The organism is Legionella sp. PATHC032 (genome assembly GCF_026191185.1).
GTDB lineage: Bacteria > Pseudomonadota > Gammaproteobacteria > Legionellales > Legionellaceae > Legionella.
Map to the genome: position 1 here is coordinate 1,941,447 of NZ_JAPHOV010000001.1, position 230,686 is coordinate 2,172,132.

A 230,686-nucleotide genomic window follows, 5' to 3' on the forward strand; every position below is an offset into this window, starting at 1 on the left:
GGATCTGTTCCCTACTATAGCCAGCGATATACTGCAAGCCGAAGGAAAATGGGTAATCAAAGACAGCTGGCGACTCTTCATTAACTCAACTATAGGAGTTGGTGGTCTGTTTGATGTAGCGGAAAAATTTGGTTTGCCGCCACATTATAATGATCTGGGTCTAACACTCGCCAAATGGGGAGATAAAAAATCTCCTTATCTTGTAATACCTTTTTTAGGCCCCAGTACTCTTCGCGACGGAGCAGGATGGCTGTTTCAGTTTGCACTCTGGAGCCCGTATGTTTATATTGATGATGCCGGTTTGGCTTATGGTTTAATTGGATTACGCTATATTGATTTACGAACACAATTATTTGACACTGAGCCTTTACTGAATGAGGCGTTAGACAAATACACATTCATCAGAGACGCTTACCTGCAACATAGGAATTACCTTATCGCAGGCACTGAGCAAGACACAGGCTTATCCTTCCTTGAAGATACAAAAGCCAATAAAACTGCAATGCAAGAATCAAGCGCATCAAATAACCAATTAGGCTCTGACTATGTTGATGAATAAAATGTTTAATTGAGATTAACCAGGTCGTGATAAGGGTTGATGCTGAACCAGATGCAAAGCACAACCCTCTTTAATCTCTGAACTTCGAAATCGAAATAATGACTGTTTTTTTATCTTGGTAAAGAAGCATGCAACTTTTCAAGACAACCCATGTATTCACCTGCGATATCCAAACCTGTTTCAGCGCTAATTTCCTGAATGCAAGTTGGACTGGTCACATTAATCTCTGTTAGATAATCACCTATCACGTCGATACCCACAAAATATAGCCCTCTTTCTCTCAGAACTGGGGCTATTTGTTCACATATCCATTTGTCTCTTTCAGTAATAGCAACCACTTCTCCTTTAGCTCCTGCAGCCAAATTTCCCCGCAGATCCCCTTTCGCAGGAATGCGGGCTAGGGCAAAGGGAACAGGTTCGCCATTGATTAACAAAATACGTTTGTCTCCACTTACCGTAATATCCGGGATATAACGTTGAGCCATAATACTTTTTGTCTGTCCTTTGGTTAATACCTCCAAAATGACTGACAAATTTTTACCTTCCTTATCAACATAAAAAACGGAATTACCTCCCATCCCTTCAAGGGGTTTAAAAATAACTTGTTGATGAATTTGCCAGAACTCTTTTAGTTGCTGATTATCTCTGGATACTAAAGTAGGAGGACAGCAATGGGGAAAATTTAATGTAAAAAATTTCTCATTCGCATCACGTAAACTTTGCGGTTTATTTGCAACTAATACCCCTTCTTGTTCAGCCAAATCCAAAGCGTAAGTTGCATAAATATACTCCATATCAAACGGTGGATCCTTACGCATCAAAATAACATCAAAATCTCTTAATGGTTTATTACCCAAATCTCTGGTTTTAAACCAGTTTAAACTCTGTATATCTTCAATGTGAATTTCATGGGCTCGTGCATAAGCTCTCCCATCACTGCAATATAATTCATTTTGAGTGAAATAGACACAAGACCACCCCAATCCCTGAGCGCTTTTAATCATGGCCACTGTAGAGTCTTTATAGGGTTTTATTTTATCCAATGGATCCATAAGCACTGCAAGCTTCATCATTCGCCTCCAATTGCGGCGATTTCTCGCGCGGCAGCCAATGCAGCCAAGCGAGCTATAACCCCATAAACATAAAAACGATTTGGGCAGTCAACTACCTCTAAATCATCACATGGCATATTACAAGCCTGCGCGAAAGCCAGGGGCTCAAAATGCATTCCTGGAGCATTGAGGTTCTCATCAATTCCTCTGCCTTTATGAACACGATAAAATCCACCAACAACAAATTGACCAATCATATAAACTACAGGTTCGGCAACAGAACCATCAGGCATGGTTTCAAAAGTATAAACTCCCTCCTGAATAATGACTCTGTCTACCTTCCTGCTCCCTTTGCTGGTAGACATTCTGGTACGTTGCTTTCTATTTAACTGTCGAATTTCATCTCCATTATGAACCATCATAACGCTCATGCCATAGGTGCCATTATCTGCCTTTACTACTGCAAACGGTTTATTTTCTATTCCGTAAGTAGTGTATTTATCATTTATTAACGATAAAATCTTATCCACTTCTTGCGCTAAAGTTTCAATCCCTTCCTGGGCCATAAAATCGACTCCCTCTATAGCGCTAAAATAGGGATTAATTAACCACGGATCAATGCCCACTAAATCAGAAAATTCAATAGCTACTTCTTCAAAAAATTGAAAGTGACTCGATTTTAATCGAGAAGCCCATCCTAACTTGGCTGTTGGCCTAATTCGCTGTTGCACACTCTGCAATATTTCCGGAACACCTGAAGACAAATCATTATTTAATAATAAAAGACAAGGACTGAAATTATCCAGTCCTACCTTGTCACCTTGTCTTTCTAATGGTTCAATTAATAAAGTTTCACCTTGTTCAAGTATTATTTCTGTAGGTTCTTTAATGTCTGGATCTAAACTGCCTATTCGAACTATAAAACCGGCTTTTACAAAAATTGTTTTTAATACATTCAAGCTCTGTAAATAATACTTATTTCGAGTATGGCTTTCTGGAAGGAGCAAAATTTTAGTGCAATCAGGAATGTACTCTATCAAGGCAGATTGAGCGGCCTGTATACACAAAGGAAGAAACTCCGGATTCAAATTGTTAAAACCGGCTGGAAATAAATTGGTATCGACAGGAGCCAATTTAAACCCGGCATGCCGCAAATCAACAGATGAAGTTAAAGGCGCAGGTGTTTCCTGCCATTTTTTTCTGAACCAGGATTCTATTTCAGCAAGCTTATTTAAAATTATTTTTTCCACATGATGCAAAGGACCAGTATGAGCAGTAGTCAAATGTGGAACGGGGATTTCATGCTTATCCATTCATACTCCCTAAACTTTAAAATGAATCGATGTTACCTAGGTTATTCATAAAATGAAAGTATTTATAATTCTTAAAAACCATTACCAATGTTTTTGTGATGACAATACCTACGGAAAAGAGAACCATTCATAATAATAGCCTTATTTCACAATTGCGTCCCATAAATAGAACCATTACTTATTCCACCATCGATTCTTTATGCTTTAGACCAGGATTATTTAGTATAAAATGAACTGAAATCATAAAATAGCAATTCAGAGTTTGCAGGGCCTAAAAAATTGTTTCATTTGGCAAAATTTAAAGTCCTCACAAGTATATCGTTATTTCCCACTTAAATATGGCATAATTACTCAAAATTATACTATTTAACATATCTTTTATGCTCCATTTAAAAACCATAAAATCAGCCCTTCTTTTAATTTTTTTAGGATTCATCTGGGGATCAGGGTATACTCTCGCCAAATTTGCAATGACTAATGGAGTTAACCCACTAGGCTATGCTTTTTGGCAATCATTAGGGCCGGCTCTATTATTAACTTTGGTTAGCCTCTTTACAAAACAAACTCTCTTGCTACACCCCGTTTACTGGCCTTATTTTTTTATATGTGGATTGATAGGTATCGCAATTCCTAATACCAACATGTATTTTATTGCCAGCCATATTCCTGCTGGCGTATTGGCAGTATTAGTTAATACCGTTCCTTTACTGGTTTACCCTTTAGCTCTTTTAGCAAACCAGGAAAAACCCGATGGGTGGCGATTTTTTGCCTTGTTACTTGGTATGTCTGGCATACTTGCAATTATAGGAATAAACTCCGCAGGACTTTACTCAAGCTGGACAATATTGGCTATGCTTAGCCCTCTTGGCTTTGCTTTTTGTTCAATTTATATAGGAGCCAAACAACCAAAAGAAATTAATGCTCTGCAAGCAGCTAATGGAATGTTACTGGCAGCCTCTCTTCTGCTTGCTCCTGTTGTCCTCAAGCAACATGCCTTTTATTCTCTCTCAGCCCCGTTTACCCTCGTGAAACAAATCGTTATCCTTGAGATAATTTTATCCAGTTTAGGATATTTGCTTTTCTTTATTCTCATTCGTATGGCAGGACCTGTTTTTTATAGTTTAACTGGTGGAGTCGTTGCAATAACAGGTTTGTTTTGGGGGTACTTGGCTTTCGATGAGAAGCCTTCATCTATACAGAGCATGGCAATAGCTTTAGTGGTTTCCGCCATTTTTCTGTTATCATGGAGACAGTCGAGACAAACTCAAGGAGTCTGATTCATGCTCAATGAATTAGCAAAACAATTTAGCACACAAATCCAAACCTTTTTCTATTTAATTATGTTAATTAATGGTCTTTTACATTTTATCTTTGCCGGAGCAGTGGCTCGAGACGCTGGTAGTCTATCCAGGCTAGGCCAAAAACCGGTTTTAGTATCCGCCCCTACCTGGGCATTTGCGACTCTAATTGGAGGAGTCATAACAGCAACCATATACTGGCTTCTTCATCATTCCACCTTAACCAGACCCACTGTGAGAGAAATTCGTTATGACAAAGCATAAAATCAAAACAATAGACGTTCATGGATTAAAACGCCAAATGGACAATCAAACCAATTTGAGTTTGATTGATGTACGTGAGCTGGATGAATGGGAAGTTATGCATATCCCAGGAGCGCTTCATATTCCTAAAGATCGGCTCTCCATTGAAATACAAACCCAAATACCCAATAAAGAGCAAACCATCTATTTACATTGCCGAAGCGGCGTCAGATCACTGTATGCAGCCCAATGCTTAATGGATTTGGGATATCACGAAGTCTATTCTGTGGATGGTGGAATTATGGCTTGGGCAATGAGTGGTTACCCGGTAAAACAGGAATCCTACACCCCTTCCTGAGTGAAGAGGTGAGAATAGAAGATAATAAGTTTCTTAAATGCGATTAGTCAGAGTTTCCTGAGTATCAGTGGCTTTTTCTTTTCCTGATGGAACACTAAAAAGACCTCCCTGAGAGCTCTTTGGTTTTTGCTGCAGTAAATGCAAATCACGAGCAGCAATAATAATCTCACGTCTTAATTTATGCACTCTATCAGATAATTCAAGAATATCATCAACAACGGAATAATGCTTGATTGCGAAAGATTGTTTATCCAAATACCCTTTTCTTGGATCAGAATTTTTATAAACATGGGAACGAAGGAATTTTTCCAAAGCACTGTACATATCAGCCAAATCTTCCCGATTAGGATTATTATCCTTATTCAAATCAAGCGATATGGTAAGAGATTTATAAAAATCACTGTTGTCGGGAGAGGTGTATTTATAAGTTGCAGCAATCTGATCACGAATGTAATAGGCCAATGCATTTAATACGCGCGCCTTATCTTCTGGTTCTTTGGATGAACTATCCAGCAGTTCGATAGTTTTTAGCAAAACAAGGACTTGTGGTTGTCTTTCTCTTGAAACTTCTTTTACTGAATCCTCTAATTTGTCCTCAATAATTTTGGCCTTCTCATTATGGGACTTGATTAAAGTAATGATACTTTCCCTGATACTTCCTTTTAATTTTTCATATGCGACCAATTCAAATGACATCTTATTTTCTCCTTATACTCCATGAACAGGACTAGTGAAATGCTTTCACCGTAGGCCAGTTTAAACCAATTCTCTCTTTACGTCATGCTTTTTCTTTTTACTATCTAATTAATTTTCAATCTATTGATTTTAATGAAAAATTTGCAATTCTCTTATTGATTCATCAAATGAATGCTCTCCTGGATAGTATTTTTAAGGATTGTGATCGTTGATTGAGCAACACGCATAGGCTAATTAAATCAGGACATTTTTTCCTCAATTAGTTAGAAGCCAATATAAATTACAACAACAGGACTTACGATAAACCCCAAGGTCGAGGCAAAAAATGTTTTTAATGAGAGAGTTTAGATAGACTAAATAACCGAATTAAAAACATTTTTTAACAAAGAGATTGGGGTTTCTCGTAAGTCCTGAACAAATTTAAATAAGCCATTTATTGTTTTTATAAAACATTTGATTTAATTTACGCATCAATTCGCAATAATATGCAATGGTCATCAAAATGAAAAAAATAAGCTGCAGTATTCTTCTTTTACTCAATTCCTTAATTGGCTATGCCGACTCTGGCCAACCTAAATTAATTTTACAAATAGTTGTTGACCAGTTACGAGGAGATTTAATTTATCGTCATCACAAACAGTTTGGACCTTCTGGTTTCAATTATTTACTTGCTCATGGACTGGATTACCATAATGCACATCATCCCCATGCCAACACAACGACCTGTGCAGGTCATAGCACTATTGCAACAGGAAGCTACCCCTCTTTACACGGCATAGTTGATAATGATTGGTATGATAGAAAAACAAAAAAACTAAAGTATTGTATGGAGGATTTACAGGCCAAAATTTTACCTACTTCACACACCCATACCGAAATTTCAGGACGCTCACCCCGTAACATAAAGCCGTCCACACTAAGCGACGAAATCATTTTAGCAAAAAAAGGCAAAGCATTTGGTGTGTCATTAAAAGACAGAGCAGCCATCACTCTAGCTGGTCATGCAGGCAAAGCGTTCTGGTTTGATAAAACGAATGGAGGATTTGTTACAAGCAATTACTATTATTCCAGTTATCCATTATGGGTAGAAAACTGGAATAAAAACTATCAGCCCAAAGCTTATGACTGGAAGCTTTCTCATCCTAAATCCTTCTATCAGAATGCAAATAATCTTCCATTTCGTCATAACTATGGTAGCTTTGGCCAAACATTTCCTCATCATGTAACCAATCCTCCATCTGAGGAATATTTCAAATCGCTTTCCAGGACCCCCAAGGCAGATGAATTAACTGCTGATTTTGCCAAACAACTGCTGGTAAATGAAAAACTGGGAAAAACAGCAGGTCAAACAGATTATCTTGCAATCAGTTTTTCTGCTGTAGATGCCATTGGCCATCAATTTGGACCTAACAGCCTGGAAGCAGAAGACAATTTGATCGCCCTTGATGACACCCTAAGCCAACTCTTTAAAACCATTGATACAGAAGTTGGTCTTAACAATACGTTAATTATACTCACCGCCGATCATGGTGTCAGCGACGGCCCTGCATTCCTTAAAACACATAAAATACCTGAGATAAAACCTATCAATATAGAAGCGACAGGAGAGCACATCAAGAATTTATTACTCAAACACTTTGCTCTCCCCGCACAAACATTAATGTCAATCAATCCTCCTTTCATCTACCTTGATCACCAAATTATCAAAGAGAAAAATCTGGATATTGCGGAAGTCAGTCTCTACATAGCAGAAGAAATCAGTCATCTTCCAGGGATATTCAAAGCCTACCCATTACCTATACGCGATATTGAAAAAGATTGGTTAAGCGAAAAGGTTGACCGCATGTCTTATACTTACCGTGCAGGTGATGTTTATATTGTACAACCTCCATATCAAAGCCACGGTGCAAAAAGTGAAGATCGAGTCGCTCATGGCAGCCCGTGGCAATATGATACTTACGTACCACTATTATTTGCACACCCTGACCTAAAACCCAAACGTATATTTCGACAAGTATTCACAACGGATATTGCCTCAACATTATCTTCCCTATTATTGATTAAACCGCCTGCTGCGGCTGTGGGCCAGCCGTTAATTGAAGTGTTAAACGCTTTTCATAAGACTGGAGAGAATGATTGAATTCCAACTGAAAAAACTTTACTATTCGTACAAAATTTTTAATGAAAACATTATGACAAAGCAAGCGATTATAATTGGGATTTCCGGCCCATCAGCATCTGGAAAAAGTTTATTAGCAAATACTATAGTGAGTGAATTGGGCTCCGAGCAGGTTGTCGTTATCTCTGAAGATGCTTACTATAAAGACAATGGACACCTACCTTTTGCAGAGAGAGAAAAAATAAATTACGATCACCCTGACTCATTTGATCACGCTCTTCTATATGAGCATCTTCGTCAGCTGAGAGTTGGAAATACAGTACAAATTCCAATTTATTCTCATTCCAAACATCTGCGTTTACCTGAAACCAGAGCAGTGGGCGAACATGCCATTATTGTACTCGAAGGAATACTACTTTTCAGTGATAAAGCTCTCCGTGAAATTATGGATATACGTATATTCATGTCTACTCCTCTTGATGTCTGTTTAACACGACGTTTAAAACGAGATGTAGTAGAAAGGCATCGATCGTTTGAATCGGTTATTCATCAATATGAGACTACAGTACGTCCTATGTACATGCAATTTATTGAACCATCAAGCCGCTACGCTGATATAATAGTGCCTAGAGGTGGTGAAAACAGAATCGCTATAGAGATGATTCAAGCTAAAATGCGGGAATTATTAGCGTCTCATACAAGAGGCAGTTGATAATTTATTGGGCTGATTTAAAGCAACCTAATAGATATTGTGGTTTTAGTCCAGGATCGAAGTAACACTCGCTTCGCCCTGCTAAATCAAAAATAATGGGAGGAGATACTATTGTGGGATTTTTAACTGGAAAAAAAGCACTCATTGTTGGCTTGGCAAGTAACCGTTCAATTGCATATGGCATTGCTAAAGCATTCCACAGTCAAGGAGCTGAGCTGGCTTTTACTTACCAAAACGAAAAATTACAGTCACGTGTTGAAACGATGGCATCGGAATTTAATTCAACTCTAGCTTTTCCTTGTGATGTAGCAAGTGATGAAGAAATAAAAACCGTATTTGATAGTTTACGTAATCACTGGAATAAATTAGATATCCTGGTTCATTCTGTAGCTTATGCTCCGGCAGATCAAATCAGTGGTGATTTTGTGGAGTGCGCAAATAGAGAGGGATTTAGAATTGCTCATGATATTAGTGCCTATAGCCTCATAGGTTTGTCTCAAGCAGCACTACCTATGATGCTTGACACTCAGGGTTCAATTTTAACCTTAAGTTATTATGGGGCAGAAAAAGCCGTACCAAACTATAATGTCATGGGGGTTGCGAAGGCAAGTTTAGAAGCTTCTGTTCGCTATCTGGCAGCCAGTTTAGGATCTAGAGGGTTAAGAATTAATGCTATATCAGCTGGACCAATTAAAACCCTAGCTGCTGCTGGAATTAAAGATTTTCGTAAAATTCATGCTGCCTACGCAAACATTACACCATTACAAAGAAATGTTACTGCCGATGAAGTAGGAAATACTGCTGCCTTTTTATGTTCTGATCTGGCATCCGGGATTACTGGTGAAGTGGTGCATGTTGATGCAGGTTATCATGCAGTCTCTGCGATGAGTGAACTGGGATAGATAAACATTCCCTACTTTTAGATTATATGAGTTTTTCAACAAATTTGATGGATTTGGTGCTGAGAAAATAACTAAGCTCAACACCAACTATTTATTACCATGAAAATTACCATCCTGAATATAAAAAGAAAAACATATTTGATATATTGTTTTTGTATTGAGTAGAACGTTTTTTTAATTCAGGTTCTCCCAATTCATTGAGCTAATTCAAATTGAGTAGCTAATCTTCATATTAAAAACAGGGTATAGTTCTCGAAAAATCCAATCATTTTTATAAACCTGACACAATAAATCAATACCGATATGTTCATTTTACGATCACAACCAAGATTTTTGTCAATGCATTAAAATAGTAGCTATCTAACACTACCAGCAAATGAATATTAAATAGATTAGTATAAATATATCATTCAAAAAGCTGTTGTTTAAATTTTTATCTATAATTAAATTTACATGTATCTGAGTCAGGAGATATAAGGAATGGGGATTGAGCACTTAGATGAAATGCAGACCTTTGAAAAATTGGTTGAGGCCATTAAAGAAGAAAACATTGCGCAACTCAGAATGCTTTTAAGACATGCACGACAATCAAAATATAATATTTTTGAGCAAGTAGACATGGATGGGAATACCATTATGCATCATGCAATAATGCAAGCCAACAGGGAGATAATGGGTTCTATAATGTCATATGAAACTGGGCGTGAGGCCAGTTTTGGAGTCCAAAACAATCAAGGAAAAACACCCTATCAATGTATGCTTGATTTACCTGAAACAAAACAGGTATTTAAGGATTTAGTCAAATCGAAATTAGGACCGAGTTGGACGCAATCTTACATTTTAAATCAATTTCAGCAATATTTGCATTATCAACTCAATAAAGATCTATCTAAGGGCTGCAATCTCCATTTGATGTCCGAGTTACCTGAATATCCTGCACAATACAAAAACAGTTATATATATATCAAAAAAAGCGATACTCAGGAGCTGTATTATGTTAAGCCTGATGGGAAGTATGAACAAGTAAAAATTAATGATTTCGATGTTTTTGAAAAAAAAATAAACGCCATTAAAAATCAGGATGAGGCTAAATTATTAGATCTCAGTAATGAGCAAATTAAAGACCTTGTCACATCAAATGGAGGTCATGCCCCTGATCCTGTTGCACCAGTTATTGAAGACTTAAAAAGCGGACATTGTAATGGTTTGGCATCCATTTGGTTACAATGCAGGCTCGATGGCAAAGAAGAACTATATTATGAAATATTTAAAGATATTATTGCTTGGGATAAAACAGAAGCTTCACTGAATGAAGAGTTAGTTAAAAAATTTGAATATGCTATTCAGCTGACTCGGTCCTATCACATGGATTATGATAGTATGAAATCTTTTCTGGGTACAGAAAAATCAGAGGTTTTGGTTCGTCAATTTATGTGGGAAAAAGTATGGGGAGAAACGAATTATCAACAGGAGAGTCGCTCCAATTCTCATATGTCTTTAGAAGGGCTAAGCTATTTTTTGCAACAATTGGCAAAACCGGAAAATGAAGGAAAAGGATTTGGCCTTAATACCATAGGCGAAGTACCAGGCCATGCTATATCGGCAATATATCAAGATGGAAAACTCTATATTTATGACTCAAATCGCCCTTCCGCGAATAAGGATGAAACTAAACCTGATATAATCAAAGAATTTGATTTGAGTCAGAGAGAAGGCATTGAGGCGGCCGCCAGAGAAATTCGTTGTTGTTTGTTTGATAACTTCAGTGGATCCAATGAACCAAAAGAGCGGTTTTCTATTAACTTTTCTGCTTATGATCACAAAGGAAAACCTCCTGGAACATATATAACGCTAGAACAAGCAGAAGCCAGACGTTTTTATCAAGAGGTCAAAGAAAACAAACCTGTCAACCCCATGCATTTTGCAAAAAAATTACTAGATATCCATACTCACTTATCACCAGAAGAACTCCATTTTATGTATAAAAATATTGAGTTTGATACAAATAAAATCAACGAAATTGTTTATGATGAGTGGAGTAGTTCTTCACCTCTTTTAGAAGTGATCATGAGTGGCCACTATCCCCAAGCTGTTCAAGCCTTAGTACAATCCGGTGCTAACCCAAACCTCGAAGTTGATGGGATATCTCCTATCTCTGAGGCTAAAAGACAAGGCAAGAATGACATTGTTGACTTGCTTGAAGCAAAACCCGACAAACCAGCCCTGCCCAATAAAGCAAAGGTCAGAATCAATATCATAAAAATTCCTGCAAATGAAAGAGAAGCAAATATTTTAGCTGTCTATAGAGTATTAAGTGACGATAATTTAATGAAAAACAAAGACGGATCAGTACCAAACATTATCAAAGAAATGCGGGAAATTGTAGGAAAACTGGATCCTGAAAATGAAGAAGAGATAGCCGGCGCCATTCTCGAAATTAAAACCAAAATAGCTCATGGTAGTGAAGATAATATTAGCGACAATGCGCGTAATGTCCTCAATGGGTTTGCTAAAAGCAGCTGCTGTGATTTTCAAAAAATTCGTGCCGCTTTATCTGAGAACCTTGCAATGGACGAAATCATGAATAATGTTAAGGAGCCTTCTGCCTTAATGAGAACTTAAGCCTTGATGATTTTTATCAAGATTGTTTATTTTGGCAATGTAATATTAGGAATGTTTTTCTGCTAATAACGCCTGATCAAGCTAGTGAATATAAATTTGTACATCCAATAAGAGATCGTATTGTATTGTTCTAACAATGAAAGTCCAATCAGACATAAGCGATCAGATAAAGACTTGCCTCTATACATGACATACGTCGATAAAGTATTTCATGGCATTTCAATCATGTCTAAAACAATAAATATAACTGTAAATAGAGCAAGCACTGTAATCTAAAAGCTTCCTTATTTTCTTAAAAAGTAACCGCTCGCTACTCTCTATTTCCTTACTATTTTCGCACGATGAAGCAAATTATTAACATACAAGTCATAATCCATCATTCCATAACTGGCTTCAATTTGCTGGATTAAACTGTCTCTTTGTTCTTGATCCAAAGAACTTAATTTTCCATCATTAATTCGTTTTAATTTGACAACGACATAGTCACCATTGTCTAAAATCACTCCATCACGGCTTTCTGGGCGTAATAAATTAAATGCCAAATCATTGATTAAGGAATTAGCTTTGTCGCTGTCTCTGGAAGCCTTTTCAACAGAATGCCACTCGAATTGATTACTGGTGATTAATTCCTGCTGTTGCTTATCTTCAACCGGATGAAGCAAACTGCTACCAATTTCTTTTGCTTTGGCATCCCCATATTGTTTTGCTAGTATTTTTCTAATCCGATCTTGGACTTCGCCCAAGGTTTGTTCTCTAGAAGGTATATGTTTCTTCACTCGTAAAACGACTACAGAATCATTATCAAGCTGTATAGGCTCGCTGTTATTTCCTAGTTCCAGAACATCAGTGCTAAACGCAGCATGGATAACCTGTTTATTTTTGGTAATCGATTGCTTGCCGCCATCGCGAGAAAAAGGCTCGGTATGTTGAATTTTCAGCTTTAAAGTATCCAAAACGGGATCAAGTGAATCAGGTGTTTGATAACTTAAATCTGTTAATTGCTCCAAAGCTTGAGCATACTTGGCTTGAGCCATATCATTTAATAATTGATCCTTAATAATAGGTTCAACCTCTTGCAAAGATTTAGTTGTAACTGGCTTATAAGCAACCAGCTTAAAAATTTCATAACCATATTTTGTTTGCACTGGTGTAGAAATTTGTCCTGGTTTAGTTAAATTGGAGAGTACTCTGTCGTATTCATTTTGCCCTCCTGTAATCCAGGGAAGAATGCCCTTATTGGCTATAGATAACTTGTCATCAGATTTAGAAACAACATATTTATCAAATTGCTCTGGATGTTTTTTTAAATCACTATACACCTCATCAGCCTTTTGCTTAATTGAGTCTTGCTCTTCCTTGGTAGCATTTTCCGGAACTGCAAATAAAATATGAGCAACCTGCCATTGAGCAGGAGTTAAGTAATTACTTTTGTTTTCTTCGTAATAATTTTTAATTTCTTCAGGTGAAATCTTAATTTGTGATTTGATATCATGCATAGACAAAAGCACATAATCCAGTATAACTTGCTCAGAAGTCATGAATTTTTTATGGTGCTGATCATAATATCTTTTAATATCATCATCTGAAATCTTTGCCTGTTGTTCAAAACGGTCGGATGGTACTGTCAAATAATCATAGTCTCTGGTCTGCATGTATAATCTAACAAATCGTTTTATTTCATCCGATAAAGCAAATGATGTTCCCATAAATGCAAAACGTTGCTGATTAAGCAACATACCCTGTCTTACTTCATTTTGAAAAGTTTCAGGAGTAAATAAAGCTCCACTCAAAGCTTGTTGATAGCGTTGTGCCGAAAAATGTCCATCCTCCTGGAATTGAGGAATTTGCACTATTGCTGCATTAGCTTGTTCTGGACTAACCTCAAACCCATATTTCCGTGCTGCCTGAATGCTCACCTCATTCGTTATCATTTGATTCAGTACTTGATTTTGCAGATTTTTTTCATCTGCAGCAGTCATTTGGGGTAAATCTTGCTGAGCTCGAGTGCGTCTGTAGTTCGTTTCAAACGCTTGCATGGTAATTGGTTTATCATTAACTATTACCTTTGCATCGGATATTTGTCGAGATTGAAAATAATAATCAACACCAAAAAGTGTAAAGGTAATAGCAATTAATATAATAACTAACCACGCTACTACACCCTGAATGTGTTCATTTAACTTCTGCAACATGTCCCGAGATCCATTTTGATATTAACAATGCTTGATGAAAAACGATTCTACCATAAGCTGATAAAAAAAACGCGCCTTTCAGCGCGTTTATCTGGCGGAGTGGACGGGGCTCGAACCCGCGACCCCCGGCGTGACAGGCCGGTATTCTGACCAACTGAACTACCACTCCATTTCTTGGTGGGTGCTGTAGGGATCGAACCTACGACCCTCGCCTTGTAAGGGCGATGCTCTCCCAGCTGAGCTAAGCACCCTGAAAACTTAAGCTTGTTGTACCGCTTCTTTCAGGTTTTTACCTGCTTTAAACTTGGCAACCCTTGACGCTTTAATTTGGATTGTTTTTCCAGTCTGTGGGTTTCTGCCAGTACGTGCTGAACGATTACCTGTTGAAAAAGAACCAAAACCAGGTATTACAACTTGATCGCCTTTCTTTAAGACATCAGTTACTGTAGCCATAAAAGTTTCAAGAACTCTGCTTGCGTCAGCTTTGGTCAAACCTGAACCGCTTGCTATAGCATCAACTAATTCACTCTTATTCATCTTTTCCCCTTTACAGTTAATCATCCATATTCCGGAGCTGATTTAAACAGATTCAACTGCTCCAGTCAAGTTCGTACATCCTTGCAGAGCCCGCCACCAGCGGGCCACGTAGAGAAATATACTCTGTATTAATGAGCGTGTAAATCATTATTTTTAATTTTTTTTGATCTTTTATTCAATATAGTACCAGGTTGTATATTTGTTGGCTCCTCTACCCATGGATTGCGTTGCAAAGCCAGCTCCAAAACCTGTTCAATGGTGTTAACAGGATGAATTGTCAGCTTGCGTAACACATTATCAGGGATTTCCTCAAGGTCCTTTACATTCTCCTCAGGGATAAGGACATGTTTGATTCCACCACGATGTGCAGCCAGCAATTTCTCTTTTAATCCTCCAATCGGCAAAACTTGCCCACGCAGAGTAATTTCACCTGTCATAGCTACATCTGCCTTAACCGGTATTTGAGTTACTATGGAAACCAGAACTGTGCACATTCCTATACCAGCACTTGGACCATCTTTGGGTGTTGCCCCTTCCGGGACATGAACATGAAAATCATGTTTCTCATAAAAATCATCTGGCAAACCAAAAGCTTTAGCACGGCTTCTGACTACTGTCATAGCAGCATGTATGGACTCTTGCATTACCTCACCTAGTTGACCAGTATGAGTCACTTTACCCTTACCTGGCATTATGGATGCCTCTATAGTCAGAAGTTCTCCTCCAACACTTGTCCAGGCTAAACCAGTGACTTGACCAATCTGATCGTATTGTTCAGCCAATCCATAACGATACTTTTTAACGCCTAAATACTTAGTAATATTACTAACGGATATATTGATTGTTTTTCCTTTTTTGCCCTTTTTGCTTGAGAGTATTTCCTTAACAACTTTTCTGCATATACTCGCTATATCCCTTTCGAGATTACGTACACCGGCTTCTCGTGTATAATAACGAATGATATCTCTGATAGCTCCCTCGCTAATATGGATTTCTTCACTGGTTAAACCATTTAACAGCATTTGCTTGGGAACCAAATATTTTTCAGCAATACTGACTTTTTCGTCTTCAGTGTATCCGGGTAAACGAATCACTTCCATTCTGTCTAATAACGGGGCTGGAATTTCAAGCGAATTTGCTGTCGCAATAAACATAACATCACTTAGGTCATAATCAACTTCCAGGTAATGATCACTAAATGTATGGTTCTGTTCAGGATCTAATACTTCCAGTAATGCTGATGCTGGATCACCGCGAAAATCCATTGCCATCTTATCTACTTCATCCAGCATAATAAGCGGATTTTTAACTCCTGCCTTGCATAATTTTTGGATAATTTTACCTGGCATGGAGCCTATATAAGTTCTTCGATGACCACGAATCTCTGCTTCATCTCTTACCCCACCTAAAGCAATGCGTATGAAAGTTCTTCCGGTAGCATTTGCAATAGATTGTCCAAGAGAAGTTTTACCTACCCCAGGAGGACCTACTAAACACAAGATCGGTCCTTTCAATCTTTTTACACGTTGTTGTACTGCCAGATATTCGATGATACGTTCTTTAACCTGTTCCAGACCATGATGTTCCTTATCGAGTAATTTTTCTGCTTTCAATAAATCAAACTGAATTTTGGTTCGCTTCTTCCATGGAACCATTAGCATCCAATCAAGATAGTTACGAATAACAGTTGCTTCAGCAGACATTGGGGACATCATTTTTAACTTATGTAACTCTGCTAGGGCTTTCTCTTTGGCTTCTTTCGGCATTCCGGCCTTTTTGATTGAATTTTCTAATTGTTCAATCTCATTACCTTCCTCACCCATCTCCCCTAATTCTTTCTGAATAGCCTTGATTTGTTCGTTTAGATAGTATTCTCTCTGGCTTTTTTCCATTTGTCGTTTGACTCGACCTCTTACACGTTTTTCCACATGTAACAAATCAATTTCATTTTCAATCGCTGCCATTAATTTCTCAAGCCGAGTTCCTACATCCATAGTTTCAAGCAACTCTTGCTTATCATCTACTTTAAGTGTTAAATGCGCGGCAATAGTATCAGCCAAGCGACCTGGCTCTTCTATGCCTGCTAATGGTGATAAGACCTCCGGGGGAATTTTCTTATTAAGCTTTATATATTGTTCAAATTGCGACATCAAAGATCTCATTAGAATTGCAATTTCTTGTTCTTGTATTGTTGAGCCCACTTCCTCAATGTATTCAAGTGTGGCTTCAAGGTAACCTTTATCCTGAATATACTCCTTGACTCGTGCACGCTGTTCACCTTCAACAAGAACTTTCACAGTTCCGTCAGGTAACTTTAACAATTGCAAAACACTGGATACAGTTCCCACTTGATAGATATCTTCTGGGCCAGGATCATCATGAGCCGACTTACGCTGGGCGACTAAAAAAATTTGTTTATTATCAAGCATCGCTGCTTCAAGAGCTTTAATTGACTTTCCACGCCCCACAAAGAGAGGTATAACCATATGCGGGTAGACGACTACGTCCCTCAATGGTAATACAGGCAAAGCAGAAGATTTCACAGTCTCATTTGATATTATTTCATTTTCATTAGACATAATGACCCTTATTCAAAGGAAAATTTCTTGGTTATAGTTTCTTATACTATTCTTACGAGTATACAGATATTGGTGCTGGTGAACAATTCGTAATGTGAGAGTTAGTCGATTGCTATTAAGATGACTAAAGTTAGTTATTTTAAGCTACAAAAACAGCTTTAAATCTATTTGTGAATGAAACGTAAAATGATTTCTGCAATATTTAAATTATTACAGAAATCAACATATTACCTAATCTTTACTACCAGACACACTTTTTTTCTCATCCTGTTCATAAATGAGAATCGGTTTAGATAGTCCATTCACTACACTCTCATCAATAACGACCTTATTCACTCCTTCCAAGGAAGGTAAGTCATACATGGTGTCTAAAAGAATATTTTCAAGTATTGATCGCAAACCTCTTGCGCCCATTTTTCTTTCGAGCGCTTTTTTGGCGATAGCAATCAAAGCTTCCTCTCTAAACTCAAGTTCCGAACCTTCCATTTTGAAAAGTGATTGAAATTGCTTTGTTAAAGCATTCTTCGGCCTTGTTAATATATCTATCAATGCCGTTTCATCAAGTTCCTGTAAAGTGGTGACAACAGGCAATCGACCTACAAACTCAGGAATTAATCCATATTTAATTAAATCATCTGACTCCAATTGACCTAAAACTTTTGAAACTTCATCACTACTGTTTTTCTTGCTTTTTAATTGAGCAGAAAAACCTATACTTGATTTATCGCTGCGTTCACGAATTACTTTGTCCAAACCCGCAAAAGCGCCGCCACAGATAAATAAAATATTCGATGTATCTACCTGCAAAAATTCTTGCTGTGGATGCTTTCGCCCACCTTGCGGTGGAACAGATGCAATAGTACCTTCGATTAATTTCAGTAAAGCTTGTTGAACGCCTTCTCCTGAAACATCTCTGGTAATAGATGGGTTATCTGATTTGCGTGAAATCTTATCGATTTCATCGATATAGACAATACCTTGCTGTGCCTTATCTACATCATAGTCACACTTCTGTAATAACTTCTGAATGATATTTTCAACGTCTTCACCAACATATCCAGCTTCAGTAAGGGTAGTGGCATCAGCCATGGCAAAAGGAACATTAAGTATTCGCGCTAAAGTTTGAGCTAAAAGAGTCTTACCACTGCCAGTAGGTCCTATAAGTAGAATATTACTTTTACCAAGTTCAACGCCATCCTCACTTTTGTGCTGTAATCTCTTATAGTGATTATATACTGCAACCGATAAAACCTTTTTGGCATGCTGTTGACCTATTACATATTCATCTAGAAAATTAGATATTTCTTTTGGCGTCGGTAGACGTGTCTCTGCTTCTTCGTGAGTTTCATGTGTTTCTTCTCGAATAATATCATTACAAAGCTCTACACATTCATCACATACAAATACAGAAGGTCCAGCAATTAATTTTTTTACCTCATGTTGACTCTTACCACAAAAAGAGCAATATAAGACCTTATCTCCATTTCCGTTACCGGATTTACTCATAACCAAACCCCTTCTTACAGCTATTACTATTTAATAGTAATTACATGTAAAATTTTAGACAATCAGATAATATTGCGCCACCACATTACTATCAAACCAACTTACATTATACTCAGATAAACCAGGAGTATCTAGCCAAGCTATAAGTCTGTAGAATGTCCCGCAACTTGTCTGTCATAGAGAACTTTATCAATTAAACCGTACTCCATAGCCTGAGTGGCGCTCATAAAGTTATCTCTTTCTGTATCACGCATGATTTGATCAGGTGTTTTTTTAGTGTGTTTAGCCATAATATTATTCAAACGCTCTCTCACTGCCAATGTTTCTCGAGCATGAATTTCTATATCTGTTGCTTGACCTCTATAACCACCTAGAGGCTGATGTATCATAACTCTTGAGTTAGGCAAGCAGAATCGTTTGCCTTCAGCACCAGCACAGAGGAGCAAGGCAGCAGCGCTTGCTGCCTGACCTATGCATAAAGTACTTACGTCTGGCTTAATAAATTGCATGGTGTCGTAAATAGCAAGGCCTGCAGTAACGACTCCACCAGGGGAATTAATATATAAAGATATATCTTTCTCTGGATTTTCAGATTCCAGAAACAACAACTGAGCCACAACCAGGTTAGCCATATGATCTTCTACTTCACCCAAGAGAAAAATAATTCTTTCTTTTAATAATCTTGAATAAATATCATAGGAACGCTCACCTCTTGAGGTTTGCTCAATTACCATTGGTATTAATCCGCTTGCATTACGGATAATATTATCTGAATAGCCTGGCATGCTTACTCTCCTTTTTTCTCAGTGCCCTTTTTGGGATTCATCACTGAATCATAATCCATATTTTTATATTTAAGTTTCGCATCTTCTGCTATTTTATCAGCAACCATATCTTCCATAACTAATGCCTCAACTTCAGCCATATGTTCTTTGCTGCTTTGATACCACGCGCGAAGCTCATCGGGACTTTCATAAGCACTGGCAAATTTATCAATCATAGCATTTACTTTGTCATTGTCTGCAACAATTTCATGTTTTTTGACATACTCAGCAAAAAGTAAACCTAAATGCACACGTCGCTTGGCTTGTTCTTCAAATAGCTCCCTTGGAAAATCAGGAATTTTTTCATCATCTTTATGTTCGTGACCAAACAAACGGTGATACATGTCATGTTTTAAATGCTCAATTTCTTTATCTATCAAAGCAATTGGCAGCTCAACATTATTCACAGACATTAATGAATCAAACAGTTTCTCCCGGTTCATCATGTTGACGCGACGCTCCAATTCACGCGCCATGTTTTCTCTGATATCCTTTTTAAGAGACTCAATACCACCTTCTTTTATATTGAATTTCTCCGCAAATGCATCATCCAAAGCGGGCAGCTTGCCTTCCATAACCTTCTTGATAGTGATCTTGAATGTTGCTTCCTTCCCAGCCAAATCTTTATGGCCATAATCTTCAGGAAAATTAACTTTTATATCGAAAGGTTTATCAATTTCCCCACCAATAATCCCATCTTCAAATCCGGGAATCATCGAACCGGAGCCAATTACAAGCTCATATCCCTCAGCACTACCGCCTTGGAATGGCTTATCATCCAAAAATCCTTGAAAATCAATAACAACCTTATCATCTTTTTTGACTGCATGGGCTACTTCATGCCATTCTTTATTTTGCTCTCGTAATTTTTCAATCATGTTGTCAACATCTTTATCAGTGACTTCAGATCGAATTAATTCAACTGGAGCCTGATTTAGTTCGACAATTTCAAAAACGGGCATAACCTCAAATACAGCGGTGTATTTAAAATCCTTACCAGGCTCAATTTCTAAAGGCTCAACATGAGGATAACCTGCTGGTACCAGTTCATTTTTTTGTAAGGCTTCATATAAGGTAGATTGCACCATTTCCCGGGCAACTTCTTCACGCACGCTATCAGAGAAACGGTTTTTTACAACATTAAACGGGACTTTACCGGGACGAAAACCATCTATTTTCACTTTGCGAGCAAGATTTCTGAGACGCAAGCTCACTTCTTCCTCAACTTTCTCTGTAGGTACAGAAACTGTAACCTTACGCTCCAAACCTTTTAGGGTCTCAACAGAAACTTGCATTAATTCACCTCTCGGAAGTTATCATGAAATGGTGCGAAAGGAGAGACTCGAACTCTCACGGGTCGCCCCGCTGGAACCTAAATCCAGTGCGTCTACCAATTCCGCCACTTTCGCAATCAGGTTGGATTATCAATCAGTAATTCAGTCTTGTAAAGACTCAGATGGAATCTTTAGCGGTAGACTCAAAATTATATTTGTTACAAATGGGGTGAACGATGGGACTCGAACCCACGACAACCGGGATCACAACCCGGGGCTCTACCAACTGAGCTACGCTCACCAAAATTACTCTTAACAGGACTTACGAAACTCCCCAGATTAAAAATTCATAATTTTCAATATAGCTATTTGTACAAAATAAGGTTTCATTAAAAATCATGCAACTATGGAGGGTTTTGTAAGCCCTGTTCCAGCTATAATACTGCAAAAGCAAGGCGGCTGGCGCGCCCGGCAGGATTCGAACCTGCTACCCTCGGCTTAGAAGGCCGATGCTCTATCCAGATGAGCTACGGGCGCTTAAATGGTCGGGGAGGAGGGATTTGAACCCCCGACATCCTGCTCCCAAAGCAGGCGCGCTACCAGACTGCGCTACACCCCGATACCCGTCCCAAGGACAGAGCGCAGATAATACTAGGAGCTATCACGAAGGTCAATATCCTTTAGCATATAATTTTTATTTATTAATTAGTCTGAATTCCAATCTGGATTTATTCCAAACTTTTAGTCAATTTATTGCCCTTTGCAAACACTTATCTGTCTGTCTCAGTGTTATTACTGATAGTTACTTATGTACTATATAACCTCATGACTTAAATCAGCAATTAGGTTAGCATAATGAATTATCAGCAGATAAGTTATGACTATGAAAACAAAACTATTACCCTTGTTTGATAATCTCAATCACATCCATAAAAATCATGAAAATGTGATATTACCTGATGCTCGATTTCATAATGATTTCACTTATTGCTTAAATTTTTTAAAGAGCTACATAGGAAGCGAAGGCACATTCAACAGTTACAGAAGAGAAACAGAACGTTTATTACAATGGTCATGGCTTGTCAAAAACTCTACAATTGATTCTTTAAGACGTGATGATATTGAACAATACATCCATTTCTGTCAAAACCCTCCTAAAACCTGGATTGGTCTAAAAAAAGTCCCGCGGTTTATCGAAAAAAATGGCAACCGGATACCTAATGGAGAATGGCGGCCTTTTGTAGTCACACTAAGTAAAGTATCCAGAAAAAATGGTCATATCGCATCAATAGATGAATTCAAGTTATCCCAGGGAGCCGTGCAAGAAATATTCGCCATTTTAAGTACCCTCTTCAATTTTCTAATTGCTGAAGAATATCTGGTTTCCAATCCAGTCGTACTCATTAGGCAAAAAAGCAAATTTATTCGCAAAAGACAACACAATGCGCCTGTTAGACGATTAAGCCTGGTGCAATGGGAAGCTGTCCTGCGAGCAGCTGAAACTTTAGCTGAGGATTCCCCTGAAAAACATGAGCGCACACGTTTTATTTTAAGTCTGTTATTTGGCATGTACCTTCGTATCTCAGAACTTGCTGCGAGTGACAGATGGGTACCCAGTATGAATGATTTTGCCAAAGACAGTAATGGTCATTGGTGGTTTACAACCGTGGGAAAAGGAAATAAGGAGCGACAAATTGCAGTAAGTGATGCCATGTTGGAAAGCCTTAGCCGTTGGCGTGTATTTCTTGGACTTACTCCGCTTCCATCGCCAGCAGATAATTCACCTTTACTCCCTAAACTGAGAGGTCATGGCCCAATGAGTGATACAGCCCCTATAAGACGTATTGTTCAGCATTGTTTTGACTTGGCAGAGGAGCAACTTCGAATCAATGGTTTATTAGAGGAGGCGGATAATCTATCCGCTGCCACTGTGCATTGGCTGAGGCATACTGGAATATCAGAAGACGTAAAAATCAGGCCCAGAGAGCATGTACGCGATGACGCTGGACACAGTTCAAGTGCTACAACGGACAGGTATATTGATATAGAAAAACAAGCGCGTTATGAATCGGCTCGAAAAAAAATAATTCAACCCAGCGAATAATTTTTTTAAGAAAATCAGATTGTAAGAGATTGCAAATACTTGACTCACCTATCAGGGCAAAATCATATTTTGTTTATAATGCATAATTTGATTAATTACCACACAAGCGGAAATCTATCCTGCAAAATACGACAGAATTTACTACAGAATATAGACTCCTACCTGCATAAGAATGGCAATAATATGCTCAAATTTATAAAGTATAACAGCTCATAACCGATTCAAATTAGTATGCTCTCGCACCGACTACCTATATATGATCAATAGGAAGCTGCGGATGATTTATGATAAAATGCCAGATTAATTCAAGCTTTGCGGTCTAACATGCTTACATTGCGTCAAATTACCTTATCAAGAGGAGATAAAATTTTACTCGATAAGGTCAATGTCAGTCTTTATGAAAAACAAAAAATTGGCCTTATTGGTCATAACGGTTGTGGGAAATCGTCATTATTTGATTTTCTTTTAGGTCAATTGACTCCCGATACTGGCGAGTATCTAATTAATCCACAACTTAGTATCAGCCATTTATCTCAACAAATACCTGATAGCAATGAAAAAGCATTGGATTTTGTTCTTGCAGGTGATCAGCAATATATTAAACTGCTAAAGCGTCTTTCAGAAGCTGAAAGAAAAGGCGATGATGCAGAAGTCTTGCAATGTCATGAAGAACTTTCTCATACTGGTGGTTACAGTAAACCAGCGCAAGCAGCTGTTATTATGTCTGGCCTGGGATTTAATGGAAATCAGCAACAAGAACCGGTTAACAGCTTCTCTGGCGGTTGGAGAATGCGCTTGAATCTTGCGCGCTGCTTAATGAAACCAGCTGATCTGCTTCTGCTGGATGAGCCTACTAACCATTTAGATATGGAGGCCATTTTCTGGCTGGAGCGCTATTTGAAACAAAGTCCAAGTACTATTATTCTTATTTCACACGACAGGGAATTTCTTGATGCATTCGTTACTCATATCTTACATATAGAAAATCGAAATCTTACACTCTACACAGGAAACTACAGCAGTTTTGAAAAAACGCATGCACAGCAATTAGCATTGCAACAAGCGATGCATGAAAAGCAACAACACAAAATAAGACATATGATGGCTTTTGTAACCCGCTTTAAAGCGAAAGCGACCAAAGCCAAGCAAGCGCAAAGTCGAATTAAAGCCATAGAAAAAATGGAAATAATTGCGGCAGCCCAGGCCGATTCTCCTTTTTCTTTTGATTTTTTCCCCTGCCCTCGCGCAGGAAATCCCTTAATTCAATGCAATCAGGTTGATGCAGGCTATACTGCTCACTCTCCTGTTTTGAAAAAAATCAAACTGTCTCTTAATCCAGGAGATAGAATTGCTCTTCTGGGACCTAACGGTGAAGGAAAATCAACCTTAATTAAAACACTTACAACCGATTTACCCGTATTCAATGGTGACATCCATCGCTCCCCACACTTGCAAATTGGATACTATGCTCAGCATCAACTTGAGCAACTGGATTGTAAGTTAAGCCCGGTAGAAACTCTGCAAACCCTCACTCCAGAGACAAGAGAACAAACCATACGGGATTTTTTAGGTGGATTTAATTTCAGAGGGGATATGGCGGTACAACCCATTCACCACTTTTCAGGTGGCGAAAAAGCTCGCTTGGCATTAGCGAGACTGGTTTGGTTAAAGCCCAATCTTCTTTTACTGGATGAGCCAACAAACCATTTGGATCTTGGAATGAGGGCAGCAATTGAATTAGCACTGCAAACTTATGAGGGTGCTTTAATTTTGATTTCGCATGATCGTCATTTGCTAAAATCAAGTGTTGATAACTTCTATCTCATTTATCAAGGAAAAATACAGCCATTTGAAGGGGATCTTGATGATTATTATCTCTGGCTGCAAACCAGAAATTCAGAAAAAGAATCTAAATTATCTGCTTCTTCAAATGACTATAAAGAAAGAAAGAGCTATCAAAACAAATTAAAAAAATTGGAACAACTCATTGAACAGCATCAGAAGCAACTGCAGCATCTTGATAAGCAGTTGGCTGAGTCTTCTTTATATGAAGACACAAAACAGAAAGGAAAATTGGATAATCTGTTAAGAGAGCGAGAGATAGCCCATTCCTATTTAATGAAGACAGAAGAAGAATGGTTAGAAGTATGCCATGCCCTGGAAAACCTGGAGTAAAACAGCGATAGGGTTCCTAAGAGCATTAAGAGAGTCTGTTGATCAATATTATTTAACCTTGCAACTGTTCCAGCATAGCTTTTGCTGCCAACTGTTCTGCTTTTCTTCTATTAGGACCCGTGCCATATGCTACCTGACTCACTCCTTCAATTGTGCATGTTACATGGAAGGTTTGAGCGTGCTCATCCCCCTCAACCTTTGTTAAGACGTATTCAGGTAAAGCGAATTTTGATGCTTGCAAAAACTCCTGTAATTGTGTTTTTGCGTCCTTTAAACAATGATTTAAATCCAGGTCATCCAGTCGTGAATTATAAAGCCTTAAAATAATCTGCTTGGCAGCGGTCATTCCTCCATCCAAATAAATAGCTGCCAATATAGCCTCAAGTGCATCTGCTAATATAGATGTGCGCCGAAATCCACCACTCCTTAACTCACCTTGCCCAAGAAAAAGATAATCACCCAAATCTATTTCTCTGGCTATTTCCGCTAACATTTCACCTTTAACAAGAAAAGAGCGTAAGCGACTTAATTGTCCTTCGCTGTGAAGTGGAAAACGGCTAAATAATTCATTGGCAATAACAAAACTTAATATCGAATCCCCAAGAAATTCGAAACGCTCATAATTATCACTACCAGCACTGCAATGAGTCAAAGCCTGCTTCAAATAGGCCATGTTACTAAAATGATAATTTAAACGCCTGCACAATCTTTCTAAATTAATTTTCACTACCAGCTATTACCTCAAAATTATCTTCAAAATTAAATAATATGCTCATATTATAAATCAGAGGCTTGATGACTCGATATTTTAACTTGATTTTGAATTTATTGGGACCTGAAGGAGTAATAACCAATTCTCCTGGTTTTAAGTCGTCTATCCCATTGATATCTAATCGCTTAGTTACACTTTCCCTTAAAGTTGCAACGTCAGTCAAGGGATCCCCAGACAAAGAAGAAGCTGACGTTGAATTTAATGATTTGACTGAATGCAAAATGGAGTAATGTTGAATATAGACTGGCGCTATTCGCATGACAAATATCCCAGCCATTACCACCACAACAGCAGTAAACAGCATGCCAATCAATGTCATTCCCTGTTGTTTTCTCATGACTTATTACCTCAATGAATTAACCGGCCTATCCTTGACCAGCGTACGTTATCTGTCTTCCCATTCCAACTCATCCAGACCAGGAAAGCTTTTCCTCTCAAATAACTATCAGGTACAAATCCCCAGAATCGGCTATCGGCGCTATCATCCCGATTATCCCCCATCATAAAATAATTTCCATCAGGAACAACTATATCAAAATCAACAGACGGTGCATCGGGTCTGATAAATATGTCGTGAACCACACCATTTAAATCTTCTTTATACTTTGTTACAGCTTTGCCAGAACTTTCATCGGTAGTATATTCAACAAAGGTCTGTTTTACCTCTTTGCCATTAATAGTTAGTTTTTTATCATGATATGAAATTTTATCACCAGGCACTCCAATAACTCTTTTAATATAGTCATAAGATGGTTCAGGTGGCCAACGAAAAACTGCGATTTCCCCAGTTTTGGGATTAGCAATTGGTATTACTTTTTTCTCCCATACAGGAAGTCTCAGTCCATAGGCAAATTTATTAACTGCTACAAAATCACCAACCAGCAAAGTAGGCTCAAGTGAGCCCGATGGAATACGGAAAGGTTCAATTAAAAAAGAGCGCAATAGCAAAACAATAAAAAATACAGGAAAAAATGAACGAGAATACTCAATAATCCGACCTGGATTTTGTTCTGGCTGACGATTTTTAGACCAAATTAACCAATCTAATAAAGCAATCAATCCAGATACAGCTGATAATATGACTAATATTAAAGCAAAATTCATAAACTCAATATCCCCAATTTTAAGCAAAAGACAATTTAATCATGATTTGACTTATGTCTGGATGCTAATGAACAGGTCAACACAACATCATTAGTTAACGAGCGTTCTACTTTTTTTTATCTGTTTGAAACACAGCCATAAAGGCTTCTTGAGGTATTTCTACATGCCCCACTTGTTTCATTCTTTTCTTACCCGCTTTTTGTTTTTCCAGCAACTTCCGCTTACGCGTCACATCTCCACCATAACACTTCGCTGTAACGTTTTTACGCAATGCTTTCACTGTTTGTCTGGCAATAATATGGCTTCCTATAGCAGCCTGGATAGCCACATCAAACATCTGTCTTGGAATAAGCTGTTGCATCTTTTCCGCGATTAATTTTCCGCGACTATGAGCGGAATCTCTATGAACAATCACAGCAAGAGCATCAACACGTTCACTATTTATTAATATATCCATCTTGACCAAATCAGCAATCTGGAATCTTTGGAAGTTATAATCCAAAGAAGCATAACCTCGGCTCACTGATTTTAATCTGTCAAAGAAATCAGACACCACTTCACTCATGGGTATATCATAAACGACAGAAACATGACGGCCACTGTAGGTCATGCTGACTTGAACACCCCGTCTTTCAACACATAAAGTAATAATAGGTCCCAAATAATCTTGAGGCACTAAAATATTTGCTCTGACGATTGGCTCATACATCTCCTTTATTTGAGGAGTCGGGGGCAAATGTGAAGGGTTATCAATTAATAAAGTTTCCCCTTTCTGAGTTACAATCTGATAAACAACAGTAGGTGCCGTAGAAATCAAATCAAGGTTATATTCTCTTTCCAATCGCTCCTGAATGATTTCCATATGCAGCATGCCTAAAAATCCGCAACGAAAACCAAATCCCAAAGCCTCCGAAGATTCCGGCTCGTAAAATAGTGACGCATCATTTAAACTTAATTTAGCCAACGCCTCTCTAAATGCTTCAAAATCATCCGAGCTGACTGGAAACAAACCGGCATAAACTTGAGGCTTAACACGTTGAAACCCTGGAAGAACTTTATCGGCTGGATTTCTATCCAAAGTTAAAGTATCACCAACTGGTGCGCCTTGAATTTCTTTGATACCGGCAACGACATAACCTACTTCACCGGCATATAAAGCATCCAGTTTAGTCCGTTTGGGGGTAAAAATACCAACTTGATCCACTTCATAAGCTCTGCCTGTGGACATCACCCGCATTTTATCCCCTTTTCGTATTGCACCATTCACAATACGTACCAGTGAGACAACTCCCAAATAGCTATCAAACCAGGAATCAATAATAAGTGCCTGTAATGGGGCATGCACATCGCCTTTCGGAGGGGGAATATTTGCAACTAATGCTTCTAAAACATCATTAACACCCAAGCCACTTTTAGCACTGACTCTAATCGCATCCTGGGCATCAAGACCAATAATATCCTCGATCTCTGAAATAACTCGTTCAGGTTCTGCCTGCGGTAAATCAATCTTGTTCAGCACTGGCAATACGGTAAGAGACTGATCAATTGCTGTATAGCAAACTGCTAAAGTTTGTGCTTCTACTCCCTGTGCCGCATCAACTACTAGAATAGCACCTTCACAAGCAGCAAGAGAACGAGATACTTCGTAACTAAAATCAACATGTCCGGGCGTATCGATAAAATTCAATAAATAGGTCTTACCATCTTTGGCTGTATAATTCAAAGAAACACATTGCGCCTTGATGGTAATACCTCGTTCACGTTCGATATCCATAGAATCAAGAACTTGCGAGCTCATTTCACGCTCAGTCAATCCGCCACAAATTTGGATAAATCGATCAGCCAATGTGGACTTACCATGATCAATATGGGCAATTATTGAAAAATTTCGAATTCGGTTTAAATCTTTCAACTCTTCTAACCTTCTTGCAAATAGCATAAGTCTATCTTAAATGTTCACGTGCAGAAAGTAGGCAAAGCAAATTCAGTCATTTTTATATCATTAAGAAAAAGAAAATTGAATCTTGGTTTATCGATTTCATGCGCTGCATTTAAGATAAACAAAGGTCAAAAATTTGCTATGAACCTTTATTTTTACTAAAATTTGAGCTTTGCAACGATACAGGGTACATGATGCGACAAACCATCTGGCTAGGTTTTATTACACTCTTTCTTTTATCTTTCTCTACCTATTCCGACACAGCATTTACAAAACGAAAAGATGTACAATCGTTTATTAACATGATGGTAAAAGATTATCACTTTAATCGTAATCAGTTAACTGCGGTGATGAACCAAGTCAAACTTCAACCCCAAGTCATCGAATCTATGGAAAAACCATATGAAAAGAAAAGTTGGGATGTCTATCGAGAACTATTTCTTACTCCGAAAAGATTAAAAAACGGAATACAATTTTGGGCAGAAAATCAAAAAACATTGGAAAAAGTTCAGAGAAGATATGGGGTGTCCCCGGAGATCATTATCGCTATTTTAGGGGTTGAAACCTCATATGGTGAACGCCAGGGTGAATACAGAGTCTTGGATACTCTGGCTACACTGGCTTTTAACTACCCCAAACGATCTGCATTCTTTTCTAAAGAGTTAAAGGAATTTTTCCTTCTGTGTCGAGAGCAGCACGTATCTCCGACGCAATACAAAGGCTCTTATGCAGGGGCTATCGGAAAACCTCAGTTTATGCCAAGCAGTTATCGTTATTACGCAGTCGACTTTAACAACAATGGTCGACGGGACTTGGTTAATGACAATGATGACTCTATCGCCAGCATCGCCAATTATTTGCATAAACATGGTTGGAAATTAAATCAAGGTATTGCTCAACCGGCCAAAATCTCCGGATGGCGATACAAAAAACTTTATATGAACCCTAAAACAGCAAATTACCGATACTCACAGCTTTTAAGTTATGGAGTAAAACCAATAACAGCCTCACAAAATCATCCTCCTCGTGCGGGAGTCATAGAGTTAGTTACACGCAAGGGAAAGGAATACTGGATTGCCTATCCTAATTTTTTTGTAATTACCCGCTATAATTCGAGCCCTCAATATGCTCTGGCGGTCTATTTGTTATCGCAGCAATTGAAGCAACACTGGTATACTAACGCCACTAAAAGGCACAGAGCTTATGTTTAAGGTCAGCTGGAAATAATAATAATTACTGGTATATACTGAAAAATTGACAGCCATAACAATACAGAGTTTGACTCATGGATAAGTGTTTTATTTTTAGCAAACATCTTGATGATAATGGTTGTGTATGCCTGAAAATATCTGATACGGGTGAGTTAATCGCTCCCCCTGAATTTCGTAATTTCTCGCAAATACAAGATTTACAAATAGAATCCAGTACGATTATTGTAGAAACCTCTACCAGAGCAATACTTCTCGCTCTTACAATCCCCTGGTTACCTGAAAGAAAAGCCAGAATTGCAATACCCTACGCACTTGAGGATAAAGTAACTCAACCGGTCGAAGAACTTCATTTTGCTTTTGATAAATTTCATTATCAGAATAATGAATATCTTGTTGTTGTGATTGATAAACAGCGAATGAGAAAGTTAATTCAAGTTTTTGATGAGCACAGGATAAAGTTTGATGCAATAACTCTTGACTGGTTTGCACTTGCATCTCAGGAATTGATCGTTACTGAATCTGAGCTGTTGATCAATAATGAGGATTTTAAAGGCGTCCTCTCAGGTGATTTGGCTCAAACTTACCTGAAAAATCATCCACAAAATCTCACTCACCTATTCCAAGACAGCAAAATAGTTCCCCCCTCTCCAGCAAGCCAAAATGAAGAGCACTCATACACTTGGATTAGTAAAAGATTGATAAAATCAAAACCACTCAACCTTTGTCAAGGTGAAATGCAGCATGGAAAAACAACCGATTGGATTAAAAAAGGATATCAATTGGTTGGTGGATTATGCGGAATCTGGTTAATCTCTATTCTCTTCGTTAATTGGCTTTCTTTGCACGCGCTCAATAAACAGATAGATGAAATTGATCGGCAAATCGCAGTCATTTATCGTGAGTTTTTCCCGGATGCCAAGCAAATTATCAGCCCAAAATTTCGAATCAGTCAGCTTCTTGGAGGCAATACCACAGAAAATCACACTCGATTTTGGTTTATATTAAACCAATTGTCCAAAGCCATGAAGGATAGTGGAATAACAGTGGAGCAGCTCAGATATCAAAATAAAATAATATCAGTCACCTTAGTAAGTTCTGATTTTGAAAGCTTACAAAAAATTGAAAATAAACTAAAACAATCACAACTCAAAGTGAAGCAAACGCAAGCTTCAACGAAAGATCAACAAGTTGTTGCAACTCTGGAGTTAACGTGAAAACCTATTTAAATTCACTGAATGATCGAGAAAAGTGGATGGTCATAATGGCTGGTGTATCACTTTTTATTTATGGTTACTATTTATTACTTTATGCTCCTCTAAGCAACCAGGTAAATCAAAAATCCACTCAATTAATTGAAAAAACTGAAACATTCGAATGGATGAAGCAAGTAAGGATGCAAAAACGTTCTGGCAAAAGAAAAGAATCTGTAGACAACAGCCAATTGCTAACGATTCTTTCTTCCCAACTTAAAAATAACAAAACACTGAAATTCCCCTATCAATTGCAACAAACAGGATCAGGAGATATTCAATTAACCTTTGATGCAGTCCCTTTTCAAAACTTTGTACAATGGTTGGCAAAAATCAATGAAGCCTATTCTATCAATATCAAACAATTTGATGTGGAGAAAACATCAACACCGGGAGTCACCCGACTAATGATCATACTCTCTACAAATTAGAAACACTACTTTTCCCCAGTCAAAACTATAAGCCCTGACTTAGAGCAGCAGGATACAGGAGATCAGATATATTTTCTTAAAATACACATTGTTTCTCATGAAAATCTATTCATTCAAATTTCCTTGAATACTCCCCCAATTTTTAATTCCAGCACCCTGTTTAATTTCAGGCGGTAATGATTCCAATGCTTTTAGAGCTGCTTCCTGACTATCATAGGTACCATATAAACCCTTATAATGGGTTTTACCATTTTGATAATATTTCACTTGAGCCATTCTATCATTTTTAGGTGCTTTGTAGAGTTTTTGGGCCACATAAGAAGCCTTTTCGTCATCAGCAATCTGAATAGTATAGCCTTGAGGGTTTTGACTATTTACCCAGCTTCTGTCTCTGTCCTTAAATGATACAGGAGAATGATATTCACCAACATGATAAGAATCAGGCACCACCACACTTTGACCAGATTGAGAACCATAATTGTAATCACGACCATGATAATCTGCTTGAGGATATGACTGTCCATAATCATAGGTATAAATTTGATAGCGGGTAGTGTACGTATCCTCATAAACCATACAAGAAGAAATATTTATTACGCCGATACCTAGAATGATGTACCTGATGCCAATTCTCATCATAACACCCCCTGATTTTAACTTTTACTTTTATTCTTATTTGTTGTTATCTACAAAAATCAGGAAAACTTTAGGAAAATGTGCAATGAGTGCATTCTGAGTTATTGGATTTCTATTGAACCCCAGTAATGGGTTTTTCTATGCAAGGATGACTTGGACTATCATTTGTCGACTTCCTATCTCTGCAAATATTTTTTTTCTTGGGCTAATTTGAAAACGTTATTTATGCACTTCATACAATAGAAAATCCAGATTACCAAAGACAATGATTCTTACATAATGAAAGCCACATTTTTCTAATAAACGCTTTGACTTTGTATTTTCCGGGCGAGTAATAACAACTAATTTATCAACAGCTAAATGAGCAAATCCCCAATCAATTAATGCCTTCACTAATTCAACTCCATACCCCTGACCCCAGTATTTTTTATGTAAAACATATCCAATTTCGATATCCGGTTGATTATCATTGTGATCAAGATAAACAAGCCCAGCACGACCAATGAATTCATTATTGTTTTTCTCGAAAACAGAACCCATAGTGAAATGATGTTTGATGTAATGCAAAATATCACTTTGAAGCCATTCCTGAATTACTGACTTGCTTTGGACTCCACCCATATATTCCATAACATGTTCATCAGAATGCAGGAGATACCAATACTCAAGATCATCTAAGATGGGTGTTTTAATTAACAGTCTTGAGGTTTCTAATAATATGCTCATATGTTGTGACTTTACTTTATATATTTAACGTAAACCAGTACTGGGCATTAAGATTTAAAATTAATTTTTGCTCAAAGAGTTATCCCATTTTGAAATAGCAAAAGTAGCTGGAACATCGTAGTATCGCAATTTTTTCCCGACCAAAGGAAATTGTGATATGGATATGCACCAGCTTGTAACTATTTTCTGTGAAATAGATGATTTCTGCAATGAGTTAGATAAGCATTGTCAGCATTACATGCTATCAGGGCCTACAAAAAGTAACCGTGGACCAGCTTGCAGCATGTCGATTAGTGAAATTATGACTATTTTAGTTATGTTTCAAAGGGATTTTAAAAATTTTTACACGGGCTTCATAGGCTTCTATCATAAGAGCTGTTTTCCTAATTTGCCAAGCTATGGACGCTTTGTGAGTTTGCTCAATCGAGCTATTTTTCCATTGACAATTTTTACCCAACTAAAAGCCGGAAATCAAACAGGGATCTATTATATTGACTCAAGTTGTCTACCAGTTTGCTATATAAAACGCTCCAAAAGACATAAGACATTTGATTGTGTTGCTGAATACGGCAAGACTTCTGTTGGTTGGTTTTTGGGTCTAAAATTGCATATTGTAGCCAATAATCAAGGTGAATTACTGGCATTTAAAATCACCAGAGGTAATAAAAGTGATAACCAGGAAGCTGTGCCTTTATTAAAGTCGCTTAAGGGTCTTGCTTTTGGCGATAAGGGCTATATCGGTAAAAAAATATTTGAAGAACTTATTAACAGTAGTTTAAAACTAATCACTAGAAAACGTAAAAATATGAAAGACAAGCTTGATATCTCTAATTATGAAAAGCAATTACTGAATCAGAGAGGAAATATTGAAACAGTTATAGGTCACTTAAAGCATTGCTATCAAGTATGGCATACTCGCCATCGTTCTATTATCAATGCTATGACTCATTTTGTTGCAGCTTTAGCTGCTTATGCCATTCAACCACTCAAATTGTCGGCAATTAAATTACTTGCAAATTGCGAATAGAAAACCCATTACTGGGGTTATTGATACCAGCGTACGAATAAATTCCTCTTGCTCTGCATACAAAAACTGAAAGCTATTACAAGCAATCGTATGATTTTCCAGGGATTACGCAAAGACTATATTGTTTCCCAACATGGTATAGAATAAAGTAATTAGTTTGTAGAATAAGGGCAAAAGATATGTGGACTCATAGACGTTCTGGTCAAACTAATCAAAGAGGCTCTCAAGATCATAGAGATCCCTATGAGCGAGATAGGACACGAGTAATACACTGTCCGGCATTTAGAAGACTCCAAAGAAAAACACAAATTCTTGGAACAGATGAAGGTGATTTTCATAGAACCCGCTTAACACACTCGCTGGAAGTAGACTCCATCGGTAGAAGTATTGTTCGTAATTTGATGACCCATCAGGAACACCAATTGTTATTGTCCAACCTTTTGCCAAATGATGATCTCATCAGTGTTATTTGTTTGCTTCATGACATTGGCCATCCTCCCTTTGGACATGGAGGAGAAGTTGCACTGAATTATATGATGCGAGATTATGGAGGATTTGAAGGTAATGGGCAAACTCTACGCTTACTGACAAAAGTTGAAAATAGTTACGGTGGGTTTGGCCTGGATCTTACTCGTCGCGCCCTGTTAGGTATTTTAAAATACCCCGTAAAACGCTCTCATGTGGTGGCTCCCAAACAACCTCCTATTCATGAATCGATTCACAAAACAATTAAAATCAACGATTGGCTACCACCTAAAGCTTATTTTGATTGCGAGCAGCCAGAGGTCGATTGGTTATTATCGCCTTTATCAGATAATGATAGAGAATTATTTCAATCCCTCTCTGTAAAGCCCAATGGTACTCAAACAGGTAAAGCAGCCTTTCATAATTTTGATTGCTCTATTATGGACACTGCAGACGATATTGCCTATGGAGTTCATGATCTTGAAGATGCAATTCACTTAAGATTAATTAACCGTTCACATCTTGATACCTCTGAGTTCAGGCAATTAATCGGAGAAACAACTCTCTCAATACATATGGAACGTTTGCTTAATTCATTATTTTCTCCAGAAATCTGTTTAAGAAAACAAGCTATCGGAGAAATGGTCAATTATTTTATTACGTCGACTCAAGTCATTGTAATCAATGAAGAATTTGAAAACAGCTTACTAAAACATAATATTACACTGATTCCCGAAGCCCATGCCCTCCTCAACTATTTAATGCAATGTATCTATAATAATGTCATTGATTCTCAAGAAGCACGTACTTTTGAATACGGTGGTCAAACGGTCGTACTTCGGTTATTTGATGCCATTAGTTCCAATCCAGCCAGTTTGCTCGATAATAAAAATCGAGTGTTATTTTCTCAAGCTCCAGACGAGGTGGCTGCCTATAGAGTCGTTTGTGATTATTTAGCAAACATGACTGATGAGTACGCTTATCGAATGCATGAGAGATTATTTGGATTTAATACAAGAACAATTTTTGAAAGACTTTAGATAGCAGAAATGACTTTAAAATAATAGTCATTGGCTTTATGACAAATAATGGCGTCCCCAGGGGGATTCGAACCCCCGTTACCGCCGTGAAAGGGCGATGTCCTAGGCCTCTAGACGATGGGGACCTGGATCTCTTACCTCAAAACACTACAACATTATTTAAATACCAAATAATGGCGTCCCCAGGGGGATTCGAACCCCCGTTACCGCCGTGAAAGGGCGATGTCCTAGGCCTCTAGACGATGGGGACCTAGTATTTTTTAACCATCAACATACAACGATGTTGATGGTGGAGCTAGGCGGGATCGAACCGCCGACCTCTTGCATGCCATGCAAGCGCTCTCCCAGCTGAGCTATAACCCCAAAATAAGGCTTGCAGTTTAATTAGACGCCTTATTGCTGTCAAGTGGTTTTTCCATATTTAATGGAAGTCTTTTACAAGACAACCTTTTTTTGCATCAAAATCATGGATAAATCCAAATCGCTGTACCATTTTTATCAATAAAAATGAATATTAGTGAAATATTATTACAGCGAAAATTTTTGCCCATGAGAGTTTAATCCAAAAAATATTTGGCCAGCCCGAAAACAAAGGTTGTAATAGAACTCATACTTTAAATTCGGTTTAAACCAGGCAAGGTAAATATTTTTTAATTAAAAAATAACAGGGATATGGATGCGAAGTTTCTTAGTCTTTATTATTTTCTTCTCCAGCTTTAATCTTGGCTTTACCCATCCACCGATGGAGTCTCAATCGAACATGCAAGAGATTAATCAATACATAGAGCAGACCTGGAATACACTAACCAGAGACAATGCCAGTCTCTTGTCTGGCTCTGATGAAAAATTACCCCATACTCAATCGATTATCTACTTACCGCAAGAAGAAAATCTCAATAAAATAAAAACACAGTCACTCAAAATTGGCCCGAATGGAAAAAAAAGAAAGCCATTTTTAAATACCTTCCCCGGGACATTTCAACAATAAAACAGCATGGTTTGCTGTATTTGCCTCATCCCTATATTGTAGGGGGAAGATTTAATGAAATGTATGGCTGGGATAGTTATTTTATAGAATTGGGCCTAATAGAGCATAATCGTCTGACAATGGCTCGACACATGATTGATAATCTCATCTATGAAATTGACCATTAAGGGACTATCCTAAATGCAAACAGAACCTACTACTACCTCGAACGTTCACAACCCCCTTTACTCACAGCAATGATTTTAGCTTATTATGACAAAACCCAAGATAGAAAATGGCTTGAATCGACTTTACCAGCCATCAAAAAACTTCATACTTACTGGACGACTCCTCCACACCTAATCCCCGAACTTGGTTTGTCTCGTTATTATGCTGGTGGCCAGGGAAAGCCTCCAGAGGAATCAACAGTATATTATGAAAAAGTTTTAAATTATTTTAAAACCCATGACATCAATGATTATGATAAGTCCCTTTTTTATAGTAAAGCATCAAACCAGTTAACGGAACTATTTTATATTGCTGACCGAACAGTCAGAGAGTCTGGTTTTGACATTACTGCCAAATTTGGCCCTTTCAGTGCGGGCATTCTGGACTACGCACCAGTCGATTTGAATGTATTAATTTATCAAATGGAAAATGATCTGGGCATAATTTATAAAATTCTTGGTAATAAAGAAAATACCACTATTTGGACTCAAAAAGCCGAAGCCCGAGCAACACTTATAAACCATTATCTTTGGGATGATAAGGCCGGTTATTATTTTGATTATAACTTTAAAACAAAACAACTGAGACCCTATATTTATGCAACTACTTTCTATCCCTTGTGGGCAGGTATTGCATCCAAAGACCTAGCTCAATCCCTTGCTAATAACCTCCCCATTCTATTAGCCAGAGGGGGATTGTTAACCAGTTGTTATATTCAGGGAGTACACAGTGGGATGCCCCTTTCGGATGGGCTCCTTTGCAACATTTTGCCGTACTCGGTTTGAATAGATATGGATATAAAGAGTTAGGATTGGATCTTGCTAACCGCTTTGTCCACACAATACATAAAGGATTTCAGGAAGCCCATACTCTTTTTGAAAAATATGATACTCAAAATATGAGCATTCATACCGAAAATAAAATTCAATACAGCTATAGTACAAATGTTGTAGGTTTTGGATAGACTAATGGTGCGTATCTCGTCTTCAAAAGATTAATCAATGCAAGTAATTAACGTATAATCAATTCTTTTTGCTAAAGTAAAAAAGGAGAACTAAAGTTTTCAAAGCTATATTTTGAAGCCTCTGGAGAGTTGTGTGAAATGTTCCATAAGGGATGGTTTCTATAAAAATAACTATTAAATGAAGAAGAACGTTTCAGCAGCTTGGGCATTGTTAATTTCTCTGTTAATTCTTCTTTGCCTCTGATTTGATATTTGGTTTGTGCTTTTAACTCGGCCTTAACAGATATAGTTTTCAACATCGCCAAATTTTTTAAATCATGATGGATTGTTTCACTTTGAACAAATAACTGTTTTTCTTTACTCCTTTGGATTGAAGTATTAAGACTCATTCCAGACATCAGCAAACCAAAAACACAAGCGATACCGATAATTGTCCACCCAACCAAAGGAACTGCAGCAAAACCGGGAAAAATCCCAAGGGCTGTAAGCAAACCCAATGAACCACAGGAACAACCCGCCAGTGAGCCAAATCCGGCACAAAATGCAATAAATCCAGTTTTTAATTTGGCAAATAGGGAAAGCTCTTCATACTTTAAAAAAACATGATCACGATAAAGAATCAATAATTCCTTTTTAAGTACCGAATGATCCATGGTGTTAATATCCGTTAACTTGCCCACAATAGAGCTTTGATGATTATCATCAAATAGACAGTTTAGAAATACTGCTGTCGAAGACGAAACAGGCTGTTTTGACCTATTTTTTAATAATCGATTTTTAAGCTCTTCGACCAACACAGACTTATCATAATCATGACGATATTTTTGGGGGTTTTTAAGCAAACACTCCTGTTTGGTAGCCAATAAGTATTCCGTCAAATAATGAACGATTTGATTTTCTTGTCCTTTAATAGCATGTCTTAATTCATCATTTTCTTCATAAGAGTTGCAATAAGACCAATAAGTGACAGGTATTGCGACTAATAAGAATAAACAGGCGGAAATGACACCCAATGAGACAGTCAGTGCCGAGTTACCAACAGTGAGTCCAAAAGAACCAAATACCAGGCCAAATGTAGTCCATGCTACCCCCCCTGCAGTTCCCATACCATCTGATAGTGATTTTAAAATTTGCATCGATTGATTCAACATCGCCATTCGGCCCAAAATACTAAAAATACTATTTTAGTATGATTAAATTATTTCAATTGCTCACTACCAGAATGCAATTTTCAGGTTACCAATGTCCAATATTGGGTGCTGATGACCAAGGTTCCTGCTTTGGCAAAGGCTCCCCCTTTTGCAATAATTCTATAGAAATATTATCAGGAGATCGAATAAAAGCCATATGACCATCTCTTGGCGGCCTATTAATTACTACACCACATTCCTGTAAATGTTGGCAGAGTTTATAGATATCATCCACATGATATGCCAAATGACCAAAATTTCTTCCCTCTGTATAGTCTTCTGGATCCCAGTTATAAGTCAACTCTAACATTGGGCCATAAGAAGTTTTAACTTGTTCCATATCGTCAGGAGCAGTTAAAAATACCAAGGTAAAACGGCCTTTGGCATTTTCAGTACGTTTTACTTCTACCAATCCCAATTTATTACAATAAAAATCGAGTGATTGTTCTAAATTCGAAACCCTGACCATCGTGTGTAAATATTTCATCAATTATCCTTAACTATAGAAAATTATTTTTTATTAATCAATAAGTTAGTATGATCAATAATCATGTCGATAGCAAATAGCTTTTTGTTAATTGTCCGCAGAGTATAACATTTAAGTACGACTCAGGTATGATCATATTATATATAATATGAATATTAAAAGTATTAACAAAACGTTCAGGAAAGCTTATCATAAAGCCATTCTGTCTATGAGTTTTATTTTGTAGTGAATTGGCAAATGAATCGAATCAAACTTGGCATTAGTAATCTAATTTTTATGGGAAGATGGCTTCAACTTCCCTTGTATCTTGGACTGATCTTGATACTGGCCGGATATGTGTATCGCTTCATCATTGAATTATTCGAACTCATTTTTCATCTTAAAGGTCTGGATGACACCCATATCATGCTTGGAGTATTGGACCTTATTGACGTCGTCATGATCGCGAACCTTCTGATTATGGTAGTTATGGGCGGCTATGAAACCTTTGTATCCCATTTACAATTGGATTCCCACCCTGATCAACCTGAATGGCTTGACCATTTTGATGCAGGAGCTATGAAAATCAAACTGGCTCTTTCACTGATAGGTATCTCCTCGATTCATCTGTTAAGAACTTTTATAGACCCTGCAAAACTTAGCAATTATTCCATTATGTGGCAGGTTGTGATTCATTTAACTTTAATTGTTTCGGCCCTAGCCATTGCATTAACCAATCGGTTGATGGATCAGCCCGTCAGGAAAAACCCCCAACCTCCTGGTTGAATAGAGCTCTGGTATTAGCTGATTATTTTTGCTTTAGGGCAAGGCACAAACGTTTTGAGGGGCGGAGTTTACAGGCAGTAAATGAGCACCGCTGAACACAGCAATAAAAATAAAAAGAACAGCATAGGCAAGCGTTCTAATTAGAAAACCTGAAAATTGAATCGTCCCCTTGTCTGATGCCACTCACTCTTTATATGACAAAAAATCCTGTCATGTACAGAGTGCAGCTCTAAAAAAATAATGACTGGCTTAAAATTATTCGATAGAATCATGAATGTTTGACCTGTTCAGGGAACTCATGGGATTGAACCAGAAAGAAGTGGATTACAAGCTCTTTCGGGTTGAATGTAGTCAAAATGGAAATAAAGGAATATGAATCATGACAGATACTCCAAAAACCAATCTATCCGTTGATGAAATAGAAGAGGATAACCCCAACGACAGACCCCTCCCTGAAGAAAACACGGAAATATTAGTAAAAAAACTGAAAGTATTGGAAACCACCCAGGAAAATTTTGATCAAATCAAAAAACATATTGCGACAGTTATAGATTCCTTGGCAAAAAATCGCAGTTTTTTTGGCCGTGTTGCTGCCTACTGGGGAGAAATGCAGTTATGGTTAAAAATTACTCTTGGAATAGTATTGATTGTTCCCACCTTAACACTTGGAATTGCAATTCAAGTGGCCTCTCTTATAGTGATCAGTGCCCTGACTCTAGTGACTTATGTTGGTAGTGCCCTGCTTCTTGAAAATCATGTCCAGAAAGAAGAACATATTACTGATCGCCTAAAAGAAGAAATGATAGGTTTGGCAGATAACTTGGGGAAAGTTATCGAATCTTTTGAGCCTCTCCGCAAGCAAATTGCTGAACAAATTGAATATTTTCATGAAGAAAATGATAGATTAAACCTCAACGTTACTCAACTGAGTGATCAAATTATGCGATTAACAAAACAAGCAGAACAATTACAAAAAACCGAACAAACTTTACGTAAAGTCAGAGAAGAATTGGGAAAAACATCTGAAACACTGGATGGAAAAGTACAAGTTCAAGCAGAATTATTACAGATAAACCAGGAAGAATTAAACAGAATAAGAGAAGAAATTGCAAAAAATGAAATTGAATTATCTGAAAAAATTTCTGAGTTAGATCAAGTTAAAAAGGAAATGGCAGTAGAAATTGAAAAGGCTGAGTCTGTTACCCAAGTATTAAAAGATACTGTAGAAAAATTGTCTCAAACCGCTATTGCAGATCACAACCATCGGGAATCATTTCAAAATAAATTGAACGATTTTCTGTCTAATAAAGAACAAAGTTTTAATGATGTTGCTCAACGTATATGCGAAGCTGAGCGTGAACTGTGCCTCGTTAAAGAAGAATTGAACTTCAGTAACAAACGTTATCAGGAACTATTGGAACGTCAAGAAGAGGTAGTTAAACGGTTGGAACAACTCCAACATTCACGTAAGCCCACTCCATATAGTAATGCACAAGTACTTGGTAAATTAGGCATTATGGCAACCGAGGAAAAACAACCTCCAACACCCGTTTCATCAGAAGAAAATACAATCCAAACTCAAGCTCTCGCAGGTTAGAGGTTTTTAAATCGATGTGCTATAGCACATCGATTGCCTATAACGTAAAGTCATCCAAAAGCCAATCAGACTCAACGAAATTTATTTTAAAAGAAATCATCAACTAACGTTGGGCATAGCCAGATTCAAGCTAAAGCAATTCTTAGAAAGCATAATCGCTCTATTAATGAACTACTTCAGAATCATTGCCTATAATCAATTTATATTAAATCAGTTAATTTTTTTGCCTTACGCAACACAAACCCACAGAGAACAATAAAAGAACTATACTTATACAATATTGGCATGGTGGAATAATTCTTTCAAAAGGAGATGATTATGAGCACACCCAAATGGAATTTTCCCATTTCTCGCGCACTTATCCTCATCATTGGTTTATTTGCCTCTATGGTTTGTTCTGGAGCTCATTTCGTCGGTGGAATTCACACAAATGTAGGCGATATAGGATGGTATCATCCAGATTATTACAATCATAATGTTATAAACGTTGGTAATTATCATCCGGGCTATGGCTGGGTTGCTCCAGTATATGCTACGCCAACATATATAATAAACAATACGGGGTATAACTGCCAGACAGTCCAGCAATGTGATTCTGACGGAAATTGCATTCAAAGCCAAAACTGTGATTAGCAGTGGAAAATGTAACATATCAATGCACATTAGCTTTTTACAAGATTCAGAGCAAGTTTCCCTCCACTTAGGTGTTCTAGCCATCAAAACCCATTAATTAGATTAACAGGTAACTGGCAAGTAACGGTAGGATTTTAAATGCTCAATGCGATAAGACCAAGGCTATGGATTTTTGGGGTCTTTATTAAGCAAACGATTAAACGTAGCGATACACATTGGTTTAATTTTTCTGGTTTGAAAATAACTAAGCGGCGTAAGGAGTGCTATATTCACATTTAAAGCTGGACATAAAGTTACCCATTTTGCAAAACACCGTTCATCCATTTCATCCCTGCCATATCCTGTTTTTGAATTACCCAGCTTGCAATAAGCAATAGAGGCCATAGCCATTTCAAAGGCTGAATTTTGATTAGCCCAAACATCTTGATCATCAACACGATACATAAATTTGGTGCCACAGTACAAAAGAGCCATTTTTAAGCCAGTTTGGTACCTTTCATGAAACTCAGGTTTATAGATATCCTCCTCATGAATACATTCATCGTTTTGTGTTAATCGCCCTTGAGCAAAACCCTGATAAACCCAAATTAACCTGCGAATGGCAATGGCAGAATTCAAATCTACTTTGTTAGGGGTTGCATCACCGTATTTCCCCTCAAGAAAATCTTTGTTATGACTCCCCCCTTGAGCCAATTTAAAGGCAACAAACAACCTGTCAGCAGAGAGCTGTGTCAGTCCAAAATTGGTTTGATAATTCAATTTAATTCCATTTTGCATGGTCAGTTTTAATAGCTTGCTCCATCGTAGCAAATTAGTGCCAAGTCTGCTTGTAGATATTGAGCGACCATTCATATCAGTCACATTAGTTGGGTCACCGCTACTTTCTTTTAGAATCATGGCAAGAACGTGAGCATATTTTAGTACCATTTTTTCTTTGAAATAATGGTGTTGTGCATTCGCCATATGCTGATAAATTACAAAATTTTGAAAAACAAGCATTCTGAGATTGTAGTCTATTGCATTACAATTCGTGTCTTCCTCTTCTGTCATTACCTCAGCAACATGTCTGGTAAGGCTTTCAACTTGCTCTTCATTAGGTAAGCCAATGATATCAGGAAGCCAACCACTATCAACGGCATCCTTTCCCTTTCCTAACTCTGATTTATCTATAGCAAGCGGGGGAAGAGTATCTTCTGCAAAGAGTGGATGAGTTATTGCTGCCAATAAGGATATAATAACCCCCACCACACTATTAACATGCCGTCTTTTTAATGCCATACGCTTTACCATCTTTATTGAGTATAGCTTATGGTAATTGGGAAGAACGTAAAAATATTATTGCTATGGGACTTTTTTATAATACATCAAAACTTATATAATCTTCCCAAGGTAAATTCTCACGTGTACAAACATCAACCCTTGCATTAAGCGGCCCTTGTTGCAACCAATTATAAAACTCTTCTAACTGATCTTCTTTTCCACAAGCAAAGACCTCAACGCGACCATCCGCTAAATTCCGAGCCCATCCACTTACCATCAATTGTTCAGCCATTTTTTTGGCAGAGGCGCGATACCATACACCCTGAACTCTTCCTGAAATATAACAGCGCATACAAAATTCCTTGGCCATAATTTTTCCATCTATTGTAAATATCAGCTACTTCATTTCATTATATCTCAGACAAATCAGTTTTGACTCTGATTCTGCTATAGTTAAATTAGCATTCTTATTAAAACAAAATAAATTGGATAATTTGGACTTTTTCAATAAATGGAGATAAAAAATGAAAAAAGCGATATTTTATGTACTGTCTTCTTTGATGTTGACATCTTTGTTTAACCTAACTTATGCTGATGAAACCCCAGCACAATTGACCGGCACACCGGCTGAACAGATTCAGCAATTAAATGCTCAGATTCAATCTCAATTACAGGAAATGCAAACTAAACAACAGCAACAACTGGATGCTTTAAACACCCAATTACAAAGTCAAATTAAACAAGTTCAATCTCAATTACAAGAACAAATTCAAACAATCAATTCTCAAACTCAAGATCAGATTAAGCAAGTACAAACAACCCTACAGGATCAGATTAAACAAGTACAGCAGCAAGCATTGCAAAAAGCTAACCAATAATAAAAATTAGTCTGATTGTATTTATATAGCCTGGCCTGTGTGAACTTGAGCTTTTACAACACTTATGCGTATAAAATTTATTCTAATTGACGATAATTTGCATGAGTTTGGATAAAAATGGAATTATTTTTTATACCGAACTCATGTATCAGAATTAAAATTAATCATGGCTTGATCAAAACATCATAAAATCAAGAACAAACAAAACAGGTTTTTTTAGGGGATATCAATACTGGTATACCCGTTTCAAAGACAGGTAGATATAATTGTTCTATTGCTCGTTGTGCAAAATCAGCGCTATCAATTACAATATTTGTTTCATGGCTATTATGTAAACTTAGCAAATCAAGATTCGATGAACCGTAAATAACAACCTCATCATCAATTGCCATAAATTTCATATGGATAACCTCTCTCTTCATAGAAATTTCTTCATTATTTACCCGATGAAACCAACGAATTTGCAAGTTGTCTCGCTTATCTTCATCAAGCAGTGAACTAAAATATTCAATCGAACTCTGATTTGTTCCACCATAGAACCTCTCACGGGAATCATTGAATCCTTTCCCCATCAATAGAAAGACATGGCCATTTCTATTATTAATAAAGTCCGCAAGGGCATGGATGATTTCAGGGGCATTTAAATTAGGAACAGCAATTCGGATAGTATGTTTGGCATATTTAATTGCAGCCATGTAAGCATTATTCAAAGGGTCTTCTGGTAAAGGCTCCCTATAAAAAGGGAGTGCTGCCAATTTCTGTCTAATAGTATTTGTCACATAGAGTATAGAACAAGAATTTCCATAGGACTTTGTTGACTCCTGCTCTATATATATGGGAGAAATTTCCGGAGCATCAGATTTATTGGTACGCTTATCCCACATGACTTTAAAATCGTAAAAAACCGCTTCTGCTGCGCCTCCAGGAATAAACATGGCAGCATCATGAAACCCATTAGGACCATAATTTTCCTGCTGAAAATTAGCCCCTGTTAAAATGACATCCCCATCAATCCAGATGGCTTTATTATGGTTGGACGCAATGGAATTATGCACATGAGTACCTATATGCAATGTAATATTCTGAGGTAAATTATCTAAACCTAAACTGGCGGGATCATGTTTTGGCTTTTTAGGAAATATTTCGCCATGATAAAAAACTTGAGCCAAGCGATCCAACTGATCGACCAGAAGAAATACTTCTAGTTCATGCTTAATTTCGCAAAGTGCGTTTCGGATATCTTTGATAACCTGAGTGCTTGGTTCCCATACAAAAGCTTGAATAAGTATTTGTTTTTTAGCCTCTTTAATTTTATCAATAATTAAACGATATGCATTCTCACTACCCGATACTATTTCTATCTGATTTGGATTCACCACGCCAAGCATTTTTTCTGCAGAGACAGTTCCCTTATCAGCAGAGGAAATGGCTGTTTCAATTATTTTTGTCATTAAATAAGAATCGTCGGAAATATTTCCTCCTGAATATTGCAAATCTTTCTCAAAGAATCGGAGCATAATTTACTCATAAATTAATTTCACCTAATTTATATCATTGGATTGATTTAATATTTTTGCAAATTAATTTGATCGATGCCAAAACAAAACTTAATTTATTGTAAATACAATCCCAAACACCATCTACCAATTATTGCTATCCACAAACGAATTCAATTTTCCTTGATTTTTCAATTAAATATACTATACATAAGAAGTCATCCCTATTTATAAATTAAGGAAAATCAAAATGGATTTAAGCAAAAAAATAGAACCAAAAACTTGGTCATTTGTTGAAAAAATACAAAATGCAGGTGGGAAACCAATTTATGACATCCCGGTTGCTGAAGGAAGAGTTATATTTGATCAACTACAAGCCTTGCCCACCGAGAAACCTGATGTCGATGTTGAAGACAAAACTTTGCCAGTAGGACCTAGCGGGAAAGTTGATATTCGCATTGTTCGTCCTAAAGGCGCAAAAGAAAAATTACCAGTCATCATGTTTTTTCATGGTGCTGGCTGGGTTTTTGGCGATTATCAAACTCATGGCCGTCTCGTACGAGAAATAGCAGTGGGTACTCATGCCGCGGTCGTGTTTGTTAAATACACTTTAGCTCCGGAAGCTCAGTACCCGACACAAATAGAAGAATCTTACGCTGCCATGAAATATATAGCAGAACACGGCAAACAATTTAATCTGGATACTTCACGATTTGTTGCTGCAGGTGACAGTGTTGGCGGTAATATGACCAGCGTCATGACTCTTCTTGCTAAAGAACGTGGTGGTCCCAAAATTGATTATCAAGTACTCGTTTATCCAGTGACTGATGCCAATTTTGATAATGCTTCCTATAAAGAATTTGCTGAAGGCCCCTGGTTAACCAAAAAGGCAATGGAGTGGTTTTGGGACAAATATTTGCCTAATAAAGAAAAAAGGAAGGAAATTACAGCAAGCCCTCTACAAGCTTCCATTGAGCAACTTAAAGGATTACCACCAGCACTGGTCATTACTGGTGAATGTGATGTTTTACGTGATGAAGGTGAAGCCTATGCTCACAAGCTCATCGCAGCAGGTGTGACAGTCACAGCCATTCGTCATCTGGGCACAATTCATGACTTCCTGATGCTCAATGATCTCTCTGAAACACCAGCCTGTCGAAATGCCGTTGAAACCATTATTGGTCACGTAACTCATATTTTTGGCACAAAAAAGTAAACCTCGACATGACTAACATCACCTTTGATGTTAGTCGTATTGAATTGCCCTTACAACAATTGTGCTATTTAGGTACTGATGATATGGAATTATCGGTATTGATACTCATTTGATTTGTTGTTGTTTTCGTAAAATCTTGAAACATAACAGGTATTGCCAATTTGGGTATAGTTGGTTTTTTACTTGACTTGGATCCTGCTGAAAACTGTTTTTCCAATTCAAAAATTCTTTTACGAGCTGCTGCAAGTTCATCCCTTAATTTTTGATTCTCTAATTCCAGAGATTTTATTTTTTCATCGGGACTGTCTTTCAAATGATCCTCCCTTGTTTGCACCTCTGTCGCAGAACTATTGGCAGACTTAATCATTAAATCACCTGGTTTGGAGTCGTCTACTTCCGTTATGACAGGAGGAGTACTTTCCTTTTCAGTTTTTCTCCAAGCAATTTGTTGCTCTAATTTTGGTTTAAGCTCTTTACATGAAATGCCGTTAATTTTCTTAAGATACCGTCTGTGATCCGTTTCAGCTGGAATTAAACTTAATAACATCCCGGGAGTTAGGCCTGTATGTTCCAGATTAATACTCTTTAAAGTGATCGTATTACAAATAGTATCTAGCAAATCCTGTACTTTTTCTTTTTCCTGTTGTTTTATTTCCTTTTTCCTCATCATTATTCGAGGAGATAAAATACCAGTGCCAGAAACTCCTGTCGGTTTTGCATAAAGCGATTGTGTACTGACATCCAAACTCTCTATAATCGGGTTACTCAATAAAGTCTTTACCCCGACTCTGGTCATATTATTATTTGCAACATTTAAATTGGTAGCGGCTGGAAATTTTGAAACAATCAGTTTGGCATGATTATCATTTAAGCTGCAAAATGTTAATAATAATGTTCGAATGGTGTGATTAGGTTTCAACTCATCCAATTTCCATTCTTTTTTTAACCCGGGATTGAAACTCAAATCCACAGTATATAAATTCATTTTGGCAACCGCCTTAATCCCCTCTATCCCCAGTCCACAATTATCTAAATACAGAGTTCTGAGCTGTTTTAAAGGCGCAAGCCTGAACACGCCCTCATCACCAATTCCAGTATTTTGACTTAAATCAATAGTAGTCAACGATTGAAGATGAGCAATACTTTCCACGCCAAGGTGAGTGATATTATTTCTTCGCAAATTAAAGTGGGTCAGATTTTTTAACCTGGACTCAGGTCGAGTCAAATACTCTAAATTGGTATCAGTAACACCGCAATTACGTAAGGATAATTTTTTTAAAGCGGCAGCATTTCGACTTAAACTAAATAACGCATAACTTGCACTGAGCTCCGTATTATAATCCAAATACAACGCTTCGAGCATAGAATTAAACATGGGGCGGTTCTTTAAGTGGTTACTCTTCAATGATAATTCTTTGATGTAAGTTAATTTGGAAAGCTCCACTGTGTCACTATCCTTAAGACCACAGAAATCTAAACGTAAACATTTAATTCCAGGTATATCATTAAGAACGCAGACGAAATCTCTCAACTCTTGAGAAGTAAAGTGAGTGCCGCTTAGATCAAGTTCAGATAAGGATGAAACTCCCTGATTTCTTGAATCTCGCATAGCATTTAAAAATAATTGAATATCCTGAGATGTATTTAAAACAAGTTTTACCTGATGCTTCTTTTTATTTTCCTTTCCAATATCTTTTAAAAATTTTTTTAACGAAGTAACTGGCATATTGTCTCCAAATATAAACAAAAAATTCCTGTTTGGTAATATATTTAACTCAAAGATCATCGATTATACATTTCAACACTTAAGAAAACCATAAGAATTGATTAAAAAACTTGCTAATCTCCTCTAGTCAGTGTTATGTTGAATTAAAGGGATTTGGAAGTGGAGGTTAAAATGGAATCAATGATTGATTTGGTTGGATATGTAGCTTCTTCTTTAGTCTTTGCAACATTTTATGTCAAAAAAATTCTGACATTAAGACTCATAGCCATTTGTAGTAATATTGCATTCATTACTTATGGCTTGGGTTATCATTTACATCCTATATTTATTTTGCATTCAGTTTTGCTGCCTTTAAATTTATACAGAATTTTTGAATTATTAAAAAATGATCCAGAGCTCACTTTACTTGCAAGAATCAATATGAAGGCAACCAGATAATCATTTTCATCATTTAATGATATGATACCTGTTTACTCAATGGGGGGTCTTCCGTGTGCAATTGGAACAAAATAATTGGCCTGGCATTAATGGGATTTTCTGCTTTTTTACAAGCAAAAACCTATATCCCTCAATGCCCTAAAGAAATCAACACGCTTGAACGTATACAGACATCTCCTGATGGCTGGGAAACCCTAAGCGGAATTAAAAACAATTATCTGGGTAATGTGTCTTTCTATTCTGGCCATCCCAAAGCTCAAGCCAGCTTAAAACCCAACCGTATCAATAAGAAAAAAGCAGAATGGAAGTTTTCTCCCCATGATACCATTTATATTGTGTGCCATTACAATCAGACAGGAATTGAGCTAACACAACAATTGCCTCAAAAAACAAAAGGATGTGTTGTAATTTTTAATCCTAACGTAAAAGGTCCTTATGGCTTCCTGCCTCAAAAAATAACCTGCAACCAATAAAGAGGAGGTTTACTCCACCTCTTCCTTGGTTCGACAATAGGTTTCATCAATCAATAACAAGGTCAATAAGGCTAAAATTAAAGACATAGGCAACAATAAAAGAGAAAAATAGTACCCATGCAAAGTAAATTGATGAATACCATCCACTACGGTCCCCTCCCATGTCCAATCCAGCAAAGCACCAACTAATGGTTCAAACAAAGCCTCAAACACTGAATTAAACGTATTCATAATACCAAGCACTGTAGCCACAAGTACCAAAGGAAATAATTCCCTGATCATTGCAAAGCTGGTAAAAAATCCACTTGCTCCAAACCCAAAGAGAAATAAAAGAATAATTAAAGTAAGTAAATTTTGGTTTGAGCTATAAATAACAATCAATAAGCATAATAAAGCTGAACATGTTCCTGTAAACAAAACAGGCTTTCTACGTCTGATAAAATCAGAAAACCATCCCCAAAATGGCGCGCCTGCCGCAAAACCGACAAAAATAAATGAAATCGCAAGAGCCGCATCAGTACGAGACAAGAGATAAGCCTTTTCCAAAAAAGGAACTCCCCATAATCCACCAAAAACCGAAACAGGAGCAAAAGCTAATCCGCTATATAATGACAAAGCCCATGCCTGTCGGTTAACAATAATACGTTTTAACAATTGAATAATGGGTTCCTTCCTATTTGATATAGGCTGAGTTTGTGCAGGCTTATCTCTTAAAACGAGAAAATACACGACCCCCAAGATAATTCCCATTACACTGACCAATTCAAGTGCCTTGCGCCAACCTTCATGTTGAACCAAAAATGCCAAAGGCATCTGCCCTCCCACAGCACCTAACATGGCTGCTGTCATAAACATTCCTGATACTAAAGCAAATCGTTTTGGAGAAAACCATACAGCAGCTAACTTAAAACAAGATACGGCAGCAAAAGCAGCCCCTGCACCCATCAATGCTCGACTTAAGCAAGCCAGCCATAAAGTATTGGTTTGAGAAAAAATATAAGTACTGATACTGCAGACAAAAATGGCAAAGGTTGTCAGCAATCGTGGACTGTACCTGTCTAACATTACACCCACAGGAATCTGCATGAATAAATAGGAATAAAAATAAAAAGCTGACAAATTCCCAAGGCCGGCCGCATTAACCTGGAATGCCTTCATCAAATCAGCTGTCATCACACTGGGGGAAACCTGAATCAAATATTTATAAAAGAAAAAACAGGCCGCTATGGTCCATATAATCCAAAGGTACGTTTTAGCTAGCAAAGGGTGCTTAAATGACAATGTGTTCACAATAACTCCTAACTTATTCGCTTCAGGTTAGTGATAAAATTTCAATAACTGCTGGGTCTTATCTGCTGCCATTATCGCCCTGAGGCGGGGCAGATAAGTCAGGAGAGAAGCCGTCTCAGAGCAGAGGAAAGGGTAAAGCTGACCACCACCACGACGACGACAATTGAGGTGAAAGAATTTAAAGCAACATGCGACAATCCAACAGGCAGCCTGTTGCTGTTTTGGAAGCAAGACTTTCTGCTTATTAATTGTCGGTTTATATTCATAAAAAAACAGGAAATTAAAAGAATGTTTAATGTTAACTTTTTAGGCAATGTGTTGTCAAGATCACAAACAGCCAATGGATACTTTTTTAAATTTTGTTATTACAGATACATTTATTAACCTGTTTCACTTGCAAAAAAATCTGCATACAGAAATAATAAATTCTTACATTTATATGCAAATTGATGACAAGTTACCTTAAAAGGAACCAAGGGAATGGAGTTAACCTCATCCGATAACCAACTATTTCAAAGCTCCAAAGCAAGTCTGGCTCTGGTTACTGTTTTCGTAGGAGTCGGTTCCGGTTTTTTAGGGATGTGCCTGGCCATGTTATTGCACTACCTTCAACATATTGCCTATGGATACAGTCCCCTTCATATAATGAGTAATGAAACTTTTCTGGAGGGAGTTAGAGCATCTTCTGCTGATCGGAGAATAAGCATACTATTCCTTTGTGGCTTAATAGCTGGCGCGGGATGGTGGGCACTTTATCGCTTTGGTAAACCATTAGTCAGTATTGCCTCAGCAATAAAATCAGGTAAACCCATGCCTGTTCTCAGTACCTTCATTCATGCTTTTCTACAAATTATAACGATTGCCTTGGGTTCGCCTCTTGGACGAGAAGTAGCTCCCCGTGAGGTAAGTTCTGTCTTTGCTTTCTGGTTATCTAGCAAAGCAGGATTAACTCCTGAGGAAAGCAAAATCATGTTGGCATGTGGAGCAGGCGCAGGACTTGCGGCAGTTTATAATGTGCCTTTAGGAGGTGCTGTTTTTGTTTTGGAAGTGCTGCTATGCACTTCCAACTGGACTGTCTTGCTTCCTGCATTATCTTCTTCTGCTATAGCAGTTCTGGTGTCTTGGTGGGGCTTGGGAAATGAATCGATTTATCAACTACCCGAATTTTCATTAACTGCGCCTTTAATTATTTGGTCTATTCTTGCCAGTCCTGTGTTAGGCTTTTTTGCCTTTTGGTTTATTCAAATTGCTACAGTACAACGCAGCAAAGCCATGCATAACTGGCAAATGATATTGGCTTGTTTAATTAATTTTTCACTCATTGGTGTATTTGCAGTTTATTTTCCTTCCTTACTAGGTAACGGCAAAAGCCCGGCACAAATGGAGTTTGATCAAGCAGTAGGAATTGGTTTAAGCATTTTACTATTTCTGTTGCGGAATGTATTCGTTTGGTCAAGCTTACGTGTTGGGGCACAAGGAGGCTTATTAACGCCATCACTGGCTAATGGTGCCTTGCTCGGAGCTGTTCTTGGTGGTGTCTGGAACTTGTATTTCCCACCCGCTCCCATACATGCCTTCGCCCTTATTGGTGCCACGGCTTTTCTTGCTGCGGCACAAAAGATGCCTTTAACTGCAATTATCCTTATTTTCGAATTCACCCGGATTAATTTTATCTTTCTTATCCCTATCATGCTTGCTGTTTCCGGCTCTATGGGTATGTGCCAGTTAACCAAGAACTATTACATTAAATATAAAGTATGATTGTTAGTAATTAGCTGGAATTATTGTGCCAAAATTGGTCACTTTAACCAAAATATACCATCAGGATGCTATACTTATATTGTAATATGATGAAAAGGAAGTTCACTATGCCTAAGAAGTTTACTAGAAAAATACCACTTATTTCCAAAGAAGAGTGTTTTGCTTTATTACCTGGGTACTGCATCAATGCGATGAATCTTCTAAAACGAGGGAATCACACACTCTATTATGAAGAAATTGAATCTCTATCAAAAATTTTTGTTACCCTGGTCACGCATTATTCGGAGCCAATAGAATCAATTATCAATCGCATGGAAAAAGCGATGTATGGTGCCTATAAAGAGGAATTAGATAAAATTGAGCATGAAATTCAACGCCTGTTTAAGATAAGAAAAAATACTCCGATTCATTCTCTATTTGGCGAAAGAGAAATCGAAAAATTAACTATACAGATTTCAGAATTAGAAAAATGCAAATCAGTACCTATAAAGGAAATTATTCAAGGACTTATCTACGATACCTTAGATAAGGCAAGCCAGGCTCTAACGGATAGAGTGCCGGAAAATTATAAATCGCAAGAATATGAGAGCCGAGGTAATCCTTTCCAATAAGATCAGGTATAGTGTTAAATAAAACACAACCAATCACTTATAATCTAATTTACTCTGATAGCACTTGCTTATTTCTTTTCATTACCCATTTTAAAATTGCTGTGTGGATTAATAATGAATCACACTTTGCTCCTGTTTTTATAAAAAAAATCTAATGTAACAAAATTGTTTAGAAATAATGGAATGCCATATAGAATATAATCCAGGATTCGTTAATATAACTAATCGTAAATTTACCCATAAACCAGTTTTTACAGGTAATTAAATGACTCTTTGCCCCTGTGGTTCACAAAATAAATATGAGCAATGTTGTGGGATTTATCTGGAAAGCAAGAAAGCTCCTGAAACACCAGAACAATTAATGCGTTCGAGATATACCGCGTATTCTCTTGCAAAAATCGATTATATTAAACACACCATGAAGGACAAACCACTAATTGCTTTCAACGAATCAGAAGCGAAAGAGTGGGCTCAAAATGTCTCCTGGCTGGGTTTGAAAATCATTCAAAGCTATTTGGAGAGCCCGGATAAAGGATTTGTTGAGTTTATAGCAACATTTCTTGACGGAAATCAGTTGAAAAATATTCATGAATTAAGTGAGTTTCAAAAGGATGGTTCTCTTTGGTTTTATGTGGATGGGGTAGATAAACAGTTATCAAATAAACAAAACAAGCAAAAAATAGGCCGCAACAGCCCATGCCCATGTGGAAGCGGTAAAAAATTTAAAAACTGTCATGAAAAATGAATTAACCTCAAGGTAACAGATGAACGGTCACGTACTCCTCAATATTTTCATTTTCCTTGCTGCTGCAAGCATCATGGTTCCACTAGCAAGCCGATTTAGACTTGGTTCTGTGATTGGTTATCTTACTGTAGGAATGCTCATTGGCCCTTTTGGACTTAAACTAATTGGCAATGCCGATCAAATTATGCACTTTGCAGAATTTGGAGTAGTCATGATGTTATTCTTGATTGGTTTGGAATTAGAACCAATCATGCTCTGGAAGCTGAGAAAATTAATAGTTGGCTTAGGTGGCTTACAAGTATTACTAACAACAATCGCCCTTTCTTCCGCAGCTGTAATGATGGGGTACAATTGGCGAGCCAGTGTAGCGGTCAGTATGGCGCTTGCCCTATCCTCAACCGCTTTAGTCTTGCAAATGCTCCAGGAGAAAAATCTTTTGAAAACAGCAGAAGGTGAAACTTCTTTTGCTGTTCTTTTATTCCAGGATATTGCAGTCATACCGATATTGGTGATTTTGCCTTTATTAGGCAACCATCATGGAATTAATGTAGCTATTAACCCTCATACAGCTACCTCTATTGCCGAACTACCCAAGTGGCTTCATGCTGTTGTCGTCGCTGGCATTATCGGTAGTGTTATTTTGGCGGGCCACTACTTATCCAGATACTTGTTCTTAATCATTGCAAAAACCAATATCCGTGAAGTATTTACAGCATTTTCCCTATCGCTGGTTGTTGGAATTACCTTATTAATGGAAACGATCGGAGTATCTCCTGCTTTGGGGGCTTTTATCGCGGGGATGGTTTTAGCTAACTCTCAATATAAACGAACTGTAGAAGCTGATATTCAACCTTTCAAAGGACTGCTTCTTGGATTATTTTTCATCTCAGTCGGAATGGGTATTAATTTCAATCTACTCTTCAATCAAATGACTGTAATCATCCCTATTGTACTTGGTTTGATTACTATTAAGGCATTGATTCTCTTTACACTCGGCAAGATATTTCAACTCACTAAAATCCAGGCGCTCGGATTCGCACTGGGTTTATCACAAGGTGGAGAATTTGCCTTTGTTCTATTTCAATACTCAAGTACATTAAAAGTAATCAGCCCGGAAATAAGCAGTTTTTTTACCCTGGTAGTCGCTCTGTCCATGTTGGCTACACCTTTTTTAATGCTTTTGTATCATCGTTTTATGATGCCGAAATTAATAAGCAAATTACCAGAACGTGAATACGACTCTATCCATGAAAAAAATAGCATTATTATCGCGGGTTACGGTCGTTTTGGTCAGATAATAGGTCGATTTCTTAGTGGTGAAAACATCAAGGTAACCGTTTTGGAAAAAAATCCAGAACAAGTCGAATTATTAAGAAAATTTGGCTACTCCGGATATTTTGGTGATGCGAATCGCCTGGATCTGTTAAAAAGCGCAGGAGCAGCCCATGCTCAGTTGCTCATAGTCACTGTTGGGAATCCGGACACCAATTTGGAAATTGTGAAATTAGCTAAAGAAGAATTTCCTCAATTGAAAATTTTTGCTCGAGCAAGAAATAGACGACACGCCTATGAGTTACATAAAGCAGGAGTTCATTATTTCAAAAGAGAGTTATTTGACTCTTCGTTAACCATGACCAAGGAAATTTTAAAATTTCTTGGTTATAAACCTGAAGAAATTGAGAAAAAAGCCAATGCTTTCCAAAAGCATGATGAAGAGACATTGATTAAATCTTTTGACTTTTTTGAGGAAGAAGCCAGCCTCATCAATTTCTCACGCCAGGCAAAAGGAGAATTAGAGCGTATTTTGCAAAATAATAATCCATAATCAACCCATATAGGTCTTTGCATTACTAAAGTTAAACAAAATAAGAAACAAACCACTTTATTTTTGTCCATACTCAAGCATTTTGTGACAGTCCTGTTTGATTTACTGGTTGCATTATTCAGTCTCAAAATGCTTAAATAGACAACATTTATCAAAATATGATTTTCAATAATGGTTCACTTTCAAAAAATTACTGTCCAAACCTTTTTAAAAGAATATTGGCAAAAAAAACCAATAGTCATTCGTCAAGCCTTACCTGATTTTATTAATCCAGTTACACCGGATGAGTTGGCAGGACTTGCTCTTGAGGAAGAAATAGAAAGTCGCCTGGTCTATGAAACCCCCGAGCATTCCCCACAATGGAATTTAAAAAGAGGTCCATTTAAAGAATCTGATTTAATTGACTTGCCTAAAACTCATTGGACACTATTAGTACAAGGAGTAGACCGTATTGTTCCAGAGGTCTATGAGTTACTTGATCATTTCAATTTTATTCCTCAATGGCGAGTTGATGACGTGATGATTAGCTATGCCACTCTACATGGAAGCGTTGGTCCGCACTACGATAATTATGATGTTTTCTTGTATCAGGCTAAAGGTAGGCGGCTATGGTCATTAACCTCAAAAAAATGTCATACCAACAATTTTATAAAAGGTCTTGAACTACGAATCATGAAAGAATTTGAGGTCGAAGAGCAATTCATTCTGGAAGAAGGCGACATGCTCTATTTACCCCCCCATATAGGACATTATGGTATCGCTCAATCTGAGGAGTGTATGACTTACTCTTTTGGCTATAGAAGTTACCAAGGACAAGAATTATGGGATAGTCTGGGTGATTATTTATCTGAACATAGGTTATTCAAATCTCTCTATCAAGACCCGGATTGGTCCACTCTTAAAAACACATCGGAAATAACACCTAAAGCATGGGACAATGCAAGACAATTGCTAAGGCAACTCATGGAAAATGATAACATCATGAAATCCTGGTTCGGTTGTTTTGCTACAAGCCTTGATCAGTCAGCAGAACAACATTTAGCTCTTCCTTTAGAGGAAGATGAATTACTCAGTTTGGACGAGTTTATAAAAGAACTGACTAATCATCAGGAAATAGTTAGAGATGCCTCATGTCGTTTTGCATATATCATGTCTGACAAAGAATCCAAATGCCATTTTTATGTCAATGGGAAAGAATGGGACAGCTATGGGGTTTCAACAAACTTACTCAGCCTTATTGCCAATAATCGATTCCTATCTGTAAAAGAGTTAAAACCTTATTTAAACAACAAGAGTAATCAACTCTTCCTCTATGAGTTATGGAAATTACAATGGTTACAAACTTCTCATGATCAGTGATTTAGTTTATAAATATTAATAAATGAATATATAGGATAAAAGATGTGGCAATTTTACAGAAAAAATTTAAGTACTGTATTGTTATCTCTAATTTGTTTCAAAATTTTTGCCTCCGATACTATTGATATTACAGTAACTACCAAGGAAAAAAATGCCATTGCTATAGGTTACTCGGTCAATGGAAGCCAATATGGAGGTTTGGGCAATTCCTATTCAGGAAAAGGACCTAAAAATAAAGAATATCAATTTGGATATAAGAAAGATTCCATTTTTGGAGAAGATATCTCTTGTGGTTCTATGACTTTAAAGCAAGACAGTAAGGTGACTTTGGTTAATAATAATAATCAATGTATCGGCATCTTAGGTTAATTTGTCTGTTACATCGAATAATTGAATAGTATGGATTAATTTTTGAAAGGCAGATAGTGCCTTTCAAACAATATTCAGCTCAAAATAATCGAATTCAACTCGCAGAAACTCAAATCTGGAGTTAACAGTATATCCTGCCTAAAGCAATCCAGCACAGCCCTATCCCCTGAACAGAATATTTAGCACCAAAAAACACCAACAAATACAATCAATTGGATAATTTTAAATTCATATAGTATATTTAATATACATGGACAAAACAAGGATAGGCAATGAAAAAAATAATATTGGCCTTAGTTGTTATTTCTGCTGCTGTATTATTAAGTGGCTGTGGAAGCGGATGCTGCGGTGCCAGCAATTCATGTTGCAGCTATAATACTGGATGTTGTGGTGTACAAAATTATTCTGGTATTTGGTATTGATTTACAATTATAAAAGCCAATAGTCTGAAATATGAAAAAAAACAGCTTGCTTGCCATCTCGGAAGAAGGGTTTCACCATATTGCTTATACTGAATGGGGTATCTTTGAACCGGAGTTACCTACAGTTATTTGTGTGCATGGGTATACTCGCAATTCCAGGGATTTCGATGAATTAGCCAATTATCTTAGCTCCAAGGGACATCATGTATTCTGCCCGGATATTGCGGGTCGAGGTGATAGTTGCTGGTTTAAAAATCCCCGCCATTATAATTTTACCCAGTATGTAAAAGATATGACAGCCCTTATGGCAAGAACAAATGCTCATCAAATCGATTGGATTGGGACATCAATGGGCGGCATCATTGGCATGATTTTAGCTGCAATGCCCAATTCTCCGATCAATAAACTTGTTCTCAATGACATAGGGCCTCAAATACCTATTCATGGGTTGAGAAGAATTGCTAAATATGCAGGTAAAGACCCTGATTTTAAAAGCCTGGAGGAAGCCAAGCAACATTTCAAAGCCAGTTATGCTGATTTTGGAATTACAAATGAGAAGCAGTGGGATATTTTCACTAAAAACAGTGTAGAACAACGAGGCCCTAATCTTTATGTCACCAAAATGGATCCGGCAATAAAAAAATCAAAATCAATTTTACAAATCATTTCAGAATTTTTTCGTCATCCCCATAAAGCACTGGAAGGAATTTTTTATGACATTAATCTGTGGTCAATTTGGAAGCAGATTAAGTGTCCAGTTTTAGTTATTCATGGTGTGAATTCTGATATCTTGACTTCGGAGATAATCACACAAATGAAAAAAACTCATGCTTTAACTGAAGTTTATGAAGTAGAAAATGCAGGACACGCACCAGCTCTATTGGATCTGACTGTTCACCAAAGAATTGAAGATTGGCTTGCCACTCATCAATAAATCACAAAAGAAATGCTGCATCTTTATTATCAGGACTTGTATATTGCGCTTAGCCATTGATTTAAATTAATTCTATGACTAAACAAGGTAATCAAAGCGCCTGCCAAAACCAAGACGATACCCAACGCATGCCAAGGCTTGAGTTCCTCACCGAGCAGCACTACGCCAAAGATCACCACAAAAACAGGTTCTAAAACGGATAAGATAGATGCCTTTTCCGAACTGATGTACTTCAAGCTGTGTAGCATTAACAAAATCGGTATAACCGTTGCAACAAGGCCTATGCCTAATAAATTCAGCCAAACAGGGAATGATGTTGGGACTTTAAAGGTCTGGTCGAGGCAAGCTACAATCAAACTGGTTGTCATACAGCCTAAACATACCATCAGGGTTGAGACATTTGGAGAAATTTCATTGTTTTTACTTGAAACTATATAACACGCATAAAAAAAAGCTGAAGCTAAGCCCAGAAATATACCCCATAAATCAAATGCGATTTCATTTACATCAATTAACAACGCCATTCCTATCAGGATAACAGATATGGCCAAATAGTATATCTTTGGTATTGTTTGGCTATAGAAAAAATAATTGAACACCATAATAATCACTGGATAAGTAAAAAATATCACCATCGATAATCCAGAGCCTATATAGAGGGAAGCATAAAAGTACAGTAATGTCGATAAACCATAATAGAGGACACCACTTAAAAAAGCGGTAAACATGGATTTATAGGTATCATTGATATTTTTTAATTGAGGAATCAAAACAATCAAAATAAAAATACTGGAAATAAGAAATCGCCAAAACAACATATTGCTTGCTGATAAATCACCATGGATAGCACTAATCCCAAAATAACCAATAAATCCGTAAAGAAATCCGGATAAAATAGCATAAAAGGATCCACGTTGTTCTTGGGAGTTCATGATTGAGTTACTCGAAATAAGAGGTATGATCTAACAAATAAAAAGTATTATTTTACTACTTTTATTCTATTTTGAAAATCAATAATTTAAATTTAAATCAAATTGTTAATTTTTAAACCATAAAACAGCGACTATTCATCATTCGACAAACCAATATCCCACAATGTTTTGTACAGTTTATTTAAACACACTCTATTGACAACAAAATATACACAATGTACCATTCGAAAACTTCAATTTTGGCTCTATATCAACTAATGTTTCGAGTTTTGATTTTTCTTTCTTGCCTAGTAATTTTGACGCCAAACACTATTGCTGACACTAACCCCTGTGAAAAACACTCTTGTATAGCTGTCATTGATGCCGGAAGTACTGGTTCCAGGCTACATATCTACTCCTATGATACGGATGACACCAATACTCCAATTCATATTGAGGAAATTTGGAATAAAAAAATCAAACCTGGATTCGCCAGCATTCAGCCTAATTCCGTAACAATTGATGCCTACCTGACAATGCTATTGGCTGATGCACCAATTCATAATATACCTGTTTACTTTTACGCAACAGCTGGTATGCGACTACTACCCCAATCACAACAAAAAAAATACTATGATGAATTGGACTACTGGTTTAGACAACAATCGCAATGGCAGTTGGTCGAGGCAAAAACCATCACTGGGAACGACGAAGCATTGTTTGACTGGCTTGCTGTAAATTATAAACTTGATACATTAAAATCAGTCCAAAATAAATCAGTTGGTGTCATGGATATGGGCGGTGCTTCCGTTCAAATTGTCTTTCCAATGCCTAAAAATGCCGAGATTAGCAAACATAACCAGGTAGAACTCAATATCTATGGACAGAATATCAATCTGTATGTTCACAGTTTCCTGGGGTTAGGCCAAACAGAAATGTCACATCAATTCCTTAACTCCCCCTCTTGCTTTGCAAACGACTATCCTTTGCCAGACGGGGAGTCAGGACAGGGCAATGCTCCATCGTGCAAGGAAGAAGTAACCTCATTAATGAATAGTGTCCATAAGGTAAATCAACAAATACAACCTTTGCTTGCTTTAAATCCCGTGAATGAATGGTACAGTATTGGTGGTATTTCCAATCTTGCCAGCAGCCAATTATTTCATTTTGAAAACAGCGAACTTACTAATCAAAGTTTGCTGCAACAAGGGGACAACCAAATTTGCCATCAGCAATGGGATATACTTAATGGCCAGTATCCTGACGATGAGTACCTCTACCAATATTGTCTTTTATCCTCTTATTACTACGCATTAATGGTTGATGGTTATGGCATTAACCCCAATCAAACCATCCATTATATTCCGCCAGAACAAAATCTCGATTGGACAATTGGAGTCGTGCTTCACCGCGCTTGAAGCATTACAATTCATCAATTGAAAAATCATCAATTCTCAGGGGAGAAGGTTGACGGTAAAAAGCACATAAAGCATTACGAAAATGTAGTGCACGCTGTGGTAACCCCTGGGTACAATAATGAAACACCTGATTATAGATTGCCTGTTTAAAGGCTTCTGTATCCACTTCAGTTCCATTTAAATTATCAATACTTACCCGAAATTTATGCCCGGCAGCCTTAGAAAGAATCCACTCCAAAGCTTGTGGCTTCACCTCCACCTGCTGAAATAAAGTTTGCTGTTCCTGGTTACGTCCGTCAGGAGCATACCAATAGCCAAAATCAACCAGCTTTCTTCTTTCTTCTCCAGCAATAAGCCAATGAGCACATTCATGTAAGGCGCTGCTAAAAAATCCATGTGCGAAAAATAGTGCATGATAAGACCTCTGGTTATCTGCAGGAAGATAAATGGGCTCATCTCCTCCTTTCACCAGACGAGTATTATAGTCTTTCTCAAAACAATAATTAAAAATATTAATTAGATCTTCTACGTGATGCACGGATCGTTACGAAATGATATTAATGGCAATTGGGCTATTTTATATAAAACTTAAGTAAAATACGAATGATTAGAGCTCTTTCTCTCTAGAGAAACCTTTGATGCTTCCCTATCTGATATTGATTATACTCTTTTTCCAAAGCAGATTTTAATTCTCTTTCATTTTCCAAACCTATTTGGGCTACCAAAGTTAAAGAGTGTTTGATATGCACAGCTTTTGCCTTAGGTATCTGAAGAGAAATGACTTCGTCATGAGAAGCAGAATTCATGCTTGCTAATAAGGCTTCTTTTTTAGATAGCCCACCAAAACGTTTCTCGGGTTTATCCTTAAGAGGAAGAAATTCTTTCTGCTTCAGTAGACAACGAGTTACCTGATAGTAGGTATTAATTTTCTTATAGGTTAAATCCATCGTGGTTTCATTCTTATAGATATCCATTTCAGGATTTCTGGGTGTAGAAGGATGATGAAGTTTGGCCAGTTTTATCTCATTCTCGTCTGGTACCTTCTCGTTACCCTTTAAAATGAAATCAAACATCCCAGCCCAAATGTTTTTGTCTTCCCCATTATTACTTAAGCCAAAAGACAAGTAAAAAATTCCACTGGATATTGCAAAAACAGCAAGAGTACCTATTGAAACCATGGCGGGAATAATTCCTGTAGCACTCAATCCAATAAGAGTGCCAATAGCCAATAAAGGAATGATACCGAATACGATTAACGGCCATTGTTCTGCAATAGAATGTATTACAGGCCTGATTAAGTAAGTATAAGGAGCCAGGCCAAAATAATAAAGAACACCTCTCCCTAAAGAATAAAGCCAGAAATTCCTTGCCTTCCTTTTGGCATTTTGTTGCTCCGCAGAAACATAGGTAAATACTGTTTCAGCAAATCCGGCATAATTCAGAAAATGATCACAAAAAAGATTGGGGCCTTGCTTATCTTTTGGAGGTTTGACATGCAGAATATTCCACTCCTTTTTCCAAACTCCAAAAAAGGATACCGGGTCGTTACCCTGTTGCTGAACAACTACCAAAGGTTTCTTTTTGATTTTATCCCATTTATCATACTTCACTTTATTATCAGAATCATGAAGTCCTGCGGGATTTAAGGCATCCACCCTGGAAAGATATTTTCCCATATCAATAGCCAAAAGCAGACTTAAAGAACCTCCAAGGCTTATACCACATACATGGATTTTACCGTTTTGATTTAAAATCCAGTCCTTAATTCTGTCTCTTCCATTCTTATATAAAGAATAACCAACCGTTTCAAATCCTTTCAAATCAGTATTCAATTGGGAAATGAAGCCTTGACCAGCAGGATAAGTGGTTCCCATAAAGATTAAGTGAGACTGTGCATTTGGATTATCTATTGGCTCAAGTCCATAAGCAAAAACCCTATCATTATCCCGCAAAAACAGATCGTTCTTTCCACGATGGTTTGTAAGTTCTATAGGTTTGATGTAATAGTCAACCATAACCCATTGATCATTCATTCTCTGGGGAATTTTAATTGATTCGTAAGGATTTAAATCAAATAAAGGCAAATAGCCAAGACAGTTACTTAGGTAAAGTTGTATTTGTTCATTTTGTTGCGAATTAAATTGCTTGCCACTTAATTGGGTAAATAATGCATCAAAACCCTTCTGAAAGGCTAACCGAAACTCTTTCAGCAATACCGGATCTCTTTGCACATAAATAGCTTTGAAGGTTTCCCAGGAAAATAATTCTGTCCACGAAGTATTCCAGCCCATCATTAACAATCGCAAAGTGTTACGAATAACAATGGCCCTTTGCTCTTCAGGGGGCAAGTCTCTTTTAGATTCAAACGCAGCGTTCTCAATAAAGTTTAAATTCAAACCACCTTTAAAGCTTGTATACTCCTTCACCATAAAAACCCCTGAATAACTTATTTCCAACTATGAGTTCAAGACAATTAAAATGACGGAATTTTAAATGACTGATTCTCTACGAATCTCGGCTTGCCAACAACATCCCAAAAGTGATGGGGGTGTTGGATGTCCTGTGCAATCAGTGGCTCGCAGATTGTTAAACGAGTCATTTAAAAATCAAATAACTGTAAATTACTATCAATTAAAAGTGGAAATTTTAGCACAATAACAAAGATCATTGCCAATAATTTAAACCCAAAGAGTTTATTTTGCCCAAAAAGATGGGGCTGTCTAACCAGACAACTAAACCCCATACTTAAAGACATTAGATAAAATATAACTTGCTTATCCTTTTAAAAAAATACTATGTAGAAAAAGCAAATTTAATTGAAATGAATTAATAGCCGCAACCCGCACTATAACTTTTCTTGCTGTAATGACTTGGCAACTGAAGGGCGAGCTTGCATAAGATCCATAAATTTTGCCAAATGCTCATACCGAGATAAATCCAGTTTGAAATATTTTGCCCAGCTCACCATAACAAACAAATACGCATCAGGTAAACTAAATTCATTTCCCATTAAATAAGATCCTTTTGCCAAACGGGTATTGGTATAAGCAAAACGAGTCATGACCAAAGGAGTCAAGATTTTGGATTTTAATTCCTCTGAAACAGTAGGATTAAAAAACATTCCAAGTGACTTATGAAGCTCTGTAGAAATATAATTTAACCACTCCAGGGTATGATATCTTTTACTTTCCCCAACAGCAGCTAACAATTTTTGTCCTGGGGTAGTATCTGTCAAATACTGCAGAATAACCTGATTTTCAGTAAGGACATCGCCATTATCAAGAACCAGGGTTGGAACCGCTCCTTTAGGATTAATTTTGAAGAAGTCATCGCCACCTGCTGTTTTTTTGACTTTTAAATCGACCTCTTCATCCTGGAAATTTAATCCTAACTCATTGAGTATAATACGAACTACTAATGAACAAGCTCCTCTGCAATAATATAATTTCATGGTCACTCCTTTGATGATATTGAAATAACAATAGTTAAGTTAGCATAAAATGCAGCAAAAAACCTGAAATATAAAAAAATCATATCTTGACAAATTAGACCTCTTAACCGGCTCTTATCATAACAATATTTAATATGGGCATTTGGCGTATTTGAGATCTTCTTCAATTTCATTGATTAACTTCATAGTGGCCGATTCCCTGACAATGAAAGAATCCCAAAAATATGTTCGTCTTAATGTCTGTAAATCAGCTCGATTTTTTTCTTTCCACTGATGAATACCAAGCAGTAATTCATCAATTGACTGATTTTTATGTGAACCAATGATTTGCAAATATAAATTTTTTAAGCCGTTGAATTTTCGCTTGGTCATTGGCGAATTAGGCTCAAGCACAGGCAACTGCTCTATTCTCTGATAGAGTTTCATGGCTATTAGACGTTTTTCTTTATTAAACCCGGGATGGATAGGAGGTGGAGGCGGAGGTAAAACATAAAAGGGAATGTTTTGGCTCGGCTTACCATAATCCAATTGAGTTTTATATGGCAGGTTTATAAAGAAACAAGAGGATATTGATGAAGAAACAGGTGTTTTTGTAACCGCCTCAATTAATTTTATTGCTGAATGCCGACAGGTATTACCTGTACTTATTTCATGAATTTCCCCATTAAGTTCCTTCCAATGAGAACCAGTTGGGAAAACACGTGAACTGGTTTGTGAAAAATAGACAACGTTTCCATTTTGAACAAATGGTTTAAAACATTCAAATTGATTATTCTCAGTTTGAATAGACTCAAGATAATGAACAAATTCGCAATACTGATTATAATTAATATCATAAGCTTGATAAGAAATAGGTACAGAACCTTTACGTTTTCTTGAAATTCCTTCGTCTTCTATCTTTGCCTTGCTACTCGCAAAAATTGCACCACCTAAAGCACTATAAATGCTCATACATCTTTTAATACCCTTGCTTTGATTTGGTAAATCAAAAATCTTCCCTACTCTGCACAGTAGATGAGGTACCTGAAAATCATCATACACGCCTAACATAATAAATGAATGTTGATTAACTTTGCCTATCGAAATAAAAAAATGATCTGTTTCTTTATTAATACAGATTGCCATATGATTCAGTCCTCAATACCCAATAATGATAAATAATAAATTAGCTTGCGCATCGCAAGTATGGATAATTTTTAGCGATGACATTGTCTATCTTCAAGCACAGTTCATGGATATGGTTACCCATTTTTGATTTAGCATTGCCAGAACCACCTTTCCCATTCAAAGCCACAACAACCGTTACATTATTACAAGGATTCCACAAATACATCACCCTGTAACCAAGGGTGCTGCCCTGGTAAGTCCAAAAACGCTGCCTGGAATTTTTATCATAATAATAACCAACACCCAATCCAAAACCACTAGGATCCTCTTCTGTAACTGTAGGGATAGGCAACCCTGTTTTTATTGAAACCACTGACTTCAATTGGGATAAAATCTCGTCTCTGAAATCAGGTTCTATAAGCAAACCATGATATAAAAGCTGCACCCAACGACCAACGTCTTCCGTATTTGCAACAATAGCACCTGCTGCACCAGCCCAGGATAAATCATTGGTTATTGTATCGATTAATTTTTGATTATCCTCATCGTAAAAATAACCATGGACCCTCCTATCCCTGATTGATTTTTCGACTTCTGAACCATGTGGCCCTGCAGGATAAAATGAATTGTTTAATCCATTGTTCGGATTGATAATCCTTTGTTTTAACTGATTCTCAAAAGTATCTTGCGTCACCTTTTCAATAACCATTCCAGCAAGAATATAATTGGAATTGGAATATTCATACCTGTTTTCTCTATCAGTTTCTAAAGGTTTTTCAGGATGGGCATAACCTAACAACTCCTCATCGCTCCAGATGGCTGCCAAATTTTCTTCCATTTTTTTTGCAAATTCAGGATCTTCAGAATAATTGGGAATACCACTGGTCATATTCAATAATTGTCTTAATGTCACATCTTTCCATTCTTTGTATTGAGGTAGCCATTTACCCAAGGGATCATCCAGTGATAATTTGCCTTCAGTCTGCAGTTGAAGCAAAATCAATGCAGCAAAGGATTTGGTAATACTTCCGATGTCAAACAAATTCAAAGGGGTAATTTCCTGAGAAAGCGGAGGATATCCCATAGTTCCTCTGACAAACGTAGCAATATCTAATATATCCTTATTTTTCTCTTGGGGAATAAACACTGAGACAGCAATGGCAGTAAATTTTTCTCTATTGTGATAAACCCTGAAATATTTGTTCATTTCCTTTTGAATTTTATGATGAGGTACAGCAGAAGATTCAGCTGCGCTGATAGGGTAAGGTAAAAAAGCAAAACAGAGGACAAACAGGAGACCTGTTAAGTTATTTATTATTTTCATGGCGAAAAATACATCAAGTACAGTAGAAAATTGGGCATTGTAACCTGATAGAAACAATTAGATCCATAAAATAAAAAACAGCAGATATCCTGTTGGATATAAGACACGCCTATTCACACATTCTCTTCAACCAAGAGCAATGCAGCCCAGCTGCATTGTAGTCCTCACTGCTCACTGAGAATATGAATAGGTCTCTATAATAGAAATCGTCTTGTCTTCTGCTCAGAATCAATAGATGTCTAGATCCTAAATAGCATTGGCTCTGGTACGTATTTTCTCCAAAGCATCTTCAAGTCGTTTGATTGATTTGTCTTTACCTAACAAAGTCAAAGTCATATCAATGGAAGGAGATGTTCCGGATCCGGTTACCGCAACACGTAATGGTTGAGCTATTTTACCTAAATTCAAATCAAATTGCAGGCTCACATCATTGATGCATTCTTGAATTTTGTCATTTTTCCATTCGTTAAGTGACTTTAAACGCTCATGCAATACCATTAAAGGCTCCAGAACAACTGGCCGCAAGTATTTTTTAACGGCATCTTCATTATATTCAATACTATCTGTATAAAAATACTGACTAATCTGACACATTTCTGCTAATGACTTACATCTCTCTGCCTGAACTGCGACCAAATCCTTCAAATCGGGACCTTTATTTAAATCCATTCCTGCCTGCTCAAAATGCCAGCGCAAAGCCCTGGCAACTGATTCTGGGGAGTCACTTTTTTGATAATGCTGATTCAACCAATACAACTTATCATAGTTGAAACTTGAGACGCCTCGGCTGACATTTTTTAAGTCAAAGCTGGCTATCATTTCTTCTACGCTAAAAATTTCCTGATCACCATGAGACCATCCCAAACGAACCAAATAATTCAATAGAGCATGAGGTAAAATACCCAGCTCCTTGAACTGCAGGACACTTACTGCGCCATGTCGCTTTGACAGTCGTTTACCATCTTCACCCAAGATCATGGGCAAATGGGCAAAAACAGGTACCGGAGCATTCAATGCCTTGAATAAATTAATTTGCCTCGGAGTATTATTGATATGATCATCCCCACGAATGACATGAGTTATTTTCATATCCCAATCATCGATAACTACAGCAAAATTATAGGTAGGATGCCCATCAGAACGAACTAAAATCAAATCATCCAGTTCGTTATTATCGATATGAATGTCGCCATAAACCTCATCATGGAAAGATACTATACCCGCATCGGGATTTTTAAAGCGAACAACATAAGCAGCTCCGCTATCAGGAAGATTTTGGTTTCTGCAATGCCCATCATAGCGTGGCTTTTCCTTGGCTGCTAATTGAGCCTCTCTTAATGCTTCCAATCTCTCCTTACTGCATTGACAGCGATAGGCCTTCCCTTCTTCCAAAAGTTGCTGCGCTACTTGCTGATAACGAGCGTATCGTTCAGTCTGATAATAAGGGCCTTCATCGAAGTTAAGCCCTAACCAAGCCATACCGTCTAAAATAGCTTGTACCGACTCTTGAGTCGAACGCTCTCTGTCCGTATCTTCTATACGCAGTATAAATTGCCCGTTATGATGTTTTGCATACAGCCATGAAAATAAAGCAGTCCTTACCCCACCAACGTGTAAAAAACCTGTAGGGCTTGGGGCAAATCGGGTTCTAACAGTCATAATATCTTCCATTGTAAGGAATAAAATAATCAAGCTATAATAGCCGAGTTTACCATGAACGCAAAGATTCAACCGCTGAATTAAGACTAAAAGGAGCTATGTTGAAAAGTATTGGTATTAAGTATCAGCTAAGAATCACCACGCTTATTCCTGCCTTTTTAGTCGCCTTGCTTTTTGCTTTTTTTTATAACGGTCTATTTGGTAAAGACCTAAAGCAGCATATGTCCAGGCTAGGTGAAGCCTACATCAGGCAATTACTACCAGCCGCCCAGTATGCTATGCTTCGCAATGATTATCGTACATTACAGGGCTTAATCAATGCCTCAACCATTAATCCGGAAGTAAAGGCTTTGGCATTTTATAATGCCGATGGTCGATTAATTGCCTATCGTGGTGGAAAACATTCTATTCACAAACCCTTCAATCCTCCTGACTATACAGGTGACTACATTGAAAGTAGGCAAATCAATCCTTTCACTATTAATTTTATAGCACCGATTACTATCCCAAAATTCAATTTGTACTCGAGTACAGAATTCAAAGAGCCTTCTATGCCTAAAATATTCCAAGCCGACGATATATTAGGCTGGCTATCCATTGATATTGATACGCAATCGTTACTTATAAAACGCTATCAAATGCTTATTGTTACCATTTTTATCACTCTGTTCGGTTTACTCATGGGTTTAACAATTCATTACTTCTTGTCTAAACGAATTTACATGCCTATTGCCCGGTTGCGTCGAAGTATGAAGCAAATTTTAAGTAACGAATTTGAAACTGAAATTCGTGTTTCAAGCCCCGGAGAATTAGGAATAATTGAAAAAGGTTGCGCTCATTTGCAACGACAATATTTAAATACCGTTCGTGATTTGAATCACCATATTGAAATCGCTACCGCAGATCTGCAACAAAGTCTCGAACTTCTGGAAGAAAAAAACATTGAGCTATCACTGGAGAAGAAAAAAACTGAAGAAAAAAGCCGGCAAAAATCAGAATTTATTGCCAACATGAGTCATGAAATACGCACCCCAATGAATGGAGTGATTGGTTTTACCAATGTTTTATTGGAAAGCAAGCTGGATCCTTTACAACTGGACTACGTTAAAACAATCAAATCATCCGCGCAGGATTTGTTAAGTATCATCAATGATATTTTGGATTTTTCCAAAATTGATGCGGGGAAATTAAACCTGGATTGCATCCCCATAGACATAAGAGGCTGCATTGATGAGGTTTTATCTCTGGCAAGTCCCAATGCACATAAAAAAGGAATTGATTTAATCCCGATTACAGACATCAATGTGCCCAAAATGGTATTAGGAGACCCTTTAAGAATCAAACAAATAATCAGTAATCTGGTAACCAATGCAGTAAAATTTACCGACCATGGATACGTTCTTATACGCACTAAAATCGAACAAGAGACAGATAAAGATTACACCTTGTTGTTTGCCATTACTGATACGGGAATAGGTATTTCACCAGAGGATCAAACGAAACTGTTTACCGCCTTCAATCAGGCAGACACCAGCATTACACGCCGTTACGGCGGATCAGGATTAGGCTTGGTTATATGTAAAAAACTATGTGAAGAAATGCATGGACGTATTAGTCTAACCAGTGAAATCAACAAAGGCTCTACTTTTAGCGCGCGCATTAAAGTTGAAAAACTAATCGCTTATGAGATTGAAAAAAATCAAACTCATCGTTTTGCCCATTTAAAAATCATATGCTTTGACGATAATCCCCTCCATTTGGAAGCAATAGGGAATGGCTTGGGTTTTTGGGGTATAGAGGCTATACGCGTTGATTCATTTAATAAACTTTCCCGAACATTAACAAAACATAAAGATTGCAGAATCGCCTTTATTAACGTCAATCAAGGGTGTGAACGACAAGTAGCCGAGCTAATTGCCAAACATAAACAGATTCCTTTCGTATTAATTTCCAAATGGCCTATCAATGATTTTGCGGCACTAGGTGCCAGGGGATTTCTTTATAAACCTGTCAGCATTCAAAAACTTCAAGATCTCATCGAATCGATAGCCAATGAAAACCAGGCCGAGAAAAATAATAACCAGGAACTGGATACTTTACGCGAACAACTTCGCTTTCTTCATCCAGAGATACTGATTGCAGAAGACAACCCAGTCAATAAAATGCTATTAACATCCTTATTAAATAATAATGCCAATATAACAACAGTTGATGATGGTGAAATGGCTGTTACTGCTTGTGAAGATAAAAAATTTGACATGATTTTACTGGATCTGCAAATGCCAAAACTTAATGGTTTGGAAGCAGCCAAAATGATACGTCAAAAATCCTTACTGAATAAACACTCCCCTATTGTACTCATTACTGCCAGTAGCAGTGACCTGAGCTCCATCGATATGAAAAAATCTGGGGTTGACTTTTGTTTTCAAAAGCCTATAGATGAAAAGCAATTGTTAATCCAAATTCTTCGCATCGTTGATAAAACCAAACATGCTGCGATTGATTGGCAATTATGTGTTCAGAAAGTTTCAGGGAATCAAGCGCTTGCTGAAGAGTTCCTGGCCAAATTTATTGAAGAATTATATAAGAATCGTGAAGAATTTATTCAGTTGATGCATCAAAAAAACGTAAAAGGCCTGGCCGATTTGGCTCATAAATTACATGGTGCCTGTTGTTTTTGTGGTGTACCTACTTTACAAAAGAGAGTATCTCAGTTAGAGAAGCTTGCAAGACGAACAGCTAATGCTGACAATTTAACTGAAACCTTTACCGATTTAATACAAAGTATTGATGCGGTGATTAGTGAATATGAAAATCAGTATTTACAATAACATTTGATGAAATAAGGCCATAAAAAATTCTCTTGTATGAAAACCAAAATAAGAATCTGTATCAACCTAATCAAATCATTCTAGTTATGGAGAAAAAATGTCAGTTAAAAATGCAATCTACGCCCAGTCTGGTGGTGTGACCGCTGTTATTAATGCATCTGCTTGTGGGGTCATCCAAACCGCCAAACTCTTTCCAGAGCAAATTGGTAAAGTTTACGCCGCAAAAAATGGCATTATCGGTGCGTTAAATGAAGAGTTAATCGATACTTCATTAGAAAGAGAAGAAGACATCGCCAAGTTAATGCAAACCCCTTCCGGTGCTTTTGGCTCCTGCCGCTACAAATTAAAAGACAATGGGGAAGAATATCAACGCTTGATCGCTGTCTTCAAGGCACACAATATAGGCTATTTTTTTTACAATGGCGGTGGGGATTCACAAGATACTGCCCATAAAGTGTCCCAACTAGGGGAAACCATGGGCTATCCTATCACTTGCATAGGTATCCCCAAAACAGTAGATAATGATCTGCCTTTTACAGACAATTGCCCGGGGTTTGGATCAGTCGCGAAATACGTTGCCATTTCAACCAAGGAAGCGGGTTTTGATGTCGCGTCCATGGCAGCTTCATCCACGAAAGTGTTTATTCTTGAAGTGATGGGAAGACATGCGGGCTGGATTGCCGCAGCAAGTGGACTGGCAGGGCAAAATCCATGCGAACCGCCACACATTATTTTATTACCCGAGGTTCCTTTTGAACCAACTCGTTTTCTAAAAAAAGTAAAAGACTGTGTGAATGTTTATGGATATTGTGTGATTGTTGTTTCAGAAGGTATCCGCAATCAGGAAGGAAAATTCCTCAGCGAAGCCGGATTACGTGATGCATTCGGACATGCTCAATTAGGTGGTGTTGCACCAGTCATCGCCCAATTAATTAAATCGGAACTGGGCTTTAAATACCATTGGGCAGTTGCAGATTATCTGCAACGTGCAGCCAGACACATAGCCTCACAAGTTGATCTGGATCAAGCTTATGCTTTAGGTAAGGCTGCGGTGGAATATGCCATTAAAGGGTATAACGCGATTATGCCTATTGTCATTCGTGAACAAGACGAACCCTATCAATGGTCCATAGGTCAAGTGCCTCTGGCTGAGGTAGCCAACCAGGAAAAGGCTATGCCATCAGAGTATATAGCCGAAGATGGAATGGGAATCACAGACGCATGCAAACGTTACCTGTCTCCTTTGATTCAAGGTGAAGCTTATCCCAATTACAAAAATGGATTACCGGATTATGTCCGACTAAAAAACCAGTTAGTAGATAAAAAAATCAATCAAGATTAAGGGCGACAGTAGGCTGGACGGTATTTACTAATCAGGGTGCCACCAGTGCAATCCCAAGTGAGTATTCTGCCCGTAGCGTCTATAGTAGGAACCATTGTAATAGTACCATTACCTGCGTTTGCTGTGTAGGTAATGGTAATAATGCCTTGATTACCAATGACAATGGAGGCTACATTAACTGTTGGGTCTGGACTGGTATACCCTGTAATCACCTGATTTACTGGTAAAGTGTTATGAATAAGGCTTGTTTCAACAACAGCTAATTTTGCGGCTGAAGCCATTTCCAATCCTTCAACCACCCGTGCTCTGATGGTATAGTCTTGGTAGGCTGGAATAGCGATGGCAACCAGAATCCCAAGGATAGCAGCAACGATCATCAGCTCGATTAAAGTAAATCCTTTGTTTCTCATAACGCCACCTGGCATCGCATCTAACTGATATCACGCAAATTTAATGCCAATTTTATGATTTAAAAACCCTTCTACTTTCTAGATGGCGCAATATGCTTTTTGATCAAAACATTTATGTCAGGGAAATAACTCATAGATCTTGACCAAATAAAAAACCGCCATTGAAAGGCGGTTTTTATAGTTAATTTAGCCTGTTATGGTCTGCAACTGGCAGGTCGATATTTAGCCAATAAAGTACCACCCGTACAATCCCAGGTAACATCTCCATTAGGCTGTAAGGTAGGCGTCATAAGAATTGTACCTCCACCTGAAGCAGCAGTATACGTAATGGTAATCACACCGTTAGCACCAATAGCAATTGATTGAACATTGGGCGTAGCAGCTGGAGATACGTAGCCCGTTGCAGCCTGAGTAGCTGGTAACGCATTGTTTGTAATAGCCGTTTCAGATACGGCAAGTTTTGCAGAATCTGCTAAAGTCAGACCTTCAGTAACACGTGCCCTTATTGTGTAATCTTGATAGGCTGGTATAGCGATTGCTGCCAAAATGCCGATAATCGCTACGACTATCATCAATTCAATTAATGTAAAACCCTTTTGTCTCATGACCATCTCCATAGTTAACTATCCATTAGTATAATGCAAGCATAATGCCAACTACCAGCCAATCTTCTAAACCTATATTATTCTATATGTTAAATAATCATTTCATGTAAAAAATACCGTTTTTTGTCCTAAAAATTCAGTGAAGTGAATAGCCAAAACATTTCACAAAACAAACCATTTGTTATTAAATAATAATAAAATGACAAATTTTGTCACATTTTGACAATTGTGTTTAAATGATGTGACAACTATGCTCCAAATGGATATACTCCCTGTTTTGTAAAATACAGCTGAGCAAACCATGTCACGCAAACACCGCATAGAAGAAAAATTAATCTGCACATTATCTCCTCTCTTTTTAAGCGTTGAAGACGAGTCCATGAACCATCACGTTCCTCAAGGCGCTGAAACACATTTTAAAATCGTAGCCGTTTCAAATCATTTTAATGATCTGACTCGCATTAATCGTCATAAATTAGTTAATCAACTTCTTAAAGAAGAGTTTACTTTGGGGCTTCATGCATTAAGCATGCATTTATATACTGCCGATGAATGGACAACTCAGCAGCAATCGGTACTCAAATCCCCTGGTTGTAGAGATGGCTATAAAAACAAATAATTTTAATGAAAAAAGTTCACCTCCAAGCTTGATTTATTTTATAATGTCTATCTTTTTATCAAATAGAAAAATCAATGAAATCATGGTCCTCTGAAAAAATATCCGTTCTTGCTTTAGTGCTGCTCATTACCGGAGCGATTGACAGCATTAGAAATTTGCCAGGTACCGCACTCTTTGGTTCCACTTTGATTTTTTTCTTTATTTTTTCAGCGATTATCTTTTTGATCCCGGTTGCTTTAGTCGCCGCTGAACTTTCCTCAACCTGGTCGGAGGAGGAAGGTGGCATATACAGTTGGGTTAAGCACGCCTTCGGTGAAAATGTTGCCTTTTTTGCCATTTGGCTGCAATGGATAAACACCCTGGTATGGTACCCGACTATTTTGTCCTTCATAGCAGGAACAATCTCTTATTTAATTAATCCAGAACTGGCACAAAACAAATACTATCTTATCAGCGTCATTCTGATTATTTTTTGGTCGCTAACCTTGATAGGCTTATCGGGATTACGCGCTTCTGCTGCCTTTGCCAGCTTCTGTGCAATAGTTGGAATGATAGTGCCTATGGGATTTATCATTCTTCTGGCTTTTATTTGGTTAATCCATGGCCATCCTATTGCCATTGATCTGAGCCTCTCCAATTTACTGCCACAATGGAAAAACACGCAATCCTGGGTTTCGCTGACAGCGATTATGACTTCTTTCCTCGGTATGGAGCTTGCCGCAGTTCACGTGCGCAATGTCAATAACCCGCAGAAAAACTTTCCCAAAGCGATGTTTTTTTCTGTCATTCTCATTCTGTTCACCATGATTTTAGGTTCACTGGCGATCGCTTTCATCCTGCCTAAAGACAAAATCAGTCTGGTAGATGGGGTTATGAGGGCATTTAGCAATTTCTTACAAGTTTATGATTTGAATTGGCTAATGCCTGTATTGATACTATTGTTATTGCTGGGTACCTTAGGCAGCATGATCAACTGGATTATTTCTCCAGCCAAAGGTCTACTGATGGCAGCAAAACATGATTTTCTGCCTGCTTCGCTATGTCATGTAAATAAACATGGCATGCCAGGAAAAATTTTGATACTGCAAGCCATTCTGGTGACTTTATTATGCAGTGGCTTTCTCTTATTTCCTACAGTGAATGCGATTTATTGGTTGTTCACTGCTCTTAGTACAGAGCTGTATATGATGATGTATGTGATGATGTTTATTGCAGCTTGGCATTTGAAGAATAAATTCTCAGACATGCAAAGACCTTTTGCTATCCCGGGAGGCAAACCCGGTTATTACCTGACATGCCTGCTAGGATTAATAGGTTGTACTGTCACTTTATGGGTAGGTTTTATTCCTCCAACGGAAAGCATTAATATCGGAGGGACAACCCATTACCGTATGGTCTTTTCATTAGGAATCTTCCTAATGCTGCTACCTGCCGCCTTGATCTATTTGCGTAAACGATACATTACCAAATCCAAAGCGCTTGATGCACCTGTTTAAATCATCGATAGGATGGTTGTACCCCGTGGCTTGTCCAGGGGGACTAGTGTTTTAGCGGAGATCTCCTAGATCCTGTGGACAAGCCACGAGACGTCGAAGATCAGTACAGTACTGGGTTATCAGAGATGGATTTAATTAAAATAGGGTTTCAATGTTTGTTGTACATCGAGATTTAATTCGCCAGTATTCGGATTAATGGCACTAACCGTATCCCCCAGATACCCTATCGCCCAGAAGTATAAGTTATTGGTCCCGATGCCGCTTTGGGTAAGATAAGGCATCAATGCTTGGGTAAAAAAGTTTTTTCCTTCAAAGGACTTCCAGGAAGCTTCTCCTAAAACAATGGGATACCCAGCCTTGTACAGGAAACCCCAACTCCAATCAAAACGCAGATTACTTGCATCACCAGGGGCTGTTTCCCAACCAGCCACTTCTTTTGGGTAAACATGGGGTGAGAAAACCAGATGGCCATTATTACCCATATTATCATCACCCAACAGCCAACTGAGGGTTTCTGTGTCAATATCTGGAACCGCCAGTTGCAATTCATTACTGAATTTTTGTACATCAAATTGCGCTATGTTTTGTTTAGCTAAATCCTTATTCAGAAGGGGTTTAAAATCTTCACCCCAATTCCCTTTGAATGCTACAACCTCTTGATCATGACCACACTGCCCTGGATCACGCCAGTGTGCATAGCCAGAATCCTCTTTAATATTGGCTTTTGGCACACAAATTGTAGGATTGTCCATATCATCATTTCCGCCTCCAGGTCCTTCAACAAAAAGCAACAAATCAGGATTGACCTGATGCACTGCCTTGGCAGCGGTGCCTATCACTTTAATCCATGAAACCTGACCATTTCTGGCTTTAAACCAGCTCAATTGATAAGGTTCATTAAAAACATCAATGCCAATGACATTATCCAACCCGCGCTGTTTAATTTCCTGAGCAAGTAAAACCAAATCCTTCTCATATTGAGCCATGCTATAAACAGTCCCATCCCTCATTCCATCACCATAACCATAGCGATGGTGAAAATCAATCATCACATTGATATTATGTTTTTTCATTTCAACAAGTACCGTCCAGAAGGCCTGCTTCGGACTCACTGCTTTTTCACATGATTGGCTATTAGACTGCCAGTTTTTGCAAAAAAGACCATTACCGACCTCAGGTTGTGTTTTGTCAGAAAGCCATTTGTTTAGATCAACTTCCCCACTGTCATCATAAAGAACCCCTGGTTGTATAGGCAAACGTACGGTCTTGAATTGTACCGCTGTGCTGCTGTTTACACCGGAATCCGCCATATTCCAGGGATGAATCAATAAATCCATCAATCCGTTTCGAGGTTTGGATTGAGGCATGGTGATATTATAGAAAGGATTACTCTGTAATCCCTGAAACACATTGGTGTCCTGAAATCCTGACCAGGATACTCCATTGATGGTCAACCTGTTCCCACTTTTGTCATAGATACCACCCTGACTGGTATAATAGGCATTTGCATTTAGCGTGAATGCAAACAGTAAAATCCAACTGCTATACTTAAATAGTTTCATGCGCTTTTCCTCATTAAAATAACTATAAAGTTATTGTTAAGTTGGTTAAAAGCTCATTATTTAACCACAAAACCACAATATTTGAACAGTATAATCATTAATTTTTCAAAAATATTACAAATAAGCTTACAAAAAGCCCCAAGATCAAGGCAAAACATGTTTTTAATTAGGGAGGTTGGATAAACTAAATGACCGAAAACTTTTTTTAACAAAGAGATTGGGGTTTTTCGTAAGTCCTGACAAAAAGATATCATTTCGATGTGCTGAAAAAGAGTTAAGATTGCCACTCTATTATGATAAAAATTGAGCAGCGACCATACGGAGTGGATAAAAACCATTTCCTCATAGAAAAAACCATAAACTACAATGAGTTATGCAAATAAGTTATACATTGGAAACATCAAGAAAATATTGTTTGGCCAAAATCAAATCTTCTTTTGTATTAATATCCTGTAAAGGTTCTTCACATGCCTCATCAACCCGGATAGAGCAACCTGACCACAGGATGCGCAATTGTTCCAAACACTCTATTTGTTCCAAGGTACAGGGTGGCCAGCTTACGAACTCCAGTAAAAAGGCAGCACGATAAGCATACAAGCCAATATGCCTGAAGGTATTGGAATAAGCACTTTTATCATCTCTGTGAAAAGGAATAGCACTTCTTGAAAAATACAGAGCGTGATTATCCCGAGTGCGTACCACCTTAACCACATTAGAGTTATTTAATATTTCAAGGCTACTAACAGGCCAACACAAAGTAGACACAGGTGCGTTTGTCTGAGTTAAAGAGTAAGCGACTTGTTGAATTAATTTGGGGTGGATAAATGGCTCATCGCCTTGCACGTTGACAATCACATCATCAGGAGCAAAACTCCCCTTTGCAACAACCTCTGCAATTCGATCAGTTCCAGATTGATGCGTGGACAAGGTCATGACAACCTGAGCACCAAATTGGGTAGCACAATTGGCTATCTCTTCATGATCAGTGGCAATAATCACTGACTTTGGTTCAGCCAGAAGCGCTTGCCTGTAAACTCGCTCAATCACGGTAATACCATTAATTTCTTGAAGTAATTTACCTGGAAAACGACTGGAGTGATACCTGGCTGGTATAATCACATGAAAGTTAGGACTCATAATTTATCTTTCTCTTCCAGGGGAATCAAACGCGCTTCTTGTTCTAGCATAACGGGAATATCATCACGAACAGGAAATGCCAGCCTATCAAATTTGCAGATCAATTCCTGTTTTTTAAACAGCAATTTTCCTTTACATAAAGGACAAACCAATATTTCCAATAATTTTTTATCCACGCGAATCTCCTTGAGTAACCTGATTACGCACATACACTGGTTGTGCCTGTGCCACAGAAACTGCCTTGATATCAGCTTTCTGTGCCAAGCGTATCATAGCAGACGCTGTCGGAAAAACATTTAATACTTCACTAATTTGTGACTTGATCTGCTCTGGAAAATCCATCCAGTACAAATCAATCCCAACTCCAGCCAAAATAAAGGATTGATTGGCTGGCAACTGAATATCTTTTACTGCATTAATTCTGTCCTGAGCCAAGAATTGCTGCTCCAAAAAGCAACTCCAATACATTTCATGCATACGAGCATCCAAAACAGACAATACAGGTTGATTGAAATCCTCTTTTATTTCCCGGGCTCTCCAGGCAATTGCGGCTAAACTACTCACGGGAACAAGAGGCAGATCATTGGCATAAGCCAATCCTTTTGCAATGCTACAAGCGATTCTTAATCCTGTAAAACTTCCAGGACCACATCCAAAAATGATTCCATCCAATTGATTAAGACGCAATTCCGCTTGGGCTATCAACTCATCAATCATAGGTAAAATCAATTGAGCATGGATTTTTTGACTATCCTGCTCCTTGCTTATGATTTCGTCACCTACGAGGATGGCAGCACTGGCCAGTTCAGTTGAGGTATCAATCGCTAACAGTTTCATCATTTAAAGCCAACTCTTTAATAAAATGCAGTACTTTTTTTTCATCTCGGGTTTTCGGAAGACTAGGTAAACTGGCCAAAATGGTTCGGCCATATTCTCTACCAGTCAAACGGGGATCCGCTATCATTAACAAGCCTTTATCGGTGATGTCACGAATCAAGCGCCCTACTCCTTGTTTTAATGCAATGACAGCATTTGGCAACGACAATTCATCAAAACCTGAAAGCCCTTTTTTCTTTAAATAAGCCATTCGGCCACGAATTACGGGGTCGACGGGATTAGCAAAGGGTAATTTATCTATAATAACACAAGAGAGTGCCTCTCCTTTGACATCAACACCTTCCCAAAAAGTAGAAGTACCTAAAAGCACCGCATTACCCAATTGCCTGAATCGAGACAGGAGAATAGGCTTTGCTTCCTCACCTTGAATCAAAAGTGGATATTTTAAAGTATTGCTCAGCATTTGAGCAACTAATTTTACTGCTTTATGACTGGTAAACAGGAAAAAGCAGCGGCCTCCGCAAGCCTCTATAACAGGTAAAGCCTTTTCCAGCAAAGTTTCATAATAATGAGTATCTTTAGGATCAGGTATTCCCCGAGGCAAATAAAGCAGAGCCTGTTGTTGATAATCAAATGGACTCGATAATAACAAAGTCTGTACTTTATCTAATCCCAAAGGTTTACAAAAACTATCAAAAGCCGATGCCATAGTAAGCGTAGCCGATGTAAAAATATAGGCACATGACTGGTGTTTTAATAATTGACTAAATGATTCAGCAACGTCATACGGGGTGGCATGAAAAACGAGAGTGTGTTTAAAACGTTCCAACCAACGAATTTTATTATTATTTTCCTCAGTAAAGGAAAGCAAGATGGTTTCTAAATCCAAAAGGCGTTCTTTGCATCTTTTTAACCCGGGAATATCAGCGGTATCCTTTGATTCCAGGCATTGAATCAACTCATCTTTTAAAGATAACCAGGTATCCCACGCCGTCATAAACTCTTTATTTCGCTTAACCAACTCCCAACTGACTCGTTCCTCTCGAGCCGGTAAAGCATTTAGTAATTGGTCCACCAGTTTGTCTGTTTTATGACTTATGGACTTTAAAGGTTGATTGGCTAAATCCAGTATTGGCCACTCATTAAGCATGTCATCCACCAAGTCTCTAAATTGACGTGTTCCCAAGCGTTCCCCATTGAAATTCGAGGCGATGTCTGCAAGCTGATGAGCCTCATCAAACACTACGACATCAACACCAGGTAACAGTTCACTAAAACCATCTTTTTTTAACTGGGAATCAGCAAAAAAAAGATGGTGATTGATGACAACAATATCTGCTTCCATCGCCCGTTTGCGAGCTTTCACCAAAAAACAGGTTTCATGATTAGGACACTCTGCACCAAGACAGTTGTCAGTAGTGGATGTGACATAATGCCATACCGGGGAGTCTTCATTAATTTCAGGCAATTCAGAACGAACACCTTCTGTCATTTGAGACAATTTATCTCTGACATGTAGTATTTCATGAGCACATTGAGGGCTTTGAAACTGCCCTTCTTCAGCATGCTTCTCAACGCGATATTGACAAATATAATTGGAACGACCTTTTAAATTCTGAATTCGTACTGATAAACCCAAAGCTCTGATCAAGGTTGGTAAATCTTTTTGAAACAGTTGATCCTGTAGCGTTTTGGTTGCTGTGGAGATAAGCGCCTTCTTACCACTTAACAAGCAAGGTAACAAATAAGCAAAGGTCTTACCTGTTCCCGTTCCTGCCTCTGCTACCAAAATCGATCGCTCAACAATAGCATTGGCTATGGCCACTGCCATATCGGCTTGTGGCGCCCTTGACACAAAGCCAGGAATTGCGGTGGATAATCTTCCCTTCTCACTGAGAATTCGCCGACAATCTTCAGCGAAGGTGGTTATTTCTTCCACTCTTTTTGCAAATATTGAAGTTTATCCTTTACTTCTTCCCAATCCTTGGCATCAGAGGGAGCATCCTTTTTAGCAGTAATATTAGGCCAGGTTTTGGATAACTCGGCATTTAACTCTTTGAATTGTTGTTGTTCGTCTGTTAAATCATCTTCTGAAACGATAGCATTAACTGGACATTCAGGTTCACAAAGGGCACAATCAATGCATTCATCGGGGTGAATAACCAGGAAATTGGGCCCCTCATAAAAACAATCCACAGGGCATACTTCTACACAATCGGTATACTTGCATCGTATACAACTTTCCGTTACTACAAAAGTCATAGCAAACCTTAAAAATGTATCTTTAAGAAATGACTCTTATTAAAGCATAAAATACCCTCCTGATGATAGAGGAGCATGATATTTTTATATCCTTTGGACCCCATACATTACATAGAACTAACCTGAAATCATAAATCCAAAACCAACGATATCAGATACATTCTTACTGATCATAAAATGTACTTGAAGTCTCGGTATAAAGATGTTAAATTTGCTCAATTTAAATCTACTTTGTTCAATAGTTTAATACACAGCCGTGTAATTTTAGATACCTCGGAGTACTTCATGCCTTTGAATTTACCGCCTAAATCTTTTAAAGATATAACGCCCTTAGTGATTGCTTACAATAATGCATCTGAAGATGACAAGCTTCAAAAGTTATTTTATTTGCAAAAAATCAATTATTTACTGAACAGAACTGAGCTAGATGATGAGTTGTTCGATTGGATAAACGATGCTGAAGAAGGTGGTTGGTTAAAGGAGTTAACTAAATTTTCAATTAATCCAAACGCATCTTTTTTTCTAAAAGGAATGCAATTTGCCAAAGCCATTGCTGAAGAAATAAAAAATAAACCTGAAATTAACAGCTCCGAAGTAAACATCTACCAGCTCATGCAAGAGCGTGACAAACTTTTAAAGGAAGTAGAATTTGAAAAATGCGCAGCTCGCTATATTGAAATTAATTTTCTCCTGAATGAATTAGCCCTAAATGATAAAAAAACAAAAGAAATTGTAGAAAGACAAACAGAAATCCTTAAGCTTGTCGCTCCAAAAATAAAAGCAATAAAGGGAGAACCTATAGACAATTTGCCAGTTATACCTTCCTACAAAACCAAAGAACTTGGCAATCATGTGAATAATTTTAACTTCAAATTCACAATGAGCGGATGGGAAGCTCCTTTTGTATTTCGTGTAGAAGACAGGCATGAGCTAGGAAAGGAGCAAGAACTTCATTCCTATGGAGTCTCAAAATATTTTATTGAAGATTACTCTGTTTTTATGATGCGATTTAAAGCGGAAGATGGTTCTACTGTTTACAAACCTGTTATCCTCAGCCAATTCGCCAATCAAAATAATCTGGAAGAAATCGCCAAACAGTTAAAAGATGGTAGCCCCAAAAATATCGCTCCGCGAATTGGGTATTACTTTGTCCAGCTAACCGATTTTTGTCTAAAGTTAATAGAGACTCATAACTATCATCCTGACATTAAGTTAAATAATTTTCTGGTTCACAATAACAGAGTACTGGTCAGTGATAGGAAAACGTTCACCACGAGTGATAATCCTTTAGCCAGTGACATTCTCACCAGCCCTTTATTTGCTCCCGATGAATTTTTAAAATGTCTACTATTTAACAAAGAAGGCGAGCCTGTAGGCTATAATCGCAACGCCTTGTGGAAACGCATGAACATGCCTCAATTCATGGCCTATCAACTGGGAATGGCTTTAAAACAATTCCTGATTTTAACTCAATTAGATAAATTGCCAGATGATTTTAGAAATCCGGATCACAGCGCCGTGTCACATTTCAAAACACCATCCAGACAAATCATCAATCTTTCCCTTCTGGTTCAGGAATTAACACGCCTCGATCCCGATAAGCGAATGACCATTAAACAATTCCAGAGCTTGCTTAACTTCAAAAACTTACCGCCTGATGCCTTTTACCAGAAAGTGGAAGAAGTTTTCCCCTCTTCCCAGTTAGGGATTGCAGAAGATATTGATGCTCTTAATAAAGTATTGAACAGTGATTTAAAAGGTGAAGCGCTTCTGAAACAAGCTAATCCTGTTTTCACTAAACTATCGAAATATGATCCCAAGGAGACTCGATTAACCCGTCTAGCCGAAAAATTGGCAATTCGATGTTTTAACAACGTGTCAAAACCTTATTTTCAGAAACTGTCTGGTTTGATTGAATCAGCGATTGAAAAAGATGTTGATGAAATCAGGCAGCTATTAAATCCTCAATCAAATAGGGAAGGACTTTTAAAGAAAGCCAGTCTCATTTTTATGAAACTCTTTGAAAGACAGCCTGAGGTACCCCAATTAACAGAACTGGCGAAACAATTAGCGATTCAATGTTTTGATGAATCTTCAAAAAACTATTTTACTCATCAACTGCCTTTATTGATTGATGAAGAATTATTGAACCAGGATTGGAAACAAGCTCCTTGGTATAGAAAAGCACTGCATTGGTTAACTTTTGGATACTTCCGGGTCGATAACGTCACAGAAATATCCTCTTTGAAAATACCAGAACATGCAAAGGGTAAAGAATTTCAGACTTATTTTTCGCAACTCTTATTTTTACCCAATGAAGAAATCAAAAATATGTTTACCTCCAAAGACAGTCAAACAGCTGATTTTCTTCTTGGTTATATCGAAAAGGAAAGAGAAAAAAGAGAAATGGAAAATCCCTCAGTCAAGATTCCTGTTGATTTAAAAGGAGAAGAATTCCAAATGCACTTCCCGCAGCTTGAATTTTTACCCTCCAAGGATTTTGAGAGCATTGGTGAAAAAGAGGGTGAGCATCTGGAGTGTTTTATCTTCGCCAATCTTCAAGAAATACTCTCGCATAGTAATAGTGATTCATCAGAAAAAAATACTACTAGTGAACCCTCTGACAGCGAAAGTGAAATACATTTAAATGCAGGCAACGCAGCAGGAACAATTATAATTGCGGACGAACCAAACCCTACTGAAGCGAAACCTCAGAAGAAAGACAATGATGGAGTAAAACAAACTAATCCAGCCAAGATAAGTAGCCCTGAAGGAAAAATCTCCACTCCTGAGATTGATGAACCTCCTCCCAAAAAGAAGACAAAAGATGATGCTCCCAAAACAAAGCATTCTGTACACTTCTTTGATGAAGCAAAAAAATCTAAACCAAAGGCACAAGAAAATGCCTCTCCTGCTGTTGATGAAACGCCCCCAATGAAGAAAAAAAATGTCTGCAGGATAGATAGTGTTAGGTCAACCCTTTTCAGAGGAGATGGCAGCCATAGGCAGAAAACCAAAGAACAAAGACCCAGATTATCCGAAATAGCTTGGGAGCCGCCAAAACCGAATCTACAATAATAGACAGAGACTCGCCTGTTAAAACTCTTTGTGGCTGCCCTGAATATCCAAGGCAGCTGATTTAATAAATGTCATCATGGGTTTGAAACTCCATTTTCCCTTAAAGGTAAAAAATTATACAGAATTTTTAACAACAGCATAAAACTCTGTCTATATTTATAGAAAAGCGTACACAAAAATCAGAGTCAAAATAATGACTTATTTTTGACTGGGAAATAATAAGAATAACTAAAAATTTAAAGGAAAACATTGAATAGGAAAAGCATTTTTATAAATATGGAAATAAGTCTAATTGATACTATAAGGAAATAGGCAATGGACGTTGGCCAAAAGATAAGGATTCTAAAACGTTATTTAAAAGAAAAAAGTATCACGCCAGAGGACGTCAATCTCAATGATCAAGATCTAACGGCCTATGTCGGGCTGGATAAGCTATTAGATTATATTTCTATACATAACAATGGTTTGTTTGATTTCGCAACATTGGAATCTGATGAAAAGCAATGGAAACAATATGTGGATATACTTAACTATTCCGCAACATATTCCCCCGGCTCTCCCCCTGCTTTAATCAGTACTAGTGAACGCAAAGCTCAATTTGGTTTGCAATATTGGCTAAATACGAGAACGATTGAGGCACTGCCAAGAGACAACTATTATACTCGGGTAGTCATCTTATCCATAGAAGAAGATGAAGAGTTTGACAGGCTGATTACAGAAAGCAGAGCCAAATTGTATGCAATAACCCAAACTTTTCCAGAAACCAGTTCTTTTAATCCAGCCAATATTATCCAGGTGAACAACCAAATCTCTTCGATTAAGGAAAAACTGGATGCTTTGACCGGCAATAGCACTCAAATAACTGTTTTACAAAAAAAACTTAATTTACTGACAGATTTAAATAAAATTAATCAACTCCAGAGACTCAATATTCCCCAGGACAATGGTTCTAGCCTGAGTTATTGCACTCTTGCAGAGACTATTGAAGGAGTTACTGAGAAAATATCTTTAATAACACTTGCCAAAGTGAAAGAGCAATTGGGACATCTCTGCGCTCAAAAGGAGCTTGATTTGGTTAGTTATAGTGAGTCAAGAGAACAATATTATAAACTTGATACACAAGGCATACTCAAATTACCCAAGTATGGAGATATAAAAGAAGTACAACGTGAAGCCATGGCTCTTAATATCTCGAGATTAATGGGTTTGGATACTACTTCTTCAACAACAGTAAGCTATAATGGTCGTCCCGCCTTGTTTATTCCTTTTGACAGCATCAATCTGTTGAATGAATTTTCTTCAGGTAAAAGTTTTAAAGCAGGCATGGGATTAAGCGGTCAAATTTACACTCACTACTCTACAATTAAGCCGTTAGGTGAAGGAGTCCAGGCAGATCTTTACATCAAGGATTTCGGTAATGCTCTGGCCTTACTTTATTTATGTTGTGATACGGATGCCATAGGTGGATATTGTAAAAACAAAGCATTAAGAAACTATAGTAGCCTCTATATTTTTGATCAGGTCATTACGGACACTGGCAAATTTATCCTTGATTCACGAATTAGTCTACAACCCAATCAGTTCATTATGAAGCACACCCGTCATGGGCAAGGGAGAAATAGAACCTTAATAGAGGATTCTTCGATAATGACCAAATACGCCAGTATCATGCAACTGAAAGAGTTAAAACGCATTATTACCCAATACTGTGATCATATTTCCTGGCTACATCATAATCGTACCCAAACCATTAAAAGACTATTACAAGGAGAACTTGCAAAAGATGAACGCGTACGATTAACAGAAGAATTAAATGATGTTGACATTTTGGAAAAAGACGCTGAACAAATAAAAAGCCAAATTATAATTCGCATCAATAAAATAGCTGAAGTGCTACCTCAAACGACAGGAATCGTTGGCTTCGATGTCATCCGACAATGTCTAATTCTGGAGAAATTGTTGCACAACCCGGTTCTCTACTCTGATGATGGAAGACCTTATAAAAATCCATGGACGACACGACAAGCCAATCCAGTACAAACAATTAATGATTTACAAAATGGGAAAATACAAATCACCTTTAAATCCAATATTCCAGAAGAAATGGTTGATTTTATCAAACGCCATGGAGGCGGAGACTCTCTGACTATAACATCGCCTAAAGTGATAACAATTAGCAAAGCCCATCTGGATAGCCTTAAGGAAAATATGTTGCATCCTGAGTATTCCCCTGAATTGTCTCTTAATACTAATTATTTAGACGATAAAGACCTCTGTATTATAAAAATGGCTTATCGAATAGGTAATAGAACCAAAATTTTAAATGCTATTGCAGAATACCGCGCCATTATGAATAATGAACAGGTAAGCTTTCATAACAAAATAGAATGTCTTACCCAAACTGAAGCGAAAATCAAAGCACTGATAGAAATGGCAAATGACAAAGGACTGGGTATGCACATTCTTAAAAAATTCTATTTTGATATGCAACAACGACTCCAAAAATTAATTAACCCAGAAGTAATGCCCCATGATATTAGTAAAGCCTTTGCCGCAGCTCTTAAACTGGATAGAGTATCGGACTTCAACAAGGTTGTGAGAGAAGCTATTGTCCAAAATAAAGTGACTGACCCTCAATTTATAATTTTTTTAGCCGACTGTATCAAAAAAGAAGCCCTGGCAACGAATTATAAAGAAGCACAAAAAGCAAGCGGAGCATTATCAATCGAGGCCCAGCGAATTATAAATCATCTAAAATCGCCTGTCGTTCCTTTAATCGTTCAATTAGGCGGGCAAGTGCATTCACAGTCTGAATTAGCGGATACGGATGGGATAGCCAATCTTGAAAATGGCCTACAGCTTGACTGTGAGAAACCAGATACAGAATCAATAGCTACTATGGAATTGCATCAGGCTGTTACTAAAGAGGAAATAATTAGAAATGGAATGACAGTAACAGTTTAATAGATTTCTTTTAAAACTTTCTGTGATGCAGCAAATGAAAAGGGGTATGTTTAAACTTAGAATAATGGAGTGACTATGCCAGTACATGAAAGGCGTCAACATTTTCGTATCGATGATCATATCTATTTTGATTATCGAATTCTTGCACCGGGTGAATTTTGTTCTGATATGGAAATCACCAATCAACTATTGGGTGAGAATGGGCAAAAATACATGGAAGCAGCGCAATATTTTCAAGGCATTGATTATGAGCTGGCCGAGCTAACTCAGGCAATGGCGGTGAAAGAACCTGCTTTGGCGCATTATCTTAATCTTTTAAATGCCAAAATTGACTATTTATCTCGACAAATGTTAATGGCAAGTAAAGTTCAACTGCGTAAAGTCAACATCAGCCTGGGTGGCATGGCATTTAAGACAACGGAGCAGATTAAAGTAAAAACCAATATAAAAATCATTCTGTATACAAAACCCAAAATGATACCCATTATTGTTGATGCTGTAGTGGTTTATAGTCAATATCAAAGTGAGACACATTACCGAACAGCGGTGGCTTTCTGTAATTTGACTACTGAGCAAGAGCAGTTACTTTCACAACATATTTTACAAGCTCAAATAAAAGGCCGCGCTGATTAAGATGGAGATTATATAGATTGGAACTGTTTTTTCTAGGATAATGAGCCTTCATATCAAAATAAAGAGGTTATATCCATGAGCAGAACAGTATTTTGCTGTAAACTAAAGCAAGAAGCAGAGGGCCTGGAAAAAAAACCCTTCCCTGGTGAGTTGGGTGAGAAAATTTTTAATGAAGTATCAAAGCAAGCATGGAATATGTGGCTTTCCCATCAAACCATGTTAATCAATGAATACCGCCTGAATTTGATCGAAGCCAAGGCACGTGAGTTTTTGAAAGAAGAAATGCAAAAATATTTTTTTGGCGAAGGTTCAGAAAAACCCTCTGGCTATAAAGAAATAAAATAAAGGATTAATTTATGTTTCATGACTTGTTGGAAGTTAACGAAGAAGTACTGGATGCTATTAATGATAAAAAACCAATTGTTGCTCTTGAGTCGACCATCATCTCTCATGGAATGCCCTATCCTGATAATTTAACTACGGCAATAGAAGTTGAAAATATTATTCGAAGACAAGGGGCTATTCCGGCTACTATAGCGATGTATCAAGGGAAAATCCGTATTGGTTTAACTCAAGAGTTTATGGAGCACCTCGCACTTCAAAAAGAAGTGATAAAAGCCTCTCGCAGAGACATTTCCTTTGTATTATCTCGTAAAATGACTGCCAGCACGACGGTAGCAGCAACCATGTTTTGTGCCCATATGGCTAAGCTCCCCCTATTTGTCACAGGTGGTATAGGCGGCGTTCATCAAGACGTGACGATGAGTTTTGATATTTCAGCTGATCTTATAGAACTATCCAATACACCAGTTACCGTAGTTTGTTCTGGCGCAAAATCGATTCTCGACTTACCAAAAACATTGGAAGTTCTTGAAACATTTGGGGTACCAGTCATAGGTTATGCCACTGATGAATTCCCTGCTTTTTACAGCAGATCAAGTGGAATACCAGTTCCACAACGCTTGGATTCTGTTGAAGAAGTTGCGAATCTCATGTCATTTCAACAGAAATTGCACATGAAAAACGGAATAGTCATAGCAAACCCTATCCCGGAATCAGCCGAATTATCAGATGAGGAAATATCTCCATATATTAAACAGGCTCATAAAGAGGCCAAACACATGAGTGGAAAATCATTGACGCCCTTCTTGTTAAAACGTATCGCTGAGTTAACTGCGGGCAAGAGCCTGGAAGCTAATATTGAGCTTATCAAAAGCAACGCTTTACTAGGTGCAGAAATCGCCATAGCCTACCAAAAAAAATTATTTTCAAAAAAAACCTAATCAACACTTGACTCAAAGTCCATCTCGGAGTTTAATAGCAAGCCTTGAGTGGCCAGATAGCTCAGTCGGTAGAGCAGAGGACTGAAAATCCTCGTGTCGGCAGTTCGATTCTGCCTCTGGCCACCATTAGAATCAATGAGTTACGTTAAAATCCAAAAAATTCAAATTTTCTATGTAGACGCAATGTAGACATGTTTTCGTAAAGGCTTTATGGATGAGCAGCAATCAACTTGTTCTATTAAATAGTCTAATTGCCCAACAAAAATCTGCTTTAGGTCCTGAGTTAAGTGGGGTCTTTCGGCTCTTCCCCAAATCCGGGGGCAATAATCAAGAACACAAAACTTTAACCCTTAACCTGTAATTTTCAAAATTTCTAAACCCATAAGCACGCCGTTGAATCAGTTTCATCTTACGATGAAAGCCTTCAGTAATGCCGTTGTTTTTAGTAAACCGCCACATTCTAACCACTTCTTCCCGCCATTGATATAATGTTTTACCTAACGTTTTGAGTGATTCAAAAGGGCTTTCCTTCAGACTGGCAACCAGTTTAAGAAAGAGAGGTATTAAACGCGTACACTGTTTTGCGGTACGATGTTTTCGCATGAGAAGCCGATGTAATCGCTGTTTAAAGTAATATATTGCAGCAATGACAGGCTGCTGTTGCAAATAACGTTCTCGTCTATTGAGTCGCTTTACCGTGAGATTATTAGGATTAGTTCTCAATGCGGCCAAGAGGCCTCGCTGATACTTCATTTCGGGATCAATCTGCTGATAAGTCTGCAAACAGAATTGATTCAATAAACGAATCACATGAAAGCGATCGGCAACAATCATGGCATTGGGAAAGTAACGCCTGATCAACTTGCGGTAACTCGAGCTTAAGTCAATACAGACTACCTGTACTTTCTCTTTTCCTTCCAAGGTATTAAGATAGCTCTCTAAGTCCTTTTCTGAGCGCCCCTCAACTACATCAAATATTTTATGTTTGGCCAAGTCACAAAAGGTTGTGGCATAACCCACTTTCCTATTAAAGGAATGCTCATCCAGGCCTAGTATTCTAGGACAAGAACGTGTAGCTATCTTCTTGGAACGAAGCTCATAACCGTAATGATACCAGCGCTCTACCGTCGATTTACCCAGCTTTAAGTCGCGCGCCAAATCTTTTTGACTGACTCCTTTGCTATGATAGTGAAACACCTGTTTACGCAAACTCTCGCTGGCTCTTTGATATTTACCTATCCCAGGAAAACGTTGATTAAAATAGCGACCACAAGCAGAACAATAATACTTATGAGCCTTAATACACAAGTAACTGCGACGCAATCCAATCGACTCATGGCGTATTCGCCTTATGAAACTGTCTTTTTTACGTAACTTCTTATTTCCACAATGAACACAGCGAACAACACAACGATAAGTGACTTCGATAAAAACCGGGTTCTCCCCACTCACCTTTTTAATAGAATATCCCGGTAAATTTAGGATACAATCTTTCTTGGGCATTTTAATCTTCCTTTTGACCGTCAAATCAAAGAGTTAGTCTATACTAACTTGATTAAAATGCCCCCTTTGTTGGGGTAGAGCCATACCTAATGTACCTCCAACGAATAACCATGCTGAACGTCAACTAAGGCCGCTGGTTATTTCTAAAAAACTCACTTTTAGAACTCAATCAGAACGAGGCAGTCGTTTTATTGAGCGAATTTTTTCTGTGGTTGCGACTTGTAAACAACAACAAAAAGATGTCTTGGTATTTATTATGGATGCTCTTCAAAGGTGGGGTGTAACTCATCAAAACTTAGACGCCCCTTTACAAGGGGCGTGAACGTTTACGATTAATCACTCGTTATTTGGTAAAATAAGATATCCACAGACAAGGGATAAGTAAAAATAGTTTTGACCTGTCAATCTTATACAAATAAAAAATAAAAAAACAGTCTTGACTCGAACTATTTTTACTATTTATTTTGACCCGCTGCTTGATTAAGCTTTTGCCTAATGGACTTTCTATGTATAAAAATTAACACCATGAATTGCATTAGCAATGATACATTATGTATACCTTACTGCTGTATTGCCCCATACCTGATCACAACACCACCAATTTATTAACATCAGCGAGTTTGGAAAGAAATCTCTTTCCAAACATTGATCTCTTGTACTTGAAATCTTGCTTAAATGGAGTGAGGATTATAAAAATATCCTCACTTAAGCTAAAAAATGAATTTATATGCTGCTAAAATTACCCCGGTAGAAGAGCACATTGCCCAGACTACCTCCCCACAATTTATGTCTGTATTTTTATTAGTTCAAATTTTAAGCATATCAATTGGTGTGGTCTTTCTTTTTGTTGCATTTTATATGCTTTGTCCAAGAAAAAAAGACCAAATGCTCATCCAGGATCAGTTTTTACTTTATTTAATCTTGGGGCTTTTTTTCATTTTTTCCCCTTTCCTGCTTGAATATCTTAGGTAATTAACAAGCGTAAGTCAGTCCTTGGCCTGACTTACGCTTGCTACAATAAATCAGAGAGGATTGCGATGAGATTAGAGATTTTTACTGTATGCTAAGGATCAATACTTAATATAAGGGAGATATTCGCCGCAAAAAACAGCTTACTAGAGGAGTATTACTTTTGGATGATACGATTTCCAAGAGAGCGTATACTTCAGGTCTTTACAGGCTGTTTTTAACTTTGCAGCATAATATTTCCTCATCAGTAGTTAATGTATTTTTTGCTGAAATTGATAGGTATGCTCTATAATATAAATGTACGATCAAAAAGGTGGTTTTATGCCTATTTCAATTCGGATAGAAGATTCAATTCATTGTATTGAAGTTCCGAATGAGGAAGATTTGACTTTAGCTCAAGTGAGGCAAAAGGTAGCAGAAAAGCTTCAGATACAAATTAGCGATTTAGAATCAATTCACATAGATATTAGCTCTGCTAAAAAGAATATAGGCATTAGCGAATATAACCAAAAGCTTAAACTACGAGAAGATTATGGCCTTAACGAATCAGCAGTGATTAAAGTTAGGGTATCTATCAAACCTATGTTAGTAGAAGCAAATATAATCAAAATGGAACAAGCTCAAAACGGCTTAAATACTGCCATACAGACAGCTCAAAATAACAATGCTCATGTAGTTATTACTGTGGGAAGTTGTTTGCAAGCCCAACATGACACTAATGGCAATTCGTTGAAGAAACAACAGTTTCCTATAGAACACCTAAATTTAGGAGATAATGATAATGAATTAGTATACTTCATACATATAGATCCTGGGTTCAAGAAACCTATTCCCAGCATAAAACAATTACATGAGACTGATGATTGGGTTCGTTCTGACAATAATAGTGAAGACAATCCAATTAGAACATACACTCACAAGTCGGGAAAGTATGTAATTACTACTATTGCCGTGCCTATATTGAATGAAAAAGAACAACGAGCATACTTCTCTGCTGAACCACCAGTTGGAAGTTTATTAGGCGTTGATTTATATAAATACAAGATGACCGCGGTGAAATTAGGTACTGGTTTTGTCACTGGCAACTTTTATGAGGAAAACGCTAAACCCGTAATATGTGTTGCACCAAATCCAAATAAATTGAGTCAAGAAATTACCAATCCGAACGCGCTATAGAATTCGTATCCACCCAGGTATCTTATCCTGAATATCTTATGCACCATAATACTTGCTGAAATATTCCTTTAAGGATAAGGCAATCAATCAGAACCACTGTTCACTTTCCTCGAAAATCATTGTTCTCATTCAATCATAATGATTGTTCATTTTGGATAAAATATGATATTTTAGAAAAAATTTATAGCAACTTGTGAGGGAATTAAAATTTCGTATGTCTATTCTTAAAAGATAGCTTATCAAAACATTCTCACTTTATGGATAATATTGCCATGTGCATGGATGATTTCAGAGGGTTATGTAATAATTTCTTTATGAATTATTTTTATTCTATTTTGGCATAAAATACACAGCCACCCATTCTGTTCTATAATAATAGAATAAACATACCTTGTATTGAGCGATCATAGTTTGATACAGGCTCTTAACGGAGGGAAAAAACTATGGCCTCAGGTAAAGAAGAATCAACCTTAACTTCTCAGAGATTATCCAAAGTGAAATATTCTCTTGATATGGCGAAATTAATCATTGCATGCAACAATAAAAAAACCATTTTTGGTGACATTAAAGACCAGCAAAATATAGAGCTTGTCAAATTAATCAAAAACAACGATGTAGAAAAGCTTGCTTACTGATTGCATTTCAATTCATTTGTTAAATATCAGTTAAAAAAAGTTATCAAATCAGACGCAGTAGAAATCGGAAATCTCTCAACAGATTTGATTAATAAAGTAAATTCCATTTTGCTGAACTATCTTAAAGAACAACAAATCAAAGTAAAACTAGACAAGTATGTTGCTTCTGATTTTTCAACAAAAGATTACTTAAGATTACATGAGATAGCAGAATCCTTTAAACGTATGACTTTGGGCTCCTCTCCAGTAAAAAGTAATGATGTTTTACCTTTGTTAAACGCTAAAAACCGTCGCCTGAATGCATTAGGCCGTTCTCAAAATTTCGTTGCAGTGAGCTGTGCGAACTATGCTTCTCAATCAACTGTGAGAAAACTAGCTAAAAATATCAAGAACTTAAAAAAGGGCGAGCGCAAGCAATATGTGTATTATCATTTCAATGAAAATCATGCCATTGGATTTGATGTGGAAAAAGACAGCAATGGAGTATATAAAATTTTTTGTTTTGAGTCTGCTGGTGACTTTAAACACTATGAAGCGCTTGACTTATTGTATAAGGACCTGAGCAGTTTGGGATTAAAATTTGAGCTTAAATCCTGCCGGTCTCAACTCCAAAAAGACCAGTATAATTGCTCCATTTTCACGATGTCAGCTCTCAGTGAGTTAGGTAAATACGAGCATGTTTTTGATTATTTACCAGAGCAATATGAAGAAGACCAAGAGCCCAAACATACCAAAGAAGTAAAAATTCCAGTTAGCCTCATACAAGAAAGAGTTGTAAAGCTTGATGCCATGGATAAAATTGGTTGGATTAAACTGGCTGATATGCCAACCAAAATAATAGCGATGAACCAATCATATCATGCCATGGAAGCATCTCTTAAGCAATCAAAGGACTTCGATCTCGACCCAGCTACTTTTTGCAGCTTACATAAGGAAAAATATCATTTTGAGCCGAACAAAGCAGAATCAACCAAATACATCGATCGGCGAAGGAAAAACATTTTTCAAAGGGTAACTCACTCAATCAAAACCATAGAGCAAGAAGCTTACCTGGAATTCCTCAAAAACCTACCACTCCTGGCCTCTATAAACAACGGCGAGGTGCCTGATTTCAAAAAAGAAATTACTGACAATAAATCAATGAGCCTGGATGAGAAACTCGCATACATTGAGAAACTCTTTTTTGTGATTGCCGAGGAAAAGAAGATTCGTCGATTCTCATCGAGTGATGATCTCAAAAATATGCAGCCTTACTATTTAAAGTCTCTATTATTATTGAGAAATGAGTATCTTCGCCTTTTGTCATTAAAACCACGAGAAGATTATGAAAAATATTTTCAAAACAGGGAAGATAGTAACTCATTACTGGGCTATCAACTGGAAAGCGCTTGCAGGGAATTATCTATAGTTGGCACAGAGTCTCTTCAAAGTGTCTTTAAAGAATGCTTTCCTAAAGATTTTGTGATTGAATATTACCATCAAAATAATTATTATGAAGATTTGAAAATTAAGAACCCAATCATGGAGTTCTTTACAAAAACCACTATCCTGGATGCCTCCAAAGTGTCTAAAGAGTTGGCTGTCTTTGAGAAGGAATACGGGAACGGCTCTGATTCATCGTTATTCATAACCACAAAAATACTGGATTTTATGAATGGAGCAATTCGATCATGCGTTTTTCATGAGCATTCAACCTCATTAATAAAAGCCGCATCAGGAATTGAACCCGATGCTTTATTGAAGTCAATCAGTTCATTACCTTCTGTTTCTAATGCTTATATTTTTACCGATGATGGAAAATTTTATTTTTACCATAAAAAAAACACACCGCAACTTAAAGAAATTGTTCTTGACCAACAACGATTGCAAAAAATTATAGAAATAGCCAAAAAAGAAATTAAATGTACTGGGTATAATCCAGAAGAGCAGTTTTCTTTAGGCAATGAAACTGTTAAAGAAGTTTCATCGTTTTTCAGGCGACCTGCGTTAAATCAGATTAGCTTACTCGCTGAATGCGCTCCTTATTCAAATAAAGAAAAGGTTAAAATCTATAATATTATGGAGGTAAGAGAAATCTACCTGCAGTATTTATCCAAGCTTTTGTCCAAAGACAAAATGTTGGCGGCAAAGCATTGGAATGAATGGAAGATATATTTTCTCGATTCTTTAGATGTGATGAAAAAGGATTACCCAATCTCTCAACCAGTACAAGATGTGATTAGGAAACTTGATGAAGCTGAAAAAGAATTTTTAACAAAGAGCCACCAGAACAATCAATCCATTCAAAGCAAAATGCAGATCGCCCTCACGCGAGTCATCGAAAAAACGCACTCTTTTTTTAAATCCAAAACTCTTAAAGACATTATCACTGACTATTATTACAAAGAACCAGAAGAGGTAAGTGACTATGGGGATTCTAGACCCTATGCAAATGAAAATCACGATAATCTCAATTTTAAGCTCAAGATGTTTCATGTTCAAGATCCAAAAAATACCCGTTGGATAGAATACGAGCGTTGCAAGCCCCCTGTGGTACGAAATAATGAATTGGACTGGAAATTCAATTTGTCAATACATAAAGATGATCTACCGAAGGCTTTTCCAATTATTGCAGAACTTGCTACTCGCATGAATCTAGGCGTGTTTAAAGTCATGTCTCAAGGCCAAGCAAATCGCGTACAAAACTCTGCAGATAAAAAGATGATAGGTCGAGAAGTAGTGCTTTATTGTAACCCTAACAAGGAATTTGATGCGTCAAAATGGATAGACATCATTATTGAAATCGAGAACAGTTTGAAAAAAGCCGGGGTAAGAACTTCTACTGACAGTTGCCCATCCTCTAATAAAAAGCTTGGCAAGTACACGAGTTATACTCATGAAGAGTGGACACATAAACGAATGGATATTGCCTTTACTGAAGGGATTGTGGAAACTGCACTGGAGGATGAGGATCTTTTTTCTGACTATGAATACAGTGAATCAAGTGAAGCCCCTGTAAAAAAAACCATGACATCAAAAAAACTAGAGTGATACCAACATTACATAACAAATGCGCTTAAATATCCTGTCATTTTATAGTTCAATAAAGAATAACGTGGTTCTATTCAACCCATTTTATGATGGTGTAGGAAAACCTATTCTATGTTCTTGTTACAATATTGGCTTATGCGTCAAAACCGACTTATATGTCTATGATATTCTTAACAAAATAGGTTAAGTTCTTTTATACATCCTACAATAAAAAAGGAAAAATATAAGACCCATCGATAAAGGGTATTTTGAAAGCCTGAGCAAATATACAGAAATTTATACAGAACATTTGATAATCCACCAAAAATGACCAATAATCAACCATATGGTTTATTTTTACCAACTGAATTGTGCTATAAAATCCCAGTGTAAGACACAAACCCAAGACCAGCTAGGAGGTCTCTATGCCTATCGATATCAAACAATGCGCAAATTTGATGACAAAGATGCCTTTTACATCTAAAAGCGGGAAAGAGTTAGCTCTTGCCTTTAAAACGGACACCACAAAAAATGGGGGTAGTTTTTTTACAGCCAGGATTATAAAAATATCCTCACTTAAGCTAAAAAAATGAATTCATATGCTGCCAAAATTGTCCCGGTAGAAGAGCACATTGCCCAGACCACCTCCCCACAATTTATGTCTGTATTTTTATTGGTTCAAATTTTAAGCATATCAATTGGTGTGCTTTTTCTTTTTGTTGCATTTTATATGCTTTGTCCAAGAAAAAAAGACCAAATGCTCATCCAGGATCAGTTTTTACTTTATTTAATCTTGGGGGTTTTTTTCATTTTTTCCCCTTTCCTGCTTGAATATCTAAAGTAATTAGCAAACGGAGGTCTTGCCTTGGCGCAGACTTCACTTGCTACAATAAATCAGAGAGAATCGAGACGTTAGAGCTTTATTGAAGTAATTTGGCCGCTCTGCTTTAACAAATGCTCACATCTCTTCATGATAATTTCCTGATATTTCTTTAAATAATCTTCTTCGTTATCAATCAAATTAAGTTGGGTTTCTTCTTGCAAAGCAGTTGTTAATTTACCAATCAAATATTTTAAATGGTTAACTACTAACGACCTTGGCAGCTGACATGTATCTGCAAAATCAGCCAACTGATAAGCATTAATATTATCCCCATCAAATTCATCCCCTAATGCCATCGCCAGAGCATGCTCAAATTCAGGATACATTTTTATATTAACCAAATCATAAAATGGCGCCAGTGATATACCGTTAACTCCAACAAAAAAACTGATATTTTTACCGTGAGCGTCACAATTAAATATCAAAACATTAAATAAAACCCAGTCGAGTATTTGTTGCTTGGTTTTGGCAGGATTGATACATTGATTGGCAAAATCAAACAGCTTGGGCAAACTGACTCCATCTCTAATATGAGCCACATCCCTGTTATTTCCAAAATTTTGCTCATATTTATATTCAGGGGGTAAATTCAATGCCTGACACCCGTCTATTAAATGACGCCTCACCACATTAGTGGTAACCCATTTCCTGTCAAAACGCTCCACTAATAAAGCAGGATGCTGACCAAAACGCTTCATCTGGGCATCAGCCACATTCAATCCACAGCGTTTAGCGAGCCACATACTAAGGAATTCATTTAAAACCAAATAAGATAGTTTTTGTGTTTCAAATTTAAGAATATGGGTAGAACACAAGCTACCTTCTCCAAAACCAAGTTGCCCTTCTTTATTTAACACCACATTAATTTTATCTTGTACACCAGCAACCGAAAGACGTGGCTTGCCATCCCAAACGATCAAATCATAGGGATCACGATGATTTAAACGCTCTTCTAATTCTTCATCAGTTATTAGGCGAAAATTAGCATGATCAGGAGTTGCTTGATTTGATGGTAATATCACTAATGACCCAGGTGTATCCAACCCTAAAGCTTGTATAAGTCCAAATGTATTGTATTTACTTAGATGAAAAATATTAACCAGTACTTCTAAGGGATTTCCTTCAGGTAATAAATTTCGCAGAAATCGTTGCACATTTAATGGTGGAATAGCTTCATGCAAAGGCAGGTGTGGAGAAATTGCGTATCCTGTCTGTTGCCAACTGTCATGATAACTCCAATACAGCTGATCCTCGATAAGCGTGATATTGGCTATTTGACGTTCTCCGAGATAAACATCCAGGACTGGCTTATCTCCAGTCATTTTCATCCTCACCATTATCCATCCAAGGTTTTATGTAAAGACTTATTCCTAAACCAGAACAAATTTGTAATACACTTGCCAATTGACAGTTCGATTGCCCGTGCTCGATTTTCATAAAGGTTTCTTTGGCAACACCACATAAAGCAGCCGCATCTTCTAACCGCAAATCGCTTTGGGTACGACGTGCTTTAATGACGTCCCCTAATAATTCCGCAGTTAATGGCTGTTGAAGATTAGGAGTCTTTAATTTTTTTATTTGCTTAGCCATATAATCCTACTATAGTAGACTTAATATGAGATTTCGATTTAATTTATTAATTAATCCTATTATAGTAGGATTAACTCCAAAAATACAATAATAAATCATTAAAATCCTATTGAAATAGGATTTTATATAATATGCACTTTTTAATCGACCTCCTCAATGACCTCTTCACGCCTATCATCTGTCACATTAAATAACCCAGGCCTTCCCTAATTAAGAGAGCATTCTTCTATGAACAACAAAACACTTTAACCCCGCGTTTTATAATTTTCAAAGTTATGGAAACCTTAGGCTCTTGGTTGTGTTAAATGAGTCTAAGCCAATCCATATAATCGATGAAAATTATTTTTCTGCCAATACTACCGTTCCAGGCACTGGATCAGAGGGGGAAATGAATTTGACGGGAATAGGAGTAAAGCCTATTTGCTGCAGCATGATTTTGTACTCATCTGTTGTTTTAAAAACTTCTGCATCAAATCCATCCGCAAAAATATAGCTGTATTCCCAAGTCAGACAAAGATCATAACAACGTTCTTTAAAACCTTCACAAATAGCAACATGGCCTTTCTTTTTTAAAGCATGATAAGCCATATTCAATAATTTCCTTTTTCTGGAATTATCCCAGTCCCACAAAACACGCACGAATAAAATCAAATCAAATCCTTTAGGAAACTGTTCTTCGTTAATAAAATCACCCGCAAATACACTAATGCGCTTCTGTAATCCCATTGCATCTATGTTTTTTTGGGCTATTTTTGCTGATTCAGGTAAATTGTAAACGGTAATTTTTAAATGCGGATAGGCCTGAGCCAGTGCACAAGCAATAGTGCCATCACCGCCCCCAACATCCAACACGGAGCGATATTGATTTAAATCAAGACAAGCCAATAAAGTTTGTATAAGTGGTGTTGCTGTTTTTGTCATCCATGTTTCAAGGAAACTGGCTTCCTCCGCATTTTTCGGTGGCCAGGAAACATTGAACTTTGGATCAGTAAAACGCAATATATTACTTAATTTTTCGTTTGCCATCCTCTGCCAATAAAAATCATAATATTGTTTAAATCCCCAATATCCATCCCCTAACATCAATTGGCTTTTTGCCAATTGATACCCGACCTGTGAACCAACCGTGATTTTTTTTAAAAAATTTTCACAACAAAGTAAATGTAACCATTTTTTTGCTCGAACAGGTTTCAGTTCAAGCGTTTTCATAATGTCATTTTCCAATAAATAAGGTTTGCCATCGAATAAACGAAACAAGTCAAGGTCAAACATAGACTCCAGCAGTTTCATTCTCACCCCGCCTGCAAGGAGTCCATAAAAATACTGACGTGCTTCAATATAATTCTCAGGATTATTTGGCTCTTCACTTTGTGCAACAATTACCGGTTCAGGCAATTTGGCATAGATCATATGATGATTAAAGCCCAACTCTGCAAAAATTGGGTTTCTGTCAACATAAGTAATATAACCTTGCTTTTGTAAATAGGAGACGAGTTTTTCAACCCGGTTATCAATATCATGAACTTCGATGCTCAATTGTTTAATAAACGAAAACTGCTCTGGTTTGATGCTGTTTATTACATCAAGCTCTGCACCTTCCACATCAATTTTTAGTAAATCAATGCGAGTGATCTGGTTTTTTTCAATAAAACGCCCTAATGAAGTGAGGTGGCATCTGACTTTGGTTTCTAAGGTCTGATGTTTATAGTTTTTTTTAATGAGATAATTCCGCAAAAAAGGTAAATATTTTAATTGATAATAAAGCGGCTTGTTTTGAAAAGAAGAAAGCTTTAACAATGTTTCATAGTTTAACAATGGTTGATAATTGGAGATGATTTTATCCGTTGGTTTGTAAGTGGCAGTAACGGAGCTTTCCCCAAAGAGGGTAAAATCTATACTACAATCTTTTGGAACATTTCCTATCCCGGCATTGTAAACATGCACGTTATGCTTAAACCTCGCCAAATTCTTTTTTAAACACTTAAAAGTAGCAGGGATAGGCTCAAAGCTATATATTTCAGTATCATAATGACATTGTTTTAAAGCAAATAAGGAAAAAACACCAATATTCGCCCCGACATCAAAAACAACTGCCCCGGCACTTAAAGTAAGAAAATCCGACAAATAACTCTTCTGATGGAAAATCTCATAAATCAAACCACTGACTTCAAATTCATTAATAAAATACAAGTCTCCAATACTAAATCGTTTTCGTGAAATGTCATCAGGCATTGATTTTTGTCCCTTTAATCAAAATATTTTGTCAATCCAACCAGGATCAAGCGATTTCCTGTATGGGGTGTTTTCCCATGCAAGCAGGAATAGTTATCAACTATCATCACATCCCCTGGCTGCCAGGCTGTTGATACTGTATTTTTTTGTATTGCAGAGTTGATACAATCTGCTTCTTGTTTCGATAAAGGTTCGCCATCACCATAAAAAGCAGTATAAGGATGAAAGTAATTGTGTAACAAGATAAAACGAATAAAAGAACTAGTGATCTTGCTTTTGATGTAATCGCTGGTTCCATTATAATAATGGTTAGCATGGTTACTTTGATTAAACCAGACTAATTTTCCGCTGATTGGATGATTCCGGCACGCAGGAAGCAACTGTTCGGTGATTAGCCCATTTCCCTGAATCCATTGAAATTGCGTCCCCATTTGCTTAAGCATCACTTCCACTTTATTTTTGTCATCCGTTTGGAATCGTTCCATCCATGTCAGGCATCCAGAGTTTTTACCTATTGAACGAATCATTTTGTATTGTATTCCGGTACCGTAATAATGCCTTCGATATAATATCCCTTTAGACTGCAATTTTTTTTGCAAAAACGTTGGTAAGGAAAACCATACCTTGTTTCCATCAGCCAATACAGTAGCTCCACCTGTTTCCGGAGCATGAATACAGTTAAAAAAAATGTGGCTGGGAAAATCCTGGTCATATGATTTTTCATTATGTAAAGCAAGATTAAAGCTTGGATGAATATTTATCGAGGTATAAATATTATCTGTAATACGTGTTCGAGGAATTGGGCAAAAATCATAAGAATAATTTGGCCCCAAATTGCTTGACTGGATCACTTCTAAAAATTGCTCAGCCGTATGAACATGAAACCCTCGCAAGATAATGGCGCCATATTTGAGGAGTTTTTCCTTAAACAAGGTATTTTCTTCTTTAAGAAATTGCTTTAAAACATGAACATTACCTTCTAATTTAGCTTGAGGCTGAATAACTAGAGGTAATTTTTGGTGATTCAAAAAAGCATAGCTAATTTGATGATAGGCCATAAAATTTCTCACTCACAATCCTGAGGTGTACTATCAGACTTTCAGAGTGTAGGTTCTTCCTGATTCTATAAGTGGTTCCCTATGTTTCACCTATATTACAAAAATTACCGCATCATCTTTGATGAATAGTTATATTAAATAGTATAGGCACTGCCCTCAGTCATGCAATGAAAATCCACCTGATTCTCCCCAAGAATCCCTACTCAATCATCCAACTCATCTCCGGATGGCATCAACTTGAACCTTAATAATTTCTAAGCTTGACGAGAACCCATTGCAATTCGATAAGTAATTGACTTACGCTGAAAATAATTCATGTCTGCGCTACCTTTATAATAAAATATACAGGCAAGTTTTAAGCTATAATTTTCTTAGGTATTTTAATCTTCCTGATGACTGCCAATCAAAAATTAGTCCAGGCTATCGCTTGATTAAAATCCCTTTTAGGCAGTATCACCCCTTTATATGGGCTCGCTCATAGCTCATAACTTATAGTGTCAGGATAGCCCCCGGGAAAAAGGAGTAATATGTCTTTTTATCACCTCTTAATAAAAGAAATCAACCACTTGGTCAACCGAATCTATGAGAGGAATTATAATTCAGCAACTCCAGATCAACTGATATGGCAGCATATTCAAGACTACGAGAAACAGTTTCAAAAAAATCAAGAAGCCATCTATTATTCCAAAGAAATACTCGAAGATCTTATCAACAAAAGACTGAGAGCAATATTACTTCACGCAAAATCAAAGTCCCCCTGGTATAAAAAAACACTGGCAAAAATCAACATAGAGAACTTTACCAGAGAACGATTAGGCGAACTCCCTACTATAAATAAAACCATTTTAATGGAAAATTGGGATGCAATTGTCACCGATCCCAAGCTTTCATTAAACCTGGTTGAAAAACATCTGAGTAAAAAAAATGATAGCATTGATACGTTATATTTATTCTCCCGCTATCAAGTCGTGTCAACTGGAGGAAGTAGCGGGAAACGAGGCGTATTTATTTATGATTGGGATGAATGGATTACATTTCACACGGCATTTATCCGCTACCCACTATACAATTATGAACGCACGCAAATAGTAACCGCAAAGCTAAATACAAACTCAAGAATTGTCAGCCTGTTTGTAACAAACACGGCAATTGCTGCCTACTCTTTGGCAAAAACCTTTGGGCGACGTGATGAAAATATGTATTTTCTGCCTATGGCAGTAACCCCATTAAACATAGTGATTACACGTCTGAATCAAATTCAACCCGATATTTTATCTGCTGGCCCTTCCTATATTCATAAAGTATGTCAACTAGTACAAAAAGGACAAATAAAAATTGAGCCCAAAATTCTTTTTGTCGGAGGAGAGCCACTTTTCGAGCAGACCCTGACTTTAATCAAAGAAACCTGGCCTAAAGTGGATATTTTTAATGTATTTGGTTGTACTGAAGGGATGGTTGGGCTAAATTGCCGAGCGAATGTGGATGAGATGCATTTGAATGATGATCAATGCATTATTGAACCTCTGGATGAAAAAAATCGCCCTGTTGGCAAAGGAATCATGGTTTCCAAAATGTATATAACTAACTTATATAATTACACTTTGCCATTAATCCGCTATGAAAATTCGGATGAAATATTATTTTTAAATAAAACCTGCGATTGCGGCATCCAGCATCAGCTTATACAAACTCCTAAAGGTCGGCCTGGATGTGATTTTAATTATCCTGGTAATATTTTTGTACATCATTCGCTTTTCTTGGGAGCACTTTTACCAGAAAAAAATATTCAGGAATACCAGGTCGAACAAACAATCGATGGGGCTAATATCAGGGTTGTAACCACCGGTTTTATAAACAAGAGCCAATTGCAAAAGAATATACGCTTACGATTAAGCAAGGTTGGTTTGATGGATGCCCAAATAAATATCACTGAGGTACCTGAAATTAAATATTTGTATTCGGGTAAGCTGAATCGTTTTATACCATTGAATTCGACTGACAAATCATAGTGACAGGAATAATTTTCTCTATAGTAAAACACCAAGCTGAAAGTACTGTTAACCGCCCCCTTGATTTACTCTTGTTTGTCGATGAGGAAATCTCAAACAATTTAGATACCAAGATCTGTTTAGCTCAATTCCCGTCTGCACGTCTCGAAGCCTGTAAGGGATGGCCTTCGAGACGTGGCTTTTGCCACTCCTCAGGCCGAACGTAACCCAAAATGACATGTTCCTTGCTGCTTAAATTGTATGTGGCTATTAACAAGCAAACCGCAGCAGGTTAACTTTTAACAGGAATAAAAACGAAATATCAACAGAACCCTAATTTTCATCATAGCTACGTAAAACCAGGTGCGTGTTACTGCCTCCTGCGCCATAGCTGGAAACACCAGCCAAATAGTGTTTTTTTACTGTAGGGAAATCTTGAAATTCAGTGGCAATGTATATAGGAGAGTCTTCCAACATAAAATCTGGATTAGGAGTTTCAAAATTAATTGAAGGAACAATAGCCTTATTTTTGAGCATAAGTACTGTTTTGATGATTGAAGCCATACCGGACACGATGCCTGTATGACCCAGGTTACTTATTACTGAACTTATTGGGCACCTGTGTGTCTTTTTAACGTCTTTGAATGCTTTTTTCAGGGCATATATTTCTGTTGCGTCACCCAGTTTGGTTGAGGATCCATGAGCTGCAATATAATCCAGATCACCTGGCTCAACCTCTGCATTTCGCCAAGCAGACTGCAAGCAAGTATATTGGCCATGAACCCCTGGTGCCATAAATCCTTCTTTTGAAGAATTACCATCATTATTCATGGCCGCTCCGATAATCACAGCATGAATTAGATCATTATCTGCAATAGCATCTTCAAGCCGCTTTAAAACAACCAACCCAGCGCCATTTGAGTATAAAGTGCCACATGCTGCAGCATCAAAAGAATGGCAATGGCCGTCAGAGGAAAACAAGCCGTTCTCTTCATAAAGATACCCAACTTCCTGTGGTAAATCGATTAAACACGCACCTGCAATTGCCATATCACATTGATGACTGTTTAACTCTCTACAGCTTTGGATGACCGCGGTTAAAGAAGATGAGCAAGCGGTATATAAATCAATGGAGCTTCCTTGAAATCCAAATTGATAGGAAATATAAGGCGCGATGACTTTGGAATAATACCTTTCTATCGCTTTTTGAGTATCAATCGCCTGGTAGTAGGCTGCTCCCAGGAAATGCGCGGCTGGTTGATTATTTGCGCCAATATAAACAGCCGTATTTTTGATGTAACTATTTGAGTGATTTTCCTGACTTCTCATAGTGCTTAAAGCACGAAAAGTTAAATGGGACATCACTTTGCCTTGAGTACCCAACAATTCAAAATTTTTGCCAGTATTTTCAAACGGAGGGATATCAAACGATTCCAAATCATCTAATATCCCTCTGTAGGGCTTGTAATTGGGATTTGTAATTAATTGCTCTGCAATACCCGAGCGCTGTAATTGCTCTGCGGAAAATTTACTGACCGCTTCTTTGCCAAATCTCAATAAATCCCAATACTCATCGAGATCATTGGCTCCCGGAAATTTTACAGCCATACCTACAATAGCAATTTTGTTGGAATGGTTATTGGCATTCATAATTTATGGCTCCATTTCTTTGGCCGCACTCAACATGTAATAAACTCTAACCAGACGACATAGGAAGGGTTCATAGCAAGAAACATAGTCTACATTATTCCTGCAACCGGCTTTTAATTAAGTATAAGTCATTTTCCTCAATTATTTTTATTTCTCAGATGTTGCCGAAGCTAAATGAAAGTCATTAGTTTCTCTTTGTCTATTTTTCCATTTTCTTTTATTGGAAATGCACTTAACCATAGATAATGCTCTGGTACCATATAGTCTGGAAGCCTGGTTTTTAAAAACGATTTAAGTTCTGCACTCCCCATCTTTGTTTGATTATTATTAGCAATTAGGAACACGACCATTCTATGATCAAGACCCTCTACTTTCTCACAGACAACGACGGCATCCTGGATGTTGGGATGTTCTAGTAAATGATGTTGTATTTCCCCTAATTCAATACGTATGCCATGTACTTTTACCTGATCATCCTTGCGGCCTAAAAATAATAATTCATGATTTTCATTCCAACGCACTATATCTCCGGTACGATACATTTTTTCTCCAGGCAAGTAGGGATTGTCTATAAACGATGCCTGAGTCAACACTGGATTATTTAAATAACCCTGAGCCAATCCAACTCCGGAAATATATAGCTCTCCAGGTTCGAAACCGCTTGAGTTTAGCTGCTCATCTAATACAAAAAATTGAGTATTTTGGATAGGCTTTCCAATTGGCACAGTGCGATAATATTTCTGTTTTTCACAAATAAAATAGGAAACATCTATTGTGGCCTCTGTGGGGCCATATAAATTAACTAATAATCCTTCCTGATCTTGAAATAACTTATTGAATAGATTAACACTTTTGGCATCCAGCGCCTCTCCACTTGAAAATACGTACTTTAAAGAGCTTAAGCGATTTATCGAAAAATCTTGTTCGATGTAACTTAAAAATATTCGTAATACGGAGGGTACAAAATGAATGACATTGATTTGGTATTGCTCAATCATTTGAATAAACAGCTTGATGTCATGTTCTTTTCCTGGTGGCAAAAGTATTACTCCGGCGCCCGCAATAGACCACCAAGAGGTTTCCCAGACAGAGATGTCAAAACAAATGTGTGTTTTATGAAATACTACATCATGAGCTTGCAAGGGAAATGTGTTTTGCATCCATAAAATACGATTAAGCAAAGCTTGATGTGAAATCAGGACTCCTTTCGGCTTGCCAGTAGTGCCTGAAGTATACATCACATACGCTAAATCCTGTTTTTCTCGAGGCAGGTTTAAATTATGGCAATCTTCATCGCTCACACTGGCATGAATGCTTAATACTTGCAACCCCGCTTTTTGGGGCAATAATGAATTATCACTAACAATTAGAAATTTGATCTGGCTGTCTTCAAGGATGATTTGATTTCTTAAGACCGGAGCCACGGGATCTATCGGTAAATAAGCGCCTCCTGCCTTTAATACCGCAAAAATTGCCACCAGCATTTCAAAAGAACGCGTGAGTTGAATGCCTACAATTCCATTTAATGGCAGCCCTTTTCTTTGCAGATACCGTGCATATTGGTTGACTTGTTTATTAAAGGCATCATACGAAATTTGACGATCTTCCAGATAAACCGCTGTATTTTCCGGATATTGCTTTACCTTCTCTTCAAATAAGGAGCAAATTGTTGTGTACTGTTTAGAAGATCTCATTGCTTAATAATACCCTCTATTTATTGATGCAAAGCTTCGAAATCAATATCTCATGCATTTGTGAAGTTCCTTCAATGATTTCCATTACCTTGGCATCTCTGTAATATCGCTCAACAGGATAGGTTTCATCAAAACCAGCTGCGCCAAACAGTTGCAGTGCATGGTTAGATACAAAAACGACCATTTTTGAAGCCGCGTATTTTGCTATCAATGTTTCAGCAATGTATGCTGGATTTTTTTCTTGCCTAAGTTCTCCGGCATAAAAACACAATTCCCGAGCGGCTTTAACCTGCACCACCATTTCAGTTATCATTTTTTGAATGAGCTGATGTTCGTCTAACCTGCGATCGAATTGCTTTCTTTCCTGTGTATAGCTACGAGACGCATCCAGGCAGGCTTGCCCTAAACCAACACATCCATACGCTGTTGTATAACGTCCTTCATCTAAAGCAGTTTGGATAACATAGGTAAAACCGATACCAATACTACCCAGCAGATTTGTTTTAGGAATTCGGCAATTATCAAAAAAAATCTCTGCCAACATATTAGAACGTAATCCTAAAAAGTTAGACATGGGTGAAATCATTAAGCCTGGCGTGTCTTTTTCAACTAAAACTGCAGTAGGTTGCCCCTGGCAATTTGCCAAAACCAAAAACAAATCCGCTATTTGCCCTAAGGTAATGTATTTTTTACTGCCTTTTAGAATGAATTCATCACCTGCATCCAATAACTGAGTTTCAACATGTTCCAAATCACTGCCTATATTAGATTCTGTTAAAGCCAATGCGGCTAAAGTTTCTCCTGAGGCAATTCGGGGTAACCAGATTTGCTTCTGCGCTTTCGAACCAAACTGTAAAAGTGACTTACTGACCATTCCTAATACTGTTAAAATATTTGCCAAAGAACAAAGCTCTTTAGCAAAGGATTCATGCATGATACCAATGGTCAATTCATCCCATTCCTGCCCACCAAATTGTTTAGGAATGCAAGCGCCCAAAAAGCCATTTTGGGCTAAGGTATAAAAAAAATCCCGCGGAATATTTTGTTCTTTATCAAATTTTTTTGCATGAGGGTGAAGCCAATTTTCTATGAATTGATTAAAGAACTGTTGTTGTTTCACTTGTCGAGGCTGATAATTGGGCAAAATTCCTCTCCTTAGTGCCTGTTTGCAATTCTACTCATATTGATAAAATCCTTTTTTTGTTTTTTGTCCAAGAAGCCCTGCATCCACCATATTTCTTAATAACCAGCATGGTCGATACTTTGGATCGTTCAGCTCTGAATAGATTGTTTCTAAAGAATAAAGAACCGTATCCAACCCAATTAAATCAGCAGTATGCAGCGGCCCCATTTTATGCCCAAAGCATTGTTTAAATAAAACATCGATGTCTTCGATTGATGCGATGTTTTCCTGTACCATAAAGATGGCTTCGTTAATAAAAATCATCATGGCACGGTTACTCACAAAACCAACGGAGTCCTTAACGACGATCATTTTTTTATGGGCTTGTTCAAGTAAGGTTCTGGTTTTTTCTATTGTCGATTCGTCAGTATGATATCCCTTAATCACCTCAACCATAGGCATTATCGGCGCTGGGTTCATAAAATGAACCCCTATAACGCGTTGAGGATGCTCTACAAGTGATGCTATTTTAGTAATAGGTATAGAAGACGTGTTTACTCCAAAAATACAGGCGGAACTGCATTGTTCATTTAATACCTGATACAGTGCTTTTTTCAGCTCCCAATTCTCAGTGATACTTTCTATAATATATTCCGATTGATTGAGCTCATCTAATTGTGTTGTAAAGGCAATTGATGCCAGTATAGTTTCAATAGACTGTGTCGATGATAAATTTTGAGTTAATACCAGATAGTGCAAATTTTTAGCTATAGTGGTCTTTGCTTTATCCAATTGAGATTGGAGATTATCAATTAAAGTGACATGAAATCCGCATTGCGCAAAAAGCTGTGCGATACCTGAACCCATTGTTCCCGCACCAAGAAGAGTTAGTTTTTTTTGTTTCATGCCGTTTGTCCACCAAAGCTTATTACAGTCATTCGTATTGGATTATAAGTAAAAGCTCAAATTTGGCCGTTTGTTCCAAATCCTGTATAAAGGTTCTTGGCCTATTACCATTATAGTTTACTGGAAATAAAGTAAGCGATGGCATCAATGCTGGTTAACTGGTTCGGATCAAATTCACCGACCTCCAGATCAATTTTATATTTCTTCTCTATAAAAACTAATAATTGAATGAAAAATAAAGAGTGCATTGCACCTGTGTCAAAAATATTATCCGAATAACCAATATCCTTAATTCGAAAAGAATTGAGTAAAAATAGTTTTACTTCATTTTTAATGCGTTCAACTTCCATCAAATCTTCCTGTTTTATAAGAATAGACTTATTCAGATATGGGTAATGGAATTATTCATAATAATATTTTTTCCAGGAAAGTCAAAATGCTTAACAAATACTTAGAAAGGAAACGCATCAAAGGACAATGACTCGACATCATTTTCATTATAGTTACCTGCTATACTTGCTGATACAGAGTGGAATGATAAGGACATCCATGAAGCAAACGGCTATTGTACTTCAGGGAGGCGGAGCACTGGGAGCTTATGAGCTAGGTGTATTAAAATACCTCTATGCCTCAGCCAATTTTTCGCCGAACATTATTTCAGGCGTTTCTATTGGGGCTATCAATGCAGCGGCACTGATTGGGGCGAAAGACGATCCTATCCAGACTCTGGAAGCAATCTGGGAGGAACTGACGGTTTTTTCTGCCCAGATATTCCCCGACAATACGGAATCTTTTCTCTCACTTTTTGGTAATGCGGCATTTTATCATTTGCGCACTGATTATTGGTCAATGCCTTATTGGACCAGTTTTTATAACACAACGCCTCTACAGCAATTATTGTTAAAATACATTGATTTTGAAAAACTGAATAACAGCCCAATCCATTTAATTCTCACAGCAACAAATGTTGCAACAGGTAAAAGCAGCGTTTTTGAGAATCAGGGTAATAACCGTACAGAAATTACCCCATTGCATGTATTGGCCAGCGGCAGTTTGCCTCCCGGCTTTCCCATGACACTCATTGGGAATACCCATTATTGGGACGGTGGTTTATTTTCAAATACTCCGTTATCTCCGGTTCTGGAAAAACTCAATCCTAATCCAAACATTGAAAAGCAAATTATTGTGATTAATCTTTTCCCCAGTCAGGGAAAAATACCGACGAATATACCTGAGGTTTTTGATAGAGTATTTGAAATCATTTTTTCCAATAAAATCCGTTTTAATACCGAATTAACTGAAAAAATTAATGAGTATGTTGAAACAATACAGGAAATTGAAAAGATAGTTCCAGAAAATAGCTTTATAAGACAACTCCCAGGCTATAAACGACTGCTTAATTACAAATATATTCAAGATATAATTTATATAGAAAGCTCAGACGCTGAAAATACAACCGCCTCTTTTGATTTTTCCCGTAAATCGATACAAAGGCGTATTGAAGCTGGATATAAAGATGCTCACAGAATTTTAAGTTAAATCATTTAACTTGAATTCTAGTTCTTGTATCCTTGCCTCAGCATTCTTCAACTGCTCAGCGAATATCTTAATACGATTCTCAGGACCTCTCCTATCAAAAAAATTCTTTGCAACTTCGTCGCTTTTTTCGTAAAGATCAACAAAATCTTGAAATAGCTGTTCTCTATTCTGCTGGTTTTTAAATCTAACTACGTTGTGCTGTAATAAAAAATGAAGAACTTTAACCGTGTTTCCATGTAAATCACCAATAGTAATGGAACCTAAATTGTCTTTAGGTTCTTTAGGATGCTGATAAATATCTATATTTTCAGTAATAATTTTATTGGCCATAAGGAATACTCCAAAAAGCCTAATTAATTATGACAGTCAATAATTTAAAAAACATTAAGCAATTCAGGTGGATTTTTGAGGAAATTCGCTATTAATACAATAAATGTACGTTAGTATGAAAACAATTTAAAGTGCTCACACTTTGATCTGGAAATTTGTTAGGAGATATACTAGAGCTTGATTGAAAGTGAATTACTTTCAATCAAGCTCTAATAAGTTGTAGACATCAAGGCATTTTTAGTCATGAAGCGACCAAAAATGATTTGGCCCTGTTTGCAGCTGTCATGACATTTCATCGATTATAAACTTAGGACTATACCTTGCTCCGGTTTAATTAATTCTATGCCAATATCATTTTCCTGAGACAATTCGTTTATAACCTGTTTTTCTGTATCTTCATTAGAGTTTGAAAAGTCAACTAACCTGGGTTTGATGTGCGTAACAACAACAGGTAAGCCTTGTAGTGAGTTTCTTAAATCTGAAGGATCAACAATCGATGCTAATTTTCGCAACTCCAACATAAATAGGTTTGGTTTTAAATGACCAAATAATTTGTCATCCGGTTGTGAATTTAAAAATGAACACTCCAGCATGATGGCATGAAGCTGTTTATTTCTTATGAGTGGCGCAATTTCTTTCCAAATATTCTCCAGGCTTGTTGATTTTTCAATGTGATCAGCACCAGTATCACCAAAATAGAGGATGTACTCAGTCCCATAACGGATTAAAAATGCGCTTGATGCCATTCCACCATGACTTAAAGGGAACACTTTAACGTGTAGCTTAGTATCAGGAATAGCAACCCATTGGAGTAATGGCATAGTTTGATAATGCTGAAAATTCAAATGAGGAGTTTCCCCGCTATCTCCAAAATTTCCCCAGACAGACCAATTAAAAATATTTTTCTGCAATGCCTGCATTGTTTCTTCACGTGCCATAATGGTTTGCTTTTCTCGCAATTCGGGTTGCGCCATCACAAGCCCCATAACATGATCAAGATGGGCATGAGAAATAAGGTAGGCTGGAATATGTTTTTGCAGCAAATCGTCAACCTTTTTATTAGGCAGGGATTGTCTATCGACTGCGACTTCAAGCCCATGCACCAAAGTGCCCCCATCAAGAGCCGTATAATTTTTACTTTCGATAGCCTTTATTAAATAAGCTGATAAATTTCCATCTTTCAAACCACCATAAACTCCAAGAGGAAGAATTTCAAAAACAGGCGCACAACATCCCGCATTAGATAATAAAACAATAAACATGGTAATCAATAAACGGCGCATGAGAGTTTCCTTTCAAATGATTCAGGTAAGTTTGTAAAATAATACAGTATTCAACCTTGCTTCAATCACCGTATTTATACGGTAGAAGATCAGCATCATAATGATTAAAGTGACCTTACAATAGCCGCTTGCTGTAGTCTTGCAGGAAAGTAATTGTGATAACCATTTAACACTGCTTTTACCAGTATTTCAGCCTTATTCCGCAATCCATTTTATTCTTAATATTTTCTATGTACGACTCTATAGTCCGTTTGGATAGAGAAAGCAAAGCACCTATTTCTTTTGCGGATTTCCCCCTTATTAATAAAAACACACATTCATGCTCACGGTCTGTTAATCCATAGATATTTTTATTATCATTCAGCGTGTAATGATGGCTACTTAACTGCCTGTTATCATCAAAATCCTTTAAAGCTCTATACACTTCATTCTTGGGATAAGGATGGCAATAATAAATCAATCCCGTCACCTTATTCTCCTGGTCTGTTAAAGGACATTTTTCCAACAGGAAAACTTCACTAGTTCTTGAATCGAAATGCACTGTTGCTATTTTTTCGCCATTTAATACGCTCAAATCTTGCTGCTGGAACATTTTATTCTCTTCAGTAGCCCAAGGTGACAGGTCCTCGTCTGTTTGACCTGCAAGCTCTTCTATATCACGAAATCCTTTCAATTCCAGCAACGCTTTGTTTGCGCCTAAATAGTGTAGGTTTAAATCCTTCCAGCCAATATAGCCTGAGAGATGATTAAGTAATGATATTTCAGGAACTGGCACTAGTCCTATCCTCCAATGACTGCTCATTTCGAACACGGATTATTAAACGATTGGGGTACAATTTTCAAGGAAGGTTGGCCGAATCGGCTGCTTATATCACAGAGCCGAGTCTAATCAATCGTTGTCTTTAAAGAAAGGCAAGCATTTTATTGTCATTTCTAAACTCTGGGATGGAGTTGAAATAATGGGCTCTTAACTACAGGCTTTTTTAATAGCTATCAGCACGTCGAATTTATGAAAGCCCAATTCATATGAAACCACTCTGTAAACTACCCTGGTTTAATACCTGGTCTCCTCTCTCCAACTTTAGCCACTGTATTTTCACTATACACTCCTTAGTGAGACTTAAGTGTACTTTTTGTGATCTCTGTTTCATGAACAACTAGCTCTATTGTTTGCCCAAAAGCAAGGAAGGATAAAACATAGAGAGACTGAAGTTACCAAATTGTTTGCGAAAAATACAAAACTCATATCCCTGACGACATATAACTTACATCGTATGTAACGCGCTCATCTATTTCAATGAAATAATCTTCCATGTCGCAAATTCGAGCTAAACGTTAAGAAATTATTAAGATCATTTGATTAAAATAATAATAATTAGAAATATAATTAGCCTGAGGATCTTGAAATGTTTTTTAAACGTGAAAAATATACTGCTACATCTTTCATAGCAATTTTAGAAAAATACGATAATAACCCTGTTAACCAGAATATTGCTTCTTCATATGATGAAGAACTTCATACACCTGCTGTTTTAACAAAGTATTTAAGTCGGGATATCAAATTTCTTGTAGCAATTTTAGAAGCGAATAAAGGCCATTTCGCAAAAGACGGTGAATTGTATAAAAACATCACTGACGCTCTGCGATTCGCTGAATATGATCTGGAAAGAGCCCAAAATAATTTGAATAGCTTATATTCAAAACGAAAAAAGACTAAAAACAAGAACGATATAAATCTTGAATCAGAATGGAATGCAGCAAATGATGCATTAAAGCAATGTCAGACTCATTTTCACAGAATGCAATCATTCAAAAATTGGCTTGACGAAACAGAGGAAGAATATTTAGATAAAGACATATGTAAACATTTAAAGTCGAATATAAAAATTCTCCAAAACCTGGCTGATGAGATCGCTAATTTGACAAAAAAAGCAAACTTGATATATCAAAAATATAACGATTTTTGGGGAAAAAACCAAGAACACATAGAAGAAAAATTAGCTTCCAAAGGCCAGAAAATTGATAAAAAGGATATCGAGAAATTTGAAAAAATAACATCAAACCTGGTCAAGCTATATGATGGCTTACCTGCACAACATCAATTTTTAGATGATTTTTTACAGAACGCCTATTTAACCATGTCAAAACCCAAAAGTTTGACTTAATTTATAACAGCAACTTGCTGGAGTCTTACGGGATGTAGTTGTGTCAAATTAAGTCAAAACTAATTCAGTTGAGGACATCTTGGCAGAGATTAATGACATTACATCACGTCTCCCCCCCTCATAATAGAAAAAGCTTTCTTTTTTCTCTGCCAGTTTTTTGCCAGCAAATAACAAAGCTCCTAAGTGCTGCTTCTTAAGTCGATTAAACTCTTCTGATACCGCTTTGTCATATTCACTGCTTCCCAAAACATAATGATGACTAGTATCAAATAGTAATCGAGCAAACTCTTTGGCACTGCAACCGCACTTTTCCAACTTATTTTCCGCAATATTAATGGTTAATTTACCCTCGATTTGCTTAAATAATTCAGCTAACTCTTTCCCGCTTTTAGTGCCAAGGAAATTGTGGCTTAAATTAAGATGAGTAATTCCTGTATGATTCACTGCTTTCAACATAACAAACAGATCGGTTTTTGCCATTTTTCCAAAGTTATTCCAACTCAAATCAAGATAGGTGATCCCAGAGTCTTTAAGAGCACTCAACATAATTGATAACTCAGGCCCCTTCCTTTCACCAAGTTTATTGCCATACAAATCAAGATGAGTAACGCCAGAATCCTTGAGAGTACTCAGTATATCGAACAACTCCGATTCCGTCTTCATCCCAAGGTCATTCTCAGCCAAACTAAGTGATGTGACTCCAGAACCTTTGATTGCATTCAGAATTTCAACCAATTCAGCCCCAGATTTTTCTCCAAAGTCATTCCCGCTTAGATCAAGATGGGTGATTCCAGAACCTTTAAGAGCGCTCAGCATAACAACCAAATCTGTTGCTGTCTTTTTATCCAAATTATTTAAACTTAAATCAAGATGAGTAACTCCAGAATTTTTGAGGGCACTCAATATTGCAGCCAATTCAGTACCCGTCCTTTTATCAAACTCATTCCCACTCAAATCAAGATGGGTAATTCCGGAATCTTTTAGTTTTTGTAGTTCAGCGATTATTTCCATTGTTGGTTTTTGCAAAAAATTTAGTTCTAGTTTCATGGCTAGATTTCCCATAGCTAAGTGGATGAACTATATTAATGGAATTTAATTCTCATTATGATCTTAATTTGCCCAAATTTAACAATTAAAACCTTATGTGTCAAATGTTAATTCTATTTATTTACTTGTCGCACTCCGATAGAGACATGTGAAAGAACAAGTCAGCGCGGATTCGCACATAGCTCCATGTGAATTATTATATGTGTCAATTTTGACTTAATCTGATACATACTTTTTTCTAACCAAGAACATCTCACTGAATATATTTCTACACCACATCAATACCTTAATCGGTTTTTAAGAATCAAAACACATAATCTGAAACTAGTTTATTTTATGAGACTGGAGATTGGATTTTTCCCTGTCTACTGTCGTATAAATTTCTCTTGCACTCTCCATTTCTCCTTTTACCGCAAGAGGTAATTTTTGTTTTTGTAAATGTAATAATACTTCATCAGCACTTATGCCATTAGATAATTGATTTACTATTTTCAAAACCTTTTCCAGTTCATGAATTTCTGTTTTGATTTTCTTGATTTCAAAATGCTTATCAATCCCTCTGAACAGAGTAAAAGAGCTTTTTCTAATCACATCGCTTTCAATGTATTTTTTATATTCCATCCTGTCTTTTATGCCTTTACTTAGAATGTTCTCAACAATTTCTTTAAATGGTTTCTCTCTGATATTGCCCAATAAAAATTGTATACGTTCTGTCTGAGACATCTCTAAAAACTCAGACCATTGTTTTTCTGAGTTCTCGAGAATATTTTCTAAATGCTTCTTCTCACTCTCGGCTAAAAAAGTTAAAAGATTTTTCTCCACATTCTGTCTCTTGTAATCGATGGTTGTATTTTTTGATGATTTGGATTGTTTACCTGATGTATGTCCACGCAAGTCCCTATACTGCTCTGCATTCAAACCTTTCTTACTGACTAATCGTTGCGCCTCTTTTGGTGATGTAATCATAAGGCTGTCCAGAATAGAATCGATTTGAGTCATGCGATACAGATCTGGAGATTGCCTGAATAATGTGTCAGGGTTAATCAGCTTCACCCCATTAACCAGTTTGTAGTTGACAAAATGTTCATGAAATAAAAATTTCTTTTTTGACAACAGCAAAATATGTTCAATGGTCATTCGTGAGCAATTTTCCCGGTCAGTTTGAATCAAACGAAAATGTTTTGAATCCTTCGCTTTTGGATCTCTATCAGGCTCTAACCGGTAAGCATCGCAATCAGGAAATCGGCTCATGATTTCATCAAGCGCGGCATCTCCTGCACTATCATTAGCGGCATCTAAACAAAAAACATGGAGTTTTCCATCTACGATAAAAAAATCAAACGCTGTCCAATGGTGGTTGTCCGCAGTAAAAAGAGCGACTTGAAATCGGGTCGTTCCGCTAAAATCTTTAATGTTATTTTTTAACTTATCCAGGAACTTCCGGTATTCATCTTCCTCAAATGCATTTTGTGGTCTACTCAGCACAAAACAATTAAATGCCTCACCACGTTGATTCCGATTTTCTTTTTTTCTTGCCATGGCCAACTTAACCACGGACGGCCCCCAGCGTGGGTTATCCAATAAATTCTCAAGCCACTTTTGATTAAGTTGCTCTTTTTCTTCTTTTAACCCCTTTTTGACTTTGGACTCGTCTTCCATAGCCATTTATCTTCAATCTGATTCTATATTAATTAGTATAGAACTTATACAGCACTCTGCGACGTTTTTGTAATGAGTGGGATTTTCAGTGGAGCTGTTAAAACTGGTATTTGGCATCTTAATACATGCAGAATGAAATGGCAGGAAAATACACATCAAAATTGTAGATTATCCTTTCTTGCAAGGAGGTAGTATTTTTTGATCATTAATTTGTTTTAGCTCAATTAGACTATAATAAGATCATTGCTGACCGCAATTAAAAGGAATCCAGCGGTTCATCAGACTAAAGGAGCAGATTATGCATCCAGAAATTGAAAAAGCCCAAAGAGAGATTATTGAGGCATTCAATGCCAAGCCAAAAAATGGGATAAACAAAATAAAAGAAATATGTGAACAATATAAAATTTCTCCCAATGAAGAGATTGCCGAGTTCTTTCATCAACAAAGAAAAAATTTGGATTTAGAGGCAGTTGGCGATTATTTGAGTGGTCCAGAGGCAGAAAATCAACAGGTATTAAAAGCTTTTACCAGTGATATGGACTTCAATGGACAGAGTTTTGTCGAAGGTTTAAGAACCTTTTTAAAAGCATTTAAATTACCTGGAGAAGCTCAAAAAATTGACCGGTTAGTTCAAAGCTTTAGTGAAGCCTATTCCAAGCAAAATCCTGATGTAGTTTCCAATGCGGATGCTGCCTATGTTTTAGCATTTCAAACCATAATGCTTAATACTGATTTGCATAACCCAAGTATACCTGAGAAAAATAAAATGACTCTGGATGGACTTAAAAGAAATCTGAGAGGGACTAATAATGGTGGAGATTTTGATGTCCAATTTTTAGAGAAAATATATAGTGAAATTAAAGCAAAGCCCTTTGAGTTGAATTTCGTTAAAACCAGCCCGGGATATGAACTTGTTTCAACCACTCTCAATAAAGACTCCACTTTTAAAAAGCTGGATTCATTCTTGCATTCAACGGATGTAAACATCAATAACATTTTCCCAGGAATAGGTGATCATGTTCAAGCAACTGTAGATCAGCCAAAATCGTGGTTAAGTTATTTCACTGGATATAAGGGAACAATAACGTTAACGGATAAGCAAACATCCGCACAAGCTACTATCCAGGTTTATACTCCAAATATATTCTCAAAATGGCTATTTGGAGAGCAACCGAGAGTAATAATACAACCAGGACAAACCAAAGAGTCAATCGATTTGGCAGCAAAGGTAGCGGCTGGTTTTTCATCGCCAGTAAAAAATATTAAAGCGACCTATGATTATGAGTTAGGAGATTTAATAAAAGCTTATGATGACCAGAAAAAACTCATTACAATTGAGAGAAATCTGGCACTTAAGGAGAGTGTTCCCAAAGATCCAGACGCTGAAATGCAAAAAGAAAAAGGTGGACAACTAAAATTCTAATCAAATTAGACTACGGACAAGTCATTTGGTTTCATGGTCATCATACTCCACAAATCAGGGTGAAATGACATCGATAGTTTGAAGAATGGGCTTGTTTTTTATAAGACAAATTGATTATTGTTCAGCCACTCTCGGAAGTCGTGTATTTGCAGTATTTGCTGATTTCCTACGAATCAATTTAAATAGAATAATCAGGAGCACCACCCCGTTTATAAACCAACACCGTACGCTCAAAAGACATAAACACTTCTTTATGCTGATTCATACCTCTTGTTTCTACAGTGATAACACCTTGAGTGGGTCTTGATTTTGATTCACGTTTGGCTTTAATTTCAGTTTCAGCATAAATGGTATCACCCTCAAAAACTGGCTTTAATAATTTAACTTTATCCCATTCAAGATTCGCTACAACTTTTTTAGAAATAGTATTAACCGTCATGCCTGTTATAATAGCCAAGGTAAAAGTACTGTCCACTATAGGTTTTTTCCATTCTGTTTGTTCTGCATAATGAGAATCAAAATGCAACTGAGCGGTATTCATAGTCAACAAAGTAAACCAGATATTGTCATTTTGCGTAATTGTTCGACCTGGTCGGTGCTCTATGATTTGACCAATAGTGAAATCCTCAAAGTAAAAACCAAAATCCTCTCTTATACGATTATTTCCAACTGATACATAACTTTGATTATTCATGACTTTTTCCTTTTATATTCTCTGCCAATTTAAGTACCTGCTGCGCATGCTTGTAAACAGGAGTGTCAATCATTTTTCCATTATACTGGCAGGCTTTTCCTTTCGCTTGTTCGAAGCAAGCCACAATATTTTTTGCTCTATCGATCTGCTCAGCAGTAGGAGCAAAACTTTGTTTTATAGGCGCTATTTGTTTAGGATGAATAGCCATTTTTCCCTTAAATCCAAGTTCTTTTACTTTGATAGTTTCATCAATAAGCCCTTCCTCATCAGAAAAATCAAAAAATGGCGAATCGATAGCAGCTATTTTAGTCAAGCTGGCTGCTTGTATAATCTGCGCGCGAGCAAATAACAGAGAATCCCAACTCAAATGACACGCAAGATCGGCTGCAAAATCAGCAGCACCAAAGAAAATGCCGGAAACAGGAGAATTAGTAACAATTGACCTCAGTTGGCTCATCCCTTTTCCTGTTTCAATTAAGGCAAATAATTTAATTTTTTTAGCTTCAAGATGAAGAATGTCGTAAATAAGCTTTAATTCATCTGGACTTTCAGCCTTAGGATATAAAATGGCATCAAAAGAAACATTAGATTGCTTCAAGGCCAGTAAGTCAGAAAACCCATAGTCACTTGTGATATGATTAATACGAATGATAATGGGCACATTAGCAAAATTTTTGCTTGATAAAAAATGCAAAACATTACACCTCGCCTGCTCTTTCTCCTCTGGAGGGACCGCATCTTCAAGTTCTAAAATAAGACTGTCAGCCCCAGTCGCTAAAGCCTTATCAAAAAGCTCAGGCTTATTGGCAGGAGTAAATAAAATGGCTGGAGAGGTTGATAAGTCCATGGTAATTATCCTTAAATAAAACCCTGTTGTTTGGCTTGATGTATTAATTCATCACGAAACGCAGGATGAGCAAGTTTAATCAACTGATGTGTTCTTTCAGTCGTAGAGCGTCCTTTTAATTGGGCTACCCCATATTCAGTAACTACATAATCAATATCTAGACGTGTATCAGTAGCAACAGTAGCCAATCTAGGTACAATTCTTGACACTGTACCATTTTTTGCTGTCGAACTACTTGCAATAATGGTTTTTCCACCTGGTGAATAATGCACACCACGAATAAAATCAAGCTGCCCTCCTACGCCTGAGAACTGATGGCCGATAAATTCAGCATTCACTTGCCCACTAAAATCAATTTCAATAAAGGCATTAATCGAAGTCATCATGTGATTCTTGCCAATAATCGTGGGTTCATTAACATAGGAAACAGGCAGACACACCATGGATAGATTATTATTAATGAAATCATAAAGCGGCCTGTCACCAATAGCAAATGTAAACACATTCACATACGGGTTCAATGTTTTATGGGTATTCGTAACGACACCTTGCTTAATTAAATCGATCATCCCTGCTGTCATAACTTCAGTATGAATACCAAGATTTTTATGGCTGATTAATTGCTCGCATACGGCATTTGGCACCCCGCCTATTCCCATTTGAATGGTTGCACCATCAGGTATTAAAGAAGCAATATATTGACCAATTTGATTATCTAATTCGCTTACTGGCTTTGAAGGTTCTTCAATTAAAGAAGTTGTATTTTCAACAATGGCATCTACTTCACTGACATGTACTAAAGTAGAACCAGCTGTTCTGGGCATGTTCTCGTTAACCTCAACAATCAGTCGATCAGCATAACGCGCCAGTTCAATTGCATAATCACCATTCGTACCAAAATTGAAAAAACCATATTGATCCATTGGCGCAATGGTAACAATAAATGCGTCCAGTCTTGTAATTGATTTAATAGTTTCAGGATACCGACTAAAGCTAATTGGTACAAAATTTATATATTTTTTACCTTTTTCATAACCGCGCTGGGCCAGCAAAACCTCTCCTTTAGACATCATGGATGAATAAGGCTTGATAATATGAAGTACATCTTCTTGAAAAATAGTCCGCAAAGCAACATCGCCACACCGAAGATAATAAACTTTTACTTCTTTTAAATCACCTGCTTTTGCTCGTTGGGATAAGGCTTGACATAAAGCAGGGGGAGTTGCCACTCTCATCCCCATTGAAATCACTGCCGTTTGGGGAATCAGGCTAACTGCATCTTCCGCAGTACATACCTTATGCTGATATAATTTATCAAAATTCACGTTATTATCCTTAATTAACTTTAATGTCCCTATAAAATAGAAGTGTAGACTTTTATTTTATTTAACTAATTGAACTCTCAAAAAAATCTGTCTTTCATGCCTACACAAGTTAACAAAATTAAAATGTCTGACGGGATCCCATGCTGTCTTACTATAATTTTTGAATGTAACCTAAACTTTAAGTAACCAGGACATTGGGGAGCTTCATGACAGACATTGCGGTTATTATCAATAATCGAGCTAAAAATGCACACCGAATGGAAGATTATTTATCCGAACTCAGAGCGCATGACATTGATTATCAATTATACGAAGCAGACCCTCAACAATTGGAAAACAATATTCAGCATTGTTGCTCCAAATACCCTTTGCTATTAATCGGGGGTGGAGACGGTACTGTTCGGAGTGCTGCGCAATGGTGTACCAATACTTCTGTTGTTCTTGGCGTGCTTCCTTTAGGAACTATGAATCATTTTTCCAAAGAGCTAAATTTACCGTCAACAACTGAGGAATTAATTACAGCAATCCAGGAAAAAATCACGACCACGATTGACGTAGCAGAAGTCAATGGCCATATCTTTATTAATAATTCTTCAGTCGGCTTTTATTCCAAATTGGCAAAAAATCGTGATTATTATACAAATTTTTATAATAAATGGCTTACCTATATTCCCAGCTTTATCCAGGCTTTGTTATACCACCCCTCTTATGCTTTAATAATAAAAAATAAGGAACTTGATATATCAATACGTACTTCTTTTTTTATGGTGAGCAACAATTGCTATACCTATGAATTTCCTCTCAAATTCACTCGGGAAAGTTTTCAAAAAGAGCTGTTGGGTATTTACTATTACAAACGCAGCAAATTGCATTTATTCAAATTTTTCATTGATTTCTTAATGGATAAGGATCATTTTGAAATAATGCAGACACGATTACCTCTGGAGGTCGATGTTCTTCATAAAAATAAAATTAGCATCTCTTTAGATGGAGATACACTGGCTATAACTCCCCCTCTTTATTATAAAATTTTACCTAAATCACTGAAAATACTGACTAAAAAAACATGAAAATTATCCATATTTCTGATTTGCATTTTGGCATGCATCAACCTAAGGTTTTAAATACATTTCTTCGGGAAATCTCCCTCAATAAACCAGACATCATTCTTATTTCAGGAGACCTGACTCAACGTGGGCTCTCGTATCAATACCGGGAGTTTTGCTCATTTATAAATCAATTGCCAGTTAAAGCACTTACTGTTCCAGGTAATCATGATATTCCTCTTTATAATTTTCTAGCGCGTTTTATATCCCCTTTTCGCCATTACAAACGTTACATTAATCCAGATATAACCACCACCTTTGAAAACGATTTTGTACGAATTTTGGGAGTTAATAGTGTCAATCCCTTGCAATTAAAGGATGGAAAACTATCTCATGAAACATTGAACAGGATTAAAAGATATTTTAAACCGGATGATGAAAAATTAAACTTGCTCTTTTTTCATCACAATTTTGATTATATGGAGGGATTACATAAGCCATTAACGAATGCAGAAACGCTTTTAAGTTTTTTAAAGCAAAGCACCATTCATTTGGTCTGTACTGGTCATCTACACTATGCTCATTTAAGTTTAATAGCTAAAAATAATGGCTACTCCTGCTTGGCGCTGCATGCCGGCTCATTACTGTGTTCACGTAGCAAAGATAATTTAAACAGCTATTATGTGATTGAAACGAATCAGAAAAAGTGTAGCATTACCTGGCGTGTTTTTGATCAAGAACACTTTACTGATCGCTCCATCTATTTTATTGATTTTAATAAAAAAAATGCGTCACTTGAGCACATAAATCCAGCCAAAGACGACACTTGCTAAGACAACACGCTTCGTGAAAATAATCTTGTTATCAAAACAAAAGCAGGATTGTTGTATGCAATTTTCAGAGCACTGGTATGCCAATTCTCCTATAGCTTAATATCAAAAGATTCTGATTCGGATGTAGAGCCCTCACTGAATTGATTTAATATCCCAGCCAGTAAGCTAAAAGAGCCTTCCAATTGATTCAAGCCATTCAATAATTCTTGAAGCTGACTAAAAGAATCTTGAAATTCATTTGCTTCTTTTATCATAGATTGAGGTGTATTTTGGCTTAAATCTGTGAGCAGTTCGATCAGCTCAGCATGTCGCGCGTTGAGTTTTTTTAAGTTTTTATTCTTTCTCCCGGCTCCTTGCGATATTTGTATGATTGTTGTCTGAACGTCTATTAACTCACTACAATAACTGAGCATTAATCTTTCGTTGCTTAAATTTTCCAATATGGATTTTTTAAGCTCGATAAAGCTAATGTCGATATTAAAGTCAATTTCTAATAATTCTTTCTTCAATTCCTGATTCGCTGAATTAATTAAGGACTGAAAAGCAAAATTCTTTCCGGTTTTATGATAAAAAACCTTCATTTTACGAACTAACTCTTTATATTCCTTATCAGCCGAGGCCTTTTCTCTTGATATTTCCTCATCATTCTCAATTGCTTCAGCCACAGCGTCAGACAATAGTTTTTTAGCAATATCGCTAATTTCATCAGCCAGTGCCTGATTTTGAGGGCTCAGAAGTGAAGAGGAGTTTTTTACATTAGCCTTTAAGTGCTCGTATCGAACAATGGATTCTTCCAGGGCTTTTTTCTGTTCGCCTTCAATATCACCAGATAACAAGCGTGATTTTAAGGCATTAATTAAATGAGCATAAAATTGTTTGTTACTGAGAGTTAAGCTTTTGTTTTGTTCTAAAGCGGCATACAAGGGATGCTTGGGGATTTCAGACAAAAGAAGATGAGCAAGAGGTAATTTATGTAAGCCAAAAGGTTGCATCAAACTAGCTCCGTTTCTTATTAACAGGCTAAAGCAATCCACCAGCGACTCACTGTGTTCTGAGAAGCAATATTCAACGGCATTAGAATACGTTTGCGCTTTCGCTTTAATTGGATAACTATTGATAGGCAAACCTACTTTAGTCACTAAAAAGCTTAAAAGATCAGCTTTTCTCTGGGTAAGAGCAAGAACCAACATATCATTATTAATCAAATGATAATAGGGAGACAGGGTTTGAGCGTATTCAAACTCTTCAGCAAACAAAGCTCTTTCCAGGAGCGATTTGGCTTCTTTATTTGCACGGCCTTCGATGTCATTTAGGATTCTTATTTGCTCTTTTGTCAGTAACTCTTCCGTTTCTAAATTAATATCTTTTATTTTCCAATGCAGATCAATTAAAAGTACTGCTTTAATTTTTTTATCTTCTGTTTTTAATACTTGAGCAAACAATTCTTTTATCTTGTTAATGTCGCGCTCCATTTTAACAACCTCAGACTGTTTGGCTTTGGCTGATTTGGAAAATAAGGTACATTGCGCAAGCCCGATATTGTCTCTACTAATTTTGGGATGCTCAGACGTTTGTTTTGAGGGTAAAGCAGCGACTTCGCCTTGACCATCTTTGTTTTGAGCTTCATCACTCATTTCGATTGATTCAAAAGTTGGTTCTGGCATAGAGGATAAGTACTTGTGTGTTTTCATCAAATACAGAGCTTCTCTGGACCAATGGTTATTTTCAGAAATTTGACTCAATGATTTAACTGTCTTAATTAATTCATTAAGCTTTTCTAGATAAATCGGTCTATTTTTATCCAAATCTCTGCTGAGTAAAGACGTTTCTTCGTTTAATCTGTGGTAATCAACAAGCAATTTAGCCTCTATTTCCTTTTGTTTTTTTCGCAACAGTTGCAAACAAGGCAAGCCTAGTTGCCATACAGAATGAATGAAATAATCCAGATTTTCTGGTGGAGAAACTTTTACATAGCGCTCATCATCATCCAATAACTCCCAGGTAGCAGGACATGCCAGAGCATCGAAACGATTCAAAAACAAATGCATTCGATATGTTTGACCATTTGGATCATGGAAAATCGCAGTAAAATGCGAATGTCCCAAAGTTGGATTATGAGGATCTATCTTCTCATAAAGACTAATATGCGCATCATGAAGTCTTAAACCTTCTGCAGCAATATTAGTCAAGGGCAATTCTAAACGATAATACTTCTTATCCTTTAAGGTGATATCATGGACAGGTGAAATCTCATCTAATAATTTAAAATTTGGAGATTCAGCTAAAATTTGCGTCAATACAAAATAAAACAAATTGGGTTTCATAATATCAAACAGCACATTAAAATGAGCCAAGGATACATAAGGAGTCAAATTTGATCAACATGTTTTTTTTTGAATCCATCTACTGTAATCCAAAAAATCTAATGACATCCTGAATAACAAGCAAATGCTGTGACGTAGTCGCATCGATTCAATAAAAAGCAAGCGGCATCAGGGTCTGCAAGAGTGTTAAAACCTGCTTTTGTCGGCACCTTTCTTATCCTATTGAATACCCCAAAACACTAGATTCACTAGCAGTTTGGGGGAATTGAATAAGTGACTTATAAGGCAGAGAACTCATTTCATTGCAGTAAACTATGCTTCGGTAGGAAAATCTTCAACCGGAGGAGCTATCCATAGACTACAATTTGGAGGAGACATAACATAAGTCGTTACAACATGAGAGTTCATACTGTTAAGCATCGCTTTTCTAGTCGTAGGTCCAGTATTTTTAACAGTGCAAACCATATTTTTTTGAGCCAGGAAGGCGGCGCAACCATTGTTTTCCGGAGAGTTTGTGTAATCGATATCTCTGGTTGTCATAAGATAAACTCGTGTTTTGTATGGTACTGATTCAGAGAGGAGTTTAAAACTGAAAGGACCAGCGATATGGTGTTGTCCCCATGACGTAATTTGCTCTGCAGCCACGGAAATCACTTGAGGAAGTCCTTGCACATTCACAGTAATTGTTTCAGAACTATTGGGCTCAACAGGTAAGTTATTAATGGTTAAAGAAAAATCTTCGGCAAGTACTTTGGGAAATTCTACATTGAATATAGCCGCTTGGGCTGCTGGATCACCACGATGATCAGCCTTCACACTGTCAAAAATATGCCAAAGTTTATTATAAGCATTGGTACAAAGCTGAGCATCTTTTGAACTGGGAAGCACGCTTGCTAAAACTGGATTGATACCGGCAACAATTAAGCCTATAAAAAGAAATATATATTTCATGTAACTAACTCCTTGTTATCTAAGTTGAATTAAATTTGACTTGAGCTGATACATCCTATTGAAAAAAAAAGAGTTTTCATTTTGAAAAGAACTGTGAGCTTAAAGCAAACTCAAAAACTCCCATGATAGATAATAGAATAAAACATATTAAATACAAATTTGACTTGCTCAATTTAGCTTTGGCAGAAATTTTTAAACACTTTTCTGTACCAACTTCAGGCTTTAATAGATTAAAATTGATTAATTAAAAACCAGTTCGATTAATTTTGTGCACTTCAAGCGAAGCCAATTTCTAATTACAAAACCTTAATTTGAACCATGCCACTAAAATAACTAAACTACTAATAACTGGTTAAATGAGAAAATATGAATGTGTGGAGTAATAGGGATATTCAGTCATAAAGCTATTGACCCTGAACAAATCGTACAAGCAACAAAGGCCTTGGCTCACCGTGGACCAGATGGATATAAAATATGGCAGTCAAAAACAGGTCGCGTTGCACTTGGCCATCATAGGCTCAGTATTAATGATAAAATCAACGGTGACCAACCGATGGTTGACAATAAGATTGTCATATCTGTTAATGGGGAGTTGTACGATTATACACCACTTAAAACTCACCTTATCTCTTTAGGCTATAATTTTAAGACCAATTCAGACAGTGAATTAGTTCTACATCTTTATCATGCATATGGTTTAGACTTTGTGAATTACCTTCGTGGTGAGTTTGCCATCATCATCTATGACATGATTGCAAATAAAATAATTATTGCTAGAGACAGGTTTGGGATAAAACCAATGTGTTATTATCTTAAAGATGGAGTTTTCTACTGCGCCTCTGAAGCTAAAGCCATATTCGCGGCTGGTGTCGCAATCAAGTGGGACCTCCAATCTCTTGAACAAAGTTTTAGTTTTCAATATCTATCTGCAGATCAAACATTGTTTTCAGGTATCAAACAGCTAGAGCCCGGTAAATTACTTGTTTATGATGGCTACAAATTGATTAAACACACCTACTGGGATATCAACTACCATAACAACCAAATGGAAAGACCTTCATTTGAGGATTATACCTCCTTAATTTTAAATGAATTAAAAGACTCAATTCAGCAAAGACTACGAAGTGGTGAAAAGAAAATATGTTGTCATCTTAGTGGAGGTTTAGATTCTTCTGCAATTGCCTCATTAGCAAATCAGTATGTAGGAAATACTTTACCTTGTTTTACATTATCTTTTGATAATCCACTCTATGATGAAACAGAACAGGCAAAAGCAGTAGCTGATCACATAGGTGTCGATATCCAGGTTGTAAGTATTACTGTTGAACATATGTTGAGTGTTCTCGAAGACGCAATATTCTACTCAGAAGGCACCGCTATAAATAATCATCTGAGTGCAAAATATATTCTTAATCAGAAAATCAAACAGCAAGGCTTTGAAATAGTTTTATCTGGTGAAGGATCAGATGAGTTGTTTTACGGTTATAATCATTTGGCTTGTGACTTTGATCCAGAGAATTTTAAAAAAGAAACCATTAATACGATTACCAGAGGGATTCATTTTAGCGATGAACAAGATATTGATCTGAGTATTATTCAAAATAAAATTGGTATGATTCCTACATTTGTTAGGGCAAAAGCATCAATTGGGATGAAGATTAGTGCCCTCATGAACAAACAGGATAGGATGACAAGTATACTCAATCAAATTTTTTCAAATGAAATCATAAATCCCATTGCTAATTTTACACCTTTACAAAAATCAACCTATCTTTGGAGTAAGTTTGCCTTAGCTGGGTATATATTGCGTACACTTGGTGATGGAACCGAAATGGCTCATGGGGTTGAAGGTCGAGTACCATTTCTTGATCATAAATTATTTGATTTAGTTAGCTCCATGCCCGCCGAATACAATTTCAGACATGGGTTAGAAAAATATGCCTTAAGACAGGCTGTAAAAAAATTTATCCCTCCCAGTACGCTCTATCGAAAAAAACAACCACTGCTAGCACCTCCACTTTTTTTAATGACCCCCAAAGGAATTGATTTTATTTTAGATTGTGTCAACGACCTAGCTTTCCAATCATTACCTTATCTATCACAACCTAAAGTTAAAAATTATTTTGAGTCGATTAAGAATATGGATTTCAACCAAAAAGTTGCTGCAGAACCCGTTGTCATGTTAATTATAACCAGTTATTTGTTAATGAAACGTTTTAAATTAACATAAGAGCTCAAAATTTAAATTTGTATTAGTTAAAAGTTCTTACAAAATCTTTAAATTTTCCTAAAAAGTCTTTTATTTTCTTCCAACAATAATATTTCGTGGGCTATCTTTGGTTACTCCTTCGCCATTTATACTGCCGTGCAGTTTAATATCAGTAAATCCGGTTTGTAAAAACATCTCTTTAAGCATAGAGGGAAAATAAATTTTAGACTCACCAAACTTGGTAATTTTAGAATCACCCAAATCTGGAAAATCATAATGCCAATACGTTACAATCATACCTCTTTCCATATCAATCTCTACTTCTTTAACAATTTTCCCAGGTCTGCCTTTTAATTTAACCTCTAAATAAGGATTGAAATTTTGTAATATATAAGCTGGATTAGTATAATCGAGGACATAGACACCACCGTCTTTGAGAGATGCATAAGCATTTTTAATCATTTGACAATTAATATGATCGTTGTCTGTATAGCCAAAACTTGTATACCAATTAAAAGCAGCATCAACAGGCTGGTTGGTAATAAACTGTAAAGCATCAGCTCGTCGATACGAACAGTATGATGAAACGGGTTTAGCAAGTTGACAAGCCCGCTCTATACAATCTGTAGAAAGATCAATGCCAATTATTTGATATCCCCTTTGTGCCAGTGCTCGCGAAATATCAGCTATTCCGCAACATTGTTCAAATATTAATGCCCCTGGTTCCACTTCAAATTGATTGAGTAAATAGTCACAAATTTCTTTTATGTTCGTCCTCTCGACTTGATAATCAACATAAATGTCATCAAAGAAATTTTCATACCAGGTATTTTTCACTATTTGTCCCAAGCATTTAAAGTTTAATCGTTAACAGTAAAGAATATTTTTTTGGATTCTCCGGGTGCTGATATTTCAGAAAGCAAAATTATTGCATGAGATAAAGGAAAATTATCACCAAACAAATCATCCACATATAAGTGTTTATTAGCCAATAAATCGATAGCTGTTTTAAACTCACCATAATGAGCACCTAATAATTGAATTTCCTTTTGTACGATCTGCCTCACAGGAAATGATATGTTATTAGAAGGCCGGCTTTTTAAAATTAGTTTGCCTTTGGGTTTCAAGGTACGAACCATTGCGCCTATCGACTCATTAGTTAAGTCTGTTTCAATAAGATAGTCAAAATAGTTATTCAAAGGTGCCACATTATCAGAATCAATAACAATAATATTACGATAGCCTAAACATTCTAATATTCTTAACGTAAGCATAGCTATACGATTATTACCCCATATTCCACCTACTGCCGATTTATCCAAAGCGAGAGTGAGAGGCGCTAAACTGGCTGCTACAGGTTCTAAGTATGCTCCGTGCCTAAATGATAGGGAATCAGGGATTGGATAAACTTGTTCTGCTGTAACACGGACATACTCGGCAAAGGCTCCATCATAATCTACCCCCATGAATAAATTTTTACCATTAGAGCCTCTTATAATAGGGAAGCAAGATACTCTATCACCTATTTCAAATCTTCTAACATCAGAACCTTTTGCCTCTATTATACCTGAGAACTCATGTCCCAATGTGATTGGTAATTTTAATTTTAATTTACCTTGTGCAGCGTATTGATCTGTACGGCATAGACCTGCTATCTTTACTTTAATAATGACATCTGTGCTGGATAACAGTTGAGGTTCTGGGATCTTCCGAAAACATAGTCCTTTTTCTTCTTTACGCACAGCAAGCATCACAATTCCTATGCACAAATTGATATATATTTACGAATAGCACACTATTGGTTCTTATGCAATTTTGTAGCAGAGAATGTTCTTTGACAGGTATAGCAAAAGCTGCTAATACTAACTCATATTATCCGTTTGTCTTCAATACAGAATATTCAAATTATGAATATATTTAGTCAAAAGTTTCACACTATTTCATCAAAGTATCCTAATCATACTGCGATTGAATATGGGGATAACTTGACCATCACTTACAACGAATTAAACCAAGCTGTAAACAACCATATCATTAAACTTAAAGAGTCAGGAATTATTCCCGGCTTCATTGCGGCAGTCACTTTAGATAAGTCCATTGAGTATATTATTACTTTACTAGCTTTATGGAGAATGGATTGTGTATTGCTTCCTATCATACCAGAGCTCCCTGAGCTTAGGCGTCAACACATTTTGGATATTGCCAAACCCAACGCATTGATAAATACCGATGGAATTCAGCTTATTCATTCTACAATTAGAACATATACTGAAAAATTAGCCTCAATATTTTTCACCTCAGGCAGCACTGGAAAACCCAAGGGGGTTATGGTACCTCATACTAGCCTGGTTAATGTCCTGGAACAACAAATTCAATTATTCGATTTAAATGCGACAAGCAGAACTCTTTTTTTATTATCGCCGCAATTTGATGCATCAATCTCTGATATTGGTACAACTCTGTTATCAGGTGCATGCCTGGTTATTTCATCTAACAAAAGTTTATTATTAGCCAGTAGAATTTATGAAACCATTGCAAAAAAACAAATTACCCACTTGGATATTCCCCCCTCATTGTTGGCTAGACTTGATCCCAAAACACTTCCCTCGTCAGTTAAAACATTAATAATTGGTGGAGAAACTTGCCCCATTAAGACAATTAAAGCCTTTAGTAGCCGTTGTAAACTCATCAATGTTTATGGACCTACTGAAGCAACCATCTGTACCAGCATGGCAATATGTTCACCAAATTCGGATCAAGCCTACATAGGTGATCCCATTTCACCTAATGAATATTTGATCATTGATGATGACTTAAATCCACTAAAAGGCGAGGCGGCAGGAGAATTGCTGATTTCTTCACCAGGCCTTGCAGTAGGATATATGGATGATCCAGAGCTAACTGATAGAAAATTTATTTTTATACAAGGAAAACGCTATTTTAAAACGGGTGATCTTGTTAGGAGATATAAAAATAATCAAATTGCTATTCTGGGGAGAAAAGATAGACAACTTAAAATACGAGGACAACTGGTTTGTCTGGAGGAAATTGAACAGGCATTAAAAAAAATTACCAAGGTAACCAATAGCCTGGTTATTCCATTTAAAAGAGGAAGTAAAACAACACAATTAATAGCATTTATTGAATGCAAACAGTCAATAGAATCCGATTCAATTCTTAATCAGTTAAAAGACTCATTACCCGATTGGATGATTCCTTCTAAATGCTATCAGCTTACTCAACTGTTTACTAATGCAAATGGCAAGATTGATCCTGATGCTCATCTTAGGTATTTGAAAAAGATGGAAAACGATTATTGTCAATTAGTAGAAAAGGATAATAGCGAAAAACTAAACGCGACAGAAAAGACACTTCAATTTATATGGAAGTCAACATTAAAGTTAAAAAAACTCCCAAGCCTGGACAGCCATTTTTTTAATGATTTAGGGGGAGATTCATTAACAGCTATAGAAATGATCACTAAATGCGAAAAGCATAATATTAAACTTCCATTAGGTGCAATCGAAAAACTTTCAACTATCCGATTATTAAGTCAATGGTTATTAAAAAATCATGATAATCCTGCAGATGTTTTTGTAATGAAAGGAAAACAATTAATATCAATAGCTGATAAAGAAAAACATGTAATTGACCAATTTATTTGTCGGATAAATAAAAAAGCGTATATCAAGAACAAAATAGAAAACGAAAAAACAATTCTGATTACTGGTTGTACTGGTTTTATTGGTTCCTATCTACTCTCCCGCTTACTGCTTTCAAAATTTAAAATAATATGTCTTGTCAGATCAACCTCTCATTCAAATGCAAAACATCGTGTTATGATGCAAATGAAAAAAAACGGGCTATTCATTTCACATGATGATTTGGAATCCCTTGAAATTCTATCTGTGGATCTATCACAGGACTATTTTGGTTTGGATAAAAATGACTGGTTTTCACTGACTGAAAGAGTAGATGAAGTTTTTCATTTGGCCGCAGCGGTAAATATGACATCACCATTTGACGTATTGTATTCAGATAATGTTCTAGCTACCGCCAACATACTTCGTTTTTGTCTAACCAATAAAAGAAAAAAATTACACTATACATCAACATTATCAGTATTGCTCTCCACAAATCAAAATGCTGGTCAGAGTTATGAGGAAAACCACTTAAATCAATTCGCCGAGATTTATGGTGGTTATGCCCAGACAAAATGGGCAGCAGAATATTTAGTTAGCCAATATTCATCACAAATCCCAATAAATATTTTTCGTTTAGGACTAATCACTGGCAATAGTGTTAATGGCCACTCAAGCCAGAATGATCTATTGATACATTTTCTTGAAGCAACGATCTTGAGTCAATGCTTCCCCATTATTTCAAAAAATAAGGAATATTATCTTAACCCAACGCCTATTGATTATGCTGTAAATGCAATGCTCTATATTTCTCAAAATGAACAATCTGGTTTCTTTCACATTATTAATGATACCAATTTTTCATTGGCGCTGATTCAACAAGCCCTGTCGCAACATTTCCCGAATATCAAGACAATTCCATTAGTTCAATGGAGAGAACAACTGGTTGCAAATTTTAAAAATAACAAAAGGTATTTGGCTACTTATATGTCTGTTAGCAGACAACTTATAGATAGGAATCATATTGAATATAATCCTCTGGATTTATTTCAGATAACCAATATAAATATCGTACAAACCAATACTAAAAAATCACTGATAAATAGCAATGTTTGTTGCCCTCCTGCTGATATCAATCTATTAATTAAATATATTGCTTATTGTCAGGAAAAATTGGCCATGAATAAATATCAACAAGCTAATACTCAACATTTACATGAGAATAACTAAATGAAAACTGGATTAGTACTTGGAAAATTTATGCCGCCTCACAAAGGGCATGAAATGCTGATCTCTTTCGCATATCAATTTGTAGATAAACTGCATATCATCGTAGATAATGTTAATGATGGAGCTTTTGGCGACAATTATATTCCAGGTGAACAAAGAGTTGCCTGGTTACAAAAAAAATACCCTTATGCTGAAGTCGTTTGTTTATTTTCACCCATGCCGCAAGATCCTAACTTGCCCGGTTTTTGGCAAACATGGAAAGATGTCATCTATCAAACCATTAGTTACCGTACAGATTATGTTTTTGCTGGGGAACTATATGGTTTCCAGCTGGCAAAAAATTTGGGATCAACTTATATTCCTATTGGGATATTACGAGAAATCCATCCTATATCAGCAACAGAAATACGAAATAGTCTTAAAGAAAATTGGGATAGCCTTGCCTCATTTGTAAAACCGGATTTTTTACTTAAAGTAGCAATTATTGGCCCTGAATCTAGTGGAAAAACCACACTCACAAAAATACTCTCAAGTCACTATGAAACAACTTTTGTACCAGAATATGCAAGATTATATTTAGAACCTATATTATATGAACGAGGAATAAATGTCTCTAAAATGAATTTTACTAATAATGACTTTCTTCACATTATCCACGGACAACAAATCTTCGAAACAATCCAAGGCAAGAATGCTGTTCGCATCCTGTTTTCTGATACCGATCCACTATTAACAACGCTTTGGTATCGTTGGATTATGAAAACTCCTGCACCTCTGGAAATTGTAAATCTCGCACTAACAAGTTCTTACGACTTATATCTTGTAACAAAACCAGATATTACTTGGACAGAAGATTGTGTACGTTATGAGGAAATGCAGTCTGAAAGACAAGAATTTTTCAATCAAACAATTAATCTGCTGGAAGCAAATAACCGCCCATATCATATCATTAGTGGCAGTTATGAAAATCGCGTACAACAGGCGCAAGACATTATTGATCAATTGATACAAAATAAATTTCACCATAGTTATTTTTCAAGTAAATGGCAAAAAAAATATAACGATTAATAGATTATTTTGAGAACTAATCGATGGTACATAAAACAGATAATGCTATATTAAATTTGTGAGCTACTACAGATGGCTGGTTGGGTGTAATAAAGTTTGTCTTGGATGTAATATTTTGAATGTATTATCTTCCAGGGAAATAACTGCTGGTGCTGCCATAATAAAATGAGGCATCAATGAAATAGTGTAAGCGCCAACGTGATTAATGATAAGATAATCCCCCTTTCTTGGAATTTCAGATGAGACGTCACTCAATAGGATATCATCTTCCCAACACGTAGGACCATAAACTGTAAAGCATCCAGAATGATATTCAGCATCTTGCTGCGATTTTACAAGTTCTAAGGGCATATTGAATTTATGCCTGGTTGGTTTGACCTGCAAAGCATTGGCATCAACAGTAACTCTATAATTATTACCTGATTTTTCGGTCTTAATAACTTTTGTAACCATTTGAACTGCATTGGCAACCAGTCCAGCACCTGGTTCAAGATAAAGCATTGGCTGAGTTTCATAAGCCCAGCGGCTTTCATTAATCAAATTCGATATTTGAAATGCATAATCATGCCAGGAAGGAATTGGCTCGTTGACGCTACCTACGGGAATCTCCGGATGCAAAATTCCGCCACCTAAGTTAATACTTTGGATCGTATCTGGAAAATACTCTTCTGCTGTTTTAAGTAATAGTTTTGTTAAGTTAGCAAAATGCATTAATGACCCGGTTTTGCAATTAGAATGGCCGTGGAGTGATACGTATTGAATATTTGGATAATTTCTCAATGAATCTTTAAACGAATTAAATGTATGAACATCTACTGGTATACCAAATCGACTGGTTGGTAATCTTAAGCGTAGCCCAACTCTAAAGTCTTTATTTGAATGCAAACCAGCAATTCTATATAATTGCTCCATTTCATCTATTGAATCAATATTAGCTATACTGCTATTTTTTTGTATTAGAAGCCAATCATTTTCTGTTTTTAATGGCCCATTAAAAATAATTTTTTCAGGATCATGCTCAAGATTGATGATACCTTGGTATTCTAATGACGATGAAACCTCAATTAAAGCTCCAGCACCGCTAAGAGCTTTTAGTACTGATTGGCAATTATTGGCTTTGCATGCATAAGCAATCAAAGTATTTGAATAGTGTTTCTTAAAAGCACTTAATAGATTTTTATAATTATCAACTAAACAGGTTTCATTTAATATATAAAAAGGCGAAGTAACTACTTCAGATATGTTTTCTAAAAATCGCCAATTCATTTGATTCATAGATACCTTTCAAGTACTGCTAAAAGTTTATTGAGTCCTTCTTCAAGGTTAGCATCGGGTAATGTCGCATTCAACCTAAGCCATAATCCATAGTTTTTTTCCCATTGTTTCTGAGTCAAACCAAACATAGGGCCTAATGTTGTTCTTAATCCATGCTCCAATTCAAGTTGTTTAGTAAACTCAGCCTGATCAATGCCATCAATATCAGACAGTTTAAAAAATAATGAATAGCCAGAAGATGGCTGATTAGAATATGACAAATAAGGAGCAAGTTTTGCACCTATCTTAATCATATTTGTTTTTATGATATTAATATTTGAATACAAATCTCGACAATAACTCTCATATAAAGAAATAATATCAATATCCCTGTCCTTTTCAAAACCAATATAACCTAAAAACCCCGCCTGCAAGCAATTGAATATACTATCTAAATGTGTGAGATCCGATACCATCAACGGCGGAGCCCAGTATCGCAGATTTAACATTGTTGCAACCTGTTTTACGAAAGGTTGGGGGCAGTATAAATAACCTATTCTTGCTCCTGGTATGGATTTATCTTTAGAAGGCCCATAAAAAAAGAATATTTGATCCAATATATCAGCCTCTGCCGCTACAGTGAGTGGGTGTGTAAAGTCAGTTTCCCAGGTTAAGTCTCTAATTATTTGATCAAAAATACATACACAACCTTTTTCCCTGACTAAAGAAAATATCTGTTTTAGCGTTTGGCCAGAGATATGATAACCTGAAATGGCATTGGGGCTATTTAAATAAAGAATGCTATGAGCATCAAGTTTATCAAGCTGATTAATATCGACTTCCCACCCATTTTTACCCAGTGCACATAAACTATTTAGCTCCAGATGATATAATTGCGCGCAAGATCCAACCGAATAATAAAGTGGAACAAAACAAAATACTCGACGATAAGAGCGGGATAATAACAATAAACTAACATCAATAGCCTCTGTTGTGCCTAACGTTATAAAAACATTAGATTCATCATAGTAGTTTGTATTCGTTCGAAAGTTTTCCAATCTTGCCATATTTTGGCGTATAACAAGAGGGCCGGCACTTTCTCCATAGTCACTTAATAAGGCAGAGAGTTTTTCAATATAATGATTATCTACAAAATATCTAAAAGAAGATGGAACTGGTAATAAGCAAGATCCTGAAGATATGTGTATTATATTCGTATTTAGCGCTTGTCGAGTATTCTCATAAAAAAGAGTTGGTGGGTAAACTGACATGTATCGCTCCATCTCTACCATCAATGCCTTTTAAATAAATAATTATATACCGATTGTATGACTGGCTCAGGCTTACCTCGTAAAATAAAATGATGGAACATAATAGCAGGATAGCAATTAAATTCGAAAATTTTAAGTTCATTATCATCTGTTATTAATACATCTGCCCCGTTTATCTTTAAACCAAAATCAATGTGTACTTGCTTGATTTTTTCTAAAAAACACTCTTCTATCTTCCCCCATGCATTTTCCCAGGTTGCACCTTCAATATTGACGTGCAACAACTCAAGCAAGACATTTTTTGATAAAACACTTTCAGGCGTTAACCCTTTGTGGGCTAAAAATGTGATTAACTCAACATCTATCTTAATATTGGGGATCGTTCTAAAATCTGGTTTATCAGCCTGCAATTTTATATAAAAATTATTAGCCACATTATTACAATCTTCATTGATATAGCTTTTAAACCGATCGTTGTATTGTTGAATTAATTCTCGAATAGTAGATTTTCCATCTCCTACAAGTTGTGCTGCCTTTTTCCTGGCAATTGCTACAATACTCTGATTCACTAATACAACTCGGTATTCCTTACCATTTAACTTTGGCTGAAGTAGTGAGCCTTTATATTGACTTGACAAGATCTGTTGATGGGCGTCTAAAATAGCTTGTGGTGAGCGTAAATCAATAAATAACTTATCACAAGAGATCCCTTCATCGGGCTTTAGTACCATTGGGAATGACCAATTTGATATGAGCCGCTCTATAGTACCTACTGTATAATTGATCTTATTTGACAAGTAAACAGTCGGTATTACTACCTCTGGATGTTTTTTCAATACCCTTTGTTGGAATTTTTTTTTTGAAGAATATTTATTTCTAAAAGTTTGAGATAATGCTTTCTCTCCAAAAGCGCACCTTGAGACAAGATGACTTCTGTTTAAGTAAGTTAACTTTGCTATTTCAAGACTGCCATCAATTGGCTCTATACCTATATCCAAATAGTATGCGGCGATTAGGTTAAAACGCTGATGCCCGTTTTTAAGCTGATTTATATTATTTAATAAAGCAGTTTGAAGATTATTATTAAAGTATTGTTCAAGAAGTTTACTTACTATATGTATTAGTATAGGTTCTGATGTGATGCTCATAAAAGCACTCAGATCATAACCATGACTTAAACTAATAATGTATATTTCATTTTCGGCATCTATAAAATATTCAATCATCCAGCCGGCATTATATCCTAACTTCTCCACTAAAAATTCTATCGCTTGCTGTTCACGTTCAGTAATTTCAGATACATTTCCTGGAATATACTGTACAGTTTCGTATAGAGTTTCCTTACAGTTTGTGTAAGGCTCACTCTCCAAAACAGCAATTATTGTATTTTCAATCAGAAGTAACTTCCGCCTTTTATCAACATAGGTATGGGGGCAAAATGATATAGGGAATTGTTCATCATAGTACTCAGTTAGCATCGATAGACCAGATTCAAGTGTTTCTACACGGCTTATCGTTGCATTGTCACCACCCAATGAAATCATAAGGGGAAACCCATATGGGGCATTTTGTATAAACTCCTTCGCTAAATGTACGCTCTCGAATTTTTGAGATTGCCACATATGTATTCCCAAATTGGGGACTGAAATGTCACTGACAGAAGCCTTTACTTGATGACCATAGAGATTTTTTTTAAATTGATCTTCTTGAGGAAGATTGCTCTGATTATTTAGAATTAAATAGTCCTGACTATCAACAATAGTAGTTTGTCCAATGACCGATAGTTTCATATTTATCTTCTCTGTAAACCACTTAATCTGTTGATAATATCCTGTATTTAAGTCGTTACTATTAATTAATAGTATCGGCTTTTGTTTTTCCTCTATAAATTTATCGCAAAATTTTTCTATAACTGAACATTTTTCACCTATCTGGATAGCCATGTTAAGAAATTGCTTATTTGGATAAGGCTTTCCAAAATCATCTGATTTGGTAAATTTTTGAATGGTTAAGCCATTAATATTACTGCCTATTACATATAGAATCATTTGAAAATTGAGATTATTTACTTCTTTCGGGATATTCTCACCACAAAAAGGAAATTGCAGTGTGAAATATTGTTGGCCAAGCTTGTTTGCTATATCGGTTGATTTGTCTGAACTAATGGTGTGGTAGATAAGAAAACACTCATTTTCATCAAGAAAAATATTATTTATATCATCATGAAAATCGATTAATTGGTAATTCAAATTCATTGAACGATCTACTAATTCTAATGGTTGGGAGCTTATATGAGTTTTACCATCAGTTATAATTAATAAAGTAAACACTTGGCACTCAGTCTCCTGCAATATATTTTGAGCAAAAAACTCTTCATACCCCCCCTATCCCTGACATCAGGATATCAACTTTGAAAGCTTTTGGGATATTTCTTGAAGTTTGTCCATCACACCTGATTGAATATACAATTTGCTTTCTTCCTCATCACTTGAAATTTCAGTCATAATTTTTCCAATCCCCTCTAAAACAAGACAAATATGTTCGACTTTTTGTACCAGAATTTCCTCTGTAATTGGATTGCTTTCCTCTTTTAAGCGATCAACTTTATAATATAGGCTTAGATGATTTAGATGATTTTTATATTTAGACTTCAATTTTTTTGAGTCGGCAAGTATCTTTTCTAGCTCAGCAAATACAGGAGATACATCTTCAAGCAGTGTCATTAGTTTTATTGCATACATATTATTAGGTTGTGTATTCATTGACTTGGTCCTTTTCTATTTTGATTGTCTGAACCTAAAATCCATTCTTTAGCCGCTTCGAATGCTTTTTGTACTTTAGTTGCAAAATTTTCAACTGCTTTTGCTAAACGCTCAATCAATGAAAGTGATTTTTCTTCTGAGATCTTTGGTTGTTCACGTTCCTGCTTTTGAGATATTGGCGTTTCACTCGAAACCCTTTGCGTCGGTGTTTCACTGGAAACTCTTTGTATCGGTGTTTCGCTAGATACCCCTTTTATTGGTGTTTCTACGGAAACCTTCTGTGTCGGTGTTTCGCTAGACACCCCTTTTGTTGGTGTTTCTACGGAAACCTTCTGTATCGGTGTTTCGCTAGATACCCCTTTTATTGGTGTTTCTACGGAAACCTTCTGTGTCGGTGTTTCGCTAGACACCCCTTTTGTTGGTGTTTCTACGGAAACCTTCTGTGTCGGTGTTTCGCTAGACACCCCTTTTGTTGGTGTTTCTACGGAAACCCCTATTTCCCGTTGTTGTTTAGGCAATGTAATTTCAAAGTGCTTCAATATCGCCTCAAGATTAGCTTTCATCTGTTTTTCAACATAGCCTACAAGCTCCGAATTTCCCAAATAGTTTTTGATAGTACCATCCGGATGAATCTGTATTGAGCGTGGTTCATTTTTATTATTGTGGCCATTAACAATATATATCTCTCCTCTTTTTTCAACGCTCGTTACCTTATTACCCTCGCCCATATCAAATGGATCCATACATTCCTTCCTTTATATCTGAGTTAAGTTCGGTCTGTGCTGATTTTTTTAATCCATTAATGACATTATTGTTTTCATTGATAGAATCTGATTAAAAAAAATATCTTATGATTAATCATAGTAGACAAATAGATGTTGTTCAAATCTACCGAAAAAACTGCAAATTGCCAGATTTACTGTTTTGTCTCAAAATGACATAGTAAATATTGAAATACTTTTTTGTTTTAACAACTCTCTACACGAAAGGGAACATTTGCATATTATGGACAATAACATTCAATTAATTATATTGCATCGCAATAATACCCCAGAGATAGTTGAGTCTTTAATAAAAGAAGCCAATGCTTTAAATATTAACTGTATTTGTCTCGATACTGAGATAAAAAAAGATAGCATTAAATTACAAAACAACTTTTATCTCTTTTATAGTGTTCTAAATCGAACGGAAACTGAGTCGTATATTTCATTTTTGTCTGAAAAATGTTGGCTAATCCATTACACCCTAGGTAGAAATGCTATACTTAGTGAATCAAGCATGTTGAAAGCTTATCAAATACCGTATGTAAGCATTAAATCCAATAATAATCCTCAACTCTTAAAAAAAATAAATGAGATTGGTGGTTTTCCTGTTTTATTTAGCTCAGATCAATTCTCTAACTCTCTTGGAAAATACTATGTAGAAAACGAGAATATTTTTTTACAGGTCATAGATACAATAAGAAACAAAGACGAATTTGACTTCATCCTAAAATACATAGAACATGATTTTCACATTAGAGTCTATATAGTTAATTACCAATACAATAGTGCAGTAATATACTACAAAGATAAAAATGATTATTCTACAAACAGATTAGATCGCACTAAAAGGCATAAAATGTCTTTTTGTCAAAATATTTCACCTCATATTAAGCAGATCGCAATTAATTATGCCAGGTATCTCCATGTAGAAACCGCAGGTATTGATATCTTGGTATCTAGAAACAATGAATACTTTATTTTAGAAGCAAATAATCCCATGATGTATAATGCCGTTCCAGAATCTCTCGCTATTGTATCTAGAGGGATAATCCAAGGCTTATTAAATAAATATGAAGCAGGTTTATCTAATGAATCATCTTTAGATAGTTCTATACCATTGTCGCTAACCAATAAATTTATTACTAATAAAAAAAACCATTTAGATATTTTGTTTACTTGTAGGCAGTTAAACATATCGATTGAATCAGAAAAAGAGGTTCTCCAAGGCAAGAAAGTCATTATTTTAAATTCCAAACATTGTCCCAAGTACTTTGACTTTAGTAATCAAATCTTTGGGTATAACTTGTTTATCGCCGGCCCGATATGTCAGCGTAAGAATAAGCTCCTTGAAAAACATAACCTATATGAATGGCAACAATATAATATCAATATTAAAAGTCCTGATATATTAAAACCAAGCGATTTGGAAAAAAACTGCTTATTTCCTGTGATATTTAAAGTGGAAATCAACACGGGCGATGTTCACTATCTGAAAGTAGATACTGCTAAACAATGCTTGGCTATCATTACAATGTATCAAGACATCAAATACAATTGTAGTATATATCCTTATATCTATATGTATGTTAAGAGAAAAGCCTTATTAGTCGGTGGAGAGGTTATTGCAATTATTGAATATGTTCAAAACGATGGCAATCAAAACACCCTATTTAATTCTGGTGATACCATTAGCCTGGATTTTGATAAAGTTTCTGAACAAGAACTTTCTGCTTTTAAAACTATTTCTGATTTATTTCTTTTTCAAGGCGGCTGGACATTAGAATATGCTATCGATATCCAGTCTAATTTCTATATAATATCGTATGATAATGGATATGAACTCGATAATTTCAGAAGCTCTACTTCTGATTTATTAATTCCCAAAATCATTAATAAACTTTTTATGGCTTATAAAGCACAGAAATTAACAAGTAGCCTATACAAAAGTATTCTTGCATTGGAAAATATATCTCAAAAATTTTATTTATTATATGCTTATAAAAGGAGCATGCTCATTGAGCCAATAAGCAATTCTCTAAATGATGCAGAAGTATCTTTTAACGGCATAACACATAAGATATCAAACTGCCTTATTAGTCCAAATGTATTAACCCAAAATAATCAAATCAGCACTACTCATCAATTAAGCCTATATGATAATTTATCAGACGCAATTAAGGAGAGTTTAATACCAACAGTTGTGATAGATGATAAAACAACTATCAATAAATCTACACTTCAACAAAAAATACAGGGATTAAATTACCCACTTACAGTTAGGCCATATCAGGGAAGTCAGTTCGAAATCATTTATTCAAACATTAACTCTATCGAAGAACTTATCGATAAAATCCATTTGTTAAATAAAGAATGTCACCAAATATTAATTCAAGAAATGTGCGAAGGCCTTGAATATAGAGTGCTTATAGTCGATAGTAAAATTGTTGCCGTTGCTAAAAAACAACCCGCAGCTTTAATTGGGAATGGCCAATCTTCCATTTCAATGTTAATAGATAATTTTAATCAATTTTATGCAAATTATAAAAACGTCTTACTTGATGATGCAGAAAATAATTTTTATATCAATTTTGATGATAAACATAATAATTTTTTCCACAAACCACAAATAATTACAGATAAGCCTCTTATAGAACTACTTAAAAAATCAGGCTACAAACTAGAATCTGTTTTAGGTGATAATGAAAAATTGGTGCTCCCTTTTGCAGATTTTTACGGTGCAGTATGGATAGATCAAACAGATGCTTTTCCAAAAAAACTCACAGAAAATCTGATTAAAATTAGTAATTATATTGGAATGAAAGTCAATAGCATCGATATTTTGGTGACTGAAAATAATGATTTTAAAATTATTAAACTTGGCAGTACCCCTTTTGCAATACTACACCATTTCATTACCTATGGTTCCCCCCGGCCAGTTGTTCAAAAAATTTTTAACTCTTTATTTGAAGTTTAACCAAAATAATCAGTTTAGAATGCTACAAAAAATGCTATACGACCGTTACAATGGCTATATATCAACAATAAACTTTCAGTGACCAGGAACATCAGGGTATGAATAAACTATAAACAATTAAAAATGCAACCTGGACGCCAGTCACTACAAGGCCATTTTGTATCATGGCTTTGACATTCTCACTTCCAGCAAAACCCATTGCCGCAAACATATTGGCGCCAGGGTAAGCGTAATTTGTGACGCGAGTTGCAAAGAGCATGCACAAAGCAAAAGTGATAAGAGGCAATTGCATCTGGAGGACAGAGGGGCTAAAGAGCTGGTGAAGCATTTTGATGGTTGCTTCTGCAGCGCCTGGCATACCAAAAGCCCCGGTAAAACCAATCAAGATAGACAATATCGGTTTCCCTCCCAGGTTAATTAATGGTGTTAATAATTCGGTTAATGCATTAAATCCTCCTGCTTGATGGATTAGTGCCATAAAAGGATCAAATAAAATAAACAAAAAGAAAAGATGCAGGCTTTTTTGCATTCCTTCAAATAACAGGTTAAAAATTTGTTTCAAACCGAGTCGACAGGATAATCCGGTAATCAGCGCCAGAAATAACATGACAAAGATCACATAAGAGGTTTTCGCTTGAGTAAATAAGCCATAGACAACACAAAACAAAAAGGAAATCAGAAAAATTAATGTAGCCCTTTTTTGTTGTCTATTGGGAGTAAAAGGCTCAGTGCTGTTCTCGTCTTCGCAGGGCTCATTGATGTATAATTTTTGTAATCGTGAAGCCATAAACCAGGTGGTAATTAAAGTCACTACAGCAATTGGGAGCGAAGCGTAAAGAAATACTGTCCCATAACTTAATCCAGTGACACCAAGCAAGGTTACAACCGGGGGAGCAAAAGGTCCCAGAATTAAAGCCTCTTCAGCTGAAGCTTGCATGAGTACTGCCAAACTGGGACGTGACAAGCCTACTGAGCCAGCAATAGGACGCAAACTGGGAGCCAGAATGGCTAAGCCTCCCGCTAATGTTCCAAGCAAACCTACAATAATAAAGGATGAAAGTACGATACCAATTTTAGCGCGTCGCTGAGTATTAATCCCAATTCCATAAACAATTTGGTGCACTAAAGTATGACTTACTTGCGTATGCGTTAAAATCTCGCCTAACCCTCGGCCTAACATGATAATAAAACCAACTAAAGCCATAAATGAACCTAAGGCATCAGCCATAGCATTCCCTATGTCAACGGGGCTGCTTATATTCCATAAAAAACCTAGCCCAACACAAACTGCTGTTGCTATTAACGGATCAACGTTACGAAATAATAGTAAAACATAAAGAATAATAATGGATAAACTGGCCAGTTGAATGTAGAAAGCCATTAGCGGATCACTCCAATTCGATTCAATCCTTGCGCTATGCCTTCAATCCCTAAGCCTGGTTTGTCTGCAAGAATAATTTTATTATTGACACTTTGTGCCCCACCAAGAATATAGTTGTCGCGAATTAAAAAAATAGGATCGAGATCTGCATAAGAAATATCCGGCTTACTTAAAGCAAAGCTGGCAATCGCAGCGACTCCAATCGGAGATTCCAGCATACATCCAACCATTATCTGCATTTTTGCCGCCTGAGCAATGTGATAAATCGCTTGAGCCTTTTCAAGGCCTCCTGATTTCATCAACTTTATATTGACCCCATCACAAGCATTAATCATTGCCATATTCAATGCATCTTCTGGGGAAAAACACGCTTCGTCAGCGATAATCGAGCAATCAACCTGCTCGTTAATAGCCTTTAAATCAGGCAGATTTCGAGCGTTGACAGGTTGTTCCACCAAAGGAATATTCAAATTCTCTTTTTTGAAAGCGGCAATGACCTTTAATGCATCCTTATAAGACCATCCCTGATTCGCATCCACAAGCAGAGTAACGTCATTGCCCACAACCTGACGAATAGTGCGAACTCGTTTTATATCGTCAACTGGATCCAATCCCAATTTTATTTTCAGGGTTTTGTGCCCCCGCTGAATCAAATCAACCGCATCACTCACCATCTCATCAACTTCTTTGACGCTTATCGTAATACACGAGTTGATACAATTGGTATTTCCTCCCAACTGCCTATAAAGAGGTAAACCACAATATTGGGCAAATAAATCGTGCAAAGCGATATCAATGGCAGCCTTGGCAGAAGAGTTACCTCCTATAGCCTGATCATTCATTTGCAGTAATAAATTGAATTCGGCAATATCACGTCCGATAAGATGTGGTCCCAAAGCGCTTTTAATGGCAGTAATAATGGATTCCGTGTTGTCTCCGGTTATAGCTGGAGTTGATGCTGCAGAACCATAACCAATCCTTCCGCAATCCGTTTTTATTAATACCACTACATCCTCCACGCATTCTGTACGCCTCACCGCTGTAATAAACGGGCGACTTAATGGAATAGTGAGTTGTACGATATGGATTTCTTTAATATTCAAAGAAGCACCTGTTATTTATATTGTTTGCAGGGTAATCCTAATGAAAGATATTAAAGTAATAAGAGTAGATTTGGCAAAAAATGTTTTTAGATTATATCTTTCACAAAATACTATTCAACTTAAAACCCTGATCCAATCCATCCCTTCTCTATTCTTGAATTAACTCAAGAAATTAATCAATTATTGCTGACAAGTACTAAAAATAAATACAGAAGAAATACTGTATTTTAAAAATATATCTTTTGCTATCATCCAATTTTTCTAAAATATAATCACCTATAACAAGATCGAGTCACTTTTGTTGTTCAAATTTAATTTGGAGATACCCATGCTTTTTAAATTCAATAAATCCAGTGCTCACAAATCTGAACAAATTAGCAAGAGTTACCACCGTTTGATGTTGCAGTTAAAAATATGGGAAACAAATAACTCTAGCCTAAACTTAAATGAAGAATATTTTAGAACGTTGGATATTGATATAACCGTCATTGAAAAATTCTATAAGGATTTTACCGACCATGTAATAGTCCCACTCGATCAACAACCCGCATCAGCTTTACCCGAATTCATAACTCAGGAAGATATTTTCAAACTCTTAAGCTATAAAATATTTATGCCATTGGCTCAGATATTTGCAGAAAGAGAGAAATGGATGAGACGTATTGCGGGTACCGATGGAAAAAATGCTCATACCAGCGAAAGCTACAATAAATTCAAAAAAATCTTTTTAAACTCTCATCATAAATTTGTGATTGAAGAAAACTTATTCCATTTTGAACACGACACATTAAAATATCACCATGAGTGGCAAACTGCGAAGCGACAAATTGCTAAGGAAATAAAATCATTACGCGCATTACAAGAAAATTGGAAAGAGAAAAAAAACAAGATTGACAGAAAAAAAGCTTCTGCCCTATTTGATTTTCTAGATAATTTTGAGAGTATCCCTAACCGATTACGCTCAAGAGAAGAGGAACGCTTCAAACAAAGTGAAGCCTACAAAAATGCGCTCTCCACAGACAAACTCAAAGCAATCGAACTCCTGAATCAACATCTTTTTGATTACAGTAATCCTCAGGAAGAGTTGGCAGAAAGGTTGAAGCTTATCCAAATCCTGTATGACTGTAAAATTCTATTTGAACATAACCACAATCCAATAGGATGGTTGAAAAACCAATTGAGCATTACAACGGTACTTGATAAAAAGCTGGCGTCCCTCCAGCAAGCATTAAAATCCGCGGAAAGTGCATTCAGTGCTTATATGGAACATAAAATACCTAAAACCGCCATGATTTCCACTGAACCAGGAAAAGAATCAGCAAAAGATAGCATCCTTCTTACTGATAACGATAAATTCGCCAAGGCTGTTTCAGAAAATCAGAGCACAAGTGCTTCTAATCCAGAAATTCAACCTCAAACCAATCCTGTGCAAAATAAAAAAAACACCGGCAAAGTTTATCTGAAAGTGCAAGAATATGAAGAAAACCTGCGTAAATTTGGTTTATTTACTCCCCCACCCCCTTTCTCTCTGTCATTAAAAAAAATGCCTCTTTCTGGTGAAAATAAGCTCTCGCTATAAATAACAAACGGAGCAACATTACAGTCTTTTCCTGTAAATTCATTACAAATCCTTCCTGGATTTGATTTTATTTTAACTAAAAAGCAATTTTAACAACCCTATAGAACAATTTACAAACATTGTGGTATATTATTGGCTCGGCGATTGTCTTCTCCAAATGGCATAACAGGAGAACTGGTTGTCCTAGTTTTAATGATTAAACGGGTTTTCGCTAAGATGAGGTTTGCAAAAGCAAACTTATGCTTATCTTAGTGATATCCATTTGATTCGCCTTAATGGCTCTCCTCATCTTTTTTGAATTTCTTATTCATTTATAGCCTTAGTAGGCTGTTTAAAGCAGGAGAGCACAATATGGTACTAGTTTATAAACTTACTCTGACAAAATTTACAGAGGATGAGTTAAAAGAAGATTTTGCCAAGATTCCCAGCTGGGCAACCCACCTAGATTTATCAAACAATCATCTTGGCGAAAGAAGCAGTGAAGAATTAAAAAGAACCTTTGCCAGGATTCCAGGCAAAATAAGCCATATTAAATTGAGATTTAACAACCTCGGCCAAAAGAGTGGCAAAGACTTGGCAAAAGCCTTTAGCAAAATACCAGTTTCAGTGACTACCTTTGATTTAGGTTCCAACCAACTTGGTAAAAAAAGTGGCGAGGAATTAGCAACTGCATTCGCTAGAATTCCAACATCAGTAACCAGGCTTATATTGAGCCAAAACGAACTTTACAAGAGAAGCGGGGAGGAGCTGGCAACTGCCTTTGCCAAAATCCCACATTCAGTAACCAATCTTGTTTTAGTGAGTAATGGATTGGGCAAAAAAAAGGGTAAGGAGTTGGCAACGGCTTTTGCCAAGATTCCAAGCTCAGTGACTTCCCTTGATTTAGCCCTTAATGATCTTGCCCAAATAAAGAGTGTGGAATTGGCAAAAGCCTTTACAAAAATTCCAACTTCGGTAACTCAACTCGATCTGAGCCATAATAACCTCGGGAAAAAAAGTGGAAAGAAATTGGCAATAATTTTTGCCAACACTCCTGCCTCAGTAACTCGCTTTAATTTAAGTTGCAATGAGTTGGGCAAAAAAAGTGGTAAGGGATTAGCAACCGCTTTTGCCAAAATTCCAACTTCAGTGACAGACCTTAATTTAGAAGACAATGATCTCGATAACAGAAGTGGCGAGGAATTGGCAATGGCTTTTGCACACATTCCGGCTTTCGTGAATAATCTAAGATTAGGAGATAATAACCTCGGCAATAAAAGTGGTGAGGAATTAGCAAAGTTTTTCACCAAAATCCCAATATCAGTTACCTCACTTGATTTAGCCTACAATGAGCTTGGAAATAAAAGTGGCACAGAACTGGCAACAGCTTTCGCCAAGATTCCAGGCTCGGTGACTAACCTTAATTTAAGATTTAATCACCTTGGTAAAAGAACTGGAGAAGAGCTAGCTATAGCTTTTGCCAACATCCCAACTACAGTGGATTCACTCGTTTTAGCAAATAACGAGCTTGGGGCTAAAAGTGTAGAGGAGCTAGCCAAAATTTTTAGTAAAATTCCAGCCTCTATAACCAGCTTGAACATGGGCAATGATTGGTTTGCTGTCATAGAAAAATTAAGTCTGCAAAAAACGGTTTTATCCACGATAACCCATGTTGCTATTGACTATAGCTCCGCTCAAGAGCACTCGACAAAACTCAAATTGCTTGCAACTGTTTTTCCCAATCTAAATAAAGTCACTTTTATGGATATTCACGGAAATAACGCCCTGGCTGGCCAAAACCCTGTAGAGGAAGCCAAATGGCTCAAATTATGTGGCATTAAGAATTCCGTCCCTTCACTACTCAGCCAAGCTCTGTTTTTTGTTGCGAAAAATAAAGAACATGGTTCCATTCGAGATTATCCAAGCCTGCTTCCTAAAGAGCTTACTGAATCAATTTCATCGCTATTGAAATACTAAAGCGAGATTTGCATTCCTTACAAGGAGCTGTTCAATAATTATCTGTTTCAAGTGGTACCATTTTAATAATGGTACCCTATTTTGATCCAGCACAAGTCCGATTTAACCCCATCAGAGACTAAAATTAGTCACTTTGGTTTCTAAAAAATGATCTATACTTAAAAAGTCAATTGGCACAGTGGAGGCAATATGTTTTTCTCTAAAGATGAAAAAAATCCAATAAAAAGAGCACTTCAAGGTGAATTATTACAAGATGAGCCCTTTATACAACTATGTACAAAAATAGAAAACTACTTAATGGATACCGAAGCTGTAAATGAGCAACTTATTGAGTTAAATGAGCGACTGACAATGAGGTTAAAGGAAAAAGGACTAAAACCCGGCGAAAAAGGAGCAACAAAGCAGTTAAGAACACTAATACAGGAAACACTAACCGAGGCAGGCTTTAAAGGGGGAATGTTACAGACAATAGGGAATAAGCCATTAAAAAAAGAAGATTTCATGTTTTTAGTATCATCAGGATTTATGTTAAAAGACAGCAGCCTAAGAGCATCATCCCATGGTGAACTGACCCATGCAATTCAATGGTGTTTAATCATATTGAAACAAAAGAAAGACAGCAATTTTCTGGAAAACATACCTATTAATGAGATTTGTGACCGAATTTATAAAAAATTAGGCCACAAGGATTCCTCGAATCCTAGCCATCCATTTACTTGCTGGGATGTGCTTATCGATAAATTAGGAGAAGAAGATTCCAGATCACCAGAATGGCTTTCGGATCATATTCAAAACGACGAGAATCAAATTTTTCCGGTATTAAAAGAAGTGATAAAAAACAGAACTGAAAAAGGCAAGAAAGAAGAAAACAAGGGAAAATTACAAAAAAAACTGGAAAATCCGCCAGAACATTATGAACAACACGAGGAAATTGAAAATATTCTCATGCCCAAAAAGAAATAAACCTGGAAGAAATCTTCAAGCAGTGGTGCCAGATTAAGTCAAAACTAATTTAAATGAATTCAGTACGGTTTTTCCCCATACTCATCAGGCACAACATATTCTTTAAGTATCAAATCATCGTATCTTTGGACTAACTTACCCAGACGAGAACTGGTAAGTGCAGCGTAATCAATTGCATTAAGCAGTTCCGCCCCATCCTTTTCCTGGAGTAACTTAATAAGCTTCTCTACGGCAGCAATTTTCTGTTCAACAGAGAACCCTTTTGTTATCTCTATATGACGTGTTTTAAAATGCTTACTTAGAATTTTTTCTTCAGAATCACGGCCTTCTTCATTCTCTTTCACTTCCAAAGCCTGCCTTGCTTCTTCTTTTTTTGTGATAATGTAATCTTTCAACTCATGAATAAATTGCTCCTTACGCAAATTACCATGGAATCCGGTTTCTTCTGTTAATTCATCACTATACTCTTCCTCATCATCAGAGTATGCCTCTCTATTACTTACTGCGTGCCCGGATTCCTTTGAAAGTGAGGGCTCTATAACAATCGCATCAGTATCAAAAGCTTTTTGCGCAGCTTTTCTTTTTTTAGTCAGCCAAGTTTTATCACACTTACTGACCACTTCGATTCCCATGATCGGTTTTTTATCCTTATCATTTGCTACTTTTGAACTTTCATCACCAACCTTTAAGGTGACTAGTAAGTTGTAATCATCCACTTCAACACCGTGCATGTAATCACGCAGTGCGTCTTGCAACGCACCAGGACCAGCAGCAATGGTTTGATGCTTTCTTAAATCCCCTGCTCCCTCCAATTGATAAGGACTGCGTTTAGCATCCATCAGATTGCCATATGGACCGAATCTTTTTTTAAAAGATTCTCGGGGCAAAGGAGATGAGTCATACTCTTCATGACGTTGCATGGCATTCAGGATTGCATCTTCCATCACCTCATGCTCAGGAATTGCAGCAATAATATCATTGTTGACATCCCCTAAAGTATTGACATGATAGGTAGTTAGTCCTCCACGTGGATCCCGCCATGAGCCTGTATACAAATCCACATGAGCTTTTATACCAAAAGCAACTTCATCCGCTACAAATTGTGAGTTTTCATCCAAATAAAAAACGATATCGGTATCGAAGTAATAACCGCCTTCTTGTCTTAAGATTTCGAAACGAAAAAAATCTGCGGCTGCCGCAAGATTTTTGAAACCAACTCGTTCTCTATTGACATATTCCCAAAATTTTTTGTACCTGTCTCCTTTGTAAAAGGGATCATTTCTCATCCCTTCTTCCAATTCATGAACATTCCTTATTCTTAAGTTAGGTATGTCTATCCCTTCCTGGGTTGATGTTTTAATGTAATTCATTTCGTTATCAACCCATAAATTAACCTCAAAATCGCTTTTTAGTGCCACTGCAGCAACATCCATAATGGTACGTAAATATTGAGCTCGAATAGGGCCGCCAACCCAAACAAAATGTATTTTCGATGGCAGTGTACTTAGCTCATATTCACTTTCAGAATCGTCTTCATTTTCAGAATCACTTTCATATTCAGAATCGTTCATGGAACTCCCCCAAAACAACTCAATATTGTTTGATTATAGCACATAAATACCTATCCCATGCAGACGAAATCCTGAGTTTCATTTAAAAACCATTTTCATGCGACACAATACTGTTATACTCGTCTTAACCATTCTATGGAGAGTTTCATATGAAAAAAATTATTTGTTTACTCAGTAGATTATTGTTAACAGCAGGTATCATGTCAGCACATGCGGAAACGGCAATAATCAAAACCTCCGCAGGCAACATAACGTGCGAACTATTTACAAAGGAAGCACCTAATACCGTTGCAAATTTTGTAGGTCTGGCCACTGGGACAAAAGAATTTAAAGATGTAAAGACTGGCGAAATGGTTAAACGCCCGTTTTATAATGGCTTAACCTTTCATCGTGTGATTGCCGGCTTTATGATTCAAGGCGGCGACCCGCTCGGAAATGGGACCGGCGGCCCAGGCTATACGTTTGATAATGAAAACACTAATGCCAGTTTTAACAAACCAGGCGTACTTGCCATGGCCAATGCTGGACCAAACACAAATGGCAGTCAATTTTTTATTACCGTTGCACCAACACCTGAATTACAAGGCAGCTATAATGTTTTTGGTCAAGTCATTTCAGGGCAAGAGGTTGTTGATAAGATTAGCAAGATGCCCACTGATCCACAAGATAAACCCATTACACCTGTAGTCATTGAAAACATTACCATTCAAAAGTAAATGTGATACCAACGTGTAAGCCAATTAAAATTCAAAATATGGGTATGTAAGAACTAGATATTCGTAATTCCTTTTCCGCGAATATCTTCCTTATTCTCACTTAAATACTTTTCATCGGATAATTTAAATATATTTTTTTCATCAGTAATAACGGGTGGCTCTTTACTCCATAATAGGCTTGTTAAAGTCGCTTTTTTTCCATAATATCCATCGGTATAAGTGATACTATTTTTAGCTAATGCTCTTTTAAGAGCCTCGATTGATCGTGAGCCCATACCAGAGTATCCTATGTCTTCGGTAAATTTTTTAAAGAGCTCGTTAAATAAATCATGTGGATTTTTATTCTTGATGTTTTCATAGTTGAATATGATATTGAGTTCTTCTGAACCAATTTTACCATCTATTTCAAAATAACCTCCAAAATCTTTGAGTTTATTTTTAAGTTCTTCTATCGTTGCTCCCCCCTCTTTTACTTTTTTTCCTCCCTTATACCCGCAATACTCAAATACAAAATTTTTCATAATTTTTTGAACACGGTATAAATTCATTTTCTTATTTAAATCAATTTTTTTATCCTCTTCCTTTGATTCTATTCTCTGTGGCGCATTGTTTTTTTCTGGCTCACTGACCAACTCTTTTTCACTTGTCTTTTGAACCTGGTAAGATTCGACAAGTTCTCTAAGCTCAGAATTTATGTGTTTGGAGAAAATAGATTGTTCTTCATCTGATTTATAAAAACAAAGCTCTTCTTTTTGTTTTATTGCTAATATCTTTTTAAAATTTTTAATGCATTTTTCCGGTTCGGATAAATTGATTTCTTGTGGCTTTAATTTTGATTTTGCTGCATTTAAAGCATTTTCAGCGCTTAAGATTACCATGACCAAATCTTCTCGTCTTAGTGGCATATTATTTTTCAAGTCTTGCAGCAACTTTATTGATTTATTGATAATACTTGTTACCAGTTCATGCGGCTCCTTTTGAAAAATTCTTTTCTTTTTTGTTTCTTCTAACTCCTTAATACCCTTATCTATCAAGTTACAAAACTCTTTTTGGTCTTTTAAATTTTCCTTTTTAGTCGCAATGATAATGTCTTTCGACTTATCCAAACATCGCTCAATTGTCTCAAAAAACTCCATTTCTCTCTGGCCGCTTTCTTGATGATATTTGTAATAAGCTTGTTTGTCATAAGTCACTAATACTGAGTTTTTATCAGTTACTATAGGGATATCCCAGCCAATATAACCATACCAGGTCTTTGGCACCTCATAAGTAATCTCAAATTTATCAAGCACTTGTTTTAAAGCCGCTTTAGAGCGAGATGATAAAGTGGTGTCTTTATAAAATTGCACGAATAATTCATTTAAAAATTCGATGGGATTAACATCAAATAGCGCTGGATTACAATTAAATTTTGTTGTATAAACAATATGCCCAAACTCTTCATAATGCGTGATTTCAATAGCAAAATATTTCTCAAATGGCTTAAGTTTTTTTATTACATCTTCTGGACTTGCCCCTTGTGATATATATTGGTCTACGAAATTATTCATCAATTCCAACAATTTTTGTGCAGATTCTATTCTAGGAGTAGCAACCTCTCTGTAAAATTTGGTAGTTACCTCCTGAAAACTCTCGGAGGCTTCTGCAAATTGCGAATTTAAATTCAAATTAAATTGCAGTCTCTCCTTAGAAAGATGATCCGCAATATTCAGCACAAACTGGATTGTACTACCCATCCTCTGATCTTTTTTATAGCAAGACTTGATTGCTTCGAGAAAAAACTCTGTATTATTTATGGATAAATAAGTATAAATACCATTAACAGCATTGTATAAACTAATAAGTTGTTGCTGAATCTCCTTGAGTTCTAATGTTTCACGTCTTTCCCCTTTTAAGTTTTTTTTTAGAAAATTATTATATCTTTCTATTAGCTTAGATAGTTCCTCTTTAATTTCTTGACCCGACATTTTTTTATCATTAACCGTAAACTCTACTCCTTTCAATAAATCATTAATCTTAAGATTCTCTTTTTCCCATTGGTTTGCCAAGTAGAGGAACTCTTCTGCCAGAGAAATATGTTGTTTAATACCTTCATTTACCTTTTTAAGCTTCTTCCCTAAATTGATAAATTTTTCTTGCATTACATAATCCCAGATTCAACGTAACTTATGCTTTTAATTATAGATTAAATTAAAAACAATAAAATTAATTTTTAATATTATTGTTTTTTTTTATACCAATAGGGATTTACAAAACACGTTGCTTGAGAAAGATATTATTCAGATTAATAGAAGATTTGATTAATATATTTAATTTGATAAGTTATTTCGGTAATTAAAATTAGCTAGAGGTAAACAGCTCTTTGAATAATTACCCGAGCATAAAATGCCTCTAACAATATTCTAAATTGGCATGTAGCAAAACCCAAGATCGAAACTAATTCAATTTAACAAATTGGCCGCATCCATACGACCAATTCCAAAAAGACATTTTTATTTATTCTCTGGATTGATGTGATTAGTATTTCCTCCATTAACTATATTATCTATAGCTCCAAAAAAAGCAAAATTTGATTTTGCCAGAGAGGATGTTTTATTTAATTCCATTTTTTTATTTTCAAGTGTTTTTAATATATCGATATCACACTGATTCGAACTGATTAACTTCGACAATCTACTGCTTTTGATTATTTTATCTTCAGGGGAAAGGATTCGAATATCATCAAGTAATCGAATACACATATTTGAAATTAAGGGATAAAGTTCTTTTCGCAAATTGGTAATTTCGAGCTTTTGATCAATCGATTTTAATAACTCGATTCTCTTGGCTTTCTCAGTTTCTTTTTCATTTTTTGGCAGAAGCTTCAGAGAATTGAGAAGTTGATATGCCTCATGGGCTTCATGAAACTGCGAGTTCTCTCTAAAAGCTTTAGAAGCATGCTCGAGAGTAATAGAACCTTTTCGTAATAATTGTTGAACCAAACCAAGATCGGCAAATTGCAACGATAATGGATCAGATTTATAGGCTGCGATGACTATTTTTTCTGCCTTAGGAAAAGCCCTGCAAGCATCAGAGGGTACTATGGTATTCTTCCCTTGCAAAAGCGTTACAACCGGATCTATATCCGCGTATTGGAGTGAATTTTTGTCCTTTTTATAGGCTGCCAAAACAATCGCTTGATTGTTAGAGAATAGTTTACAAGTTATGTTTGGTTCAACCTTATCAGTATTAATTAAAGCCACTATTTCTTTTTTAACTTGTTCATTAAACTTAAATTTTATTTTATTTGTAATATCAATAGTCAATAAGTTGGATATCAAAAGATTTACCAGGTAATTTATCTTACCTGAGCGAATGATGCACTTAACCAGGTTACCGATACCAATTTTAGGATCTTTAACAAGCTGTTCATATAGCTCTATTCTATCCTTAGACAGAGGTAATTTTTCTATAAAATTGAGTATCGTGCTTTCATCTGTGCCGATGGGGTGATATTTTATCAAAAAGCTGATGCGATCTTTATCCCAGAAGTCTCTCTTACATGTTTTATCAAGACTTTTTTGTGCCAGAGAAGCAATTCCCGGATTACCATTAATAAATTGCTGACATTCTTTGCTCACCTCCCCTACTTTTTCAATCAAACATTTCTTAAAAGGAACATAGGATCCCTCTCCTTCAAGGATTTGTTTAAAGAATAACTCCAGTTGAGTATTACTGCTGAACCCCATTGCACCACCAAAAGCATAATCATATACCACATATTGATAAGGAGCAGGATTCTTCATTTTGATAAGGCCAATACCATGACCTACTAATTTTTCACGACCAGAAACTTGAGCTCCCGTCAAAGTGATCATGCACACATCACCAAAAGCGGTAGAGGTAACTTTTGATGTTAAGATATCTTTAATTCCATCCCATGTTACTTGTGCTTTTGTCTTCTCATCTGCCTCAAATATCCCTATTTTTTCTTTTTTTGTATTTTTAGCAATTGTCCTGGATTGATCGAGTTGATAATTGATTAATACCCTCTCAGGACAAATATTATTAATTGCAGGAGATTTACTGTTTATTTGTTTGAGAAACATCTGAGTTTCGCCATAGCAATTTCCTAAGGTATCGGCGAAATCAGATTGGGCAGGATGATCCAGCACATAATTATGCGGATTATACGGTATGTAAAAAATTTTCTCATTTAAGTTTTGTTCAAGGACTTGTTGAACAAATTTTACTGGACCTTTTTTATAAAACCTAATCGAAGTTATATTGATTTTTTCGTTATATTCTTCTTGTCTTTTAAGATCATCATCTATTCTTTTGACTTTTTCTAAAGCTTTTTCAATGGTATCCAATTCGGGCATCTGGCTGAAGGCTTTAGAAATGCATTCAGCTACCAGCATTCCTTGTTCAGACAGTTTCTTTTTATTTTTTTTAAGATATTCATTAATTTCGCACAAAACATTTCTGTACAGAAAAAGGCTTTCCCAATAAAAACCAGTTGTCTTATGCAAAAAAACATTTATTTCTCCGCCAGATGTAGCTAACTTTTGATAATCTCTGATGCTCATTTTCATAAGCCTTTTCAAATCATTGAGCATGTCTTTGATCGTTTTATCTTCTTCCTCTGAATAACTAAATTGCAAAGCCAATTCAGCTTTTGTGAGTTCCTTTTTTAAACCTTCAAGTTTTATTTGCCCTGAAGAATCCAGTTTGTCTTTGCTTAACTTCCTAATTTGGGTCTTGGTGGAATTTATCTCGTCAAATAAAGACAATGCTCGTTTAACATCAAGCATTCCTTTTGGTAATTGCTTGCTAAGGTTGATGTGTTTCTCGATGTATTTTTGACAATAATCTAAAACGGCTTTGATTTCCTCAGCTTGTGGAATGTTTTTTAACTTATTATTGAACAATTGAACTCTTTTAGAAAACTCTGCCCTCCTAAGCTCTAATTTGGATCTTTTACCAAGATGCATTTTTTTATTATCCTCTTTCTTCTCATCTTCTTGTATCAAACGTTCAATTCTCTTAAGTTCTCTTTGGTCTTCATCAAACTGAGTAATGTCGTTGATAATTTTTTCGACATCCTTGTGTTTTAATAAATTTTTCAAATCGGTAATCTCAGAAACAGGTTGAAGTTTTTTATTGTCTCTAATGTCTCTGCTTTGCTTGGAACAAATTAAAACGGCCAGTAATGCAGTTAAATAATTTTGGTATTTCTCAAGTAACTTTTGTTTTTCATTGATTTGTTGTACGACTTTAGGAGAATAATAATTAATATAACCTTTTGACCCATCAAAACGACTTGCCAGGCTGTTTATATCTTCTTTAATGGAGGATAAAATCGTTTCAGATAATTTCAACTCTTTTGGAAGATTATTAATTAATTTTTCGACTTTAATTAACAATTTTTTAATCATTTTTGCCCCTGGATCTGAATTAAATTTTAGCAAATCAGTTACATTTAACTGAAATTTCTAGTAATAAAGTTTTCAAAACCAAGGAATTACGGGATCGTCTATTTCCTTGGTTTACAAAAAACCAGAAAATCACGATATACCCGTTTAATGATAGTGATTAAACTAAACACCTGTAGAATCAAGTGATGTCAGTCCTCTGACTTACTCAGAGAAGATATTATCGGTAATAATGATATCAAAAAATGAACACTTTGCAAGTAAATTGTTTAATTACATTGATTATTGAATTAAATTTGAGCAAAAATATTCGATTTTATCTTTTACCCAAATAATCAACGTAAATTAGAAAATAGATATTGACTCTGGAGCTAAGCATAGCTCTCTCTTTGTTTCATAGGTTTTTGGCGTTCCTTAAAAGCACACAGTAAGATTTTGGTTTAGTTTCTGCAAAACCCAAACACATCCGTTTGATTAACTTGCTCAATTACATTCTCTTTATTAGTTTCCTTAGAAAGTTTAAAAAATGCATTATCAAAATAGGCATTTGTAAAATCACTAACTATCGACTGTTTTTGTGGAATACCTGCCTGAGGCTTAATTTCATTTAAAAGATCATAGGTCTCAGTTGAAGCCTCACCATATTTAATCAATTTAACTTTTGAATAACTCATCCCTCTATAGAGTAGTAATATTTGTTCACTGATTAGGTACTCCAAAGATTCATCATCAGTTAATCCAAATGCACCAAAATCTTTTTCATATACAATGTACTTGTATGGACTCAATTTAGTATCCAGCTTGGCAACTACTATCATATGCCCTGCTGTAAACTCTCTTTTTGCTTTCGTGTAATCATTCATTGAGAATATGACGCCACACAGGCTGCCTGGTTTAAAGTAAGGATTATCCAAAAGCACAGGCCTCATATCTTCCCATTCTAATGAATCATGGGGACTATTATCCGATACCAATGTTTCCCCTTCGCCTAAGGTTGCCTTTTTAAACTTTAAATTTCTTGTTTGATCTAACTGAAAATTAATTAACCCTGCTTCGGGGCACAACCATCTGATGGCTCCCTTGGATAAGAAATGAATAAACATCATTGACTCACCAAAACAGTTACCACCAGTATCATTCAAATCTTCTTTAGGATCATAATCAAAATGGTACATTTCCTCGCTACGAGGTATGTAGAAAAACTGTTTTCCCCAATGAGTTAATTGGATACACGCTTCTCTACCATGAGGTGAAACAAAACCTATTTTTTCAATCGCCTCAGTCTTGCTATTTGGCTTGTTCAATATTTTTAACGCATTAATGATATGTTTCTTTGGTGGCATTTTCTGAATCGCACTATTAAAACAGCGAAGCGCTAATTGTCCTTCTTCGGTAAGCTGATGAGATTTTTGCAAAGTAATGCGACACTGATTTAGTAATTTTGAGTATTCGCGTAATTGGTTCCAATACACAGAGGTGGTATCCAATAAAATGGCGTTAAGTAATCCTCCCTTTTTAATCAAATCAAGATATTCCCTATTTAGATTACTCATAAATTTTTTAATGCACTTAAATTTTAATCTAAGTTCTTTTTCCTCTGGTTCTGATTTGCTAAGAAAAGAATCTTCTGCAATATACAATGCTCGCTTGACATCAAGCATACCCTCTGGAATTTTCTCTCGTAACTGGGTGATTTTGTTTTGTTTGTTTTTTAAGTTAGTTAAAATGTTTTTTATTTTATTAATTAATTTTTCATTGACTAAAGAAATTGAAAATTGATAATTTAATTCATCTAATATTCTGTCCATTTCGATGCAATAGCTTTCTATTAGCTTAAGAGTGCTTGTTATTTGTTTTGCCGCATCCAATGCATAAAAATTGATGGGTTTAAAAGACGCGAGATCGGCTTTAACTTTCTGTAAAAGTTGCTTTCCACGTTCACTTGCAAACACTTCTGTGTTTTCCTCAATAAGACTGGCTATGGTATTGAGAATGTCCTTTATCATTTAATACTCCCTTGCTATACAGAATGGGCTTGGATTGAATAGAAATACCTGTACAGATTGAATAAAGCAAGTACTTTCTGGGTTAATTATTCATAAATGTCAATAATGTATTTTATTCCCAAGTCCTTAAATAAACTCCTGAATATTATTTAAAGCAATGCACTAGTGAGCATTCGGATGAATTGATAGGGTAGGAAATAACATCCCTGTTTTCTTGGTACATAGAATGTCACAGCGTCCTCAAAATCCTGTCAACACGTAAATGACCATTCAGATTATGAGTTGATTATGCCATGAATCAAAATGACTGCCCTTTTATACCTCAAAAAGATTAGCTACTTAGGGCAATTAGTGTTTTGTTGATCGTCTAATGCTGCCATCAGATTATTCTGATATGCTCCAATCAGGCTTGATAAACGCTGCATCTCTTCTTGCCCTGCTTTTTGTGATATAGAGCCATCTTTCAATTGGCGCTCTGTTAATTCACGTTGGGCATTTAAATTTTGAATTACTTTTTGTAAGTCTTGCGGTGTTACGTGAGGATTTGATCTTTTAAAAAACATAATGCTCTCTATTATTGATTGATGTACATATATTACCTCTCGTCTTTTTCAAGATCAATCTGGAATTGATTATCACCAGCAACCAGCTAGCCTTTCTGATATATCTATTCCCCAATCGTTAACAGCTTTACCAAAAAACTTTTTTTCAAAAAACAGCAAGTCATTAAGTCTAATTTACAGGGTGATGGCCTGGGATATCGAGCCGAGAAATCAACACAACAATGATCTGACTAAGTGAGTGAATGAGCAGTTCATAACTACCCCCTCTAGATAACTAAGTGCTACTTTAATTTCACAGGACTTACGAAATACCCCAATCTCTTTGTTAAAAAAAGTTCTTAATTCGGTCATTTAGTTTATCTAAACTCCCTCATTAAAAACATTTTTTGCCTCGACCTTGGAGTTTTTCGTAAGTCCTGTTTCATATAAAAACTTAAAAATGCTTGACAATCTACCTATTGGTAGGTAAAACTTATGCCTATGAATATAAGTAATACGAAAGAACGGATATTAGCAGTTGCGGAAGCATTGATCCAAAAAGACGGATATAACGCCTTTAGCTTTAAAGATATTGCAACTGCCATCAATATTAAAACTGCCAGCATCCATTATCATTTTCCTTCAAAAGAAGATCTTGGTGTTGCCGTTATATCCTGGCATGCGGAGAAAATTGCTGCTGTATTATCTGATACAAGCAATAATTCGTCATTATCAGCCAAGGAAAAAATTCAAAAATTCTTTGATGCCATTTTAACACTCACCTACAACGCTGAAAACAAAATGTGCCTCGGCGGTATGTTTGCCTCTGATTTTCAATCATTACCCGTTTCAATTCAAAATCAGGCAAAAAATTTTTTTGAGCTTATCATCGAATGGCTTAAAGGAGTTCTTGAAACAAATGGATATGATAATGAATCCTCATTATCTCTTGCAAAACAAATTATTTCATTGATTGAAGGCGGGTTATTATTAGCAAGATTATATGGAGATGAAATGTTCCTGGAAGGAGTTCGGCATTTTATTGATCAAACAATAAAGTGATTTTTTTTAACATCAAAAACTATCTATCAGTAGGTAGATTTTATGGGGGAATTTTATATGAGTAAAGTCAAAGCAAAAATTATAGCCTTTACAACAGTAATGTTGTTTTTGACATCGATAAATATACATGCAAAAGGAGAAACACCTATGAAACAATATCACCAGACAAATGAAGCGACCATGATAACAATGAAAAGCAAACTATCAAACTCCTCAGAATTTGAAAAATTTTTGGAATCTGGCGGCAGGCTTGTGAAACAAACTGAGCCTAATACAAAAGTATGGTTTACACTTAAGGGAAATGATAATTCCTTGATGATCTTTGATGCATTTTATGACTCGAAAGGAAGAGAAGCCCATTTTGCTGGTCAAGTTGCTACTGCTCTTAAAAACAATTCTGAACAATTGGTTCTTGGAAGCTGGGAAAATGGCGTATTAAAAAATATTGTAAACAGTAAAGTGCTCGCCTCTAAATTACCTGAAAAATCAGTTCCAGTCACTGTTGCCAATTACATTGAGTTCACTGCCAACGATGGCAAATCAGGGCAACTTGCCGCTTTATTAAGTAATGCCGCTGAGATTGTTGATAAAACTGAGCCGCAAACAGCCTACTGGTTTGCTTTGCAGCTTAATGACAACACCTTTGCAATTTTTGATGCGTTCTCTGATGAGTCTGGTCAAAAAGCTCATTTTTCAGGAAAAGTTGCACTGTCCTTAAAAAATCACTCAGAACTCTTGATTAAAAATGGATGGGAAAAAGGTGTTTTACCTAACATTCAAAATCTGAAAGTGATAACCAACATATGATCAATCAGGTATTTATTACTAGTTACACATATTGACCCACCTGGTAACTCCTGTGACTGGATCAGTAACCTTTGATACAGGACATGCTGTAAACATAGGTGCCATACCAGGTGCTGCCGACGCACAAACTGAAGGGCAAGGATGCTCCATATCATTCTGACTGGCACACATCTTATTGTCTGTCGGGTCACAGTTGCATTTGCATGCCGCCTGTATTTGAAAAGAACATAAAAAAATAATTAATATTAGGGCTGTTTTCATCTGATATCCCTTTCGATAAGAGTAATATAATTTAGCATTCAGGCAATAACATCAACCACCTATTTGTACAATTTTAGCACATTAATAAAGCTGCAATAATAATATTGGTGCCAACCCTCATAAACTGCATAAAATTCAATAAAGTGATTTATTTTAAATCGTGATGGTTAAATTAAATCAGTATAATCAAAATATATTTTGCAAAAACAAGGAGTGTGAATATCAATTCAGAATTTGGACAATTGGAGATACTGGCCTTCAAATTGAAACCAAATTGAAGACCAGTCCTTTTTAGTTTATTGGTAGCCGTAATTTACTGTTTCACCTTCAATCTCAGGATAAAACGGGGAGTCCTCATGTAGAGGGGCTGAAGGTAAATAGAACACATTACCAGTCGTGTTACCAAAGAAATTACTGCTTCCTCCATAATTGCTGGTAACATTTTGCGCTTTATTCAACAGCAGGTTCATTGCGTGCTGCTGATCCTGTAATTTTTGCTCAAGCGCATACAGCTCTTTCTCTGATTGTTCTATTTTAGCGTTCAGGCTTGGAATTGTAGATAAACTTAATTCATTAGCCTTTTTCCATTGCTTCATTAGTATTAATTCATTTTTCTCAATCTTTTGATTGTTTTTCTCCATATACACTTCACTAAAGAATTTCTGGCATTGAGAAACTACAGCAATAACAAAAGCAACCACACCAAGCGCAGCAAGAGCACCAGGAATCGCAAAAAACATAGGACTAATGATGAATGTATTCAATATTCCGGTACTTATTAAACTGCCCCCAATACTGAAAAGAGACGCATAGAATGCATTCGTCCTCCAGCTGGCAGCTGATTCAATATATTGTTGTAACTGCGTATTTTCTTCGGTAAGAGCCTTGTTTTGCTTCACCAAATGGGGATCTGACGTCAGATACCGTTCCAGTTGCCTGGTGTATCCTACAAGGCTTTTTTGCAATGAATGAAGATTATGCCGCTCTTTATCGATTGAGCTAGAAATGTCTTTCTCTTTTTCCGCCATTTCTTCCATGTTTTTCATCATGGCTAAAATCATCTTTAATGCATTATTCTCATTGAACGTAATTTGAGGCCCTTTTCCCGATTCTTGAAGAACCTGATCCAATTGAGTTAAATAGATTTTATAACTTATTTCTGTTGCTTCGCCCATTAACTGATTTCGTCGCTCATCCAGCTCACGAATCTGAGTTTCAATCTGACATTTCAGCGCTTCAAGATTCTTATGAGAAAGTTGCAATAAATGTGGATCATAGCTTGCTCTGGCATCTCCTCGAGCAAGACGCTCTTGATTTCTGATTTGACGCTGTTGTTCACTATTTGGCAAAACAACATCGATTTGATGTTTTACTTCACTATAACGCCCTTCAGCTTCTTTTTTCTCCTTATGAAGCCTATTTAAATTTTGCTCTTCTTTATTTTTTTCGGTTTCTTTTGAATTAATGAGATGCATTAGCTTTTGGCGCTCCTCAATTAATCTGTTTTCTTCTTGCAAGAGTCTATCCCGAGTATGCTGACCCTGAGGTGGTGAAAGATCTGGATAAATTCGCGTGGTAGCTGGAGGATTAGTATAAACATTACCATCAGAGTAAGGGTGGTTTAGCTGCTGGTCAAGCAATTGACGTTCATAACGAATTCTATCAATGCTTTGATTAATGTGGGTCATATTGACTTTAAGTTCATTAAATTGCCTGCTCACCTGATTGTATTGACGTTGTTGTTGATAGCATTTTGTATCCAGTTCCTTCAATGTATTTTCCAAGGCAAGCAGCTCGCTCCTGTAATTAATCATCAAAGAATTTTCATTGACTCTCTCTTTTTCATCGCTCATTGCCTCTTGAATATCATGATTTCTTTGAGACTCACAAGCCAGTTGAGTTAAGTGATTTATTATTGCTTGCTTATCTTGCGTGCAATGCTCAGAAAGCAGAGAATTAATTGGATTGAGTACTCTTGATACAGGCTTTCTTTCCAGTAGGTATTGGCGAAGAATATGATAATTTGATTCGCTAATGACTGCATTAGTTTGAGATTGAACTATATCATTGATAATGATTTCTGATAACGCCATGACTCGTGACTCCTCAGTAATTATATTATTAACGAACTCGTTTATTGAAACTATTGATTTGAATCGCTGCATGATACAGAAGAAATTTGCATACCCCTGAAACTACGGACTACATTTCTTCGTTCTATTCAAAACAGTGTGATAACCCCCTGTGCTTTGTTTTCATGTTTAAATCGAGGGCATTATGGCAGACAAATGTTAAGGAATTGTTAAGGGATTGTTAAGGAATTGTTAAGACTGAGCAAAATTACAGACTTTGAGAATAAGCCAAACTTGAAATGTGATTTCAGTAAGGGAGGAAAAGTAATACCCAATCCTCTTTTCAACTGTGCATTCCAAATCTTAAATTCTAGTATCCACTCACTATTTTTAAATGATAAATCAACAGGTTAATTTATGGTGAGCTAATTAAAATCTTTCTTAATCAAGGCAAAGCTTTTTACTTTTAATATCTATTTTTATCCATTATATTATTAGCCGACTTAACCAAGAGCATCTATCAAAGGAGAATGATATTAATGACTGCTTTAAGGAAAACAACTCTAAGTCTCTTTATAATTGGATTTTGTAATACGCAATCGTCTATTGCAGGCACTATGGGACCAGTTAATACCGGCTGCACCGGAAATCGCCTATTTGCAGGAGCAGACGGACTTTACCTTCAGCCACGTAATGATGATCTCGATTATGCAACTTTTCTCGTTGATAACTATACAAAAACACTCAATACCTATTTGGATTATGATTGGGGTTTTAGATTATACGGCGGGGTAAAATTCGCAAATAATAACGATATCACTATAGCATGGCAAAGATTACATACAAGAGATAACGACCTTTTGTTGGGCGATGGTAATATTGCTATCGAACCTCGTTGGCTTAATCTTGCACCATGGACATCTGTACAAAGCGAAAACATTTTTGATTACGATGAAGTCTCGGCTGTCTTTGCTCATACGCATGACTTTAATAATGCCTGGCTTATCCGTTATGGTGCTGGAGCAGAATATGCAGAAATTGATTCAAGACTAACCATAAATGGTATAGCACAGACAGTACAAGGACACACCAGCTTCAGTAATTTCCAAGGGTTTGGTCCACGTATTGAAGCTGATATTTTTTATAATGTTTATAGAGATTTTAATATTTTTGCAAGCGCAAATTCAGCCTTACTGATTGGCTCAAGAGATGTTTCTCTGCTTGCGCACTATCCCTTTGGTGTCACTCGAGATTTTTCTGACCGAAACACCGTAGTGCCTAAACTAGGGCTTCGCGTTGGATTGGATTATCAACGACCATTTGGTTTAATAGGAGATGGAGCTGTTTCAACTATCGATTTTCAAGTGGGTTGGCAAGCTGAAACCTATATCGACGCAATTGAACGTGCCTCGACAGGCTTGGTCGGTGGTGAGGGAGTGGTTATACTGCCTCAAAGATCCAATTACAGCAATCAAGGATTATTTTTCGGAGTGAAACTCACCAGTGGTTGTTTGTAATTCCAAGTATTATTCCAATCTAATTGAGCTTACGGTTGAGCAAAATGAAGTTAACACCCTCACAAATGCGCAGCGCGATTCCGGGAATTATCTGGCCGCCTGCGCCACATCCAATGGCAGCTCAATTGTATTATCAGCTGGATAATTTTAATCATACAGAAAAACTCCCACCTTCAGAAATTATAAAGAATCAATTTAAACAACTGGTGGCATTAATGAGTTTTTCCAAGCAATGTGTTCCGTATTATCAGAAAAAATTTGCCTATTTACCCTCATTTGAAAAATGGCAAGACTTACATAAAGCCTGGCAAGATCTCCCTTTGCTGAAGAGAGAAACGCTTCAAATTGCGAAAGAAAATATTTTTGCCTTGCAAGTTCCACCAGGCCATGAACCATCGGAATTATTATCTACCAGCGGTTCCACTGGTCAGCCTGTCACCGTAAAAGGCAATATGGCAACCCAGTTTTTCTGGAATGCGATCTCTCTTAGAAATCATCTTTGGCATAATGATGAATTTCACAAATCTTTTGCCAGTATCCGCTACACGGAAAATAAGGAGGCTCTTCCTCCATTGGGGACAAAATTTTTAAACTGGAGTCCTGCGACCTACTCGATTGTCGAAACAGGACCTTGTTATCATCTTACTCTCTGTACTCCTGAACAAGAAGCACAATGGCTTCAACGCATAAATCCGCATTATTTGAATTGTAATCCTTCCACCTTAAGAGAAATTACATTGTATTTTGCCAAATATGGAAATAAACCTGAAAATCTGCAAAAGGTACATACTCACAGTGAAATTGTAGAACCGGAGCTTCGGGCCCTGGTTAAAGAAGTGCTAGGTATTCCTCTAATTGACAATTACTCTTCAAAAGAATGTGGTTATATAGCACTTGAATGCCCAGTCAGCGGGTACTATCACGTACAGTCAGAAAATGTTTTTGTCGAGATCCTGGATGAAAACAATAATCCATGTATGCCAGATCAGCCTGGACGTGTTGTCATCACCCCCCTTCATAATTTCTCCTCTCCCTTGATTCGTTACGATATAGGTGATTATGCCATCCCTGGAGATGGTTGTTCCTGTGGGCGAAATTTACCTGTGTTGAAATACATTTTGGGTAGGAAACGGAACATGCTGCAAATGCCTGACGGTAGAAAACTTTGGCCAACATTTGCCAGTAATGGTTTACGCCTGATGGACCTTTTCTCTGGCTCTCAATTTCAAATTGTTCAAACAACTCCGACTGAAATCCAAGTGAATTTAAAACACTCTGAGTCATTCTCTTCTATGGAAGAACACAAAATTCGAGAAAAACTCAGTATAATTTTTAATTACCCCTTTCACTTTGTCTTCAATTATGTGGATTCTATTCCGCGCAGTGCTGGTGGAAAATTCGAAGATTTTATTTCATTGATTTCATAATTCCATATCTCATTTATTCCTCTTCTACATGATGATGCTCTAAATACAATCTTATCTTTGCAATTCATATCTTCTTAGCGTAGTTTTATTTGCAATCATAATCTATCTCAAATTAATCATCATTTCCTGCTGGAATGAGTGCTCGCTAGTATAGTTATTTGATTTTTAAGTGACTTGTTAAACTGCCTACAGCACTCAACTTGTCTCTGAAGGATCCAGGCTACTTTGTAGATACCGATGACAAACAGCGGTACGTAGACAGCCAGTCGTAGAGAATTAGTCATGTCAAATTCAAATGCCTATAGTATAGCTGCACAAACTAGTGCAGCCACTCAAAACAAATATTATGTGTTATAAGGTTCAATTAAATTTCGCAATAAAATTTATAACATGGAGATTCATGCCTGACCGTAGGCAACCAAAGTTGCTTTTATAGCAGGCCGTTCATTAATTCGTTGATACCAAGCCATTAAATTAGGGAATTGTTTTGCATCAATAACTTGCCCGTATATCCATTGAAAACACCAAATCCAGGGCCAGATAGCCATATCAGCAATAGTATAATTTGATCCACCAATGAATGGCACTTTAGCCAGTTGTTTTTCCATAATCCCTAGAAGACGCATTGATTCATCAGCATATCGCTTCATGGCATAGGGTACTCGCTCTTTAGCATAACGATGAAAATGACCAAATTGCCCGAACATTGGGCCTATGTGCGCTGCCTGGAAATAACACCATTGGATAATGGCATATTTCTCCTTTGTCGTTTCGGGCAAAAACTGTCTATGTTTTTCAGCTAAATATTGCAAAATAGCAACACTTTCCATGAGATAAAGATCATTGGTTTGATCATGTAAAACTGGTATCTTATTGTTTGGTGAAATTTTTAAAAAGTCAGAATTAAATTGTTCACCCTGAGTAATATCAATCAGTTTTATGGTGTAAGGCTGCGTCAACTCTTCCAACATAATAGTGGGTTTAAATCCATTGGGCGTGCCGAATGAATAAAGTGTATACATAAGATGTCCTTATTGATTGATAGAAATTATTTATCACTTGACACTAACACTCAATTTCACATCAACATGACCACGTATTGCATTGGAATATGGACAAACCTCATGCGCTTTGGCAACTAATTCTTCGGCCTCATTCTGATTTAAGCCTGTTATGTAGGCCTGTAACGCAACTCCAAGTTTAAAACTCTTCTCTGGAGTAGTATACAAAGAGACCTCAGAAGTCATGGAAACATCCTCTAAAGAAATTTTTTGCACATTAGCAACATGGCGAATGGCACTCTCAAAGCAAGCAGCATATCCTGCGGCAAATAATTGCTCTGGATTAGTGGCACCACCTTTTCCCCCCAGCTCTATGGGCATTGCCAAATCAAGTTTTAATAGTCCATCTGTAGTTTCTACACGGCCGTTTCGTCCGCCATGGGTCTTGGCAATTGTTGTATATAATGCTTTCATAATTTTACATCCCTTAAAATGATAAGGAATTAAAATTATTTAGTATTTTGCTGTTTGTCAAACAAAGAAGAAGAAATTTCATGCTGCACTTTAATGCATATCTAAAAAGATGACGTCCTTGATGAACAAAAAAAAGACAATGCAAATCTAAATTTAGTTACAAATTAAGAAAATCAGTCTCAATAATCAGAAAATATAGAGCCATCCTTGGCCTGGACAGCTTATCAAATTTTATTTATTAAATTATAAGCTTCCTCAGGCTCTCTTTTAAATGAACCGTCGTTTTCAAAATTAAACATGCTACCTGACGTGACTTTTCCAGAAACAAAAGACTTGAGTATTTTATGCATATCCGTAGTTTGAGATTCTTCTGCCCGAGTAAGAAGTGTTATAAGATGCGCTGCTCTTGCCTGAGAAGAGGTTAACTCCGAAGGAATGGTATAATATCCTCTAGCAACTCCAGACAATTCTAATGTGAGCTCATTGTCAGATTCTTTTGTAAGACTGAAAATAGGTGTATATCGCTCAACGATATCACCAGAAGAAATCGCTTGTGTACATATTGTTAATTTATTGCCACTACAGATAATCAGTCTTTTCATTAGTTAGCTCACATTTTGGAAAAATAAAGGGCTTGCATTATATAAAAATAAAACCAATCAGTAAATATTTGATCTTTTGTATTCATATTAAAACTATTAGAATTGGCAAAAATCAATAAGACTAAAAGATGGCACGATGAATTGAATTAATTTTGTATAGAATAGACGCCTCACATAAGCTTATTATGTTGTTTTAGAGCAAGGCACAAACGTTTCAGGAATTGTTAACTTGCTTGAAAATAGATAACAACCAGACGCAGTTTTTGGTCTGCAATAGAATAGAGCCTGTTTTATCTACTCAAGTTGATATCCCTTTCAAATAATCAAATCGCTCACCGTTAGATTTTTTCTATTTTTAGAGACCGGGATCATGCTTTCAATTAATTATCTGATAAAAATTAATTTGTTAATCAATCCTTAAGCTTTAGTGTTTTACACTGATATAAAACGAGAAGGAGAATACCATGACTAACAAAATCTTAACTGAACGCTTGAATAATGAGCTGGATGAACTTGGTGTTCCATGTCTAATGACCGAGCGTGTGCAAGTGTGTTCCAAACTATTTAATTTGCCTAAATTCAAAATGGAAGCCTTGTTGCATGGAGTCATTGCTATTGATGCCAACTCAATACAAAAAATTGCCGATGAACTTGAGGTGAATAAGGATTGGCTGCTGGGCGGCATTAAGAAGAAAACAAAACACTAGAGGCTGTTGACATTTTCTCTGACCGCTGACGTACTGCGGCTTTGTCCGCAGTATCCAGCAGATTTGACTCAATATATCGGTATATATAAAGACATCGATCCATGTCCATATTACCAATTTTAGAATTGCATTTTCCTGGAATGACAGGAGTCGATGATTTTTTTCGAATGGTATCCTGCCCCTCCCACTATCCTGGCTTTTATCAGCCATTTTATGCGCCCCAGAAAGCAGTCTTTCGATAAATTCTGGTGTAAATTAACAGTCACGTACTTAACCACCCTATTACTTCAAAATCAAAGAGAAAAGCAGACTCATTGCTTGGGTATAAATCAACAACAGCATATACTGATCAAATCTTACATTTAATGGTTAAATCAATCAGTTAGATAACCTTAATTTAATAAAATTATCCCTATTATTTGATGAAGAAACAAATTGATTCTGTTAGAATTGGTTAATCCTAGATGTTTAAAGGAATAACAATAATAAATCAGTGGAGAACAGGATATGTTTAGTTTGAAAAAAACAACTGCGGCTGTACTTGCTCTGGGAAGCAGTGCTTTGTTTGCCGGTACGATGGGACCAGTATGTACTCCAGGCAACGTAACTGTTCCTTGCGAGAGAACAGCATGGGATGTTGGTATTACCGCGCTCTATCTGCAGCCAGTTTATGATGCTGATTGGGGTTATAATGGTTTTACTGATGTTGGTGGCTGGAGAAATTGGCATGACGTTGATTTAGAGTGGGATTGGGGCTTTAAACTAGAAGGTTCTTATCACTTCAACACAGGCAATGACATCAACGTTAATTGGTACCATTTGGATGCCGACACCGATCATTGGGCGTTTGTTGATCAATTGCACGCCTACGATATTACCTGGGATGCTGTGAATGCTGAACTGGGACAGTTTGTTGATTTTAGCGCGAACAAAAAAATGCGCTTCCATGGTGGCGTTCAGTATGCCTACATCAAAACAGACGTTAATCGTCATTTAAACGGCTTCTTTTTAGATAACTTCAATTCCAAATTCAATGGATTTGGTCCCCGTACCGGCCTTGATATGAATTATGTATTTGGTAACGGGTTTGGTATTTATGCGAAATCAGCCGTAGCAATCCTGGTTGGTACAAGTAAATTCCTGGATAACTGTACTGTCTGTGGTTTTTCTTATGGTTCCAAAAATGCAATAGTGCCAGAAGTTGAAATGAAGCTGGGAGCAGATTATACCTATGCAATGGCCCAAGGCGATTTGACTCTGGACGTTGGTTACATGTGGTTCAATTACTTTAATGCCTTACATAATACCGGTGCGCGGAATGTTGGCTTAGGTGCTTCTATAGAGACCGATTTTGCTGCTTCTGGCCCCTATATTGGTTTAAAATATGTTGGTAATGTCTAACAAATATTCAAGACCATGTTGCTAATCTAATTAAAGATCACGCAACAATACATAAAAAACCCGTATTAGATTATGTTAATACGGGTTTTTTTCATCTCCCCTTGTTTAATTAAATTATTTATCTTCAACCAGGCTTGCTTATTCTGCCCGTTGTTAAATTCTTTTCCACTCTGGAGATGATAGTTTATAATGAAACAATCTTTCACGTATCATTTATGAAATAAAGACATGTCTGATGTTCGTGGCAAACCTGATGCAAACCAGATTCCAGATGACATCTGGCTTGACATTCTTATCAATTATCTTCAACCACAAGATGTTGTGAGCCTGTCTGAAGTCAACAATCGCTTGAGCAGACTTTTCAAAACTCAACACACTCAATCTGAGCAATTGAACCGAAAAAAAACATTGGGAATTCTGAAAGTATTTGCAGGATACAGTTCCACTTTCCTGTTTGCACGCCTCAATGGTAAGCAAAGATTATTTAAAACCAGAAATTGGAGTGTCATGGATAGCGATAACATAAACCCAATCTTAATGCCCATCTCTCTGCCAGAGAACATCTCTTTTATTGAATCCATTCAATCAACGTACAAACACACCGTGGTTGTTGGTCGTGATAAACATGATCAGATTATAGTGGCAATAAATAAAATCAATCAGGATTATGCAAAACAAGAAACCAGTCACAACCAACTGATTCCCCTTCCATTACGCGACAATAACATTTCTCTGGTATCTGCAGGGAATGAAGAGAGCTATATTTTTAACTCTGTTTTTATTTTGTCCCGCAATACAACAGGGCAATTGTGTCTTGAATCGCACAAAATAAATGGCAATGACCGATTGGAAACAGTGATTGTGGAAAGGAACTACCAATCACCCATATCATTGCCTTGCACCATGAAAACAGTAAAACAAATACATTCAGGAATATGGCATACTGTGATTAAAGGCTATGATCAATACAATAGGCCGCAAATTGCCACTTTTGGAAAAAATTACGATGGGCAATTAGGCACAGGCGATTGGGAAAACAGAGATACACCTACCCTGATAAAGCTTCCTCCTGAAATATTTACACTTCATGTAATTGAAACCGGCTTTTTTCACACCATTGCCATTGGACTTGATAAAAATGGATTCCCTATCGTTGCAAGCTGCGGTTATAACTCTGATGGCCAGTTGGGAAGTGGGGATAAAGAAAATAAAAACACATTAACCCCCATCAAACTTCCAGAAAATATGAAATCAGTAGAAATGGTTGCCGCCGGAGCCAAACATACCGTCATTGCTGGAAAAGACATAAATAACAAACCTATGGTTGCCACATGCGGTTATAATAATTATGGACAACTGGGTACAGGCGATGGACAAAACCGAGTCTGCTTGACTCCCATTTCAATTCCCAAGGACCTAATTACAATTGATTATGTTGAAGCAGGTACATTTTATACCGTCATTTGTGGGCGGAACATGAAAAATCAGCCGATTATTGCTTTATGTGGATGTAATTCAGACGGTGAACTGGGACTTCCCCCACAAAAAATCGCAAAAAAATTATCCCTGATGACCAATCCAGCCCTGTTCTTTCCACCGCGATCAGACAAGAACGTTATAAATAATTTAATGAAAAGTAGTAAATTCTCGCCATGTCATTTGCTATGAGGTTTAATTTATTTCTACAGAGAAAAATGAATGTTCAAAAGCCCGTTATTTCTGCTTTGTTTTTTGTTATTTCTCTGTGAGAATAAAACCAATCATCCACTGACTTACGATTATTTACACGATTGTTTCTGGACAAAGTTAATTAATCGCCACCATACTTAATGAATTCAATTTGTAAACATGGAATGTATCATGACGACTCCAAAAAAAATTCTTATGATTGTAGGAGACTTTAACGAAGATTTGGAAGTTTATTTTCCCTATCAAGCAATGCTCATGAACAATTACCCCATTGATAGTATTTCCCCCGGCAAAAATAAAGGGGATTTTATTCAGACCGCTGTACACGATTTGGATAAACCAAATCTTCAATCTTACACCGAGAAATTAGGACACCTATTCCCCATTACAGCGGATTTTTCCAAAATCACTTTAAAAGATTATTTTGCTTTAATCATTCCAGGTGGAAGAGCTGCAGAATATCAACGTTTAAATAAAGATATTTTAGCTATAATCAGGCATTTTCATGACACAAACAAACCCATTGCCTGCATTTGTCACGGCATACAAATTCTTGCGGAAGCTGGAATACTTGAAGATAAAAAATGTACGACCGTCGGTTTTTGTGAACCGGATGTTCGAAAAGCAGGAGGACATTTTATCGACACAGGAATGGATGGTGTTGTGGTAGATGGTAAATTAGTTACCGGAGCCACATGGCTGGGAAATGCCCCCTGGATGAGAGCATTTCTTCATATCTTGCAAAATGAGGGTTAATCATCTTTACAGAGTAATTAACCAGTGGCAATCAGATTAAGTCAAAACCAATTTACTATTTATATAAAAATTATATTCTTAAACCATGATTGTTATCGTATCCCGCTGCAATGGTTGTTTGTAAATCAATTGCAGCCACTTTTTTATAGAATTGCCCGGTTTCTGGTTGCCTTTGATTAAAAAAAGTATGCCGATTAAGTTTATTAGACAGTTTTGCGATTTTTATCATAGATTCTAACGCACTTTCAGCCGTTAACTCTCCTTGCTTATATTTTTTATAATCATCAAATATCATAGCAGCGCCATTAGGTATATTAATAACCTTGCCATTTTCCAGCTGGCGTGTATTTCCACCTAATAGGCCTAATTTTCCATCCAGCTGAATCACATCCTGAATAATCTCATCAATTAAATCATGAGCAGTTTTTATCTTCTCGTCAAATGAGTTTTCTGACACTAATTGGGCAGAATTCTTTTCTTGAGTGCCTTCCTCTACAACAGTGTTCTGCAAGATAACTTCTTGTTCTTTAACAGTAGACTCATGCGCTTCAACTTCTGTTTCCGCTCCAGAGGCTCTTGTTAAACCTAACTCAGCTACTCTTGGTTTTAATGATTTAAGTTGAGTGGAACATCGTTTAATTTGTGCTCTTAACGTGTCATTTGAAGTAACTCTTTGCCAAAGCTCCTGGGCAATCTCCTCAACACCAGGCCATTTGTTTTTGCATTGCCATTCATTTTGTCTGGGCTCAAGATCCATCAAGGCCCTTCCAATTTGCTTTAATTCTTGAGCCGTTGGATTTACAGGGTCAGAAACCTGGCTTAATACTTTATGAAATTTTCTGAGGGGATCTGAGAGTTCTGAAAGTTTAATAGCCCCTTTAATAACTGGTAATGTCACAGGATTTAATTTTTTATCCTCATCAACATAATATAGAGCCCATTCCCCAGTTTTGTCCCTGGGTCTAATCAACAAATAGGAATCCGGTTTTAACTCAGAGGGTGTTTCTGCCGCAATACACCAGCTGTTTTGTTTTACTTTTAATTCATTGGCATAATGATCCAAATTAAATAAACCAGTCTTTTGAATATCAAAGGCTATCAGTTGGACTGCATTTTCAAGTCTTTCTTGAAAACTCATGTTTTCTATCCCCGGCCTTTTGATACTGGGAACCCAACTGGCGTCATTTTTATTGTTCTGTGGTACATAAAAATAGTCTGGCGCCTCCACACTCCCATCGATTAAATACCTTTGATCTTGTAATTCCCAATGAACCGCACTAAGTTCACTTTTGTCATTCAAAATTCCCATTTTTTTTAACTGATGAAACAAAAATCCTGGGCCAGTTACACCTAATGTTTTAACAACTCTCTCCCCTTTTGTTTCCTTCATTGATGCATATTCATGAGTGAGCTCAAAAGAATCTCTCGCAATATAAGATTGCTCAATCGCATCTGCTAATTGCTGGATTATTTGATTTCCTTTGCTACCTAAAATGATGTCATTGCAAAGGGCATTATTTGCTCCCTGAGACCAGGGAGACAATAAAAAGCCAAAAGGCGCGTGAATTTCATCAGGGAAAGGCGTGGAACATAAGATATCTGAATCCAGATAAATCCCTCCCTCTGCAGCCAAGATGTTTAATCGCAACATATCACTCGCCATCCCATAATTAGGAGATTCCTGATCGAGTTCATGACGTATGCTATCCCGGCAGACACCCTCCTCATTAATGTCTTTTACCGTGATGCCTTTGGATTTCATGTCTTTAATAAACAGCTCAAGTTCTTTGGCAGGAGCGATTTTTTTATCTACCCAAACAATCGTTTCATAGCCTGGGTTCTTTTCAGCCCATTCAGAGACAACTTCGATATTTTTTTGAGGCATGATGTGACCAACCCATATAAAATGGATTTTTTTGTCAATTTGAGCTTCTTGACCAGCCTGTAATAAATTTTCTGTCTTCATATCAATTCTCCAACCCGGATATGAATACATTTTATACAGATTGATATTAAGCCCAGATGAGCATCATGAGAATAAAACTCATAGTACATGCCCGTTAAGAATAGCCAGAACCAAACGAAAGCGATTAAGAAATAAAGAATAACTATAAACCGATTTTGCTGATCCTAACCCATGAGCGTCGATGGATTTCCGTAACAATTATCAATATAATTTTCCAGTAAATTTGTGGCTTTAATTTGATAGGAACGCTGCCCAAACCACCAAGGATTGAATCATGAAAACCTTAATGACCCGCATTTTCTCCCTCATAATATTATTTGCATCGCCTTTTCATCCTATTGTTTTTGCTCACACCAATAATGCAAAAAATCAAGGTTTATCGGCTTCGATTAACAATAATACGGACAGTAACACCTCCAATAACACTTATGTCACACCTCAAGCCTTTTGGGATTTATATTTTGATTTCACTGGAGATGAAACTCCTGGATATCCCAAAGGTAAAATCAATATTTCCCAAACCTTATTCCAGTCAGAAATGAAAAAAAACAGCAGCTTAGCGCAACAAAATGAAGGCCAATTAATCCTGTTCATCAATTCCACACTGTATATTTATAATAGTGACCGTCAGCTTGAGCTAAAGCAATTGATGCGTACTGCACCAAATTCAGGATTCACTGAGATGACTGCGATATCACATATTGGTCCAGCCCTGATGTATCTGGCAAAAATTAAAGAAAATGGCGATAAAAGCTGGAAATCACAAATGGAAAATTTACTTAAAGATATCCAGTCTGTAAGAGCAATCAATACGCTAACACCTAATAACTGGCTGGAGCAAATCAATGCGCCAGCCTGGAAGCCTCATCTCACTACAATCCATAATATGATTGATTATGCCTGTTCTATGGCAGGCAATTACATGAGTGATGTATTGAACGAAAAACTATCGTTTGATATGTCCTCTTTACAAAATGACTTTCTTAACGGCAATAAAACGTACCCTATCCCTTATAATAACGTCATGATCGGCACTTTTATGTTAACCGCTTTGCAAAGCATGGATCAGCTCCAGAGTAAAATAAGCCAATTAAAAATAGATTGGCCTCATGCCAAGGTAATTATTCGTTTTGTCGCAGGATCTAATGTTTCAGCTGGGGTAAGCAAAGGCAGCAATTGGTTGGTCCCATTTGTTCAAGCACTATCCAATAATACATTAGCTACAGATAGAATTTATATCACGCCTTATGCCGCAGTTAAATCATCGTTAGGCACACAAGAGTTAACACAAGCAGATTACAACTATTATAATAATACGGTATGGGGAACAAGACATAACCGTACAATAATTGCCAACGAAGTATTCACTAACATTACGAGCATCTTCTTACCTGACAGACCAGCTATTCCCGGTGATTATACTTATTCCAAACAACCTAAAATCGAGGATTTTCTAATGCGCTTAAAGTTTTCATTGGCAGAACCAACTGAAATGTTGTCCAATACTGTTGGGTTTTGGATGGCTGGTGAACTTGCCGAAAAAAACTGGAATTACAATAAAATCAGCATCCCGGGTATTACAACTGGTTTCCCAGAAAGCATATCCACCTATCCGAACAATAATCCTGTAATTCAGAGATGGTAAAAAAATTACTCATAAGCGCTATATTATTGCTTATATTTCCTGTTTCAGGGCAATCCAAAACGGTACTTGTTCCCTATCAATATCTAAAAACATCGGGAGCAAGAGATATAACACCTTTCACACTCGATGGTGCGCAATACCTTGCTATACCTCAGTTGTCAAAAGATGAGTCTGATACTCCTGCTAATATCAACGGCGGCAATGCCAAAGTTGATGTACTTATTTTTAAGTGGGTTAATGGTAAGTTCCATTTATATCAAAAAATCCAGGGGCATGGTAATGAAGGCACCGCATTTTTTAGAATAAAGGATCAAGCTTATCTCGCTACCTCCTCAATCTATTCAAAACCAAAAACTGCAAATAACAAGCATAGTTATACTAAATTATATCGTTGGAATGGGAGACGTTTTTATCCCATTCAGCAATTTTTTACTTATGCCTCCAAAGGTATTCATGCTTTTTCCATTGGAGAAAGACACTTTTTGGCATTTGCTGATGGATTGGTTTTTCCCGACAACAAAATAACAACCAATACGGACTCCATTGTTTATGAATGGAACGGTAAAAAATTTATTCCTTATCAATCATTCCCTACCAAATGGGCTTATGGATGGGACTTTTTTACTATAAACGGATCAAATTACCTGGCACTCACTGATCATGCCCAAGCATCTCGTATTTATCGTTGGGATGGAAAAAAATTTGTTTTATTTCAGAGCTTTTCAAAAACTGGTGGGCGTGCATTTTCACATTTTACTATAGATGGAAAATTTTACCTGGCTTATGCGAATCTCCTGCATCCTTCTATTATTTATCAGTGGGCAGGGAACGAATTTGTGGAATATCAACACTTGGATGGCTTGGGAGGACGAAATTTTGTCTATTTTTACAGCCACAGTAAACATTATCTGTTGCGAATCAATTTTATTACTGGTTCAAGAATGAAGCCGAAAACGAAGTTGTCATCCCAACTGTATCAATGGATAAATGGTAAATTTCAGGTGATTCAAAACATTACCACATCAGGAGGTGTTGATGCAGCCGTTTTTTCAGTTAATAACCAACGCTATCTGGGGGTTGCAAATAGTCTGAATGAACAATCTCGATTTCAAACAGACAGCATCATTTATAAAATAAAATAGCCCAAAGAAATGCACACAAAGCAATCAAATTATTCTCTTAAGGTTTGATTAATATTCTTACATTATAATTACTCAATATAACCCTTGAGTGAGGATATCAAATGAAAGATTTTGTCATTGTTGGGGCTGGGCCAATAGGCTTATATTGGGCTGCAAGACTTGCACAGATAAAAGAAAGTACGGGATTACCTATAAATATTGTAGTTATTGACCCTAGGGCAGGCAATTACAATCGAGAAAGGATAGTATCCAATGAAGCAATCAAATCGATAAGCTCCCAATTCTCAATCAGTATGCCGTCCGGCAAAGGAATCCCGAGTGAGGCCATGTATATCAGAGACTTTGAAAAATCACTATACAAATATTGCGAAAGTAAGGGTGTAACATTTAAAAAAGGGACATTTTCCGGGCTAAGTAACGATTTGGTTTCGTATAAAGATGATAAGGAAAACACCCGTACAGTCAAATGCGACATGGTCATTGATTGCTCTGGCTCTAATCGTATGGTTCTCAAAGAAACCAATCGCTTGCTGGGAAAAGAAGTATTTGAAATCAAGACATTGGGTAAAAACCCACATACCAATCATTTTTCTTGCTACATGTCATTAAGTACTGAAGAAGCAATGAAACTACGCCTCCCTGACGAAATAGATCCTTTGCTTCAGGCAAAACAATTATGCAAATTACGACAAAAATATGATTGGCCAAATTTTTCATTTCCAGTGGTCGACATACGCTCTGCAAAAAATGAAGAAGGTGGTGTTAATTATTTTATTTATTATGAAGTACCCGATAATTTGAAAGATAAAGAAAAGAGTGTACAAATTGAATTTCTTAAAGATTTACTCAAATTAAAATACGGTTTTGAAGATATTGATTTTACAATTCATTCGTTTGGACACTTCCCTGTTTGTCCCAAATATGTCGATAAACCATTTTATCTTGGTGAAGAATTACCTGTTGTTCTTGCAGGCGGTGATTGCCAAATTGAACCGGATTATCGTAAAGGGATTGGCATAGAAAGTGGAATTGAACGTGCCAATTTTCTATTTGACACCGCTCGTCTTACAAGCAAAGGGCTGGGGTTCTTATTTGATAATTACTACCAACAAGTAGCCAGATACGTAGGCTATCATGGCAACCTGATTGAACAGTTTTATCTGCAAAGAGTGGATAACATTAAAGGCTCTTCGCTTGAACAAGCAAAGAAAATTCTTTGCTCCGCTTGCGAGTCAGTAAAGGAAATCGAAGATGTTGCTGCCATTGCTAGCGAATTAAAGCTTTTAGGCAATGAGCTTTTCAAGAAACCTAATTATGAAAGTGCTTTGGAATGCTATCTTAATGCTATTCATTTGTATCAATCCTTTGAAAAAGCCTTGCCACTGACAATGGATTTTGTGACATTGCATTCCAATGCCTGCCAAACCTGCCTGAAGTTAAAAGAGCATGGACAATGCATAAAGCTGGCAAATGAAGGCATCAAGGCTTATGCGGAAATAAAAACAGAAGATAAAGACATGCTTTTCAAATTATTATTCCGAAAAGCCTCAGCCCTCGTTGAACTAAGTAATGCTTTTGATGTCAAGACACAAAGAAAGGAGCTGGATGAGGCATTGAAAGATCTGAAAGAAACATATGAGCTAATGCAGGAAAACTCAGGTGAGAATAATGCCGCTTTTGTTAAGCAGATTCAGACCAAAATTGTAACTATCGAGAAAAAACTTCCTCCTCCACAAGAGGAAATAAATAAAATCGAATTTATTTAGCTTTAAATTGGTAACATTATAAAAATGCCTGGCTTGGTCATTGATGGATAGAAATCTATCTGACAATGAACAAGCCTAATCATTTTATCGTATTCGATTAAAATGACTCTCTTCCCCAATAAATTTTCAATAAAGCTCAATGCTGCTATTCTTAATTGAAATAGGGTTGATGGAGGGAGTGAAAATGCTAAATAAGGAATATATTAAAACAACACCCTATGGATTAGGATTTTCAGAACTTTTTTTCGAAGACAACTTAAAAAAATATTTTTCTGATCTGTCATTAGAAGTATTGTCAGCAGAATACTCTCCTTCTGCCAGTGATAAAATGGCTTGGTCTGTCAAACACCCCAAACAGGGGGATCATCCCATAGGAGTACAACGTTATAAAATAATCTTTAAAAAAAACGGTAAAATACAAACCCGCCATGTCATCGTCAAATCTAAAATTAGCGATAAGCATTATCTCCAGGTTATATCCAATGCCTTTATAAAATGCGGTATTCAAACGGAAATGCCTATCCTTGACTATTTATCACAACTGGAATTTTCAAATTTAAACAGGAAAGAAATCACTATTTACAATATGCAGCATTCATTTGAAGCTTTTCAATATGCTATGCCATTGTGCTATGGATCCTATTTAGATGAACATGAAGAAATTTGTGTATTAATTTTAGAGTGCCTTGATGAAGAATGGCTATCCCTCGATCCTTTTAATACCTCGAAATGGGATCAATCAGCTATTGAAGCATTGATTGATGCAATTGCTCCGATGCACGCCGTCTGGTATAAAAAAGAGAATGCGATTGTCGAGATCAAAGGCTTCAAAAATCCGTTAAATACCGACCAAATGCAACGCTGCATACCTTATTGGAATGCCCTGGCAAAGGCGGTGAAAACATCAAACTTGCCTTTCCTTGCAAAGGAAGATTATTTATTTCATACCCATCTTATTGAAACTATACCGCAGTGGCATAACAAAATTGATGCGATGGCTAAAACATTGGTACAAAATGACTGCGTACCGAAAAATATTGCATTATGTAATCAAAATGGGACAAAGAAAGTTTTGGTTTATGATTGGGAAATTGCAACTATTCATATACCACAACGCGATATTGTTGAGTTTTTGTCTTATGTTTTACCGGAAAATTTCGATAGTAAATCATTAAGCAATTATATAGAGAGACATCGCATAAAACTTGGCGAAGCAACGCAACAGATGATTGATGCAACAGAATGGCGGCTTGGATTTCAATATGCTTTATACGATTATTTAATACAGCGTATTTTTCCACAAATACCTTTTGAAAAACTCGAAGCTCGTAACATAGCAAAAGTGTACAACAATGCCCGTCGCATGATGGCGTTACTGGACTAATTTTCTGGAGTGATTAAGGATGACTCATATACGCGTAATACTGCCTGGGTACAATACTAAAGTTTTAAACAAGGACATATTAAAACCGTTTGAAAACCCTGGCCTGGAATTAAGTGTTGATTATGCTGACCTTGCGGTTGATGCGGTACGACACGAATTTGATATTGCTTTGATAGCGCCTTATCTCATAAAAAAAGCAATGAAAGCCGAGCAAGATAAGGTCCATGCGATAGTGATTGATATGATGGCAGATGTGGCAATGCGCGCACTTCGCGAAGCAGTGACAATTCCTGTCGTCAGTCTTGCTGAAACAGCGGTGCATGTCGCAACCATGATGGGTAACAATTTTGCGATTATCAATACAACAGATGAGCTGACACCCATCCAGGAAAATTTGGTCCGTAGTTATGGATTACACGATCGGTTGGCATGTATACAAGGTGTGCAATTGGATCCGCATGACGACTATCATTCAGACAAAACGATCCACGGCTTAATCGAGCAATGTGCAGATGCTGTGATAAAAAAGCATGCTGATACACTTATTTTCGGCTCAGGACGCTTGATTGGTTATCGGGAAGTCATTCAAAAAGGTTTACAGGAAAAAGGTTTGCATATCACCATTATTGAACCACTGCCTACCGGAATTTATTTCGCAAAATTTCTGGTAGACTCCAAAATTTCCCAAAGCAAATATGTTTATCGGTCACCCGATGCTTCCACCTTAAAAACATATTCAAAAATTTTGGGGAATTAATCATCTTGATTTTATCTTGAATCTCATTAGGCCTGGTGATTACTGATAAACTTTCTTTCCATCAATATAAACAGCAACTAACTTGTTTTCGCAGGATCTGGCAATCACTCTTGCCAGACGATATTGAAGTTCATCAAGGGCTAACTCTTGTGACAAAGAAGAAAGCTCTGCCAGAGGATAGTTATTCCTGTCATCCAGGATAATTAAATCCGCCTTTTTACCTGCTTCAATGCTGCCAATTTGCTTCTCTAATCCCAGCAATTTCGCTCCGCCAAGAGTAGCATGGTATAACCAGGTTTTAGCATCAATCAAAGCTGTCTTTTTATCAAGCCTCCATAATGCTTTATTGGTAAAACTCGCTGAACGCATTTCATCAAACAGAGAAAGACTGTCCCCTCCACCGCTGTCTGATCCCAATCCAACTTCAATCCCCAATTCTTTAAAAAAAGAAACAGGTGCCATTCCCATAGCAAAGGAAAAATTACTGGAAGGACAATGACTGATTCCAACTTCCTCAGCATAGTCTGCCATGCGTTTCATCTCTTGCAGTGATAACAAAGTTCCATGCGCAAATACAGTTTTATCAGCAATACATTGTGTGGATTCAAACACATCAAAATAATCATAGGCTGTGTTAAACAAGCTTTGAATCAATTCATCAAACCCTTCATCCTTATCAAGATGAGTATGCAACAACAGCTTGTTAGCACGGGCGAATTCACCCGCTTGCTTCAACATAGTCGCAGAACAAGTCACGGCAAACCTGGGAGACACTGTGATATGTAGATTATTTTTACCATGGTAACGATCTTTTAAAAAGGTCAGATCTTTAAATGCCTGATCACAATCGACAAGCAAATTATCAGGTGCGTTTCTATCCATCAACACCAAGCCTATAAACGCTCTGATACCAAGGCGCGTCGCCACATCGCAAACTACTTCTGTTGCTTGTCGACTGCTGGTTACCATCGTATTGATAGTCGTTGTGCCAGAACCCAAACAGGCATGTACATAAAGCTCAGCGTAGCGTTGGCATCTTTGCAGGTTACTTGAGAAAGCGGTTTCTGCTGGAAAAACCAAAGTGTTTAACCAATCCATCAATGGTAAATCACCAGATCCACTAATAACGTATTGGGAAATATGGCTGTGGGTATCAATTAAACCAGGAAGGATTAAATGATCAGGATAATTTGACACCGTATAGGATATTTCTTGATTGAAATGAGCCTGCTCTCCTACTTCTATAATGCTGTCGCCATCGATCAAGACATAACCTTTCTTGATAAGAAGACTCTGCCCTGTTTGTGTAGGAGTGATAATATCTCCTAAAATCAGATGAGGAATGCTATTCAATTCATATCCTGAGATTTATTTCTTACTATCAAAAAGTATAGACAACCTCCTGGATTAACTGAAATTTGGAGTAAAAAATCCAATAGTAAAAAGAGCTCTTTTTTTCAATTTGGGCAATAAGTAGCCATTATGAAAGATGAATAATCTGAATTATTGATTCAATGAGTTTTTATTGGCCTCTCATAGAGAAAATCCTTCTTTCTCGTTCAGCTGTTCTTTCTTTTAAAATTTTGTCCAAATGCTGATGAGCCACCTCTTCATTTCCTTTGCCAACCTGTGAAAAACGCAGTGAAACGCCACCCGGGATTAAACCGCGATTAAAGAACAATCCGCGGTAATCTGTTGCTGAGTAGGCTTGAGGCCTGTTGACATTGAACTCAAAAGACAAGTTTTGTAATGCTTTAACAACCATTGATTTAGCAGCATTAACCAAGTGCTCTTGCATTTCCGGAGTAAAATTCTCACTGTACCAATCCAAAGGTTTCGGCACATCAATATCAATAAATTTTTCGGGGTGAGATTGGGCTTTCAATTCTGCTATAACATTTTTCAAGACAAAATCATGCTTGGAAGCAATTTTTTGCTGACAAAAATTGCGTTGAAACAACCCTGGACCTGTACCATCATTGGTTTTACGCTCAATAATAGTTAGTCCTTTTTTCCTTAAAGCAAGACCATCAAATTCCTGTCTTTCACCACTTTCTGGAGAAATAACCTCAAAGGATTTGTACAGACTCACTGCCAACCGCTCGGAAAAATCCTTGATAGTCAAATACAACCGCGGATCGCTGGTTTTCAGGCTAGAAGGTTGAACAGATTGCATCAAACCCTCAGCAAGGTGACTTGGACCACTCAAAACCTGCGTGTCAACACCCACCTGCGGATCAGAATCACCTTTTTTTCCTTCCTGTTTTTCCTTTCCTTTCTCACGATTATTCATTGGAGACTCTAATAAATTCTCCTCATCATCAAAGATTTCCTTGCGCAAATTCTCCAAGGTTTCCTCACCATCAGAATCATAATCAATCAAATCTACCCCTTCCACGGTTTCACTCTCTTTAGGAGGATAATAAATTAATGGGGACACTGTTTTGAAATGTTCAAGATTATTCAACCAGCCTTGTAATAGTTTATCCATTCCATCAGATTGGCCCAACTCGTCCATAGCGCGTAAATATCGCTCTTGATAATCACGAGATTCGGGGAGTAAGGCTTTTTTATCTATTTCTTGATTTTTATCCTTCACAATCACTCTTAATCCCTCAAGATAGTGAATCATGGGAGGAATTGCTTTTTTTCTTTCGCTGACAAAATGCTGTCTGGCTGCTTCAATTCGTTTTTTATAGTACTCTTGTAATTCCTGCTTTTTGTTAGACCATGCCTTGGATAAGCCTTGTCCGATGTCTTTTGGCTTAACCGACCCTTTCATCATGATAGAATTCGCATCTTCGACAAATTGTTCATAGTAGTTCGCATAAGGAGTCTTTCCTTTCTGATATGCACTTCTCAGAAGACGCAGTTGTTGTTTAATATCATGGAATTCCTGGGCGTAGAGTTTTCTTTCCAGTTTCAAACTTTTTAGTTTATTTTTCAGTTGCTTAATTATGATCTCATCATCACTGCTAATCTCACCATTACTGCTAAACTCAGAAATTATCTTCGGAATTCTTTTGATTTCATTATCAATAGCGTTCAGCCTCCTTTCGTAGAATCCTAGAATTTGGCTGTGTTTTTCCAAATTAAAAACATCACCTGCTTTTAAAGATTGAAGGTGCTTATGACAACGACTCATAACATAAGCATAAGCTTTATATAAATCACCGTTATTATTGGTTTGTGGATCAGTTGAAAAATCAATATCCTCATCATCCCGTAAACTATCACGACGGCTATCTTCAAGCAATTTTAGTTCTTTTAGTGCTCTGCGAAGCCCTCTCAATTGACAGGGAATTTTAGGTATGTTGTTGTCAGGTTCAGATAAAAGTGTACGAACTACTCCTGTCGCTCTTACCACTTCATCAATCTCTTTAATGGTCTTGTGCAAATCATCACTCGATTGAGTTTTATTCAATTTATCAATCAATTGCCCAATTACTTTATCCAAAAGACCACAAACAGCTTGCTCTTCTGCCAATTTTTCATTATTTAAGAGATCAGCATACAAGGCTTTGAAATAAGGTGTTACCTTGCTATTTCTGGCAGGAGTATCCGGTAAGCACAGAATCGGGACATGAAGATTGAGCTGTCGTCCCAATTCGCTTACTCCGCCTTTGGCTAAAACGTCATTCCAATCCTCATTGACGGTTGGAGGTTCTTTGACAATGACACGATAACCGGCATCCATGAATGCTTGGCAAGCCTTTACAAACTCTAAAGTAGCGAGAGGATTACCCACAGGATCGTCATGATCCTTTAGTAAAACAACGGTTGCCCCAGGTGGATAATGAGTTTTAACATAGGCCAAGGTAGTAGGTAGTTCAGACACACCCATGGATGCCAATACCGAATAATTATTTCTGATCTCATCCAAACTCGCCACACTGGCTGCTGTTTCAACTCCTTCGGCAATAAAAACAACATTGACGTTATCTGTTTGATTAATAACAGCTGCTTTACCTTCCCGTAGAGGCTTGGTTGGCCCTAAATATTTTTTACAATAAAAATCTGAGTTTTCAGGATTTGTCGCTTTGTTTCCATCAGGGTCAATTTGTATTATCTGCAGGCCAACAAGTTCATCATCCAGATTACAAACAGGGACAAGCACATAATCTTTGTAGGGTTTATTTTTATCAAACTCCGGAATACCAATAGGACCTTTTAAGCTTCTTAACTGTAATTGTTCAGCCACGCCTGCCGGGATTTTTCGAGTTCCTACAATATAACGTTCAGCAGGAGTATCTTTTAAAGGTATGCTTCTTTTCCATAAATCATTGGCTAATTTAATGCTCCTTTTATCAATAATATATTTATTCAATTGATTAATTTCTGGAGTTGATGTCTTGCCCATACCAGTTTACCTCACTTAAATGAAGTGAAAATTTTGACATATTTAGCTTAAGGAAATATTAAAAAAACAACACAAAATGTCTACATATTAGACATATATTTTGGTGGTAAAAAAAGAGAGGTTGTTTTATTTTATAACTAATTAGAATTACCTCTGATGTACATTATGCGCAAATAACAGGCGGAGAAGAATGAAGTAAGAACAGCGCTTTTTATTTTCTTAATAACTCAGGACGAATCATCCAGGCAATACACCAATGAAGCCCGTCTGCTTTATCGAGGCAAACAAGACTGCCAGGTTCAAATGAAACCAAAATTTGATGTTCGTCTTCCACAACAAGTTGGCTGACCAGCTTGTTCATAAATGGCAAATGCCCTACAAACATTATGTTTTGTTTTAATTGATTAATCTCTTTTACCAATGGTATGACATCATCAAGTGGATCGAGACCAGCCCTGGATTCAACGCCATTTTTGCTGGAAATATGACCAGATAAACTCTCTGCTGTTTGTTGCGCTCTTAATTTTCCACTATGGTATACACAGGATACTTCGATTTTAAGTAGGGAAAGGAAATTGCTTAACAATTGAATATCTTTCTGACCCCGATCACTCAAAGATCTTTCAGGATCAATATCTTTATCCAAACTGTCACCATGTTGAACAAGAAAAATTTTCATATCACTCTTTTAATTCATTAGCTAATTTATTAAAGTGTAGACTCATTTGAGATAACAGATAAAAAAGCTTGTAATGAAACCTAAAATTTCAGTATTTATTGCAACAAGTCTCGACGGTTATATTGCAAGAAAGGATGGCTCAATTGATTGGCTTATGGAGGCAAATTCTCTCGCCTCCCCGGGAGAGGATTGTGGATATCGATCATTTATTGCCACCATAGATACGATAATTATGGGTCGTTATTCGTATGAAAAAGTTATAACATTTGATGAATGGCCATATGGATCCATACCAGTTATAGTAATGAGCTCAAAACCCATACAGATACCTGAACATTTGCGGCATACCATTTCAATTTCTAACCAGAGTCCTTCAGAATTAGTTAGTGAATTGGCTCAACATGGCATTCAACACGTATACCTTGATGGGGGTATTACTATCCAGAGATTTCTTCAAAACAATCTGATTGATGAGATAACCATCACTCTGATACCTGTTTTGATTGGTTCTGGCCGCCCTTTGTTTGGTTTTCTTGAGAATGATATTAAACTTAAACACTTGTCAACCAATAGCTATCCAGGTGGCTTTGTCCAAATTAAATATCAGATTGATACATAAACAGATACTTTAATTATGTTTACTTAGTAATTGTAATGCAACGCGCATTTGCTATGTTATGATGGTGTAATGCCAATTTACCACTAACAGGATAAGAAATGGATATTCGCTATTTGATCTATGCTTGGGGCAGCAGCATTTTATTCTTTCTTTATCTTTATTTAAGTTATCTGGTTATTATCCAACGTCGTAAATTTCATGTGCCGTATTTAACCAATAATGATAAAGCATTTATTGCTCGTTTTCGCGCGCATGCCAACTTCGCTGAATATGTTCCATTTACTTTAATTCTTATGGGAATATCTATTTTACTCCAGATACCCCCTTTATTATTAATTATTTTAATGTTTTCTCTGATTATTGCACGCTTGGGACATGCTTATGGTTTAATCAAGAAAGAAGCAAAAAAACAATTCAAATTTCGCTTTTTTTCGGTTGCAACAACATTCATTATCATGGGTATTTTAGCGCTCTTTAATTTAAGTAAAGCGACCATACTGTATATTGCTGTATAAATACTTAGATCATTTTAGATTTTTTGGCGATTTGACCTCTATAATTTATGAGAGAAACTATGAAGATACTCATAAAAAGTAATAAACAAATACAAATTGGCTTACACTTATTTCAGAAGCACTGCCCTACTAAACAACTCCTATTAAGTCGGATCATGGCAGATTAGTTCATTAAGGAATCGTATTATTAAAGGAAATAACAGGCTCATCATGCTCCTCATCATCTCCGCTACTGCTATTGTCATAGCTCCAATCTTCCCATACATCGTCTATAGAAAACTCCTCTTTAAACTCATCATATCGATTGTTTAATAGAAAATACATTTGCTCAAACCATTCATACATCTCACTGGGTAAGTCACTGTAAATATCAATTTCAATACCTTTAATCAGACCTATCCTATCATTGAGAACTTCCAGTTGATTATGTAAATGCTTAACCACCAGTCTGTAGTGCTCAAGGTTGTATTTATCAGGATTCAACAGGACATGGCTTATCATAAATTTTGTTTTTAATCTCAATATATCTACTTTGAACTGACAAATTTCTTTGTTCAAACCTTGCTTATCCTTTTTGAATAAGAAGAACCAATTAAAAAGGACATACTTTAACCTGCTCTCCAGTTTTTTCATTTCTACTAGCAGTAGCGGATCGAAATCTTTATTTTTGAGTAGTTCGCTATAAGATGACTCGATATGCTCTAAATCTTTCTCAAACTCTTTCTTGACTGATTGGTAAATACTCATACTTTTTTTGTCATACGGATTGATAGCAAAAAATTTTGTGTAAGCCACTAATACTCCAAATATTAAAGGATAAAAAATGTCCTAATTATAAATTACAAACAACAAATTGGAAATTAATTTTCCAGTTTAATTCTTTAAAACAATTATTTTATTTAGTAAGTAAGTTGGTTAATGTAATTCAAGCGTAATTCCTTTAATAAAAACTACAAGAGTAAAAAAAGTATTTAACTCTCTATGCTCTGTATATTACTGAGCATTCAGAATTTTAGAAGAATAAATCACTAAAACCCTTCTTTATATATTCTGACCAGACCAAACGTTAATAGGAATTGAGCTACATAATAGGTAAACATAACAAAAACCCTTACATCAGCATGGGTATAAATAAACAAATTAAGAGCCAAAGTTAAATCGGAAATTAAAAAGAACAAAGCCCCACTTCCAATAGTTAAAGTTTCGTTTTTTACCTGGAAAGCGCTAAATACCATAAGCATCAAGATGCAGAAATAAATCATTACTGGAATTAATAAGTCCCCAAGATATGGAATCATGAAAAATGCCACAAACCCCATCAATAGAAGAATAGGAAGATAGTAAAAAAAATATAATTTATTGAATTGAAATGATTTTAAAAATAAAGTGATATAAAAACAATGCGCTAACAAGAAGCAACCGATACCTAATTCCAACTGCAATGAAATAGGTAAAGTTAATACCACATCCCCGGCAAAGGAAAATACAAGTGCCAAGATCAGGAAAACTTTAGCCGATAAGAGAAGAGAAGTTCTAAATACCCCAAAGATTAAACAGGCTATGGGAATAGGTTTTAAAACAGTAGTAACAGGATATTGTATAAACGAAACACTGACTAAATATATAACAGCAGTAAACAAAAATATCCAGGACACTGGTTTTGAAAAAGAATAAGTCATAAATAGTCCCTTATTTTTTAAAATCAAAGCAATTGATTTGAGCTGTCTTGTATCTCAACCCTGTTAGCCTTTTTATTATATTCAATCAATTTTAGGGCTTGATATAGGTGTTGTTTTAGCTGAACCATCCCCATACAAATACGAATTGATTAAAATTAAAGCGCTCTCGGTTAATGTTAACGCCACCCCACTTAGTTTAACCACATTGAGTAAGGGAGTTGTTTCTCCAGTATCTGTAAAGGTCTCAAATGCCTGTAATGCTAATAAGGTGAATCCTGCAGTAAATTGCACAGCACCAACGATTTGTCCCATATAAGTATAAGCGGAATCATCACCCTTGTTTCGATAAAAACGATTACCAAAAAAACCTATCGCACCAACCACCATTCCACCAACCGCGGTTACAACATTACCATTAGTTACTTGCTCACTGGCTTTGCCTAATGCATACAGTATGGCAGGCCCTCTTGTTGCCAATTGAATATTCAGCTTTCTTGCATTTTCATAGACATCTGGACCTAAAGTGCCATGTTCTTCTGAATGTGATGGTGAATTTTCTGATTCATATTTTTCTTTTGCCATTATCAACTCCTGTTTAGCAAAATTCCGAGTAAGACATTATCCTTTCAATTTCTCAGATTATATCCACAGCCTTGCCTTATTATTTGACATGATCAGCCCCAATTTAACGTGACTTATGGATAAGATCAGCCGTTTTCTTGAATCGTTCCGGCTGAGGAGGCATTTATGCCGTCTCGAAGCCTTGTATGGAATTTAATGTTTCATGCTTAGGCTTCGAGACGAGGCTTACGCATCTCCTCAGCCCAAACGGACCCTGGATATCGACTGCTCCTTGTATAATCCTTATCCATAACTCAGGTTAATTTAGGTAATTCTCTATTTATCAATTTAATAAATTATCCAATAGCCGAAAAATCGAAGTATTTATTGTACCTAAACCCTCTCAAAATACCTACTTATTTCCAAGCAGGTGGAAATTTAATTTATCGTCTATAGTTAAATTAAATGCCTAAAATAATAAGAGATTTTCCAAATTGAAAAGAGGGGAAAATATGTTAAAACGCTTACTCGGTGTAGTATCATTATTTTTCATATTGAACCACCACTGCTTTGCTGAAGAACATGAAATCGCCATTACTATTGACGATTTGCCTTTTGTAGGCTCTGGGACAAGTACTCCAGGGAATCTGAAGCGCACCCAGGAAAGATTTATGGCCATAGTGAACACTTTGGTTGAAAATCAGGTTCCTGCCACGGGTTTTGCAATAGGTGGAGCCATAGCGAAAAATGAGTGGGAACTTCTGGAAATTTTTCGTAATCAAGGTTTTTCAATTGGCAATCATACCTATAAGCATCGTAGTTTAAATTCAATGACTGCGGAAAATTATATTGCTGATATCGAAAAAGCGGATACCGTTCTATCTCCTGTTATGACTGAGCCAAAATATTTCCGTTATCCTTATCTTGCTGAAGGCAGTGGAGAAAAGAAACAAAAAGTGCATGAATGGCTGGCTGCCCATCAATACACGATTGCTCCTGTCACCATAGACAGCAAGGATTATGAATTCAATGCACAATTTTACAGAATACCCTATAGACAAAGACCGCAACGATTAGCACAATTCAAAAAACGCTATCTTGCTTTTATCTGGCAACAGACCCTAAGAGCAGAAAAAAAAGCCAAGAAAATAGAAGGACAACCTGTTAAACATATTTTACTCATCCATGCGAATCTGATTAACAGTTTGTGTTTGGCTGATATTATTGAAATGTATCGAAGCAATGGATATAAATTCATTACCCTGCAAGAAGCTTTAAAGGGAAATACAGCTACTCCAATTAACGATTCATCATCAACTGAAGCGTTGAAATCGGAGACCGAAAAGAAAGAAATTACTGAGCCTCAATCTTAAAGAATATAAAGTTATTCCTTGAAATATGTGATTTACACTGCTATTGGGATTCATTATCACAAGACTGGTGAATTCCAATGGCCAAATAAAAATTGAAAAGACAGGACTTACACACCTACTTCAACTGCGCCAATCGCGATAACGCATGGGCCGGTAAAAGAAGCCAATAGTGACCCTCGTTCTTCATGTGGCCGGCAATCAAAGTGGCTTTGTCACCACCTCCCCAAAATACATCACCTCTTACTTTACCACGAATAGCTCCACCAGTATCCTGAGCTATCATCAAACGTTGCATAGGTTTATTGACGTCAGGATTTTTAATATCTGGTCTTGTAGTGTTTAACCACAGAGGTGCACCCATTGGTATCCATTGTTTATCAATAGCAAGAGAATAACCCGGTGTTAATGCTACACCCTGTGAGCCTAAAGCAGCTTCTAACGACAACTTACGGAAAAAAACAAATGATTTATTTTGATTGATTATTTTATCCATTTGTTTGGGATGCGCTTCCAGATACTTTTTAATCCTTTGCATGGAGGCATTATGCTTGGTCATAATACCTTTTTTTATTAATACACCCGCAATCGCAGTATAGGGGGCGCCATTTTGACCATCATAGCCTATAAAAATTCGTTTGCCATCTTCAAGCTCGATGATTCCTGAGCCCTGAATTTCTAAAAACAACCTGTCTACAGGGCTATGGATCCACACCAAAACACGTGCTGTGTCTTTAATTGCTCCTTTGTTAATTTCCTCTCGAGTATAAAATGGTACAACTTTATTACCTGCAATTCGTCCAATAATTTTCTTATTTTTTAAATTAGGAAGAAATAAACCCAAGTCAACAGTCACCAAATTACTGGGCAATTCATAAATAGGAACACTAAATTCCTTTGATTTGGTATAACTGCCTTTGATTAAAGGCATATAATAGCCCGTAAATAAACCTTTCACTGGTTTATCATCATAGAACTCCACAGGAGCAAACCACTTCTCAAAAAATAATTTTGCCGATTTTTCATCAACAGGATTTATTTTTAAAGCAGCATGACAGGCCGGATGCCAATCCTTTGCCTGTAAATCAATTTGTTCTGTACCAACAACACGTTCAGGATTTTGCTTTAGAAAGGCTCGGCAAGATGTTTGAAAGGTTTCCAACGATTTTTTAAGTTGGGCATTCTCCCATCCAGGTAAATGCTTAAAGCTTACCTGCCTGAAAGTTGGCTTGGGAGATTTCAACCACCACCATGCTGCTGCACTTAAGATAATTGCAGCCAAAGCTACTGTCAGATAAATTAGTTTCGATTTCATAGGAGGTCAATTTTTACACGTGATGGAGAAAAATGCAACTAAAAATTGTTGTTATTAGTCCATCTTACTATAAAAAACATCCAGTTATAATAGTTTTTTTTCTATAATTTCAACCAGTTAATGTTTTAAAATTTTTATAATCTGGCAAGTATCTCCAGCTAATCACACCTTCCTTAACCTGTAATTCCTCCTCTGGACAAGAGAACAAGTTGCCACCCGATTTGATAAACCTTAATTGCATGATGGAAAATTCCCTATACTTTTCGTATTGTAATACAGTAAATCTAAAATGGTGAGAAGCATGTTTTTGCCCATGCTTATCCAGAACCAAACAAGAAAATTCGTTCAGGTCCTCAATAAAATATCTGTATTTTTTTCTATCTAATATCAACAAACATCCTTTGTTGTTTACCAATTCGTTTACTATTTTATTGGCACCATAATCCTTTTGTTTATAACAATCCTTCCCCGCATACAAAGATGGCGAACGAGCCAGTCGCATCATCCAATGCTCCAACTGATAAAAATTTTGATGAAATGTCTCCTGCGTATTGAGTGCTTTATAGTGCAATAACACCTGTTGCAGACTTGCCAAAACCAATAAGCTCATCAAAAAAGTAATACAAAGCGTCATTAAAAGAATGAAACCGGAATTGGTTTTTTTCATAAGTTTCGTACCGATACACTGAACTTACGGAATTTTTCCTCATCGCTACCAATTGTCAAATCCAATACTGGCCTCTGTTTGACAATACGTCTGGCAACATAAAACTTATGAATTAATGGGCTTAATTCTTCTGTTTGAAACAATTTGTAATGTAATGTCTTTTCACCCTTTTCATTTTGTTTAGCAAACCATACTTCTTCCAGCCACTCTCCCAGGTAAGCAATTTTATCGTACTGGAACTTCAATGGTTTTTTTAAAGTAATCTGGTATCCATTGTTGAGTTTATCTATTTTTGAAACTGTATGTACCTCGGCATGCCTGCAATCAGAAATAATTAATGGATGTTTTATGTTTGAGATTACTGGTTCTTGAATCACTATTTGTGTTGGGCTCATAAAATTCAACACTTCCGTATAAACATCACTCATTCTATTAATACGAAGCTGAGCTTGTGGCAAATTTTCGATTTGAAAATTAATTATTTTTCTCTCTGCATGTCGAGAATCATAAGTTTTTAATTTCTCGGCACTTAAGCACGGAGTAAATCCAGCTTTTCTAATACTGTCGCTTAGTAGATCGCTGATCCAAAGCAAATCAAAATTAATTTCTAAAAGTTTTTGTGCCTTTAGATATTGAGGTTTGCTTCTTATATAAAACTGAATAAGAGTAATCGTTATAATACTTGCCAGGAAAAGACTAATTAACATCTCAGATAAACTAAATCCTGTTTGTCTTCTCATTTCAATTAGCATCCAGATCATAGGAGCGAATAATTGACTGGCTTTTTTTAAACCACGTAACATTCAAAATGATTTTCTTTTGAGATTGCCTGATGTCAAAATGATAATTTGAAGGTGGCAGAGGTAATCTATTCTCACTAATATATAAGGCTTCATCTACTTGATCTAAAAATTGGGAACCTTGAATTCGCCAGATAAGATGATTGATCAAATCTCTGGTTTTCAACTCTTGTCCCACTAACATCAGGACTACCGTCGTCATTAGCATTAATGACATGAGTACTTCCATTAGGGTGAAACCCTTTTGCTTGCTCATAATAAATCTCTTCCTGAGGTTGGACTGCACATGAAGGATAACTTCCCGCTAAAAAAAATTCAATATGCAGTTTTAATAAATTCCAAAAAACAAATTCATTCGTGACAGCTGGCACATGCTTAGGTAATATAAAAACATTTTTCTGTCTAGGAATAGAGTTATGTCTATTGATTTTCAACAATTACCGCATGCAGGAATACGTTCTTTGATTCCTTATGTACCAGGTAAATCCATCGAAGAATTAGCAAAAGAAAAAGGAATAACTGATATTATCAAACTGGCTAGCAATGAAAATCCATTGGGATGCAGCCCATTAGCCCTTTCTGTCATACAGAATATGTCCTCGCATTACATAGCAACATACCCATCGCCCTGGAACCATCCTTTAATGTCAAAACTTGCAAGTTACTTAAAAATAAAACCCGAGCAATTGTTTTTAAGTAATGGATCCGATTACCTGTTTAATATCTTGTTAAATTGTTTCGCTCTTCATACTGACAGGCATATCCTGACTCATGACTACGCTTTTAGCACTTATGCCATTCAAGCTAACTCACTGCAAATACCAGTAAATAGTGTACCTATTGGTAGCAACTGGGAAGTTAATATTAATGATATCCTTAATGCCTGCAATCAACAGACAGGAATTATTTTTATAGCGAACCCCAATAACCCAACTGGAGTACTGATCCAGCAAGAAGAAATTAAATATTTATTGGAACAAATTCCAAAAAGCACTTTGCTGGTTTTAGATGAAGCCTATTATGAATTTGCTGCCAGCCAATTAACTATCAATAGTTTGGATTGGCTTGAAGAACACCCTAATTTGGTTGTTACTCGTACGTTTTCAAAAATCTATGGTATGGCAGGTCTGCGTTTAGGTTATGCTATTGCCAATCCATCCATTATTAATATTTTAAAACGAGTACAATTACCATTTATAGTCAATCAAGTTGCTCTTGCCGCAGCCTATGCCGCCATTGATGATGATGAATTCATCCAATCAAGCCTCAAAATGAACAATGAAGGGATGTCGCAGCTACAGGCAGGCTTTAACGAATTAAATATAAAACACTTACCCTCCTCCTGTAATTTCCTTACTTTTGATTGCAAAGAGGATAGTATGACTCTTTATAATTACCTATTGGATAATGGCATAATAGTAAGGCCTCTGCACGCTTATAAGATGAATCATTTCATCAGGGTTACTATTGGTACCAAAGAACAAAATTCCAGGTTTCTAACAGCACTGAAAAGCTTTTATTTGTAACTTCTTTTTAAATTAAAAATAAAATTAAGGAATCAAAATGACTAGTGACTTAAGTAGTAAGCATTGTGAATCTTGCGAGGGAATAGGCGCTGCGCTCAACTCCGAGCAAATCAAAAATTTACTACCTCAATTAAACTCAAAATGGGAAGTAACAGAGAACAACCGAGTTATCAAGCGCGCTTTTTCATTTAAAAATTTTTATGAAACTATGGCTTTTGTCAATGCGATTGCCTGGATAGCTAATATTGAAAATCACCACCCTGATTTAGAGATTGGTTACAATTATTGCCGTGTTCACTTTATGACGCATGCACTTAATGGTTTAACTCACAATGATTTTATTTGTGCAGCAAAAATAGATAGGTTACTGGTTGAATAAAAAAATATTGGCTTTTTTTAAGAAGATAAGTTTTAACAAAATTTTGTAATTGTTTATCATCCGCTATCCGCTTCCTGACGGTCGCGGCTCGGTTTTGTCCAATCCGACGAGGTTCGGAGTAAGCGATAATCGGAGCCGCGACCGTCAGTAAGCGGATGATAATAAGACACCTACCTCAAGGCCTATCATCCACCTCTCTGCGGTGACTGGGTAGAAAATCCTTGTTATCCAAACCCATCGCTACTGCTAAAGCACCTGCAACATAAATTGAAGAATAAGTGCCTATTACTATTCCTATAATCAATGCCAATGAAAATCCATATATCGCTTCACCCCCATATACAAAAAGCGCAACCACAACAAACAGCGTCAGCACGGATGTCATGATTGTTCTGGAGAGAGTTTGATTGATTGAAATATTCATAATATCTATTGGGCTTGTCCGGCGAATTTTTACAAAATTCTCTCGAACACGATCAAAAACAACAATGGTATCATTCAGGGAATAACCAATAACAGCTAACAACCCAGCAAGAGCCTTCAGATCAAATTCAATTCCGAACAAAGCAAAAACACCCAGAATCAATACCGGATCGTGAATCAATGCCACTGCTGAACTTACAGCAAGCTTATATTCAAACCGCATAGCGATATAAATCATCGTTGCTAATAAAGACACAATAATCGCAAGAGCCCCTTTCGTTGCCAACTCTTGTCCAACTTGCGGACCAACAAAATCCACTCTTTGTTTTACTGCTCCAGGCAATACTTCCATAACCTGATCTACCAGCATGCTCTGCTGTTTATCCGCTCTGGGTGCAATGCTGATAAGTACATCTTTTGACGTACCATAACTAACCACTTGAGCTTCTTTAAAACCTGCTTTATTCAGGTTTTCTCTGATTAAAGGTAAATCAGCGGCTTTGGAGTAGCTGATTTCAATTTGCGTTCCACCAGTAAAATCCAATCCCCATTTCAAACCATTAATCATCAATGCGCCAATAGATACTACAAAAATCAATATAGAAAACAACGCAGTCCAACGGCGCGCGCCCATAAAATCTATTTTTGAATTTGGATTAAAAAATTCCATCTGAGCCTCGCCTTATATACCTATAGATAGTTTTTTGACATTACGCCCACCATAATACCAATTCACAATAGCTCTGGTGTAAGTAATACCAGTTAACATCGAAGTTAACAAACCTAAAGAAAGGACAACCGCAAATCCGCGCACCGGTCCTGTGCCCACCGCAAATAAAATGATAGCCACAATTAAAGTAGTCACGTTGGCATCCAATATAGTTGAAAACGCTCGCTCATATCCCGCATGAATTGCAGCTTGAGGAGACAACCCATTACGCAACTCTTCTCTAATCCGCTCATAAATCAAGACATTGGCATCAACAGCCATACCTACAGTCAAGACAATCCCCGCAATTCCCGGTAAAGTCAGAGTCGCATCAATTATGGATAACAATGCGCAAAGAAAAACTAAATTCAGCATCAATGCAATATCAGCAATTAAACCGAAAAAATGATAATACACGAGCATTAACACCAAAATTAACCCCATACCAACTTCCAGGGAAATAAGTCCTCGGCGAATATTTTCCTTTCCTAAGGTTGGGCCAACAGTACGCTCTTCAACAGGATAGATTGCAGCGGGTAAAGCGCCCGCTCTCAATAATAAAGCCAGATTACTTGCTTCTTTACTGTCAGTCAGTCCAGTAATCTGAAAATTACTGCCCAAAGCATTTTGAATCACTGGTGCACTAATAACTCGCTCTTCTTTCTTCGTTATCCGTTTTTCCTCACCATTAATTGTTTGTGTAGTCGTTTTGGTTTCCACAAAAACAATTGCCATGCGCTTACCAATATTTTCACGCGTAACCTTGGTAAACAAGCTCTCTCCCCCACCACCCAATTGAATTTGAACAGATGGAGAAGCCGTTTGTTGATCAAAACTGGACACCGCTGAAGTAATAGAGTCACCGCTTAAAACGACCTGTCTCTTCAATAAGATAGGATGGCCATCCATCATATATAACTTATCATTGACAGGAACTACTCCGGTTTGCTTTGCAATGAAAGGGTCATTTTCCTGATCAACCAAATGAAATTCCAAAGTAGCAGTACCACCAAGTATTTGTTTTGCTCTGGCAGCGTCTTGAATCCCTGGTAAATCAACAGCGACACGAGTAGCCCCTTGTTGTTGTACAACAGCTTCACCAACTCCGAGCTCGTTCACACGATTTCTCAAAATACTCATTGTTTGCTCAATAGTATTTTGTCTTATGGAATTTAATTCTGCTGGAGAAATGGCGCCTAAAATTGAATTTTGTGTTTTAGTTTTAACAAAAACCACATCAGATATTTTTTGTCTTAACTCAACTAAAGCATTTTCCATTGACTCCGAATCTCTGAAACGCAATTCAATCCCTTTATCTGATAAATAGCGTATACCTGAATAACGAATACCTGATTCACGTAGCTCTTGGCCAATATTTTTCATTATTCCTTCATAACGCCGACTTATAACACTCTCGACATCCACTTCAAGAAGAAAATGAACGCCGCCCCTTAAGTCCAAACCTTGTTTCATAGGGTCAGCATGAATTGCTTCAAGCCAATCTGGTGTTGAAGGCGCTAAATTCAAAGCCACTGTGTAATCAGAACCCAGGCTATTCTTAATGATATCGCGAGCCAATAATTGAGAATCAGTAGAAGAAAACACAACCTCTACTCCATCCTTTTCAACAACCAGAGATTTATAATCCACATTGGCATTTTTTAAAATGGACTCTACCTGATTTTTTATTGTCTCTGTATCTTCATCTGTACTTGCAGAAATTTGAACGACGGGATTTTCCGTATACAAATTCGGTATAGCGTAAACAAATCCAATGACTGCAATCACTATCAGCATTAGATTTTTCCATAGAGGATATTTATTTTGCATTTCTGATTCCCTATGCCTAACTTAAAGTGATTTGATAGTGCCTTTTGGTAATACTGCAGTAACAGCGCCTTTTTGCAAATTAATTTCTATACCTTCTGCCGGGCTTACTTTGATGTATTGATCATCCAGGCTCACAACTTTTGCCAAAATCCCTCCAGACGTTACTATTTCATCCCCTTTTTTTAAGCGATTTATCAATTCTCTGTGTTCTTTCGCTCTTTTGCTTTGCGGTCTTATTATCATAAAATAAAACAAGACAAAAATCGCAACGATCATAATCAGTGAAAAAGTTCCATCAGTTTGAGCAGCTGGCGCATTTCCTGCTGCAGCTAATGCATCACTAATAAAAAAACTCATAAAATCTCCTCAAATCGGGTATTAATTTCCTGGTTTTCTTTTGAAGATGGTCGATAAACCAATTTCAAAAGATAGTTCTAAAAACTCTTGTATAATCTGTAGATTTTTACGCAAATGATACAAGAGAACTATTGTATGGATTACCAGCGTGACATCATATAGCGAATTTACTCGAAGGTAAATGAATAGTTAATTACCTTGAACGTAATACGCATTATGTTGAATCAAGAATCTTTGGCATAACAAGGGAGTATTGGCTAACAAATGATGCAGATAGGCTCTTGTCAACTGTTCTGAACAGGTAGGACATGAACAACTCGCATCAATCAGTTGAAAATTCATAGCCTGGCTTTCATCCGTAAGATCAACATTTCCTTCGCGGCTATACACAATACCCTGCATGGCCTTTTTTGCGGGCTCATCAGATTCTATTAAAATCGATTTCGTCCTGTTTAAATCCTCAATTAAATCAGCACCGACAGGGCCAGAAACATAAAGAGGAAACTCAGACCATTTTTGCAATTGATTCAGGAAATTATCATTATATTTTGCTTCACTCAAATTGAAATATACACCATGTTTTCCAGGCACATTCAAGGTTTCAAGTTGTACAGCTGACAAAAACGGTACTATAGTATTATCCCATTGGTCCCATAGACCGGAAAAACCATTCATAATCGTTTCAGGTAAAAGCACTGCGGCAGGCTTAATATGCAAAATCAAATGCACTAACTCTGAGTTAGTTAATTTGATTCGGCTTCCGTCATAAGGCGAAATCAATATCACCATCCCGTTCTTATCTGATACAAGGCGGCTCGCATTGATAATTAGATGACCTGGCCAGGCCAGATACTTGGCAAAATCCGTTACCTTGCTTAACAATGAATATCCTGGCTTTAATAACAATAAATCCAAATAACAAGATGCAATTGTAATGTTAATCTCTTGCCAATTGGCCGCAGTAAGACATAGCCCTGCTTCAGTATTTAAAACAGGAACAAAATTTTGATTTGTACTCAACATCCACTATCCTCTAAGGTAGCCCCCATCATTATATCTCAGAGCACTTTATAACAATAAACTGGCATCTCCATAACTAAAAAAACGATACCTTTTATCGATTGCTTCTTGGTAAAGAGCCATACACTCTTGGTGTCCTATAAAAGCTGACACCAACATCACAAGAGTTGATTCAGGTAAATGAAAATTAGTTATCAATCCATCACAAACTTTAAACTGATAGCCGGGATAAATGAAAATATCGGTATCACGACTACATGGAATTAACTCTCCTCCCATAGCAGCGCTTTCAAGGCTGCGTAATGCAGTAGTCCCAACAGCAATTACTCTATTTCCCATAGATTTGGCAGCAGTCACGGCAGCACACAGATCAGGACTAACCGTAAACCACTCACTATGCATTTTATGATCCTGAATACGTTCACAGCGAACTGGCCTGAATGTTCCTGCCCCTACATGGAGAGTGACATAAGCAATTTTAACTCCACGCGCTCGGATACTGGATAAAACAGCATCATCAAAATGTAATCCTGCTGTAGGCGCTGCAACAGACCCAGCGCATTTGGCATAGACAGTTTGATATCTCTCCTTATCCAGCGACTCGTCTTCTCTGGCAATATAAGGTGGTAACGGAATATGTCCAAGATCATTTAAAAGATCTAAAATATTCTCGATCGCCTTACAAAGAAATAAATCATCCTGCCTCTGTAATACTTCAAGTTGCTTCCCGGCATCGAGATAAATTATATCGTTTGATTTTAATGATTTGCTCGCTTTTATATGAGCCAAGAAAGTAAAATTGCCAGTTATCCTCTCTACTAACAGTTCAACCTTACCGCCAGTGGCTTTGTGACCATATAAGCGAGCTGGTATCACTTTACTGTCATTCATTACCAATAAGTCCCCTGGCTGTAAAAAGTCTGCGATTTCGCGGAATTGATAATGGCCATATTCTTCTGTTTGTCGATTATAAATTAAAAGCCGTGAATCACTTCTATTCGCCAGTGGATATTGGGCTATTAATTCGGGAGGCAAATCAAAATAAAAATCTTGCTTATTCATAGAACAACCTAAAAACAAATTGGTGCAATTATACACCAAACATTAGTCTTAAAATCAATTATTGGGAGCTTATTCACTTTACGAGAATGTCACACCATCTGGCTTTTTATCTGTTTAAGACACTACAAGCAATATTACAGTGCAGAAAATTAAAATCAGGGTGCTTGTTAAATAGGGATAAGCATAACCCTTGTAAGTTCGTTTTCGATAGATCAAGTCCAGTAATAATACAGGTCCCACTGAAACAGTAGTGAGTAGTATAATGAGTGCTATCGATGTTGAATATGGCTTAAAAGGCATAATCCGAGTCAGAAAAGATAACACGGCTTGTAATACTTCACGAATATAATAAATTACCCATATAAATAAATAATCAAAATTATAAATTAGCCAGGAAGCGATGCCTAAAGGAATGAGTAACTTAGCTCCTCTGATTGCAAAAATTTTTTTAAAGGTTCTAATGAATTCTTGGGAGAAGAAAACCATAATTGTTGCAAATAAAATAACCAAAGCTAAGGTTAAAAGCATTTTAAATCCTATTTTTTAATCTTATAAAAGACAATTTTCACTATTTTTAACCAGGGAAAATTATATTTTGATTATACAATGACAAGATTATGCTTAAATTTATAAAGTATCTCGACTCATAATCAAATCAAATTGGTATGATCTTTCCCTGTGTTTTTAACTATACTTATGCATTAACTAAGGTCTGTTGGCAATTTGCTCTACAGGTGCTGAGGACACGCCGTGACACACTGGTGTTTTAAATTATATTATAAAATGAATTGTCGACAGACCCTAATTACTTTTTTATTTTTTCTCTTCTAACTCTTCCCAACGAGCAAAATATTGATTTAACAATGCTTCTTCCTTGGCTAACAGCTGAGTTATTTCTGAAATAATCTTGGCATCTTGCTGATAAAATTCGGGTAAGGCCATTTGCGAATGCAATTCTTCAATTTTTTTCTCTACGGCTTCAATCTGTTGTGGCAACTTCGATAACTCTCGTTGTTCATTAAAAGATAAATTTTTCGTTTTCTCTGAACTGCTGCGTTTTGAAACTGGAGATTTCGTTTGCTGTTCGCGTCGTGTCAATTGATGTTTTTTATAATCGTCATAACCACCAACAAATTCATTAAACTGACCATTTCCTTCATAAACCAATACACTGGTTACTACTTGGTTAATAAACGCTCTATCATGACTGATTAGTATTAAAGTACCTGGATAATCAACTAATACTGCTTCAAGAAGTTCCAGAGTTTCTATATCCAAATCATTGGTTGGTTCATCCATTACGAGTAAATTAACTGGTTTGGCAAAAAGTTTCGCCAGTAGTAATCTATTTCTTTCTCCTCCAGATAAGGAAGATACTGGCTGATTGAATCGATCAGCGGAAAATAAAAACTCTTTTAAATAACTGGCAACATGTTTTTGCTTACCATTAATTGTTACATAATCGGCCCCTTCCCCCACATTAAACATGACTGTTTGATCTTCAAGCAAATGTCGGCGTAACTGATCAAAATAGGCCACCTGAAGCCCTGTCCCTAATTTTATAGTTCCTGAATTAGGTTGAATTTCTCCCAGCAGTAATCGAACTAAGGTAGTTTTACCACAACCATTGGGGCCGATAATTCCAAGCTTATCTCCTCTTGTCATCAATAAGGAAAAATCTTTTATAATAGGTTTATTATTTATTGCATAACTCACTTTGTTTGCTTCTACTGCAAGAGCACCAGAACGGGTTACATCCAAACTTAAGGATTTCACTGTTCCTAACTGATTACGACGTGCTTTGTACTGTTCTCTCATTGCCTTTAAAGCTCTGACTCTGCCCTCGTTACGTGTACGTCTTGCCTTGATACCTGTACGTATCCAGGCCTCTTCTTCTGCAAGCCGTTTGTCAAACAAATCATTTTGTTTTTGTTCGCTAAGCCTTATCGACTCTCGCCTGTCAAGGTAAGTTTCATAATTACACTGGTGGAGATACAATTTCCCACGATCAATTTCAAGGATCCTTGTTGCTATCTGGCTTAAGAACTCCCTGTCATGAGTTACCACCATCACAGCACCAGAAAATGATTTTAAATAATTCTCCAGCCATTCAATTGCTTCGACATCCAAGTGGTTGGTTGGCTCATCCAGTAACAATAAATCAGGTTTGGCAAGAAGTGCTGCGCCTAATAATACTCGTCGTTTCATACCGCCTGAGAGGTTAGGCATCTTATCATGAATATCTATTCCCAATCGACTCGCCATCGTTTCAATTTCAGGTAATAAATGCCATGCATTTAAATTGTCCATTCGCTGTTGACAATTGGCCAATTTGTCCATATCTCCTTGTTTTGTAAACTCATGAAACTGGGACAATACTTCCCCTGTTTCACCTAAACTTTTAACAAGAAAATGGTACACGGACTCTTCCTCAGCACCTGGGACATCCTGGACTAAACCAGAAATACGCAAACCGGATGAGCGTTGAATTTGCCCACTATCAAGCACCAACTCCCCTTGTAGTATTTTCAGTAATGTTGATTTTCCAGCCCCATTGCGTCCAACAAGAGCAATTCTATCCTGTGGCTGAATCTGTAAATCCGCACAATCCAGAATACAATTGCCAGCCAAGATGAAGGAGGCATTATTAAGGGAAACTATACTCATCGAAACTCTCTATTTAAATAAATCTGTTTGATCTCATTTTATTGAGAACATCTTTTCAGTTCACTGTCTTTTTAATATTAAACGCTTGTTCTGCTGAACCATGTGAAATTGTGATAAGACATTCATTCCTAGCAACACCGTATTATCATCATTTTCCGGGATTATGACCGCTTTGACATTCTGTAAATGGAACTCTCCAAATGACAAATGTTGCAAACGAGTTAAAAATCCAGTTACCTTGCCATTAGCAGTTTCTATGGTAATAGGATATCGCCCGGTAATTTTTAAATCCTTAGCCAGGCTTTGGGGTATTGCTACTAAAGTAGCGCCAGTATCCACCAAAAACTCTACCGGATATTCATTAATCTTACCTTTTATCCAATAATGTCCTTCACTATCCGCGCTTAATACATACTCAGTACGACTAGCTACAAAAATGGCACTTTCTGGCTTATCGTAATAGTAAAAGAATAAAAACATCCCTATAAAAAATATAATCCAAACAAATAAGAACATCAGACGCCCTGTGCGAGCGTATTGATCATCACTCATGGTTATACAGGCGCAGGTAAAACCAGAATTCCATCCATTTCAACCTTGGCACCCTTTGGTAATGCGGAGACCTCGATTGCCGCTCTTGCAGGATAAGGTTCTAAAAAATATCGACTCATCGCTTCATTAATTAAGGGAAAATGACTTAAATCAGTGAGATATACGTTTAATTTGACAATATTGGCTAAGCTACCACCAGCCGCTTCACATACAGCCGATAAATTTTCCAGGACTTGAGTGATTTGTAATTTAATATCATCGCTACAAATCTTCATTGTTTCAGGATCAAGTGGAATCTGTCCTGAAAGAAAAACCATCTGGCCACTTCTTATCGCTTGACTGTATGTACCTATCGCTTCTGGCGCTAATTTAGTATTGATTGGTTGCATTAATTCTCCCCTTGTTTTTTTCGATATAACCGCATAACTACTTTATTTGCCCTTAATCGACGCATGACTCGAGCTAAATGGGTTCTGTCGCGAACACTGATGGAAAAAGTGACAGCATTATGACGACCATCTCTGGGATCCACATTAATATTTCCTATATTAGAGTCTGCTTCTGAAATAGCAGTTGCTAAAGCAGCCAATACACCTCTTTCGTTTGCTACATCTACAGTAATATCAACCCAATATTCACCCTGGACCTGCTCATCCCAACGCAAAGCAATAAACTGTTCCGGATTACTACGAGTTGTTTTTAGTGTAGTGCAATCACAGGCATGAACAATAATGCCTCTGCCTTGTTGAAATTTACCAACTATATTATCTCCAGGTATTGGTTGGCAACACTCGCCAAAATGTACAACCATCCCTTCTGTACCTTTAATTGCCAAAGGTTTTTTGTTGCCTTTATCCGATTCATTGGCGTCTTGTGAAACCACCAACCGTTTGGCGATAACCATTGCCATCTGATTTCCTATTCCTATGGCATACAATAAATCATCAACTGTTTTATAGTGTAAATCGCTGAGCAATGCCTGCAATGTTTCCGGAGGTACTTTTGCGTAATCACTGGATAATTCTGCCAGGGATTGCTCCAATAATCGTTTTCCTAAAACAATAGACTCAGCGTGCTGTTGGCTTTTCAAAAAATGACGAATATTTGATCTTGCCTTTCCAGTCACAACAAAATTCAACCAAGCCGGGTTGGGGTGTGCTCCCGGCGCAGTTATAATCTCTACGGTTTGACCATTTGATAAAGGAATACTTAAAGGTACCAAACGCCTGTTAACTTTCGCTGCAACACAACTATTCCCTACCCCAGAGTGTACCGTGTAAGCAAAATCCACTGGAGTAGCTCCTTTCGGCAACTCCATAATGTGCCCTTTGGGAGTAAAAACGTATACTTCATCAGGAAATAAATCTATTTTAACGTTTTCGATAAACTCAAGAGAACTACCTGTGCTCCTTTGCATTTCTAACAAACTTTGAACCCACTCTCTGGCACGAAGCTGGGCTTCGTTCACTTCCAATCCAGAAGATTTATAGATCCAGTGCGCTGCTACTCCATTATCAGCTACTTTATCCATTTCTCTCGTTCGTATTTGAACCTCAAGAGGCACACCAAAAGGCCCAAACAAAGTGGTATGCAATGATTGATAGCCATTGGCCTTGGGAATTCCGATATAGTCTTTAAAGCGTTGGGGTACAGGCTTATAAGTACAGTGTAAAGCTCCCAAAATTCTATAACAGGAGTCAATGTCTTCTGTAATGATGCGAAATGCGAACACATCCGTAATTTCTGTAAAGGATGCTTTCTTTTGCTTCATTTTTCTATAAATACTATATAAATGCTTTTGCCTGCCAAATACTTGTTCATAAGGAATGTTCAATTGCGATAAGGCGTGTTGCAAATCTTTCTCTATGGTCTGTGTCAATTCTCTTCGATTACCCCGAGATTTTTCAACAGCAGATTTAATTGCCCTATAACGCATAGGATATAAAGCTTGAAACCCTAAATCTTCAAGACCAATATAAATAGAATGCATACCCAAACGATTAGCAATAGGAGCATAAATCTCGAGAGTTTCAATTGCAATTCGCCTGCGCTTGGCTGCGGGCATTGATCCTAAAGTGCGCATGTTATGTAAGCGATCAGCCAACTTAACAATAATAACGCGAATGTCCTTAACCATAGCCAAAACCATCTTGCGAAAATTTTCCGCTTGAGCTTCAGCCTTTGATTCAAATTTAATTTTGGTCAATTTGGTGACGCCATCAACAAGGGCAGTAACTTCTTCACCAAATTGATTGACCAGTTCTTCTTTACTTATGGAAGTATCTTCGACAACATCATGAAGCAGAGTAGCCATGATAGTTTGATAGTCCAGTCTCATTCTTGCCAGAATAAGGGCTGCTGCTACAGGGTGCGTAATATAAGGCTCACCTGAACGACGCATTTGGCCATGATGTGCTTTTTCAGCCACCAAATAAGCTTGATAACATTTCTCTATTTGCGCCTGCTCAAGGTAGCATTTAAGCTCTTCATCGAGCTCTTTAAAGTAGCTCACGCAGTACTCCCTAGTATCCAACATGGCTATTTATACCTCACGTTACTCAAAATACGGTTTTATGCCTCGCCCTTGTTCCCTTTGCTTTGCTTAAATACCATAACTTGATTAACAAGAGGTATATTTTAGAATGACTAATATTCCCAAGGCAAAGTCAATAACTAATTTTAATCTTCATCCAAAATATCCGCTGTAACATAACCTTCCGCAATCTCCCTAAGCGCAACTACGGTAGGTTTATCATTTTCCCACTCAACCATAGGTTGATCGCCTCGAACCGCAATTTGCCTTGCTCGTTTAGTAGCAACCATAACCAACTCAAACCGGTTTTTAACATGTTCTAAACAATCTTCAACTGTTACTCGTGCCATAAAATCCACCTCTAGGTTATTAGAACAAATACTAGCCCAAATCTTTTATTTTACTGCGATGACAAGAGGAAGGAAAGCAATTTGGCTTGTTTATTTACCTGTTTTTCAATTCGAAGCCTATTGGCAATTACTATCGACCGTAATTCCATTGCTGCCTTTTCAAAATCATCATTAACAATCAGATAATCAAATTCAGGATAATGACCAAGTTCATCCTGTGCTTTCGTCATTCTCTCAGTAATTACATTATCTTTATCTTGTCGCCTGTTCATCAAGCGTTCTTTTAATGCATCCAAAGAAGGAGGAATGATAAAAACACTCACTGCGTCCGGATAAGCGTGTCTAATTTGCTCAGCCCCTTGCCAATCAATATCGAGAACGATGTCAATTCCAAATTGTAATCGTTTGTTAATTTGAGCAACGGAGGTACCATACCAATGGTTAAATACTTTGGCATGTTCAATAAATGCACCTTCATTCACCATTGAAATAAATTGTTCCTCATCAATGAAGAAATAATCTACCCCTTCTTTTTCTCCTGGCCTCATAGGTCTGGTCGTATGAGAAACCGAAACTTCAATCTCACTCACCATTTCAATGAGTTTTTTCACCAAACTCGTTTTTCCTCCTCCAGAGGGTGCTGCAACAATGTATAAATTTCCTGAATTATCACTAACCATAACATTTACTCAAAATTCTGAATTTGTTCACGCATCTGCTCAATTAATACTTTCATTTCAACAGCACATAAGGTTAGCTCTGCTGAATCCGATTTTGAGCTTAGGGTATTCGCCTCTCTATTTAATTCTTGCATTAAAAAATCCAGTCTTCTACCCGTCACCTTTTCTGCATTCAAAGTACGGCTCACTTCCGCTATATGGGTTTCTAACCTGTCCAGCTCTTCACTCACATCAAGTTTGGCTAATAGTAAAGCAATTTCTTGCTCTACACGCGCCTCTGGAACGTCCATTTGCAGCTCATGCACACGCGTGAGTAATTTATCTTTAGTCTTGGCACTCATTGAAACCACAATGCTTTTGGATTTCATAACCTCTTGGCGCAAAGCCTGCAACCGGTCTTCAACATATGCCTTTAATGACCTGCCTTCTACAGCTCTGACTTCACACAATTTATCGATACTTTTCTGAAATAACTCCAAAGCAATTTGAGACAATTCCTCCATATCCATCGGATTAGCCTCCACAACACCTGGCCATGAAAGCACTTGACTGACAGTCATGTCATTGGCCAGATGATGAGAGGCAGATAATTTACTGCTTAAATCAAGTAATGCATTAATCGTACCTATATTTATAAGCATAGACCGATTATCACAACTTGTGTCCTTGTACTTTAGATGGCACTCCAGTTTACCTCGATGTATTTTATCCCGAAGCAAGGATCTTAACTCCGTTTCAAGAAATCGAAACGACTCGGGCAAACGAAATGAGACATCGAGATAGCGATGATTAACAGACCTGATTTCCCAACAAAAATCACCTAAATCAAACTGCTTTTGCATTCGAGAAAAAGCCGTCATACTATGAATCATAAAAGATACCTACTTTTTAACCTTGCGCGAATATACCTGAAATTAAAAGAATTGCACAGGGATTGCCCATCAATTAATCTTAACAATATATAAAGCCCCGCATGTATTTAGAGTGCAACTCCAGTATTAAAGAGTTATACTTGTGCATTTTACAGAGGAGTATCTCTAATGCGCCCTAGTAATCGTGAACATGATCAACTTCGTCCCGTTACAATAACACGTAATTTTACCAATTATGCCGAAGGCTCTGTATTAGTCGAATTTGGTCAAACAAAAGTGATTTGTAACGCATCAATCATCGAAGGAGTACCCCGGTTTTTAAAAGGTAAAAATCAAGGATGGATAACAGCTGAATATGGCATGCTCCCACGTGCAACTCATAGTCGTACTGAAAGGGAAGCCAGTAAAGGTAAGCAAGGTGGCAGAACATTGGAAATTCAACGTCTCATAGGGCGTTCATTGAGAGCATGTATCGATTTAAAGGTATTGGGCGAAAATACTATTACTCTTGATTGTGATGTTATTCAAGCGGATGGAGGAACCAGAACAGCAGCTATAACTGGCAGTTGTGTGGCTATGCGAGATGCGATTCACTGGATGGTTCAACGTGAAAAAATAAAGAAGATGCCGGCTTTTAATTATGTAGCTGCCGTATCTGTAGGTATTTACAGGGGTCAACCCGTGCTGGATTTGGATTATGCAGAAGATGTTCTTGCTGAAACAGATATGAATGTGATTATGAATGAACAAGGGCATTTTATTGAAGTTCAAGGCACCGCTGAAGATAACTCCTTTAACCGAGATCAACTGAACAGCATGTTGTCATTGGCTGAAATTGGTATTCCTCAATTGATTGAAATCCAAAAAAATGCTTGAGAGCAATAGCCCGGCATAAACAGTCGCCAGCTGTATAAAACTAACACTTCGAACCCGAACAAAGGATCTCTGCAGGGGGGCTTTAAGCTAACTGAAGAGATCTCATTGCAGTTATTGGCATTGCTATCTTCAAAGTTTTTTGGGGAGTTCTGGAACTTGCCTGGGCTCAATTCCTGTAAATACGAATACCGTATTGAAATCTATCTGGACTTGCGCCCCTAATCTCTTTGTTAAATAATGTTTTAAATTTAGTCATTTAGTTTATATAAACTTCCTCATTAAAAACATTTTTTGTCTCGACCTTGGGGTTTTTCGCAAGCCCTGTGTATTTAAAATAATGACTTGTTCAGGGCAGCCTCATGAGCGGTGTGTTTCGAAATAATATTTTTATTAACCAATTCAGTCAAATGTTGATCCAATGTTTGCATTCCTTTGGCTTGACCAGTTTGAATTGACGAATACATTTGCGCTATCTTATCCTCACGAATTAAATTACGAATAGCCCCGGTACACATCATAATTTCAAGCGCTGCAACCCGACCACCTTTATTCTTTTTTAATAAACTTTGAGCAACGACAGCTTGTAATGATTCAGAAAGCATGGAGCGTACCATCGATTTTTCTTCAGCGGGAAATACATCAATTATCCTGTTTATTGTTTTTGTTGCAGAATTGGTATGCAATGTTCCAAAAACCAAATGCCCGGTTTCTGCTGCAGTCATTGCCAAGCGTATAGTTTCCAGATCACGTAATTCACCCACTAATATAATATCCGGATCTTCACGTAACGCTGATCTCAAAGCAGCATTAAAGCTCAATGTGTCTTTGTGTACTTCGCGTTGATTGACCAGACATTTTTTGCTTTGATGAACAAACTCAATGGGATCTTCAACTGTCAAAATATGCTCATAACGACTTGAATTAATATAATCGATGACTGCTGCAAGCGTGGTACTTTTTCCTGATCCAGTTGGGCCAGTAACTAGAACCAGACCCCTGGAAAAACTGGCCATTTCTTTAAAAATTGGGGGTAATCCTAAATCTTCCATGCTAAGAATTTCAGAAGGAATAGTTCTGAAAACAGCAGCGGCACCGCGCGATTGATTGAAAGCATTAACCCTGAACCGTGCCAGATTGGCTATTTCAAAGGAAAAATCTGTTTCATAAAATTCTTCATATTCTTTTCTTTGCCTGTCATTCATTATGTCATAAATAATCTTAATGACGTCTTTATGCTCTAATGGAGGCAGATTGATTTTGCGTAAATCACCATCAACACGAATCATAGGAGGCATGCCAGCTGAAATATGCAAATCTGATGACTTGTTTTTAACTGAAAATGCCAACAATTCTGCGATATCCATACTCTATAATCCCTGCCAATTTTTTCATTATATATTGTAGATTAACTCATGAAATGATTGCCAGCAATCATGGATATCTTTTTGTAGTACCATTACACTTCATGCATAATTGATATTTGCTTTTATAACTAAAAAGTCTCATCTTTGATTAACCAGGATTAATATGAGTATTAGTCAGAACATAAAAAAAGTAAGAGAACTCATAAGCCAGACAGAATTATCCAATAACAGGCAACCGAACAGTGTCTTATTATTAGCTGTTAGTAAAGCACAAAGCCCCGAATTAATCAGAGAGGCATTCCAACAAGGAATAAGACACTTTGGAGAAAACTATTTTCAAGAGGCCCAGGAAAAAATATTGGCATTAAAAGATCTGCCCATCTGTTGGCATTTTATAGGGCCTATTCAAAGTAATAAAACCAAAGGAATAGCGAAATATTTTAATTGGGTCCACAGCATTGACCGAAATAAAACAGCCAAACTTCTTAACCAGTTCAGATCTGAGCAACTACCACCGCTCAATGTCTGTTTACAAATTAATTTGGCTGGAGAAACTACAAAATCAGGCATTCCTCCAGAACATGCCATCGACCTTGCTCTCGAAGTAAAGCAATTGCCTAATTTGCAACTAAGGGGACTGATGACAATCCCTCCTCAGAAAAACAACATGCAAACACAGTACGATTTATTCCTTAAACTCAATCAACTCAAGGAATCCATCAATAAGACACTTCATTTAAAAATGGATACTTTATCAATGGGTATGAGTGATGATTTAGTTCCGGCAATTAAAGCAGGTTCGACCATAGTTCGAATTGGACGAGCAATTTTTGGCGAACGAAAAGGTAAATTATTATGAATATCAGTTTTATTGGCTATGGGAATATGGCGAAAGCAATTGCCCGCAACTTACAAAAACAAAATAAATATTCTTTATCTGCTGCCTCACCTTCCTTATCGGCGGGTATTAGCAAAGAAAATATTCGCACTCATTACGATAATAAGGAAGTGGCTAAAAACGCAGACATCATTATATTGGCAGTGAAACCCACACAAATGCTTGAGGTAGTCAATGAGATAAACCCCTTTATTTCATCAGATTGCCTTCTAATCTCAGTGGCAGCCGGATTGCCCCTGACCTGGTTTGCCAAATATTGTAAAAAAGGACAAGCGGTCGTAAGAACTATGCCTAATACCCCGGCCATAGTTGGATTTGCAGCAACATCAATGATAGCAAATGAATTTGTAAGCGCGAGACAAAAAAAATGGGCAGAAGAATTATTTTCAAGTATAGGGATTACTGATTGGGTTAAAAATGAAGAGGATATGAACACCCTGACAGCTCTTTCTGGCAGTGGTCCTGCTTACGTATTTTTGTTTCTTGAAGCGATGATTAATGCAGGGATCCAATTGGGCCTGGAAGAAACGGTTGCCAAACACTTTGCCATACAGACATTTGCAGGATCGCTTCAACTAGCTCAACATAGCCAGTTGAGTTTGGCTGAACTGAGAGAAAAAGTAACTTCTCCGGGAGGAACAACAGCCGCAGCCCTGGAAATCCTGCATGGAGATTTGGATGAGCTCATTTATTCTGCTATGAAAGCTGCGAAACAGAAAGCCCATGAATTAGGAAAAATTGAATAACTCTTTTGAGTTAAGAAAAATTCTGCCGCAAGAAGCCCTCTATCGACTTCTTTTGTTTTAATCTCAGTCAAGACTTACAAAAGCCCCAAGATTAAGGCAAAAAATGTTATTAACGAGGAAACTAAGATAAACTAACTAACTGAATTAAAAATATTTTTTAACGAGGAGATTCGAGGGCATCTTGTTAGTATTAATTCTTGAGCTATTCAAGCAAACAAGCATTGTGGAACAACGTTTGCTCGCGTTATGATAGAAGGTCAATAAACTGCTTAAGCAATTCATTTCTAAACCATTTGAATAAATTTCCTGGCTTTATAGGTGAATACAATCTAAAGAGGTAAAACAATGGCTGGTTTAACTGCTGTAGGGTATTTTTTATTATCTTTATTATTTACTATCGTTATTTTCAGTTTGTGGCTTAGAATTGCCATACGATTTTTTCGTATAAGTGCTATTAATCCATTCGCCCAATTAATTCATACCATTACCAATCCTCTAGTGAAACCCTTACAATGGATTATAAGGAAACCACTGCAACCAGGACAAAAATACGATTGGATAGCGTTTGGAGCTTTAATTATAGTGGAATTATTTAAAATAGTTTCACTGAGTTTACTGATGTATCATGCAATTATTCCATTTCTCTTTATTTTCCTTTACATACTTGTTGATTTAATAATTCAGCCTTGCGAAATATTATTCTTTGCTGTTCTGATTCGAGTGATAATGAGTTATGTCAATCCCAAATGGCAACATCCGCTTGCTGATTTCTTGCGCGTAATAACAACACCAATTTTACGGCTAGGCAGACTTATAGTCCCAGACATTTCAGGTTTTGATTTCTCACCATTTATTATCATGGTGATATTAAAAATTATTACCTTGTTTCTAAGCGCTTCTTTGCCCTGGAAGTTATTATAAAAGCAAAAATAAACAAACAGAACTATACTATTAGTTGATACGGATTAATGGAAAAAGCTATGAAATCGATACTACTTATGAGTTTATTATTGCTATTTATGCCATTCCGTTTAATGAGCGCGCAGTCTTTGTATTGCCCACAGAATCATGGTTATATCAATATTGGTATGAGTATGGAGCAAGTCATTGCTGCATGCGGGCAACCGCTGAGTAAACAAGAGTCCAATCAACCGATTTTGCAAAAAATCCCTGTGCAGCAACTTATTTATAACAATTTGGGTAACTCCGATGGCCTGTATTCAGGATCATTAAATGTACCGGAAGGTACCGCTTTTTATGGCGTGTGGAATATTCCCACAGGCAGCAGTGGCGTGCAATTGGAAGTCGATATTCTCAATAATAAAGTCCAGGATATTCGAGTAAATGGAGGCAATACTAACGCCTTTTCTTTATGTGGCAATGCAAGTATTCAAGTCGGAGATCCCGCCACTAAAGTGTATGGGGCTTGCGGCAGTCCAAACCTGGTCAATAATACTTACATTAACCAAGTGGTTCCCACAGAGACAAAACCACAAATCTGGATTTATAAGCCAGACCCATATCAACCAGCCTTTTCCTTGACTTTTGTCGACGGCAAATTACAATCCATCGGAAATAATTGAGGAAGTATAACAAATGGCTGAAACCATAGATGATATAACAATTGCTTTTAACGAAAATGGAGTGGAAACAACCAGGGAACTCGATAAACAAATCTTATCCAAAGGAGCATGGACTACTATTATGTTTAAATACCAGGATTGGGATAACACAAAAAATGACTACGGCCCTGTAAAATACTCTATAAGGCGTTATCAGAAACGTAATAATCAATATTGGCAAAAATCCAAATTCAATATTTCGAGTACTGAACAAGCCAAAAAAATTGTTGACATATTAAATAATTGGCTTGAGTAAATATTCTGATATCTTTGTTAAAAATTTAATACACAAGAGAATTCAGGGATTTTAATTTGATGAGAGAAGGATTCAATAAGTGACCAGTAAATTGGTTATGAATGCTCCCCTCATCAAAAACTCCTTACAACTGAGAGTCGAGTTTCATTTGATATTATAAATAACAACCTACGCCATCATATCCAACGACACGACATTCCTTATAAGCTGATTGATCCAATTCATAGCTTACCGAACCATAATAAGCATAAATCTTCCCATCCTTGGCTTTTTCAATATGTGGATTCTGATAGTTTAGATCAGTTTCACAGCTTGATTTCGTTTGAATCCAGGTCGCTTTATTGTCATTAATGATATTTTTACCAGGTTTTAACCTACTCTCGCCACAGTCATGCATTGCCAGATCGGTCATTTTAGGAGCTGAGAATAATACGTCATAACCATTTAATGCCACCTGCACAGCATTATCCGCATCCAATATCCCATGCCCACAAGGTTTTTTGCCGACACAAGATTTATTGGCATCATTACTTTGCCCAAACTCATGCGTAGTAACATATAATATCTGTTCTACTTGTTCAGGTTTTAAAGCCTTATTACTGATAGCAAAAATTAAACCAGCTACCCCAGCAACATGAGGCGAAGCCATGCTCGTCCCTTGATAAAAATCAAAACCTGATGAATTGTATCCACCTCCCGGGTTTACAGTAGATAAAATACCCCCTGAAGTGCCATAACGCTTATCACCACCTGGTGCTGCAAGGGTTATACTGGGTCCATAATTTGAAAAATAAGAGCGCAAACCTTCTGGTCCAGTAGAGGCAACCTTGATCGTTCCATTACACACAGCCGGAGCATTATAGTGTTCCCAAACATTATCATTTCCAGCAGCAACTGCGACTACAGCCCCTTTTTTACGAGCAAAGAACAAGGCCTCTTGTAAAGCCTCGTCACAATAATCAATTTCTTTGCCGGGCTCTAAATCGACACCAAAACTCATATTTAATACCTTGGCTGGATGTATATTTTTAGGAACCCCTGGAACATCACCTCCGACAGCCCAATAAATACTATTCACCACAGCACTTTCATAAAACATACCATTCTCAGCAGGAATTTTGACAGTCAGAATTTTTAAATCTTCACCAACTCCGTTCATGACATCACCATAACCAGCAATGGTGCCGGCAACATGGGTGCCATGGTATGACCTGGTTTCATCGGATAAATCATTATTATTCCCGGCAAAATTCCAGCCAAATACATTACCTTCATTATCTTTTACAAGGTTATTCACCAAACTGTCATTCAATGCAATCCCAGTATCTAAAACCGCAACAACTACCGGCTTCCTGGACTTTCCTGTGGTATATGCCCATGCGCCGTCTCTTAAACCGGGCTTGGATTCCAGACGAATTCCTGCTGGCCTTTCGAACTCATCCCATTGACTCTCATGGGATAGTAATTGACTTAATTCCCGGTTTATTACTGGATCAGGAAGAGGCTTAAAATGTCCTATTCTGTCTTTAACTGCATAAAGTACATTGGGATTTTTGCGCAAACGCTCCAAAACATTGGCTATAACATCCTCTTCTTTAGCCTTAATAGCAGCGGAATTGGATGCATCAAAAACAAGCGAATAAGCGCCGTTAGCCATAGGCTTCATTTCTTTAACAGGTATTTGGACAGATTTAAAGACTTGTGATTTTAGTGAGGAAATGGCGGCTGGTTGCTGCTTATATTTAATTATAACTCTGATTGTTTCAGTTTCAGTCGTAGCAAAACTGCCACAAGCAAGCGATAAAAGACTTAATCCCAATATTCCTGATTTCAAACCCATACTTCAATCTCCTTTTTAAAGTCAATCCGTAGCCTTGACCAATTTTTAAAAATAAAACCACCTCAGTATGCAGGAGAATAAATATCAACTCAAGAATCAAGAGTCCTAAGATTAAATTAAAATACAACAATCATTGGATTTCATGTTTTTCCCTATATTCTGTGGGAGTGATTCCAGTCCATCGTTTGAATGCTTTTGAAAAATTGGATGTATCTTGAAAACCCAATAAAAAACTGATCTCGGTCATGGAAATATTATTATTGAGCAAAAATGTCTTCGCCTTTTGTTCTCTTACCTCATCAAGCAACTCTTGATAAGTCACATGCAACCGCTGCAAATGACGTCTTAGAGTGCGAGAAGTCATGCATAATCTACTGGCTATCTCATTCATGTTGACATGATTCAAATTCTGATTGATTAAAATAGATTTAATCTTGCTCGCCATATCCTCTTTTAACGACATTTTTTTTTCAAGTTCTTGTAATTGCTTTTTTGCCAGCTGATAGCTCACATCGTCAGCAAAATGAATGGGATAATTCAATTCCTCCGCTTTAAACCAAACACGAGTGTTCTCTGTATTAAAAACAATTTTAGTCTGAAAAATTGCTTGATAATATTTTGCATAAGGAGGTTCATTATAATTTAACTCGATCTTGAGCAATGGGTCATTACAACTAATCAAAAAATTTCTCATTTTAATAAGATGCGTAATTGCCAATTCAGTTATAAAACGTGATAAAACCATTTCTTTTGTGTGAGATAATATCTTGATGTAAGCATGGTTTTCATTATTAAACTGATGTAACTCCAGAGACAAAAAACTGGTTCGTGTATTAAGGTAACTAAGCACAGTCTGTATAGCAGTACCAAATGTTGGACTGCTCATTGCTGCATACCCAAGAAAACCATGATTGACTATAGATAAATTTTGACCAAAAACCAAGCCCAATTCCGGGCACTGGCTTAATTTATAAGCTTCCACAATAACATGGTTAAATTCATCCTGAGTTAAGTAGGCATCAGGATCATGTACTCTTATCAGATCAAATCCAATTTTTTCTAAAAAATGGTTAATCCCAAATTGTTCAAGACATTTTTCCAGAGTAGAAAGGTAATTTGCTGCTATAACCAGATCCATCAACAAGCTTTTCTTTTTTAAGAGAGAAATGAATTAATTCTAATCTATATTAGAGGATAAGATCCAATGATGAGGAGAAAAATTCAAGATTTAGTTGTCTGACTAAATCTTGAATAAAATTAGTTTAATAACGATAATGATCCGGCTTATAAGGTCCATTTTTATCTACACCGATATAATCAGCCTGTTCATTACTTAATTGGGTTAATTTTGCGCCAATACGCCCCAAATGCAAACGAGCTACTTTTTCATCCAAAACTTTTGGAAGTACATAGACTTGATTCTGATATTGGCTAGAATTTTGGAACAGCTCAATCTGCGCCAATACCTGATTGGTAAAGGAAGCAGACATGACAAAGCTGGGATGTCCTGTAGCACAGCCTAAATTCACTAAACGTCCTTCAGCCAGGATAATAATACGCTTTCCATCAGGAAAAATCACATGATCAACCTGAGGTTTGATATTTTCCCATTGATACTGTTTTAAGCTTTGAATATCAATTTCCGAATCAAAATGGCCTATGTTGCACAATATCGCCTGATTACGCATACGTTTCATATGATCATGAGTAACAACATGGTAATTACCAGTAGCTGTAACTACGATATCCACCTGTTCAGCAACATCGTCAAGAGTAACCACTCTGTAGCCTTCCATAGCCGCTTGAAGTGCACAAATAGGATCAATTTCTGCGACAAGTACTGTTGCTCCCTGTCCTCGCAAGGCCTGTGCGCAACCTTTGCCCACATCACCATAGCCTAGAATCAAAGCAACCTTACCAGCTATCATAACATCTGTTGCACGTTTTAACCCATCGAGCAGGGATTCCCGACATCCATACAAATTATCAAATTTGGATTTGGTCACTGCATTATTAACATTAATGGCTGGAATTTTTAAGTGACCATGTTTTGCCATTTCGTACAACCTGGCTACACCGGTAGTGGTTTCCTCAGATACACCCTTAATTGAAGGCAGTAATGCGGGATATTTTTGGTGAACGACTTGTGTTAGATCCCCTCCGTCATCTAATAATAAATTAGGTATCCAACCATTAGGGCCACTTAAAGTTTGCTCAACACACCACCAATATTCTTCTTCTGTTTCACCCTTCCAGGCAAACACGGGAATTCCTTTTGCGGCAATAGCTGAAGCCGCATGATCCTGAGTAGAAAAAATATTGCAGGAAGACCAGCGTACTTCAGCACCCAATGCAACTAGGGTCTCAATCAATACTGCAGTTTGAATTGTCATATGCAGACAACCTGCAATACGAGCGCCATGAAGTGGTTTTCTTGCAGAAAACTCCTCGCGTAAAGCCATTAAACCCGGCATTTCGGTTTCGGCTATTGCTATTTCTTTTCGCCCCCATTCCGCTAATGAAATATCTGCTACTTTATAATCTTGTAATGTATTGATTTTTTGTGCTCCTTCTTTTACCAGTTCCATTAGAGTATCCTTAAAAAATTATAATGCCTTGCTTAATTCAGCTACTTTATTTAATCGCTCCCATGGAAAATGCTCCCTGCCATAGTGCCCATAAGTTGCCGTCTGTCTATAAATAGGACGAAGCAAATCGTGTTGATCAATAATACCTTGTGGTGTTAAATCAAAATGCGTATGAATCAAATCAATTATTTCACTGTTTTTTAGTCGCCCGGTACCAAAAGTCTCAACAAAAATAGACGTAGGTTCAGCAACACCAATAGCATAGGAAATCTGTAATTCGCATTTATCTGCCAAACCAGCCGCCACAATGTTCTTGGCAACATGTCTTGCAGCATACGCTGCGGAGCGATCTACTTTCGAAGGATCTTTACCTGAAAAACAGCCACCACCATGCCTTGCCATACCACCATAAGTATCTACAATGATCTTACGGCCGGTTAAGCCACAATCGCCCAAAGGACCACCAATTACGAAGCGTCCTGTTGGATTGATGAAATATCGGGTCTTATCATTGAGCCATGCAGCAGGAAGAACTGGTTTAATAATTTCTTCGCGGATCGCTTCAACCAAATCTTTATGCTCAATATCAGGTGAATGCTGCGTAGAAAAAACAACAGTATCCACTTCAACTGGCATCCCCTGTTCATATTTCAAAGTAAGTTGACATTTTGCATCAGGTCTTAACCAAGGTAATTGGCCTGATTTACGAGCATTAGCTAACTTTTCCATCAAACGATGCGCATAGGCAATAGGAGCAGGCATAAATACATCTGTTTCACGGCTTGCATAACCAAACATAAGCCCCTGATCGCCGGCACCGAGAATTTTAGTTTGCTGATTATCTACTCCTTGAGCTATGTCTGGTGATTGCTTGCCAATCGCTGAAAGCACAGCACAAGATTCCCAATCAAAACCCATCTGAGAACTATTATAGCCGATGTCCTTGATAACATGACGAGTTATCTCTTCAACATCAACCCAAGCCTTCGTTGTAATTTCCCCACCAACCAAAACCATACCGGTTTTAACCAATACCTCACAAGCTACTCGTGCTTTGGGATCTTGGGCTAAAATAGCATCTAAAATGGCATCTGAAATTTGATCAGCTATCTTATCAGGATGACCCTCGGAAACAGATTCTGAGGTAAAAACATGGACTTCATTCATTACATACCCTCTGTATTTTCTATTTATAGTATCCCTAATCCTATCTCTGCTTAAAACCAAACAATTTAGAGTCATTGTTTTGGTGAATCCATGTCATTTTACTAACCTTTAATAATCATGGATAGCTTTTAGGAGCATTACAAACATTTTAAGCAGGCTTAAAACAAGCCACCCTTACCAAAATAATAATTTTTAAGCTAAAAACTTACTTCATCAGATTTACAAATTCATTAAATAAAATATCTATATCATGTGGTCCAGGGCTTGCCTCTGGATGACCTTGAAAACCAAATGCCGGTTTTGTTTTGTGTCTTATTCCCTGTAAACTGTTATCAAATAATGAACGATGCGTTACTTCCAGGCAATTAGGCAATGAATCCTCATCCACAGCAAAACCATGATTTTGACTTGTTATAAAAACACGTTTTTTACCAGTTGTTTCAACTACAGGATGATTGGAACCATGATGACCAAATTTCATTTTTTTAGTAACACCACCACATGCCAAAGCTAAAATCTGAAATCCAAGGCATATACCAAATAACGGAATATTATTGTCTAAAAATACTTGAGTTGCTCTGATAGCATAATCACATGCTTGGGGATCACCTGGCCCATTAGATAAAAAAACACCATTAGGATTCATTGCTAAAACTTCTTCTGCTGAAGTTTTAGCAGGAACTATAGTAATATGGCATCCCTTATCATGTAAGATACGTAAAATATTATGTTTCACACCAAAATCATAGGCAACGACATGAAACTGTTGAGGCTGTTTGCTTAGACTCCATATTCCCTGGCCTTCATGCCAACGCTCTGTCGTTTGTCTTGTAACCTCTAAAGCTAAATCTGCACCCTGAAGCCCGGCAAACGATTTAGCCTTTGCCACAGCAATTTCAGGTTTCTCCACATTAGTGCTAATACATGCTCCGATAGAACCCTTCTCACGCAATTTCAAAGTAAGCGCGCGCGTATCAATACCAGAAATGGCAACGACTCCATTTTTACTTAGCCAGTCAGGGAAGGATTGTTCAGATCTGTAGTTACTTGGAATAGCAGTGCAGTTTCTCATAACCAACCCGGCTGCCCATACTTTTGTGGACTCCATATCTTCCATGTTACAACCTGTATTTCCCACATGAGCAGTAGTTAAGGTAATTATTTGTCTGGCGTACGACGGGTCAGTAAGCATTTCCTGATAGCCAGTCATTGACGTGTTAAAAACCAACTCACCAACAGAATCACCAGTGGCCCCTACTGACAGGCCCTCATAAACAGTGCCATCAGCTAAAGCTAAAATTGCTGATTTATTAATCATGAATATACTCAATTATGTTCAAAGTATGCTTATCCAGCGTAAAATAAGCAATCCATGCTGAAAACGACAAATCTTCCAATTGTAACTTAATTAAGTCAAAATTTCATGTCTTCGAAAAATTTTTTCACACCGGCAAACCAGGAGCTTGTTTTAGGTGAGTGCGTTCCCTTGGCATTCTCTAACGAATCCTGTAGCTTATTTAACAGTTCTTTTTGCTCACGGGATAAATTAACTGGTGTTTCTACAACTACTTTGCATAGCAAGTCACCTTGTCCATATCCTCTGACAGATTTCATCCCTTTACTTCTCAATCGAAATACTTTGCCTGTTTGAGTTTCTGCCGGGATTTTTAAGGTGACGCGGCCTTCCAAAGTGGGCACCTCAATTGAGCCTCCTAACGCCGCGGTTGCAAAACTAATAGGTACTTCACAATGCAAATCATTTTCATGACGTTCAAAAATAGCATGCTTTTTCAAACTAATTTGAACATATAAATCGCCTGAACCACCACCATGTACTCCGGCCTCACCTTCTCCGCTTAACCGAACCCGATCACCAGTATCAACTCCAGCCGGGATTTTGACATTTATTTTTTTACTTTCTCTCACTCGTCCTTGACCATGGCAACTGACACAGGGATCAGAAATTATTTTTCCCTCACCATGACAAGTGGGACAGGTTTGTTGTATGGAAAAAAAACCTTGTTGAATTCTGACCTGCCCCATACCTTGGCAAGTTTCACAAGTTTTTGGACTAGTGCCTTTTTTAGCCCCCGAGCCCTCACAAACAGTACAGGTACCATGCCGTGGAACAGTAATTTCAACTTCTTTTCCAATAGCCGCTTCTTCAAGAGTCAATTGCACATTAAATTGCAAATCAGCGCCTCTTTGTCCACGCGATTGACGCCCATGTCCACGTCCCCCTGAAAAAATATTCTCAAAAATATCTTCAAAAACGTCACCAAATCCTCCAAATCCGCCAAAACCACCTGGGCCGCCACCCATTGACGGATCCACACCAGCATGGCCAAATTGATCATACGCAGCCCGTTTTTGCTTATCGGATAAGATATTATAGGCTTTTTGAATTTCTTTAAATTTTTCTTCGGCAGAGGCATCACCTGGATTCCGATCGGGATGATATTTCATTGCCAGCCTGCGATATGCTTTTTTAATCTCCGCATCACTCGCATTTCGACTTACTTCTAAAAGTTCATAATAATCCCGCTGTTCCATAACCGCTCACAATTTATAACAACCACTTAATTATAATGAGCTCAGTCGTATGAAGACTCTAAAATAATTTAAGTGCTATTCAATAGACAAACGGGACGATAATATCGCCCCGACCCAAAATTTATTTATTATAACTTGATGAACTCTTCTTCCGCCCTCTTAAATCAGAGAGCGAGAGTAACATTAAATTACTTTTTATCCTCTTCTTTAACTTCTTCAAACTCAGCATCAACAACTCCCTCTTCTGTGGGCTTTGTAGATTCCTGAGATTGTGTTTGCCCCTGAGCCGCCTGACCTTCAGACGATTTTTTCGCATAAATACGTTCAGCCATTTTTGCGGAAGCATCAGTCAATACTTTCAGCTTGTCTTCAATACGAGCTTTGTCAGTTCCTTGCACTGCCTCTTTCAGTTCAGAGATTGCTGTTTCAATGCCTTTTTTCTCGTCCTCAGACAAATCATCAGACAAATCTTTCATGGATTTTTCACAACTATGAATCAAACTATCTGCCTGATTACGAAGTTCTGCCATTTCCTTGAATTTCTTATCTTCTTCGGCATGCGCTTGGGCATCTTTCACCATAGCAGCAACTTCTTCTTCACTTAAACCACTGGAAGCTTTGATGACAATGGATTGTGCCTTGCCAGTTGCCTTGTCTTTGGCAGAAACATTCAAGATACCATTGGCATCAATATCAAAAGTTACTTCAATTTGAGGAACGCCACGAGGAGCAGGAGGAATATCACGCAAATCAAACCGTCCCAATGATTTGTTTGCTGAAGCCTGTTCTCTTTCACCTTGCAATACATGCACAGTCACTGCTGTTTGATTATCATCGGCTGTTGAAAATACTTGAGTCGCCTTTGTAGGAATAGTCGTATTTTTTTCAATGAGTTTGGTCATTACACCACCCATTGTTTCTATACCAAGAGACAGCGGAGTAACGTCGAGTAAAAGAATATCTTTAACCTCACCAGACAATACTGCTGCTTGAATCGCAGCACCTACTGCTACAGCTTCATCAGGGTTTACGTCCTTACGAGGTTCTTTGCCAAAGAATTCCTCAACAGTTTTTTGTACCAGTGGCATACGAGTTTGACCACCAACTAAAATAACTTCATTGATTTGAGATACAGTAAGTCCAGCGTCTTTTAAAGCTATTTTGCATGGCTCAATAGTTCTCTCAACCAGTTTTTCCACTAAGGATTCCAGTTTTGCTCGGGTCAACTTGATATTTAAGTGTTTTGGCCCAGAAGCATCTGCAGTAATGTAAGGCAAATTGACATCAGTTTGTTGTGCAGACGATAATTCAATTTTTGCTTTCTCAGCAGCTTCTTTCAAGCGCTGCAGAGCCAGAGGATCATTATGCAAATCAATACCAGTATCTTTCTTGAACTCAGAAGCTAAATATTCAATTAAAGCCAAATCAAAATCTTCTCCACCAAGGAAGGTATCACCATTGGTCGCGAGTACTTCAAATTGGTGTTCTCCATCCACTTCGGCAATTTCGATAATTGAAATGTCAAAGGTACCCCCACCTAAATCATATACCGCGATAACAGAATCACCGCGTTTTTTATCCATACCATAAGCCAGAGCAGCAGCGGTCGGCTCATTAATAATTCGTTTTACTTCCAAACCAGCAATACGACCAGCATCTTTGGTTGCCTGGCGTTGCGAATCGTTGAAATAGGCAGGTACAGTAATTACTGCTTCTTTTACTTCTTCACCCAAATAATCTTCTGCTGTTTTCTTCATTTTTCTTAACACTTCAGCCGAAATTTGTGGTGGTGCCTTATCTTGATCTTTGACTCTAACCCAGGCATCCCCATTGTCTGCCTTGATAATTTTGTAGGGAACCATCTTAATATCTTTTTGCACGATAGGATCATCAAATCGACGCCCTATTAATCGTTTGATCGCAAACAGTGTTTTCTCTGGGTTGGTCACTGATTGACGCTTGGCTGATTGACCAACCAATATTTCATTATCATCAGTAAACGCTACGATAGAAGGAGTTGTTCTGTGACCTTCACTATTTTCAATTACCTTCGGTTTGTCACCTTCCATGACAGCAACACAAGAGTTCGTAGTCCCCAGGTCTATACCTATAATTTTAGCCATTCTATTTTGCTCCAAATTAATATTTTCTCATGCAATATTCCACATATGGGGTGTGTCATGATGATTTCAAGCCATCACTCCAAAAAAAGCTGAATATATTGCAACTAAAAATTTGTTTAAAAAAACACCTCACCCGAGACATCTGATTATTTAGTTGAAACTATAACTCGAGCTGGTCGAATTACCCGATCACTCAATTTGTATCCTTTTTGGAATACCGTAATTACAGAATTGGGAGGAGCTCCTGGGGCAGGTTGCATTGACATTGCCTCATGTTGTTGAGGGTCAAATACCTGTCCTAGAGGATCAATTTGTTCCACATCAAATTTTTGTAATGCATCAATAAAGAGTTTCATAGTTAACTCAAGCCCTTCATGCATAGCCGGATCGCTGTTCTTGTCCGCTAATTGCAATGCTTGCTCAAGACTGTCAACTACTGGCAATAAAGCTGAAATCAGTTTTTCTACACCATATTTATGAGCATTGGCAACTTCTCGTTCCATACGACGACGAACGTTCTCCAATTCAGCAAGGGCACGTACAGATTTTTCCCAATTTTCATGAGCTTTTTGTTCCGCCAGTGTCAATTGCTCTTCCAAGGCAGTATAGCTAGGATGCCCTAACGCAGGTTCTTGATGTTGTGATTCTTCATCAGTTTCTTCTTCCAGAATCTCATTCTCAACCTTATGTTCTTCTTTATGCTCGTCTTTAAACTTTTTCCAGTCTTTTTTATTTTGTTTACTCATCAAAATCGCTCCTGACTAACTCAATCCCTACAAATGGGGATTGCATTTGGAATTTTCAAGCCCCTATTAAGATTTTAAATCCTGATTTAAAATTCAAGTCATTAACTCATTGAAACTTTTCAAATCATGGCTTGCAGTAATTGTCCATTTATTCCATACTTAGGTAGCTAAAAAATCTGTCTTAATTCTCATTTAGGTAAAAGAATCAGGATAATTAACAATCCTTTGAGTTAAATTAAGTCTAAACGACAACCAAAACAAAAATTACTTGGGTAGATTATGCAAGAATGGTCGCCAACTACATGGCAGAAATATTCGTATTTGCAGGCAGCTTCATACGCTGATCAAGAGCAATTAAATAAAGTAGTAGAACAGTTAAGTTTGCTACCCCCATTGGTTACCAGCGGTGAAATCAAACATTTAAAAAATGAAATTGCCCAGGCTGGCCGAGGTGATGCTTTTATTCTGCAAGGTGGTGATTGCGCTGAATCTTTTAATGACTGTCGTTCAGAAGTCATAAGTAACAAATTAAAAATCATTCTTCAAATGAGCCTAATCTTATTATATGGATTACGCAAACCGATTATTCGTATCGGTAGAATAGCCGGACAATATGCGAAACCACGTTCTTCAGATTACGAAACCATAAATGGAGTTACCTTACCCAGTTATAGAGGAGATATCGTTAACTCACCAGAGTTTACTGCCGCTGCCAGAGAGCCTAATCCTAAATTATTACTCCAGGCATACAGTTGTTCTGCGATGACTTTAAATTTTATCCGAGCTCTGTTGGACGGTGGTTTTGCTGACCTGCATCACCCTCAACGCTGGGATTTAGGTTTTGTTGAACACTCCCCTCAGAAAAATGAATACCAACATATTGTAGATTCTATTGAAGACGCTCTGGATTTTTTGAAAGCCATAGATGGAATACGTTCGAGCAGTATAAGTAAAGTCGATTTTTACACCTCTCATGAGGCATTGCATTTACATTATGAGCAAGCCTTAACAAGACAGTTAAAAGATGGAAAATGGTACAATCTTTCAACTCATTTACCCTGGATTGGAATGCGCACTGCACAAATTGACAGTGCGCATCTTGAATTTCTAAGGGGAGTACAAAACCCCATAGGCATTAAGATAGGCCCAGCAGCTACACCTGAATGGTTATCGGAAGTGTTAAGCATCGCCAATCCGCAAAAAGAAGAAGGACGAATTTTACTTTATACTCGCTTGGGAGCCAAACTTATAGACCGGTTGTTACCTCCACTTATTGACACAGTAAGGAAAAGCAAAATTCCAGTCACGTGGTCATGTGACCCTATGCATGGCAATACTGAAACAACAGAGGATGGCACTAAAACACGTCATTTTGACAATATCTTATCTGAATTAAAACAAGCTCTGGAAATTCATCGCAACATGGGCAGT

General features: G+C 37.0%; 193 protein-coding genes, 10 tRNA genes and 3 pseudogenes (2 of these 206 only partly in view). 88 read left to right on the forward strand and 118 right to left on the reverse strand.

Translation table 11 applies throughout. From position 1 onward, the window contains the following. Positions 1 to 559: the 3' portion of a VacJ family lipoprotein gene (locus OQJ02_RS08715; protein WP_265718806.1), read on the forward strand. The gene continues 224 nt to the left of window position 1, outside the view; only the last 559 of its 783 coding nucleotides appear in the window; its start codon lies off the left edge, out of view; its stop codon occupies positions 557 to 559. Positions 560 to 669: 110 nt separating this feature from the next. Here the strand turns inward: OQJ02_RS08715 and gshB are convergent, their stop codons facing one another. Next, positions 670 to 1,629 carry a glutathione synthase gene (gene gshB / locus OQJ02_RS08720; RefSeq protein WP_265719816.1) on the reverse strand — a complete coding sequence of 320 codons (960 nt, stop codon included), beginning with the start codon at positions 1,627 to 1,629 and terminating at the stop codon, positions 670 to 672. Further along, entirely contained in the window at positions 1,629 to 2,924 is a 1,296-nt protein-coding gene (gshA, locus tag OQJ02_RS08725) for a glutamate--cysteine ligase (protein WP_265718807.1), read from the reverse strand. The genes gshB and gshA overlap by 1 nt, the downstream gene beginning before the upstream one ends. A 380-nt stretch (positions 2,925 to 3,304) precedes the next feature. On the opposite strand from gshA, the gene OQJ02_RS08730 reads away from it, so the two are divergent. The 3 genes from OQJ02_RS08730 to OQJ02_RS08740 are packed head-to-tail and all read left to right on the forward strand — an operon-like array spanning position 3,305 to position 4,823. Continuing rightward, a complete protein-coding gene (locus OQJ02_RS08730; RefSeq protein ID WP_265718808.1) occupies positions 3,305 to 4,201 on the forward strand; it encodes a DMT family transporter in 897 nt (298 codons plus the stop codon). 3 nt (positions 4,202 to 4,204) lie between these two features. Beyond that, positions 4,205 to 4,486, forward strand: a complete 282-nt coding sequence (locus OQJ02_RS08735; RefSeq protein ID WP_265718809.1) for a hypothetical protein — start codon at positions 4,205 to 4,207, stop codon at positions 4,484 to 4,486. Further along, positions 4,473 to 4,823 carry a rhodanese-like domain-containing protein gene (locus tag OQJ02_RS08740; protein WP_265718810.1) on the forward strand — a complete coding sequence of 117 codons (351 nt, stop codon included), beginning with the start codon at positions 4,473 to 4,475 and terminating at the stop codon, positions 4,821 to 4,823. Before OQJ02_RS08735 ends, OQJ02_RS08740 begins: the two co-directional genes overlap by 14 nt. Positions 4,824 to 4,856: 33 nt before the next feature. On the opposite strand, the gene lem14 is transcribed toward OQJ02_RS08740, so the two are convergent. Then, positions 4,857 to 5,519 (reverse strand): Dot/Icm T4SS effector Lem14, encoded by a 663-nt coding sequence (gene lem14, locus OQJ02_RS08745; protein ID WP_265718811.1) that lies wholly within the window; start codon positions 5,517 to 5,519, stop codon positions 4,857 to 4,859. A 502-nt stretch (positions 5,520 to 6,021) separates the two neighbouring features. Here lem14 and OQJ02_RS08750 point away from each other — a divergent pair. From OQJ02_RS08750 to OQJ02_RS08765, 4 genes are all read left to right on the forward strand, one after another. Beyond that, complete coding sequence (locus OQJ02_RS08750) at positions 6,022 to 7,659, forward strand: alkaline phosphatase family protein (protein ID WP_265718812.1); 1,638 nt, start codon at positions 6,022 to 6,024, stop codon at positions 7,657 to 7,659. 52 nt (positions 7,660 to 7,711) lie between these two features. After that, a complete protein-coding gene (udk, locus tag OQJ02_RS08755) occupies positions 7,712 to 8,350 on the forward strand; it encodes a uridine kinase (RefSeq protein WP_265718813.1) in 639 nt (212 codons plus the stop codon). A gap of 95 nt (positions 8,351 to 8,445) precedes the next feature. Continuing rightward, positions 8,446 to 9,252 (forward strand): enoyl-ACP reductase, encoded by an 807-nt coding sequence (locus OQJ02_RS08760; protein ID WP_322783382.1) that lies wholly within the window; start codon positions 8,446 to 8,448, stop codon positions 9,250 to 9,252. 480 nt (positions 9,253 to 9,732) lie between these two features. Next, positions 9,733 to 11,874, forward strand: a complete 2,142-nt coding sequence (locus OQJ02_RS08765) for a hypothetical protein (protein WP_265718815.1) — start codon at positions 9,733 to 9,735, stop codon at positions 11,872 to 11,874. A 317-nt stretch (positions 11,875 to 12,191) separates the two neighbouring features. Here the strand turns inward: OQJ02_RS08765 and OQJ02_RS08770 are convergent, their stop codons facing one another. From OQJ02_RS08770 to OQJ02_RS08825, 12 genes are all read right to left on the reverse strand, one after another. Next, a complete protein-coding gene (locus tag OQJ02_RS08770) occupies positions 12,192 to 14,066 on the reverse strand; it encodes a SurA N-terminal domain-containing protein (protein WP_265718816.1) in 1,875 nt (624 codons plus the stop codon). A 92-nt stretch (positions 14,067 to 14,158) separates the two neighbouring features. Further along, positions 14,159 to 14,235: transfer RNA gene (locus OQJ02_RS08775), tRNA-Asp, on the reverse strand. 6 nt (positions 14,236 to 14,241) lie between these two features. Continuing rightward, positions 14,242 to 14,317: transfer RNA gene (locus OQJ02_RS08780), tRNA-Val, on the reverse strand. Positions 14,318 to 14,324: 7 nt separating this feature from the next. After that, the gene (locus OQJ02_RS08785) at positions 14,325 to 14,603 is read right to left on the reverse strand and encodes an HU family DNA-binding protein (RefSeq protein WP_011214112.1); all 279 of its coding nucleotides are present in this window, start codon (positions 14,601 to 14,603) and stop codon (positions 14,325 to 14,327) included. A 128-nt stretch (positions 14,604 to 14,731) separates the two neighbouring features. Beyond that, on the reverse strand, positions 14,732 to 17,182 hold the full coding sequence (lon, locus tag OQJ02_RS08790) for an endopeptidase La (RefSeq protein ID WP_265718817.1): 2,451 nt from the start codon (positions 17,180 to 17,182) through the stop codon (positions 14,732 to 14,734). 231 nt (positions 17,183 to 17,413) lie between these two features. Beyond that, complete coding sequence (gene clpX, locus OQJ02_RS08795; protein WP_265718818.1) at positions 17,414 to 18,688, reverse strand: ATP-dependent Clp protease ATP-binding subunit ClpX; 1,275 nt, start codon at positions 18,686 to 18,688, stop codon at positions 17,414 to 17,416. Between the two features lie 140 nt (positions 18,689 to 18,828). Further along, positions 18,829 to 19,473, reverse strand: coding sequence for an ATP-dependent Clp endopeptidase proteolytic subunit ClpP (gene clpP, locus OQJ02_RS08800; RefSeq protein ID WP_010947585.1), 645 nt, complete (start codon positions 19,471 to 19,473; stop codon positions 18,829 to 18,831). A 2-nt stretch (positions 19,474 to 19,475) separates the two neighbouring features. Then, the gene (tig, locus tag OQJ02_RS08805) at positions 19,476 to 20,807 is read right to left on the reverse strand and encodes a trigger factor (RefSeq protein ID WP_265718819.1); all 1,332 of its coding nucleotides are present in this window, start codon (positions 20,805 to 20,807) and stop codon (positions 19,476 to 19,478) included. Between the two features lie 29 nt (positions 20,808 to 20,836). Continuing rightward, positions 20,837 to 20,921: transfer RNA gene (locus tag OQJ02_RS08810), tRNA-Leu, on the reverse strand. A 90-nt stretch (positions 20,922 to 21,011) separates the two neighbouring features. Continuing rightward, positions 21,012 to 21,087 (reverse strand) — tRNA-His (locus OQJ02_RS08815). Between the two features lie 159 nt (positions 21,088 to 21,246). After that, positions 21,247 to 21,323: transfer RNA gene (locus OQJ02_RS08820), tRNA-Arg, on the reverse strand. Between the two features lie 5 nt (positions 21,324 to 21,328). Beyond that, a tRNA-Pro gene (locus tag OQJ02_RS08825) sits at positions 21,329 to 21,405 on the reverse strand. 258 nt (positions 21,406 to 21,663) lie between these two features. Between OQJ02_RS08825 and OQJ02_RS08830 the strand changes: the two genes are divergently transcribed. Together OQJ02_RS08830 and OQJ02_RS08835 are read left to right on the forward strand one after the other, a co-directional pair. Further along, positions 21,664 to 22,890 carry a tyrosine-type recombinase/integrase gene (locus OQJ02_RS08830; RefSeq protein ID WP_265718820.1) on the forward strand — a complete coding sequence of 409 codons (1,227 nt, stop codon included), beginning with the start codon at positions 21,664 to 21,666 and terminating at the stop codon, positions 22,888 to 22,890. A 324-nt stretch (positions 22,891 to 23,214) separates the two neighbouring features. Beyond that, on the forward strand, positions 23,215 to 25,065 hold the full coding sequence (locus tag OQJ02_RS08835) for an ABC-F family ATP-binding cassette domain-containing protein (protein WP_265718821.1): 1,851 nt from the start codon (positions 23,215 to 23,217) through the stop codon (positions 25,063 to 25,065). 52 nt (positions 25,066 to 25,117) lie between these two features. Here OQJ02_RS08835 and rnc read toward each other — a convergent pair whose 3' ends face one another. The 4 genes from rnc to lepA all read right to left on the reverse strand — a co-directional run bounded on the left by rnc (position 25,118) and on the right by lepA (position 28,880). Next, positions 25,118 to 25,792 (reverse strand): ribonuclease III, encoded by a 675-nt coding sequence (rnc, locus tag OQJ02_RS08840; RefSeq protein ID WP_265718822.1) that lies wholly within the window; start codon positions 25,790 to 25,792, stop codon positions 25,118 to 25,120. After that, positions 25,782 to 26,174: a DUF4845 domain-containing protein gene (locus tag OQJ02_RS08845; RefSeq protein ID WP_265718823.1), complete on the reverse strand. Its 393-nt coding sequence runs from the start codon at positions 26,172 to 26,174 to the stop codon at positions 25,782 to 25,784. The genes rnc and OQJ02_RS08845 overlap by 11 nt, the downstream gene beginning before the upstream one ends. A gap of 11 nt (positions 26,175 to 26,185) precedes the next feature. After that, entirely contained in the window at positions 26,186 to 26,941 is a 756-nt protein-coding gene (gene lepB, locus OQJ02_RS08850; protein WP_265718824.1) for a signal peptidase I, read from the reverse strand. Positions 26,942 to 27,047: 106 nt separating this feature from the next. Then, entirely contained in the window at positions 27,048 to 28,880 is a 1,833-nt protein-coding gene (gene lepA / locus OQJ02_RS08855) for a translation elongation factor 4 (protein ID WP_265718825.1), read from the reverse strand. A gap of 194 nt (positions 28,881 to 29,074) precedes the next feature. Between lepA and mltB the strand changes: the two genes are divergently transcribed. The 3 genes from mltB (at position 29,075) to lspM (ending at position 31,772) form a co-directional block, all read left to right on the forward strand. Beyond that, a complete protein-coding gene (mltB, locus tag OQJ02_RS08860; RefSeq protein ID WP_265718826.1) occupies positions 29,075 to 30,091 on the forward strand; it encodes a lytic murein transglycosylase B in 1,017 nt (338 codons plus the stop codon). A 74-nt stretch (positions 30,092 to 30,165) separates the two neighbouring features. Then, entirely contained in the window at positions 30,166 to 31,305 is a 1,140-nt protein-coding gene (gene lspL, locus OQJ02_RS08865) for a GspL family type II secretion system protein LspL (protein ID WP_265718827.1), read from the forward strand. Beyond that, positions 31,302 to 31,772, forward strand: coding sequence for a GspM family type II secretion system protein LspM (lspM, locus tag OQJ02_RS08870; protein ID WP_265718828.1), 471 nt, complete (start codon positions 31,302 to 31,304; stop codon positions 31,770 to 31,772). The genes lspL and lspM overlap by 4 nt, the downstream gene beginning before the upstream one ends. A gap of 105 nt (positions 31,773 to 31,877) precedes the next feature. Here lspM and OQJ02_RS08875 read toward each other — a convergent pair whose 3' ends face one another. Next, a complete protein-coding gene (locus OQJ02_RS08875) occupies positions 31,878 to 32,411 on the reverse strand; it encodes an SPOR domain-containing protein (protein ID WP_265718829.1) in 534 nt (177 codons plus the stop codon). Between the two features lie 216 nt (positions 32,412 to 32,627). Next, entirely contained in the window at positions 32,628 to 33,134 is a 507-nt protein-coding gene (locus tag OQJ02_RS08880) for a GNAT family N-acetyltransferase (RefSeq protein ID WP_265718830.1), read from the reverse strand. Positions 33,135 to 33,291: 157 nt separating this feature from the next. Between OQJ02_RS08880 and OQJ02_RS08885 the strand changes: the two genes are divergently transcribed. Together OQJ02_RS08885 and OQJ02_RS08890 are read left to right on the forward strand one after the other, a co-directional pair. Next, on the forward strand, positions 33,292 to 34,161 hold the full coding sequence (locus OQJ02_RS08885) for an IS982 family transposase (RefSeq protein ID WP_265718831.1): 870 nt from the start codon (positions 33,292 to 33,294) through the stop codon (positions 34,159 to 34,161). Positions 34,162 to 34,340: 179 nt separating this feature from the next. Then, a complete protein-coding gene (locus OQJ02_RS08890; RefSeq protein ID WP_265718832.1) occupies positions 34,341 to 35,666 on the forward strand; it encodes an anti-phage deoxyguanosine triphosphatase in 1,326 nt (441 codons plus the stop codon). Positions 35,667 to 35,715: 49 nt separating this feature from the next. Here the strand turns inward: OQJ02_RS08890 and OQJ02_RS08895 are convergent. From OQJ02_RS08895 to OQJ02_RS08905, 3 genes are all read right to left on the reverse strand, one after another. Next, a tRNA-Glu gene (locus OQJ02_RS08895) sits at positions 35,716 to 35,791 on the reverse strand. A 49-nt stretch (positions 35,792 to 35,840) separates the two neighbouring features. Continuing rightward, a tRNA-Glu gene (locus OQJ02_RS08900) sits at positions 35,841 to 35,916 on the reverse strand. Positions 35,917 to 35,953: 37 nt separating this feature from the next. Then, positions 35,954 to 36,029 (reverse strand) — tRNA-Ala (locus tag OQJ02_RS08905). A 313-nt stretch (positions 36,030 to 36,342) separates the two neighbouring features. Here OQJ02_RS08905 and OQJ02_RS08910 point away from each other — a divergent pair. Beyond that, positions 36,343 to 36,654 (forward strand): hypothetical protein, encoded by a 312-nt coding sequence (locus tag OQJ02_RS08910; protein WP_265718833.1) that lies wholly within the window; start codon positions 36,343 to 36,345, stop codon positions 36,652 to 36,654. Then, a pseudogene (locus OQJ02_RS15470) lies at positions 36,642 to 37,825 on the forward strand (trehalase family glycosidase). The gene OQJ02_RS08910 and the pseudogene OQJ02_RS15470 overlap by 13 nt, the downstream one beginning before the upstream one ends. A 71-nt stretch (positions 37,826 to 37,896) precedes the next feature. Here the strand turns inward: OQJ02_RS15470 and OQJ02_RS08920 are convergent. Continuing rightward, complete coding sequence (locus tag OQJ02_RS08920; RefSeq protein WP_265718835.1) at positions 37,897 to 38,961, reverse strand: hypothetical protein; 1,065 nt, start codon at positions 38,959 to 38,961, stop codon at positions 37,897 to 37,899. A gap of 100 nt (positions 38,962 to 39,061) precedes the next feature. Next, on the reverse strand, positions 39,062 to 39,502 hold the full coding sequence (locus OQJ02_RS08925; protein ID WP_265718836.1) for a VOC family protein: 441 nt from the start codon (positions 39,500 to 39,502) through the stop codon (positions 39,062 to 39,064). 237 nt (positions 39,503 to 39,739) lie between these two features. On the opposite strand from OQJ02_RS08925, the gene OQJ02_RS08930 reads away from it, so the two are divergent. From OQJ02_RS08930 to OQJ02_RS08940, 3 genes are all read left to right on the forward strand, one after another. Further along, a complete protein-coding gene (locus OQJ02_RS08930; RefSeq protein WP_265718837.1) occupies positions 39,740 to 40,267 on the forward strand; it encodes a TIGR00645 family protein in 528 nt (175 codons plus the stop codon). A gap of 379 nt (positions 40,268 to 40,646) precedes the next feature. After that, complete coding sequence (locus tag OQJ02_RS08935; protein ID WP_265718838.1) at positions 40,647 to 41,864, forward strand: LegC2/C7 family Dot/Icm T4SS effector; 1,218 nt, start codon at positions 40,647 to 40,649, stop codon at positions 41,862 to 41,864. A gap of 318 nt (positions 41,865 to 42,182) precedes the next feature. Continuing rightward, positions 42,183 to 42,497 carry a hypothetical protein gene (locus tag OQJ02_RS08940; protein ID WP_265718839.1) on the forward strand — a complete coding sequence of 105 codons (315 nt, stop codon included), beginning with the start codon at positions 42,183 to 42,185 and terminating at the stop codon, positions 42,495 to 42,497. Positions 42,498 to 42,659: 162 nt separating this feature from the next. On the opposite strand, the gene OQJ02_RS08945 is transcribed toward OQJ02_RS08940, so the two are convergent. Beyond that, positions 42,660 to 43,775 (reverse strand): hypothetical protein, encoded by a 1,116-nt coding sequence (locus OQJ02_RS08945; protein ID WP_265718840.1) that lies wholly within the window; start codon positions 43,773 to 43,775, stop codon positions 42,660 to 42,662. Between the two features lie 76 nt (positions 43,776 to 43,851). After that, positions 43,852 to 44,127, reverse strand: coding sequence for an acylphosphatase (locus tag OQJ02_RS08950; protein ID WP_265718841.1), 276 nt, complete (start codon positions 44,125 to 44,127; stop codon positions 43,852 to 43,854). A gap of 154 nt (positions 44,128 to 44,281) precedes the next feature. Between OQJ02_RS08950 and OQJ02_RS08955 the strand changes: the two genes are divergently transcribed. Continuing rightward, entirely contained in the window at positions 44,282 to 44,635 is a 354-nt protein-coding gene (locus tag OQJ02_RS08955) for a hypothetical protein (protein WP_265718842.1), read from the forward strand. 191 nt (positions 44,636 to 44,826) lie between these two features. Here the strand turns inward: OQJ02_RS08955 and OQJ02_RS08960 are convergent, their stop codons facing one another. Then, a complete protein-coding gene (locus OQJ02_RS08960) occupies positions 44,827 to 46,152 on the reverse strand; it encodes a phospholipase D-like domain-containing protein (protein WP_265718843.1) in 1,326 nt (441 codons plus the stop codon). 229 nt (positions 46,153 to 46,381) lie between these two features. On the opposite strand from OQJ02_RS08960, the gene OQJ02_RS08965 reads away from it, so the two are divergent. Then, positions 46,382 to 47,347 carry an alpha/beta hydrolase gene (locus tag OQJ02_RS08965; protein WP_265718844.1) on the forward strand — a complete coding sequence of 322 codons (966 nt, stop codon included), beginning with the start codon at positions 46,382 to 46,384 and terminating at the stop codon, positions 47,345 to 47,347. A gap of 64 nt (positions 47,348 to 47,411) precedes the next feature. On the opposite strand, the gene OQJ02_RS08970 is transcribed toward OQJ02_RS08965, so the two are convergent. Next, entirely contained in the window at positions 47,412 to 49,073 is a 1,662-nt protein-coding gene (locus tag OQJ02_RS08970; protein ID WP_322783383.1) for a secretion system protein, read from the reverse strand. Positions 49,074 to 49,244: 171 nt separating this feature from the next. Between OQJ02_RS08970 and OQJ02_RS08975 the strand changes: the two genes are divergently transcribed. Together OQJ02_RS08975 and OQJ02_RS08980 are read left to right on the forward strand one after the other, a co-directional pair. Continuing rightward, a complete protein-coding gene (locus OQJ02_RS08975; RefSeq protein ID WP_265718846.1) occupies positions 49,245 to 49,511 on the forward strand; it encodes a hypothetical protein in 267 nt (88 codons plus the stop codon). Positions 49,512 to 49,564: 53 nt separating this feature from the next. Beyond that, a complete protein-coding gene (locus OQJ02_RS08980) occupies positions 49,565 to 49,984 on the forward strand; it encodes an STY0301 family protein (protein WP_265718847.1) in 420 nt (139 codons plus the stop codon). 9 nt (positions 49,985 to 49,993) lie between these two features. On the opposite strand, the gene OQJ02_RS08985 is transcribed toward OQJ02_RS08980, so the two are convergent. Continuing rightward, positions 49,994 to 51,274 (reverse strand): MFS transporter, encoded by a 1,281-nt coding sequence (locus OQJ02_RS08985; protein ID WP_265718848.1) that lies wholly within the window; start codon positions 51,272 to 51,274, stop codon positions 49,994 to 49,996. Between the two features lie 480 nt (positions 51,275 to 51,754). Between OQJ02_RS08985 and OQJ02_RS08990 the strand changes: the two genes are divergently transcribed. From OQJ02_RS08990 to OQJ02_RS09025, 8 genes are all read left to right on the forward strand, one after another. Further along, positions 51,755 to 53,035, forward strand: a complete 1,281-nt coding sequence (locus OQJ02_RS08990; RefSeq protein WP_265718849.1) for a chloride channel protein — start codon at positions 51,755 to 51,757, stop codon at positions 53,033 to 53,035. Between the two features lie 107 nt (positions 53,036 to 53,142). After that, entirely contained in the window at positions 53,143 to 53,646 is a 504-nt protein-coding gene (locus OQJ02_RS08995) for a hypothetical protein (RefSeq protein ID WP_265718850.1), read from the forward strand. A gap of 265 nt (positions 53,647 to 53,911) precedes the next feature. Next, the gene (locus tag OQJ02_RS09000) at positions 53,912 to 54,391 is read left to right on the forward strand and encodes a YchJ family protein (RefSeq protein WP_265718851.1); all 480 of its coding nucleotides are present in this window, start codon (positions 53,912 to 53,914) and stop codon (positions 54,389 to 54,391) included. A 19-nt stretch (positions 54,392 to 54,410) separates the two neighbouring features. After that, positions 54,411 to 56,216, forward strand: coding sequence for a monovalent cation:proton antiporter-2 (CPA2) family protein (locus OQJ02_RS09005; RefSeq protein WP_265718852.1), 1,806 nt, complete (start codon positions 54,411 to 54,413; stop codon positions 56,214 to 56,216). 171 nt (positions 56,217 to 56,387) lie between these two features. Continuing rightward, the gene (locus OQJ02_RS09010) at positions 56,388 to 57,575 is read left to right on the forward strand and encodes a JmjC domain-containing protein (RefSeq protein WP_265718853.1); all 1,188 of its coding nucleotides are present in this window, start codon (positions 56,388 to 56,390) and stop codon (positions 57,573 to 57,575) included. Between the two features lie 42 nt (positions 57,576 to 57,617). Continuing rightward, entirely contained in the window at positions 57,618 to 57,944 is a 327-nt protein-coding gene (locus OQJ02_RS09015) for a hypothetical protein (RefSeq protein ID WP_265718854.1), read from the forward strand. Positions 57,945 to 58,216: 272 nt separating this feature from the next. Further along, complete coding sequence (locus tag OQJ02_RS09020) at positions 58,217 to 58,366, forward strand: hypothetical protein (protein ID WP_265718855.1); 150 nt, start codon at positions 58,217 to 58,219, stop codon at positions 58,364 to 58,366. A 31-nt stretch (positions 58,367 to 58,397) separates the two neighbouring features. Next, a complete protein-coding gene (locus OQJ02_RS09025; RefSeq protein WP_265718856.1) occupies positions 58,398 to 59,300 on the forward strand; it encodes an alpha/beta fold hydrolase in 903 nt (300 codons plus the stop codon). A 29-nt stretch (positions 59,301 to 59,329) separates the two neighbouring features. Here the strand turns inward: OQJ02_RS09025 and OQJ02_RS09030 are convergent, their stop codons facing one another. Continuing rightward, the gene (locus tag OQJ02_RS09030; RefSeq protein ID WP_265718857.1) at positions 59,330 to 60,232 is read right to left on the reverse strand and encodes a DMT family transporter; all 903 of its coding nucleotides are present in this window, start codon (positions 60,230 to 60,232) and stop codon (positions 59,330 to 59,332) included. A gap of 257 nt (positions 60,233 to 60,489) precedes the next feature. Between OQJ02_RS09030 and OQJ02_RS09035 the strand changes: the two genes are divergently transcribed. Then, entirely contained in the window at positions 60,490 to 61,629 is a 1,140-nt protein-coding gene (locus OQJ02_RS09035) for a multidrug DMT transporter permease (protein WP_027227788.1), read from the forward strand. Between the two features lie 4 nt (positions 61,630 to 61,633). Here OQJ02_RS09035 and OQJ02_RS09040 read toward each other — a convergent pair whose 3' ends face one another. Both OQJ02_RS09040 and OQJ02_RS09045 read right to left on the reverse strand, forming a co-directional pair. Beyond that, on the reverse strand, positions 61,634 to 62,167 hold the full coding sequence (locus OQJ02_RS09040) for an elongation factor P hydroxylase (protein WP_265718858.1): 534 nt from the start codon (positions 62,165 to 62,167) through the stop codon (positions 61,634 to 61,636). Between the two features lie 85 nt (positions 62,168 to 62,252). Further along, complete coding sequence (locus OQJ02_RS09045) at positions 62,253 to 64,058, reverse strand: hypothetical protein (RefSeq protein ID WP_265718859.1); 1,806 nt, start codon at positions 64,056 to 64,058, stop codon at positions 62,253 to 62,255. A gap of 64 nt (positions 64,059 to 64,122) precedes the next feature. Between OQJ02_RS09045 and OQJ02_RS09050 the strand changes: the two genes are divergently transcribed. Next, a complete protein-coding gene (locus tag OQJ02_RS09050; RefSeq protein ID WP_265718860.1) occupies positions 64,123 to 64,287 on the forward strand; it encodes a hypothetical protein in 165 nt (54 codons plus the stop codon). A 187-nt stretch (positions 64,288 to 64,474) separates the two neighbouring features. Here OQJ02_RS09050 and gstA read toward each other — a convergent pair whose 3' ends face one another. From gstA to gltX, 4 genes are all read right to left on the reverse strand, one after another. Continuing rightward, positions 64,475 to 65,080, reverse strand: a complete 606-nt coding sequence (gene gstA, locus OQJ02_RS09055) for a glutathione transferase GstA (protein ID WP_265718861.1) — start codon at positions 65,078 to 65,080, stop codon at positions 64,475 to 64,477. Positions 65,081 to 65,209: 129 nt separating this feature from the next. Beyond that, positions 65,210 to 66,205 carry a hypothetical protein gene (locus OQJ02_RS09060; protein WP_265718862.1) on the reverse strand — a complete coding sequence of 332 codons (996 nt, stop codon included), beginning with the start codon at positions 66,203 to 66,205 and terminating at the stop codon, positions 65,210 to 65,212. Positions 66,206 to 66,245: 40 nt separating this feature from the next. After that, positions 66,246 to 67,511 carry a serine hydrolase domain-containing protein gene (locus tag OQJ02_RS09065; protein ID WP_265719817.1) on the reverse strand — a complete coding sequence of 422 codons (1,266 nt, stop codon included), beginning with the start codon at positions 67,509 to 67,511 and terminating at the stop codon, positions 66,246 to 66,248. A gap of 246 nt (positions 67,512 to 67,757) precedes the next feature. Then, positions 67,758 to 69,170, reverse strand: a complete 1,413-nt coding sequence (gltX, locus tag OQJ02_RS09070; protein WP_265718863.1) for a glutamate--tRNA ligase — start codon at positions 69,168 to 69,170, stop codon at positions 67,758 to 67,760. A gap of 98 nt (positions 69,171 to 69,268) precedes the next feature. On the opposite strand from gltX, the gene letS reads away from it, so the two are divergent. After that, the gene (gene letS, locus OQJ02_RS09075) at positions 69,269 to 72,001 is read left to right on the forward strand and encodes a two-component system sensor histidine kinase LetS (protein ID WP_265718864.1); all 2,733 of its coding nucleotides are present in this window, start codon (positions 69,269 to 69,271) and stop codon (positions 71,999 to 72,001) included. Positions 72,002 to 72,098: 97 nt separating this feature from the next. Continuing rightward, positions 72,099 to 73,343, forward strand: coding sequence for a 6-phosphofructokinase (locus OQJ02_RS09080; protein ID WP_265718865.1), 1,245 nt, complete (start codon positions 72,099 to 72,101; stop codon positions 73,341 to 73,343). Here OQJ02_RS09080 and OQJ02_RS09085 read toward each other — a convergent pair. Then, positions 73,340 to 73,753, reverse strand: coding sequence for a pilin (locus OQJ02_RS09085; protein ID WP_265718866.1), 414 nt, complete (start codon positions 73,751 to 73,753; stop codon positions 73,340 to 73,342). The genes OQJ02_RS09080 and OQJ02_RS09085 overlap by 4 nt on opposite strands. 194 nt (positions 73,754 to 73,947) lie before the next feature. Further along, complete coding sequence (locus OQJ02_RS09090) at positions 73,948 to 74,358, reverse strand: pilin (RefSeq protein WP_322783384.1); 411 nt, start codon at positions 74,356 to 74,358, stop codon at positions 73,948 to 73,950. A gap of 301 nt (positions 74,359 to 74,659) precedes the next feature. On the opposite strand from OQJ02_RS09090, the gene OQJ02_RS09095 reads away from it, so the two are divergent. Further along, positions 74,660 to 74,977 (forward strand): BolA family protein, encoded by a 318-nt coding sequence (locus OQJ02_RS09095; RefSeq protein ID WP_265718867.1) that lies wholly within the window; start codon positions 74,660 to 74,662, stop codon positions 74,975 to 74,977. A 74-nt stretch (positions 74,978 to 75,051) separates the two neighbouring features. Beyond that, positions 75,052 to 76,473, forward strand: a complete 1,422-nt coding sequence (locus tag OQJ02_RS09100) for an APC family permease (protein ID WP_265718868.1) — start codon at positions 75,052 to 75,054, stop codon at positions 76,471 to 76,473. Positions 76,474 to 76,604: 131 nt separating this feature from the next. On the opposite strand, the gene OQJ02_RS09105 is transcribed toward OQJ02_RS09100, so the two are convergent. The 6 genes from OQJ02_RS09105 to fdxA all read right to left on the reverse strand — a co-directional run bounded on the left by OQJ02_RS09105 (position 76,605) and on the right by fdxA (position 82,271). Beyond that, entirely contained in the window at positions 76,605 to 78,035 is a 1,431-nt protein-coding gene (locus OQJ02_RS09105; protein ID WP_265718869.1) for a cellulase family glycosylhydrolase, read from the reverse strand. A 384-nt stretch (positions 78,036 to 78,419) separates the two neighbouring features. Then, the gene (gene kdsB / locus OQJ02_RS09110) at positions 78,420 to 79,172 is read right to left on the reverse strand and encodes a 3-deoxy-manno-octulosonate cytidylyltransferase (protein WP_265718870.1); all 753 of its coding nucleotides are present in this window, start codon (positions 79,170 to 79,172) and stop codon (positions 78,420 to 78,422) included. Beyond that, the gene (locus OQJ02_RS09115) at positions 79,169 to 79,348 is read right to left on the reverse strand and encodes a Trm112 family protein (protein WP_010947637.1); all 180 of its coding nucleotides are present in this window, start codon (positions 79,346 to 79,348) and stop codon (positions 79,169 to 79,171) included. The genes kdsB and OQJ02_RS09115 overlap by 4 nt, the downstream gene beginning before the upstream one ends. Next, positions 79,341 to 80,012, reverse strand: a complete 672-nt coding sequence (gene tsaB, locus OQJ02_RS09120) for a tRNA (adenosine(37)-N6)-threonylcarbamoyltransferase complex dimerization subunit type 1 TsaB (RefSeq protein WP_265718871.1) — start codon at positions 80,010 to 80,012, stop codon at positions 79,341 to 79,343. The genes OQJ02_RS09115 and tsaB overlap by 8 nt, the downstream gene beginning before the upstream one ends. Further along, on the reverse strand, positions 79,990 to 81,948 hold the full coding sequence (locus OQJ02_RS09125) for an ATP-dependent DNA helicase (protein ID WP_265718872.1): 1,959 nt from the start codon (positions 81,946 to 81,948) through the stop codon (positions 79,990 to 79,992). The genes tsaB and OQJ02_RS09125 overlap by 23 nt, the downstream gene beginning before the upstream one ends. Continuing rightward, positions 81,936 to 82,271 carry a ferredoxin FdxA gene (gene fdxA, locus OQJ02_RS09130; protein ID WP_013101580.1) on the reverse strand — a complete coding sequence of 112 codons (336 nt, stop codon included), beginning with the start codon at positions 82,269 to 82,271 and terminating at the stop codon, positions 81,936 to 81,938. The genes OQJ02_RS09125 and fdxA overlap by 13 nt, the downstream gene beginning before the upstream one ends. Before the next feature lie 285 nt (positions 82,272 to 82,556). Here fdxA and OQJ02_RS09135 point away from each other — a divergent pair, with 285 nt between their 5' ends. From OQJ02_RS09135 to OQJ02_RS09160, 6 genes are all read left to right on the forward strand, one after another. After that, positions 82,557 to 85,349 carry a hypothetical protein gene (locus tag OQJ02_RS09135; protein WP_265718873.1) on the forward strand — a complete coding sequence of 931 codons (2,793 nt, stop codon included), beginning with the start codon at positions 82,557 to 82,559 and terminating at the stop codon, positions 85,347 to 85,349. 315 nt (positions 85,350 to 85,664) lie between these two features. Continuing rightward, a complete protein-coding gene (locus tag OQJ02_RS09140) occupies positions 85,665 to 88,313 on the forward strand; it encodes a hypothetical protein (protein WP_265718874.1) in 2,649 nt (882 codons plus the stop codon). 75 nt (positions 88,314 to 88,388) lie between these two features. Continuing rightward, the gene (locus OQJ02_RS09145; protein ID WP_265718875.1) at positions 88,389 to 88,946 is read left to right on the forward strand and encodes a PilZ domain-containing protein; all 558 of its coding nucleotides are present in this window, start codon (positions 88,389 to 88,391) and stop codon (positions 88,944 to 88,946) included. Positions 88,947 to 89,021: 75 nt separating this feature from the next. After that, on the forward strand, positions 89,022 to 89,291 hold the full coding sequence (locus OQJ02_RS09150; RefSeq protein ID WP_265718876.1) for an oxidative damage protection protein: 270 nt from the start codon (positions 89,022 to 89,024) through the stop codon (positions 89,289 to 89,291). Positions 89,292 to 89,302: 11 nt separating this feature from the next. Beyond that, complete coding sequence (locus OQJ02_RS09155) at positions 89,303 to 90,229, forward strand: pseudouridine-5'-phosphate glycosidase (RefSeq protein WP_265718877.1); 927 nt, start codon at positions 89,303 to 89,305, stop codon at positions 90,227 to 90,229. 50 nt (positions 90,230 to 90,279) lie between these two features. Then, positions 90,280 to 90,355 (forward strand) — tRNA-Phe (locus OQJ02_RS09160). 201 nt (positions 90,356 to 90,556) lie between these two features. Here OQJ02_RS09160 and OQJ02_RS09165 read toward each other — a convergent pair. Further along, complete coding sequence (locus tag OQJ02_RS09165) at positions 90,557 to 91,732, reverse strand: ISL3 family transposase (RefSeq protein WP_265718344.1); 1,176 nt, start codon at positions 91,730 to 91,732, stop codon at positions 90,557 to 90,559. 1,290 nt (positions 91,733 to 93,022) lie between these two features. On the opposite strand from OQJ02_RS09165, the gene OQJ02_RS09170 reads away from it, so the two are divergent. The 4 genes from OQJ02_RS09170 to OQJ02_RS09185 all read left to right on the forward strand — a co-directional run bounded on the left by OQJ02_RS09170 (position 93,023) and on the right by OQJ02_RS09185 (position 98,114). Continuing rightward, on the forward strand, positions 93,023 to 93,877 hold the full coding sequence (locus OQJ02_RS09170) for a hypothetical protein (RefSeq protein WP_265718878.1): 855 nt from the start codon (positions 93,023 to 93,025) through the stop codon (positions 93,875 to 93,877). Positions 93,878 to 94,320: 443 nt separating this feature from the next. Beyond that, positions 94,321 to 94,512 (forward strand): hypothetical protein, encoded by a 192-nt coding sequence (locus tag OQJ02_RS09175; protein WP_265718879.1) that lies wholly within the window; start codon positions 94,321 to 94,323, stop codon positions 94,510 to 94,512. 84 nt (positions 94,513 to 94,596) lie between these two features. Then, positions 94,597 to 97,542: a hypothetical protein gene (locus OQJ02_RS09180; RefSeq protein ID WP_265718880.1), complete on the forward strand. Its 2,946-nt coding sequence runs from the start codon at positions 94,597 to 94,599 to the stop codon at positions 97,540 to 97,542. A gap of 404 nt (positions 97,543 to 97,946) precedes the next feature. Then, a complete protein-coding gene (locus tag OQJ02_RS09185; protein ID WP_265718881.1) occupies positions 97,947 to 98,114 on the forward strand; it encodes a hypothetical protein in 168 nt (55 codons plus the stop codon). Positions 98,115 to 98,433: 319 nt separating this feature from the next. On the opposite strand, the gene OQJ02_RS09190 is transcribed toward OQJ02_RS09185, so the two are convergent. The 4 genes from OQJ02_RS09190 to OQJ02_RS09205 all read right to left on the reverse strand — a co-directional run bounded on the left by OQJ02_RS09190 (position 98,434) and on the right by OQJ02_RS09205 (position 103,284). Continuing rightward, on the reverse strand, positions 98,434 to 99,726 hold the full coding sequence (locus OQJ02_RS09190) for a HipA domain-containing protein (protein ID WP_265718882.1): 1,293 nt from the start codon (positions 99,724 to 99,726) through the stop codon (positions 98,434 to 98,436). Continuing rightward, on the reverse strand, positions 99,713 to 99,994 hold the full coding sequence (locus OQJ02_RS09195) for a helix-turn-helix domain-containing protein (protein ID WP_062726983.1): 282 nt from the start codon (positions 99,992 to 99,994) through the stop codon (positions 99,713 to 99,715). Before OQJ02_RS09195 ends, OQJ02_RS09190 begins: the two co-directional genes overlap by 14 nt. 339 nt (positions 99,995 to 100,333) lie before the next feature. After that, positions 100,334 to 102,226 (reverse strand): FkbM family methyltransferase, encoded by a 1,893-nt coding sequence (locus OQJ02_RS09200; protein ID WP_265718883.1) that lies wholly within the window; start codon positions 102,224 to 102,226, stop codon positions 100,334 to 100,336. 14 nt (positions 102,227 to 102,240) lie between these two features. Then, positions 102,241 to 103,284 (reverse strand): TauD/TfdA family dioxygenase, encoded by a 1,044-nt coding sequence (locus OQJ02_RS09205; protein WP_416209896.1) that lies wholly within the window; start codon positions 103,282 to 103,284, stop codon positions 102,241 to 102,243. A 527-nt stretch (positions 103,285 to 103,811) separates the two neighbouring features. Here OQJ02_RS09205 and OQJ02_RS09210 point away from each other — a divergent pair. Beyond that, positions 103,812 to 105,293 carry a phenylacetate--CoA ligase family protein gene (locus OQJ02_RS09210; RefSeq protein WP_265718885.1) on the forward strand — a complete coding sequence of 494 codons (1,482 nt, stop codon included), beginning with the start codon at positions 103,812 to 103,814 and terminating at the stop codon, positions 105,291 to 105,293. Positions 105,294 to 105,605: 312 nt separating this feature from the next. On the opposite strand, the gene OQJ02_RS09215 is transcribed toward OQJ02_RS09210, so the two are convergent. From OQJ02_RS09215 to OQJ02_RS09235, 5 genes are all read right to left on the reverse strand, one after another. Beyond that, on the reverse strand, positions 105,606 to 106,922 hold the full coding sequence (locus OQJ02_RS09215; protein WP_265718886.1) for a beta-ketoacyl synthase N-terminal-like domain-containing protein: 1,317 nt from the start codon (positions 106,920 to 106,922) through the stop codon (positions 105,606 to 105,608). A 170-nt stretch (positions 106,923 to 107,092) separates the two neighbouring features. Then, positions 107,093 to 108,616: an amino acid adenylation domain-containing protein gene (locus OQJ02_RS09220; RefSeq protein WP_265718887.1), complete on the reverse strand. Its 1,524-nt coding sequence runs from the start codon at positions 108,614 to 108,616 to the stop codon at positions 107,093 to 107,095. Between the two features lie 16 nt (positions 108,617 to 108,632). Continuing rightward, positions 108,633 to 109,760 (reverse strand): acyl-CoA dehydrogenase family protein, encoded by a 1,128-nt coding sequence (locus OQJ02_RS09225; protein ID WP_265718888.1) that lies wholly within the window; start codon positions 109,758 to 109,760, stop codon positions 108,633 to 108,635. Between the two features lie 30 nt (positions 109,761 to 109,790). Beyond that, positions 109,791 to 110,645 carry a 3-hydroxyacyl-CoA dehydrogenase family protein gene (locus OQJ02_RS09230; RefSeq protein WP_265718889.1) on the reverse strand — a complete coding sequence of 285 codons (855 nt, stop codon included), beginning with the start codon at positions 110,643 to 110,645 and terminating at the stop codon, positions 109,791 to 109,793. 110 nt (positions 110,646 to 110,755) lie between these two features. Then, entirely contained in the window at positions 110,756 to 110,995 is a 240-nt protein-coding gene (locus OQJ02_RS09235) for a phosphopantetheine-binding protein (RefSeq protein ID WP_265718890.1), read from the reverse strand. Between the two features lie 199 nt (positions 110,996 to 111,194). On the opposite strand from OQJ02_RS09235, the gene OQJ02_RS09240 reads away from it, so the two are divergent. Further along, positions 111,195 to 112,184, forward strand: coding sequence for a patatin-like phospholipase family protein (locus OQJ02_RS09240; RefSeq protein ID WP_265718891.1), 990 nt, complete (start codon positions 111,195 to 111,197; stop codon positions 112,182 to 112,184). Here the strand turns inward: OQJ02_RS09240 and OQJ02_RS09245 are convergent. The 3 genes from OQJ02_RS09245 to OQJ02_RS09255 all read right to left on the reverse strand — a co-directional run bounded on the left by OQJ02_RS09245 (position 112,176) and on the right by OQJ02_RS09255 (position 114,572). Continuing rightward, positions 112,176 to 112,514: a hypothetical protein gene (locus tag OQJ02_RS09245; RefSeq protein WP_265718892.1), complete on the reverse strand. Its 339-nt coding sequence runs from the start codon at positions 112,512 to 112,514 to the stop codon at positions 112,176 to 112,178. The genes OQJ02_RS09240 and OQJ02_RS09245 overlap by 9 nt on opposite strands. A gap of 299 nt (positions 112,515 to 112,813) precedes the next feature. Beyond that, the gene (locus OQJ02_RS09250) at positions 112,814 to 113,797 is read right to left on the reverse strand and encodes an MBL fold metallo-hydrolase (RefSeq protein WP_265718893.1); all 984 of its coding nucleotides are present in this window, start codon (positions 113,795 to 113,797) and stop codon (positions 112,814 to 112,816) included. A 178-nt stretch (positions 113,798 to 113,975) separates the two neighbouring features. Next, complete coding sequence (locus OQJ02_RS09255) at positions 113,976 to 114,572, reverse strand: PAS and helix-turn-helix domain-containing protein (RefSeq protein ID WP_265718894.1); 597 nt, start codon at positions 114,570 to 114,572, stop codon at positions 113,976 to 113,978. A gap of 631 nt (positions 114,573 to 115,203) precedes the next feature. Here OQJ02_RS09255 and OQJ02_RS09260 point away from each other — a divergent pair. Continuing rightward, on the forward strand, positions 115,204 to 115,962 hold the full coding sequence (locus OQJ02_RS09260) for a hypothetical protein (protein ID WP_265718895.1): 759 nt from the start codon (positions 115,204 to 115,206) through the stop codon (positions 115,960 to 115,962). A gap of 48 nt (positions 115,963 to 116,010) precedes the next feature. Here the strand turns inward: OQJ02_RS09260 and OQJ02_RS09265 are convergent, their stop codons facing one another. Beyond that, the gene (locus OQJ02_RS09265; RefSeq protein ID WP_265718896.1) at positions 116,011 to 117,024 is read right to left on the reverse strand and encodes a hypothetical protein; all 1,014 of its coding nucleotides are present in this window, start codon (positions 117,022 to 117,024) and stop codon (positions 116,011 to 116,013) included. Between the two features lie 309 nt (positions 117,025 to 117,333). Continuing rightward, complete coding sequence (locus OQJ02_RS09270; protein WP_265718897.1) at positions 117,334 to 118,674, reverse strand: hypothetical protein; 1,341 nt, start codon at positions 118,672 to 118,674, stop codon at positions 117,334 to 117,336. A 292-nt stretch (positions 118,675 to 118,966) separates the two neighbouring features. Here OQJ02_RS09270 and ralF point away from each other — a divergent pair, with 292 nt between their 5' ends. Then, positions 118,967 to 120,091 carry a T4SS guanine nucleotide exchange effector RalF gene (gene ralF / locus OQJ02_RS09275; protein ID WP_265718898.1) on the forward strand — a complete coding sequence of 375 codons (1,125 nt, stop codon included), beginning with the start codon at positions 118,967 to 118,969 and terminating at the stop codon, positions 120,089 to 120,091. Between the two features lie 178 nt (positions 120,092 to 120,269). On the opposite strand, the gene OQJ02_RS09280 is transcribed toward ralF, so the two are convergent. Genes OQJ02_RS09280 through OQJ02_RS09290 form a run of 3 tightly spaced genes read right to left on the reverse strand, consistent with a single transcriptional unit; the run spans position 120,270 to position 122,957 of the window. After that, positions 120,270 to 120,785 carry a MaoC/PaaZ C-terminal domain-containing protein gene (locus OQJ02_RS09280; protein WP_027228580.1) on the reverse strand — a complete coding sequence of 172 codons (516 nt, stop codon included), beginning with the start codon at positions 120,783 to 120,785 and terminating at the stop codon, positions 120,270 to 120,272. Continuing rightward, the gene (locus OQJ02_RS09285) at positions 120,778 to 121,632 is read right to left on the reverse strand and encodes an HpcH/HpaI aldolase/citrate lyase family protein (RefSeq protein WP_265718899.1); all 855 of its coding nucleotides are present in this window, start codon (positions 121,630 to 121,632) and stop codon (positions 120,778 to 120,780) included. The genes OQJ02_RS09280 and OQJ02_RS09285 overlap by 8 nt, the downstream gene beginning before the upstream one ends. Before the next feature lie 11 nt (positions 121,633 to 121,643). Then, entirely contained in the window at positions 121,644 to 122,957 is a 1,314-nt protein-coding gene (locus tag OQJ02_RS09290; protein ID WP_265718900.1) for an acetyl-CoA hydrolase/transferase family protein, read from the reverse strand. A gap of 206 nt (positions 122,958 to 123,163) precedes the next feature. On the opposite strand from OQJ02_RS09290, the gene OQJ02_RS09295 reads away from it, so the two are divergent. Continuing rightward, positions 123,164 to 124,027 (forward strand): diacylglycerol/lipid kinase family protein, encoded by an 864-nt coding sequence (locus OQJ02_RS09295; RefSeq protein ID WP_265718901.1) that lies wholly within the window; start codon positions 123,164 to 123,166, stop codon positions 124,025 to 124,027. Beyond that, positions 124,024 to 124,836 carry a metallophosphoesterase family protein gene (locus OQJ02_RS09300; RefSeq protein ID WP_265718902.1) on the forward strand — a complete coding sequence of 271 codons (813 nt, stop codon included), beginning with the start codon at positions 124,024 to 124,026 and terminating at the stop codon, positions 124,834 to 124,836. The genes OQJ02_RS09295 and OQJ02_RS09300 overlap by 4 nt, the downstream gene beginning before the upstream one ends. An 89-nt stretch (positions 124,837 to 124,925) precedes the next feature. Here the strand turns inward: OQJ02_RS09300 and OQJ02_RS09305 are convergent, their stop codons facing one another. Beyond that, positions 124,926 to 127,208 carry a hypothetical protein gene (locus tag OQJ02_RS09305; RefSeq protein ID WP_265718903.1) on the reverse strand — a complete coding sequence of 761 codons (2,283 nt, stop codon included), beginning with the start codon at positions 127,206 to 127,208 and terminating at the stop codon, positions 124,926 to 124,928. Between the two features lie 264 nt (positions 127,209 to 127,472). Beyond that, the gene (locus tag OQJ02_RS09310) at positions 127,473 to 128,111 is read right to left on the reverse strand and encodes a hypothetical protein (RefSeq protein ID WP_265718904.1); all 639 of its coding nucleotides are present in this window, start codon (positions 128,109 to 128,111) and stop codon (positions 127,473 to 127,475) included. 370 nt (positions 128,112 to 128,481) lie between these two features. On the opposite strand from OQJ02_RS09310, the gene asnB reads away from it, so the two are divergent. Further along, a complete protein-coding gene (asnB, locus tag OQJ02_RS09315) occupies positions 128,482 to 130,341 on the forward strand; it encodes an asparagine synthase (glutamine-hydrolyzing) (protein ID WP_265718905.1) in 1,860 nt (619 codons plus the stop codon). A gap of 69 nt (positions 130,342 to 130,410) precedes the next feature. Here asnB and OQJ02_RS09320 read toward each other — a convergent pair whose 3' ends face one another. After that, positions 130,411 to 131,157 (reverse strand): class I SAM-dependent methyltransferase, encoded by a 747-nt coding sequence (locus OQJ02_RS09320; protein ID WP_265718906.1) that lies wholly within the window; start codon positions 131,155 to 131,157, stop codon positions 130,411 to 130,413. A gap of 23 nt (positions 131,158 to 131,180) precedes the next feature. Then, positions 131,181 to 132,071 carry a zinc-dependent alcohol dehydrogenase gene (locus OQJ02_RS09325; RefSeq protein WP_106225475.1) on the reverse strand — a complete coding sequence of 297 codons (891 nt, stop codon included), beginning with the start codon at positions 132,069 to 132,071 and terminating at the stop codon, positions 131,181 to 131,183. 156 nt (positions 132,072 to 132,227) lie between these two features. Here OQJ02_RS09325 and OQJ02_RS09330 point away from each other — a divergent pair, with 156 nt between their 5' ends. Both OQJ02_RS09330 and OQJ02_RS09335 read left to right on the forward strand, forming a co-directional pair. Then, a complete protein-coding gene (locus OQJ02_RS09330; protein ID WP_265718907.1) occupies positions 132,228 to 135,191 on the forward strand; it encodes a thioester reductase domain-containing protein in 2,964 nt (987 codons plus the stop codon). Continuing rightward, positions 135,192 to 136,259 (forward strand): AAA family ATPase, encoded by a 1,068-nt coding sequence (locus tag OQJ02_RS09335; RefSeq protein ID WP_265718908.1) that lies wholly within the window; start codon positions 135,192 to 135,194, stop codon positions 136,257 to 136,259. 66 nt (positions 136,260 to 136,325) lie between these two features. Here OQJ02_RS09335 and OQJ02_RS09340 read toward each other — a convergent pair whose 3' ends face one another. From OQJ02_RS09340 to OQJ02_RS09360, 5 genes are all read right to left on the reverse strand, one after another. After that, positions 136,326 to 137,534 (reverse strand): hypothetical protein, encoded by a 1,209-nt coding sequence (locus OQJ02_RS09340; protein WP_265718909.1) that lies wholly within the window; start codon positions 137,532 to 137,534, stop codon positions 136,326 to 136,328. Next, on the reverse strand, positions 137,531 to 138,784 hold the full coding sequence (locus OQJ02_RS09345) for a pyridoxal phosphate-dependent aminotransferase (RefSeq protein ID WP_265718910.1): 1,254 nt from the start codon (positions 138,782 to 138,784) through the stop codon (positions 137,531 to 137,533). The genes OQJ02_RS09340 and OQJ02_RS09345 overlap by 4 nt, the downstream gene beginning before the upstream one ends. Positions 138,785 to 138,804: 20 nt before the next feature. Further along, entirely contained in the window at positions 138,805 to 141,114 is a 2,310-nt protein-coding gene (locus OQJ02_RS09350) for a hypothetical protein (RefSeq protein WP_265718911.1), read from the reverse strand. 66 nt (positions 141,115 to 141,180) lie between these two features. Beyond that, positions 141,181 to 141,546 (reverse strand): hypothetical protein, encoded by a 366-nt coding sequence (locus OQJ02_RS09355; protein WP_044497039.1) that lies wholly within the window; start codon positions 141,544 to 141,546, stop codon positions 141,181 to 141,183. After that, entirely contained in the window at positions 141,543 to 142,289 is a 747-nt protein-coding gene (locus OQJ02_RS09360; protein ID WP_265718912.1) for a hypothetical protein, read from the reverse strand. The genes OQJ02_RS09355 and OQJ02_RS09360 overlap by 4 nt, the downstream gene beginning before the upstream one ends. 262 nt (positions 142,290 to 142,551) lie before the next feature. Here OQJ02_RS09360 and OQJ02_RS09365 point away from each other — a divergent pair, with 262 nt between their 5' ends. Further along, positions 142,552 to 145,284, forward strand: a complete 2,733-nt coding sequence (locus tag OQJ02_RS09365; RefSeq protein ID WP_265718913.1) for a hypothetical protein — start codon at positions 142,552 to 142,554, stop codon at positions 145,282 to 145,284. A gap of 91 nt (positions 145,285 to 145,375) precedes the next feature. Here the strand turns inward: OQJ02_RS09365 and OQJ02_RS09370 are convergent, their stop codons facing one another. Next, positions 145,376 to 146,665, reverse strand: a complete 1,290-nt coding sequence (locus OQJ02_RS09370) for a TRAP transporter large permease subunit (RefSeq protein ID WP_265718914.1) — start codon at positions 146,663 to 146,665, stop codon at positions 145,376 to 145,378. Beyond that, on the reverse strand, positions 146,665 to 147,768 hold the full coding sequence (locus OQJ02_RS09375) for a dipeptide epimerase (protein WP_265718915.1): 1,104 nt from the start codon (positions 147,766 to 147,768) through the stop codon (positions 146,665 to 146,667). Before OQJ02_RS09375 ends, OQJ02_RS09370 begins: the two co-directional genes overlap by 1 nt. A gap of 328 nt (positions 147,769 to 148,096) precedes the next feature. On the opposite strand from OQJ02_RS09375, the gene OQJ02_RS09380 reads away from it, so the two are divergent. The 3 genes from OQJ02_RS09380 (at position 148,097) to OQJ02_RS09390 (ending at position 152,266) form a co-directional block, all read left to right on the forward strand. Beyond that, complete coding sequence (locus tag OQJ02_RS09380; protein WP_265718916.1) at positions 148,097 to 149,347, forward strand: EbhA; 1,251 nt, start codon at positions 148,097 to 148,099, stop codon at positions 149,345 to 149,347. A gap of 327 nt (positions 149,348 to 149,674) precedes the next feature. After that, positions 149,675 to 151,303: a hypothetical protein gene (locus tag OQJ02_RS09385; RefSeq protein ID WP_265719819.1), complete on the forward strand. Its 1,629-nt coding sequence runs from the start codon at positions 149,675 to 149,677 to the stop codon at positions 151,301 to 151,303. A 189-nt stretch (positions 151,304 to 151,492) separates the two neighbouring features. Continuing rightward, the gene (locus OQJ02_RS09390; RefSeq protein ID WP_265718917.1) at positions 151,493 to 152,266 is read left to right on the forward strand and encodes a LirA/MavJ family T4SS effector; all 774 of its coding nucleotides are present in this window, start codon (positions 151,493 to 151,495) and stop codon (positions 152,264 to 152,266) included. Positions 152,267 to 152,325: 59 nt separating this feature from the next. On the opposite strand, the gene OQJ02_RS09395 is transcribed toward OQJ02_RS09390, so the two are convergent. Further along, the gene (locus OQJ02_RS09395; protein WP_265718918.1) at positions 152,326 to 153,837 is read right to left on the reverse strand and encodes a TcdA/TcdB catalytic glycosyltransferase domain-containing protein; all 1,512 of its coding nucleotides are present in this window, start codon (positions 153,835 to 153,837) and stop codon (positions 152,326 to 152,328) included. A 149-nt stretch (positions 153,838 to 153,986) separates the two neighbouring features. Here OQJ02_RS09395 and lirB point away from each other — a divergent pair, with 149 nt between their 5' ends. Beyond that, positions 153,987 to 154,553 (forward strand): type IV secretion system effector LirB, encoded by a 567-nt coding sequence (gene lirB, locus OQJ02_RS09400; RefSeq protein WP_265718919.1) that lies wholly within the window; start codon positions 153,987 to 153,989, stop codon positions 154,551 to 154,553. A 53-nt stretch (positions 154,554 to 154,606) separates the two neighbouring features. On the opposite strand, the gene OQJ02_RS09405 is transcribed toward lirB, so the two are convergent. The 4 genes from OQJ02_RS09405 to OQJ02_RS09420 form a co-directional block, all read right to left on the reverse strand. After that, complete coding sequence (locus OQJ02_RS09405) at positions 154,607 to 156,694, reverse strand: type IV secretion protein Dot (protein ID WP_265718920.1); 2,088 nt, start codon at positions 156,692 to 156,694, stop codon at positions 154,607 to 154,609. Between the two features lie 351 nt (positions 156,695 to 157,045). After that, positions 157,046 to 160,003: a type IV secretion protein Dot gene (locus OQJ02_RS09410; protein WP_265718921.1), complete on the reverse strand. Its 2,958-nt coding sequence runs from the start codon at positions 160,001 to 160,003 to the stop codon at positions 157,046 to 157,048. A gap of 404 nt (positions 160,004 to 160,407) precedes the next feature. After that, positions 160,408 to 161,973 (reverse strand): type IV secretion protein Dot, encoded by a 1,566-nt coding sequence (locus tag OQJ02_RS09415; protein ID WP_265718922.1) that lies wholly within the window; start codon positions 161,971 to 161,973, stop codon positions 160,408 to 160,410. Between the two features lie 335 nt (positions 161,974 to 162,308). Beyond that, a complete protein-coding gene (locus tag OQJ02_RS09420; protein ID WP_265718923.1) occupies positions 162,309 to 162,536 on the reverse strand; it encodes a hypothetical protein in 228 nt (75 codons plus the stop codon). Between the two features lie 480 nt (positions 162,537 to 163,016). On the opposite strand from OQJ02_RS09420, the gene psrA reads away from it, so the two are divergent. Then, complete coding sequence (psrA, locus tag OQJ02_RS09425; protein WP_265719820.1) at positions 163,017 to 163,577, forward strand: autorepressor PsrA; 561 nt, start codon at positions 163,017 to 163,019, stop codon at positions 163,575 to 163,577. A gap of 57 nt (positions 163,578 to 163,634) precedes the next feature. Beyond that, positions 163,635 to 164,384 carry a hypothetical protein gene (locus OQJ02_RS09430; protein ID WP_265718924.1) on the forward strand — a complete coding sequence of 250 codons (750 nt, stop codon included), beginning with the start codon at positions 163,635 to 163,637 and terminating at the stop codon, positions 164,382 to 164,384. Positions 164,385 to 164,402: 18 nt separating this feature from the next. Here the strand turns inward: OQJ02_RS09430 and OQJ02_RS09435 are convergent, their stop codons facing one another. Continuing rightward, a complete protein-coding gene (locus OQJ02_RS09435) occupies positions 164,403 to 164,645 on the reverse strand; it encodes a hypothetical protein (protein WP_027229167.1) in 243 nt (80 codons plus the stop codon). 296 nt (positions 164,646 to 164,941) lie between these two features. After that, a pseudogene (locus tag OQJ02_RS09440) lies at positions 164,942 to 166,817 on the reverse strand (type IV secretion protein Dot). Positions 166,818 to 167,256: 439 nt separating this feature from the next. Between OQJ02_RS09440 and OQJ02_RS09445 the strand changes: the two are divergent. Continuing rightward, entirely contained in the window at positions 167,257 to 168,234 is a 978-nt protein-coding gene (locus tag OQJ02_RS09445) for an Lpg1974 family pore-forming outer membrane protein (protein ID WP_265718925.1), read from the forward strand. A gap of 44 nt (positions 168,235 to 168,278) precedes the next feature. Continuing rightward, positions 168,279 to 169,661: a phenylacetate--CoA ligase family protein gene (locus tag OQJ02_RS09450; protein ID WP_265718926.1), complete on the forward strand. Its 1,383-nt coding sequence runs from the start codon at positions 168,279 to 168,281 to the stop codon at positions 169,659 to 169,661. 398 nt (positions 169,662 to 170,059) lie between these two features. Here OQJ02_RS09450 and OQJ02_RS09455 read toward each other — a convergent pair whose 3' ends face one another. From OQJ02_RS09455 to pieF, 3 genes are all read right to left on the reverse strand, one after another. Then, positions 170,060 to 170,683 (reverse strand): glutathione S-transferase family protein, encoded by a 624-nt coding sequence (locus OQJ02_RS09455; protein WP_265718927.1) that lies wholly within the window; start codon positions 170,681 to 170,683, stop codon positions 170,060 to 170,062. A 33-nt stretch (positions 170,684 to 170,716) separates the two neighbouring features. Then, entirely contained in the window at positions 170,717 to 171,136 is a 420-nt protein-coding gene (locus OQJ02_RS09460; RefSeq protein ID WP_265718928.1) for an organic hydroperoxide resistance protein, read from the reverse strand. Positions 171,137 to 171,360: 224 nt separating this feature from the next. After that, the gene (gene pieF, locus OQJ02_RS09465) at positions 171,361 to 171,738 is read right to left on the reverse strand and encodes a Dot/Icm T4SS effector PieF (RefSeq protein ID WP_265718929.1); all 378 of its coding nucleotides are present in this window, start codon (positions 171,736 to 171,738) and stop codon (positions 171,361 to 171,363) included. Between the two features lie 464 nt (positions 171,739 to 172,202). On the opposite strand from pieF, the gene OQJ02_RS09470 reads away from it, so the two are divergent. The 5 genes and pseudogenes from OQJ02_RS09470 to OQJ02_RS09490 all read left to right on the forward strand — a co-directional run bounded on the left by OQJ02_RS09470 (position 172,203) and on the right by OQJ02_RS09490 (position 176,291). Next, on the forward strand, positions 172,203 to 172,445 hold the full coding sequence (locus OQJ02_RS09470) for a hypothetical protein (RefSeq protein WP_014844266.1): 243 nt from the start codon (positions 172,203 to 172,205) through the stop codon (positions 172,443 to 172,445). Between the two features lie 507 nt (positions 172,446 to 172,952). Continuing rightward, positions 172,953 to 173,846, forward strand: a complete 894-nt coding sequence (locus OQJ02_RS09475; protein WP_265718930.1) for an Lpg1974 family pore-forming outer membrane protein — start codon at positions 172,953 to 172,955, stop codon at positions 173,844 to 173,846. Positions 173,847 to 174,025: 179 nt separating this feature from the next. Beyond that, positions 174,026 to 174,678, forward strand: a pseudogene (locus tag OQJ02_RS09480) (DNA helicase UvrB). A gap of 71 nt (positions 174,679 to 174,749) precedes the next feature. After that, positions 174,750 to 175,514 carry a DNA helicase UvrB gene (locus tag OQJ02_RS09485; RefSeq protein WP_322783409.1) on the forward strand — a complete coding sequence of 255 codons (765 nt, stop codon included), beginning with the start codon at positions 174,750 to 174,752 and terminating at the stop codon, positions 175,512 to 175,514. Between the two features lie 192 nt (positions 175,515 to 175,706). Further along, on the forward strand, positions 175,707 to 176,291 hold the full coding sequence (locus OQJ02_RS09490) for a DJ-1/PfpI family protein (protein WP_265718932.1): 585 nt from the start codon (positions 175,707 to 175,709) through the stop codon (positions 176,289 to 176,291). A gap of 70 nt (positions 176,292 to 176,361) precedes the next feature. On the opposite strand, the gene setA is transcribed toward OQJ02_RS09490, so the two are convergent. Next, positions 176,362 to 178,296: a Dot/Icm T4SS effector SetA gene (setA, locus tag OQJ02_RS09495; protein WP_265719821.1), complete on the reverse strand. Its 1,935-nt coding sequence runs from the start codon at positions 178,294 to 178,296 to the stop codon at positions 176,362 to 176,364. Positions 178,297 to 178,531: 235 nt separating this feature from the next. Here setA and OQJ02_RS09500 point away from each other — a divergent pair, with 235 nt between their 5' ends. The 5 genes from OQJ02_RS09500 (at position 178,532) to OQJ02_RS09520 (ending at position 184,951) form a co-directional block, all read left to right on the forward strand. Beyond that, entirely contained in the window at positions 178,532 to 179,902 is a 1,371-nt protein-coding gene (locus tag OQJ02_RS09500) for a DUF5624 domain-containing protein (protein ID WP_265718933.1), read from the forward strand. Beyond that, entirely contained in the window at positions 179,896 to 181,044 is a 1,149-nt protein-coding gene (locus OQJ02_RS09505; RefSeq protein WP_265718934.1) for a hypothetical protein, read from the forward strand. The genes OQJ02_RS09500 and OQJ02_RS09505 overlap by 7 nt, the downstream gene beginning before the upstream one ends. 101 nt (positions 181,045 to 181,145) lie before the next feature. After that, complete coding sequence (locus OQJ02_RS09510; protein WP_265718935.1) at positions 181,146 to 182,810, forward strand: NAD(P)/FAD-dependent oxidoreductase; 1,665 nt, start codon at positions 181,146 to 181,148, stop codon at positions 182,808 to 182,810. A gap of 184 nt (positions 182,811 to 182,994) precedes the next feature. After that, positions 182,995 to 184,194: a 3-hydroxy-3-methylglutaryl-CoA reductase gene (locus OQJ02_RS09515; protein ID WP_265718936.1), complete on the forward strand. Its 1,200-nt coding sequence runs from the start codon at positions 182,995 to 182,997 to the stop codon at positions 184,192 to 184,194. A gap of 19 nt (positions 184,195 to 184,213) precedes the next feature. Continuing rightward, positions 184,214 to 184,951: an aspartate/glutamate racemase family protein gene (locus tag OQJ02_RS09520; protein ID WP_265718937.1), complete on the forward strand. Its 738-nt coding sequence runs from the start codon at positions 184,214 to 184,216 to the stop codon at positions 184,949 to 184,951. A 39-nt stretch (positions 184,952 to 184,990) separates the two neighbouring features. Here the strand turns inward: OQJ02_RS09520 and OQJ02_RS09525 are convergent, their stop codons facing one another. The 3 genes from OQJ02_RS09525 to sixA form a co-directional block, all read right to left on the reverse strand. Then, positions 184,991 to 186,304, reverse strand: coding sequence for an amidohydrolase family protein (locus OQJ02_RS09525; RefSeq protein WP_265718938.1), 1,314 nt, complete (start codon positions 186,302 to 186,304; stop codon positions 184,991 to 184,993). A gap of 169 nt (positions 186,305 to 186,473) precedes the next feature. Further along, a complete protein-coding gene (locus OQJ02_RS09530) occupies positions 186,474 to 189,311 on the reverse strand; it encodes a toprim domain-containing protein (RefSeq protein ID WP_322783385.1) in 2,838 nt (945 codons plus the stop codon). Positions 189,312 to 189,522: 211 nt separating this feature from the next. After that, on the reverse strand, positions 189,523 to 189,990 hold the full coding sequence (gene sixA / locus OQJ02_RS09535) for a phosphohistidine phosphatase SixA (RefSeq protein ID WP_265718939.1): 468 nt from the start codon (positions 189,988 to 189,990) through the stop codon (positions 189,523 to 189,525). A gap of 73 nt (positions 189,991 to 190,063) precedes the next feature. On the opposite strand from sixA, the gene OQJ02_RS09540 reads away from it, so the two are divergent. Both OQJ02_RS09540 and OQJ02_RS09545 read left to right on the forward strand, forming a co-directional pair. Then, positions 190,064 to 190,609 (forward strand): dihydrofolate reductase family protein, encoded by a 546-nt coding sequence (locus tag OQJ02_RS09540; RefSeq protein ID WP_265718940.1) that lies wholly within the window; start codon positions 190,064 to 190,066, stop codon positions 190,607 to 190,609. Between the two features lie 98 nt (positions 190,610 to 190,707). After that, a complete protein-coding gene (locus OQJ02_RS09545; protein ID WP_265718941.1) occupies positions 190,708 to 191,124 on the forward strand; it encodes an MAPEG family protein in 417 nt (138 codons plus the stop codon). A gap of 171 nt (positions 191,125 to 191,295) precedes the next feature. On the opposite strand, the gene OQJ02_RS09550 is transcribed toward OQJ02_RS09545, so the two are convergent. The 3 genes from OQJ02_RS09550 to OQJ02_RS09560 all read right to left on the reverse strand — a co-directional run bounded on the left by OQJ02_RS09550 (position 191,296) and on the right by OQJ02_RS09560 (position 193,385). Further along, positions 191,296 to 191,919, reverse strand: coding sequence for a hypothetical protein (locus tag OQJ02_RS09550; protein WP_265718942.1), 624 nt, complete (start codon positions 191,917 to 191,919; stop codon positions 191,296 to 191,298). Between the two features lie 233 nt (positions 191,920 to 192,152). Further along, complete coding sequence (locus OQJ02_RS09555) at positions 192,153 to 192,803, reverse strand: lysoplasmalogenase (RefSeq protein WP_265718943.1); 651 nt, start codon at positions 192,801 to 192,803, stop codon at positions 192,153 to 192,155. Positions 192,804 to 192,884: 81 nt separating this feature from the next. Beyond that, the gene (locus OQJ02_RS09560) at positions 192,885 to 193,385 is read right to left on the reverse strand and encodes a hypothetical protein (RefSeq protein WP_265718944.1); all 501 of its coding nucleotides are present in this window, start codon (positions 193,383 to 193,385) and stop codon (positions 192,885 to 192,887) included. 491 nt (positions 193,386 to 193,876) lie between these two features. Here OQJ02_RS09560 and OQJ02_RS09565 point away from each other — a divergent pair, with 491 nt between their 5' ends. Then, positions 193,877 to 194,737, forward strand: a complete 861-nt coding sequence (locus OQJ02_RS09565) for a polysaccharide deacetylase family protein (RefSeq protein ID WP_265718945.1) — start codon at positions 193,877 to 193,879, stop codon at positions 194,735 to 194,737. 115 nt (positions 194,738 to 194,852) lie between these two features. Here the strand turns inward: OQJ02_RS09565 and OQJ02_RS09570 are convergent, their stop codons facing one another. The 4 genes from OQJ02_RS09570 to OQJ02_RS09585 form a co-directional block, all read right to left on the reverse strand. Continuing rightward, positions 194,853 to 196,049 (reverse strand): murein transglycosylase A, encoded by a 1,197-nt coding sequence (locus OQJ02_RS09570; RefSeq protein ID WP_265718946.1) that lies wholly within the window; start codon positions 196,047 to 196,049, stop codon positions 194,853 to 194,855. A 109-nt stretch (positions 196,050 to 196,158) separates the two neighbouring features. Further along, the gene (locus OQJ02_RS09575; RefSeq protein WP_265718947.1) at positions 196,159 to 196,716 is read right to left on the reverse strand and encodes a hypothetical protein; all 558 of its coding nucleotides are present in this window, start codon (positions 196,714 to 196,716) and stop codon (positions 196,159 to 196,161) included. Then, positions 196,713 to 197,456: a PilW family protein gene (locus OQJ02_RS09580; RefSeq protein ID WP_265718948.1), complete on the reverse strand. Its 744-nt coding sequence runs from the start codon at positions 197,454 to 197,456 to the stop codon at positions 196,713 to 196,715. Before OQJ02_RS09580 ends, OQJ02_RS09575 begins: the two co-directional genes overlap by 4 nt. 1 nt (position 197,457) lies before the next feature. Beyond that, positions 197,458 to 197,772: a prepilin-type N-terminal cleavage/methylation domain-containing protein gene (locus OQJ02_RS09585; RefSeq protein ID WP_265718949.1), complete on the reverse strand. Its 315-nt coding sequence runs from the start codon at positions 197,770 to 197,772 to the stop codon at positions 197,458 to 197,460. A gap of 160 nt (positions 197,773 to 197,932) precedes the next feature. Between OQJ02_RS09585 and hisC the strand changes: the two genes are divergently transcribed. Both hisC and OQJ02_RS09595 read left to right on the forward strand, forming a co-directional pair. Continuing rightward, positions 197,933 to 199,042, forward strand: a complete 1,110-nt coding sequence (hisC, locus tag OQJ02_RS09590) for a histidinol-phosphate transaminase (RefSeq protein ID WP_265718950.1) — start codon at positions 197,933 to 197,935, stop codon at positions 199,040 to 199,042. Positions 199,043 to 199,079: 37 nt separating this feature from the next. Then, complete coding sequence (locus OQJ02_RS09595; protein ID WP_265718951.1) at positions 199,080 to 199,421, forward strand: 4a-hydroxytetrahydrobiopterin dehydratase; 342 nt, start codon at positions 199,080 to 199,082, stop codon at positions 199,419 to 199,421. 175 nt (positions 199,422 to 199,596) lie between these two features. On the opposite strand, the gene secF is transcribed toward OQJ02_RS09595, so the two are convergent. The 13 genes from secF to OQJ02_RS09660 all read right to left on the reverse strand — a co-directional run bounded on the left by secF (position 199,597) and on the right by OQJ02_RS09660 (position 212,476). Further along, positions 199,597 to 200,514 (reverse strand): protein translocase subunit SecF, encoded by a 918-nt coding sequence (gene secF, locus OQJ02_RS09600; RefSeq protein WP_010947716.1) that lies wholly within the window; start codon positions 200,512 to 200,514, stop codon positions 199,597 to 199,599. Between the two features lie 12 nt (positions 200,515 to 200,526). Further along, entirely contained in the window at positions 200,527 to 202,383 is a 1,857-nt protein-coding gene (gene secD, locus OQJ02_RS09605; RefSeq protein WP_265718952.1) for a protein translocase subunit SecD, read from the reverse strand. Between the two features lie 21 nt (positions 202,384 to 202,404). Continuing rightward, positions 202,405 to 202,740, reverse strand: coding sequence for a preprotein translocase subunit YajC (gene yajC, locus OQJ02_RS09610; RefSeq protein ID WP_010947718.1), 336 nt, complete (start codon positions 202,738 to 202,740; stop codon positions 202,405 to 202,407). Positions 202,741 to 202,929: 189 nt separating this feature from the next. After that, positions 202,930 to 203,763, reverse strand: a complete 834-nt coding sequence (locus OQJ02_RS09615) for a queuine tRNA-ribosyltransferase (protein WP_265718953.1) — start codon at positions 203,761 to 203,763, stop codon at positions 202,930 to 202,932. A 45-nt stretch (positions 203,764 to 203,808) separates the two neighbouring features. Beyond that, positions 203,809 to 204,822, reverse strand: coding sequence for a tRNA preQ1(34) S-adenosylmethionine ribosyltransferase-isomerase QueA (gene queA / locus OQJ02_RS09620; protein WP_265718954.1), 1,014 nt, complete (start codon positions 204,820 to 204,822; stop codon positions 203,809 to 203,811). A gap of 114 nt (positions 204,823 to 204,936) precedes the next feature. After that, positions 204,937 to 205,350: a hypothetical protein gene (locus tag OQJ02_RS09625; protein WP_265718955.1), complete on the reverse strand. Its 414-nt coding sequence runs from the start codon at positions 205,348 to 205,350 to the stop codon at positions 204,937 to 204,939. A 285-nt stretch (positions 205,351 to 205,635) separates the two neighbouring features. Beyond that, positions 205,636 to 207,489, reverse strand: coding sequence for an ATP-binding cassette domain-containing protein (locus OQJ02_RS09630; protein WP_265718956.1), 1,854 nt, complete (start codon positions 207,487 to 207,489; stop codon positions 205,636 to 205,638). 60 nt (positions 207,490 to 207,549) lie between these two features. Continuing rightward, positions 207,550 to 208,041 (reverse strand): retropepsin-like aspartic protease family protein, encoded by a 492-nt coding sequence (locus OQJ02_RS09635; protein ID WP_265718957.1) that lies wholly within the window; start codon positions 208,039 to 208,041, stop codon positions 207,550 to 207,552. Positions 208,042 to 208,043: 2 nt separating this feature from the next. Continuing rightward, positions 208,044 to 208,430: a RidA family protein gene (locus tag OQJ02_RS09640; protein WP_265718958.1), complete on the reverse strand. Its 387-nt coding sequence runs from the start codon at positions 208,428 to 208,430 to the stop codon at positions 208,044 to 208,046. Further along, positions 208,430 to 210,577 (reverse strand): bifunctional GTP diphosphokinase/guanosine-3',5'-bis pyrophosphate 3'-pyrophosphohydrolase, encoded by a 2,148-nt coding sequence (spoT, locus tag OQJ02_RS09645; RefSeq protein WP_416209888.1) that lies wholly within the window; start codon positions 210,575 to 210,577, stop codon positions 208,430 to 208,432. Before spoT ends, OQJ02_RS09640 begins: the two co-directional genes overlap by 1 nt. Before the next feature lie 143 nt (positions 210,578 to 210,720). Beyond that, positions 210,721 to 210,924 (reverse strand): DNA-directed RNA polymerase subunit omega, encoded by a 204-nt coding sequence (rpoZ, locus tag OQJ02_RS09650; protein WP_011214258.1) that lies wholly within the window; start codon positions 210,922 to 210,924, stop codon positions 210,721 to 210,723. Between the two features lie 50 nt (positions 210,925 to 210,974). Further along, positions 210,975 to 211,604: a guanylate kinase gene (gmk, locus tag OQJ02_RS09655; RefSeq protein ID WP_265718960.1), complete on the reverse strand. Its 630-nt coding sequence runs from the start codon at positions 211,602 to 211,604 to the stop codon at positions 210,975 to 210,977. Between the two features lie 5 nt (positions 211,605 to 211,609). Next, positions 211,610 to 212,476, reverse strand: a complete 867-nt coding sequence (locus OQJ02_RS09660) for a YicC/YloC family endoribonuclease (protein ID WP_265718961.1) — start codon at positions 212,474 to 212,476, stop codon at positions 211,610 to 211,612. A 168-nt stretch (positions 212,477 to 212,644) separates the two neighbouring features. Between OQJ02_RS09660 and rph the strand changes: the two genes are divergently transcribed. Next, a complete protein-coding gene (rph, locus tag OQJ02_RS09665) occupies positions 212,645 to 213,352 on the forward strand; it encodes a ribonuclease PH (protein WP_265718962.1) in 708 nt (235 codons plus the stop codon). Between the two features lie 329 nt (positions 213,353 to 213,681). Here rph and OQJ02_RS09670 read toward each other — a convergent pair whose 3' ends face one another. Next, positions 213,682 to 214,716, reverse strand: a complete 1,035-nt coding sequence (locus OQJ02_RS09670; protein WP_265718963.1) for a type IV pilus twitching motility protein PilT — start codon at positions 214,714 to 214,716, stop codon at positions 213,682 to 213,684. Between the two features lie 163 nt (positions 214,717 to 214,879). Between OQJ02_RS09670 and OQJ02_RS09675 the strand changes: the two genes are divergently transcribed. The 5 genes from OQJ02_RS09675 (at position 214,880) to OQJ02_RS09695 (ending at position 218,238) form a co-directional block, all read left to right on the forward strand. After that, positions 214,880 to 215,575, forward strand: a complete 696-nt coding sequence (locus OQJ02_RS09675) for a YggS family pyridoxal phosphate-dependent enzyme (protein WP_265718964.1) — start codon at positions 214,880 to 214,882, stop codon at positions 215,573 to 215,575. Continuing rightward, positions 215,572 to 216,360: a pyrroline-5-carboxylate reductase gene (proC, locus tag OQJ02_RS09680; protein WP_265718965.1), complete on the forward strand. Its 789-nt coding sequence runs from the start codon at positions 215,572 to 215,574 to the stop codon at positions 216,358 to 216,360. The genes OQJ02_RS09675 and proC overlap by 4 nt, the downstream gene beginning before the upstream one ends. A gap of 345 nt (positions 216,361 to 216,705) precedes the next feature. Beyond that, positions 216,706 to 217,281, forward strand: a complete 576-nt coding sequence (locus OQJ02_RS09685; RefSeq protein WP_265718966.1) for a YggT family protein — start codon at positions 216,706 to 216,708, stop codon at positions 217,279 to 217,281. A 59-nt stretch (positions 217,282 to 217,340) separates the two neighbouring features. Then, complete coding sequence (locus OQJ02_RS09690) at positions 217,341 to 217,943, forward strand: DUF2845 domain-containing protein (protein WP_265718967.1); 603 nt, start codon at positions 217,341 to 217,343, stop codon at positions 217,941 to 217,943. 13 nt (positions 217,944 to 217,956) lie between these two features. Beyond that, positions 217,957 to 218,238 (forward strand): hypothetical protein, encoded by a 282-nt coding sequence (locus tag OQJ02_RS09695; protein WP_010947734.1) that lies wholly within the window; start codon positions 217,957 to 217,959, stop codon positions 218,236 to 218,238. A 154-nt stretch (positions 218,239 to 218,392) separates the two neighbouring features. Here OQJ02_RS09695 and OQJ02_RS09700 read toward each other — a convergent pair whose 3' ends face one another. The 8 genes from OQJ02_RS09700 to grpE form a co-directional block, all read right to left on the reverse strand. Continuing rightward, positions 218,393 to 220,078, reverse strand: a complete 1,686-nt coding sequence (locus OQJ02_RS09700; protein ID WP_265718968.1) for a S8 family serine peptidase — start codon at positions 220,076 to 220,078, stop codon at positions 218,393 to 218,395. Between the two features lie 130 nt (positions 220,079 to 220,208). After that, positions 220,209 to 221,216: an AraC family transcriptional regulator gene (locus OQJ02_RS09705; RefSeq protein ID WP_265718969.1), complete on the reverse strand. Its 1,008-nt coding sequence runs from the start codon at positions 221,214 to 221,216 to the stop codon at positions 220,209 to 220,211. A 124-nt stretch (positions 221,217 to 221,340) separates the two neighbouring features. Continuing rightward, a complete protein-coding gene (ahcY, locus tag OQJ02_RS09710; RefSeq protein WP_265718970.1) occupies positions 221,341 to 222,666 on the reverse strand; it encodes an adenosylhomocysteinase in 1,326 nt (441 codons plus the stop codon). A gap of 18 nt (positions 222,667 to 222,684) precedes the next feature. Then, complete coding sequence (gene metK, locus OQJ02_RS09715) at positions 222,685 to 223,833, reverse strand: methionine adenosyltransferase (RefSeq protein ID WP_265718971.1); 1,149 nt, start codon at positions 223,831 to 223,833, stop codon at positions 222,685 to 222,687. Between the two features lie 205 nt (positions 223,834 to 224,038). Then, positions 224,039 to 225,151 carry a glutamine-hydrolyzing carbamoyl-phosphate synthase small subunit gene (carA, locus tag OQJ02_RS09720; RefSeq protein ID WP_265718972.1) on the reverse strand — a complete coding sequence of 371 codons (1,113 nt, stop codon included), beginning with the start codon at positions 225,149 to 225,151 and terminating at the stop codon, positions 224,039 to 224,041. A gap of 95 nt (positions 225,152 to 225,246) precedes the next feature. After that, on the reverse strand, positions 225,247 to 226,386 hold the full coding sequence (gene dnaJ, locus OQJ02_RS09725; protein ID WP_265718973.1) for a molecular chaperone DnaJ: 1,140 nt from the start codon (positions 226,384 to 226,386) through the stop codon (positions 225,247 to 225,249). Between the two features lie 188 nt (positions 226,387 to 226,574). Next, on the reverse strand, positions 226,575 to 228,509 hold the full coding sequence (gene dnaK / locus OQJ02_RS09730; RefSeq protein WP_265718974.1) for a molecular chaperone DnaK: 1,935 nt from the start codon (positions 228,507 to 228,509) through the stop codon (positions 226,575 to 226,577). A gap of 146 nt (positions 228,510 to 228,655) precedes the next feature. Continuing rightward, positions 228,656 to 229,255 carry a nucleotide exchange factor GrpE gene (gene grpE / locus OQJ02_RS09735; RefSeq protein ID WP_265718975.1) on the reverse strand — a complete coding sequence of 200 codons (600 nt, stop codon included), beginning with the start codon at positions 229,253 to 229,255 and terminating at the stop codon, positions 228,656 to 228,658. A gap of 279 nt (positions 229,256 to 229,534) precedes the next feature. On the opposite strand from grpE, the gene OQJ02_RS09740 reads away from it, so the two are divergent. Further along, positions 229,535 to 230,686 carry the 5' portion of a 3-deoxy-7-phosphoheptulonate synthase class II gene (locus OQJ02_RS09740; RefSeq protein WP_265718976.1) on the forward strand. 186 nt of this gene lie beyond the right edge of the window, so the window shows 1,152 of its 1,338 coding nt (coding positions 1-1,152); the start codon lies at positions 229,535 to 229,537; the stop codon falls past the right edge of the window.

Coding starts and splice junctions, on each gene's coding strand:
- OQJ02_RS09065 (WP_265719817.1), bottom strand. CDS start 67,511: ATGAAAATAATAAATAACTTAACAGGTCTCCTGTTTGTCCTCTGTTTT.
- OQJ02_RS09090 (WP_322783384.1), bottom strand. CDS start 74,358: ATGAGACAAAAGGGTTTTACATTAATTGAATTGATGATAGTCGTAGCG.
- secF (WP_010947716.1), bottom strand. CDS start 200,514: ATGGAATTTTTTAATCCAAATTCAAAAATAGATTTTATGGGCGCGCGC.
- ralF (WP_265718898.1), top strand. CDS start 118,967: ATGCATCCAGAAATTGAAAAAGCCCAAAGAGAGATTATTGAGGCATTC.
- OQJ02_RS09660 (WP_265718961.1), bottom strand. CDS start 212,476: ATGATTCATAGTATGACGGCTTTTTCTCGAATGCAAAAGCAGTTTGAT.
- OQJ02_RS09265 (WP_265718896.1), bottom strand. CDS start 117,024: ATGGGAAATCTAGCCATGAAACTAGAACTAAATTTTTTGCAAAAACCA.
- OQJ02_RS08835 (WP_265718821.1), top strand. CDS start 23,215: ATGCTTACATTGCGTCAAATTACCTTATCAAGAGGAGATAAAATTTTA.
- letS (WP_265718864.1), top strand. CDS start 69,269: ATGTTGAAAAGTATTGGTATTAAGTATCAGCTAAGAATCACCACGCTT.
- OQJ02_RS08945 (WP_265718840.1), bottom strand. CDS start 43,775: ATGGCATTAAAAAGACGGCATGTTAATAGTGTGGTGGGGGTTATTATA.
- OQJ02_RS09145 (WP_265718875.1), top strand. CDS start 88,389: ATGCCAGTACATGAAAGGCGTCAACATTTTCGTATCGATGATCATATC.
- lirB (WP_265718919.1), top strand. CDS start 153,987: ATGAAAAAAATTATTTGTTTACTCAGTAGATTATTGTTAACAGCAGGT.
- OQJ02_RS09150 (WP_265718876.1), top strand. CDS start 89,022: ATGAGCAGAACAGTATTTTGCTGTAAACTAAAGCAAGAAGCAGAGGGC.
- OQJ02_RS08970 (WP_322783383.1), bottom strand. CDS start 49,073: ATGCCAGTTACTTCGTTAAAAAAATTTTTAAAAGATATTGGAAAGGAA.
- OQJ02_RS08845 (WP_265718823.1), bottom strand. CDS start 26,174: ATGAGAAAACAACAGGGAATGACATTGATTGGCATGCTGTTTACTGCT.
- OQJ02_RS09015 (WP_265718854.1), top strand. CDS start 57,618: ATGTGGCAATTTTACAGAAAAAATTTAAGTACTGTATTGTTATCTCTA.
- OQJ02_RS09705 (WP_265718969.1), bottom strand. CDS start 221,216: ATGGATCTGGTTATAGCAGCAAATTACCTTTCTACTCTGGAAAAATGT.
- OQJ02_RS09640 (WP_265718958.1), bottom strand. CDS start 208,430: ATGCAACCAATCAATACTAAATTAGCGCCAGAAGCGATAGGTACATAC.
- clpX (WP_265718818.1), bottom strand. CDS start 18,688: ATGAGTAAATCCGGTAACGGAAATGGAGATAAGGTCTTATATTGCTCT.
- OQJ02_RS09215 (WP_265718886.1), bottom strand. CDS start 106,922: ATGAATGCCAATAACCATTCCAACAAAATTGCTATTGTAGGTATGGCT.
- OQJ02_RS09260 (WP_265718895.1), top strand. CDS start 115,204: ATGTTTTTTAAACGTGAAAAATATACTGCTACATCTTTCATAGCAATT.
- OQJ02_RS09045 (WP_265718859.1), bottom strand. CDS start 64,058: ATGGTGAAGGAGTATACAAGCTTTAAAGGTGGTTTGAATTTAAACTTT.
- OQJ02_RS08935 (WP_265718838.1), top strand. CDS start 40,647: ATGACAGATACTCCAAAAACCAATCTATCCGTTGATGAAATAGAAGAG.
- OQJ02_RS08975 (WP_265718846.1), top strand. CDS start 49,245: ATGGAATCAATGATTGATTTGGTTGGATATGTAGCTTCTTCTTTAGTC.
- OQJ02_RS09545 (WP_265718941.1), top strand. CDS start 190,708: ATGGATATTCGCTATTTGATCTATGCTTGGGGCAGCAGCATTTTATTC.
- metK (WP_265718971.1), bottom strand. CDS start 223,833: ATGAATGAAGTCCATGTTTTTACCTCAGAATCTGTTTCCGAGGGTCAT.
- OQJ02_RS08875 (WP_265718829.1), bottom strand. CDS start 32,411: ATGATGAGAATTGGCATCAGGTACATCATTCTAGGTATCGGCGTAATA.
- gshA (WP_265718807.1), bottom strand. CDS start 2,924: ATGGATAAGCATGAAATCCCCGTTCCACATTTGACTACTGCTCATACT.
- OQJ02_RS09000 (WP_265718851.1), top strand. CDS start 53,912: ATGACTCTTTGCCCCTGTGGTTCACAAAATAAATATGAGCAATGTTGT.
- rph (WP_265718962.1), top strand. CDS start 212,645: ATGCGCCCTAGTAATCGTGAACATGATCAACTTCGTCCCGTTACAATA.
- pieF (WP_265718929.1), bottom strand. CDS start 171,738: ATGAAAAGACTGATTATCTGTAGTGGCAATAAATTAACAATATGTACA.
- OQJ02_RS09100 (WP_265718868.1), top strand. CDS start 75,052: ATGAAATCATGGTCCTCTGAAAAAATATCCGTTCTTGCTTTAGTGCTG.
- OQJ02_RS09690 (WP_265718967.1), top strand. CDS start 217,341: ATGAAATCGATACTACTTATGAGTTTATTATTGCTATTTATGCCATTC.
- OQJ02_RS09625 (WP_265718955.1), bottom strand. CDS start 205,350: ATGCTTTTAACCTTAGCTTTGGTTATTTTATTTGCAACAATTATGGTT.
- OQJ02_RS09005 (WP_265718852.1), top strand. CDS start 54,411: ATGAACGGTCACGTACTCCTCAATATTTTCATTTTCCTTGCTGCTGCA.
- OQJ02_RS09165 (WP_265718344.1), bottom strand. CDS start 91,732: ATGCCCAAGAAAGATTGTATCCTAAATTTACCGGGATATTCTATTAAA.
- OQJ02_RS08885 (WP_265718831.1), top strand. CDS start 33,292: ATGGATATGCACCAGCTTGTAACTATTTTCTGTGAAATAGATGATTTC.
- OQJ02_RS08830 (WP_265718820.1), top strand. CDS start 21,664: ATGACTATGAAAACAAAACTATTACCCTTGTTTGATAATCTCAATCAC.
- OQJ02_RS09190 (WP_265718882.1), bottom strand. CDS start 99,726: ATGACTGGAGATAAGCCAGTCCTGGATGTTTATCTCGGAGAACGTCAA.
- lon (WP_265718817.1), bottom strand. CDS start 17,182: ATGTCTAATGAAAATGAAATAATATCAAATGAGACTGTGAAATCTTCT.
- OQJ02_RS09050 (WP_265718860.1), top strand. CDS start 64,123: ATGACTGATTCTCTACGAATCTCGGCTTGCCAACAACATCCCAAAAGT.
- OQJ02_RS09325 (WP_106225475.1), bottom strand. CDS start 132,071: ATGCTTGCTGTGCGTAAAGAAGAAAAAGGACTATGTTTTCGGAAGATC.
- OQJ02_RS08740 (WP_265718810.1), top strand. CDS start 4,473: ATGACAAAGCATAAAATCAAAACAATAGACGTTCATGGATTAAAACGC.
- OQJ02_RS09140 (WP_265718874.1), top strand. CDS start 85,665: ATGGACGTTGGCCAAAAGATAAGGATTCTAAAACGTTATTTAAAAGAA.
- gmk (WP_265718960.1), bottom strand. CDS start 211,604: ATGGTTAGTGATAATTCAGGAAATTTATACATTGTTGCAGCACCCTCT.
- OQJ02_RS09555 (WP_265718943.1), bottom strand. CDS start 192,803: ATGACTTATTCTTTTTCAAAACCAGTGTCCTGGATATTTTTGTTTACT.
- tsaB (WP_265718871.1), bottom strand. CDS start 80,012: ATGATGAAACTGTTAGCGATTGATACCTCAACTGAACTGGCCAGTGCT.
- OQJ02_RS09245 (WP_265718892.1), bottom strand. CDS start 112,514: ATGGCCAATAAAATTATTACTGAAAATATAGATATTTATCAGCATCCT.
- queA (WP_265718954.1), bottom strand. CDS start 204,822: ATGAATAAGCAAGATTTTTATTTTGATTTGCCTCCCGAATTAATAGCC.
- OQJ02_RS09405 (WP_265718920.1), bottom strand. CDS start 156,694: ATGCAAGAAAAATTTATCAATTTAGGGAAGAAGCTTAAAAAGGTAAAT.
- OQJ02_RS09670 (WP_265718963.1), bottom strand. CDS start 214,716: ATGGATATCGCAGAATTGTTGGCATTTTCAGTTAAAAACAAGTCATCA.
- OQJ02_RS08750 (WP_265718812.1), top strand. CDS start 6,022: ATGAAAAAAATAAGCTGCAGTATTCTTCTTTTACTCAATTCCTTAATT.
- udk (WP_265718813.1), top strand. CDS start 7,712: ATGACAAAGCAAGCGATTATAATTGGGATTTCCGGCCCATCAGCATCT.
- OQJ02_RS09270 (WP_265718897.1), bottom strand. CDS start 118,674: ATGGCTATGGAAGACGAGTCCAAAGTCAAAAAGGGGTTAAAAGAAGAA.
- OQJ02_RS09020 (WP_265718855.1), top strand. CDS start 58,217: ATGAAAAAAATAATATTGGCCTTAGTTGTTATTTCTGCTGCTGTATTA.
- kdsB (WP_265718870.1), bottom strand. CDS start 79,172: ATGAGTCCTAACTTTCATGTGATTATACCAGCCAGGTATCACTCCAGT.
- OQJ02_RS09135 (WP_265718873.1), top strand. CDS start 82,557: ATGCCTTTGAATTTACCGCCTAAATCTTTTAAAGATATAACGCCCTTA.
- OQJ02_RS08925 (WP_265718836.1), bottom strand. CDS start 39,502: ATGAAATATTTACACACGATGGTCAGGGTTTCGAATTTAGAACAATCA.
- OQJ02_RS09420 (WP_265718923.1), bottom strand. CDS start 162,536: ATGTTTTTTAAAAGATCAAATCCTCACGTAACACCGCAAGACTTACAA.
- hisC (WP_265718950.1), top strand. CDS start 197,933: ATGTCTATTGATTTTCAACAATTACCGCATGCAGGAATACGTTCTTTG.
- OQJ02_RS09285 (WP_265718899.1), bottom strand. CDS start 121,632: ATGGACTTATCAACCTCTCCAGCCATTTTATTTACTCCTGCCAATAAG.
- OQJ02_RS09170 (WP_265718878.1), top strand. CDS start 93,023: ATGCCTATTTCAATTCGGATAGAAGATTCAATTCATTGTATTGAAGTT.
- OQJ02_RS09250 (WP_265718893.1), bottom strand. CDS start 113,797: ATGCGCCGTTTATTGATTACCATGTTTATTGTTTTATTATCTAATGCG.
- OQJ02_RS09630 (WP_265718956.1), bottom strand. CDS start 207,489: ATGAGTATAGTTTCCCTTAATAATGCCTCCTTCATCTTGGCTGGCAAT.
- grpE (WP_265718975.1), bottom strand. CDS start 229,255: ATGAGTAAACAAAATAAAAAAGACTGGAAAAAGTTTAAAGACGAGCAT.
- OQJ02_RS09360 (WP_265718912.1), bottom strand. CDS start 142,289: ATGGATCCATTTGATATGGGCGAGGGTAATAAGGTAACGAGCGTTGAA.
- OQJ02_RS09095 (WP_265718867.1), top strand. CDS start 74,660: ATGTCACGCAAACACCGCATAGAAGAAAAATTAATCTGCACATTATCT.
- OQJ02_RS09585 (WP_265718949.1), bottom strand. CDS start 197,772: ATGAGCAAGCAAAAGGGTTTCACCCTAATGGAAGTACTCATGTCATTA.
- OQJ02_RS08940 (WP_265718839.1), top strand. CDS start 42,183: ATGAGCACACCCAAATGGAATTTTCCCATTTCTCGCGCACTTATCCTC.
- OQJ02_RS08965 (WP_265718844.1), top strand. CDS start 46,382: ATGGATTTAAGCAAAAAAATAGAACCAAAAACTTGGTCATTTGTTGAA.
- OQJ02_RS09430 (WP_265718924.1), top strand. CDS start 163,635: ATGAGTAAAGTCAAAGCAAAAATTATAGCCTTTACAACAGTAATGTTG.
- OQJ02_RS08890 (WP_265718832.1), top strand. CDS start 34,341: ATGTGGACTCATAGACGTTCTGGTCAAACTAATCAAAGAGGCTCTCAA.
- OQJ02_RS08770 (WP_265718816.1), bottom strand. CDS start 14,066: ATGTTGCAGAAGTTAAATGAACACATTCAGGGTGTAGTAGCGTGGTTA.
- OQJ02_RS09565 (WP_265718945.1), top strand. CDS start 193,877: ATGTTAAAACGCTTACTCGGTGTAGTATCATTATTTTTCATATTGAAC.
- OQJ02_RS09445 (WP_265718925.1), top strand. CDS start 167,257: ATGACTGCTTTAAGGAAAACAACTCTAAGTCTCTTTATAATTGGATTT.
- OQJ02_RS08960 (WP_265718843.1), bottom strand. CDS start 46,152: ATGCTCCGATTCTTTGAGAAAGATTTGCAATATTCAGGAGGAAATATT.
- tig (WP_265718819.1), bottom strand. CDS start 20,807: ATGCAAGTTTCTGTTGAGACCCTAAAAGGTTTGGAGCGTAAGGTTACA.
- OQJ02_RS09415 (WP_265718922.1), bottom strand. CDS start 161,973: ATGATAAAGGACATTCTCAATACCATAGCCAGTCTTATTGAGGAAAAC.
- mltB (WP_265718826.1), top strand. CDS start 29,075: ATGCGACAAACCATCTGGCTAGGTTTTATTACACTCTTTCTTTTATCT.
- lem14 (WP_265718811.1), bottom strand. CDS start 5,519: ATGTCATTTGAATTGGTCGCATATGAAAAATTAAAAGGAAGTATCAGG.
- OQJ02_RS08930 (WP_265718837.1), top strand. CDS start 39,740: ATGAATCGAATCAAACTTGGCATTAGTAATCTAATTTTTATGGGAAGA.
- OQJ02_RS09460 (WP_265718928.1), bottom strand. CDS start 171,136: ATGAAAGCATTATATACAACAATTGCCAAGACCCATGGCGGACGAAAC.
- OQJ02_RS09390 (WP_265718917.1), top strand. CDS start 151,493: ATGTTTTTCTCTAAAGATGAAAAAAATCCAATAAAAAGAGCACTTCAA.
- OQJ02_RS08910 (WP_265718833.1), top strand. CDS start 36,343: ATGCGAAGTTTCTTAGTCTTTATTATTTTCTTCTCCAGCTTTAATCTT.
- OQJ02_RS08950 (WP_265718841.1), bottom strand. CDS start 44,127: ATGGCCAAGGAATTTTGTATGCGCTGTTATATTTCAGGAAGAGTTCAG.
- OQJ02_RS09530 (WP_322783385.1), bottom strand. CDS start 189,311: ATGGGCAAGACATCAACTCCAGAAATTAATCAATTGAATAAATATATT.
- OQJ02_RS09510 (WP_265718935.1), top strand. CDS start 181,146: ATGAAAGATTTTGTCATTGTTGGGGCTGGGCCAATAGGCTTATATTGG.
- OQJ02_RS09280 (WP_027228580.1), bottom strand. CDS start 120,785: ATGAATAATCAAAGTTATGTATCAGTTGGAAATAATCGTATAAGAGAG.
- OQJ02_RS09235 (WP_265718890.1), bottom strand. CDS start 110,995: ATGGAAGTTGAACGCATTAAAAATGAAGTAAAACTATTTTTACTCAAT.
- yajC (WP_010947718.1), bottom strand. CDS start 202,740: ATGAGTTTTTTTATTAGTGATGCATTAGCTGCAGCAGGAAATGCGCCA.
- OQJ02_RS09365 (WP_265718913.1), top strand. CDS start 142,552: ATGGACAATAACATTCAATTAATTATATTGCATCGCAATAATACCCCA.
- OQJ02_RS09485 (WP_322783409.1), top strand. CDS start 174,750: ATGAAAACAGTAAAACAAATACATTCAGGAATATGGCATACTGTGATT.
- OQJ02_RS09195 (WP_062726983.1), bottom strand. CDS start 99,994: ATGGCTAAGCAAATAAAAAAATTAAAGACTCCTAATCTTCAACAGCCA.
- OQJ02_RS08955 (WP_265718842.1), top strand. CDS start 44,282: ATGAAAAAAGCGATATTTTATGTACTGTCTTCTTTGATGTTGACATCT.
- lepA (WP_265718825.1), bottom strand. CDS start 28,880: ATGCTATTTGCAAGAAGGTTAGAAGAGTTGAAAGATTTAAACCGAATT.
- OQJ02_RS08730 (WP_265718808.1), top strand. CDS start 3,305: ATGCTCCATTTAAAAACCATAAAATCAGCCCTTCTTTTAATTTTTTTA.
- OQJ02_RS09340 (WP_265718909.1), bottom strand. CDS start 137,534: ATGAATCAAATGAATTGGCGATTTTTAGAAAACATATCTGAAGTAGTT.
- OQJ02_RS09335 (WP_265718908.1), top strand. CDS start 135,192: ATGAAAACTGGATTAGTACTTGGAAAATTTATGCCGCCTCACAAAGGG.
- OQJ02_RS09635 (WP_265718957.1), bottom strand. CDS start 208,041: ATGAGTGATGATCAATACGCTCGCACAGGGCGTCTGATGTTCTTATTT.
- OQJ02_RS09515 (WP_265718936.1), top strand. CDS start 182,995: ATGCTAAATAAGGAATATATTAAAACAACACCCTATGGATTAGGATTT.
- OQJ02_RS09025 (WP_265718856.1), top strand. CDS start 58,398: ATGAAAAAAAACAGCTTGCTTGCCATCTCGGAAGAAGGGTTTCACCAT.
- OQJ02_RS09295 (WP_265718901.1), top strand. CDS start 123,164: ATGACAGACATTGCGGTTATTATCAATAATCGAGCTAAAAATGCACAC.
- ahcY (WP_265718970.1), bottom strand. CDS start 222,666: ATGGAACTGGTAAAAGAAGGAGCACAAAAAATCAATACATTACAAGAT.
- OQJ02_RS09010 (WP_265718853.1), top strand. CDS start 56,388: ATGGTTCACTTTCAAAAAATTACTGTCCAAACCTTTTTAAAAGAATAT.
- clpP (WP_010947585.1), bottom strand. CDS start 19,473: ATGCCAGGCTATTCAGATAATATTATCCGTAATGCAAGCGGATTAATA.
- OQJ02_RS09570 (WP_265718946.1), bottom strand. CDS start 196,049: ATGAAATCGAAACTAATTTATCTGACAGTAGCTTTGGCTGCAATTATC.
- OQJ02_RS09575 (WP_265718947.1), bottom strand. CDS start 196,716: ATGAAAAAAACCAATTCCGGTTTCATTCTTTTAATGACGCTTTGTATT.
- OQJ02_RS09155 (WP_265718877.1), top strand. CDS start 89,303: ATGTTTCATGACTTGTTGGAAGTTAACGAAGAAGTACTGGATGCTATT.
- dnaK (WP_265718974.1), bottom strand. CDS start 228,509: ATGGCTAAAATTATAGGTATAGACCTGGGGACTACGAACTCTTGTGTT.
- OQJ02_RS09355 (WP_044497039.1), bottom strand. CDS start 141,546: ATGAATACACAACCTAATAATATGTATGCAATAAAACTAATGACACTG.
- sixA (WP_265718939.1), bottom strand. CDS start 189,990: ATGAAAATTTTTCTTGTTCAACATGGTGACAGTTTGGATAAAGATATT.
- fdxA (WP_013101580.1), bottom strand. CDS start 82,271: ATGACTTTTGTAGTAACGGAAAGTTGTATACGATGCAAGTATACCGAT.
- asnB (WP_265718905.1), top strand. CDS start 128,482: ATGTGTGGAGTAATAGGGATATTCAGTCATAAAGCTATTGACCCTGAA.
- OQJ02_RS09210 (WP_265718885.1), top strand. CDS start 103,812: ATGTCTTTTTATCACCTCTTAATAAAAGAAATCAACCACTTGGTCAAC.
- OQJ02_RS09615 (WP_265718953.1), bottom strand. CDS start 203,763: ATGTTGAGTACAAATCAAAATTTTGTTCCTGTTTTAAATACTGAAGCA.
- OQJ02_RS09475 (WP_265718930.1), top strand. CDS start 172,953: ATGTTTAGTTTGAAAAAAACAACTGCGGCTGTACTTGCTCTGGGAAGC.
- OQJ02_RS09205 (WP_416209896.1), bottom strand. CDS start 103,284: ATGGCCTATCATCAAATTAGCTATGCTTTTTTGAATCACCAAAAATTA.
- spoT (WP_416209888.1), bottom strand. CDS start 210,577: ATGTTGGATACTAGGGAGTACTGCGTGAGCTACTTTAAAGAGCTCGAT.
- OQJ02_RS08785 (WP_011214112.1), bottom strand. CDS start 14,603: ATGAATAAGAGTGAATTAGTTGATGCTATAGCAAGCGGTTCAGGTTTG.
- OQJ02_RS09490 (WP_265718932.1), top strand. CDS start 175,707: ATGACGACTCCAAAAAAAATTCTTATGATTGTAGGAGACTTTAACGAA.
- gstA (WP_265718861.1), bottom strand. CDS start 65,080: ATGAAATTATATTATTGCAGAGGAGCTTGTTCATTAGTAGTTCGTATT.
- OQJ02_RS09595 (WP_265718951.1), top strand. CDS start 199,080: ATGACTAGTGACTTAAGTAGTAAGCATTGTGAATCTTGCGAGGGAATA.
- OQJ02_RS09060 (WP_265718862.1), bottom strand. CDS start 66,205: ATGGCAATCTGTATTAATAAAGAAACAGATCATTTTTTTATTTCGATA.
- OQJ02_RS09105 (WP_265718869.1), bottom strand. CDS start 78,035: ATGAAACTATTTAAGTATAGCAGTTGGATTTTACTGTTTGCATTCACG.
- OQJ02_RS09345 (WP_265718910.1), bottom strand. CDS start 138,784: ATGTCAGTTTACCCACCAACTCTTTTTTATGAGAATACTCGACAAGCG.
- OQJ02_RS08765 (WP_265718815.1), top strand. CDS start 9,733: ATGGGGATTGAGCACTTAGATGAAATGCAGACCTTTGAAAAATTGGTT.
- carA (WP_265718972.1), bottom strand. CDS start 225,151: ATGATTAATAAATCAGCAATTTTAGCTTTAGCTGATGGCACTGTTTAT.
- OQJ02_RS09685 (WP_265718966.1), top strand. CDS start 216,706: ATGGCTGGTTTAACTGCTGTAGGGTATTTTTTATTATCTTTATTATTT.
- OQJ02_RS08995 (WP_265718850.1), top strand. CDS start 53,143: ATGCCTAAGAAGTTTACTAGAAAAATACCACTTATTTCCAAAGAAGAG.
- dnaJ (WP_265718973.1), bottom strand. CDS start 226,386: ATGGAACAGCGGGATTATTATGAACTTTTAGAAGTAAGTCGAAATGCG.
- OQJ02_RS09455 (WP_265718927.1), bottom strand. CDS start 170,683: ATGTATACACTTTATTCATTCGGCACGCCCAATGGATTTAAACCCACT.
- OQJ02_RS09370 (WP_265718914.1), bottom strand. CDS start 146,665: ATGGCTTTCTACATTCAACTGGCCAGTTTATCCATTATTATTCTTTAT.
- OQJ02_RS09470 (WP_014844266.1), top strand. CDS start 172,203: ATGACTAACAAAATCTTAACTGAACGCTTGAATAATGAGCTGGATGAA.
- OQJ02_RS09560 (WP_265718944.1), bottom strand. CDS start 193,385: ATGGCAAAAGAAAAATATGAATCAGAAAATTCACCATCACATTCAGAA.
- OQJ02_RS09450 (WP_265718926.1), top strand. CDS start 168,279: ATGAAGTTAACACCCTCACAAATGCGCAGCGCGATTCCGGGAATTATC.
- OQJ02_RS09185 (WP_265718881.1), top strand. CDS start 97,947: ATGCCTATCGATATCAAACAATGCGCAAATTTGATGACAAAGATGCCT.
- OQJ02_RS09700 (WP_265718968.1), bottom strand. CDS start 220,078: ATGGGTTTGAAATCAGGAATATTGGGATTAAGTCTTTTATCGCTTGCT.
- OQJ02_RS09220 (WP_265718887.1), bottom strand. CDS start 108,616: ATGAGATCTTCTAAACAGTACACAACAATTTGCTCCTTATTTGAAGAG.
- proC (WP_265718965.1), top strand. CDS start 215,572: ATGAATATCAGTTTTATTGGCTATGGGAATATGGCGAAAGCAATTGCC.
- OQJ02_RS09580 (WP_265718948.1), bottom strand. CDS start 197,456: ATGAGAAGACAAACAGGATTTAGTTTATCTGAGATGTTAATTAGTCTT.
- OQJ02_RS09380 (WP_265718916.1), top strand. CDS start 148,097: ATGCTTTTTAAATTCAATAAATCCAGTGCTCACAAATCTGAACAAATT.
- lepB (WP_265718824.1), bottom strand. CDS start 26,941: ATGAATTTTGCTTTAATATTAGTCATATTATCAGCTGTATCTGGATTG.
- OQJ02_RS09540 (WP_265718940.1), top strand. CDS start 190,064: ATGAAACCTAAAATTTCAGTATTTATTGCAACAAGTCTCGACGGTTAT.
- OQJ02_RS09435 (WP_027229167.1), bottom strand. CDS start 164,645: ATGAAAACAGCCCTAATATTAATTATTTTTTTATGTTCTTTTCAAATA.
- OQJ02_RS08990 (WP_265718849.1), top strand. CDS start 51,755: ATGGAGTTAACCTCATCCGATAACCAACTATTTCAAAGCTCCAAAGCA.
- OQJ02_RS09395 (WP_265718918.1), bottom strand. CDS start 153,837: ATGAACGATTCTGAATATGAAAGTGATTCTGAAAATGAAGACGATTCT.
- OQJ02_RS09695 (WP_010947734.1), top strand. CDS start 217,957: ATGGCTGAAACCATAGATGATATAACAATTGCTTTTAACGAAAATGGA.
- lspL (WP_265718827.1), top strand. CDS start 30,166: ATGGATAAGTGTTTTATTTTTAGCAAACATCTTGATGATAATGGTTGT.
- OQJ02_RS09500 (WP_265718933.1), top strand. CDS start 178,532: ATGAAAACCTTAATGACCCGCATTTTCTCCCTCATAATATTATTTGCA.
- secD (WP_265718952.1), bottom strand. CDS start 202,383: ATGCAAAATAAATATCCTCTATGGAAAAATCTAATGCTGATAGTGATT.
- OQJ02_RS09330 (WP_265718907.1), top strand. CDS start 132,228: ATGAATATATTTAGTCAAAAGTTTCACACTATTTCATCAAAGTATCCT.
- OQJ02_RS09030 (WP_265718857.1), bottom strand. CDS start 60,232: ATGAACTCCCAAGAACAACGTGGATCCTTTTATGCTATTTTATCCGGA.
- OQJ02_RS09505 (WP_265718934.1), top strand. CDS start 179,896: ATGGTAAAAAAATTACTCATAAGCGCTATATTATTGCTTATATTTCCT.
- OQJ02_RS09310 (WP_265718904.1), bottom strand. CDS start 128,111: ATGAAATATATATTTCTTTTTATAGGCTTAATTGTTGCCGGTATCAAT.
- OQJ02_RS09085 (WP_265718866.1), bottom strand. CDS start 73,753: ATGAGAAACAAAGGATTTACTTTAATCGAGCTGATGATCGTTGCTGCT.
- OQJ02_RS09200 (WP_265718883.1), bottom strand. CDS start 102,226: ATGCCTGATGACATTTCACGAAAACGATTTAGTATTGGAGACTTGTAT.
- OQJ02_RS08735 (WP_265718809.1), top strand. CDS start 4,205: ATGCTCAATGAATTAGCAAAACAATTTAGCACACAAATCCAAACCTTT.
- OQJ02_RS09080 (WP_265718865.1), top strand. CDS start 72,099: ATGTCAGTTAAAAATGCAATCTACGCCCAGTCTGGTGGTGTGACCGCT.
- OQJ02_RS09240 (WP_265718891.1), top strand. CDS start 111,195: ATGAAGCAAACGGCTATTGTACTTCAGGGAGGCGGAGCACTGGGAGCT.
- OQJ02_RS09230 (WP_265718889.1), bottom strand. CDS start 110,645: ATGAAACAAAAAAAACTAACTCTTCTTGGTGCGGGAACAATGGGTTCA.
- OQJ02_RS08880 (WP_265718830.1), bottom strand. CDS start 33,134: ATGAGCATATTATTAGAAACCTCAAGACTGTTAATTAAAACACCCATC.
- OQJ02_RS09675 (WP_265718964.1), top strand. CDS start 214,880: ATGAGTATTAGTCAGAACATAAAAAAAGTAAGAGAACTCATAAGCCAG.
- OQJ02_RS09300 (WP_265718902.1), top strand. CDS start 124,024: ATGAAAATTATCCATATTTCTGATTTGCATTTTGGCATGCATCAACCT.
- OQJ02_RS09175 (WP_265718879.1), top strand. CDS start 94,321: ATGGCCTCAGGTAAAGAAGAATCAACCTTAACTTCTCAGAGATTATCC.
- OQJ02_RS08920 (WP_265718835.1), bottom strand. CDS start 38,961: ATGCAAATTTTAAAATCACTATCAGATGGTATGGGAACTGCAGGGGGG.
- OQJ02_RS08760 (WP_322783382.1), top strand. CDS start 8,446: ATGGGAGGAGATACTATTGTGGGATTTTTAACTGGAAAAAAAGCACTC.
- gshB (WP_265719816.1), bottom strand. CDS start 1,629: ATGAAGCTTGCAGTGCTTATGGATCCATTGGATAAAATAAAACCCTAT.
- gltX (WP_265718863.1), bottom strand. CDS start 69,170: ATGACTGTTAGAACCCGATTTGCCCCAAGCCCTACAGGTTTTTTACAC.
- OQJ02_RS09035 (WP_027227788.1), top strand. CDS start 60,490: ATGTTTCGAGTTTTGATTTTTCTTTCTTGCCTAGTAATTTTGACGCCA.
- psrA (WP_265719820.1), top strand. CDS start 163,017: ATGAATATAAGTAATACGAAAGAACGGATATTAGCAGTTGCGGAAGCA.
- rpoZ (WP_011214258.1), bottom strand. CDS start 210,924: ATGGCACGAGTAACAGTTGAAGATTGTTTAGAACATGTTAAAAACCGG.
- OQJ02_RS09520 (WP_265718937.1), top strand. CDS start 184,214: ATGACTCATATACGCGTAATACTGCCTGGGTACAATACTAAAGTTTTA.